The 230,686-nt window shown below is 54.3% G+C and carries 183 protein-coding genes and 1 other RNA gene (1 of these 184 running past the window's edge); 90 read left to right on the top strand and 94 right to left on the bottom strand.

What is annotated here, in order from left to right:
- From M9H61_RS19415 to M9H61_RS19400, 4 genes are all read right to left on the bottom strand, one after another.
- On the bottom strand, positions 1-460 hold the start of the coding sequence (locus tag M9H61_RS19415) for a TAXI family TRAP transporter solute-binding subunit (protein WP_068519564.1). Its footprint begins 518 nt before the window's first position; 460 of the gene's 978 nt are visible here — the first part of the coding sequence; its start codon is at positions 458-460; its stop codon lies beyond the left edge, outside the window.
- Between the two features lie 204 nt (positions 461-664).
- Positions 665-1,498, bottom strand: a complete 834-nt coding sequence (locus M9H61_RS19410; protein WP_250282439.1) for a 3-keto-5-aminohexanoate cleavage protein — start codon at positions 1,496-1,498, stop codon at positions 665-667.
- Positions 1,495-2,871 (bottom strand): aspartate aminotransferase family protein, encoded by a 1,377-nt coding sequence (locus M9H61_RS19405; RefSeq protein ID WP_250282437.1) that lies wholly within the window; start codon positions 2,869-2,871, stop codon positions 1,495-1,497. The genes M9H61_RS19410 and M9H61_RS19405 overlap by 4 nt, the downstream gene beginning before the upstream one ends.
- Before the next feature lie 33 nt (positions 2,872-2,904).
- On the bottom strand, positions 2,905-3,780 hold the full coding sequence (locus M9H61_RS19400; protein ID WP_250282434.1) for a MurR/RpiR family transcriptional regulator: 876 nt from the start codon (positions 3,778-3,780) through the stop codon (positions 2,905-2,907).
- Positions 3,781-4,058: 278 nt separating this feature from the next.
- On the opposite strand from M9H61_RS19400, the gene M9H61_RS19395 reads away from it, so the two are divergent.
- Positions 4,059-5,153: a response regulator gene (locus M9H61_RS19395; RefSeq protein ID WP_068519561.1), complete on the top strand. Its 1,095-nt coding sequence runs from the start codon at positions 4,059-4,061 to the stop codon at positions 5,151-5,153.
- Positions 5,154-5,181: 28 nt separating this feature from the next.
- Here the strand turns inward: M9H61_RS19395 and M9H61_RS19390 are convergent, their stop codons facing one another.
- Complete coding sequence (locus tag M9H61_RS19390; protein ID WP_256469507.1) at positions 5,182-6,987, bottom strand: asparagine synthetase B; 1,806 nt, start codon at positions 6,985-6,987, stop codon at positions 5,182-5,184.
- A 59-nt stretch (positions 6,988-7,046) separates the two neighbouring features.
- A complete protein-coding gene (locus M9H61_RS19385; protein ID WP_250282431.1) occupies positions 7,047-7,358 on the bottom strand; it encodes a ribbon-helix-helix domain-containing protein in 312 nt (103 codons plus the stop codon).
- Between the two features lie 75 nt (positions 7,359-7,433).
- On the opposite strand from M9H61_RS19385, the gene M9H61_RS19380 reads away from it, so the two are divergent.
- The gene (locus tag M9H61_RS19380) at positions 7,434-8,219 is read left to right on the top strand and encodes a phosphodiesterase (RefSeq protein WP_250282428.1); all 786 of its coding nucleotides are present in this window, start codon (positions 7,434-7,436) and stop codon (positions 8,217-8,219) included.
- Here the strand turns inward: M9H61_RS19380 and queG are convergent, their stop codons facing one another.
- The 10 genes from queG to M9H61_RS19330 all read right to left on the bottom strand — a co-directional run bounded on the left by queG (position 8,220) and on the right by M9H61_RS19330 (position 22,909).
- Entirely contained in the window at positions 8,220-9,374 is a 1,155-nt protein-coding gene (gene queG, locus M9H61_RS19375) for a tRNA epoxyqueuosine(34) reductase QueG (protein ID WP_250282426.1), read from the bottom strand.
- Between the two features lie 117 nt (positions 9,375-9,491).
- The gene (locus M9H61_RS19370) at positions 9,492-12,005 is read right to left on the bottom strand and encodes a TonB-dependent siderophore receptor (protein WP_250282425.1); all 2,514 of its coding nucleotides are present in this window, start codon (positions 12,003-12,005) and stop codon (positions 9,492-9,494) included.
- Positions 12,006-12,170: 165 nt separating this feature from the next.
- Positions 12,171-13,229 (bottom strand): FecR family protein, encoded by a 1,059-nt coding sequence (locus tag M9H61_RS19365; protein WP_250282422.1) that lies wholly within the window; start codon positions 13,227-13,229, stop codon positions 12,171-12,173.
- Between the two features lie 94 nt (positions 13,230-13,323).
- Positions 13,324-13,848 (bottom strand): RNA polymerase sigma factor, encoded by a 525-nt coding sequence (locus M9H61_RS19360; protein WP_250282420.1) that lies wholly within the window; start codon positions 13,846-13,848, stop codon positions 13,324-13,326.
- A gap of 210 nt (positions 13,849-14,058) precedes the next feature.
- Complete coding sequence (gene queF / locus M9H61_RS19355) at positions 14,059-14,526, bottom strand: preQ(1) synthase (RefSeq protein WP_068519555.1); 468 nt, start codon at positions 14,524-14,526, stop codon at positions 14,059-14,061.
- A gap of 10 nt (positions 14,527-14,536) precedes the next feature.
- On the bottom strand, positions 14,537-15,679 hold the full coding sequence (tgt, locus tag M9H61_RS19350) for a tRNA guanosine(34) transglycosylase Tgt (protein WP_250282419.1): 1,143 nt from the start codon (positions 15,677-15,679) through the stop codon (positions 14,537-14,539).
- A gap of 6 nt (positions 15,680-15,685) precedes the next feature.
- A complete protein-coding gene (queA, locus tag M9H61_RS19345; RefSeq protein WP_068519553.1) occupies positions 15,686-16,738 on the bottom strand; it encodes a tRNA preQ1(34) S-adenosylmethionine ribosyltransferase-isomerase QueA in 1,053 nt (350 codons plus the stop codon).
- A 91-nt stretch (positions 16,739-16,829) separates the two neighbouring features.
- Entirely contained in the window at positions 16,830-17,375 is a 546-nt protein-coding gene (locus M9H61_RS19340) for a VUT family protein (RefSeq protein ID WP_068519726.1), read from the bottom strand.
- Positions 17,376-17,608: 233 nt separating this feature from the next.
- A complete protein-coding gene (locus M9H61_RS19335; RefSeq protein WP_250282417.1) occupies positions 17,609-19,135 on the bottom strand; it encodes an inorganic phosphate transporter in 1,527 nt (508 codons plus the stop codon).
- A gap of 171 nt (positions 19,136-19,306) precedes the next feature.
- Positions 19,307-22,909, bottom strand: coding sequence for an AsmA family protein (locus M9H61_RS19330; RefSeq protein ID WP_250282415.1), 3,603 nt, complete (start codon positions 22,907-22,909; stop codon positions 19,307-19,309).
- Between the two features lie 463 nt (positions 22,910-23,372).
- Here M9H61_RS19330 and M9H61_RS19325 point away from each other — a divergent pair, with 463 nt between their 5' ends.
- Together M9H61_RS19325 and M9H61_RS19320 are read left to right on the top strand one after the other, a co-directional pair.
- The gene (locus tag M9H61_RS19325) at positions 23,373-24,209 is read left to right on the top strand and encodes a DUF2189 domain-containing protein (protein WP_250282412.1); all 837 of its coding nucleotides are present in this window, start codon (positions 23,373-23,375) and stop codon (positions 24,207-24,209) included.
- Positions 24,210-24,503: 294 nt separating this feature from the next.
- Positions 24,504-25,592, top strand: coding sequence for a lipid A deacylase LpxR family protein (locus M9H61_RS19320; protein ID WP_250282411.1), 1,089 nt, complete (start codon positions 24,504-24,506; stop codon positions 25,590-25,592).
- Between the two features lie 58 nt (positions 25,593-25,650).
- On the opposite strand, the gene M9H61_RS19315 is transcribed toward M9H61_RS19320, so the two are convergent.
- Both M9H61_RS19315 and M9H61_RS19310 read right to left on the bottom strand, forming a co-directional pair.
- Positions 25,651-27,054, bottom strand: coding sequence for an FAD-linked oxidase C-terminal domain-containing protein (locus M9H61_RS19315; RefSeq protein WP_068519548.1), 1,404 nt, complete (start codon positions 27,052-27,054; stop codon positions 25,651-25,653).
- Between the two features lie 226 nt (positions 27,055-27,280).
- Entirely contained in the window at positions 27,281-27,988 is a 708-nt protein-coding gene (locus tag M9H61_RS19310; RefSeq protein ID WP_101245915.1) for a TIGR00266 family protein, read from the bottom strand.
- Between the two features lie 209 nt (positions 27,989-28,197).
- On the opposite strand from M9H61_RS19310, the gene M9H61_RS19305 reads away from it, so the two are divergent.
- The 4 genes from M9H61_RS19305 (at position 28,198) to M9H61_RS19290 (ending at position 31,786) form a co-directional block, all read left to right on the top strand.
- Positions 28,198-29,610 (top strand): branched-chain amino acid ABC transporter permease, encoded by a 1,413-nt coding sequence (locus M9H61_RS19305; RefSeq protein WP_250282409.1) that lies wholly within the window; start codon positions 28,198-28,200, stop codon positions 29,608-29,610.
- A 71-nt stretch (positions 29,611-29,681) separates the two neighbouring features.
- On the top strand, positions 29,682-30,683 hold the full coding sequence (locus tag M9H61_RS19300) for a sensor domain-containing diguanylate cyclase (protein ID WP_250282407.1): 1,002 nt from the start codon (positions 29,682-29,684) through the stop codon (positions 30,681-30,683).
- A 146-nt stretch (positions 30,684-30,829) separates the two neighbouring features.
- A complete protein-coding gene (locus M9H61_RS19295; RefSeq protein WP_250282404.1) occupies positions 30,830-31,306 on the top strand; it encodes a GNAT family N-acetyltransferase in 477 nt (158 codons plus the stop codon).
- A gap of 222 nt (positions 31,307-31,528) precedes the next feature.
- The gene (locus M9H61_RS19290) at positions 31,529-31,786 is read left to right on the top strand and encodes a YjhX family toxin (RefSeq protein WP_250282401.1); all 258 of its coding nucleotides are present in this window, start codon (positions 31,529-31,531) and stop codon (positions 31,784-31,786) included.
- Between the two features lie 33 nt (positions 31,787-31,819).
- Here the strand turns inward: M9H61_RS19290 and M9H61_RS19285 are convergent, their stop codons facing one another.
- From M9H61_RS19285 to M9H61_RS19260, 6 genes are all read right to left on the bottom strand, one after another.
- On the bottom strand, positions 31,820-32,173 hold the full coding sequence (locus tag M9H61_RS19285) for a VOC family protein (RefSeq protein WP_250282398.1): 354 nt from the start codon (positions 32,171-32,173) through the stop codon (positions 31,820-31,822).
- 24 nt (positions 32,174-32,197) lie between these two features.
- Positions 32,198-33,874: an FMN-binding glutamate synthase family protein gene (locus M9H61_RS19280; RefSeq protein WP_250282397.1), complete on the bottom strand. Its 1,677-nt coding sequence runs from the start codon at positions 33,872-33,874 to the stop codon at positions 32,198-32,200.
- A gap of 306 nt (positions 33,875-34,180) precedes the next feature.
- Entirely contained in the window at positions 34,181-37,822 is a 3,642-nt protein-coding gene (locus M9H61_RS19275; protein ID WP_250282395.1) for a hydantoinase B/oxoprolinase family protein, read from the bottom strand.
- 68 nt (positions 37,823-37,890) lie between these two features.
- Positions 37,891-39,192 carry a TRAP transporter large permease gene (locus M9H61_RS19270; protein WP_068519541.1) on the bottom strand — a complete coding sequence of 434 codons (1,302 nt, stop codon included), beginning with the start codon at positions 39,190-39,192 and terminating at the stop codon, positions 37,891-37,893.
- A 9-nt stretch (positions 39,193-39,201) separates the two neighbouring features.
- Complete coding sequence (locus M9H61_RS19265) at positions 39,202-39,714, bottom strand: TRAP transporter small permease (protein WP_068519540.1); 513 nt, start codon at positions 39,712-39,714, stop codon at positions 39,202-39,204.
- Positions 39,715-39,847: 133 nt separating this feature from the next.
- Complete coding sequence (locus tag M9H61_RS19260; protein ID WP_068519539.1) at positions 39,848-40,822, bottom strand: TRAP transporter substrate-binding protein; 975 nt, start codon at positions 40,820-40,822, stop codon at positions 39,848-39,850.
- 287 nt (positions 40,823-41,109) lie between these two features.
- Between M9H61_RS19260 and M9H61_RS19255 the strand changes: the two genes are divergently transcribed.
- Positions 41,110-42,252, top strand: a complete 1,143-nt coding sequence (locus M9H61_RS19255; RefSeq protein WP_250282379.1) for a hypothetical protein — start codon at positions 41,110-41,112, stop codon at positions 42,250-42,252.
- 13 nt (positions 42,253-42,265) lie between these two features.
- Here M9H61_RS19255 and M9H61_RS19250 read toward each other — a convergent pair whose 3' ends face one another.
- The 3 genes from M9H61_RS19250 to M9H61_RS19240 form a co-directional block, all read right to left on the bottom strand.
- Entirely contained in the window at positions 42,266-42,775 is a 510-nt protein-coding gene (locus M9H61_RS19250) for a winged helix DNA-binding protein (RefSeq protein ID WP_068519538.1), read from the bottom strand.
- 136 nt (positions 42,776-42,911) lie between these two features.
- Positions 42,912-44,873, bottom strand: a complete 1,962-nt coding sequence (locus M9H61_RS19245) for a methyl-accepting chemotaxis protein (RefSeq protein WP_250282377.1) — start codon at positions 44,871-44,873, stop codon at positions 42,912-42,914.
- Between the two features lie 338 nt (positions 44,874-45,211).
- A complete protein-coding gene (locus tag M9H61_RS19240) occupies positions 45,212-47,209 on the bottom strand; it encodes a methyl-accepting chemotaxis protein (RefSeq protein WP_082817859.1) in 1,998 nt (665 codons plus the stop codon).
- A 287-nt stretch (positions 47,210-47,496) separates the two neighbouring features.
- Between M9H61_RS19240 and M9H61_RS19235 the strand changes: the two genes are divergently transcribed.
- The 5 genes from M9H61_RS19235 to rnpB all read left to right on the top strand — a co-directional run bounded on the left by M9H61_RS19235 (position 47,497) and on the right by rnpB (position 52,508).
- Positions 47,497-48,237, top strand: a complete 741-nt coding sequence (locus M9H61_RS19235) for a TerB family tellurite resistance protein (protein ID WP_068519535.1) — start codon at positions 47,497-47,499, stop codon at positions 48,235-48,237.
- 122 nt (positions 48,238-48,359) lie between these two features.
- On the top strand, positions 48,360-50,189 hold the full coding sequence (gene abc-f, locus M9H61_RS19230; RefSeq protein WP_250282371.1) for a ribosomal protection-like ABC-F family protein: 1,830 nt from the start codon (positions 48,360-48,362) through the stop codon (positions 50,187-50,189).
- A gap of 220 nt (positions 50,190-50,409) precedes the next feature.
- On the top strand, positions 50,410-51,282 hold the full coding sequence (locus M9H61_RS19225; RefSeq protein WP_250282369.1) for a DMT family transporter: 873 nt from the start codon (positions 50,410-50,412) through the stop codon (positions 51,280-51,282).
- A gap of 5 nt (positions 51,283-51,287) precedes the next feature.
- Positions 51,288-52,040, top strand: a complete 753-nt coding sequence (locus M9H61_RS19220; protein WP_250282367.1) for an N-acetylmuramoyl-L-alanine amidase — start codon at positions 51,288-51,290, stop codon at positions 52,038-52,040.
- A gap of 71 nt (positions 52,041-52,111) precedes the next feature.
- Positions 52,112-52,508: RNase P RNA component class A (rnpB, locus tag M9H61_RS19215), an RNA gene on the top strand.
- A gap of 78 nt (positions 52,509-52,586) precedes the next feature.
- Here rnpB and M9H61_RS19210 read toward each other — a convergent pair.
- From M9H61_RS19210 to M9H61_RS19195, 4 genes are all read right to left on the bottom strand, one after another.
- Positions 52,587-53,219, bottom strand: a complete 633-nt coding sequence (locus M9H61_RS19210; protein WP_114113716.1) for a pyridoxamine 5'-phosphate oxidase family protein — start codon at positions 53,217-53,219, stop codon at positions 52,587-52,589.
- Between the two features lie 80 nt (positions 53,220-53,299).
- Entirely contained in the window at positions 53,300-53,848 is a 549-nt protein-coding gene (locus M9H61_RS19205) for a cysteine hydrolase family protein (protein ID WP_250282365.1), read from the bottom strand.
- Positions 53,849-53,948: 100 nt separating this feature from the next.
- Positions 53,949-55,043 (bottom strand): magnesium/cobalt transporter CorA, encoded by a 1,095-nt coding sequence (gene corA / locus M9H61_RS19200; protein ID WP_250282363.1) that lies wholly within the window; start codon positions 55,041-55,043, stop codon positions 53,949-53,951.
- 94 nt (positions 55,044-55,137) lie between these two features.
- Positions 55,138-55,902, bottom strand: a complete 765-nt coding sequence (locus M9H61_RS19195; protein ID WP_250282361.1) for a hypothetical protein — start codon at positions 55,900-55,902, stop codon at positions 55,138-55,140.
- Between the two features lie 580 nt (positions 55,903-56,482).
- Between M9H61_RS19195 and M9H61_RS19190 the strand changes: the two genes are divergently transcribed.
- The 14 genes from M9H61_RS19190 (at position 56,483) to M9H61_RS19125 (ending at position 72,229) form a co-directional block, all read left to right on the top strand.
- Complete coding sequence (locus M9H61_RS19190) at positions 56,483-56,986, top strand: division/cell wall cluster transcriptional repressor MraZ (protein WP_068519528.1); 504 nt, start codon at positions 56,483-56,485, stop codon at positions 56,984-56,986.
- A complete protein-coding gene (rsmH, locus tag M9H61_RS19185; protein ID WP_250282359.1) occupies positions 56,983-57,969 on the top strand; it encodes a 16S rRNA (cytosine(1402)-N(4))-methyltransferase RsmH in 987 nt (328 codons plus the stop codon). Before M9H61_RS19190 ends, rsmH begins: the two co-directional genes overlap by 4 nt.
- Positions 57,966-58,394: a hypothetical protein gene (locus tag M9H61_RS19180; protein WP_101245720.1), complete on the top strand. Its 429-nt coding sequence runs from the start codon at positions 57,966-57,968 to the stop codon at positions 58,392-58,394. The genes rsmH and M9H61_RS19180 overlap by 4 nt, the downstream gene beginning before the upstream one ends.
- Positions 58,391-60,109: a penicillin-binding protein 2 gene (locus M9H61_RS19175; RefSeq protein WP_068519525.1), complete on the top strand. Its 1,719-nt coding sequence runs from the start codon at positions 58,391-58,393 to the stop codon at positions 60,107-60,109. The genes M9H61_RS19180 and M9H61_RS19175 overlap by 4 nt, the downstream gene beginning before the upstream one ends.
- Positions 60,096-61,556: a UDP-N-acetylmuramoyl-L-alanyl-D-glutamate--2,6-diaminopimelate ligase gene (locus M9H61_RS19170; RefSeq protein ID WP_250282357.1), complete on the top strand. Its 1,461-nt coding sequence runs from the start codon at positions 60,096-60,098 to the stop codon at positions 61,554-61,556. The genes M9H61_RS19175 and M9H61_RS19170 overlap by 14 nt, the downstream gene beginning before the upstream one ends.
- Before the next feature lie 59 nt (positions 61,557-61,615).
- The gene (gene murF, locus M9H61_RS19165) at positions 61,616-63,046 is read left to right on the top strand and encodes a UDP-N-acetylmuramoyl-tripeptide--D-alanyl-D-alanine ligase (protein WP_250282355.1); all 1,431 of its coding nucleotides are present in this window, start codon (positions 61,616-61,618) and stop codon (positions 63,044-63,046) included.
- A 24-nt stretch (positions 63,047-63,070) separates the two neighbouring features.
- Positions 63,071-64,159, top strand: a complete 1,089-nt coding sequence (gene mraY, locus M9H61_RS19160) for a phospho-N-acetylmuramoyl-pentapeptide-transferase (RefSeq protein ID WP_068519522.1) — start codon at positions 63,071-63,073, stop codon at positions 64,157-64,159.
- A 12-nt stretch (positions 64,160-64,171) separates the two neighbouring features.
- Positions 64,172-65,578, top strand: a complete 1,407-nt coding sequence (gene murD, locus M9H61_RS19155) for a UDP-N-acetylmuramoyl-L-alanine--D-glutamate ligase (RefSeq protein ID WP_250282352.1) — start codon at positions 64,172-64,174, stop codon at positions 65,576-65,578.
- On the top strand, positions 65,575-66,714 hold the full coding sequence (ftsW, locus tag M9H61_RS19150; RefSeq protein ID WP_068519520.1) for a putative lipid II flippase FtsW: 1,140 nt from the start codon (positions 65,575-65,577) through the stop codon (positions 66,712-66,714). Before murD ends, ftsW begins: the two co-directional genes overlap by 4 nt.
- A 165-nt stretch (positions 66,715-66,879) precedes the next feature.
- Positions 66,880-68,076, top strand: coding sequence for an undecaprenyldiphospho-muramoylpentapeptide beta-N-acetylglucosaminyltransferase (gene murG, locus M9H61_RS19145; RefSeq protein WP_250282351.1), 1,197 nt, complete (start codon positions 66,880-66,882; stop codon positions 68,074-68,076).
- Positions 68,077-68,087: 11 nt separating this feature from the next.
- Entirely contained in the window at positions 68,088-69,497 is a 1,410-nt protein-coding gene (gene murC, locus M9H61_RS19140) for a UDP-N-acetylmuramate--L-alanine ligase (protein WP_068519518.1), read from the top strand.
- Between the two features lie 7 nt (positions 69,498-69,504).
- On the top strand, positions 69,505-70,449 hold the full coding sequence (murB, locus tag M9H61_RS19135) for a UDP-N-acetylmuramate dehydrogenase (RefSeq protein ID WP_250282349.1): 945 nt from the start codon (positions 69,505-69,507) through the stop codon (positions 70,447-70,449).
- Positions 70,446-71,360, top strand: coding sequence for a D-alanine--D-alanine ligase (locus tag M9H61_RS19130; protein WP_250282347.1), 915 nt, complete (start codon positions 70,446-70,448; stop codon positions 71,358-71,360). The genes murB and M9H61_RS19130 overlap by 4 nt, the downstream gene beginning before the upstream one ends.
- Entirely contained in the window at positions 71,348-72,229 is an 882-nt protein-coding gene (locus tag M9H61_RS19125; protein ID WP_250282345.1) for a cell division protein FtsQ/DivIB, read from the top strand. Before M9H61_RS19130 ends, M9H61_RS19125 begins: the two co-directional genes overlap by 13 nt.
- A 22-nt stretch (positions 72,230-72,251) precedes the next feature.
- On the opposite strand, the gene M9H61_RS19120 is transcribed toward M9H61_RS19125, so the two are convergent.
- From M9H61_RS19120 to M9H61_RS19100, 5 genes are all read right to left on the bottom strand, one after another.
- Positions 72,252-73,307 carry a LacI family transcriptional regulator gene (locus tag M9H61_RS19120; RefSeq protein ID WP_250282344.1) on the bottom strand — a complete coding sequence of 352 codons (1,056 nt, stop codon included), beginning with the start codon at positions 73,305-73,307 and terminating at the stop codon, positions 72,252-72,254.
- A gap of 20 nt (positions 73,308-73,327) precedes the next feature.
- Positions 73,328-74,425 (bottom strand): ABC transporter ATP-binding protein, encoded by a 1,098-nt coding sequence (locus M9H61_RS19115; RefSeq protein WP_114113704.1) that lies wholly within the window; start codon positions 74,423-74,425, stop codon positions 73,328-73,330.
- 30 nt (positions 74,426-74,455) lie between these two features.
- Positions 74,456-75,334, bottom strand: a complete 879-nt coding sequence (locus M9H61_RS19110) for a carbohydrate ABC transporter permease (RefSeq protein ID WP_068519512.1) — start codon at positions 75,332-75,334, stop codon at positions 74,456-74,458.
- Complete coding sequence (locus tag M9H61_RS19105) at positions 75,334-76,227, bottom strand: carbohydrate ABC transporter permease (RefSeq protein WP_068519511.1); 894 nt, start codon at positions 76,225-76,227, stop codon at positions 75,334-75,336. Before M9H61_RS19105 ends, M9H61_RS19110 begins: the two co-directional genes overlap by 1 nt.
- Positions 76,228-76,298: 71 nt before the next feature.
- Positions 76,299-77,558 carry an ABC transporter substrate-binding protein gene (locus tag M9H61_RS19100; RefSeq protein WP_101245711.1) on the bottom strand — a complete coding sequence of 420 codons (1,260 nt, stop codon included), beginning with the start codon at positions 77,556-77,558 and terminating at the stop codon, positions 76,299-76,301.
- A 249-nt stretch (positions 77,559-77,807) separates the two neighbouring features.
- On the opposite strand from M9H61_RS19100, the gene ftsA reads away from it, so the two are divergent.
- The 8 genes from ftsA (at position 77,808) to M9H61_RS19060 (ending at position 88,678) form a co-directional block, all read left to right on the top strand.
- Positions 77,808-79,124 carry a cell division protein FtsA gene (ftsA, locus tag M9H61_RS19095; RefSeq protein ID WP_369813527.1) on the top strand — a complete coding sequence of 439 codons (1,317 nt, stop codon included), beginning with the start codon at positions 77,808-77,810 and terminating at the stop codon, positions 79,122-79,124.
- 496 nt (positions 79,125-79,620) lie between these two features.
- The gene (gene ftsZ / locus M9H61_RS19090) at positions 79,621-81,279 is read left to right on the top strand and encodes a cell division protein FtsZ (protein ID WP_101245710.1); all 1,659 of its coding nucleotides are present in this window, start codon (positions 79,621-79,623) and stop codon (positions 81,277-81,279) included.
- Between the two features lie 323 nt (positions 81,280-81,602).
- Positions 81,603-82,571 carry a UDP-3-O-acyl-N-acetylglucosamine deacetylase gene (gene lpxC, locus M9H61_RS19085; RefSeq protein ID WP_082817857.1) on the top strand — a complete coding sequence of 323 codons (969 nt, stop codon included), beginning with the start codon at positions 81,603-81,605 and terminating at the stop codon, positions 82,569-82,571.
- 277 nt (positions 82,572-82,848) lie between these two features.
- Positions 82,849-83,628, top strand: coding sequence for an outer membrane protein assembly factor BamD (locus tag M9H61_RS19080; protein WP_068519717.1), 780 nt, complete (start codon positions 82,849-82,851; stop codon positions 83,626-83,628).
- 258 nt (positions 83,629-83,886) lie between these two features.
- Entirely contained in the window at positions 83,887-85,557 is a 1,671-nt protein-coding gene (gene recN, locus M9H61_RS19075) for a DNA repair protein RecN (RefSeq protein WP_206926979.1), read from the top strand.
- A gap of 48 nt (positions 85,558-85,605) precedes the next feature.
- Positions 85,606-87,705, top strand: coding sequence for an NAD-dependent DNA ligase LigA (gene ligA, locus M9H61_RS19070; protein ID WP_250282342.1), 2,100 nt, complete (start codon positions 85,606-85,608; stop codon positions 87,703-87,705).
- Positions 87,706-87,736: 31 nt separating this feature from the next.
- Complete coding sequence (locus tag M9H61_RS19065) at positions 87,737-88,129, top strand: hypothetical protein (RefSeq protein ID WP_068519506.1); 393 nt, start codon at positions 87,737-87,739, stop codon at positions 88,127-88,129.
- Positions 88,130-88,138: 9 nt separating this feature from the next.
- Entirely contained in the window at positions 88,139-88,678 is a 540-nt protein-coding gene (locus tag M9H61_RS19060; RefSeq protein ID WP_206926977.1) for a thermonuclease family protein, read from the top strand.
- Between the two features lie 29 nt (positions 88,679-88,707).
- Here the strand turns inward: M9H61_RS19060 and M9H61_RS19055 are convergent, their stop codons facing one another.
- Positions 88,708-89,733: a DMT family transporter gene (locus M9H61_RS19055; protein WP_114113699.1), complete on the bottom strand. Its 1,026-nt coding sequence runs from the start codon at positions 89,731-89,733 to the stop codon at positions 88,708-88,710.
- A 138-nt stretch (positions 89,734-89,871) separates the two neighbouring features.
- Here M9H61_RS19055 and M9H61_RS19050 point away from each other — a divergent pair, with 138 nt between their 5' ends.
- A complete protein-coding gene (locus M9H61_RS19050) occupies positions 89,872-90,777 on the top strand; it encodes a LysR family transcriptional regulator (protein WP_068519503.1) in 906 nt (301 codons plus the stop codon).
- Positions 90,778-90,849: 72 nt separating this feature from the next.
- Here M9H61_RS19050 and mgrA read toward each other — a convergent pair whose 3' ends face one another.
- Both mgrA and M9H61_RS19040 read right to left on the bottom strand, forming a co-directional pair.
- Positions 90,850-91,902, bottom strand: coding sequence for an L-glyceraldehyde 3-phosphate reductase (mgrA, locus tag M9H61_RS19045; RefSeq protein ID WP_101245705.1), 1,053 nt, complete (start codon positions 91,900-91,902; stop codon positions 90,850-90,852).
- A gap of 165 nt (positions 91,903-92,067) precedes the next feature.
- Entirely contained in the window at positions 92,068-94,092 is a 2,025-nt protein-coding gene (locus M9H61_RS19040; RefSeq protein WP_250282341.1) for an aminopeptidase P family protein, read from the bottom strand.
- A gap of 256 nt (positions 94,093-94,348) precedes the next feature.
- Between M9H61_RS19040 and M9H61_RS19035 the strand changes: the two genes are divergently transcribed.
- A complete protein-coding gene (locus tag M9H61_RS19035; protein WP_068519500.1) occupies positions 94,349-94,540 on the top strand; it encodes a hypothetical protein in 192 nt (63 codons plus the stop codon).
- A gap of 193 nt (positions 94,541-94,733) precedes the next feature.
- Positions 94,734-95,471 carry an SDR family oxidoreductase gene (locus M9H61_RS19030; RefSeq protein ID WP_250282339.1) on the top strand — a complete coding sequence of 246 codons (738 nt, stop codon included), beginning with the start codon at positions 94,734-94,736 and terminating at the stop codon, positions 95,469-95,471.
- Between the two features lie 54 nt (positions 95,472-95,525).
- On the opposite strand, the gene M9H61_RS19025 is transcribed toward M9H61_RS19030, so the two are convergent.
- The gene (locus M9H61_RS19025) at positions 95,526-99,149 is read right to left on the bottom strand and encodes a PAS domain S-box protein (RefSeq protein ID WP_250282337.1); all 3,624 of its coding nucleotides are present in this window, start codon (positions 99,147-99,149) and stop codon (positions 95,526-95,528) included.
- Between the two features lie 19 nt (positions 99,150-99,168).
- The gene (locus M9H61_RS19020; RefSeq protein WP_170310109.1) at positions 99,169-100,254 is read right to left on the bottom strand and encodes an HD domain-containing phosphohydrolase; all 1,086 of its coding nucleotides are present in this window, start codon (positions 100,252-100,254) and stop codon (positions 99,169-99,171) included.
- Positions 100,255-100,522: 268 nt separating this feature from the next.
- Here M9H61_RS19020 and M9H61_RS19015 point away from each other — a divergent pair, with 268 nt between their 5' ends.
- A complete protein-coding gene (locus M9H61_RS19015) occupies positions 100,523-101,278 on the top strand; it encodes a sulfite exporter TauE/SafE family protein (RefSeq protein WP_250282335.1) in 756 nt (251 codons plus the stop codon).
- On the opposite strand, the gene M9H61_RS19010 is transcribed toward M9H61_RS19015, so the two are convergent.
- Both M9H61_RS19010 and M9H61_RS19005 read right to left on the bottom strand, forming a co-directional pair.
- Entirely contained in the window at positions 101,275-102,156 is an 882-nt protein-coding gene (locus M9H61_RS19010) for a 50S ribosomal protein L11 methyltransferase (RefSeq protein ID WP_068519495.1), read from the bottom strand. The genes M9H61_RS19015 and M9H61_RS19010 overlap by 4 nt on opposite strands.
- Positions 102,157-102,233: 77 nt before the next feature.
- Positions 102,234-104,588 carry an ATP-dependent helicase gene (locus M9H61_RS19005; protein WP_250285094.1) on the bottom strand — a complete coding sequence of 785 codons (2,355 nt, stop codon included), beginning with the start codon at positions 104,586-104,588 and terminating at the stop codon, positions 102,234-102,236.
- Between the two features lie 194 nt (positions 104,589-104,782).
- Between M9H61_RS19005 and M9H61_RS19000 the strand changes: the two genes are divergently transcribed.
- On the top strand, positions 104,783-105,631 hold the full coding sequence (locus M9H61_RS19000; RefSeq protein ID WP_250282333.1) for an EF-hand domain-containing protein: 849 nt from the start codon (positions 104,783-104,785) through the stop codon (positions 105,629-105,631).
- Here the strand turns inward: M9H61_RS19000 and wecB are convergent.
- Positions 105,621-106,733, bottom strand: coding sequence for a non-hydrolyzing UDP-N-acetylglucosamine 2-epimerase (gene wecB / locus M9H61_RS18995; RefSeq protein WP_250282331.1), 1,113 nt, complete (start codon positions 106,731-106,733; stop codon positions 105,621-105,623). The two genes, M9H61_RS19000 and wecB, sit on opposite strands and share 11 nt — an antisense overlap.
- A gap of 417 nt (positions 106,734-107,150) precedes the next feature.
- On the opposite strand from wecB, the gene M9H61_RS18990 reads away from it, so the two are divergent.
- Positions 107,151-107,630: a hypothetical protein gene (locus M9H61_RS18990; RefSeq protein ID WP_250282329.1), complete on the top strand. Its 480-nt coding sequence runs from the start codon at positions 107,151-107,153 to the stop codon at positions 107,628-107,630.
- A gap of 79 nt (positions 107,631-107,709) precedes the next feature.
- Here the strand turns inward: M9H61_RS18990 and M9H61_RS18985 are convergent, their stop codons facing one another.
- Positions 107,710-109,503, bottom strand: a complete 1,794-nt coding sequence (locus M9H61_RS18985) for a chloride channel protein (RefSeq protein ID WP_101245695.1) — start codon at positions 109,501-109,503, stop codon at positions 107,710-107,712.
- Positions 109,504-109,773: 270 nt separating this feature from the next.
- Between M9H61_RS18985 and M9H61_RS18980 the strand changes: the two genes are divergently transcribed.
- Entirely contained in the window at positions 109,774-111,018 is a 1,245-nt protein-coding gene (locus tag M9H61_RS18980) for a multidrug effflux MFS transporter (protein ID WP_250282326.1), read from the top strand.
- A gap of 124 nt (positions 111,019-111,142) precedes the next feature.
- Here M9H61_RS18980 and metH read toward each other — a convergent pair whose 3' ends face one another.
- The 4 genes from metH to M9H61_RS18960 all read right to left on the bottom strand — a co-directional run bounded on the left by metH (position 111,143) and on the right by M9H61_RS18960 (position 116,875).
- Entirely contained in the window at positions 111,143-113,788 is a 2,646-nt protein-coding gene (gene metH, locus M9H61_RS18975) for a methionine synthase (RefSeq protein ID WP_250282324.1), read from the bottom strand.
- Between the two features lie 38 nt (positions 113,789-113,826).
- Positions 113,827-114,891 carry a homocysteine S-methyltransferase family protein gene (locus M9H61_RS18970; RefSeq protein WP_242512714.1) on the bottom strand — a complete coding sequence of 355 codons (1,065 nt, stop codon included), beginning with the start codon at positions 114,889-114,891 and terminating at the stop codon, positions 113,827-113,829.
- A 51-nt stretch (positions 114,892-114,942) separates the two neighbouring features.
- Positions 114,943-115,836, bottom strand: coding sequence for a methylenetetrahydrofolate reductase (gene metF / locus M9H61_RS18965; RefSeq protein ID WP_369813526.1), 894 nt, complete (start codon positions 115,834-115,836; stop codon positions 114,943-114,945).
- Positions 115,837-115,897: 61 nt separating this feature from the next.
- Complete coding sequence (locus tag M9H61_RS18960) at positions 115,898-116,875, bottom strand: metalloregulator ArsR/SmtB family transcription factor (RefSeq protein ID WP_250282321.1); 978 nt, start codon at positions 116,873-116,875, stop codon at positions 115,898-115,900.
- A gap of 393 nt (positions 116,876-117,268) precedes the next feature.
- On the opposite strand from M9H61_RS18960, the gene M9H61_RS18955 reads away from it, so the two are divergent.
- Together M9H61_RS18955 and M9H61_RS18950 are read left to right on the top strand one after the other, a co-directional pair.
- The gene (locus tag M9H61_RS18955) at positions 117,269-117,967 is read left to right on the top strand and encodes a VacJ family lipoprotein (RefSeq protein WP_228196350.1); all 699 of its coding nucleotides are present in this window, start codon (positions 117,269-117,271) and stop codon (positions 117,965-117,967) included.
- Positions 117,968-117,976: 9 nt separating this feature from the next.
- Entirely contained in the window at positions 117,977-118,618 is a 642-nt protein-coding gene (locus M9H61_RS18950) for a phospholipid-binding protein MlaC (protein WP_068519488.1), read from the top strand.
- A 142-nt stretch (positions 118,619-118,760) separates the two neighbouring features.
- Here the strand turns inward: M9H61_RS18950 and ettA are convergent, their stop codons facing one another.
- Entirely contained in the window at positions 118,761-120,440 is a 1,680-nt protein-coding gene (ettA, locus tag M9H61_RS18945; protein WP_101245690.1) for an energy-dependent translational throttle protein EttA, read from the bottom strand.
- Between the two features lie 618 nt (positions 120,441-121,058).
- Here ettA and M9H61_RS18940 point away from each other — a divergent pair.
- The 8 genes from M9H61_RS18940 (at position 121,059) to modC (ending at position 129,247) form a co-directional block, all read left to right on the top strand.
- Positions 121,059-121,319, top strand: coding sequence for a DUF4212 domain-containing protein (locus M9H61_RS18940; RefSeq protein WP_068519485.1), 261 nt, complete (start codon positions 121,059-121,061; stop codon positions 121,317-121,319).
- Positions 121,320-121,344: 25 nt separating this feature from the next.
- The gene (locus tag M9H61_RS18935) at positions 121,345-123,111 is read left to right on the top strand and encodes a sodium:solute symporter family protein (protein ID WP_068519484.1); all 1,767 of its coding nucleotides are present in this window, start codon (positions 121,345-121,347) and stop codon (positions 123,109-123,111) included.
- Between the two features lie 190 nt (positions 123,112-123,301).
- Positions 123,302-125,170: a DUF294 nucleotidyltransferase-like domain-containing protein gene (locus tag M9H61_RS18930; protein WP_101245688.1), complete on the top strand. Its 1,869-nt coding sequence runs from the start codon at positions 123,302-123,304 to the stop codon at positions 125,168-125,170.
- A gap of 5 nt (positions 125,171-125,175) precedes the next feature.
- Entirely contained in the window at positions 125,176-125,865 is a 690-nt protein-coding gene (locus M9H61_RS18925; RefSeq protein WP_068519482.1) for an exonuclease domain-containing protein, read from the top strand.
- 62 nt (positions 125,866-125,927) lie between these two features.
- Positions 125,928-126,446 (top strand): hypothetical protein, encoded by a 519-nt coding sequence (locus M9H61_RS18920; protein ID WP_206926963.1) that lies wholly within the window; start codon positions 125,928-125,930, stop codon positions 126,444-126,446.
- Positions 126,447-126,630: 184 nt separating this feature from the next.
- A complete protein-coding gene (gene modA, locus M9H61_RS18915; protein ID WP_250282316.1) occupies positions 126,631-127,425 on the top strand; it encodes a molybdate ABC transporter substrate-binding protein in 795 nt (264 codons plus the stop codon).
- Positions 127,422-128,114 carry a molybdate ABC transporter permease subunit gene (modB, locus tag M9H61_RS18910; protein ID WP_181848969.1) on the top strand — a complete coding sequence of 231 codons (693 nt, stop codon included), beginning with the start codon at positions 127,422-127,424 and terminating at the stop codon, positions 128,112-128,114. Before modA ends, modB begins: the two co-directional genes overlap by 4 nt.
- Positions 128,111-129,247, top strand: coding sequence for a molybdenum ABC transporter ATP-binding protein (gene modC / locus M9H61_RS18905; RefSeq protein ID WP_250282314.1), 1,137 nt, complete (start codon positions 128,111-128,113; stop codon positions 129,245-129,247). Before modB ends, modC begins: the two co-directional genes overlap by 4 nt.
- A gap of 28 nt (positions 129,248-129,275) precedes the next feature.
- Here the strand turns inward: modC and M9H61_RS18900 are convergent, their stop codons facing one another.
- Together M9H61_RS18900 and M9H61_RS18895 are read right to left on the bottom strand one after the other, a co-directional pair.
- On the bottom strand, positions 129,276-129,641 hold the full coding sequence (locus M9H61_RS18900; RefSeq protein WP_250282311.1) for a winged helix-turn-helix domain-containing protein: 366 nt from the start codon (positions 129,639-129,641) through the stop codon (positions 129,276-129,278).
- 77 nt (positions 129,642-129,718) lie between these two features.
- The gene (locus M9H61_RS18895; RefSeq protein WP_250282309.1) at positions 129,719-130,657 is read right to left on the bottom strand and encodes a 2-hydroxyacid dehydrogenase; all 939 of its coding nucleotides are present in this window, start codon (positions 130,655-130,657) and stop codon (positions 129,719-129,721) included.
- Positions 130,658-131,167: 510 nt separating this feature from the next.
- Between M9H61_RS18895 and M9H61_RS18890 the strand changes: the two genes are divergently transcribed.
- From M9H61_RS18890 to M9H61_RS18875, 4 genes are read left to right on the top strand one after another with little or no spacing between them, the layout of a single operon-like run.
- Positions 131,168-132,190: a TRAP transporter substrate-binding protein gene (locus M9H61_RS18890; protein WP_242512712.1), complete on the top strand. Its 1,023-nt coding sequence runs from the start codon at positions 131,168-131,170 to the stop codon at positions 132,188-132,190.
- Positions 132,181-132,726, top strand: coding sequence for a TRAP transporter small permease (locus tag M9H61_RS18885; RefSeq protein WP_250282308.1), 546 nt, complete (start codon positions 132,181-132,183; stop codon positions 132,724-132,726). Before M9H61_RS18890 ends, M9H61_RS18885 begins: the two co-directional genes overlap by 10 nt.
- Positions 132,723-134,009 (top strand): TRAP transporter large permease, encoded by a 1,287-nt coding sequence (locus M9H61_RS18880; RefSeq protein WP_250282305.1) that lies wholly within the window; start codon positions 132,723-132,725, stop codon positions 134,007-134,009. The genes M9H61_RS18885 and M9H61_RS18880 overlap by 4 nt, the downstream gene beginning before the upstream one ends.
- Positions 134,010-134,049: 40 nt before the next feature.
- Complete coding sequence (locus M9H61_RS18875) at positions 134,050-135,012, top strand: catechol 2,3-dioxygenase (protein WP_114113678.1); 963 nt, start codon at positions 134,050-134,052, stop codon at positions 135,010-135,012.
- A gap of 89 nt (positions 135,013-135,101) precedes the next feature.
- Here the strand turns inward: M9H61_RS18875 and M9H61_RS18870 are convergent, their stop codons facing one another.
- Positions 135,102-135,995: an NAD(P)-dependent oxidoreductase gene (locus M9H61_RS18870; RefSeq protein WP_197460848.1), complete on the bottom strand. Its 894-nt coding sequence runs from the start codon at positions 135,993-135,995 to the stop codon at positions 135,102-135,104.
- Between the two features lie 165 nt (positions 135,996-136,160).
- The gene (locus tag M9H61_RS18865) at positions 136,161-137,384 is read right to left on the bottom strand and encodes a LysR family transcriptional regulator (protein WP_250282303.1); all 1,224 of its coding nucleotides are present in this window, start codon (positions 137,382-137,384) and stop codon (positions 136,161-136,163) included.
- 136 nt (positions 137,385-137,520) lie between these two features.
- Here M9H61_RS18865 and M9H61_RS18860 point away from each other — a divergent pair, with 136 nt between their 5' ends.
- From M9H61_RS18860 to M9H61_RS18830, 7 genes are all read left to right on the top strand, one after another.
- Positions 137,521-138,258 carry a PIG-L deacetylase family protein gene (locus M9H61_RS18860; protein WP_068519465.1) on the top strand — a complete coding sequence of 246 codons (738 nt, stop codon included), beginning with the start codon at positions 137,521-137,523 and terminating at the stop codon, positions 138,256-138,258.
- Positions 138,258-138,932 carry a 4-carboxy-4-hydroxy-2-oxoadipate aldolase/oxaloacetate decarboxylase gene (locus tag M9H61_RS18855; RefSeq protein ID WP_250282301.1) on the top strand — a complete coding sequence of 225 codons (675 nt, stop codon included), beginning with the start codon at positions 138,258-138,260 and terminating at the stop codon, positions 138,930-138,932. The genes M9H61_RS18860 and M9H61_RS18855 overlap by 1 nt, the downstream gene beginning before the upstream one ends.
- The gene (locus tag M9H61_RS18850) at positions 138,925-140,001 is read left to right on the top strand and encodes a 4-oxalomesaconate tautomerase (protein WP_250282300.1); all 1,077 of its coding nucleotides are present in this window, start codon (positions 138,925-138,927) and stop codon (positions 139,999-140,001) included. The genes M9H61_RS18855 and M9H61_RS18850 overlap by 8 nt, the downstream gene beginning before the upstream one ends.
- A gap of 177 nt (positions 140,002-140,178) precedes the next feature.
- Positions 140,179-142,122, top strand: coding sequence for a TRAP transporter fused permease subunit (locus M9H61_RS18845; RefSeq protein ID WP_250282295.1), 1,944 nt, complete (start codon positions 140,179-140,181; stop codon positions 142,120-142,122).
- A 2-nt stretch (positions 142,123-142,124) separates the two neighbouring features.
- Positions 142,125-143,099 (top strand): TAXI family TRAP transporter solute-binding subunit, encoded by a 975-nt coding sequence (locus M9H61_RS18840; protein ID WP_250282293.1) that lies wholly within the window; start codon positions 142,125-142,127, stop codon positions 143,097-143,099.
- Between the two features lie 82 nt (positions 143,100-143,181).
- Positions 143,182-143,838, top strand: coding sequence for a dienelactone hydrolase family protein (locus M9H61_RS18835; protein ID WP_250282291.1), 657 nt, complete (start codon positions 143,182-143,184; stop codon positions 143,836-143,838).
- A gap of 114 nt (positions 143,839-143,952) precedes the next feature.
- A complete protein-coding gene (locus M9H61_RS18830) occupies positions 143,953-144,831 on the top strand; it encodes an amidohydrolase family protein (protein WP_250282289.1) in 879 nt (292 codons plus the stop codon).
- An 83-nt stretch (positions 144,832-144,914) separates the two neighbouring features.
- Here the strand turns inward: M9H61_RS18830 and M9H61_RS18825 are convergent, their stop codons facing one another.
- A complete protein-coding gene (locus M9H61_RS18825; RefSeq protein WP_101245669.1) occupies positions 144,915-146,078 on the bottom strand; it encodes a mandelate racemase/muconate lactonizing enzyme family protein in 1,164 nt (387 codons plus the stop codon).
- A gap of 119 nt (positions 146,079-146,197) precedes the next feature.
- Here M9H61_RS18825 and M9H61_RS18820 point away from each other — a divergent pair, with 119 nt between their 5' ends.
- Positions 146,198-147,169, top strand: coding sequence for a LysR family transcriptional regulator (locus M9H61_RS18820; RefSeq protein WP_250282288.1), 972 nt, complete (start codon positions 146,198-146,200; stop codon positions 147,167-147,169).
- 54 nt (positions 147,170-147,223) lie between these two features.
- Here M9H61_RS18820 and M9H61_RS18815 read toward each other — a convergent pair whose 3' ends face one another.
- The 5 genes from M9H61_RS18815 to M9H61_RS18795 form a co-directional block, all read right to left on the bottom strand.
- Positions 147,224-148,306 carry a tartrate dehydrogenase gene (locus M9H61_RS18815; protein ID WP_206926946.1) on the bottom strand — a complete coding sequence of 361 codons (1,083 nt, stop codon included), beginning with the start codon at positions 148,304-148,306 and terminating at the stop codon, positions 147,224-147,226.
- Positions 148,307-148,342: 36 nt separating this feature from the next.
- A complete protein-coding gene (locus tag M9H61_RS18810; protein ID WP_371922195.1) occupies positions 148,343-149,623 on the bottom strand; it encodes a glycerate kinase in 1,281 nt (426 codons plus the stop codon).
- Positions 149,624-149,653: 30 nt separating this feature from the next.
- On the bottom strand, positions 149,654-150,730 hold the full coding sequence (locus M9H61_RS18805) for a tartrate dehydrogenase (RefSeq protein WP_114113670.1): 1,077 nt from the start codon (positions 150,728-150,730) through the stop codon (positions 149,654-149,656).
- Between the two features lie 51 nt (positions 150,731-150,781).
- Entirely contained in the window at positions 150,782-152,854 is a 2,073-nt protein-coding gene (locus tag M9H61_RS18800) for a tripartite tricarboxylate transporter permease (protein ID WP_250282286.1), read from the bottom strand.
- Positions 152,855-152,919: 65 nt separating this feature from the next.
- Entirely contained in the window at positions 152,920-153,867 is a 948-nt protein-coding gene (locus tag M9H61_RS18795; protein ID WP_101245665.1) for a tripartite tricarboxylate transporter substrate binding protein, read from the bottom strand.
- Positions 153,868-154,111: 244 nt separating this feature from the next.
- Here M9H61_RS18795 and M9H61_RS18790 point away from each other — a divergent pair, with 244 nt between their 5' ends.
- The gene (locus M9H61_RS18790) at positions 154,112-155,017 is read left to right on the top strand and encodes a LysR family transcriptional regulator (protein WP_101245664.1); all 906 of its coding nucleotides are present in this window, start codon (positions 154,112-154,114) and stop codon (positions 155,015-155,017) included.
- A 68-nt stretch (positions 155,018-155,085) separates the two neighbouring features.
- Here the strand turns inward: M9H61_RS18790 and M9H61_RS18785 are convergent, their stop codons facing one another.
- On the bottom strand, positions 155,086-155,877 hold the full coding sequence (locus M9H61_RS18785; protein ID WP_250282285.1) for an IclR family transcriptional regulator: 792 nt from the start codon (positions 155,875-155,877) through the stop codon (positions 155,086-155,088).
- Between the two features lie 170 nt (positions 155,878-156,047).
- Here M9H61_RS18785 and M9H61_RS18780 point away from each other — a divergent pair, with 170 nt between their 5' ends.
- On the top strand, positions 156,048-157,190 hold the full coding sequence (locus tag M9H61_RS18780; protein WP_250282282.1) for an ABC transporter substrate-binding protein: 1,143 nt from the start codon (positions 156,048-156,050) through the stop codon (positions 157,188-157,190).
- Entirely contained in the window at positions 157,165-158,316 is a 1,152-nt protein-coding gene (locus tag M9H61_RS18775; protein WP_250282280.1) for a CaiB/BaiF CoA-transferase family protein, read from the top strand. Before M9H61_RS18780 ends, M9H61_RS18775 begins: the two co-directional genes overlap by 26 nt.
- Before the next feature lie 71 nt (positions 158,317-158,387).
- On the opposite strand, the gene M9H61_RS18770 is transcribed toward M9H61_RS18775, so the two are convergent.
- The 12 genes from M9H61_RS18770 to M9H61_RS18715 form a co-directional block, all read right to left on the bottom strand.
- Positions 158,388-159,227 (bottom strand): fumarylacetoacetate hydrolase family protein, encoded by an 840-nt coding sequence (locus M9H61_RS18770; RefSeq protein ID WP_250282279.1) that lies wholly within the window; start codon positions 159,225-159,227, stop codon positions 158,388-158,390.
- A 30-nt stretch (positions 159,228-159,257) separates the two neighbouring features.
- Positions 159,258-159,995: an SDR family oxidoreductase gene (locus tag M9H61_RS18765; protein WP_250282277.1), complete on the bottom strand. Its 738-nt coding sequence runs from the start codon at positions 159,993-159,995 to the stop codon at positions 159,258-159,260.
- A gap of 9 nt (positions 159,996-160,004) precedes the next feature.
- Positions 160,005-161,207: a UxaA family hydrolase gene (locus M9H61_RS18760; RefSeq protein ID WP_068519447.1), complete on the bottom strand. Its 1,203-nt coding sequence runs from the start codon at positions 161,205-161,207 to the stop codon at positions 160,005-160,007.
- Positions 161,204-161,518, bottom strand: a complete 315-nt coding sequence (locus tag M9H61_RS18755; protein ID WP_250282275.1) for a UxaA family hydrolase — start codon at positions 161,516-161,518, stop codon at positions 161,204-161,206. Before M9H61_RS18755 ends, M9H61_RS18760 begins: the two co-directional genes overlap by 4 nt.
- Positions 161,515-161,961, bottom strand: a complete 447-nt coding sequence (locus M9H61_RS18750; RefSeq protein WP_068519445.1) for a MaoC/PaaZ C-terminal domain-containing protein — start codon at positions 161,959-161,961, stop codon at positions 161,515-161,517. Before M9H61_RS18750 ends, M9H61_RS18755 begins: the two co-directional genes overlap by 4 nt.
- On the bottom strand, positions 161,954-163,009 hold the full coding sequence (locus M9H61_RS18745; protein ID WP_250282273.1) for a Gfo/Idh/MocA family protein: 1,056 nt from the start codon (positions 163,007-163,009) through the stop codon (positions 161,954-161,956). The genes M9H61_RS18750 and M9H61_RS18745 overlap by 8 nt, the downstream gene beginning before the upstream one ends.
- A complete protein-coding gene (locus M9H61_RS18740) occupies positions 163,002-163,331 on the bottom strand; it encodes an L-rhamnose mutarotase (protein WP_250282271.1) in 330 nt (109 codons plus the stop codon). The genes M9H61_RS18745 and M9H61_RS18740 overlap by 8 nt, the downstream gene beginning before the upstream one ends.
- On the bottom strand, positions 163,328-164,446 hold the full coding sequence (locus tag M9H61_RS18735; protein ID WP_250282269.1) for a mandelate racemase/muconate lactonizing enzyme family protein: 1,119 nt from the start codon (positions 164,444-164,446) through the stop codon (positions 163,328-163,330). The genes M9H61_RS18740 and M9H61_RS18735 overlap by 4 nt, the downstream gene beginning before the upstream one ends.
- Positions 164,447-164,455: 9 nt before the next feature.
- The gene (locus tag M9H61_RS18730) at positions 164,456-165,541 is read right to left on the bottom strand and encodes an ABC transporter ATP-binding protein (protein WP_250282267.1); all 1,086 of its coding nucleotides are present in this window, start codon (positions 165,539-165,541) and stop codon (positions 164,456-164,458) included.
- A gap of 4 nt (positions 165,542-165,545) precedes the next feature.
- Positions 165,546-166,412 carry a carbohydrate ABC transporter permease gene (locus tag M9H61_RS18725; protein WP_101245654.1) on the bottom strand — a complete coding sequence of 289 codons (867 nt, stop codon included), beginning with the start codon at positions 166,410-166,412 and terminating at the stop codon, positions 165,546-165,548.
- Between the two features lie 3 nt (positions 166,413-166,415).
- Positions 166,416-167,312 (bottom strand): carbohydrate ABC transporter permease, encoded by an 897-nt coding sequence (locus tag M9H61_RS18720; RefSeq protein WP_068519439.1) that lies wholly within the window; start codon positions 167,310-167,312, stop codon positions 166,416-166,418.
- A 107-nt stretch (positions 167,313-167,419) separates the two neighbouring features.
- Positions 167,420-168,745, bottom strand: a complete 1,326-nt coding sequence (locus tag M9H61_RS18715; protein WP_250282265.1) for a sugar ABC transporter substrate-binding protein — start codon at positions 168,743-168,745, stop codon at positions 167,420-167,422.
- 236 nt (positions 168,746-168,981) lie between these two features.
- Here M9H61_RS18715 and M9H61_RS18710 point away from each other — a divergent pair, with 236 nt between their 5' ends.
- The 5 genes from M9H61_RS18710 to M9H61_RS18690 all read left to right on the top strand — a co-directional run bounded on the left by M9H61_RS18710 (position 168,982) and on the right by M9H61_RS18690 (position 173,870).
- Complete coding sequence (locus M9H61_RS18710) at positions 168,982-169,812, top strand: amidohydrolase (protein WP_101245653.1); 831 nt, start codon at positions 168,982-168,984, stop codon at positions 169,810-169,812.
- Between the two features lie 230 nt (positions 169,813-170,042).
- Complete coding sequence (locus M9H61_RS18705; protein WP_082817846.1) at positions 170,043-170,930, top strand: carbon-nitrogen hydrolase family protein; 888 nt, start codon at positions 170,043-170,045, stop codon at positions 170,928-170,930.
- 23 nt (positions 170,931-170,953) lie between these two features.
- A complete protein-coding gene (locus M9H61_RS18700) occupies positions 170,954-171,952 on the top strand; it encodes a TRAP transporter substrate-binding protein (protein WP_101245652.1) in 999 nt (332 codons plus the stop codon).
- Positions 171,953-172,030: 78 nt separating this feature from the next.
- Entirely contained in the window at positions 172,031-172,540 is a 510-nt protein-coding gene (locus tag M9H61_RS18695) for a TRAP transporter small permease (protein WP_101245651.1), read from the top strand.
- Between the two features lie 49 nt (positions 172,541-172,589).
- Entirely contained in the window at positions 172,590-173,870 is a 1,281-nt protein-coding gene (locus M9H61_RS18690; protein ID WP_068519433.1) for a TRAP transporter large permease, read from the top strand.
- A gap of 47 nt (positions 173,871-173,917) precedes the next feature.
- Here M9H61_RS18690 and M9H61_RS18685 read toward each other — a convergent pair whose 3' ends face one another.
- Positions 173,918-174,820: a LysR family transcriptional regulator gene (locus M9H61_RS18685; RefSeq protein WP_068519432.1), complete on the bottom strand. Its 903-nt coding sequence runs from the start codon at positions 174,818-174,820 to the stop codon at positions 173,918-173,920.
- Between the two features lie 383 nt (positions 174,821-175,203).
- Between M9H61_RS18685 and M9H61_RS18680 the strand changes: the two genes are divergently transcribed.
- Positions 175,204-178,254 carry an ATP-binding protein gene (locus M9H61_RS18680; RefSeq protein WP_250282263.1) on the top strand — a complete coding sequence of 1,017 codons (3,051 nt, stop codon included), beginning with the start codon at positions 175,204-175,206 and terminating at the stop codon, positions 178,252-178,254.
- 111 nt (positions 178,255-178,365) lie between these two features.
- On the opposite strand, the gene M9H61_RS18675 is transcribed toward M9H61_RS18680, so the two are convergent.
- From M9H61_RS18675 to M9H61_RS18655, 5 genes are all read right to left on the bottom strand, one after another.
- A complete protein-coding gene (locus M9H61_RS18675) occupies positions 178,366-178,761 on the bottom strand; it encodes a response regulator (RefSeq protein WP_250282257.1) in 396 nt (131 codons plus the stop codon).
- Between the two features lie 80 nt (positions 178,762-178,841).
- Complete coding sequence (locus tag M9H61_RS18670) at positions 178,842-180,203, bottom strand: HlyD family type I secretion periplasmic adaptor subunit (RefSeq protein WP_206926930.1); 1,362 nt, start codon at positions 180,201-180,203, stop codon at positions 178,842-178,844.
- Between the two features lie 2 nt (positions 180,204-180,205).
- Positions 180,206-182,320: an ATP-binding cassette domain-containing protein gene (locus M9H61_RS18665; RefSeq protein WP_068519428.1), complete on the bottom strand. Its 2,115-nt coding sequence runs from the start codon at positions 182,318-182,320 to the stop codon at positions 180,206-180,208.
- Positions 182,317-184,014 carry an ATP-binding cassette domain-containing protein gene (locus M9H61_RS18660; protein WP_250282254.1) on the bottom strand — a complete coding sequence of 566 codons (1,698 nt, stop codon included), beginning with the start codon at positions 184,012-184,014 and terminating at the stop codon, positions 182,317-182,319. Before M9H61_RS18660 ends, M9H61_RS18665 begins: the two co-directional genes overlap by 4 nt.
- A 131-nt stretch (positions 184,015-184,145) precedes the next feature.
- Positions 184,146-184,883 carry a response regulator gene (locus M9H61_RS18655; RefSeq protein ID WP_250282252.1) on the bottom strand — a complete coding sequence of 246 codons (738 nt, stop codon included), beginning with the start codon at positions 184,881-184,883 and terminating at the stop codon, positions 184,146-184,148.
- A 149-nt stretch (positions 184,884-185,032) separates the two neighbouring features.
- Between M9H61_RS18655 and M9H61_RS18650 the strand changes: the two genes are divergently transcribed.
- The 3 genes from M9H61_RS18650 (at position 185,033) to M9H61_RS18640 (ending at position 191,233) form a co-directional block, all read left to right on the top strand.
- Entirely contained in the window at positions 185,033-189,832 is a 4,800-nt protein-coding gene (locus M9H61_RS18650; RefSeq protein ID WP_250282250.1) for an Ig-like domain-containing protein, read from the top strand.
- Positions 189,833-189,944: 112 nt separating this feature from the next.
- Complete coding sequence (locus M9H61_RS18645; RefSeq protein ID WP_170310098.1) at positions 189,945-190,889, top strand: response regulator; 945 nt, start codon at positions 189,945-189,947, stop codon at positions 190,887-190,889.
- A 2-nt stretch (positions 190,890-190,891) separates the two neighbouring features.
- Positions 190,892-191,233 carry an Hpt domain-containing protein gene (locus M9H61_RS18640; protein ID WP_250282248.1) on the top strand — a complete coding sequence of 114 codons (342 nt, stop codon included), beginning with the start codon at positions 190,892-190,894 and terminating at the stop codon, positions 191,231-191,233.
- A 59-nt stretch (positions 191,234-191,292) separates the two neighbouring features.
- Here M9H61_RS18640 and M9H61_RS18635 read toward each other — a convergent pair whose 3' ends face one another.
- From M9H61_RS18635 to M9H61_RS18620, 4 genes are all read right to left on the bottom strand, one after another.
- The gene (locus M9H61_RS18635) at positions 191,293-194,595 is read right to left on the bottom strand and encodes an error-prone DNA polymerase (protein ID WP_250282246.1); all 3,303 of its coding nucleotides are present in this window, start codon (positions 194,593-194,595) and stop codon (positions 191,293-191,295) included.
- Between the two features lie 4 nt (positions 194,596-194,599).
- Positions 194,600-196,237, bottom strand: coding sequence for a DNA polymerase Y family protein (locus tag M9H61_RS18630; RefSeq protein ID WP_250282244.1), 1,638 nt, complete (start codon positions 196,235-196,237; stop codon positions 194,600-194,602).
- Complete coding sequence (locus M9H61_RS18625; protein ID WP_250282242.1) at positions 196,125-196,910, bottom strand: ImuA family protein; 786 nt, start codon at positions 196,908-196,910, stop codon at positions 196,125-196,127. Before M9H61_RS18625 ends, M9H61_RS18630 begins: the two co-directional genes overlap by 113 nt.
- 383 nt (positions 196,911-197,293) lie before the next feature.
- On the bottom strand, positions 197,294-198,067 hold the full coding sequence (locus tag M9H61_RS18620) for a 4'-phosphopantetheinyl transferase superfamily protein (RefSeq protein WP_250282240.1): 774 nt from the start codon (positions 198,065-198,067) through the stop codon (positions 197,294-197,296).
- 150 nt (positions 198,068-198,217) lie between these two features.
- Here M9H61_RS18620 and M9H61_RS18615 point away from each other — a divergent pair, with 150 nt between their 5' ends.
- The 8 genes from M9H61_RS18615 (at position 198,218) to M9H61_RS18580 (ending at position 207,971) form a co-directional block, all read left to right on the top strand.
- Complete coding sequence (locus M9H61_RS18615) at positions 198,218-198,790, top strand: RNA polymerase sigma factor (protein ID WP_250282239.1); 573 nt, start codon at positions 198,218-198,220, stop codon at positions 198,788-198,790.
- Positions 198,791-198,892: 102 nt separating this feature from the next.
- A complete protein-coding gene (locus tag M9H61_RS18610; RefSeq protein WP_250285081.1) occupies positions 198,893-199,900 on the top strand; it encodes a FecR domain-containing protein in 1,008 nt (335 codons plus the stop codon).
- 177 nt (positions 199,901-200,077) lie between these two features.
- Positions 200,078-202,537 carry a TonB-dependent siderophore receptor gene (locus M9H61_RS18605; protein WP_250282237.1) on the top strand — a complete coding sequence of 820 codons (2,460 nt, stop codon included), beginning with the start codon at positions 200,078-200,080 and terminating at the stop codon, positions 202,535-202,537.
- 96 nt (positions 202,538-202,633) lie between these two features.
- Positions 202,634-203,431 (top strand): ABC transporter ATP-binding protein, encoded by a 798-nt coding sequence (locus tag M9H61_RS18600; RefSeq protein WP_206926921.1) that lies wholly within the window; start codon positions 202,634-202,636, stop codon positions 203,429-203,431.
- 14 nt (positions 203,432-203,445) lie between these two features.
- Positions 203,446-204,387 carry an ABC transporter substrate-binding protein gene (locus M9H61_RS18595; protein ID WP_250282235.1) on the top strand — a complete coding sequence of 314 codons (942 nt, stop codon included), beginning with the start codon at positions 203,446-203,448 and terminating at the stop codon, positions 204,385-204,387.
- Positions 204,384-206,393 (top strand): Fe(3+)-hydroxamate ABC transporter permease FhuB, encoded by a 2,010-nt coding sequence (gene fhuB / locus M9H61_RS18590; RefSeq protein ID WP_371922194.1) that lies wholly within the window; start codon positions 204,384-204,386, stop codon positions 206,391-206,393. The genes M9H61_RS18595 and fhuB overlap by 4 nt, the downstream gene beginning before the upstream one ends.
- A complete protein-coding gene (fhuF, locus tag M9H61_RS20700; protein ID WP_101245635.1) occupies positions 206,390-207,181 on the top strand; it encodes a siderophore-iron reductase FhuF in 792 nt (263 codons plus the stop codon). Before fhuB ends, fhuF begins: the two co-directional genes overlap by 4 nt.
- Positions 207,182-207,407: 226 nt before the next feature.
- Complete coding sequence (locus M9H61_RS18580; RefSeq protein ID WP_101245634.1) at positions 207,408-207,971, top strand: sigma-70 family RNA polymerase sigma factor; 564 nt, start codon at positions 207,408-207,410, stop codon at positions 207,969-207,971.
- 62 nt (positions 207,972-208,033) lie between these two features.
- Here the strand turns inward: M9H61_RS18580 and M9H61_RS18575 are convergent, their stop codons facing one another.
- Together M9H61_RS18575 and M9H61_RS18570 are read right to left on the bottom strand one after the other, a co-directional pair.
- The gene (locus M9H61_RS18575; RefSeq protein ID WP_250282233.1) at positions 208,034-209,344 is read right to left on the bottom strand and encodes a lysine N(6)-hydroxylase/L-ornithine N(5)-oxygenase family protein; all 1,311 of its coding nucleotides are present in this window, start codon (positions 209,342-209,344) and stop codon (positions 208,034-208,036) included.
- 13 nt (positions 209,345-209,357) lie between these two features.
- A complete protein-coding gene (locus M9H61_RS18570) occupies positions 209,358-211,967 on the bottom strand; it encodes an amino acid adenylation domain-containing protein (protein ID WP_250282231.1) in 2,610 nt (869 codons plus the stop codon).
- Positions 211,968-212,285: 318 nt separating this feature from the next.
- Between M9H61_RS18570 and M9H61_RS18565 the strand changes: the two genes are divergently transcribed.
- From M9H61_RS18565 to M9H61_RS18555, 3 genes are read left to right on the top strand one after another with little or no spacing between them, the layout of a single operon-like run.
- The gene (locus M9H61_RS18565) at positions 212,286-213,368 is read left to right on the top strand and encodes a GNAT family N-acetyltransferase (RefSeq protein ID WP_250282229.1); all 1,083 of its coding nucleotides are present in this window, start codon (positions 212,286-212,288) and stop codon (positions 213,366-213,368) included.
- Positions 213,369-213,415: 47 nt separating this feature from the next.
- Positions 213,416-214,726: an MATE family efflux transporter gene (locus M9H61_RS18560; protein WP_250282227.1), complete on the top strand. Its 1,311-nt coding sequence runs from the start codon at positions 213,416-213,418 to the stop codon at positions 214,724-214,726.
- The gene (locus M9H61_RS18555; RefSeq protein WP_250282226.1) at positions 214,723-215,919 is read left to right on the top strand and encodes an aminotransferase class I/II-fold pyridoxal phosphate-dependent enzyme; all 1,197 of its coding nucleotides are present in this window, start codon (positions 214,723-214,725) and stop codon (positions 215,917-215,919) included. The genes M9H61_RS18560 and M9H61_RS18555 overlap by 4 nt, the downstream gene beginning before the upstream one ends.
- Before the next feature lie 76 nt (positions 215,920-215,995).
- Here M9H61_RS18555 and M9H61_RS18550 read toward each other — a convergent pair whose 3' ends face one another.
- A complete protein-coding gene (locus M9H61_RS18550) occupies positions 215,996-217,159 on the bottom strand; it encodes a DUF418 domain-containing protein (RefSeq protein ID WP_250282220.1) in 1,164 nt (387 codons plus the stop codon).
- Positions 217,160-217,606: 447 nt separating this feature from the next.
- On the opposite strand from M9H61_RS18550, the gene M9H61_RS18545 reads away from it, so the two are divergent.
- On the top strand, positions 217,607-219,655 hold the full coding sequence (locus M9H61_RS18545; RefSeq protein WP_250282218.1) for an ATP-dependent endonuclease: 2,049 nt from the start codon (positions 217,607-217,609) through the stop codon (positions 219,653-219,655).
- Positions 219,637-221,709 carry a UvrD-helicase domain-containing protein gene (locus M9H61_RS18540; RefSeq protein ID WP_250282212.1) on the top strand — a complete coding sequence of 691 codons (2,073 nt, stop codon included), beginning with the start codon at positions 219,637-219,639 and terminating at the stop codon, positions 221,707-221,709. The genes M9H61_RS18545 and M9H61_RS18540 overlap by 19 nt, the downstream gene beginning before the upstream one ends.
- A gap of 309 nt (positions 221,710-222,018) precedes the next feature.
- Here the strand turns inward: M9H61_RS18540 and M9H61_RS18535 are convergent, their stop codons facing one another.
- From M9H61_RS18535 to M9H61_RS18500, 8 genes are all read right to left on the bottom strand, one after another.
- Positions 222,019-223,044: an ABC transporter permease gene (locus M9H61_RS18535; protein ID WP_250282210.1), complete on the bottom strand. Its 1,026-nt coding sequence runs from the start codon at positions 223,042-223,044 to the stop codon at positions 222,019-222,021.
- Positions 223,041-223,781, bottom strand: a complete 741-nt coding sequence (locus M9H61_RS18530; protein WP_114103823.1) for an ATP-binding cassette domain-containing protein — start codon at positions 223,779-223,781, stop codon at positions 223,041-223,043. Before M9H61_RS18530 ends, M9H61_RS18535 begins: the two co-directional genes overlap by 4 nt.
- A 64-nt stretch (positions 223,782-223,845) precedes the next feature.
- On the bottom strand, positions 223,846-224,829 hold the full coding sequence (locus tag M9H61_RS18525; protein WP_114103822.1) for an ABC transporter permease: 984 nt from the start codon (positions 224,827-224,829) through the stop codon (positions 223,846-223,848).
- A 3-nt stretch (positions 224,830-224,832) separates the two neighbouring features.
- A complete protein-coding gene (locus M9H61_RS18520) occupies positions 224,833-226,419 on the bottom strand; it encodes a sugar ABC transporter ATP-binding protein (protein ID WP_250282208.1) in 1,587 nt (528 codons plus the stop codon).
- Positions 226,420-226,452: 33 nt separating this feature from the next.
- Entirely contained in the window at positions 226,453-227,400 is a 948-nt protein-coding gene (locus tag M9H61_RS18515) for a sugar-binding protein (protein WP_250282206.1), read from the bottom strand.
- 132 nt (positions 227,401-227,532) lie between these two features.
- Complete coding sequence (locus M9H61_RS18510; protein WP_250282203.1) at positions 227,533-228,537, bottom strand: Gfo/Idh/MocA family protein; 1,005 nt, start codon at positions 228,535-228,537, stop codon at positions 227,533-227,535.
- Between the two features lie 88 nt (positions 228,538-228,625).
- Positions 228,626-229,621, bottom strand: a complete 996-nt coding sequence (locus tag M9H61_RS18505) for a substrate-binding domain-containing protein (RefSeq protein ID WP_250282201.1) — start codon at positions 229,619-229,621, stop codon at positions 228,626-228,628.
- A 36-nt stretch (positions 229,622-229,657) separates the two neighbouring features.
- Complete coding sequence (locus tag M9H61_RS18500; RefSeq protein WP_250282199.1) at positions 229,658-230,638, bottom strand: NAD(P)-dependent oxidoreductase; 981 nt, start codon at positions 230,636-230,638, stop codon at positions 229,658-229,660.
- Positions 230,639-230,686 lie beyond the last annotated feature (48 nt).

Genomic DNA, 230,686 nt, shown 5'->3' with positions numbered 1-230,686 from the left:
CCGAACCCGGGTTACCGATGTTCACGCGCTTGCCTTTGAGGTCGTCAAAGGTTTTGATGCCGGCATCTGCGCGGGCAACAACGGTGAACGGCTCCGGATGGACGGAGAAGACAGCACGAAGATCTTCGAACGGACCGACTTCGGAGAATGCTTTCTCACCATGCAGGGCATAGTACTGAATGTCGGACTGGGCAACACCAAGGTCCAGTTCGCCCGAACGGATGGTGTTGATGTTGTAGGACGAACCACCGGTGGATTCGACCGAGCAACGAATGCCGTGCTCTTTACGATCCTTGTTCACCAGACGGCAGATCGCGCCACCGGTCGGGTAGTAAACGCCGGTTACGCCACCGGTACCGATGGTGATGAAACGGTTTTCCTGTGCTGATGCCTGACCAGCAAAAAGCGATGCGCCAGCAATCGCTGCCACGGCAGTCGCTACTGCAATTAGTTTTTTCATTAGGATTAGCTCCCTTGTACACCCTGTTATAAGGCATCCAACCATTCTGGACGGAATAGTCGAATTATAGGGAAACACCAGTTAAATCAGGTGTTTCGACTTCCAGATTATAGGGTTGGGCGCTTTGAATTTAAAGCCCATAACCCCAAAACCTCCTGATAAAATTCAAACTTTCAGCATTTCAAGTGCTTGCGATGAGGCCTCCTACCATAATGGTTGCATGATCTGATTTGCTTGTTCGCCTGTCGCGATCTTGCGGCCCATCAAACGCGCACCGGCTCGTGCCTGCGCGATAAGGTCAGCATTACCCTGTGCCAATGATCCGTCAACCTTAAGATGATTATTCTCAAATCCGATACGCCCGTGACCACCCAGTCCGGCCCCGGTCAGGATGCATGCATTTTCAAACGCACCAAACGCACACAGCATCCATTCCGACACATACGGGCTGGAGCCGATGAATGGCAGCAACTCGACAGGATTGGACATCTGACCAACCGTGTAGCGCCCCAGCACGAAAAGAACCGGGAACTTTTCGCCGGGCAGAATTCCCGCTTCGACCAGCTGGTTGAAACGCGCGACATCTTCGGGGGCATAAAGGATGAATTGCGGCAAGATACCCGCTTCACGCATGAATTCGCAAAATGCCCGGACCTGATCAAGGTCGGCATTTGGCGGGGCGATTTCACGAATGGCAATCGACACCGCATCAGGCACAAGCGCACGCACCATGGCCATCTGCGCATCGGCATCATAGATGCCAACCGCTTCGGTCGTGACCTGCAACAGCATGTCCGGGCCGACGGCATTGCGCACTTCGGTCAGCATCTCGCGATAGCGCCCGGCATCCAGACTGTGTTTCTGATCATCATCACGCACATGCAGATGCATCATTGCCGCCCCGGCCTTTTGGCAGGCAACCGCCTCGCGGGCGACCTCGGCCGCTGTGATCGGAATATTGGGAAGATCGGTTTTGGTCTTGCGCGCACCATTGGGGGCCGCGGCAATCAGAAACGGGGTTTCACCATATGCCATCATGCCAGCCCCTCGGCAGCAAAGACGTCGTCCAGTGCAGCTGCAAACAGATCAACAATCTTTGCAACATCATCTTCGGTGACGATAAACGGGGGCGCAAACAACACATGATCCCCGCGCACGCCATCAATTGTGCCCCCCATCGGATAGGCCATAAGACCGCGGGCGAACGCCGCCTTTTTGATTTTCGCATTGATCTTGAGCGCCGGGTCAAACGGGTCCTTGGTTTCACGGTTTGCGACCAGTTCGACCCCGCGAAAAAGTCCGCGACCGCGAATATCGCCAACAAACGGATGCTGCCCAAGCTTTGCCTGAAGCCCGTTCACAAGGTTTTCCCCCTGTTTGACCACATTGCCAAGCAAGTCACGATCGCGGATTGCCCGCTGGGTTGCCAGTGCCGCCGCACAGGCCGTGGCATGCCCCTGATAGGTATGGCCATGCTGGAAAAAGCCCGAACCGGTTGCAATGGCGTCATTGATCTTTTTGGAAACCAGAACCGCACCAATCGGCTGATATCCGGCGCCAAGTCCTTTGGCAATTGTTTGCAGATCGCCGGAAATGCCTTCCTGTTCGATCGCATGAAGGGTTCCGGTACGCCCCATGCCGCACATCACTTCATCAAGGATCAGCAACACACCGTACTGATCGCAAATCTCGCGAATGCGTTTGAAATAGCCCGGCACCGGTGCAAGGGCACCGGCCGTCGCACCGACAACCGGCTCGGCCACGAAGGCCGCAACACTATCGGCGCCAAGTTCAAGGATTGCAGTTTCAAGCTCATTGGCCACACGAAGACCATAGGTCTCCGGCGTTTCATCCGGGCGCTGGTCCCGATACTGATACACTGGTGCAATGTGGCTTGCGGTGATCAAAAGTGGCTCGAACTGTTTGCGCCGCCACATATTGCCGCCCACCGACAAGGCACCAAGCGTATTGCCATGATAGGACTGGCGACGTGCAATCACGTATTTGCGGTCCGGCTGCCCGATTTCCAGGAAATACTGACGCGCCATCTTAAGAGCGGCTTCGGTAGCCTCCGACCCGCCAGACACAAAGTAGACCTTGTCCATACCGGCCGGTGCGTTGGCCACCAGTTCATCAGCCAGTTCTTCCATCGCATCCGATGAAAAGAACCCGGAATGGGCATAGGCAATCTGATCGATCTGGGCATGCATTGCCGCACGAACATCCGGGTCGGAATGACCAAGGCATGACACGGCCGCACCGCCACAGGCATCAAGATAGCTTTTGCCATTCTGATCAAAGATATAAATGCCTTCACCGCGAACAGCACGCGGCGGTGTCGCCGTACTGGAACGATGCAGAACACGGGTGGTGGCATTGGGAACGGGATTGGTATTTGACACAGTCGTCATGTTCGGAAATCCGTATGGGGCTGCAGTTTTGCCCTAGTCTTCAAAATAGGTATCGAAAGCAGCAAGTTGTTCTTCTGCTGCGGAAATCCGCTGCAGGGCCTTTTGACCGCCACGCGCGACAAGCAGGGCAACAAGCGCCTGCATGACCGACAACGCGGCGGTAAAACTTTGGAAAAATGATTGCGACGTATCGCGCACAACCAGTTTGGTCATGGCATCAAGTGCAATCGGGGACACGTCTGAATCACTGATTGCGATTACCGGGCAATGCTGGCTGCGCGCGAAATCAACGGCGCGGACCGTATCGCGGATATAGGGTTTGGCCGCCACCGAAATCATCAGATCGCGACGCCCGATACCGCGCAATTCATCCCCGAATGCGCCGGCATGACCATCAACCAGCACCCCGTTATCGCGAAACAGCCGATAGGCATAGGCAAACTGATATGCCGCCGGATACGCAGCCCCGCGCCCGACAATATAGACATGGCGCGCATTTTCGATTGCGGCACATGCCCTGATCATACCAGCCATCAGATCGGGATTGAACGCAGCGCCGATATTGTCGATTTCGGTACGCGCGATGCTTTCAAGCAAATGTTCGTCACGATTGGCATCATGTTCGGTACTTTGCGTTTCACGGGCCCGCTGGGCATAGCTTGCGGGCTGATCAAGCAACCGGTTCTGATAGTGATCGCGAAATTCCTGCCATGTACCAACCCCGATCGCCCCCATCAGACGGGTGATCGTGCTGGGCGGAACATCGGCAGCCGCGGCAAGTGCGCGCATCGACCGCAAGGCGACCTCGTTGGGATGATCCAGAATATAGCGCGCCGCTTTCTGCATCTGCGGACTTAGCTTGCCATAGTCGGAAATCAGTTTTTCGCGCAGATCGGAATACAAACCCATCTATCAGGCACCTTTGTGCAACAGGACACCTGAAATTACGCCACATGACCTTGCATTTCGCAACATATGTTTCACTTGCCGCAATCATTGAAACACATGTTTCACACAAGTGTTTCACGCGTTTTGAGTGACTTAGATCCGTGACTGTTAAAAATCATGGACTTATTAGAAAAAACTGTAACAATATTAAGAGTCATACAAGAAACGTGAACGTTTCACCCAAAAAGAATCTTTGTGCCTTTTGGTAAGGGACTGGGCACCGAATCGGTAGGTGGCCAATGGAACATCGGATCATTGATGCACTTGCGCAGACGCAAGCAGGCATTGCTCTTTTTGACGCGGACGAACGGATTGTCTATGCCAATCCGGCGTGGGAGCAATTGATCACCGGTGTTGCCGAAGAAGATCTGATTTTCAACGAAACCGAACTTGCCGATGGCGGCATGATTTCCGTTTGCTTCGTCAAGCCACAGCTTCTGCCGCTTGATAAAATCAATCTCGAAAATTCGGCCAATGATTCCAAAATCGGGACCGTCATCATCGCCGATGACAGCGAAAGCAACCGCATGGTCGCCCGTCGTATCCTTCAGGCCGAAGGATACAGCATCGTTGAAGCAAGCAACGGACAAACGGTTCTGAACATGCTACGCCGCGGGGTCAATGCCGACCTGATCCTGATGGATGTTGAAATGCCCGATATGGACGGCTTGCACACCACCCGCCGTATCCGCCACATGGCGGGACCGGTTTCACAAACCCCGATCATTGCGCTTTCGGCACATCAGTCGCGTGACTGGAATGTCATTGCCCGCCAATCCGGGGTCGATGAATTTATCAACAAACCGATCCAGCGCGAAAAGCTGATCGAAACCATGCATGACCTGATTTCGCGTGCACCGGGAACGGTCAGCAACGCCCAGTCCAAAAACTCGCCCCCGCCGCATCTAAGGAGCAAAAGCGCACGCATTGGTCGCCCGCCACGTCCGGAATCCCCGACAAGCCCGGTGCTTGATATTCGTGTTCTTGAACAACTTTACAATGATGCCGGGGATGAAGGCGCAAAATGCGGCATCGACATATTCATCAATGAAACGGAATCACGGCTGGTCAAAATCGACAAGGCCCTGTCAGAAGATGACCTGAAAACCGTGCGCAACGAAGTCCACGCCCTTAAAAGCACGTCGGGGACCTTTGGATTACGTCAGTTGTCGGAATTGTGCGAAACGACCCAGTCGGTGTTTGAAGACAGCAACCTTGACGAAGAACGCGTGCTTTCATTGTCGCGCCAGGTCGTTCAACTGGCGCCAACCGCGCTGACCGCCCTTAATCTTTATCGCCGGTCGCGCAATATTGCCGGTGACAGCACGGCATAAGGCAAAACCACGCTGTTCCTGCCATTGGCTATTTCCCGTTGCGAATCATTGGCCAGACTGCCCAAACCAGAAGCGCCCAAACACTAAGCGACATGTCCATATCGCGTCCTGATATGGCACGCTTCCAGCATTTGCGTTGTTCGGTTGATGTCACCCCCGTATGCGCAAACAGGTTTTTCAAAATCCGGGTCTCGTCCCCCCAGATATATGGCCCCAGCATCGCCAGCCAATTTGCAACAGGCGGATTGAAGCCGATCTTGCGATTGCGCAGATGCCAGTACGGAAGAAACGGCGCAACGACTTCACGCCAAACCGCTTTGCCGCCCCCGCGCAGGTGGGATATCCCCGGCACCTGGGATACTTTGCGTACGATATCATGGCCCAACAATGGCGGCCGATATTCAAGCCCGAACGCCATCCCGCAAAGATCGGCCATGACAAGCTGATTACCGGGCAAGGTCACATCACGATCAAACGTCATCATCTGATCGGTCAGCGGCATTTTGGCATCAAAACCGCCATCATCGGGATGCCACCCCGCCGTCAATTGCCCAATCGCACAACGGTTATTCCAAACCGTGAATGCTGTCTTTGCATCCCCTTGGCCGCCAGCCAGGAACCGCGACAATGCGCGATTGCCAATCCCCTGTCCGGCCTGTGCCGATAATCGCCGCAGGCTTGCTGGCAGATAGTGCCAGGCACTGTCAAACAACCGCGCGGCACGATAGCGCGGGTAACCGCCAAACAGCTCATCACCGCCATCACCACTTAGACAAACCCGCACATCCCGCGCCACCCTTTCTGACAGCTTCCAGTTCAAAACGATCGCTGGATTGGCAAAGGGTACGCCGACGGCTCTGAGTACCGCTGTCAGAATATCAAAAATCTCGTCCGCCTTTTGCGGGGCCGACACAATGCTTAATTCAAGTCCGAGATGCGCACACAGTTTACGTGCCGCATCGGTTTCATCACGTGCCGGGGCATCAAACCCCATCGTGAATGCAGGTGGCGGATCACGATCATGCCCGCGTGCAATGTCGCATGCGATTGCCGCTACACCGGCACTATCAAGCCCGCCTGAAACCAGACAACCAAGGGTGCAATCAACATCCATCGCATCGGCAACCGATTGACGAACATGTTGGCGCAAATCCGCGATTACATCGGGTATTGCCTGCCCCGCGCGCTCGGCTGTCGCCGGATGAGCGATGATGCTGCGCGATATTTTGCCATCCTGCCAACACAGGACCGTTCCCGGCTTCAGACGTTCTGTCTGGCGAATACCGCTTGCCGGGCCTGGCACGAACAGATGGGCAAAATAATCTGATGCAATGCTGTCATCGAATTGGCCTGCCCGTATTTCATCAAGTGCCGCCAGTTCCGACGCAAAGGCAATGTCACCATTGGTGCGATGCGCAACATAAAGCGACTTGATCCCCAACGGATCGCAGGCCAGCCAAAGCCGCCTTTGCGTCCGGTCCCAAAGTGCCAGCGCGAACTGCCCGGAAAGACCGGCCAGAATATCGGCAACATCGCAGTCATTCGCGACGGCGCGCGCCAGCACTTGCAAGACAAGTTCGGCGTCACTGGAACTGCGTGGCAAAGCACCATCATTGTTCAGGTGGGCAATCTTGCGCCGGTGAGCGGCAATATAGCCATTAAATACCAGAACGAATTTCCCGTCTGATGTCACCAATGGCTGATCCGCAGATGGATCGGGATCCGTGGTCATGAGCCGCGCACAGCCAAGTGCAACCGTTCCACTCATGGCACCATCGGGCTCTGTCCATATTGCTTGATGGTCAGGACCACGATGGGACAGTTTTTGCAACATGCGCGCCATTGCCGGCTGATCAGTTGGTGCTGTTAGCCCGGCAATACCACACATCGACCTTATGCCTGTTTGTCCGGACCGGGCGCATCGTCGGGTGCGCCTGCTGCACCGGGGCCAGTTTGCGTTTGGCCAGTCGTCTGATTTGACGTTTGGCTGGCAAGGCGGTTTTGAAGGTCACGCAACACATAAAGGCGAAGCGCACTTGAAAGATTACCGTCGCGATCGGAATCAATTTCGACAACAAGCTCCGCCAGGGTCACGTTGCGGCGTTCGGCAATACCGACCAGTTCCTGCCAGAACGCATCTTCAAGCGAAAAGCTGGTTCTGTGCCCGGCAATTGTCACTGATCTTTTACGAACGCTGTCATCCATCGGCGTTTATATCTTTTCATGTCTGGGAAAAACGAACATGATTTCAAATGCTTTTGATCATGATAGGGCATCGTCATGAAATTCATACATCTTTCCGATCTTCATATTCTGTCGCGCAATGACATGTCGCGTAAGCCCGATGCTGCGGCAACGCTGCGCAAGGTTATTGGCGAAGTCAATGCACTGCACAGTGATGCGGAAATTTGTGTAATTACCGGGGATATCACCCATCGCGGCACACCCGAACAGTATGAACATGCTGTTGATATCCTTTCGGAACTTGCCATTCCCTATCTGGTCATTCCGGGCAATCACGACATCCGCGAAGCATTCCGCGATGCATTCCCGACCACCGATATTGATGCCAACGGCTTTGTCAATTTCGGTCAAACAATTGGCGGGGTTCGTTTTGTGATGATGGACAGCATCGTTCCCGATCATCATCACGGCACGTTATGTGATCGTCGTCTTGCATGGCTGCGTGACGAACTTGCCGCCCATCGCGATACCCCGACTTTCCTGTTCATGCATCATCCGCCCTTTGAAATGGGTCTGCCTTTCATGGACACCATCCGGCTTGATGTTGAACATGAACTTGGCGAAATCGTTCAGGCAAACCGACAGATCAAACATCTGTTCTTTGGTCATCTTCACCGGCCAGCAACCGGAACCTGGCTTGGTGTGCCATTTGTTCTGGCCAACAGCACCCAATGCGGGGAGCCGCTTGATTTCCGCCATGAAAAGGAAGAAGAACTCGAAGATCGCAACCCGCTTGGCCCGGGCTATGGCATCGGCTTTACCGATCCTAAGGGCGGACTTCGCTATCACTTTGATTTTGTGAAATTCGATATGGATTTGTAATCAGGCCGCGACCGACACCAAATCCCATTCATCGCGCACAATCGGGCTTTGTTCAGTGTCATAATGTTCAGCCTTCAGGGCATCAAATGCCGTGTTGCTCATCAAACGCGAAAGCGCCCAAACGGCACTGGCACGGATCAGCGCACTTTCATCGGCAAGCAAGGCTGTAATTTTGGGGATCAGCCGTTCTGAGCAGCTGTTGCCTGCGGCGATCAGAACGTTGCGCAAAAACTTTGCCCGTCCAATGCGCTTGATCGGTGACCCGGTAAAGAATGCCCGAAATGATGCATCATCAAGATCAAGAAAATCCGCCAGTCGCGGTGCGGTCAATTCGGCACGCGGGATAAAGGCAAGTTCTTCGGTGCGGCTGGCAAATTTGTTCCAGGGACAGGCCGCCAGACAATCATCACAGCCATAGATACGATTGCCCATTGCCGTTCGGAATTGACCCGGGATCGGCCCGTCATGTTCGATCGTCAAATAGGAAATGCATTTGCGCGCATCAAGTTTGTAAGGCGCCGGAAAGGCATTGGTCGGACAGGCCGAAAGACATTTCGAACATGACCCGCAATGATCGATTTCCGGTTCTGCCTGTGCAAATTCGATGGTGGTAAAGACCTCGCCCAGAAACAGCCAACTGCCAAATTCCCGCGATACCAGATTGGTATGCTTGCCCTGCCAGCCAATCCCCGATGACTGGCCAAGCGGCTTTTCAAGGACCGGGGCGGTATCAACAAACACTTTGACCTGTTCTGTTCCGCCGGATTGTTCAACCAGCCAGCGGGCCAGCTGTTTCAGGCGTTTTTTGATCAGGTCGTGGTAATCCTTGTTGCGGGCATAAACCGAAATCATCGCCCGGTCCGGGTGATCAAGCAGTGCCATCGGATTTTCGGCCGGGCCATAATTGCTGCCCAGAACAATCACCGATTTGACATCGGGCCACAGCATTTCCGGATCGCGCCGCCGCGGCAGACGTTCGGGATCATTCATCCAGGCCATCGACCCGTATTCACCCGCGGCAACAAATTCATCCAGACGCTGCTGATTGCGCGGATCAATTTCCGGACGCGCCACCCCACAGACATCAAAGCCGATTTCACGGGCTTTGGCCTCAAGCATGTCAAAGGTAATGGTCTTGTGCGTCTTGGTGGTCATGGCATCAGTCGGGCTTGTCTTGTTTGGGCCTCTCTCTGCTGCCTTATATAATCATCTGCCTGAAACGCAAAAGGCCGCAGCACGATGCTGCGGCCCTTGATTGGAAAGTAGTGCTGATCAGAACCGATACCGCACGGTCGCAAGGATCGAACGTTCCTCGCCATAGTAACAGTTGTCCGATGACGACGTGATCAAACAGGACGCGACATATTCTTCGTCAAGCAGGTTGTTCACATTCACCCGAAGGTCGGTGTTTTCAAGACCGACATTGGCCATGTCATAGTTCAGCGACAGGTCAAAGATGGTGTAATCCGGAACCGTTATGGTGTTGGTTTCATTGGCTGCCATTTCACCGACAAACCGCGCACCGGCACCAATGGACAGGCCATTCAATGCCCCGGAATAGAACGAATAGTTGCCCCAAAGTGATGCCATATGTTCTGGCACCTGCATCGGCTGTTTGCCGTCCTTGGTATCGCCCGGCGCGTCATAGGCTGCGTCGGTATAGGTATAAGACGCCATCACACTCAGGTTTTCGTTCAGGTTCGCACGTGCTTCAAGCTCAAGCCCCTGACTGACGATCTTACCGACCGGATCATAGGCATAGGTCGATGAGTCGTAAATCGCGACATTATCCTGTTCGAGATAGAAGGCCGCCGCACTCAAAAGAAGGTTGCCGTTCTCGGGCTGGTATTTCACACCCGCCTCATACTGCGTGCCTTCTGACGGTTCGATCGGATTGCCCGCGACATCGGAATAAAGGCTTGGATTAAAAGATTCGGAATAGCTGACATACGGCGCGACACCATTATCAAACAGATAAAGCACCCCTGCCCGCTTGGTGAGCTTCTGACGATCTTCACCGGTGTTCTTCTGTGTCAGGCGGTCATGCTTGGTGGTTTCGACCCAATCCTGGCGCAAACCAAGGGAAAAGCGCCATTTTTCGTATTCCAACTGGTCTTCAAGATAAAGACCGGCTTGTTCAAGCGTCTGCACTTTGCTGTTTGTCGGCGCGCCAATGGTCACACCGGTGTTTCCATATACCGGGTTAAAGGCATTGATGCTGGATGCACTTGGGAACTGCCAGGCATTTTCAACGCGGCGATGCTGATAATCAAATCCACCCAGAACGGTATGATCGATATCCGCTGTCGCAAATTCGGCCTGAAGCTGGTTGTCGACGGCATAGGCGCGCATGTCTTCGTCACCACCGCCATAGCGCCGGTTCAGGTTATCAGACGATCCATCCCAGCCGGTCTGATAGATCTGATCGATATGGACCGATGCATCAAGAAAACGGAAGTTCTGGCGCGCTGTCAGATTGTCATCAAAATCATGTTCGAACTGATATCCGACCATGTTCTGGGTTCTTTCGAACGCTTCGAGCGACGGGTCACCATCAAAAAATCCGGTCGAGATGTATTTGCCATTGCGCGGGAACAATGTGCCCTCTGAGGGCAGCCCGTTATGGGTTCCGCCTTCGGGATCCTTTTGCAGATATGCCATCAGGGTAACACGGGTATCATCCGTGAAGTTCGCCGTCAGCGAAGGTGCAATCGCGTAACGTTCTTCTTCGGTACCGGTATATTGGGTGTCGGCCGCGTCCGCCTTGCCCGTCACGCGAAAAGCAAGCTTTCCGGCATCATCAAGCGGACCGGTAAGATCAAAACCGATACCGCGTTGATTGCGGTTGCCATAGGAGACCTCAATCTCGCCCTGCTGTTCGAACTGCGGCTTTTTGCTTGAAAGCGCAACGATCCCCCCCGGTGAACTGCGTCCGTACAGGACAGAAGCCGGGCCTCTGACAACGTCTGCGCGTTCAACAAAATACGGGTCGATCTGCATCGAGCTATAAGTCGAGTCATCGCCCATGGTTTTCAGGCCATCAAGATAAATATTATCAATCGACCGGTCGACCAGCCCGCGCAGGATCACATAATCATAGCGGTTTGACGCCCCGACCTGTCCGGTAAAGGCACCGGGGGTATAGCGCATGGCCTGCATGATGGTTTGCGAACCCTGATCTTCCATCTGATCCTGCGTCACAACCGTGATGCTTTGTGATGTTTCAAGGATCGGTGTCCCGGTCTTGGTCGCGGCCAGTGATTTCGTGGCGATATATCCCTCAACAGGGCCATCCGCCTTTTCGCCGACACTGTTTGCCTCAATCCGGATGGCGTCGGTGACGTTCTCGCCAGTTTCGGAAAGCGGCTCAATTGTAATCGTGCCACCATCGGTGTAGCGCCAAAAATGACCCGTTCCGCTCAGAAGACGATCAAGAGCCGCATCAACAGTCATCTCACCCTTAAGTTCCGGGGCTTGCAGCCCGTTCAGTCCCTGGGACGGGAAAAGCAGCTTCAGGTTGGCCTGATCGGCAAAACTGGTCAGCGCACGGTCAAGTTCCTGTGCCGGGATATCAAGGCGTACGACAGTCGACTGCGCAACTTCCGCATCAATCGATACCGGTGTTTGCTGTTCGGTCGCGTGTGCGACAATCGGGCACGTTGCCGCGATCCCCGAGATCACCGTGGTTGCAGCCAGACGACGCATCCATCCATTACGTAAAGTCCCACTCCGCTGCACAGCTTTTTGACTGACTGCGGCCTGCGCCATCATATTCGTTGAATTCATCATAAGTCTTCCGGTCATTCCCCTGTTTGCGAATGATTATAAGAACCGAAATCATTCGCTTTTGACCTTAAGACGATCTGACCCAACGCGATTTGCACCGGATTTTTCAATTTTTTTCGATTTTATTGGAAAACGCCCGAAAACCCGGCCAACCGGGAACAGGATTTAGTAGATCACCGTCAAAAGCGGCAACCTGACAACCCGGGCATTCATTGCCTGTTCCAGCGTATCAAGCAATGCATCAAGATCGGCAATGTCAAATACACCGGTAACTTTCAAGTTATGGACTGCATCACGAGCAATGACGATGCGTTCGGCCTTATAGCGCTGAACTTCATCAATCACATCGCCCAAGGGACGGTTGTTAAAGATCAGCTTGCCGCGTTGCCAGCTTCCATACGCTGCCAGGTCAACGGTTCCATCTGCCTGCGGGCCGCGACCATCCTGATAAACGGCGCGATCCCCGGCCAAAAGGCGTATGCTGCTTCCGACACCGGTACTGACTTCAACGATACCTTCGCGCACCGTTACGTTCACATGATCATCTTTGATGCGAACGCCATAGACGGTACCAACGGCCATGGCTTCGCCCCCCTGGGCGGAAACGATAAAGGGATGTTGCGCATCCTTGGCCACATCAAAGATCACCTCGCCCGCGGCCAGATCAACCCGTCGCACCCCGTCAGAGAAATCAATGGAAAAGGCCGACGCCGTATTCATGTGGGCCACCGTACCGTCCGGCAGATTGACGGTTTTAGCCCCCCCGATATCAGTGCTGTATTGTGCATTCCAGCGTGCCCAGATGTCGCTTTGCATGCCAGCCCCGGTCACAATCATCAAAACAAATGCACAAAGCGATGCAGCCGTCAGGGCAAACCGGCGTGTGCCAAACCTTGCAACAGAACGGGCTGCCGGACGCCGTTTTGTTCGTGCTGGGCTATTTGGCTTTGCTGCATTTGGTGACAATGGCGCAACGTGCCCCGTACAATCCTGCGCGGTTTGCGTTTGATCCACCGCCCCGAACAACGCCTCTGCATCGCGGACCGCGCGCATATGCGCATCACTTTGGGCGGACCATTTGGCAAATGCCTGACGATCATGATCCGTCGCATCATCGGATTGCAGACGCACAAGCCAGTCAATGGCCTGATCGCTTAATGCGACCATGTCATTGTCATAGCCTTGCAGAGCTGGCTGCTGATGTGCGGATGCACCCGAATTCAAAGTAACCGTCCCCGATCCTGTGCCGCCTTTGACAAACGGCTATTCCTGTTATTAAGACGAGTGAGCAGAACAAATGATGCCATTTTTTTTGACATTATTTTTCGCCCCCTGCCAAAAGCGCATCACGGCAATGCTTTAAGGCGCGACCAATATATTTCGCGACCATGCTGTTGGAAACACCAAGTTTCTCGGCAATCTCGGTATGGGACAATCCTTCTACCCGGAACATCAGCAATGCTGCACGGGCATTTTCCGGCAACTGGTTCAATGCCTGATCAAGCAGTTTGACCTGTTCACGCGATAGACAAATTCTTTCCGGGCCGGGTTCGGGATCACTGATTTCCGATGCACCATCTGCGCCGTCATGATGGGCGGATTGGCGGCGGTCACTTCTGATCTGATCAATCGCAAGGTTACCCGCCACGCGATAGATATAGGCCCGGGGATTGTCGATTTCGTCGTCTGTATCTGGCGTTCTGGCAAGGCGAACAAAGGTGTCCTGGGCAACATCGGCGGCACGTTCGGAATCACCATTCAGCTTTCGGGTCAGAAACCGCAAAAGCTGTTCATAGTTTTCCTGAAAACTCGCAATAAGGACTGATGCGCTTTGGCGCGCCATCGCCGTTTTCCAACCAAGCCAGTAACACAAACCCGGCAGGTTCCCCTGCCCGGCTTCTGACTTAGCAGGATCAATTGAAAATGACAATGCGAATAATTATCAACAACTGATCATGCCCCCACCAAAATCGCACGAAAAAGGCCGCCTTGCGAAACAAGGCAGCCCTTTGAATTATTGCCCCGGCCCGGAAAACCAGACCGATGCGCCAGACTATCCGCGCCCGCGATACGGAGCAACGCCCTGTTCCGGGATCCATACACCTTCGGGTGCGGCACCGGTTTGATAAAACACATCAATCGGAATACCGCCGCGCGGATACCAGTATCCGCCAATGCGCAGCCATTTCGGATCAAGCGTTTCGACAATGCGCTTGCCGACCTTGATCGTGCAGTCTTCATGGAATGAACCATGATTGCGGAACGACGTCAGAAACAGCTTCAGCGATTTGCTTTCGACAAGCCAGTCACCCGGTACATAGTCGATCACCAAATGGGCAAAATCGGGCTGCCCGGTGATCGGACACAGGGATGTAAATTCCGGTGCGACAAAGCGCACACAGTAATCTGTTCCGGCCTGCGGGTTCTGAACACGTTCAAGAACGGCTTCGTCCGGGGATGCCGGTTGTACCGTGTCACCGCCCAGCATGGTCAGATTGTCGTAAATGGTCTGATCGGCCATGACAGCCTCCTTAATCTTCGATGATCGACACGGGATCGATATCCCCGCCTTCCTGTCCGGCATGGAAATCGCGCGCAAAGGCCTCCATCCGGCCTTCGGCAATGGCTTCGCGCATGCCGCGCATCAAATCCTGATAATAGGCAAGGTTATGCCAGGTCAGCAGAACCGCACCCAGAATTTCACCCGCCTTGATCAGATGATGCAGATAGGCCCGCGAATATTTTGTACAAGCCGGACAATTGCACTGATCATCAAGCGGACGGTCATCATCGCGATGACGGCCATTCTTAAGGTTCAAGGTCCCGCGATGGGTAAAGGCCTGCGCATTGCGGCCCGAACGGGTCGGAAGAACGCAATCAAACTGATCAATCCCGCGCATCACTGCGCCAACAAGATCAGACGGCTTGCCAACCCCCATCAGGTAACGCGGCTTGTTGGCCGGCAGCATATCGACGCAGAAATCAAGCGTATCGAACATGATCTGCTGGCCTTCGCCAACGGCAAGACCACCAACCGAATGGCCCGGAAGATCAAGCTCGGCCAGCTTTTCTGAACTTTCACGACGCAGTTTTTCAAAAACGCTGCCCTGCTGAATGCCATAAAGCGCATAGCCTGCGCGTTCGACAAAGGCGTCCTTGGACCGTTTGGCCCAGCGCATCGACATCTGCATGCTTTCGCGGGCCTGCTGCTCGGTTGCCGGGAACGGCGTGCATTCATCAAAGGCCATGGTGATGGTCGAGCCCAGCAAATGCTGGATTTCCATCGAACGTTCAGGCGTCAGGTTAAACTTGCGCCCGTCGATGTGGCTTTTGAAGGTGACGCCTTCTTCGGTGATCTTGCGCAATTTTGCCAGCGACATGACCTGATACCCGCCACTGTCGGTCAGGATCGGTTTATCCCAGTTCATGAATTTGTGCAAACCACCAAGACGCGCAATGCGTTCCGCACCGGGACGCAGCATCAAATGGTACGTATTACCCAAAAGGATTTGCGCACCGGTATCGGCGACGTTTTCCGGCAACATGCCCTTAACCGTGGCGGCAGTCCCCACCGGCATGAAAGTCGGCGTATCGATCACGCCGTGCGCGGTGTGGATGCGCCCCAAGCGGGCCTTGCCATCCTGGGCAAGCAATTCATAGCGAAATTCGGTCATGACAATTTATGTCCGTGCATCAATTTTACTGGCGCATTCAAGCAGACTGCAATCGCCATAAGAATAAAAACGGTATTCGTTTTCGATCGCGTGGTTATAAGCTGCCTTCATGCGTTCAAACCCGGCAAAGGCCGAAACCAGCATGAACAGGGTCGAACGCGGCAGATGGAAGTTGGTCAAAAGCATGTCGACCGCACGGAACTTGTAACCAGGCGTGATAAAGATGTCGGTTTCCGCTTCGAACGGTTCAACCACACCATCTTCGCGCGCGGCACTTTCCAGCAGGCGCAACGACGTCGTACCCACCGCAACAACGCGTCCGCCATTGGCGCGCGTTTCGTTGATCAGATCAGCGATTTCCTTGCTGATCGATCCCCATTCCGCATGCATTTTATGGTCATCGGTATCATCAACCTTGACCGGAAGGAACGTGCCCGCCCCGACATGCAGGGTTATGGTGCGGCGATTGATCCCGCGCGCATCCAGATTGGCCAAAAGTTCCGGGGTAAAATGCAGGCCCGCCGTCGGGGCGGCCACAGCACCATCTTTTTGGGCAAAGATGGTCTGATAATCGGATTTGTCCTGATCATTGCCGCCGGCTTCGCGACGGATATAGGGCGGCAACGGCATGACACCGTATTTTTCAAGAGCCGCAATCAGATCAGCACCCGAACGGTTGAATTTCAGCGTGACCTCGCCGCCATCCTTCTTATCAAGCACTTCGGCTTCGAATTCGTCATTGACCTTGAAGGTTTCCCCGATCCGAAGCTTTTTGGCCGGCTTTGCAAACGCCACCCATTCGGCCAGTCCTTCCTGCTTGTGCAGGGTGACTTCGACCTTGGCGTCACCGCGCTTGCCGAACAGGCGCGCCGGGATCACGCGGGTATCATTTGAAATAAGCAAATCACCCGGACGCAAAATATCGGGCAGTTCGCGCACGATACGGTCGGTCATTCCGCCAGCAGACAGATCAAGCATGCGTGCAGCATCACGCGGATTTGCCGGATGTTCGGCAATGCGTTCGCGCGGCAATTCGAAATCGAACAGATCGACTTTCATGGATCGGGATTATTCCGGTTGATTGGACAAACAATTGAAGGGGCGTTTTATGCGCCCCTTCGTTCAAAACCACAAGGCTTGGCGCGTCATATCAGCCCTGTGCCGGTTCCGCATTCAGGCGCGGCGTTACCACCGCCATCAACAGACGGAACGGCGCAAGACAGGTCAGCGCCATGATCACCTTGGCGGTGAAATCACCCAGTGCCCAGGTATCCCACGGAAGGCCGGTCCCGGCAAAGGCGATCGAAAAGAACAATGCCGTATCAACAGCCGAACCGATGCCAGATGAAACAAGCGGTGCTTTCCACCAGGTTGCCTGACGCAATTTGTCAAAGATGGTGACATCAAGCATCTGCGCAATCAGGAAAGCAGTACCGGACGCGATGGCGATCCGCGTGTCAGCAAGGATCAGCGACAACACAACAGCCAGGGCAAAGCCCGCCAGCACAACAATACGTGCGGCCCCTGCACCGCGTGCACGGTTGGTCAGATCGGTTACCAGAAACGCCACCGGATAGGTAAAGGCGCCGTAGGTCAGCCAATCTGCCAACACACCCGGAAGCGGGTATTCGACCAGAATGTTCGACGCGACAACAGTCGCTGCCATTGCCAGAATGCCGAAAATGATCGCTTTCATCTTTTCGTCCTTCAAAAAGGTGAACCCACGCATAACAAATCTCGCGGCCCACCTTACTGGGCGACGATCGAGACCGGGTTCGGATAACTTTGGTTGGGGCGCTGTTTACGCCCCGCCCCCCGTATGGTCAAGGAAAAACGGCGGCCAGGTTACCCTGACCGCCGCTGCAGATCGCTGCAAGTCGCCCCGGGGAAAGTGGGACGCCGTGCCGCGAAACTTTATTCTTATTGCAATTACAGCATGATACCGCGAATGGTGAAGAACAGCAGCGCCCCAAGGAAGGCACCGGCCGGAACCGTCACCACCCAGGCTGTTGCAATCGTCACCGCATAGCGACGGCGCACCAGAAGACGCTTGCGCAGTTTCTTTTCGGCCCGTTCGGCTTCGTTCGGATCAATCTGACGCAATGCTTCGAGATGTTCGTCGGACTGTTCGCCTTCCGGCGCGTCCACCAGCATCGGCGGTGCTACCTGACGACGACGATGCGACAGACTTTCACGCAGGAAACCGACACCAAATACCGCGCCGACCGCAATGTGGGTCGAGCTGACAGGAAGACCGAGTGCCGAGGCCACAATCACGGTCAATGCCGCCGAAAGCGCAACCGTATAGGCACGGATCGGATCAAGTTTGGTGATTTTGGAGCCAACGGTTTTGATCAGTTTCGGACCAAACAGGATCAGACCAGCCGAAATACCAAGTGCACCAATCACCATAACCCAGATCGGGATCGGGGCCTTGGTCACGATTTCACCGCTATCCACACCCGATACGATGGCTGCAAGCGGGCCAATCGCGTTGGCAACGTCGTTAGAACCGTGGGCAAAGGACAAAAGAGCTGCCGACACAACAAGCGGAATACGGAACAGCGATGCAATTTCCTTGCGCCGTCCGGTCATCGATGCCGATGCACGGATCACGGCCTTGCGGACCGGAATGACCGTAATGAAGAATGCGGCGATACCAATGGCAATCACAACCGGGGTATCGGCCTTCCAGATTTTCTTCACACCCTTCATCATCAGATACATCGAGAATGCCGAAACCATCACGCCCACAAGGATCGGAACCCATTTGCGTGCGGCCGCAACGCGGTCTTCGGTATAGATGATGCGGAATTTGATAAAGGCCAAGAAGCCCGCGGCAATCAGACCACCCAAAACCGGGGAAATCACCCAGCTCGCAGCAATGGTGCCCATGGTCGGCCAGTTGACAGCACCAAGCCCGACGGCAGCCATGCCAGCACCCATCACACCGCCAACGATCGAATGCGTGGTTGATACCGGCGCCCCGAGCCAGGTCGCCAGGTTCAGCCAAAGGGCAGCAGCCAAAAGCGCCGCCATCATCGCCCAGACAAAGGTCTGTGCATCAGGCATCTGGTTTGGATCGATAATGCCGTTCTTGATGGTCCCGACAACGTCGCCACCGGCAATGATCGCACCTGCGGCTTCGAACACGGCGGCAATCAAAAGCGCGCCAACCATGGTCAGTGCTTTTGAGCCGACTGCAGGACCGACATTGTTGGCAACATCATTGGCACCGATATTGAGCGCCATGTAACCGCCGATCACAGCAGCGGCGATCAGGAAGCCACTTTGCGGCAGTCCGCCCATGTGAAAGGCGACAAACGCACTACAGGCAAGCAGGAAAACAATGGCAAGACCAAGTTTTGCACTGATCGACGCAGTTGCGCCCATCCCGGCATCCATGCGCTTTTGCCACTTGAGGTCCTTATCCAGAGCAGTTTTTTTAACCGACATAATCAACCGTTACCACAAAAGGGAATCGACGCGCGGATCATGTCGAAGCCGAGCCCGTTTGTTAAGGTTTTTTTGCCGTTATATTACAACATACGAACAACCGTCTGAGGACAAACGAAAAACGGCCCCGCAATGCAGGGCCGTTTTCTGTGTCATCATGATGCCGCACACCTAGCGACCAAACTGATTCAAAAGCCCTTTCAAAAGGCCCTTTGCTGCATCTTCGGGTGAATTGCCACCCGATCCGGTATCACTGTTGCCAGAACTGCTTCCGCCAAGTGCCTTATCAAGGATGTTATCAAGAACCTTGACCGCAACCTTGTCCATGCGTCCGGTAATGACCGGATCATCGATCTTGCCTTTGGCATAAACGCTAAACGGCGGCAGTTCTTCGATCTTCTTGGAAAAATCGAAATCTGCGGTCGTATCCATCACCCATTTCGGAAGATCAAGCGTCGCATCGGCATCCGCCGTCCCGACACGCGAAAGCGCTTCGACACGGGTGGTCTTGGCAATGCCCTTGGTGATGGTGATGTCACCTTCAAGCGATTGCAACAGATCGTTGTTGCCAACCCCTTCCACGACCATTGCCTGTGGCCCCTGACGCAGCAGGGCTTCGATATTGAGCTTCGGATCACTCGACCGTTTTGCCGCATTGCTGAACCGGACTTCGGTCAAAACCAGATTGGCCGTGCCGTTCAGGGCCGAAACCAGACGGCGTGACGTATTGCCCGATGCCGTAACATCGAATTTAAGGTTCGCACCGCCAATAATCGTGTCATTGGCAACCTTGATCGGTGTCAGCCGTTCGATCCGCGCACCATCAAGATCCCCCTTCAGGGCAAGTTGCGGCACATCCGTGTTGCGTGCATCAAACGTCCCGTTGATGCCAAGATCACCATCCCCCAACAATCCCTTGAAGTTCGAGATCGTCAGAAGTCCCTGAACCAGGGTTGCCTTCAGATCCGGGTTCACAAGGCTGTAGGTATCGAAATCAAGCTGATCAAGCGCAATGGCGATATCGGCATCAATCGATCGCAATGCCGATACGTCAATGACGGTATCATCCCACGGCGTACCATCACGGGCATCAACACGTGTTGCGGTCATGCTTGCCGGCAGATTGAACGCGGCCTTGCGCGGACCACTGCCAATACCGGGCATAAGACCCGCGCGCTTTTGTGCTGGCACGAACGGATCGACGACCAGTTTGCCACCAGAAAGTGCGACAGTCAGTTTCGGCTGTGTCTGGCTGCCGTCAAAGGTCACCTTACCCGCGGTTTCGAACGCACCAAGCACAAGCTTCAGATCATCAAGTGCAACATTTTGCGCATTGCCCTTGACCGTGCTGGAAACAGCCAGTCGGCCAAGATTACCTGATGGCGTATAGGTCGGCGCAACCAGATCAAGCGCACGGTTCAGACTGGATGCCTGCACCGCCAGTTTGCCATCCAGTCCGGGATTGGCCCCCAGCATCTGCGACACCTCACCATCAAGTGCCACCTGCATAAGCGGGTTGGACACATCAAGCTTAAGGGTCGGACCGGTAATCGGACCATTCAGGCCAAGATTTGCCTGAATGCTTTTATAGCTGCTTGCCGGTGCCGGAAGCGTAATGCCCGCAAGCTTGGCAAGCGGTTCCAGTGTCTTTGCGGTTACCCGGACAGACAGATTTTCAAAAGCCGGAATATCGGCACTGCCATTAAAGGTACCCTTTGCCGATGCACTCAGCCCTGCGGCATCTGAAACGGCAAAATTGCCAAGGGTGATATCGCGCCCCTTGATGCTGCCATCAATCATGATCCCGCGCACCGCAACACCCGACGAAATGATTTCATCGGCAGCCAGCCGGTAATTTGCCGCCAGCCCATCAAGTGGCGCCAATGCGTCCTTGATGACCTTGACCATGTCTTCCTTGGCCGCGGTCGCGTTTGAAGCACCGTTCGCAGCCCCGCCGGTGGCGGACGTTCCGGTTGCGGTGCCATTGCCCGCGCTGCCCGACGTCGTTGCGGATGCATCGCCGCCGGTCTGGGCGGTTGCGACATACTGATCAATATTGATCCGGTCGAGCTTCAAGCCAATACCAAGTGCCGGCAGCCCCGACCCGCCAAGATTGGCAACAACCGCACCACGAATGGCGGTGTCATCAATTCGAAGATCAAGATCGGAAATGTTCAACTGATCGGGCGTTCCCTTGATCCCGCCAGTCAGCGAGAACCGGCGCAGCCTGTCTGCACGAACACCGTCAACATCAACACCCAGCCAACGGATCACCGCCCGGATGTTTTCCGATGCCATTTCATAGCTCAGCGCCGCAGACAGTTTGGGCTTTTCGCCGGAAATGCTGCCAAACACCGCAAAGTCGGTCCCGCCCGGAAGGCCGGCTGAAACCTCGTTCAGGGTGATCTTGCTGTTGGCAATCGCGGCATTGACCCGCGCATTGTGAACCGGGGTCTGATTATAAATAAGGGTTTCGACTTCAAAATCGATCGCAGCTGTCAGATCAGCCGGAATGATCGGTGCATTTGCACTGTCACCCTTTTTAACCGAGCTTTGCGACGGGATGGATTGCGCACTGCCATCGGTTGCACCGTCATTGCCCGTAGTTGCCGATCCGGCCGCACCTTTCGATGAAGGACCCGATGCTGCCCCGGCCCCGTCGCCCATATCGGCAAGAACCAGAATGCTATCAAGGTCAAGCTGGTTGAACCGCAATGCGACATCGGCACGCATGCTGGGTTCCTGATCAATGGCAATGGCGCCCGAACCACGGGTCTCGCCAAAGCGGATCGACAGATCATTTAATGTGACCGACTTTGCATTCGCGGTGATGTGACCACCAAGATCAAGCGGCTTTGCCGCAATATCGGGGATTTCTGCACCATCGCCGGCAATACGCAGGGCCGCCTCGCGAAGGTCCTTGAAATCACCATCAATCTGACCATCAAAGCCGGGATTGTCGGTTGAAAGATCGACACGTCCGGCAACGGTGACACCACCGTCAACCTTGTCGATGCCGACTTTCAGGCTGATCGGGAATGGCGCAACCTGACTGATCTGACCGACATTAAAGCCAAATGTCAGCGGGATACCGCGATAGAAAACGTACCCTTCCCCTTCGAGCGGACCATTCAGACTGTCAGCCGACACACCAACCGTCAGACCCTCGATACGTTCGACCGAACCCGGGGTGCGGTAAATGATGGTGGCATTTTCAATTTCGAGACGATCGATCTTGATCGTGCTTGCAAAATCACTGCCGGATGCGGTTTCGTCAGTCCCGGTTGCGGTACTGACGCCATTTTCCTCGTTGGCTGCCGGGGTCTGAGGTTCAGTTTGCGGAACTGTTATCGTGCCTGCATCCGGTCCGGAACGCGGCGCGGCTGCCGGATCAAAGACCAGATTGTTCGTACCGTTATCAAATGTCTCGATTGCGATAACCGGATCAATCAGGCTGACTTCAGTAACCTGGATATTGCCGGTAAGCAGCGGCATCAGGGCAACCGAAACCCGCGCCTCTTCAATCGAAACCATGTCGGCATCCTGTGCACCAGGCAAATTGCCCAAGGTCACCTGACTTGCCGAAAGCGATGGCGACGGGATCAGCGACATCGACAGGTCGCCCGTCAGAACAAGCTCCCTACCCGTCGCATCCCGGACGGCCTGGGTGATCTGTGCCTTGTAGCCATTCCAGTCAATCAGGGACGGAATGATCAGCAATGCGGCTACAAGCACCACTACTAACGCACCGATTACGGCAAGGATCTTTTTCAACAGTCAGGCTCCGCTCGCTCGCAAGGTCACACTGCCGTTTGGCCGTGACCCTCAATGGTTTGATTTTCAGTCCAAAATCATAGGGCTCGTGACATCTGTCGCAACAGAAAATGGCGAGAGAATGTTGCATTCATTACACGACATGGTGCGCGATCTTGCGGGATGCATTTTTCCACCGCCTTATCGCCCCGGCCCATAACATGTGAGCAGCCCCCGGACACGGATCAAGCATCGCGCAGAAATCGCACAATTTTTAACAAATAAAAACAAGCATCGAACAGGCCGTAACCAAACCATAAATTCCAGTTTCGAAACACCTTTCGAGCCAAATACATAGTTTAAAATCAACTGGATACTGGAAATCGTCGATTAAAATGATACATTTTAGAAAACAATAAATTCAATCCTGACTTTCATTCATATCGAAAGATCATCGCGCTTTTCCGCGACAGGGAGGATGAAAATGACCGATACAACAATTCAAACGCCAGAAAACACGGTCGACAACGGACTGCACGGTATTACGATCCGGACCATCACAACCGATCAGTCCGGCAAATGGCTTCAGGCCGGCTGGCGGGACTTCAAACAGACACCGGCGATTGGCCTGACCTATGGTGCGCTTTGCGTCCTGGCTGGGTGGCTCGTGATCCTGAGCATCTTTCGAACCGGACAGCCTTACCTGACATTGCCGCTGGCTGCGGGCTTCATGCTTTTGGCACCGCTTGTCGCCGTGGGCCTTTACGAAACCAGCCGCCGCCTTGAGATGGGCGAAAATGTTACCATCTGGCACAGCCTGAACGGTTTTCGCCGCAACCCCGGACAGATCGGGGCGATCGGTGTTGTGCTGATGCTGTTCTTCCTGGCATGGACGCGGATTGCGATGTTGCTGTTCGCGCTGTTTTACAACGGAACCATGCCGTCACTTGATGCCCTGATCTGGGAAACATTCTTTTCGCGCGATGCGATTACATTCCTGATTACCGGCTCCATCCTTGGCGGTGCGCTGGCGATCATTGTTTTTGCCATTTCGGTGGTTTCGATCCCGCTTTTGGTTGATCGCGATGTTGATGTGATTACCGCTGTCATCATCAGTGTGAATGCGTTTCGCAAAAACTGGAAAGTTCTGATCGGCTGGGCTGCGGTGATTGCCATTCTTGCCGCCTGTGGCATGGTTGTCTTCATGTTAGGACTGGCGATCATGATGCCGTTGCTTGGCTATTCAAGCTGGCATGCCTATCGCGGGATCATTGACACCAGTCACGCCGATGTCGCGCGCCTGCGTCGACAGGTGCCGTAACCAGCCCAACAAACCAGACCATCCTCCAAACGCCGCCACACTGGCGGCGTTTTTGTGCGCATAGCCGAAATTGTGATAAACAGATCACATCATTGCGGGAACAATCATGGCATCGTATTGTTTCACGGTTACAATAGATTGGCCCGGTTTTCTGTAATCGGGCACCGCATCCGGACAGCACTTACAAACCCGCCACAAATTGTCCAAATTCTGTGGTCATAGGGTCAGGACCAATTAATATCCGAACTTTCACATGTTTCCCTGCAACCATCTGCGTTCATGAGATAATTCATTATGTATCAGGCCCCGGCAGTTCGTCCTCTTGTCGTACTTTCAGCGTCACTGATTGCCTTAGTCGCCGGGATGGGAACCCTGCATGCCCAGACCAATACGGCAGACGGGCCGCAGTCAACGCGTACGCCGGATGAAAAATGGGGTGTGTCGCTTTCGGTTGAAAACGACCTTTTCACACCGACCAACAGTGATCAGCATTACACCAACGGTGTGCGACTGGCCTTTGTTTCGCCAGAAGACAGTGCGCCTGCGGCCTTTTTGAACGTTGCCAAACAGGTGCCGTTTTTCGCATCCGAAGGCCGCATTCGCACCAGCTATTCGCTGGGCCAGACCATGTATACCCCCGACGACATAACCATCGCCGAACACCAGCCCGATGATCGCCCCTGGGCCGGGATGTTGTACGGGACGGCGGGGCTTCTGTCTGATACCGGACTGAAATCCGATGACGGCGAAAGCAACTATTCGCGCATCGACACGCTTGAACTGACACTTGGCGTTGTGGGCCCGGCATCCCTTGCCGACAAAACGCAGGATTTCGTGCATAAACTGATCGACAGCCCACGCCCGGAAGGCTGGGATAACCAGATCAAGAATGAACCGATCATTGGCCTGACCTATGAACGGAAATATCGCAGCTGGTTTGAAGCCGACGTTTCAGGCATCGAGTTTGATGCCACACCACACGGGGCGGTGACCCTTGGCAATGCGTTCACCAATGCCGAAATCGGGACGATGTTCCGCATGGGCTTTGACCTGCCTGCCGATTACGGCCCGCCGCGCATTCGCCCAAGCCTGCCCGGTTCGGACTTCTTTGTCCCGGATACAGAAGGCTTCCCGGTCAGCGGATATCTTTTCGCGGGCTTTGCCGGCCGCTATGTCGTGCGCGACATCACCCTTGATGGCAATACCTTTGCCGACAGTGCCTCGGTCGACAAGGAACCGCTGGTCGGGGACCTTCAGATCGGTTTTGCGATGATCATCGGCCAGGCGCGCCTGACCTACACACATGTCTATCGCACCCCGGAATTCACCGCCCAAAGCGGTGCCGATCAGTTTGGATCGATTTCACTGTCATTCCGCTTCTGACGAAAAACAGGGCCCAAAGGCCCCGTTTTGCATCAAATTTCCAAATTGTATGATGATATCAAAGCCCGGGGATCAGCTTGCCCGGATTCATCAGACCTTTGGGATCAATGGCCGCTTTGATGGCGCGCATCATGGCGATCGTATCTTCGCCATGTTCGGCCACCATGAAGTCGAGCTTGCCATAACCGATGCCATGTTCACCCGTACAGGTACCGCCAAGCTTCAGGGCACGTTCCACCATGCGTTTGTGCAGGCGGTTGGCTTCTTCCATCTGTGCCGGATCTTCGGGATCGAGCAGGATCAGCGTGTGGAAGTTGCCATCGCCGACATGACCGATGATGGTGCAGGTCAGCGGGCTGGCATCGCAATCGGCACGGGTTTCGGTAATCGCCTCGGCCAGTTTTGAAATCGGCACACACACATCGGTCGGCATGCCGGCCTTGCCCGGTTCCAGCTGAAGCGACGCGTAATAGGCCTTGTGGCGTGCGGCCCACAGCTTGTTGCGGTCTTCCTGGCGGGTTGCCCACTGGAATTCCTCGGCACCGTATTCTTCGGCGACGGACTGAACAAACTCGGCCTGTTCCTTCACACCGGCTTCGGTGCCATGGAATTCAAAGAACAGGGTCGGGGCTTCTTTGTGATCAAGCTTGGAATAGTTATTGACCGCGCGGACCTGCAATTCATCAAGGAATTCGATCCGGGCAACGGGAATGCCGGCCTGGATGGTCAGGATTACGGTATCAACCGCGGCCTCGACCGTCGGGAAGGCACAGACAGCAGCCGACATGGCTTCCGGGATGCCATAAAGCTTCAAACCGATTTCTGTGATCACACCAAGCGTGCCCTCGGACCCGACAAACAGACGGGTCAGGTCATAACCGGCCGATGATTTGCGCGCACGATTGGCAGTCTTGATGATCTTGCCTTCCGGGGTCACGACCGTCAGGCTCAGCACATTGTCGCGCATGGTGCCATAACGCACCGCATTGGTGCCCGATGCGCGGGTTGCAGTCATGCCGCCGATCGATGCATTCGCACCCGGATCAATCGGGAAAAACAGACCGGTATCGCGCAAGTGATCATTAAGCTGTTCGCGGGTTACACCGGCCTGAACACGGCAATCAAGGTCTTCGTTATTGACCTCAAGGATCGCGTCCATCCGCGATACATCAATGCAAATCCCGCCGCGCAATGCCGCAACATGCCCTTCAAGCGATGAACCCGTGCCAAACGGAACGATCGGGACATTGTGGGCAACACACAGCTTGACGACTTCGGCGACTTCTTCGGTCGAGGTTGCAAAAACCACCGCATCGGGCGGCGATGCCTCGTGCCAGCTTTCATCCTTGCCGTGCTGTTCAAGCACAGCCTGCGCAGTTGACAGCCGATCGCCCAGCATCTCGCGCAGGGCGCTGATCAGGCTTTCCGGGGTTTCGATGCGTTCATATTGGCGATCTGACATGATTTTGCTCTTTGGTCTTTTCAATCCTGGTGGCGGCCGCAAACCGAACCAGAATGATGTGGGGTCTGATCCGGATTACGCGATAAGGGCTGACACCTTACGCCGAGATGATCGAAATTGGTAATACCTTTTGACCGGTTTGGCAAAAATTCAAACCCGATAAATCTGTCGCGCCCGTCAAAACATGCGGGCACGACAAATCCATCTTGATGCCGGCAAGCCCGTCTTAGCCCTTGTTGCGATCCTGCGGCAGGGCCGCCGCAATGCGGTCTGCCAGGCGCGAGAATGGCAAACTTTGCAGCCAGACCGTACCCGGGCCTTCAAGGGTCGTGACAAACAATCCCTCGCCGCCAAACAGTGCATTGGTAAAACCGCCAACAAATTTGATCGAATAATCAATGGATGGCGTCATTGCGACCAGCGCCCCGGTATCTACGCGCAATGTCTGACCTGCTTGCAAATCCTTGCGGATGATCGTGCCCCCGGCATGCATGAAGGCCATGCCATCACCGCTGAGGCGCTGAAGGATGAAACCTTCACCGCCAAACAGGCCCGCACCGATCTTTTTGGAAAAGGCGATATCAATATCGATCCCGGCCGCAGCACACAGGAACGCATCCTTCTGACAGATGATTTCACCACCAAGTTCCGCCAGATCAAGTGCCACCACCTTGCCCGGATAGGGGGCAGCAAAGGCAACATGCCCCTTGCCCGATCCTTCATGGACAAAGCTTGTGATAAAGAAACCTTCACCGGTCAGCATGCGCTTGAACCCGGAAAACAGGCCCCCGCCCGTCCCGGTCTGCATGGCAATGCCATCGCCCATATACATCATGGCACCGGCTTCGGCCCGGACACCTTCGCCCGGATCCAGTTCGATTTCGACCAACTGCATTTCTTCGCCATGGATCGTATAGTCGATCACGTCTGCCATGCGGGCGTCTCCTTTTATGAAATCATCAATCTGTTTGGCGCAAGTCTGGAACCTGTTGATCCTGATCGCAAGAAAAAGGGGCAACAATCCGGCAAGAGATGGCATCGCGTTCTTGTAAAAACCTGAAAATCAAGCAGGATATGCCATCACCAACTCTGCCGGGGAATTGCGTGTATCATCGGTTCCGGGCTTTCAGATGCTGGCGTTTTATGCTGCTGATGCCATTTCTGGCGATCGGCCTTGGCGCTTGTCAGCCCGATGATCCCTGGCAATTCAACATCTGCCGCATTGCCCTTCCCGGTATTGAAGACGAAGCACCCAAAATCCGGCTTCTGACCCGATTTGACAAAATCACCGATCAGACGCGCATCACCCTGCACTATCAGATCATACCGGACAATGCCCAAACGGCTCCAGCCCAGGGCCCATCACCATCGGCCATATCGTCCCTGCCGGTCCATCAGATGACCTGTCTGTTTTCACATGCAGACAAACCCAACAGTCCCGGCACCCTGATCGGGATCGAAACCAGCCGGTTCGGACCGGTTTCCCCGACCCATCTTTCGATCCTGAACCGGTTCTGGCTTGATCGTGTCGGCAGGCAGGCGCTTGATCGGTATGAAAACCCTGATCAGCACGGCCTGACGCCCGATGTGCCGGAAGTTTCCCTCGATCTGGCCTATGGGCTGCAACTTGGTATCAATGGCCTGTCTCGCGGGGCGATTTACGGATTGCTCGCGCTGTCTTTCACGCTGATTTACGGGTTGATCGGACGGATCAATCTGGCCTTTGGCGAAATCGTCATGACGGCGGCCCTGTCAACGGTGATTGGCGGTTTGCTGTTGTCATCGCTTGCCGGATGGAACCTTTTTCTGATCGTGATCGGGGCAACCGCGATGGCGGTCTTTGTCGGTTCCGGACTTAGCCATCTGACTTGGCGCAATGTCTTTGGGCCGCTCGGACGCAAGGCCGCGGGTGGCCGGGCCGTGATTGTGGCATCGCTTGGATGTGTTTTGTTCATTCAAGAGTTTGTCCGGCTTGTCATATCGGCTCGTAATTTCAATCTGCCGCCGCTGTGGCAATATTCGTTTCCGGTCCTGCGCAGCGATCAGTTCGTTGTGCGCATGCTTGGATTTGACGTCCTGTCAATCGGCATGGCCGTTGCGGTTGGTGGCGTCCTGATCTGGATGATGGCAAATACCCGGTTCGGACGCCAATGGCGCGCAATCAGCCAGGATCGCATTGCTGCTGGTCTGTGCGGCATATCGTTGCAACGCATCGAACAGCAATCATTTGTTCTGGCTGGATTTTTATGCGGCATTACCGGTGCTGTAATGGCGTTGCGTTATGGCGTGATTAACTTTCATTCCGGTACACTTTTCGGGTTCAAGGCACTGGTCGCGGCCATTCTTGGTGGCATCGGGCAGATGCGCGGGGCCTGGTTGGGCGGATTTGTCATCGGCCTGACAGAGGCATACTGGTCCGGATATTTCGGCGGCGCCTATCGCGATGTCGCGGTATTCGGGTTGCTGGCCGCCATTCTGGTCCTGCGGCCCGGCGGGCTTTTGGGCGTAAATGATGGAAAAGACAGCTTGTTCTCGCCGCGCGCGGGACAAATATAAAAATCAAAGGCCCGGGACAGAACCGCTTATCGGTTTCAATGATCAGGCAGAAAGACACGAAGGCGGTTAGAATGGCGACCCACCACAAACTTGAATGGATCTCGCAGGATGAGGCCATACAGGCCTCGCTTGCGAAATGGCAACGCGTTGTCGATGTGATGACACGGCTTCTTGGTGCGACATCCGGTTATGTTGTCGAATATAACAAGGACCGAGGATACCGGGCGGCTGTAACCAGCCAGAATGCGGAAAACCCGCATCGCGACATTTCCGGCAAGGCGGAACCACTTGATTCCAACATTTACTGCCGACGCGTCATTCAGGAAAAGACACCCTTTTATGAACCCGACGCCCGCGGAAAATCGGAATGGACCGACAATCCCGAACTGACTGATGACGGTTATGTCTCCTATTTCGGTACGCCGCTTCTGTGGCCGAATGGTGAGGTTTTTGGCACTCTGTGCGTGTTTGATCGCCAGCCAACCAGCTACGAGGACTCCCTTCAGACACTGCTTGATGTTTTCCGCGATCTGATCGAGGCCGACTTGCGCCTGTATGAACAGTTCGAAGTCATGCGCGAAATGTCGATGACAGATCCGCTGACCGGGCTGAATAACCGCGCCGGATTTGAAATGCTTGCCCATCAGAAAATCCGCATCGCCAAACGCTATCATCATCATATCGGGGTCATTTTCTTTGATCTCGACAATATGAAGCACTGGAACGACGATTATGGCCACGCCGCCGGGGATGCCGCCCTTCGTGCGGTTGGCAAGGCCATCACTGACAGCATCCGCGAGGTTGATATTTGCGGTCGCGTCGGCGGTGACGAATTTGCCGTGCTTGGCTATGTCCGGAACCGGGGGGATCTTACGACCATCATCACCCGTGTGCGCAACGCGCTTGCGAATATCAAACTCAACATCCCCAACGCCAAAGCACCGATCCGCGAGACACCCGAAATCAGTTCGGGGGCATCTGTTTTCTTTGAACCAATTAACCAAAATTTCGAAGAAATGATGGCGGTTGCCGATCTTGAAATGTATCGCGACAAGAAAAACCGCCAGAAATAGGGACTTTGGCGTTTTCACCGGTTTCAGGTCGGTTAAAAAATCATTGCAACAAGCGTGATCCATTAACCACATGGTATGGATTTTGGCTCAGACTGCGTGACGGGTTGCAAACCCGAAAAATAGAATAACGCACACGAGCTTACAAAATGCAGATCCGCAAAGGCACTGCCGACGATCTTCCTTTCATTCGCGACCTGACCAAGCGCGCGACGGACTCAACCTATTTCATCGAAGGCATGGGCGATGCCGCAACCAATCTGGTTGCCCGCTATGTCGAACAGTCGACCAGTGTTTTTGAAAATGCCCTTGGCAGTGGTAACCACACTGTCTATGTCGCGACCAAAGACGACATTCTTCTGGGCTATGTCATCGCCATCCACAACAGCCCGGAAATCGACTGGATCATGGTTGATCCGGCATCACATGGCAGCGGTGCCGGCAAGGCATTGATGATGGCGGCCCTTGATGCCCTGTCGGAAAAGGGTGCACGCAGCAATGTCCGCCTTAAGGTCGTTGCCCATAATGAACGCGCCAAGGCGTTTTACCGCAAGTTCGGCTTCCTCGTGACCGGCCCGGTGCCGGACCGCGAAGTCCCGACCGTGGAAATGCAGCGCGCCGCTTGACGAAACGCCGCCAGATTGGCAATTTGGCGGCGAACCTTATTCGGAGCTTTTATGTCAGAGTCCCGGCACAGCCGCTGATCGCGGTTTGACAGCCTGACCTTCCAGACCGCTGATCAGCAGATCGGACCGCCTGCCCGCCAATGAAACGGGCGCGCGTGGCCGGTATTGTTGTGCCCGCCCCGATCGGAAACCGTTTTCCCAACTGGTTTTCGGACTCTGACAGTGAATATTTCAAAGAATGAACAGCGCGTGCTGCATGCACTTGCGCAAGGTGGCCTGATCAAGGTGATCAAGGACGACCACAATCGCATCCTCGAAGCAGACTGCATTACCCGTGACGGCTGGTTTCTGACCGCCTGCACGATCGAGGTGTTCAAGAAACTGCGCAAACGCCGCTTCATCCGATCCCGCGCCGGTGCGCCTTATCGCATCACCCGTGAAGGATTGGTTGCGGTTCGTGCCGAACTGTTTCAACGCTAACAACAAAGCCCGGCCAAATTGGCCGGGCTTTGTTCATGTATGCATGACGATATTGATCAGTTTGCCAAACGGGTCGCGGACGTAAAACCGCCTGACACCCCATGGTTCATCCGCCGGGCCATATTCGATGGCAATCCCGGCATCGGTCATTTTGCCAAGGATTTCGTCGAGGTTATCGACCTCGATCGACATGTCGGGCACCGGGGTTCCCGATCCGCCTTCGGTGGCGAAATTGACCTGGGTTGTCATGGTTTGCCCCGCCACGGCAAAGGTCCTGATCCAGCCATGATCCATCACGGTATCAAGGCCAAGGATGTCCTCGTAAAACACGACAGCCTTGGCGATGTCATCCACCGCAAAATTTGCAACGATACGTTTAACAGCCATGGTGCAAGCGGCTCCTGATATCGTCTATTGCGCGGCCTTTTCGCCGGCAATTGCCTTGGCGCGCTTATAGGGACCAAACGGGATTTCCTTGGGCGCGAAGGTATCGGCCGATGCGCGACCCCAGCGCGAATGCCATTCATGAAGCTCCTCGATCTCTTTATCTGCCAGAAGGAAACCTTCGGGCAGGTACGGATAGGCTTCGTTGCCATCAATGAATTCATTGTCCTTCTGGCGGACCATGAAGTGATAGGGCATGAAATTGCGCGGATCGGTCAGGCCAGCTGCACCGGTGATTTCGGCCAGCGCATGCATGGTATTTTTATGGAACCGTGCGACGCGTTCACTTTTATCACCCGGTTCCAAAGCGCGTTGACGGATTTTATCCTGTGTCGCGATACCAACCGGGCAGCAGTTGGTGTGGCAGCTTTGGGCCTGAATACAGCCAAGGGCAAACATGAAACCGCGCGCGGCATTGCACCAGTCCGCCCCAAGTGCCAGGGTTCGTGCAATATCAAAGGCCGAGATGATCTTGCCCGCGGCCCCGATCTTGATCTGATCACGCAGCCCCGCCCCGCGCAGTGCATTGTGAACGAAAGTAAGACCTTCCTGCATCGGCATGCCGACACGGTTGGCAAATTCAACCGGGGCGGCACCGGTTCCGCCTTCCTTGCCATCGACCACGATGAAGTCGGGTGTGATCCCGGTTTCAAGCATGGCCTTGATGATCGACATAAATTCGCGACGATGGCCAATGCAAAGCTTGAACCCGACCGGCTTACCGCCGGAAAGATCACGCAAGCGACCGATGAATTCCATCAGGCCGATCGGCGTTGAAAAGGCACTGTGTGCCGAAGGCGATACACAATCCTGTCCCATCGGAATGCCACGGGCATCGGCAATTTCCTTGGTGATTTTGGCGGCGGGCAACATGCCGCCATGACCGGGCTTTGCCCCTTGGCTAAGCTTGAGCTCGATCATTTTGACTTGCGGGTCGGCGGCAGTTTCGGCGAATTTTTCCTCGGAAAATGTGCCGTCTTCATTGCGTGCCCCGAAATAGCCCGACGCCACCTGATAAATCAGATCGCCACCGCCTTCGCGGTGATAGCGCGAAATGCTGCCTTCGCCGGTATCATGGGCAAAGCCGCCCTTTTTCGCCCCCTTGTTCAGCGCCAGGATCGCATTGCCCGACAGCGCGCCAAAGCTCATGGCCGAGATGTTATAAAGGCTGCAATCATAGGGTTGCTTGCAATGTGGCCCACCAACCCGGACCCGGAAATTGGTATCGGTGATGTGTTTTGGCGCCACCGAATGCGTGATCCAGGAATAACCCGATTTATAGACATCCTCGATCGTGCCAAACGGGCGTTTGTCTTCGACACCCTTGGCGCGCTGATAGACAAGGCCGCGGGCCTGACGGCTGAACGGGATTTCGTCCTGATCGCTTTCCAGAAGATACTGGCGGATTTCAGGACGGAAACTTTCAAGGATGAAGCGGATATGCGCACTGATCGGATAGTTGCGCAGGATGGAATGCTTGGTCTGATGAAGATCATGAATGCCGACCAGAAGCAACAGACCGAACACCACCGCCGGCACCCAGAACCAGCTATCAATCACGCCGGCACAAACCACGGAAATGACGGTCAGAAGCGCAACGCCTGTAATGACGAAATAGCGCTGGTTCAAAATAAAGAATTTCACGGTGCTCTCATCCTGTCTGTTCAGGTCGACCTGATGGATCGCGATTGCAGCCTGTGCGGGCAAGCTTTGGCAACCCGATCCTTGAGTGAAGCCTATGGCAATGTCGTTGATTTTTAATGAAGTGTCCCCTCATGCATGTAGGGACGATATTGCCAACATCAAGAAAAAGCCGCCCGTGAGGAAACTCAGGGGCGGCAGGAAGTTCAACAGGGAGGCCGGGGTTAAAACCCCGGACCAGAAACACCGAAGGTTTGGGGGAAAACCGGTGTTTCTGGTCAAACCGGAAGATGGGGTTGGCAAGAACCCTTAGGCCTTGCCGTAACCACCACCGCCCGGGGTTTCGATGATGAAGACATCACCCGGATGCATTTCTGCCCCGTCGGTGCCTTTCAGCTCGATCACGGTACCATCAACACGCTCGATGGCGTTGCGACCAAGTTTGCCCGGTTCGCCACCGGCAACGGCCTGGTTTGGCACGCGACGGTGGTTGGACAGGATCGATGCGGTCATGTCTTCGAGGAAGCGGACACGACGGGTCGTGCCATCGCCGCCCTTGAATTTGCCGTTACCACCCGACCCTTTGCGGATTTCAAAGCTTTCGAGCATGACCGGGAAACGCCATTCAAGGACTTCCGGATCGGTCAGGCGCGAGTTGGTCATATGGGTGTGAACACCGCTGGTGCCGTCAAAATCAGGACCGGCACCCGAACCGCCACAGATGGTTTCATAATACTGATGCGTATCATTGCCCCAGGTGAAGTTGTTCATGGTCCCTTGCGCACCCGACATGACGCCAAGGGCGGCATAAAGGGTATCGGTGACATGCTGGGACGTTTCAACGTTACCGGCAACAACGGCGGCCGGATAACGCGGATTGAGCATCGATCCTTCGGGCACGATCAGATTGACCGGCTTCAGGCACCCGGCATTGAGCGGAATGTCATCATCAACAAGCGTTCTGAAGACATAAAGAACCGCTGCACGGGTCACAGCCGACGGGGCGTTGAAGTTGTTATCAAGCTGATCGGACGTGCCTGTGAAATCAACCGTCGCCGAACGGGTTTCCTTATGGATGGTGACCTTGGCCTTAACGACCGCACCATTGTCCATTTCATAGGAGAACTCGCCATCCTTGAGAACATCAATCACGCGACGAACGCTTTCTTCGGCATTGTCCTGAACATGGCCCATATAGGCATGAACAACATCAAGGCCAAAGTGATCGACCATCTTGCGCAGTTCCTGTACGCCTTTTTCGTTGGCGGCGATCTGTGCGCGCAGATCGGCGATGTTCTGATACGGGTTACGGGCCGGGTATTTTGCCCCTTCGAGAAGTGCGGTCAGGCCGGCTTCGTCAAATTTGCCCTGATCAACCAATTTGAAGTTGTCGATCAGAACGCCTTCTTCTTCGAGAATGCGTGAATTCGGCGCCATCGACCCCGGCGTAATCCCGCCGACATCGGCATGGTGACCACGCGATGCGACATAGAACAGGATGTCCTTGCCATCATCGCCAAAGACCGGTGTGATCAGGGTGATGTCAGGCAAATGCGTCCCGCCGTTATACGGGTCGTTCAGCATATAGACATCGCCCGGCTTCATGGTGCCGACATTGTTGCGCATAACCGCCTGAACCGACTCACCCATCGATCCAAGATGGACCGGCATATGCGGTGCGTTGGCGATCAGTTGGCCTTCCTGATCAAACAGGGCGCACGAGAAGTCGAGACGTTCCTTGATATTCACCGAATAGGAGGTGTTGGCAAGGGTAACGCCCATCTGTTCGGCAATATTCATGAAAAGGTTGTTGAAGACTTCCAGCATCACCGGATCGGCCTGGGTGCCGATGGCTTCAGACCGTTTCATGGCAACCACACGGGTCAGAACCAGATGGTCACGGCCATTGACCTTGGCTTCCCAGCCCGGATCAATCACGGTGGTGCCAACCGGTTCCACAATCACGGCCGGGCCGCGCACGGTCGCACCCGGTTTCAGGTCTTCACGTTTGTAGAACGGGGTATCTTCGGTTTTACCATCAAACACCACCGGACGGGTCGCAAGGGCTGTGATCGCCACATTGTCGTTGGTTGCTTCGGCTTCGGCATCCGGAAGGCTATGGGTTTCGCCGATGGCCTCAACCGCGACAGCTTCGACGACCAGCGGTTTCTCGTCCATGACAAAGCCATAGCGCTGCTTGTGCTGTTCTTCGAACTGGGCCTTGATGCTATCGACATCACCGAAATCAACGATCAGCGGGGTGTCGGTGCCGTCATAGCGCAGATGCAGCTTTTTCAGCATGGTGATCTTGGCATCACCAATACCCTGTTCATGCAGTTCGGCACGGGCATCAGCGGCCAAGGCATCAAGCTGTTCATCCAGACCGGAAAGCGCATCAGAGGCAAGCTTCGCCTCGACCGCCTGTTCGCGCATCGCACGAATATCGGCAAGACCCATACCATAAGCCGACAGAACACCGGCGAACGGATGGACAAAGACCTTAGTCATACCAAGGGTGTCAGCCACCTGGCAGGCATGCTGCCCACCGGCACCGCCAAAGCATTGCAGGATATAGTCGGTTACGTCATAGCCGCGCTGAACCGAAATCTGTTTGATCGCGTTTGCCATGTTTTCAACGGCAATACGCAGGAAGCCTTCGGCGACTTCTTCGGGCGTTCTGACCTGACCGGTGCTTTCCTTGATCTTGGCAGCCATGGCTTCGAAACCGCTGCGGACCGCATCGGCATCAAGCGGCTCGTTGCCTTCGGGGCCAAAGACATTGGGGAAGAAGTCCGGCTGAACCTTGCCCAGCATGACGTTGATATCGGTCACCGCAAGCGGACCGCCACGGCGATAGGCCGCCGGGCCCGGGTTTGCACCGGCACTGTCGGGGCCAACGCGGAAACGTGCACCATCGAAATGCAGGATCGAACCGCCACCGGCCGCAACCGTGTGGATTTTCATCATCGGCGCACGCATGCGCACACCGGCAACCTGGGTTTCGAAATCGCGTTCATATTCGCCGTCATAATGCGAAACGTCGGTCGACGTGCCGCCCATGTCGAAACCGATGACCTGTTTGAAGCCATCCATTTCAGCCGTACGAACCATGCCGACAACGCCACCCGCCGGACCAGACAGGATTGCGTCCTTGCCCTGGAATTTGGCGGCATCGGTCAGACCACCGTTGGACTGCATGAACATCAGTTTCACGCCGCCCAGTTCGGACGCCACCTGATCGACATAACGACGCAGGATCGGCGACAGATAAGCATCAACAACCGTGGTGTCGCCACGCGATACCAGCTTCATCAGCGGGCTGACTTCGTGACTGACCGAAACCTGGGTAAAGCCGACTTCACGGGCGATTTCAGCCGCCGCATTTTCATGGGCGGTGTAACGATACCCATGCATGAAGACGATGGCACAGGCACGAATGCCGGAATCAAACGCCGCCTGAAGGTCCTTGCGCAGATTGTCGCGATCAAGCGGGGTCAGTTCCGTCCCCTGGGCGTCGAAACGACCATCGGCCTCGATCACACTTTCATAAAGGGTTTCGGGCAGTTTGATATTGCGATCAAACAGACGCGGGCGGTTCTGATAGGCAAGGCGCAGCGCATCGCGGAAGCCCTTGGTGGTGACCAGAACCGTGCGGTCGCCTTTACGTTCAAGAAGGGCGTTGGTCGCAACCGTGGTGCCCATCTTGACGGCTTCGATTTTCTCGGCCGGGATTTTTTCGCCTGCCGGAACTTCGAGAAGTTCACGAATGCCCTGAATGGCGGCATCGCGATAACGTTCCGGGTTTTCCGAAAGCAGCTTGTGAGTGACAAGCGATCCGTCCGGCTTACGCGCCACGATGTCGGTAAAGGTACCGCCGCGATCGATCCAGAACTGCCATTTCGGCTGTCCCGATGTCTGCGAAGCGGGGGAATTTTGGTCGTGAGAAGCCATGATGCTTACTCCTTGGGCATCTGTAGTCATAAAATTCTGTGCGAACGATCAGATCTTCAAAAGGCCGGTCAGCCATTCATTTGCTGGGGCAGCCATGTTGCGATTTCCGGGAATACGGTAATCAGCAAAACAGCAAGCAACAGCAGGAAGAAGAACGGCAAAGCAGCCAGCGCAATGGCAAACAGGTTCTTGCCTGTCAGGCCTTGCAAAACGAACAGGTTGAAACCCACGGGCGGGGTGATCTGCGACATTTCGACCACCAGCACCACATAGATACCAAACCACAACAAATCGATCCCGGCGGCCTGAACCATCGGCAGGATGACCGAGGTGGTCAGAACCACCACCGAAATCCCGTCAAGGAAGCAACCAAGAACAATGAAGAACACGGTGAGTGCCGCCAAAAGCGCATAGGGCGACAGATCCATCTGCGCAATCCAGGCCGCAAGTTCACGCGGGATCCCGGTAAAGCCCATGGCCACGGTCAGAACAGCCGCCCCTGCCAGGATAAAGCAGATCATGCAGGATGTGCGGGTCGCTCCCATGATCCCGTCAATCAGGCTTTCCTTGGTCAAGGAACCGCTTAGTCGCGACAGGATCAGCGCTCCGACAACTCCGAATGCCGCGGCTTCGGTCGGGGTGGCAACACCGCCATAGATCGAACCGATCACAGCCGAAATCAGGGCAATAACCGGGATCAGGCGACCTGAAGCGCGGACTTTTTCGCCAAACGGAATGCTTGGTTCTGCCGGGGGCATTTTGTCCTTGTTCACCGTGGCCCAGATGCCAACGAAGCTCATGAACAGAATGATCAGCATGACACCGGGCAAAACACCGGCAATGAACAGACGCGCAATCGACAGTTCGGCAGACACGCCATAGACAATCAGAATGATCGACGGCGGGATCAAAAGGCCAAGCGTCCCCGACCCGGCCAGCGTGCCAAGGATCAGCTTGTCGGCATAGCCCTGCTTGCGCAATTCCGGGATCGACATGCGCCCGATGGTCGCCGCGGTCGCCGCAGACGATCCCGACACCGCAGCAAAGATGCCACAGCCCAGTACATTCACATGCAACAGACGACCCGGGAGTTTATTGAGCCAGGGGGCAAGACCGGTAAACATGTCTTCTGACAGGCGCGACCGGAACAGGATTTCCCCCATCCAGATAAACAGCGGCAGCGGGGCCAGCGACCATGTCGCCAGGCTTGACCAGGCAGTCGTTGCGATGATCGGACCGGTCTGGGCACTGGTAAAGAAATCAAGTGCGAAAACGCCGATGGCAAACAGTGACAGGGCAACCCACAATCCTGCCCCAAGGAACAGGAACAACAACCCCATCAGGATCAGGCCAATTTCAAGTACTTCCACGACCGTCCCCTATTCGTTCAATTCGTTTGCTTCGCCAGCAGCGAAGGCAGCCTGACGACCGGCAACGGTATCAACCAGTGCTTCGATCATGCCGATGGTAAAGACGATCAGGCCAAAGGCCATTGCGGCCTGTGGGATCCAAAGCGGAAAGGCAAGAACTCCGGGCGACGTATCGCCATAGGAAAAGCTTTCTTCGGCAAGAACCGCCATCCACCAGGCGAAATATCCGCCAAGGAAAGTTGCCGCCAGAAGCGTGATGCTTTCGATCACGCGGCGCAGCCCGCCCTGAAGGTGGGACAATATGATCATGACCCGGATATGGGTCCCGGCGCGCAGTGCCGGACCAAGTGCCAGGAACGTTCCCGCCGCCAAACAGAAACCGGCCAGCTCGTTTGCGTCATGTACCGCAATTCCAACCAGACGGCCAAGCGATTGCGCCAGAATAAGAAGTGCGATCGCGACCATAAAAACTGCGGCCAGCCCGGCACTGAACTTGAATAAGTAATTTAGTGATCTGCGCACAGCAGTCCCCTTTCCGCCCGCGATGTCGCGAAGCTGATTGATTGTTCCCTAAGAACAGTAACATCAAATTGTGGGGTTTGTCCGGGACCGGACAGAGGACGACGTCTGCCCGATCCCGAAAGACGAAAGAACCTTAGTTCTTGAAGGCGTCGATGATGGCAGCACCTTCATCGCCGGTTTTTTCAAGCCACTCGGAAACCATGGTTTCACCGGCTTTGGCCAGACCGGCCTTCAGTTCATCGCTCGGCGCAGCAACGTTCATGCCGTTGTCAGCCAGAACTTTTTTCTTCTCGTCAGCTTCGGCCATGCTCATTTCCCAACCGCGGGTCTCGGCTTTGGCAGCAGCGTCAAGAACGGCTTTCTGGGTTTCAGCCGGCAGACGGTCGAACGACTTTGCATTCACGACGACCATGTTTTTCGGAAGCCATGCCTGAACGTCATAGAAGTTCGAAACGAAGTCCCATGCCTTGGAGTTGGCACCGGTCGACGGCGAGGTGATCATTGCTTCAACAATGCCGGTTGCAAATGCAGTCGGGATTTCCGGAACTTCAACCTGGGTGGCAACCATGCCGGTCAGATCGGCAAGCTGCGAAGTGGTCGAGTTGTAAGCGCGGAATTTAACACCTTCGAGGTCTTCGACCTTGTTCACCGGGTTTGCGGTATAAAGACCCTGTGCCGGCCACGGAACAGCATAGAGAACTTTAAGGCCGTCTTTTTCCAGTGCGGCTTCGATACCGGCGCGCGAGACTTCCCAAAGCTTTTTCGCATCGTCATAGGACGTTGCAAGGAACGGGATCGCATCAACGGTGTAGATCGGGTTTTCGTTGGCCAGCAGCGAAATCAGGGTTTCGCCGATCGGAACCAGACCGCGCTGAACCGAACGCTTGATGTCTGCATGTTTGAAAAGCGAACCACCGGAATGAACGGTGATGGTCAGTTCACCACCCGACGCGTCATTCACGTCCTTGGCAAATTCGATAATATTCTGGGTGTGGAAGGTCGCGTCCGGGTACGGCGTTGCCATATCCCATTTTTCTGCCGCAGCCGCCAAACCGGCCGACATGGTGATGGCAGCAACAGCAACCGTCGAAAGTGCTTTTTTCAGCATTGATAAGTCTCCCTGTGTGTTGAGGCGTGGAGTCAGGATAGCAGAGACTCCAAATTAATCACCCGACATCTTGATCACATTTTACTGACAAATTGTCAATGTATTTTCATAACAGCTATGTGTTTTCAACATCTGCCTCAAACTTTTTGGATAATTTTGCTCAGCTATTGAGCATACCCCACACTCAGCGCGACTATAAATTGAGCCCAACTCATAAAATTGGTATCCTTTGACTGTTAAGACACCAATAATACTGCCAGCTGCAGAAGAACCCGAGGTGCTTTATATTGCTTATTGAAAGTCTTAGAGGTAGGGGGTTTAGCACCGAAGATGGATTAAATGTCGACGCCGTAATTTGGGACGACGAACTGGTCGAACTGGCGTCGATTGACGAACCTTTGCCAGACTTGTCTCAAGAAGGAACAGAATTCACACTCTGGGTACTTCTAACTAACAGCTTCCTAAATGCCATTGCAGGCAAAGAAATTTCTTCAGGAATAGCAGCTAATGACCTACTGCAAAAAAATAGAAGCCTGATTGGTGACTTAATAATTTCTGAATACGAATCTTTTATTCATTCCGGCACCTCAAAACCAATCATAATTAATGAACAAAGTGTGTTTGGTATTAGCTGGAACGAGCTAAGATCCCGTGTCGCCGCCTTCCAACAAACCGGGGTAAAAGGCTGTACTCTTCCCTCTTTATCTTGGGCAATGCTGCCAAAAAAGAGTGGTGTTAAGTCACTATCAAGTTGGTTTCATCAGAATTTCCAAGACCCCACTCAAAACATTCTGCCCAGTGGGAAAAAGGGAGCGTATCTGTATATAAACGGAGGCCCATACGAAGCTGATGAAATTATCAAATCTGTATTCGAAGGCTGGGTTCTCGACGAAATTATTGATGAAACCTTGGACGCCCTGAACAACGAAAGCCATGAGTGGGTCCCGGCGCATAACAGAGTAGTGACACTCAGTGACTTCGCATCAATGCAACAGTCTAAAAAGGCGCAAATTCAACCGACAGAAACCGAACAAGCCCACAATACCTTGCATCAAGAAATCGAGAACTTGAAACGTGAAATTGCACAGATACGGCAAGAATATCTGCAACCTGAAACAGCCCCGCCACGCTGGCACAACTCACCACCAGAAATAATTGATGACATTGACACGCTAGAGTCTGCCTCTCATGCGATCATTACAGAGTCACTAACGGCGCCAAACAACGACGTAATCTCAAAAGCAATTAACGACCTGAAGTCCGTACGACTCAAATGGAAACCTATCATAGTTATCTCCACCGCAACTGTTGCTACAAACATGACAATGTCTTTAATGGACGAACTAAGTCGACACATTGCCGTACGCCTGAAGCCTTACGTAGATAGGGTATTTGACGCCGCAATCGCGTGGATAAATACTGTTTTTTGATTAGACGATTCGGCTACATCGCACTTGCCGCGCGCGATGCCTGATCGTAAACGCCGGAAATGGCGCGGAGCGTCTTGGCAACATCGCCGACTTCCTGGCTATTCACACCAAGGCGCTGGAACGTTTCGACAAGACAGGCTTCGCGGACTTCGCGGTATTTTTCGCACATGGCGCGCCCGTCGGCGGTCGTACCGTAATGGACTTCCTTGCCGCGCTTCACACCTTCGACAAGGCCTAGCTTGCGAAGCTTTTTAAGCGAGTAATTCACAAGATGGCTGTCTTCGACATTCAGCACAAAGCACACTTCCGAAAGGCTTTTTTCGCGTTCGCGCGAATTGACATTATGCAGAACAAGAATGTCGAGAACCGATACATCCGGCATCCCGGCCGCGCGCATGCATCGAACCATCCAGCGGTTGAATGCGTTGCCTGAAAGGATCAGCGCGAATTCAAGCTCCGAGAGTTCTGCGGCGCGTTCCGATACAAGATGCGACGATGAAACAATACGTGGTTTATCAGCCATCCGACATTTCCTGCTTTCGTACCTATACTGTTATTGCGGTCTATTTCTGTAAAACGCCACAAGTTTGTCGGGATTTTATCGCAATAAAAGCAGCCGGGTAAAGACCCGGCTGCTGTTTGTTATCGACATTTCGTCATTAAAGTGAGCGCATCCGTTCCAGGAAACCGTCAATCTGGGCCCGAAGGTCCCCGCTTTGACGGCCAAGATTGTCCGCTGAATGATGGACTTCGGTTGCGGCACTGTTGGTTTCACCAACAGCAGCAGACACACCTTGCATCGCCGATGAAATTTCCTCGGTCCCGGCGGCTGCCTGTTCGACATTTTGCGAAATCTCGCTGGTGGCAACGGTTTGCTGTTCCACCGCTGCGGCGACGGCGGCAGCCCGTTCACTGATTTCGGCAATCATGGTCACGATTTCATCAATCGCACTGACAGCAATGCCGGTTGCCTGCTGGATATCATTGATCTGGATGGTGATATCCTCGGTCGCCTTGGCAGTCTGGTTGGCAAGGTTTTTGACCTCGCTTGCGACCACGGCAAAGCCTTTGCCGGCGTCACCGGCACGGGCGGCCTCGATCGTGGCGTTAAGTGCCAACAGATTTGTCTGACCGGCAATATCACTGATCAACCCGATGACTTCGCCAATCTTGATGGCGGAATCATTCAGCCCCTGGATATTGTCATTGGTTGACCGTGCCCGTTCGGTCGCCGATTGGGCCATGGACGATGTTTCGGTCACCTGACCGGAAATCTCGTTAATGGATGCGGCAAGTTCGGTCGCAGCCGTTGCCACCAGCTGCACATTTGATGACGCCTCTTCTGCGCCGGATGAAACGGCCATCGACTGGTCGGCTGCTGTGTCCGCACTGCTGCGCAGAACGTTTGACACCTGATGAAGCTGTTTGACAGCAACAGCAACGTCGGCCATCACGGCGACAACTGCCTGATCGAATTCCTGAATATACTGTTCCTGGGTTTCCATGCGTTTGCGGCGGCGCTCGTCATCGGCTTTTTGGGCCGCTTCAAGTTTGACACGCTCGATCCCGTTTTCACGGAAAATCAGAACAGCACGACCCATTTCACCAATTTCATCGGCACGATTGACCTCGTTGATATCGACGTCAAAGTCATTTTCAGCCAGACGGGTCATCTTGTTGGTCAATCCGCCGATCGCACGGACAATCGCGCGCGACAACAAAACAGAAAGCCCCAGAAGCGCAATCACCCCGATCACATACATCGCAACCGTGATGGTCAGGCTGGTTTTGGCGATCTGTTCAGCTTTTTGTTTTTCCAGCGCGGCGGTTTCGGCAATGGATGCGCTTAGCGCTTCAAGAACCGGTTCGGCCTGTGCGTAATAATCCGACAACAATCCCAGTTCGGCATTTCGTTGCAGGATCTTTCCTGCCAGCGCCTTGAAGTCCGCGACATAGGAATTCATCAACTTTGTGATATTGGCCTTTTCCGCAGCCGGAATGTCGGATGCCGCCAGTGCCGGTCCGAATTCGGTCAAGCGCTGATCAATACGATCGACGTATTTTTCATCGATACGGGCCAGGAAGTCTTTTTCGTGGCGACGCATCATCAACATGATGACAGTCAGATTGTCTGCCTTGTATTTCGCAAGCGCTTCTTCAACATTGTGGACCGAACCACGCAAACGGCCCCAAAGGCCGCCTTCTTCGTCCAGACCGATTTCACGTTGCAGGGCAACGATGGTTTCGAATTCCGCAGCATAGTTTGCAAAGGCTTCCTTGATCTGCGCGATTTCAGCAGCAGATTCCGCCAGTTCCGGATCAGCTTCAAGCGTTGCAAGCCCCGAACTTACACGTTCGACGACTTCGGCATGCTGGGTAACGTATTTTTCATCGAGCCTTAGCAGAAAGTCCTTTTCACGCCGACGGGCATGCAAGAAATCGCGCGATATTTCATCGGCAATCAACCGATCATCAAATGCTTCCTGTGCTGCCATTTGCGCTGACTGGCGCTGTTGGTCGGCAACGAACTGTACCGCTGCAACAACCACAAAGATCACAAGCGCCACCGCCCCGATCAGCGAAATCTGATAAAGAAGCTTCATGCGTGAAAGGAAATTCATCTAAACCCCCAAGCCTTACCGGACCTGTCCAAAAGTGTGAGACGCGACATGACAGGCACAAGCCAACCTACAACGGCACTGCACAAACATCCGGTCGCCCCAAACCTTTTAGTTTGGGATGCGGTGGCTGGTTTATCAGAAGGGAATTGTTACGGTTTTGTGACAATTCCCGTTTTCGACACCGATGTCAGCGCGTTGACGCGAAACGAAATTCGCATCCGTGCTCGCATGCGCGATACCGAAATACATTTGCACCGCATACAAACAAAACAAGGGGGAAGACGAATCTTCCCCCTCCTTTCGGATAGAATTGTGACGTCAGGCAGCCCGATAACCGATCAGCTGACAGCCCGCATCCGCGCAAGAAACTGATCAATCCGTTCACTCAAACTGTCACTTTGACGACCAAGGTTGTCGGCCGAGCCGCGCACGTCACTTGCGGCTTCTGTGGTGCCGGCAACCGCCGATGACACGCCCTGCATCGCCGATGAAATTTCACTGGTCGCCGATGCAGCCTGTTCGACATTCTGCGAAATCTCGCTGGTGGCAACGGTTTGCTGTTCAACAGCAGCAGCAACAGCTGATGCACGTTCGCTGATATCGGTGATCATGCGCACGATTTCGTCAATTGCCTCAACGGCCGAAAGCGTTGCCTGCTGGATTTCATTGATCTGCAATGTGATGTCTTCGGTGGCCTTTGCCGTCTGATTGGCAAGGTTTTTGACCTCGCTTGCGACCACGGCAAATCCCTTGCCCGCTTCGCCCGCCCGGGCGGCTTCGATCGTTGCGTTCAGCGCAAGCAAATTGGTCTGTCCCGCAATATCGTTGATCAGACCGATCACCTCGCCAATGCGTACGGCGGCGGCATTAAGACCCTGGATATCCTCGTTGGTTGTCTGCGCGCGCTGGCTGGCCGATATGGCCATTTGCGATGTGTCACTGACCTGCCCGGCAATTTCATGGATCGATGCCGAAAGTTCGGTTGCCGCGGTCGCAACCAGCTGGACATTTGACGATGCTTCTTCGGTTCCGGCCGAAACGGTTGTTGATTGCTCATTGGCCGTGGCCGCACTGCTGCGCAGGGTTTCCGATACCGCATGGAGCTGCTGCACGGCGGTTCCCACCTCGCTCATCATGGCAACAACATCATTGTCAAATTCGCGAATGTGCTTTTCCTGGCTTTCGATGCGTTTGCGCTGCTTTTCATCCAGTTCGCGTTGCTGGGCTTCGAGTTTCTGGCGTTCCAGTCCGTTTTCACGAAACACCACAACCGACCGCCCCATTTCGCCGATCTCGTCTTTGCGATCTGCTTCTTCAAGTTTGACGTCAAAGTCATTCCTGGCCAGACGGGCCATTTTGCCTGTCAGACCGGTAATCGCGCGCACGATCGCACGCGCCAGAATGATCGATAACAAAATCAGCACCAGCGCACCGGCGATAAAGATTGCAAAGGTAACCTGAACGCCGGTATGGGCGATTTCTTCGGCCTGCATCTGCATTCGTTCGGCGACCTCGCCGATGGAATTGCTGAGTTCTACCAGAACCGGTTCGACCGCACTGTAATAGACACTAAGTTGCGCAAGCGATTCCTCGCGGGCAAGAACGGCATCGGCCAGCGCCTTGAAGTCCGCGATATAGGATGTCATCAGCTTGGCCAGTTCGGCCTTTTTTTCGTCCTGAATGCTGCCTGCCTTTTGCAGGGCCGCGTCAAATTCCTTGGCTGTGGCATCCACATTGCTGACATAGACAGGATCAAGGGTGGCCAGGAAATCCTTTTCATCGCGACGCATCTTAAGAACCGCAATTGAAATATCCTTGGTGTTGGAAAGTCCCAGCATCGCTTCAAGCTGGGCAATCTTGCCAAGCGCGGTTTCCACTTCGGAGGCAGCTTCGCGCATTTCACCAAGCAGGCCGGAACTGGCATCCAGCCCGACCTTGCGTTGCAGTTCGACCACATTGGCAAATTCGCTGACATAATCTTCAAAGGCGGCTCTTGCCTGATCTACCTGACCGATCAGCTCACCGATTTCCTTGCGCCCGGCAAGTTCTTCAAGCCCGCTACGCACCGAAGCCGCCGCCTCGCTATGAGAGGTAATATATTCTTCGCTTTTACGAAGAACAAAATCCTTTTCATGGCGTCGGGCATTAAGGAATTCCCGAGAAATTCCGTCCACCACAAGCTGATCGGCGGTCGCGGCCTTGGCAATTTCCTGTGCGGACTGCCGTTGCTGATCTGCGACAAACTGGGTCGTTCCGACAACAGCAAAAATGACCAGTGCGACAATACTTATCAGTGAAATCTGATAGACAAGTTTCATACGCGACAAGAAAGACATGTTTCACCCCCCCTAAAATCCAGTCCATGTGCGTTATTGTTCTTGTTACACGGCTGTCATAGAAACACCCCACCCAAAGTAGATCAATAAACACTTAAGTATAGATCGACGGGTGAAACCGGGTGTGTTCAGTCGGAAATAAAGCCAATTCGCCATTTATTTCCGCGCTCTGCGAACTATGTTGGTTGTTCTGGAAAGATGGTAATCTTGCCGGACGAATACCACCGTGCCGCAATCGACACAGAAATCAGGAAGCAATTCACCCATGAGCAAAGCATGAGTACAGCATGAGTATCTGGGGCAAAATTATTGGCGGAGCCGCAGGTTTTGCCTTGGGCGGACCACTTGGCGCAATTCTTGGCGCAACAGCCGGCCATGTCGTTGACAAGATCAAAAGTGCGGCAAATGGCGGACCGCAGCTTGGCGGGCATGACCCGAGACAGGTTGCCTTTGCCACGGGTGTAATCGTGCTGGCCGCCAAGATGGCCAAGGTTGACGGCCATGTCAGCCGTGATGAAATCAACGCATTCAAACGCGTCTTTCATATCCCGCCGGGCGAGGAAAAGAATGTCGGACGTATCTTTGATATGGCGCGCGCATCCTCGGACGGGTTTGAAATCTATGCGCGGCAAATCGCCACCATGTTCCGCGGCGAACACGCCCTTCTGGAAGGCATTCTAGAAGCGCTTTACCAGATCGCGATGGCCGATGGCGAATTGCATCCGGCAGAACAGGCATATTTGAAAAAAGTCGCCCATATCTTCGGATTTGCCGATGTCGACTTTGACCGCGTCCATCACGCCTATACCGCGTCGAACGGTGCCGATCCTTATGAACAGCTTGGCGTGACCCGCGATGCCAGTGACGATGAACTGAAAGCAGCACATCGCAAATTGTCACGCGAAAACCATCCCGACACCTTGATGGCCAAGGGCATGCCGCCTGAATTTATCGAACAGGCGAACGACAAAATGGCCCGCATCAATGCCGCGTGGGATCAAATCCGCAAGGAACGCGGCATCCGCTAATTGCAAAACAGCGGGACGTAACGGCTGACAGATGATTTCCCTTGCAACGGCATCCAATTTGCTGTTTGCAGGGGACCTGTCACAGTGACCTGTTTTCTGAACTCAAGCTTATCGGTTTTTCCATGGCGCCACCGCTGATCAATATTAATGACATTCGCCTGACCTTTGGCGGCAATGATCTGTTTTCCGATGTGTCATTTGCCATTGGCGAACGTGACCGGCTATGTCTGGTCGGACGTAACGGCGGCGGGAAATCCACCCTTCTGAAAATCATCGCCGGCGAAATCGAAGCCGATGGCGGCGAACGTTTTGTCCAGCCGGGCTGCAAGGTTGCCTATCTTAATCAGGAACCGAAATTTGACGGCTATGACACGGTCGAAGATTTCGTTCTTTCGGCACTGGACGAACATGAACAGGAATATGCCTATCGTTCAGACATGTTGCTGGCGTCGGTTGATATTGACCCCAAGGCCGATCCCAAAAGCCTGTCGGGTGGCGAAGGCCGCCGTGCGGCAATTGCGCGTGCCCTGATTGCCGATCCACAGGTTCTGTTGCTTGATGAGCCGACCAACCATCTTGATCTTCCGACCATTGAATGGCTTGAAGGCGAGATCAAGAATTTCCGCGGCGCCGTCGTGGTGATTTCGCATGACCGTGCATTCCTGAATGCAGTGTCGAACGGTGTCCTTTGGCTTGATCGCGGTGTCATGCATCAGGGGGCGATCAACTTTGCCAAGTTCGAAGAATGGTCCGAGGAAATCTATCGCAAGGAAGCCGAAGAACGCGCAAAGCTTGATAAGCTGATCGCACAGGAAACCGTTTGGTCCGTTCAGGGCATTTCGGCCCGCCGCAAACGCAACCAGGGCCGTCTGCGCCGTCTTTACGACATGCGCGAACAGCGTTCCAAACAGGTTGACCGCATCGGCAATGTGTCGCTTGCCGCCGAGGCAGGCGAAACATCGGGCAAGGTCGTGATCGAAGCCACCGACATCGCCAAGTCATTTGGCGACCGCCAGATCATTGCCGATTTCTCGACCCGTATCCTGCGCGGCGACAAGGTTGGCATCATTGGCCCGAACGGGGCGGGTAAAACCACCCTGCTTAAAATGCTGACCGGGCAGCTTGAACCTGACAGTGGCACGATCAAGATCGGCACCAACCTAAATCCCAGCTATTTCGATCAGAAACGTATCGCGCTTGATGACGACAAGACGCTTTGGGATACGTTGTGTGATGTTGGCGGCGACCAGGTGATGGTGCGCGGCAATCCGCGCCATGTGGTCAGCTATCTGCGCGATTTCCTGTTTGATGAAAAACAGGCCAGAAGCCCCGTTGGCGCCCTTTCGGGTGGAGAACGCAACCGTCTGCTTTTGGCGAAATTGCTGGCAAAGCCGACCAACCTTCTGATCATGGACGAGCCGACCAACGATCTGGATATGGATACGCTCGATCTGCTTCAGGAAATGCTGGATGACTATGAAGGCACGCTTCTTCTGGTCAGCCACGATCGTGACTTCCTTGACCGTGTTGTGACGTCTTCCATCGTTATGGAAGGCGACGGAACGGCTGTTGAATATGCAGGTGGCTATTCCGATTACATCACCCAGCGCAAACTTTCGCGCGCAGAACCGGCCAAAGAAGACAAATCCGCCGCCAAGCAGACCAAGAAATCAACAGGCACATCATCAACACCGGCAAAACCGAAATCATCTTCGAAGCTGAGCTACAAGGATCAGCGCGAATATGACAACCTGCCCGGAGCGATGGCAAAGCTGGAAGCGGAAATCAAAACGCTTGAGGATGCGCTTTCGGACAGCACTCTGTTCACCAAGGACCCGACCGGATTTCAGAAAAAGGTCGACCGCCTTGATGCCGCAAGAAGCGAACTTGAAGCATCCGAAGAACGCTGGCTGGAACTTGAAATGCTGCGCGAGGAACTCGGTCTGGGATAAGCGCCCAACCGACACCCGAAAATTTCATCTGGCATCTTTTGCGCCCTGCTGCTTTACGTGATGTAAAGACCGGGTCACACTTGTCCTGCGCGTAATTCTGGCACGATCAGATATTCTCGATTGAAAAGAACTCATTTGTCGTTTGGCTGCAAACAGATGACAAAGGAATGTATCGTTATTGGGCACATGCGCGTGCCGCCCCTTATTGAAAGCCTGCTCCATGCCGCTTAAAGCAATGCTTATGGCCCTGTCCGTTGCCGTCATCTGGGGCATCAACATGCTGACCGTCAAAGGTGCCGTTGCGGAAATTCCGCCCTTTATGCTTACGGCCATACGATTTGCCTCGGTCGCGATCCTGCTGATCCCGTTTACCCGGGTGCCACGCGGGCGCATGGGCCGTCTGGCAATCATTTCCGTTACATTCGGCAGTCTTCATTTCGGGGTGCTGTTCTTTGCACTGTCGATGATTGATGCCGGGCCGGTGGCGATTATTGTCCTGCTTGGCGTGCCGTTTTCATCAATGCTTGCCACCTATTTCTTTAATGACCGGCTTGGCTGGAAAAGGCTTTCGGGCATGTCATTGGCCTTTGTTGGCGTGACGATCATGTTCTGGGATCCGACCATGACCGATCTTCAGCTTCCGCTGCTGCTTGTGGTGTTTGCTGCCTTCATGTGGGCGGTTGCAAATGTCATGATCAAGAAACTTGGCGATATTGATACCTTCCAGCTCAATGGCTGGATGGCGCTGTTTGCGACCCCGCAATTGCTGATCCTGTCCCTGGCGTTCGAACCGGGATCGGTGCAAGCGGTCTTTGACGCCAGTTGGGTGGCCTGGGCCAATCTGAGCTTCACGGTTGTGATGTCATCAATCGTTGCATATGGCTTCTGGTATCACTTGCTTAAAACACAGGATGTGAACGCGGTTGTGCCATGGTCGCTGCTTGCCCCGGTGATCAGCGTTCTGGGATCGTTTGTCGTATTTGACGAAGCCTTTTCAATGCTTAAGATCATTGGCGGGATTGTCGTGCTATGCGGGGTGACCGTCATCATGCTGCGCAAACCCGTTCAGCGCAAAACACAGGGCATGGATTGATCCAGATGGCATCCGGGCAGTCACGAGACCACAAAACGGGGGAAATCATATCCTGCCCGTCGCCCAATTTCGGACCGCGACCGGAAGGCTGCCCGATCAACATACTGGTTCTGCACTATACCGGGATGCAGACCGGCAACGATGCGCTTGAACGCCTGTGTGATCCGCAAAGTTCGGTTTCCAGTCATTACCTGATCGAGGAAGACGGACGCATCTTCGCCCTTGTTGACGAGGACAAACGCGCCTGGCACGCCGGGCGTGGATGCTGGCAGGAATGCGACGATGTGAATTCCCATTCGATCGGCATTGAAATCGTCAATCCGGGGCATGAATTTGGCTATCGCCCTTTTCCCGATACCCAAATCGCATCGGTGATCAGCCTGTGTCAGGAAATTCTGGCACGCCACAATATCCCCGCTGATCGCGTCATAGCCCATTCCGACATGGCCCCGGATCGCAAGGAAGATCCGGGCGAACTGTTTCCTTGGAAACTGCTTGCCGAAAACGGCATCGGCATGTGGCCCGAACCAGACCATGGAACAGCACATCCGGTTGATCGGGAAGCTTTTGACAAGCTTCTTGACCGGATCGGTTATGGTTGGCCCGCAAGCGGTCAGGACCAGACGAAAAAGAACGATGATCGCATCAAACGCGCCATCGCATTTCAGCACCACTGGCGTCCGGAAAACATTTCGGGTGTGCTTGACGGGCAATGCATGTCAATTGCCACTGCCCTTGCCAATATGATTGGCAAATAGGCTGCTTTGTACGTTCCCCACCCCATCGCTTTTGCTTGACGTTCAGATCGATGTGACCTACATCCGCACCACCAGATGGCCGGATGGCTGCCCTTGTTGTTTACAACGGGGGAGGAAAGTCCGGGCTCCACGGAGACACGGTGCCAGATAACGTCTGGCGGGGGCGACCCTAGGGAAAGTGCCACAGAAAGCAAACCACCGACACAGCGCAAGCCTGTCGGAAAGGGTGAAAGGGTGCGGTAAGAGCGCACCGGTCCTTCAGCAATGCGGGACGCATGGTAAACCCCACCGGGAGCAAAACCTAATAGGAATGGTCGGCCGGGTGCTTCGGCATTGTCGGCAGGTGGGTTTTCGCACCACCATTCGGGTTGGTTGCAGGAGGCGTTCGGCGACGGACGTCCCAGATGAATAGCCATCCAGTGCGGTTCGCCGCATGGACAGAACCCGGCTTACAGGCCATCTGGTATTATTTCCCAAAATAAAAGGCGATGACTGGATTTGTCACCGCCTTGTGTGATCAGATGCATCGTCCGAACACGCCGGGTTTCAGCCGCGCTCTGCGATGGATTGCGCGAAATGCTGATCTGCCTCTTCCTGGGTACCGACCGGGAAATCGGCCGCGGTCTGATCCTTGATCATTTTGCCCAATGTCGGAAGCGTCTTGCGATCGATCTGTGTGCCAGCGTCCCAAAGCTTGGAACGCATCAGCGATTTTGCACAATGCAGGAAGGCTTCCTCCACCGTGATTTTGATCGCGGTGATCGGCGGTTTGGGCGTATCGGCAAACAGATCAAGCAACGCCGGGTCAATGCTGATTTCAGCCCTGCCATTCACACGCAGCGTTTCATTCACGCCCGGAACAAAAAACAGCATCCCGACTTTGGGGTTATCGACGATATTGGCCAATGTATCGATACGATTGTTGCCCGGACGGTCCGGCATGACGATGGTGTTGTCATCGACAACCTTGATGAAACCCGGGCCGTCGCCACGCGGGCTGACATCGGCGTCGCCATTGGCATCAGCAGAAGAAATGACCGCAAAGGGTGCCAGTGCAATGAAATGCTTGCAATGCGGATCAAGCCGCGACAGGCATTTGTCAACGGCAAGCCCCATGGGTTCACCGTAAATCGCACGAAGCTTGTCATGCGTATCGATTTTGGTTTCTGCAGACGTCATCAAAAGGCACCTTATGCGGGAATCAGGGGCCGAAGGTGCGTTACTTGCGAACGGAAGTCAATTACCGATCAGCACCCCGGTCACGAAGCTATGATCTGGTCAACATTTTTGACGGCTGCGAACTCGCTATTCAGGCTTGCCAGTGCCACATCATGCACCAGTTCCGCCGGGAATTCCCGCCCGTCAGGCAGGCTTCGATCAAAGGTCGCACAGGCATCCGCAGCAATGACAACATCAAAGCCAAGATTTCCGGCCATCCGTGTACTGGTATTCACACAATGGTCGGTCGTAATCCCGCATAGCACCAGTTGTGAAATCCCCTGCGCGCGCAGGTCCGCCTCAAGACTTGTTCCGATAAAGGCCGAATTGACGTTTTTGCCATAGACCGCCTCGCCCTCCATCGGTGCGAGTGCCGCCTTGAAGGCATTTCCGCGATCATCAGGATGCAACCGCGATTGTGGCTCGGTCGAGTTGTGTTTGACATGAATAACCGGCCAGGCGTTTGCGCGCCAATGGGTCAATAACCGCACTGCATTGGTTTCGGCATCGGGGTTATTGCGTTTCCCCCAATAGGAAAGATCATCAAATCCTTGCTGCCAATCAATCAGGATCAGGGCGGTTCGGGTCATGGGTGAGGCTCCGATAACAATACGGGAAGATCAGGGCACAGACTTTAGCAGCAATTTGTCTGGCGCAAATGACAAACACCCCACCAATATTGCCAAATGATCAGAGCCAGCCTTTGCGCTTGAAATACCAAAGCGGCAAAACCGCGGACAGGATCATTAAACCGATGGCGACCGGATAGCCGAATTCCCATCCCAGTTCCGGCATGAATTCGAAGTTCATGCCATAAATGCTGGCGATCAGGGTTGGGGGCAGGAACGCCGCGGCTGCGACCGAGAAAATCTTGATGATATTATTCTGTTCAAGACTGATCATACCAAGGGTCGCATCAAGCAGGAACGTAACCTTGTTGGCGATGAAGTTGGCATGTTCGGTGATCGACACGATATCGCGCGAAATCACTTTGAGCCGCGCCTTGGCATCCTTTTTCAGGCGCGTCTGGGTCGACAGGAACAAGCCAAGACGATGCAGGTTCAGCAAGCTGTCCTTGGCCTTACCAGACAGGTTGCCGGTACGCCCGATCTGTCGAAGGGTTTCACGATGATCCTGATCCGAGGCAATGTCTTCGGGGCTTGCAAACACCTGATTGGACAGGTTTTCAAGATCGGTTGCTGTCTGTTCCATCAAATCGGCCAGACGGTCGACAATCTGTTCAAGCAAACCAAACAGCACCGCCTCGGCACTGTTGGCAAGTGACGGGCTGCGTTTGACCCGGCGGATAAATGTCTTGAAGGGAACCGGATCGGCATAGCGCAGGGTAATCAGCGTTTTCTTGACCAGGATAAAAGTCACGGCCGTTGTTTGCGGCGCATCTGTCGTAGCACGGGTCAGAACCGAAACCGTCATGAAAAGTGCGCCCTCTTCGTCATACAGACGCGATGACAGCTCGATCTCCTGCATTTCTTCGCGGGTCGGCACCTCGATCCCGAAGCGTTCCTCGATATCGTGGATTTCGTCAGGCGTTGGTGACAACAAGTCAATCCAGACAGGCGTCCGATCAGCCTTGCCACCATCCTGTTTGGTCGAGGTCGATGTTGTCTTGCCCAGCGCATTGGCCGTGATTTTTGCTGGTGCTTGCGCAGTGGTTGCCGCCGGTTCACCGTTTTCGACACCAACATTGTCGGCAACTGCGGCATCCGCGCTGTTGCCGTCATCCGCCGTTGCCCGGAGAGGGGCGAAAAATTCGTTGGTATCCATTAGCTTCTCCATCCTGACCGGCTTGCCGCGTGATACGGATGCCAGATTATTGCTTTGCTGTCATATGGTGTTTCCATTGCAATTCTGTCACCAGTCAGAATGGCAGAACCGTCTGGAATGAAAACGGATCAATATCGGGATTGGTTCCGCGTTTTTCGTCATAGGCAACACGCACCTGATCAAGGAACTCATCCTTGCTGATCATCTGGTCGTTGTTTGCATCATATGTCGGAAACAACAATTCCAGACGCCGGCTTTCGGTGCGCAGCCGCTGGCGATTGGCATCCGCCGTTCCGGGCAATTGTTCAACTGCGGCAAATTCGCGTGCCACCAGAACACTGTCGCCATTGATGTCACGCCGCCTGAACATCCAGCTTGAATAGGATGCGGCTTCGTCAGCACTGATACGGCCATCCTGATCAATATCGACCGGATGATATTGTTCGCGGTAAAGCTTTACCTGTTCGGGAATGCCTGCCGGTACGCCACCCGTCGCACCATTTTTCTGGGCAAGGGCCTTGGCAATTGCGTCATTGAGCCCCGGGATATTGGCAGTCCCGGTTCCAGCATCGCCCGACAAACCCGCAGCACCATCAAGCCTCCCCAGCCCCGAAAGCCCGCCCAGTCCAAATTGCGACATCAGTTCCGGATTGTTTTGAAGCTGCTTCATGATCAGCGGCAAAAGTTCGCGCATTTGCGGTGACGTCACCTCGGGCGAGGAACTGCTGCCACCGGCCTTGTCCATGGTCAATCCTTGCGCACGGGCATCCCCGACAACACCGGGCCATTCGAAAAAGGTCCCTGATATTCCGGCACAAACCATGCAACCCATTAACACAATGGCAGCTTTTATCCGCAACAATCGCATCCTTCATTTCACTGACGCAGCCCCGCGCCAGTATTTGACCAAATATCTGATCGGTCTTGCTACTGCATATCCGGAAATCATCCGGGCATCACAAGACGTAAAACGCCCCGGGTTTCCGGAAATACCGTCCCGACATTTTGCAGGAGTTCGCCCGCGCATCAAACCCGATTGGGAGCCAAATCGCAAATTGTCTTCGAACGCCCCATCGTATTCCAATTTTCGATCTGACCATCAAAACCCATGGATCAGGTCTTTTTATGGTCGCCCCATGGGTTCCCATGGAACCGAATTGGGATTTTATGGGCAGAAGATGGATAAGACCGTGATTCAATGTGTTTTTGAGGGAATTCAGACTTTTCGCATGTACCGCAGAATCCGCAGAAACACACCAAATCGTCACATTTGACCCCATCAAATCCCATTGACCCCCATCATTTCCCATGATACCCCATAAGCAGGCACAAATTCTGTGCCATGCGGGGCATATCCATTTCAAACATCGACCGGCCGTTGAGGCGGACCTGTTCACGTCGAACTTTGAAATCGGACTTTTGATCAGGGGAATGGCGAAGTGCTGTTCACAGGGACGCACATTCACAAGCTGGACCGGAAGGGACGCGTATCCGTCCCCAAACGGTTCCGTGCGGCCCTTGAGATGGAAGAATTCGCCGGTATCTACCTGTATCAATCCCACAAGGAATGCGCGCTCGAAGGCTGCAGCCACAGCCACATGGAACGCATCGCCGCGTCGCTTGATGAACTTGATATGTTCTCTGACGAGGCAGACGATCTGGCAGACACCATCCTTGGCTCCTCGCATATGCTTCCTTATGACGGCGAAGGTCGTATCATTCTGCCCGCTGAATTGATCGAATTTGCCCGTATCGAAGATCAGGTCGCCTTTGTCGGCCGTGGTCGCACCTTCCGCCTGTGGAACCCGGACATCTTCAAGCCCCTGCAAGAAGCCAGCCGGACCCGCACGCTTAATCGTGGTGCGACGCTCAAGCTCAAACCGATGAACGAACTCCCCAAAGGTGCACGTCCCGGCACCCCGAACGAGGAGGACGCATCATGAGCGACAAGGACATCCGTTTCGCCACCGAAGATCGCCCGCACAAGCCGGTCCTGCTTCGCGAGGTGCTTGACGCTCTTGCACCGTGTGACGGCGAAATCATGGTCGATGGCACCTTTGGCGCAGGCGGTTACTCCCGCGCCATTCTTGATTCCGCGAAATGCGAGCTTTATGGCATTGATCGCGACCCGAGTGCGGTTGCAACCGGCCGGAAACTTGAAGCCGAATATGACGGCCGTTTCCACATGGTCGAAGGATGCTTTGGCGATATGGGTCGCCTGATCCCGGCCGCTGGCCCCGAACAGGTCGATGGTATCGTTCTCGATATCGGCGTGTCGTCAATGCAGCTTGATCAGGCCGATCGCGGCTTTTCATTCCGCGAAGACGGTCCGCTTGATATGCGCATGTCGATGTCTGGCCCCACCGCGGCCGATTTCGTCAATACCGCCGAAGAAGAAGACATTGCCAATGTCATCTATCGTTATGGCGAGGAACGGGCATCGCGCAAGGTTGCCCGCAAGATCATCGAGATGCGTGCAGATGAGCCGTTTGCAACCACATCACAGCTTGCCCGAGCTGTGCGCTCGGTCGTGCGCAAATCCAAGGACGGCATTGACCCGGCCACCCGCACGTTCCAGGCATTGCGCATCTATGTGAATGATGAGCTTGGCGAACTTGAACGCGCCATGGATGCCGCCGAAACACTGTTAAAGCCCGGCGGACGTTTGGTCGTTGTGACGTTCCATTCGCTCGAAGACCGCCTGGTTAAAACATTCATGAAGGCGCGTTCGGGCGATCCCAAGAAAATGTCTCGCCGCCTGCCCGGTGAGCCGGAAGTCGCCACACCGACCTTTACGACCATCACCCGTAAGGCGGTGACCGGCCAGAAAGACGAAATTCGTGCCAACCCGCGCGCCCGGTCGGCAAAGCTGCGTGCTGTTGCCCGCAATGATCAGCCTGCCAACAAGCACGGAGGTCCGAAATGACCCGTGCGGTAACAATTATCGGCCTGTTCCTGACCATTTTGATTGGCGCTGGCACCTATTGGGTCAGCCACGAAGTCGAACGCCTTGAAAAGCATTATGCGGAAATCCAGTCCGACATTCTGGCCGAACAGGAAAGCATCCACGTACTTGAAGCGGAATGGAGCTACCTGAACAATCCGGAACGGATCGAAAAGCTTTCGCGCGAATATCTTAGCCTGGCCCAGATCGAAGTGCTGCAGATGGCCAGCATCGATGATCTGCCAGAAGATTCCGACATGCATCAATACCGCATCGACAAGTTCGGCGAAGCGGTTGCCTTCATGCCTGTACCCCGTCCGCGTCCGGGCGATCGCGCCTATGCCGAGGCCGCCGAAACCATGATTGTGGACGCACCATCAGTCGCCGAGACCGGGGGTGCGCAATGAGCTTTACCCGTTTCTCATACTGGCTGCGTGGTGACCGTCCGGAACTGGGGCCCGATCAGCGTGAACGTCTTGCACTTGAAACGGCCCGCAACCGTATTTTCATCACCGGCGCGATGTTCATCATCGGTTTTTGCTGGATCACCTATGGCCTGGTAGACGCATCGGTCTTGCGCCAGGGCAACGAACCGGCTGTGGCATCGGGTACCGATGCGCGCGAACTTAAAACCGAACGCGCCGACATCATTGATCGCAACGGCCTGTTACTTGCCACCGATCTTCCGACCAACTCGCTTTATGCCGATGCCCGCGTGGTCAAGGACCCGGTTGAGTCTGCCGATCTTTTGCTGACAGTTTTGCCCGATCTTGATCGTGATACTCTGATCCGGCATCTGAGCTCGCGCAAGGCATTCGTCTGGCTGCGCCGCAACCTGACGCCTGAACAGCAATATGAAGTCAACTCGCTTGGCATTCCCGGCCTGAATTTCCAGCGCGAGGAACGCCGGGTGTATCCGCATGGGCGGCTGTTCTCGCACGTGCTTGGCTTTACCGACATCGACAATAACGGCATTGCTGGCGCCGAACGCGAATTCGATAACGAGTTGCGCATCAATAACGGCCCGCTTCAGCTGTCGCTTGATACCCGTGTGCAATTCGCGCTCGAAGAAGAAGTCGAAAACGCGATGGAGACCTATAGCGCGGTGGGCGCTGCAGGTCTTGTCATGGATGTCTATACCGGTGAAGTCATCGCGATGACGTCACTTCCGAATTTTGATCCCCATCGCCCGGGTCAGGCCCCGGCAGATGCACGGTTCAACCGGTCGACCCTTGGCGTTTATGAAATGGGGTCGGTGTTCAAACTGTTTAACACCGCCATCGCCCTTGAAACCGGCACATCCACACTCAATTCGGTTTACGACGCGACCGAACCGCTGCGGATTGCGCGTTTCTCGATCCGCGATTACCACGCTGAAAACCGCTGGCTGACGGTACCGGAAATTCTGGTCCACAGCTCCAACATCGGATCGGCGCGCATGGCGATGGCCTTTGGCGGTGAGAACCAGAAAAAATACCTGAAAAAGCTTGGCATGCTCGACAAACCGGAAATCGAGCTTCCGGAAGTCGGTGGGCCGCTTGTGCCCAATCCGTGGCGCGAAGTGAACACCATGACGATTTCGTTCGGTCATGGTCTGGCTGTCACCCCGCTTCAGGTCGTCAATGGCATTTCAACCATCGTCAATGGTGGTATCCGCCGCCCGTCCACGATCCTCAAACAGGATGGTGCACCGGCCGGCGAACGTGTGTTTTCCCAGAAAACTTCGGAACAGCTGCGTCGCCTGATGCGACTGGTTGTCACCGAAGGTTCGGGCAAAAAGGCCGAAGTGGCCGGCTACTTCCTTGGCGGGAAGACCGGCACCTCGGAAAAACTAGTGAACGGGCGCTATGTCAAGAACGCCCGCATGTCGACCTTTGTCGCCGCCTTCCCGATGCAGGACCCGAAATATGTGGTTCTGGTGACGCTGGACGAGCCCAAAGGCACCAAAGAAACTTATGGATTTGCCACAGCAGGTTGGGTGTCCGCCCCTGCGGTTGGCAAGGTTGTGACACGTATTGCTCCCCTTTTGGGCATTGAACCGGCGAATGCGAAGGCGCCGGAGATCGAGCAAGCGCTGCAGATCGAACTTCGCAAGGGGGAACGCAAACTTGCGTCTTTCTGAGCTCATGGCAGGTGATCAGGCGGCATTGAAACATGCCCAAGGACAGGACCCGAATATCACGGGCCTGACAGCAGACTCACGCACCGTGAAGGATGGCTATATGTTTGCCGCCCTGTCCGGTGCCCGCGACGACGGTTCCAGATATATTGCTGATGCGATCAAACTTGGGGCTGCCGCAATCCTGGCAAAGGATGGCACGCCAAGACCGACGGCCGCGACAGTTCCCCTTATCCCGGTTGAAAATCCGCGCAAACGCTATGCCCAGCTTGCCGCGCGCTTTTATGGCAAGCAGCCGGCAAATATTGCGGCGATCACCGGAACCAATGGCAAAACATCCACGGCGATCTTTACCGAACAGCTGTGGACGATCCTTGGCAATATGTCGGGATCGATCGGCACCCTTGGCATTCGTGCCGCCGGCGCCAAGATCCCCGGATCACTGACCACACCCGACCCGGTTGCCCTGCACCAAAGTCTTGATGAAATGTGCGGCATCGGCGTCACCCATGTCGCGATGGAAGCAAGTTCGCACGGGCTTGACCAGTATCGTCTTGACGGGGTCAAGGTCACCGTGGCGGCCTTTACCAATCTGTCGCGTGATCATCTTGATTATCACGGCACGTTCGAAAAATACTTTGCCGCCAAGGCACGCCTGTTTTCCGACCTTCTGGTGGCAGACGGCACTGCTGTTCTGAATGCCGATGTCGAACAGTTCGCGCTGTTGAAAAAGATGTGTGAAAAGCGCGGCGTGAATATTCTGTCTTACGGGCAGAATGCCGATGACATCAAACTGGTCAAGGCAACCCCGGACAGCACCGGCACCAAAATCACGCTTCTGGCCAACAAGGGTGAATACAGCATTCATCTTCCCCTGATGGGCAGCTTCCAGGTGATGAACGCCCTTGCGGCCCTTTCGATTGTTGTGGCATCGGGTGCCGATCTTGATCAGGCCGTGCTGGCGCTTGAAAAACTTGAAGGTGTCCGTGGTCGTCTGGAACTGGTGGGCAAGACAAGTTTTGGCGCACCGGTATTTGTCGATTACGCCCATACGCCTGATGCGCTTGAAACCGTGATCAAGGCTGTGCGCCCGCATTGCAAAGGCCGCATCGTTTGTGTATTTGGTGCCGGCGGAGACCGCGACACCGGCAAACGTCCGTTGATGGGTGCCGTTGCCCATGACTTTGCCGATATCGCCATCATCACCGATGACAACCCGCGCAGCGAAGATCCAGCCCTGATCCGTGCGGCGATCAAGGCCAAATGCGAAGGTGCGGTGGAAATTGCCGACCGGGCAGAGGCCATCAAACGCGGCATTGGCATCCTGCAACGCAATGATGTCCTTATCATCGCCGGAAAAGGCCATGAAAGAGGCCAAATTGTCGGTGATACGGTTCTTCCGTTTGACGATGCATCTGTTGCCCGCAGCATCCTTGCAGGCGGCAATTGACCTGAATTCCCGTTACGGCGCACAGGCCGTAACGGCCTGAGTGAAATGAAAGTGACGTTATGACAAAGGCTGTTTTATGGACGGCAAAGGATGCCGAAACCGCAACCGATGGCAAAACGACCGGGAACTGGTCGGTTGCCGGGATCTCTATAGACAGCCGAAAAGTCAGTAAAGGCGATCTTTTCATCGCACTTAAAGGCCCGAATTTCGACGGGCACAAATTTGCACAGGCCGCCCTTGATGCCGGTGCCAGTGCCGTCATGGTTTCTGATACCGACGGCATTACCGATACCGACAAGGTTCTTCTGGTTGATGACACGATGGATGCGCTTGTACGCCTTGGCCTTGCAGGTCGTGCGCGCAGTTCGGCAAAAATCGTTGCGATTACCGGCAGTGTCGGCAAGACCGGCACCAAGGAAGCCCTTAAATATGTTTTGTCCCAGCAGGGTAAAACCCATGCCAGCCCGGCAAGTTTCAACAATCATTGGGGCGTTCCGATCAGTCTGGCGACCCTTCCGGTCGATGCGCAATATGGTGTTTTTGAAATCGGCATGAACCATCCGGGTGAAATCAGCCCGCTGGTGAAGATGGTCAAACCATCGGTCGCCCTGATTACCACCGTGGTTGGCGCGCATACCGAATTCTTCAAGGATGAAGCCGAAATCGCCATGGCCAAGGCCGAGATTTTCGACGGTCTTGAATCGGATGGTGCGGTTATTCTGAACCGTGACAACATGCATTACTTTGCCCTGGCACGGCGCGCCAAGGAACTGGGTCTTGGCAATATCAAGTGCTTTGGCACCGATGCGATGGCCAATTACCGCCTGTTTGAAGCCAACATTGTCACCGATGGCAGTGCTGTGCGCGCCCGTATCGGTGGCCGGGATCTTGAATATTTCATCGGGTGCCCCGGCGAACACTGGGTTTTGAATTCGCTGGCGGTTCTTGGATGCGTTGATGCAATCGGGGCCGATCCGCTGCGCGCCGCACAGGATCTGGCCGATGTGACCCCGCCGGCTGGGCGCGGTGAAATCTCGACCGTCAAGGTCCCGTCAGGTGATGGCACCTTTACCCTGATTGATGATGCATACAATGCCAATCCGACATCAATGATGGCCGGGATCAAGGTTCTGTCGCAAACCAAACCGGGCGATGGTGGTCGCAAGATTGCCATTCTGGGCGATATGCGCGAACTCGGTGACGATGCTGTTCGCCTGCATGCCGATTTGCATCAGCCGCTAACCGCACTTGAAATTGATCGGGTTTATTGCGTCGGTCCGCTAATGGCTGAACTCGACAAGACCCTGCCTGAAGACAAAAATGCCGGTCACTTTGATACCGCCGAAGACGCGATTGAACCGATAAAGGCCGATTTGCGGTCCGGAGACGTGGTTTTGGTCAAAGGATCGCTTGGCATTTACGTTTCGAAAATTGTATCGGCCCTAAAATCCTGTGGCGTGGTGGATAGCCCCGCAGAAACACAGAATTAAGTCGCAGAAGGAACGACAAGAGCAATGCTCTATAATCTGCTTTATCAACTGTCTGATCAGATGCCGGTATTGAACCTGTTTCGGTACATTACCTTCCGGACGGGCGGTGCGATCATTACGTCGCTTATCCTTGCCTTTGTAATTGGCCCCCATCTGATCAACTGGTTGCGTTCCAAACAAAGCGAAGGCCAGCCGATCCGTGAAGACGGCCCTGAAAGCCATCTTCTGACCAAAAAAGGCACGCCGACCATGGGCGGGCTTTTGCTGTTGCTGTCGACATCGATTGCGACCCTGCTGTGGGCGGATTTGAAAAACCCCTATGTCTGGGCGGTTCTTCTTGTCACCATCGGGTATGGTTTCCTTGGTTTCCTGGATGACTATCTTAAAGTTTCAAAGAAAAACACCAAAGGCCTTCCGGGCAAGCTCAAACTGCTGGGGCAGTTTTCGATCGCGGCCCTTGCTGCCTGGTGGATTTCCTACAATACCGCTGATCCGCTTTCGACCGCCCTTGCCTTCCCGTTCTTTAAGAACTTCCTGCTTGATCTTGGCTGGTTCTTTATTCCGTTTGCCATGTTTGTCATGGTCGGTGCGTCGAACTCCGTCAACCTGACGGACGGTCTTGACGGTCTTGCCATCGTTCCGGTGATGATTGCCGCTGCCAGTTTTGCGCTGATCACCTATCTGATCGGTAACGTGCAGTTTGCCGAATATCTTCAGGTTCATTATGTCGCCGGATCGGGCGAGCTTACCATCTTCCTTGGCGCCCTGGTTGGGGCCGGTCTTGGCTTCCTTTGGTACAACGCCCCGCCGGCGATGGTGTTTATGGGGGATACCGGATCGCTTGCCCTTGGCGGTGCCCTGGGTGCCGTTTCGGTTGTGACCAAACATGAACTTGTTCTGGCGATTATTGGCGGCCTGTTTGTTCTTGAGACCCTGTCTGTGATCATTCAGGTGGGATCGTTCAAACTGACCGGGAAACGCGTTTTCCGCATGGCTCCGCTTCATCACCATTTCGAGAAAAAAGGCTGGCAGGAACCGACCATCGTGATCCGGTTCTGGATCATCGCGGTCATTCTGGCGCTGGTTGGTCTTGCTACTTTGAAACTCCGGTAAGGACGTCCTATCGTGATTGATCTTTCGCAACTGCGCGGCAAAACCATTGCGGTCCTGGGGCTCGGGAAATCCGGCCTTGCCAGCGTAAAGGCATTGATCAATTCCGGTGCCATCGTCTGGGCATGGGATGACAATCCCGCGGGCCGCGAACAGATCGAACCACTGGGCCTTGCCCCGATCAATCTGGCGGAATGTGACTGGACCGAACCTGATATGCTGGTGATCAGCCCGGGCATTCCATCCACCTTCCCGACCCCGCATCCGGCCGCCGAAAAGGCACGTCGGGCGGGCAAGCCGATCATTTGCGATGTCGAACTTCTGTGCACCGCACAGCCAGACGTTCCGACACTGGCGATCACCGGCACCAATGGCAAGTCAACCACCACCGCCCTGACCGCCCATATCATTGCGCAGGCCGGGATCAAAACCCAGGCGGGCGGCAATCTTGGCAATGCGGCCCTTGGCCTTGAACCGTCAACAGCCGATGATTGTCTTGTTCTTGAACTGTCATCCTATCAGCTTGATCTTCTTGAACATGCGGCCTTTGATGCCTGTGCGCTGTTGAACATCACCCCGGATCACCTTGACCGTCATGGCGGAATGGATGGCTATATCGGGGCGAAACGCCAGATCTTTGCGCGCAACAAGGGTCCGAAATGGGCGATCATTTCGGTTGATGATGAACCTTGTGCCAAGATGGCGGTTGAACTGGCCCGCGAAGGCGGCCGTCACATTATCGAAGTATCGGTCAAGAACCCGGTCGATCACGGCATCTATGTCGATGAAAAGGGTTGGCTGATTGATGACCTTACGGGTGCCAAAACACCAATCCTTGATCTTGCGACCGTAACCCACATGCCGGGCAAACATAACTGGCAAAACATCGCCTTTGCCTACGGCCTGTGCCGGGCGCGCGGTGTTGATGCCACCCGCATCATTGACGGGATCATGACATTTCCGGGCCTTGCCCACCGGCAGGAACGGCTGGGTACGATTGATAATGTCGTTTTCGTCAATGACAGCAAGGCGACCAATGCCGAAGCATCGGCAAAGGCGCTTTCTGCCTATCAGAACATCTACTGGATTGTTGGCGGCAAACCCAAGGAAGGCGGTATCGCCGGGCTTGAGGAATTCTATCCCCACATCAAGAAGGCCTATCTGATCGGCGAGGCAGAAGATGCCTTTGCACGGACCCTTGGTGACGATCTGCCATGGGAGAAGTGTAAAACTCTTGATGTCGCGACCAAAGCCGCCTTTGAAGATGCCAGATCGGACGGCGAGGATGCACCGGTTGTCATGCTGACCCCGGCCTGTGCCTCGTTCGATCAGTTCAAAAGTTTTGAGGCACGCGGCGATGCATTCCGCGATTTGTATTCCCGCCTGGCAAATGCCGGCACAAACGGGAAGGCACGCGCATGAAATCGTTGTTTGGCAATAACACCAATATCGCCTTTTCGCGTGCCGATACGTCTGTTCTGGGTATCTGGTGGTGGACGGTTGATCGCTGGCTACTGGCGGCAATCATTCTTCTGATGGGCATCGGTGCGCTTCTGGTCATGTCGGCAAGTCCGCCGGTGGCCGATCGCATCAATGTTGACAGTTTCCACTTTGTCACCCGTCAGTTCGTATTTCTGGGCATGGCGGCCGGATGCATGTTCGGCATATCGCTTTTGCCCGTGAAATGGGTGCGACGCCTGGCATCGATCATGTTTTTGGGCGTGATTTTCCTTTTGATCATCACGCCCTTTATCGGATCGGACATCAAGGGTGCGGTGCGCTGGATCAACGTTGCAGGCATCAACCTGCAACCATCGGAATTCCTGAAACCGGCCTTTGCGGTGGTTGTCGCATGGATGTTTGCCGAAGGGCGGCTGAACCCGAACTTTCCGGGTTATATCGTCAGTTGTCTGATGCTGGCGGTTTGCATCTTTCTTTTGATGATCCAGCCGGACTTTGGCCAGACCGTCGTTGTCACGTCCATCTGGTCGGTACAGATCTTCCTGGCCGGACTTCCGATCATTCTGGTGTTCTGTCTTGGATTGGGTGCAGTTGGCCTTGCGGTCAGTGCCTATTTGATCCTGCCCCATGTTCAGTCCCGCGTGGACCGCTTCCTTGATCCGGCATCTGGTGACAACTATCAGATCGAACGATCCATGGAAGCCTTCATGAGTGGCGGTATCATGGGTCGCGGTCCCGGCGAAGGCTGGGTCAAGAACTCGATCCCTGATGCCCATTCCGACTTTATCTTTGCCGTGGCCGGTGAAGAATTCGGATTGCTGTTCTGTGTGCTGGTGGTCGGTGTCTTTACCTTTATCATCATGCGCGGGCTTTCGCGGTTGATGGGGGAACGCAACCTGTTTGTGGTTCTGGCTGTGACCGGCATTCTGGTTCAGTTCGGCTTGCAGGCCGTCATTAACATGGCCTCCACCCTGCAACTGGTCCCGCCAAAGGGCATGACCCTGCCATTCGTTTCCTATGGCGGGTCGGCCACCATCGGCATTGCGATCGGCATGGGATTTGTTCTTGCGCTTACGCGTAAACGTCCGGGTGAATAACACCTGTTTTCCGGATGTTTTGCCTGACCTGAATTTTCTGCATCAAAACGACAAAATCCGACCTTATTCCATACCCGGTTTGAAGGGATATTAACCTTTGTCGGGTTCTGATGGGGTAACTGTGCGGGATCATCCCGATGCGATGTCGTTTCACATGTGGACAAGATGACTGACTTCACCAAACTTGATATTTCGGCCACTGACACACCGCTTGCGGGTCAGGTGATTGCCGTCACGTCTGGCGGAACCGGCGGACATATGTTCCCTGCTGTTGCCTTGTCCAGATCACTGGTTCGACGCGGTGCCAAGGTTCTGTTTTTCACAGATGCCCGTGCCGCCCGCTATACCGAGGGTGTTGAAGGTGTCGAAACCGTCATCCTGCCAGCCGGTGGCATTGCCGGAAAAGGCATCAAGGGTCGTCTGACCGGCGCATTTCGCCTTGGCCTTGGCACGTTAAAGGCGCGATCCCTGATCAAAAAGGCAAAACCGGCCGCCGTGATCGGCTTTGGCGGATATGCATCGATCCCGGCCACCATGTCGGCAAAATGGCTTGGCATCCCCTATGCCATTCATGAACAGAACGCGGTTCTGGGCCGGGCAAACCGACTGGTTGCCAGCCATGCAGAACGCATTGCCACATCCTTTGCCAAAGTCACGATGATTGCGTCCGGCGATGAAGGCAAGATCATCTGGACCGGCAATCCGGTGCGCGCCGAAGTCGCAGCCCTTGCCGCGAGTGAGTATGAGGCGCCAACGGCCGATGGCCCGATCCGCCTTTTAATCACCGGTGGTTCGCAAGGGGCACGCATTTTGTCCGAGGTGCTGCCAAATGCGTTGGTCAGCCTGCCAGAAGACATTCGCAAACGTCTTCACGTCACCCAGCAGGCCCGCGAAGAAGATATTGATACCGTGCGCGCGACCTATGAGGGATCATTGATTGATGTGACCCTTGCGTCCTTCATCAACGATATTCCCGAAAAATTGCGGGACTGCCATTTGGTGATTGCACGATCCGGGGCATCTACAGTGGCCGAACTGACCGCGGCGGGACGTCCGGGTTTTCTGGTTCCCCTGCCCCATGCCATTGATGATCATCAACGTTTTAATGCCCAGCAGGTCGAGGATGCCGGTGGCGCATGGTTGCTGCCCCAGGATCGTTTTACCAGCGAACTGGTATCTGAACGGCTGGCGAAACTTTTAACCAATCCGGCGGCCTTGACGCGCGCGGCAAAGGCCGCCAAAAGCAGCGGTCGCGCCAATGCCGCCGAACGGCTGGCCGATATGGTGCTTGATATGCTGGGGCTGAACCCGGCCGGAAGCCCGAATAACCAGAACATGAATAAAGACCCCCAGAAGGTATGAGGAGACATGCAATGAATACCCTGCCGCTCAACATCGGCACCATCCACTTTGTCGGTATTGGTGGCATCGGCATGTCCGGCATTGCCGAAATTCTCCATAACCTGGGCTATTCGGTTCAGGGATCGGATATTTCGGACAATGCCAATGTGCAGCGCCTGCGCGATCTGGGCATCACGGTTTTTGTCGGTCATCAGGCGTCCAACGTCGAAGATGCCAAGGTGGTTGTCATTTCCACCGCCGTCAAACCGAACAACCCCGAAGTTGTCGCCGCGCGCGCAGAAATGATCCCGGTTGTCCGCCGTTCGGAAATGCTGGCCGAACTGATGCGCCTTAAGGCAGCAATCGCGATTGGCGGCACGCATGGCAAAACCACCACCACTTCGCTGGTGGCGACCATGCTTGATGCTGCCGGGCTTGATCCGACCGTGATCAATGGCGGGATCATCAATTCATATGGCACCAATGCTCGCCTTGGCGAAGGCGACTGGATGGTGGTTGAGGCCGATGAGTCTGATGGTACTTTTGTCAAAGTACCGTCCACCATTTCGGTTGTGACCAATATCGATCCGGAACATCTTGATCACTGGAAAGATTTCGATCAGCTGCGCGAAGCCTTCAAAAACTTCGTTCAGAACATTCCGTTCTATGGATTTGCCGTTCTGTGCATCGACCATCCCGAAGTTCAGGCCCTGATTGGCAAGGTCACGGATCGCCGTATCTTTACCTTCGGCTTCTCGCCACAGGCTGATGTGCGCGCGGTCAATGTGCGCACCAATATCGGCGAAAGCATCTTTGACGTCGTTATCCGCGAACGTGTCGATAGCGAAGAACGCGTGATCAAGGATGTCCGTCTGCCGATGGTTGGCGATCACAACGTATCGAACTCGCTTGCGGCGATCACGGTTGCGCTTGAACTTGGCATTCCGGACGACAAAATCGTTTCCGCCTTTGACGGTTTTACCGGGGTCAAGCGCCGCTTTACCAAAACCGGTGAAGTCGATGGCGTCACCATCATTGACGATTACGGCCACCACCCGGTCGAAATCAAAGCGGTCCTTAAGGCCGCCCGCCAAGCGACGCAGAACAATGTCATTGCCGTGGTTCAGCCGCACCGCTATTCGCGCCTGCATGACCTGTTTGAAGATTTCTGCACCTGCTTTAACGATGCCGACAGCGTGATTGTCGCCGATGTTTACGAAGCTGGCGAAAGCCCGATCGAAGGCGCATCACGTGACGCCCTGGTCGAAGGGTTGCGCAACCGTGGCCACCGCCATGTCAGTGCCCTTGAAGGCCCGGACAAACTCGCAGAAGTCATCAGGAACGAAGCCAAGCCGGGCGATCTTGTTGTCTGCCTTGGTGCCGGTTCCATCAGCGCATGGGCAAACGCCCTGCCCGCACAACTCGAAGCCCTGAAGAACTGAGACATCCATGAGCACGCCGGGACACCACACACCGCTGATCGATCGCCTGCCCAAGGTTCGCGGCAAGCTGCGTGAAGGCGCGCAACTGGCAAAAGTCACCTGGTTTCAGGTCGGCGGCCCGGCCGATGTGATGTTCCGCCCGGCCGATGAAGCCGATCTTGCCGATTTTCTCAAAGGCAAACCCGATGACATGCCAGTTACCGTGATCGGAGTGGGATCGAACCTTCTGGTGCGCGATGGTGGTATTCGCGGTGTTGTGATCCGCCTAGGTCGCCCGTTTACCGATGCCGTGATCAAGGATGGCGATCTGCATGTCGGTGCCGGTGCACTTGATCTGAATGTCGCGCAAGTCGCACAGCAGGCCGGGATCGCCAGACTTGAATTCCTGTCGGGTATTCCGGGAACCATCGGTGGGGCACTTCGGATGAATGCCGGCGCCTATGGCAGCGAGATCAAGGATGTTCTGATTTCCGCCACCGCCATTGACGGCAAGGGCATCAAACACACCGTGACGCCCGATGAAATGGGGATGTCATACCGCCATTGCGATTTGCCCGAAGACTGGATTTTCACATCGGCCATCCTGCGCGGCACAGCGGGCGATCCCGATGAAATCGCCAAACGTATGGACGAAATCCAGCAGGCCCGCGCCGGGTCCCAGCCGATCAAGTCGCGGACGGGCGGATCGACCTTTGCCAATCCGGTGCCCGAACGCGCATGGGAAGTCATTGATGCGGCGGGATGTCGCGGACTGACCATCGGCGGGGCGCAAATGTCCGAGCAACATTGCAATTTCATGATCAATACGGGCAATGCCACCGCCCTTGATCTTGAACAGTTGGGCGATGAAGTCCGCAAACGGGTTAAGGAACATAGCGGCGTTGAGCTGCGCTGGGAAATCCGGCGCATTGGCGAACGCCTTGGCCACTCGATCATAGGAAAAGACGCATGAGCAAACATGTCGCTGTCATTCTGGGCGGTTGGTCAGCAGAGCGCGAAGTATCCCTGTCCTCCGGGCGCGAATGCGCCAAGGCCCTGCGTGAAAAGGGGTATCAGGTCACCGAAATCGATGCGACCCGTGACCTTGCCAACCAGATCGCCGCAATCGATCCCAAACCCGATGTGATTTTCAACGCCCTGCATGGCCGCTGGGGCGAAGATGGCGCGGTTCAGGGTTTGCTTGAAATTCTGAACATCCCCTATACCCATTCCGGTGTGCGGGCATCAGCCATTGCCATGGACAAAATGTCGGCCAAGGCGATGTTTGCCGAATATGAAATCCCCTGTGCGCGCCATGTCTGGGTAAGCCGGGGCGACATCGCCAATGGCAAGGCACTACCGCCGCCCTATGTTCTTAAACCCAATAACGAAGGGTCTTCTGTCGGTGTCGAAATCATTCTGACCCCCGAAGAAGAACAGAACATGCTGGCGCGCGACTGGGTCCATGGCGATGGCGTCATGCAGGAAGAATTCATTGCCGGGCGCGAAATGACGGTTGCGGTAAAGGATGGCAAGGCGATGGAAGTCATCGAAATCCTGACCGGCAACCATGCCTTTTATGACTTTGAATCCAAATACGCCCAGGGCGGGTCCGAACACATCATTCCCGCCGACATTCACGGCGATCTGCGCGACCGTCTGCAACGCCATGCCGAACAGGCTTACAGTGCGCTGGGCTGTCGTGGTGTGGCGCGCGCAGATTTCCGCTATGACCCGGCACAGGACCGGCTGGCCATTCTCGAAATCAATACCCAGCCCGGCATGACACCGACATCACTTGTTCCCGATGCGGCCCGCCATGACGGCATGAGCTTTGCCGATATCGTCGCATGGATGGTGGAGGATGCTTCATGCGAACGCTAGGCCCCGTTGGCACGCTTGAAGAACAGGCACGCGAACGTCGCGAAAAGCTTGATAAAAAGCATGGCATCGCCTCCAACCTGAAAAAGGTGGCGCGTGTCATGTGGTGGGCGGGCTTTGTCGGGGTCATTACAATCATTCCCGCAGCCCTTTGGTATACCGGCAAGGCAGACAAATGGATTGCCATTGCCGAAGAGGAAAGTGTCCGCCTGTCTGCTGAACTGGGCATGACGGTCAAGAATATCGAAGTTTCGGGCCGGGAAAAAACCGATACCAACGCCCTTCTGGCAGCAATCGGTCAAAAGCCTGGCACACCGATCATTACCTTTGACGTTGATGCCGCGCGCGAACGGATCGAACAGCTTTCATGGGTGCGCACCGCAACGGTTGAACGCCAGTTGCCCGATACCCTGATCGTGTCGATTGTTGAACGTAAACCGCTTGCACTGTGGCAGACCCAAGATCGCGGTCACGTCCTGATTGATGGGGACGGTGAACAGCTTCAGAACTATGAACTTGGGGATTATCTTGATCTGCCGGTTCTGGTCGGGGACGATGCCCCGCAACATGCCGCCGAAATGCTTCAAACCATTCAAAGCATCCCGGATCTCTATGCCAAGGTCACCGGCGCACAGCGCATCGGTCATCGTCGCTGGAATATTCAGTTGTCGAACGGCATGTTCATCCGTTTGCCCGAACATGACATGGACAAGGCCTGGCAACGGCTTGAGATGCTTGATCGCGAACATGACCTTCTTGAACGCGACATCCTGATTGTCGATTTGCGTTTGCCTGATCGTACCTTTGTACGTCTGACACCGGGGGCGGCGGAAAAGCGCCGTAATCCCCCAAAGAAGGAGGGAGCGGTCTAGAACGGCCGCCTGAAATCACCAATCAGGACTGATTGACGCGCCAAACCGGTTTCGGTTCGCTAAGCGTTTGCAGCGTATCGGGTTCCGCCCCGTTGATCACATCGAGAAGATGCGAAGCCAGTTGCTGACCGGCAACAATCAGGTCTTCGCGCAAACTGTCGATCCGCGGGCGCGTCAGATCCAGCAAATCCGACGTTTCCTTGGCGATGACGTCGGCATGCTTGCCAACCTCAAGCCCGGACTGCGTCATGCCGTCAATCAGTGCCATGGCACATAATTCACTGCCGCAAATGATCCCGTCCGGGACATATTCCTGATGACGAAGCGCCATGCCTGCCTGGCGCAGAACTTCGATGCTGCTGTCAAGATCGACACCGGGCAGGACCTTGAACGGGATGTTGGCCGGTTCGGCGATTTCGGCAAGTCCAGCCAAAGTTTCCTGATAATAGGAAAATTCCGACGGCGGTGCCAAAAGCGCCAGACGGTTGCGCCCGCGTTTGATCATGCGTTCTGCCGCCATCCGGCAAAAGGCACGGTTATCAAAATCGTGATAGGCATGATCCTGTATCGTCTGGCATCGCCCATGGGTGACAAAGGGCAATCTGCTTTGTCTAAGGGCATGAACCCGTTCGTCATCAGGCCGGATATGGGTCAGGATCACCCCATCGGCGGCCCGGGTTTCAAGGATATAGCGTACCGGGTCCATCGGATCATCCAGACGCGATTGCGGCGTTACCACAAGATGATATGGCGTACCGCGAATGGCTTCTGAAATGCCGACAATCATGCGTCGGGCGAATTCCGGCACCTTGTCGGTCTGATCAAGGATCAGGCTGATGACATTTGTCTTGCCGGTGCGCAGCCTTACACCGGCTCGATCAGGGTGATAGCCGACCGCATCTGCGACCTTGCGGACACGTTCCTTGGTTTTTGCACCAATATCGGGCGCATCCTTTAACGCACGCGATACCGTCGTGACCCCAAGCCCGGTCATCTCGGCAATGGTTTTAAGTGTGGGGCGTGACCGGGGGGATGTTACCCCCTTTCCGGTCAGATATGGATCAGACAGTTTTCCCAACCTCCGGGCTGAACGCGTAATTAACGCAACCGTTCACCGCTTTGTGGATCAAAAAACACAATCTTTTCAAGATTGAAAAGCAAATCGGCTGCTTGATTGGCTGATCCGGACCAGTCCTGATGCAGGCGGGTAACGACCTCTTTGCCGCCCAGTGTCGTGATGGCATAGATATCCGCACCCGCAGGTTCGACAACGTCGATACGACAGGTTGCCTGAATGGATTTTTCGCCACCGCGCCCGGCCGCATCGGTTATGGCTTCGGGCCGGATGCCGACAATCACATCCTGCCCGTTGCGCGCACTGACCGTAACCGGCAGGGCGTCAAAGGACAGAACAAGCGGATCATCCCCCGCACGGCTCATCTCGATTGCATGGCCCCGCACGGTCGCCGGGATCAGGTTCATGGCCGGACTGCCCATGAAGTCGGCAACAAACATGTTGCTGGGATCGTTATAGATTTCGGCCGGTGTGCCATATTGCTGGACAATCCCGTCTTTGAGGACCGCAATGCGCGTCCCCAGGGTCATGGCTTCGATCTGATCGTGGGTGACATAGACGATCGTGCTGCCAAATGTCTGATGCATCCGTTTGATTTCGGTACGCATATCCACACGCAGCTTGGCATCAAGGTTTGAGAGCGGTTCATCAAACAGGAACAGTTTCGGATTTCGCACAAGTGCCCGCCCCATGGCTACGCGCTGTCGCTGACCACCGGAAAGCTGACCGGGTTTGCGATCCAGAAGATGTTCGATCTGAAGCGTTTTGGCGACTTCGGCGACCTTGGCGTCGCGTTCATCCTTGGGCATGCCGCGCATTTCAAGGCCAAAGGCGATGTTTTGCCCGACATTCATATTCGGATAAAGCGCATAGCTTTGAAACACCATGGCAATATTGCGATCTGCCGGTGCCAGATCGTCAATCACGTTGCCTTCGATCCGGATTTCCCCGGTGGTCAGTTTTTCCAGCCCGGCGATGGTATTGAGCAAGGTCGACTTGCCACAGCCCGACGGCCCGACCAACACCAGAAATCCGCCTTCTTCGACATCCAATGAAATATCACGCAGGACATTTATCGGTCCGAAGCTTTTGCATACCTTGTCGATCTGAAGAAATGACATGGTTCTTCCCCTGAACTTTCTGTTTTTGGCCTAACCCTTGACCGCGCCTGCCATCAGCCCGCGTACGAAATAGCGGCCCGATACGACATAGACGATCAGGGTCGGCAAGGCGGCAAGCACCGCACCGGCAAAGTGAACGTTGTATTCCTTGACCCCGGTCGAGGATGACACAAGGTTGTTCAGCGCAACCGTCATCGGCATCGAATCAAAGTCGGCAAAGGATGCCCCGAACAGGAAGTCATTCCAGATATTGGTGAACTGCCAGATCACGGTAACCACAATGATCGGTCCCGAACTTGGCAGAAGGATACGGGTAAAGGTCCGCCAGAACCCGGCACCATCCATTTTGGCGGCCTTGATCAGTTCGTCCGGGAAAGCCGCGTAATAGTTGCGGAAAAACAGCGTGGTAAATCCAAGCCCGTAAACCACATGCACCAGAACCAAGCCACTTGTTGTCCCGGCCAGTCCGATGGTGCCCAACACACGCGCCATCGGGATCAGAACGATCTGGAACGGAATAAAACAGGCAAACAGCATCAGCCCGAAAACAATCTTGTCACCGGGAAACCGCCATTTGGTCAGGACATACCCGTTCAACGCCCCAAGGAAGGTCGAAATCGTTACCGCCGGCACGACCATCAAAATGCTGTTGATGAAATATGGGCTAAGCCCGGTTGGCTCGACCCCGATCTGTGCACTGGACCAGGCTGTCAGCCACGGTTCGAACGTGAAGTTCTCCGGGAATGCCATCATGTTGCCGCCGCGAATTTCATCAAGCGTCTTGACGGAATTCACCAGCATCACAAACAGCGGCAAAAGATAATAAACCGCAAACAGGATCAGGACCGCATAAAGACATGCGCGCAGCAAACGGGCCGATGAAAATGCAGGTTGCGAAGAATGTGCCATTACCGACGCTCCCTGAGTTCTGCATACAGATAGGGCACAATAATGGATGCAATCATCGCCAGCATGATGACCGCCGATGATGCACCAACCCCCATCTGGTTGCGGGTAAAGGTATAGGAATACATAAAGGTTGCCGGAAGTTCGGTCGCCCGTCCCGGCCCGCCATTGGTCAGCGCGATGACAAGGTCATAGGCCTTGATCGCCAGATGGGCCAACACCACGAAAGCCGACAAAAAGACCGGACGCAATTGCGGGATCATGATCCTGGTATACAGGCTCCAGCGACCGGCACCGTCCATTTGCGCGGCCTTGAGGATTTCGCTGTCAATCCCGCGCAATCCGGCAAGAAACATCGCCATGACAAAGCCCGACGATTGCCAGACCGCGGCAATCACCACGGTATAGATCGCCATATTGCGATCCTTGATCCAGTCAAAGGTGAAGCTTTCCCATCCCCATAGATGCATGGTGTTTTCAAGACCAAGTCCCGGATCAAGAAACCATTTCCAGGCCGTTCCGGTCACAATAAAGGACAGCGCCATCGGATAGAGATAGATCGGGCGCAAAATGCCCTCGCCCCGGATTTTCTGATCCAGAAAGATCGCAAGAACAAGCCCCAGCAAAGAGCAAATCAGAATGTAAAGAATGCCAAAAATCGCAAGATTCTGAAGGGCCGTGATCCAGTTACGCTGCCCCCACAAGCGGGCGTAGTTATCAAGTCCTTGCAGATCATAGGATGGCAACATCCGGCTGTCGGTCAGCGACAGATAACCGGTATAAAGGATGAAACCGTAAACAAATAACAGGATTAAAAACAGACTGGGGCTCAGCACCAGCCGCGGAAGGATTTCCCGCAGGGTGGCTTCTGCCTTGCCGGGCAGTGAGTGTTGCATTGATGATGCTCCGCACTTCCGCAATTCGGTTCGGCGGTCGGAAACCCGACCGCCGAGGATCATTTTTATTCTTACTGTGCAGACTCAACGGCGTTGACGAGTTCCTCGACCGCGGTCTCGGCGTCGTATTCGCCATTGAAATGGGCTGTGATCACGTCATACATGGCGTTTTTGACACCGGCCGGGACCGAGTGACCATGGGCCATGGACCCGAAAAGCGTGCCTTTTTTGTTGGCTGCCGCCAGTTCTGCCATGCCTTTTTTGCCACAGGCATCAAAGGCATCATTGGGAACGTCGGTACGGGCCGGAACCGATCCCTTGACCACGTTAAACGCCGACTGGAAGGTTGGCGACATCACTGCTGATGCCAGTTTCATCTGGGCGTCCTGACGGTCTTCACCGACCTTGAACATGACAAACTGGTCAGAGTTGAAGGTCACGGCATCCTGCGTTCCCGGGAAGCGGAAGCACATAAAGTCCTGATCGGGCACCTTGCCCGCATTCAGGAATTCACCCTTGGCCCAGTCGCCCATGAACTGAACGCCGGCTTCCTTGTTGATCACCATCGCGGTTGCAAGATTCCAGTCACGGCCCGAGAAATTGTCATCCACATAGCTGCGCAGCTTTGCCATGCGTTCAAACACGGTCTTCATGGTGTCGGAACCAAGTGCGTCGGGATCGGTATCGATCATCGATGCCTGATAGAAATCAGGTCCGCCCGTTGCCATCACGACCGCATCAAAGATGGTCGCGTCCTGCCAGGCCTGACCACCATGGGCAACGGCGGTGTAGCCAGCAGCCTTGATCTTGTCGAGGGCCGCAATCAGCTCATCCCAGTTGCCCGGCTGTTTCAGGCCAAGCTCGTCAAAGATCGCCTTGTTGGCCCAGACCCAGTTGGTCGAATGCACGTTGACCGGGGCTGCAATCCAGTGGCCATCATATTTTGAAAAGCCCTTAAGCGCATCGGGAACAACCGCATCCCAGCCTTCCTTGCTGGCAAGCTCATCAAGATTGGCCAGAACACCTTCGCCTGCCCAGTCCTTGATATCAAAGCCCAGCATCTGAACGGCTGTCGGTGCATTGCCCGATGTCACGCGCGCGCGCAAAACAGTCATTGCCTGTTCCCCGCCACCGCCTGCAACCGGCATGTCATTCCATGACACACCCTGACCTTCGAGATCCTTTTTCAGAACCTGAAGCGCCTTTGCCTCGCCACCGGCGGTCCACCAGTGCAGAACCTCCACGCTTTCCTGTGCGGATGCGATGCTTGTGGAAAGCCCCAGTGCCGCAATCATGCCAAGCCCGGCACGCGTCATCTTGCCAAGAAACATTTTGCTTCCTCCCTGTACGGTTATTGTTTCGGCGCTTGATTACTGCAACGTTACAGTTGAGTGTCAAGCTACACCTGTAACGTTGCAGTACAGCATGACATCAACCGCCCGAGAAACCCGTGATTGATATGGGAGCGCTATCGCATCGCAAAATCGGACATTTCCGTGAAAAGCATGGTGACATGCAGAAGACTCGGTGCTGCCTTAACCAAATTGCAACCGCTTTTGATGGAAAACGGGCTTAATAACTTGGGTCATGACCCTGGGGCAGGTTCGCCTCCCTCCAATAACTTTAGAATAATTCAGAGCATTAAATTGGCACGCAGCAAGACAAGATCAGGATTGATTGCGGCCTTGGACATTGGAACGTCCAAGGTCTGCTGTTTCATTGCGCGACGCGAAAAGGACCATCCGCCGAAAATCATCGGTATCGGACACAACATGTCCAAGGGCCTTCAAAGCGGTTCGATCGCCAATCTTGATGCTGCACAGGAAGTCGTTCTGGCCGCGGTCAATGCGGCTGAAAAAATGGCGGGTCAGACCATTGAATCGGTCATTGTGAACCTGTCGGGTGGTCGCCCGGAATCAGAAACCCACACGGTTGAACTGCCATTGGGGTCGCGCCCGATCGGCAATCTCGAGATCCGCAAACTGAATGACCAGAAAGAAGCCCTTCTGCGTCAGGCCGGTGACGAACTGATCCACACCGTTCCGCTCGGCTTCCGGCTTGACGGCGCCAGTACGATGAACGATCCGCGCGGCATGTATGGGTCGACCCTTGGTCTTGATCTGCATTTCGTGCGCACCCAGACCGCGCCATTGCGCAACCTTGATACGCTTCTGGGACGCTGCCATCTGGCGATCGAGGAAACCGTAGTCACGCCGCTGGCGTCCGGTCTTTCGGCACTGACCCCTGATCAGCGTGACCTTGGCGCAACCGTGATCGACATGGGTGCCGGCACAACAAGCGTTGCCGTGTTCAATGGCGGCCAGGTCATCTATACCGCCTCGATCCCGGTTGGTGGCGCGCATGTCACCCGCGATATTGCCTATGGCCTTAATACGTCGCTTAATCACGCGGAACGGATGAAGACCCTGCATGGCAGTGCGCTGACATCACCGTCAGATGATCAGGAAATCCTTGCGGTCCCGATCATTGGTGATGAAGACGAAAACAACTTCAACCATGTGCCGCGCTCGATGCTGATCAACATCATCAAGCCGCGCCTTGAAGAAACCTTTGAACTGATCCGTGATCAGCTTGAAGAACACGGCCTGACCCAAATCGGCGGACGCAGCATTGTCCTGACCGGCGGTGCAAGTCAGCTGAATGCCATTGCCGATCTCGCCAACCAGATGTTTGAACGTCCGGCATCCGTTGCCCATCCGCACGGGGTGACCGGCCTTGCAGAAGCAACCGCCGGCCCGGCATTTTCGGCCTGCGCAGGCTTGTTGCTGCGGGCGGTTGAACAAGGCAATGACCCCCTTAGCGAAGCAATGGCATCGATCCATCAATCGGGCGGTCGCTGGGGCCGTCTGGGGGCCTGGTTCAAGGAAAACTTCTAGTTTCCTGTGACCCTTTCCCCTGACTGGCGCAGAAATCTGTGCAATCGAAAAACAAGTGCATTTTTTTCTGCATTTTCTCGAAAACTTTCGCGCGCATTAACAAGCCAATAACTCTTTGCCCGCTAAAACGGACTCGGAGGTCTTTGTGCCCGATGCATTTCGGGTACGCACAGGCAAAGGGAAGGCTTGTGTGATCTTAAGGGTCAGGACCTATTAATTTGATTGGAATGGCAGTGTTTATATTTGCGAAACCCAAGGAAAAGCCCGCAGAGCGGGTTGGCACCCCGGGCAAGGGATTTGACGCCGGAGTTCGTAAATATAAACACTGCCCTTCGGGTCAATCGGATTTTCGCGGGCTACTTTGTCTCAAAACCTTGAAAGATATTCATCTTCCTTCGGTCTTGATCCGCGTATCCGCATTAATCCGAATGACCATTCGAACCAAATTAATAGGTCCTGACCCTCAGCTCTAAAGCGCGGAGAGGAAGAGCAAACAATGAGTACAATCAATTTTTCCGTCCCTGAAACGGAAGAAAATCTAAAGCCGAAGATCACCGTTATCGGTGTCGGCGGTGCGGGCGGCAACGCCGTTAACAACATGATCGCGTCCGAACTCGAAGGATGCGATTTTGTCGTTGCCAACACAGACTCACAGGCCCTGACCCAAAGCAAAGCCACGCGCAAGATGCAGCTTGGCCGCAAGATTACCCAGGGTCTTGGTGCAGGCGCACGACCGGATGCCGGTAGTGCCGCCGCCGAAGAATCCATCGAAGACATTCAGGCCCAGCTTGAAGGCAGCCACATGGTATTCATCACCGCCGGTATGGGCGGTGGTACGGGTACCGGTGCAGCCCCGGTCATTGCACGTGCCGCCAAGGAAGCCGGCATTCTGACCGTTGGTGTCGTTACCAAACCGTTCCATTTCGAAGGTACGCGCCGTATGCGTACTGCCGAACAGGGCATCGAACAGCTTCAGCAATATGTCGACACCCTGATCATCATCCCGAACCAGAACCTGTTCCGGGTTGCGAACGAAAAAACCACTTTCGCAGATGCCTTCCAGATGGCTGACGATGTTCTGCGCAACGGTGTCCGTTCGATTACCGACCTTATGATGGTTCCGGGTCTTGTGAACCTTGACTTTGCCGACATTCGCACCGTGATGAGCGAAATGGGCAAGGCGATGATGGGCACCGGCGAAGCATCCGGCGAGAAACGTGCGCTTGAAGCAGCCGAAGCCGCCATTGCCAACCCGCTTCTGGAAGATGCATCGATGAAGGGCGCACGTGCGGTCCTGATCAACATCACCGGCGGCATGGATATGGCCCTGTATGAAGTTGACGAAGCTGCAAACCGCATTCGCGAAGAAGTCGCTTCCGAAGCCAACATCATCTTTGGTTCGACCTTTGATCCGACCATCGAAGGTGCACTGCGTGTTTCCGTTGTTGCCACGGGCATCGACGCCGAAGAAGTACGCCGTCCGCAGCCGACCACCGTTTCCGTTGCACAGCCCAAAGCAGCACAGCCGGCTGAAAAGCCGTCCATGCCGTCCTTTGGTCAGCATGGCGCTGCCAACGCAGCAGCCAGCGTTGCTGAAACCACCCAGTCGGGCGGTGGCGATTATGCCGGTGGCGCATCCATCGATCACATTCCGGCCGAACGCTTTGCCGCGACCGGCAGCGCACAGCAGCCGGAACTGAGCCATCAAGCCGAAGCACAGGAAACCGGTTCCATTGAAATGGGCCAGACGGTTCTGAAACCGAAACCGGTTCTGCGCGCCAACAAGCCGATGGAAAAAACCAACAGCAACGGCGACATGGCCTTTATCCCGCCGCGCGCCGTTTCGCCAAGCGAAGCCGATCAGGTCAGTCACAGCCCGGACGTCTTCGAAGCTGCCGATGCGCAGAACGCAACCTCTCCGCGTTCGGTTCTGAGCAGCCTGTTTGGCAAGAACAAAACCGTCAAGGAACCGCATCAGCACGCGGAGCCGAAAGTCTCGCAACCGCAGGCACCGGCACCGCGTCAGACTGAAATGTCTCTTGGCGAAGACAGTGCTTCTGTCATGAAGAAGGAGCCCGCTTCCCGGGGCAAGGCGCAAGGCGCGTCTGATGACCTTCTTGAAATTCCAGCCTTCCTTCGTCGTCAGGCGAACTGACGGCAAAACTCCGCGCGATGAAAGGGAAGGCTTCGGCCTTCCCTTTTTTTATAGGCAGACCATTTTATCTGACGCCCAAGACCGGCACCTGTGAAATGAAATGTTTCACATCGTTGTTTCAGAACAGAGAAATATAAATTCAAGTCATTGTTCTATTTGTAATTTTCGCCGTTTTCGATGATTTACAAAGCGTAACAAAGAGTGATTTGAGTGATTTTCACAACCTCTGTAGTGTCTGAAGCTAACGAAGTAAGGGTTACGGCCCTGCCAATGACTTCGACCAAGATTGATTGCAACCTGACTGACCTGATTTGGGGGTTCCTGTGAACAACATCGCCGACCTTAGTGCTGCCATCGCGCAGACAGGCGTCTCTGGTGACGATTACGTGCGTCAACGCACGCTTAAAGCGTCCATCGGCTGTGCGGGCGTCGGTCTGCATTCCGGTCACAAGATCCGCATCACACTGCACCCTGCCCCGGTTAATCATGGCATCGTATTTCGCCGCACGGATCTGGATGACCAGCCGTTGTTCCCGGCACGTTACGATGGCGTGATCGACACCCGCCTGTGCACCTGCCTGGGCGACGCTTCCCGTGGTATCAAGATCGGCACCATCGAACATTTGATGGCTGCTCTGGCCGGGTCGCGCATTGATAACGTTCTGATCGATATCGATGCCGACGAAGTTCCGGTTATGGATGGCAGTTCCGCACCGTTCAACTTCCTGATCGATTGTGTCGGCATCGAAGAACAGAATGCCCCGCGTCAGGTCATCGAAGTGCTCAAGGCAGTTGAAGTCGAATATAACGGCTGCACGGCGCGTGTTGAGCCGGCCCACGGCTTTGAAATCGATTTCGAAATTGATTTCGCCAGCAAGGCCATTGCCAACCAGCGCATGAATGTCAAATTCGATGATGGTGTTTTCGTGGCCGATATCGCACGTGCCCGCACGTTCGGTTTCCTTCACGAAGTCGAAGCCATGCGTTCAGCCGGTCTGGCCCGTGGCGGTTCGCTTGACAATGCGGTTGTGCTGTCGGGCGACGAAGTCATGAATGAAGAAGGCCTGCGCTACGAAGACGAATTCGTTCGCCACAAGATCCTTGATGCGCTGGGCGATCTTTATACGGCCGGCTTGCAGCTTCAGGGCAAGGTAACCGCCTATAAATCCGGTCACCACGTAAATAACCTGCTGCTTCAGGCATTGCTGGCCGATGAAAGCGCCTATCAGGTTGTCCCGATGCCGAAATCAGCACTGCATGGTGCATCTGCACCGGTTCTGGCGACCGCGTAAGCCGATAACGGGTTTTGGAATCCGGCACAAAACATTCGAAATTGGCGGCCCGTCGGGTCGCCTTTTTTGTTGTCTGACCGCGTTTTTCCCGCGCAGATCAAAGCACAGGCTCAAGATCGGGCATAAAAGTCACCGATTGGCGACACAACTACTTGCCCAACCACGCCCTTCACATGATATAGTCCGGCGGATTTTCCCGTGAGTGCGTCACAAAATTCAAGGATAGGTCACAGTGCTTAGTACCGTTCGCGCCAAACACATCATTGCAACATGTGGCATGGCCATTCTGCTTGCTGCCTGCTCAAGCAATGAGGCACCGGAATATGTCGAACGTCCGGTATCCGAACTGTATAACGGTGCACAGGATCTTCTGGACGCCAAGGAATATCAAAAGGCCGCCCAGGCATTTGACGAAGTCGAACGCCAGCACCCCTATTCGGTCTGGGCGACCAAGGCGACCCTGATGTCGGCCTATTCCTATTATCAGGACAACAAATATGATGATGCCATCAACGCACTTGATCGCTTCATCTCGCTTCATCCGGCCAACCCGGATGTGCCATATGCCTATTACCTCAAGGCATTGTCCTACTATGAACAGATTTCCGATGTCGGCCGTGATCAGCAGATGACCCAGCACGCCATGGAGGCGCTTGATGATGTTATCCGCCGTTTCCCCGACAGCAAATATTCCCGCGACGCCAAACTGAAAAAGGACCTTACGGTCGATCACCTTGCCGGCAAGGAAATGAGCGTCGGGCGCTATTATCAGGACCGTCAGGAATATCTGGCTGCGATCAACCGGTTCAAATCGGTTATCGACAAATATCAGACCACAACCCACGTTCCCGAGGCACTTGCACGCCTGACCGAATGCTATTTGGCACTGGGTCTTGAGGGTGAGGCAAAGCGCACCGCAGCCGTCCTTGGCCACAACTTCCCGGGCAGCGAATATTACAGCGAATCCTACAGCCTTCTGGTCGGGGATGCCGGTGCCGAGCGCACCGAAGAAAGCTGGTGGGATTCCGCAACCAAGTCGATCACTGACCTTTTCTAGGCCACTCGTGCAAAAGACCTGATCACCATCAGGTCTTCTTGACATCCGGGGCAAAACAACCATAGAACACAACAGGAACAAACGATAATAAGGTCCTGTTGCAAATCGCTTCTGCTCCGACCGCACAAGAACCCGGTTTTTGATCACGCGCCGGGTGTTGCAATACTTGCAAGCCGGGTCGGTATTGGGCACTCTGCAAGTCGCAAAGCTGTTTGACCAAACTGTCTGCTGCCCCGTTAACAACATCAGTACCCAGAAATGCTTCGACGCCTCAGCATTCGGAACGTAGTCCTTATCGACAAGCTGGATCTGGATTTCCATGACGGACTTAGCGTCCTGACAGGTGAAACCGGGGCCGGTAAATCCATCTTGCTGGATTCTCTGGGGCTTGCTTTGGGCGCACGCGCCGATAGCGGACTGGTCCGCCATGGCTGCGACAAATGCAGCGTCACCGCCACCTTCACCCTGCCACAAGGACACCCGGTTTTCCGGCTACTTGCCGATCAGGATATCGATCTTGAAAGCGAAGAACTGGTGGTACGCCGCGTGGTAACCGCGGACGGACGGTCGCGGGCCTATGTCAATGACCAGTCGGTTTCAGTCGGGCTTTTGCGCGATGTTGGCAATTATTGCGTCGAAATTCAGGGGCAATTTGATCAGCACGGCCTGCTTGACCCGACAACCCACCGCGCCACCCTTGATGCCCATGGCAATCTTGGGGCGCTTGCCATGACGGTGCGCGACCACTGGCGGGCCTGGCGGGAAACGCAAAAAGAACTCAACACCGCACGCGCACGCATCGACAAGGCGCGCGAAGAAGAAGAATGGCTTCGCCACGCAGTCGATGAACTTGAGAAACTGGGTCCCGAAGAAGGCGAAGAAGAACGCCTTGCCGAGGAACGCCAGTTCCTGATGCATGGTGAAAAGCTGGTTGCCGCCCTCAATGATGCCGGCACCGAACTTTCGCGCGGCAAGGGCGCCGAAAGCGCGCTACGCAGCGCCCAGCGTTGCCTTGAACGTGAACTTGAAAAGGCCGATGGCCGATTTGAACCGATCATCGAGGCGCTGGACCGTGCAGCCATCGAACTTGAAGAAGCCAATCGCGCCATTTCTGCCACCCTTGCCGATCTGAATGTTGATACCGGCCATCAGGAAAATGTCGAGGAACGGCTTTTTGCCCTTCGGGCGGCGGCACGCAAATATAACGTGCCCGTCGATGGCCTGAATGCCCTGATGAAGGATTTCCGATCCCAGATTGATCAGCTTGAATTCGGGGAAAAGGAACTGTCGCGCCTGACCGCTGCGGTTGGCGAACATCGCAATGCCTATATCGAAGCCGGACAAAAGCTTCATGCCGCACGCAAGGAAGCCGCTGCAAAGCTTGACGGCGCGATCAATGCCGAATTGCCACCGCTTCGCATGGAAAAGGCCCGCTTCGTTACCGATATCGAACTGGTTGATGAAAATGAATGGGGCATTGATGGCATCGACCGGGTGCAATTCACCGTTGCCACCAACCCGGGAAGCCCTCCGGGCGCGCTGAACAAGATCGCCTCAGGCGGCGAGCTGTCCCGGTTCCTGCTTGCGCTTAAGGTCGTTCTGGCACGTGTATCAGCCGTCCCCAGCCTTGTCTTTGACGAAGTTGACAGCGGTGTTGGCGGTGCCACTGCTGCTGCCATCGGACAGCGTTTGCATCTGTTGGCAAAGGAACGCCAGATCTTGGTGATTACCCACAGCCCGCAGGTCGCGGCACGCGGACGCACCCATTTCTATATTGCCAAGCGCGAAACAGACGGCACCATGGTGACCCGTGTCGACGCCCTGGTTGATGGTGCGCGCCGCGAAGAAATTGCCCGCATGCTGGCCGGGCATTCCGTCACCGCCGAGGCCCGCGCAGCGGCTGACAGCTTGCTTGAACAACCCAATTAAGATCCGGCATTCACGCCGAACCCACTTCGAATACGGAACAAAAAGAATATGAACGCCGAACATGCGTCAAACAACACAAGCCTTCCGGAAATGCCCGCCACCAGCACCGAGGCACGCAAACAGCATGCGGAAATTTCCGATCGCATTCGGTCCTATAACGAAGCCTATTACGTCAATGACGAACCGCTCGTTCCCGATGCCGAATATGACGCATTGTTCAATCGCCTGATCGAACTTGAATCCCATTATCCGACGCTTAAGAAAAACAGCCCGACACAGGAAGTCGGTGCGGCCCCGGCCGAAGGCTTTGCCAAGGTCAAGCACGCCCGTCCGATGCTGTCGCTTGGCAATGCGTTTTCACGCGATGACATTGTCGATTTTCTTGCCCGTATCCGCCGTTTCCTGAACCTGACAGCGCACAGCCCGGTCGAAGTCGTGGGCGAGCCCAAGATTGACGGGCTTTCGCTTTCGCTGCGCTATGAAGGCCGGACGCTTGTTACGGCGGCAACCCGCGGTGACGGGGCCGAAGGCGAAGATGTCACCGCCAATGTCGCCCATATTGACGACATCCCCAAAACCCTGCCCGATGATGCGCCCGATGTGGTCGAAATCCGCGGCGAGGTCTATATGGCGCGATCCGCCTTTCAAAAGCTGAACGAGACACAGGCAGAAACCGGCGGCAAAACATTTGCCAACCCGCGCAACGCTGCTGCGGGTTCCTTGCGCCAGCTTGATCCTTCCATCAGCGCGAAACGCCCGCTTCGTTTCTTTGCCTACAGCTTTGGCGAACTCTCCGAAAGCCTGGCCCAGACACAGTGGGACTTTTTGCAAAAGGTCGCTGGCTGGGGCTTTGTCATCAACCCGCTGACACGCCGACTGAACGATGCCGATGATATCATGGCGTTTTACGACGAACTGGCAAAACAGCGTCCGGACCTTGATTACGACATTGATGGCATCGTCTATAAGGTCAATGATTTTGAACTTCAGCTGCGGCTTGGCTTTGTCAGCCGTTCGCCGCGCTGGGCCATTGCCCATAAATTCCCGGCCGAGCAGGCCCGCACCCGCCTTAATGCCATCGATATCCAGGTTGGCCGCACCGGCGCGCTTACCCCGGTTGCCCGTCTTGAACCGGTCACGGTCGGCGGTGTTGTTGTGTCAAACGCCACCCTCCATAACCGTGACGAGATCGAACGTCTGGGAGTGCGGGTTGGCGACATGGTGGTCATTCAGCGTGCCGGTGACGTGATCCCGCAGGTGGTTGAAGTCATCCTTGATGAACGCCCCGAGGGAACCGAGGAATATCAGTTCCCCGATGAATGCCCGAAATGTCACAGCCATGCCATGCGCGAAGAAGGCGAAGCTGTCACCCGCTGCACCGGTGGTCTGATTTGCCCCGCACAGGCGGTTGAGCGGCTTAAACATTTCGTATCGCGCAATGCCTTTGATATCGACGGCATGGGGGCCAAAAATATCGAGACATTCTTTGAACTGGGCTGGGTCAAATCACCGGGTGATATTTTCCGGCTTGAAACGGACCATGGCGATGCGATCAGAAAGCTTGAAGGCTGGGGTGATAAATCCGCAACCAAGCTGTTTGACGGGATCAATGAACGCAGAACCATCGGGCTTGACCGGTTCATCTATGCGCTTGGCATTCGCCAGATCGGTCAGGCAACCGCCAAACTGCTTGCCCGGCATTACGGGTCACTGGGCGAATGGCGCAACGCCATGATTGCCGCCAATCAGGCCGATAGTGACGCATTGCGCGAACTGATCAATATCGATCAGATCGGCCCCGGCGTTGCCAAGGACCTGATCGAGTTCATGGCCGAAGAACACAATCTGGCGGTGCTTGATGACCTGCAATCGTTGCTGACCATCACCGATGTCGAAGCGCCGACCGTTTCCGACAGCCCAGTTAGCGGCAAGACCGTTGTGTTTACCGGTAAACTTGAACTGTTTTCGCGCAACGAGGCAAAGGTCAAAGCCGAAAGTCTTGGTGCTAAAGTAGCGGGTTCGGTTTCGGCAAAAACAGATTATCTTGTTGCAGGACCCGGTGCAGGTTCCAAATTAAAGAAAGCAGAAGAATTGGGTGTGACTGTTCTTGATGAGCAAGGATGGCTTGATCTGATTGCCACGCAATAATGGCGGTCCATGACCGAAGGAATGGGTGCAGATGGAAGATCTCGGAAGTTTTTTTCGCCGCTACGTAGATGCACATCTTAAGCTCGATGAAGGCGCGCTTGACGAATTTTATCACTTTCCCTGTCTGATCAATGACCTGTCCGGTGTTCATGCGATTTCCAAGGCCGAGGATCTGCACAAATATCATCAGTCATTCTTTGACGAGTTGAAAAATGCGGATCTTGCCATGGCCAAATCCATGGTGGTCGAACAGCATTCCGCACTTCCGGGCGGGGCACGTGCGATCGTGTCCTTCCGGTTTGGCAATTCGGAAAACAACCTGATCTTTGACTGTGATTATGCCTTTGCCCTGCTGAAACAGGACGAGAAATGGAAGGTCGTCTTCGCCCAGCTTGATGAAATCCGTTACAGCGACCTGTATTGAGGTCCCTTGATGGCCGTTCCTGATCCCCGCCGGCTTCTGATTTTATGTACTGTGCTGCTGCTTGCAGGCGCACCGCCCACGGCCAAAGCCGACCCTGATTTTGAAACACTGTCGGGAACGGCGCGGGCCATTGATGCCGACACATTGGAATTCGGATTTCGGCGTGTGGACCTGTGGGGCGCGGATGCCATGAACCGGTTCCAGAAATGCCTGGTGAACGGTCAAAGTACGGCCTGCGGTGCTGAGGCATGGCAGGTCACCACCAATCTTCTGGTCGCCACCCCGATCACCTGCCGGGTTCAGGGCAAGAACCGCTATCACCGCAATCTGGCCATTTGTCGCAATGCCAATGGCATGGATATCGGACAAAGTCTGATTGCCCGGGGCATGGCGGTCGCGCGCCCCGATCAGATGCCCGAATATGGGGCGATCGAAGCCCGCGCCAGACAAAGCAGAACCGGCATATGGGCCGGGCAATTCATTGATCCGTTGAAATGGCGACGCGGTGAACGCCTTCCTGAACATGAAATCGAAGTCCGCCGCTGGTAAGGCGGCAAACCTGCAAGATCACCGGCTGGTTACGGTTTTGTATTGGGGGCAAATGGCCGTGCCAATAACCGCCCCAGTCCCGCAAGGCTGAAGCTGTTTTTCAACGATGCCACCCCCAAGGTCACAACCGCAAAACCGATCATTTGCGGAACCGTAAGAATTTCGCCCAGGAACAGCCAGGCAGCAAAAAATGTCATTGCCGGCCCCGACAGGGAAATCAGGGATGCCTGGGTCGCACCAATTCGCCGGATCCCCTCATACAAAAGGAAAAACGGGATCACGGTGCAAAAGATCGAAATGCCCGCCGTCCATGCAATTCCGGCCGGATTAAGGTTCAAAGGCTTCTGGACCACCAGTTCGTAAAGAACCATCGACAGCCCCGCCATTGTGTTGATCAGGGCCGCGAAATGCATCGACCCGATGGTTTTGATCATGCGCTGTCCGAAATACAGATAGCAGGCATAGGTCAATGCCGATCCGAATGCCCAGGCCGCGCCATACCACAAACCGCCTGACACCATGTCAAAACCGCCCGGTGCCAATACCAGCATCAGACCGATATAGGTCACAACAAAACACACCACCTGACGGAATGGCGGGAAACGCCGTTTGTGCAAAGCTTCCAGGATCATCACCACCGCAGGAAAGGTAAACAGCACGATCCGCGAGACGGTCACATCGATCAGGGATACGGCGGTAAAATCAAACAGCGATGCCAAAAAGAACAATCCGCCATACAACGCCCCCCATGCCAGATCGACCGGTTGCATCTTGCGATCACCGGGGCGCTGTTTGCCAAACAGCATAACGCCAAGCCAAAAGAACGGCATCGCAATCAGAAACCGCAACAGCAACAAGCCATCAACTGTCATGCCGGTGGCATACACAAATTTGGCAAGCAGCCCCTTCATCGCAAGCGCGACGGTCGCGAGCAACACAATCGTCAAAGCGGAGCCAACCGGCTTTTCCGCATTTGCGCTTTTCTGTGTGCTGACAGGTGATGACTGGGCAGATGCCGTCGGGGCATCTGCATCCGCGTGGGGCTGTGATGTCATGGTGGTCTCCGATCCTCTCTCGGGCTCAGTGTTACCCGCAAGGTGTCATTATTCAATTCGAATTAATTGCTATCAGATATCAGCTTTGGCTATATCTTAGGGGATCGCATCAACAAATCCGGCTTGGAACCGTCATCCATGGATATCAAACAGCTGCGAAGTTTCGTGCATATTGCCGAATTGGGAAGCCTGTCACGCGCAGCCGAACGGTTGAACCTTTCCCAACCGGCGCTAAGCCGCCAGCTTAACCTGCTTGAAGAAACGCTTGAAACCAAGCTGCTTGAACGAACCGGCCGCGGTGTAAAGCTGACCGAAGCGGGGCAAATGCTTGCCGAACGTGCACGCGTCATTCTGGCCGATCTGGCCCGCCTTGAAGCGGACCTGACAGCACGCAGCAGCCAGGTCACCGGGCATGTCCATGTCGGCGTCCCGCCAAGTGCCGGGATTGTCATTACCGGGGCACTGATTGAACGCCTTCGCGCACACTATCCCGATCTGAATATTTCGGTTGCCGAAGACCTGACCGGTGATGTTCAGGAAGGCTTGCTGTCAGGTCGTCTTGATATCGGAATTTTGCATGACGGCATGATTTCGCGCAGTTTGCATGCCGAACCGCTTTGGCGCGAGGACCTGTTTCTGATTTCCCACCCGTCACAGGTTGGCGAACAGGAAACCGAAATCGCCTATGAAGATGTCCTGTCACTGCCGCTGATCATGCCAACCAACAAACACGGTTTGCGGGCCAAAATGCAGGAAGCTGCCTTTCGGGCCGGCCGTCCCCTGACCCCGGTGGTCGAAGCCGACGCATTACGTGTGCTGGTCGATCTGGTTCATCGCAATGTCGGGCATACGGTTTTGCCGCGCAGTTCGCTTGTGATGGAACTGTCAACCGGGCGGCTTAAGGCCCGCCGGATCGTCAGCCCGGAACTGTCACGCAAGGTAATGCTGTCCTGGCTTCATGATCGTCCGCTCAGTGCCGGGGCCAAGGCCGTGGTCGATACATTGCGTGATCTGGCCGGAACCATGCCAATGGCTGAAAAATGACCCTTTGATGCGACAAGGCCCCGAACGCGATACCGGTCGGGGCCTTGTTCACAAGCTTATCTGAAAACCGGATCAGACAGGTGCCTTGCTGTCCGATGACTTCTGCCAAAGGTTCAGGCCGCCATCGGCTGCATATTTGTCGATTTCCGCCAGCTCTTCTGCGCTGAATTCAAGATTGTTAAGCGCATCAAGGCTGTTATCAAGCTGCTGCACGTGACGGGCACCAATCAGGGCCGATGTGATTTCCGGACGCCGCAATACCCACGCAATCGCCATCTGCGCAAGGCTCTGCCCGCGGCGTTTGGCGATTTCATTAAGTGCACGGACACGATCAAGGTTTTCTTCCGACAACATGCCTTTCTGGAAGGAACCTTCCAGGGCGGCGCGTGATTCTTCGGGCACACCGTTAAGGTATTTGTTGGTCAAAAGCCCCTGGGCCAGCGGCGAAAAGGCAATGCATCCCATGCCAAGTTCGGACAGCGTATCAAGCAAGCCATTCTCGACCCAGCGGTTCATCATCGAATAGGACGGCTGGTGAATGACGCAGGGCGTACCAAGATCCTTAAGGATCGCGTGCGCCTGACGGGTCATTTCCGGGGAATAGGAAGAAATCCCGACATAAAGCGCCTTGCCCGACCGAACGATCTGATCAAGTGCACCCATGGTTTCGGCAAGCGGCGTGTTGGGGTCGACACGATGGGAATAGAAAATATCGACGTAATCAAGGCCCATCCGCTTGAGGCTCTGATCCAGACTGGAAATCAGATATTTGCGTGATCCCCATTCGCCAAACGGCCCCGGCCACATGCGATAGCCCGCCTTGGTCGAAATGATCAGTTCGTCGCGATGTTTACCAAGATCCTGGCTCAATACCTTGCCAAAGTTTTCCTCGGCAGATCCCGGGGGCGGGCCATAGTTGTTGGCCAGATCAAAATGGAACACACCGCGGTCAAAGGCGCGGCGGATCATTGCACGCTGGGTCTCATAGACATCCACGCCGCCGAAATTCTGCCAAAGGCCAAGCGTGATTTTCGGCAGCATAAGGCCACTATTGCCACAGCGGTTCCAGGTTTCGTCGTCATAGCGGTTGGGGTTTGCCATCCACTGTGTTTCGACTTCAGCCATGTCTTCCTCCAATTATCAGAAGCGGTTTTCCGCCTTCTATTGAATCGATCCAATAGATACTCTTTAAGCCATTCCCGCACGCTTGTCAGTGCCCGAAACAACAAAAAGCCGCCCCGCGGGACGGGACGGCTCAACTTTTTCACATCATGGCATCCGATGGCCAGATCAGATGACTTTCTTCTTGATCGGTGCCGTTGCCTTTTGCAGCCATTCCCGATGATCTTCGTCAAGCTCATCGGCATACATGGCATAGACCTGGGCATGGTAATCATTGAGCCACTGCAACTCGTCAGCAGTCATCAATTCCGGATCGATCAATTTGCGCTCAATCGGCGAGAATGTCAGGGTCTCGAAACCAAGCATCTGACGGTCCGCCCCGATCGGTGCATCAATCTCGCAAACCGCAATCAGGTTTTCAATCCGGATGCCGTATTCGCCTTCCTTGTAAAAGCCCGGCTCGTTTGACAGAACCATACCCGGTTTGAGTGCGATGCTGTTCGGGGCCTTTGAAATTCGTTGCGGTCCTTCATGAACGCCAAGGTAACTCCCAACCCCGTGCCCGGTGCCATGATCAAAATCAAGACCGGCTTCCCACAGGGGCATGCGCGCCAGCGTATCAAGCTGCTGACCGGTTGTTCCGACCGGGAAAATCGCCCGCGCCAGCGCAATATGCCCCTTGAGCACGCGGGTAAACCGGTCACGGTGTTCCTGTGTCGGTTCACCAACAATCGTGGTCCGGGTGATGTCGGTCGTGCCGTCCAGATACTGACCGCCCGAATCAATCAAAAAGATCTCGCCCGGGGTCAGGTTGCGGTTGCTTTCGGGGGTGTTGCGATAATGGCAAAGCGCCCCGTTCGGGCCACTGCCCGGGATGGTTTCAAAGCTTGAATCCCGAAACAGCGGATCTTCCTTACGCAGCGACAGTAATTTGTCGGCTGCCGTACGTTCATCAATCCCGCCATCGATTGCCGTTTCATCAAGCCATTTGAAATAGCGAATGATCTTTTCGCCGTCGCGCTTGTGGGCCTTGCGCGATCCTTCGAGTTCGACGTCATTTTTGCAGGCCTTGGGCAAGGCCACCGGGTCACGCCCGACACGAACGGTTGCCCCGGCCTCGGCCAATTGCATCCGCAACCAGTCACCTGCTGTTGCCTCGTCAAGGCGGACGGACTGATTGCCCATGGCCTTCAAGGCATCGCCGAGTTCACCGGGTGCGCGCAGGCTTGCCTCATCACGCAGCCAGGTAACAGTTTCACCAGCCAGCTTGCGTTCATCCATGAACAACTCAACCGATGCATCACCGTTGATAATCGCATAACCAAGCGCAAGCGGCGTTTGCGGCACATCGGCCCCGCGAATATTCAAAAGCCATGCGATGCTATCAGGTGCGGACAAAATGGCACTGTCACATGACAGGCGCGACAGCTGCCCGGCAATCATCTGACGTTTTTCGGCACTTGATTTTCCGGCATATTCCAACGGATGCGGGCGCACCGGACCAAGCGGCATGGCCGGCTGGTCACGCCAAAGCGCATCAATCGGATTGGTATCAATCGCAACCAGTTCCGCCCCGACACCTTCGCACGCTGTGCGCAAATGATTTGCCTGCTGCACGGTATGAAGCCACGGATCATACGCCAGTTTCTGTCCGGATTTCAGATTGTCATGCAACCAGCCGACCACCGGTTCGTCAACCAGATGACGATATTCAAACAGGTCGCGATTGACCTGCTGGCGCACCTGAATGGTATAACGGCCATCAACAAACACCGCTGCCTTGTTCGCCAGAACCACAGCAGCCCCGGCCGACCCGGTAAAACCGGTCAACCAGGCCAGACGTTCGGCCCGGGCCGGGACATTTTCGCCCTGATGTTCGTCGGCACGCGGAACGATAAAGCCGTCCACACCCTTTGCCGCAAGATATTTCCGAAGAGCTGCGATCCGTTCGGCCGGATTGAAATCATCCTTTGCCATTTTGAACAGACCTTTGCGTTCATCGCGCAGCGCCAACAGAACTTGCACCAGTTCTTCGCTGGGATCGGCACATACAAGATCAATCCAGTCGGTCCGGCTATGTCCGTCGGCGGCCGCAAGCACGCCATCAATCAGGGCGATGACAGCGCTAACATCCTTGTTGACATTGTCGCGTTCCAGAAGGGTCGCGAGTTGGGCATCGCCGGAAATGGTCATAGACGTCCTCGTTTTGATATGTGGGGCAGTTAATCTATGTAAGGGTTACTGCCGATCCGGCGCAAGCCACAATGATATTTGTGCATATTTTATAAAATAATCACCCCGTGATCCGGCCCCTAACAGCGGTAACATGCGTCACAGGAATGAATGCGTTGCAAGCTTCGCAATGCACATTAGTCAAAGATTAACTTATTACATCTCCGTGACAAAAAGATGGCCCGTCGGGACGTCAATTTGCAGGAGACCATGAACGGTGATCCGTTTTCCTATTACTGCCCTAAGTGTCGTACAATCGCGTCGACGTCAGACGGCCTATGATGGCCTTGAGCGCCTGACCATTGGTCGCAAAGCCGCGCTCGGTCTTGATATTGGCCCTGCCCATCTGGCAGACGATGAAGCAGACCGGTCCCCAACCGGATCGGCAGACACCAAAGGCAAGGATTGAAGGATCAGTCCCGCCCGGAATGGTCGGATGCCTAATGGCGAAGCGCAGGATCACGGTTCATGATCCTTGCGGTCAGTTTTGTCTTTTCCCTCTGAGACGGCCCTGCTTCTCCACAGCAGGGCCGTTTCTTTTTGACCATCACGCACCATCCGCGCCATAGTAGCCAAAACAACAAAACTGTTTCGGGGTGGTTATGGCAAAAACGGTTCTGATTACCGGCGGTTCGCGCGGGATCGGTCGGGCGGCAGCAGTGCTGTTTGCAAGTCGCGGCTGGAATGTCGCTTTCAGCTTTGTCGGAAATCAGCAAAGTGCTGACGAAACCTGTGCCTTGTGCGAACGTGCGGGCGTTACCGGCAATGCATTTGCCCGCAAATGCGATGTCCGCGACGAATACAGCGTCATCGATTTCTTCCGGACCGCCTATGAACGTTTTGGCGCAATCGACGGTGTCGTGAACAATGCCGGCATTGTCGCCCCCAAAAGCACCCTTGCCGATATGGATGTCGAGCGCATGAAAAATGTGTTCGATACCAATGTGCTTGGGGCCTATCTGGTTGCCCGTGAAGCGGCGCGGATGCTTCCGAACGGCGGATCAATCGTCAATGTTTCGTCTATGGCAGCCAAGCTTGGATCACCTGGCGAATATGTCGATTACGCCGGATCAAAGGGCGCGATCGATACGCTGACCATCGGACTTTCCAAGGAACTCGGCCCCAAAGGCATTCGCGTCAATGCGGTGCGACCCGGGATTATCAATACCGACATCCATGCCAGCGCAGGACGCCCGGAACGGGTTTCCGAACTGGGGCCGGGCTGCCCGCTGGGCCGTGCGGGGAATGCCGATGAAGTCGCACAAAGCATCTATTGGCTGATTTCAGATGACGCGTCCTATGTTACCGGTGCGATCCTTGATGTTTCCGGCGGGCGATAACCCTGATCAAGGCCCTACCGCCGCCCGCAGCCCCGCCTTATCGCATATCCCCCGTCATGGCAGCGTTTCCCCCGGCAAGGCTGTTTCCGGTGCGACCGCGTCAGTTGACGATGCATCGGGTGTGGGTTTCTCGGATGACGGTGCATGCTCTGTCGCGCCCTTGCAGGCCGTGGCCAGTGCATCGTGAAGTTCAACCACATCAACCGGCTTTGCCAGAATGGTCTCAACCCCAAGATCCTTATAGGCCGCCACGATATCATCGGCGGCATATCCCGTCATGACGACAACCGGAATATCATTTCCGGACTGACGCAGCAATTCCACCAGCTTCACCCCGGTCATGTTTGGCATGGTCTGATCGGTCAAAAGACCGTCAAACTTTGCCCCCGGGGCCTTGATCGCCTCAATCGCATCGGCACCATTGGTAAAGGTTTCAACGGTATAGCCAATGCGTTCAAGCATCCGCGAACAAAGCTTGAGGTTCTTTTCCTCGTCATCGACAACCGCCAGATGACCGCTGGCATTTGAAACAAGGCCACGCGAAACACGTTCCTCACCTTCTTCCTCGCGGTCATATTCCGGCAGCAGGATCGAAAAACGCGTCCCCTGCCCCAGTCGGCTATAGACCGTGATTTCGCCCTTGTGACCGGCAATGATGCCATGCACCGTCGACAGGCCAAGCCCAGTGCCCTTGCCCGGTTCCTTGGTCGTAAAGAACGGATCAAAGATTTTCTTGGCGGTATCGGCATCCATACCCGTGCCATTATCAATCACCGAAATGCGGATATAGGGCCCCGGTGTCAAAAGCGGATGCATTTCGGCACTGTCGTCGGTCAGCTCAAACGGTGCGGCTTCGATCTTTATTTCGCCCTCTTCACCAACCGCGTGATAGGCATTGGTGATCAGGTTCATCAGACACTGGTCAAGCTGCGTGGCATTGCCAAGGATCGACATGGTGTCGGGTGCCAGGTTGCTGACCAGCGATACGGTGGATGGAATGGATCCGCGCGCGAACCTGACCGTTCCCTTGATCATGGATGCGACATCAATCGGCGACCGTTCGGTTTCGGAATTGCGTGAAAATGACAGGATCTGTTTAACAAGATCGCGCGCCCGATCTGCCCCCTGACGAATTTCCATGACATCTTCGCGCAGCGGCGAATCTTCGGGCAAATCCGTATATAGCAGTTCGGCATAACCGCTGATCGGTTGCAGAATATTGTTGAAGTCATGCGCAATCCCGCCCGCAAGCACACCAATCGTTTCCATGCGCTGCGAATGACGCAATTGCTGTTCAAGTTTTTCACGTTTGCGTTCGGCCTGAAGGCGCTGCAATTCTGCTGACGCACGGGCGGCGAACACTTCAACAATCGACCGCGCCAGTTCCGGATCGGCAATCGGTTGTTCTGAAACCGTTGCCAATATCCCGATCGGGTTGCCTTCGCTGTCCTTCAGTGCCGCTCCGACATATCCGCGGATCTTAAGGTCGGTCACCCGACGCACGCCGCTTGTCACTTCCTTGAAATTGTCCGGGCAGACAAAGATGCCGTTATCAACAACCATTTCGGCGGCCGATCCCTTGACTTCGAACTCAAGCCCGCCGCGCGATTTGTCATGGCTGTAATGGGCAACCGGCTTTACGCGACCATTTTCGATCGACCCGACATGGCAGTAATGCATGCCCAATGCTTCGCACATCACCTTGGTCAGGTTGTCAAAGAAGTCTTCACCGACCTGATAGCGCACACCGCGATAAATGGATTCAAGCGTTTCCTGATAGCGCTGCCGGTCTGTCACATCGAGCGCAAAGCTTGCAATACAATCAAGTTGCCCATTGGTGTCAAAGATCGGGCTTTCATACCATTCACACACCAGACGCTTGCCGCTGCGCGTCACATTTTCGAACCGGTTATTTACACTGGTCCGGGTTTCCATGATTTCATTGATCAGCGTTCCCAACCGGGCGCGTTCCGATGGCGGCACAATCAGTTCAAGCTTTTTGCCAACAAACTCCTCGGCGCTGAACCCGAATAACTGACAGGCGGTGTCGTTGACTTCAATGATCGTACGATCCGGGGTCCAGTAAAACACGCCGATCTTCGCGTTATTGAAGTGCGCACGCAAACGGCGCTGGTTGGCTTCAAGATCGGTTTTGGCATATTCAAGATCTCGGCGATACCGCACCCGTTCGGTGACATCCCGACATGAAATGCGAACCCCCAGATTGGTTCCGTCACTATCGGCAATCTGTTGCCAGGACATTCCGATACTGACCCGGTTGCCATTTTTATGAATGGCTGTGAATTCCCGATCACTGCCCGAAAGCCCGGACAGGCCTTCATCCAGATAATGGCGCACACGCGCCTGATCTTCGGGTGCGACAAATGGCAACGGATAGTTTTCAAGTGTCATGCATTCCGAAACCGAATAGCCCAGAATACGTTCCACAGCCGGGTTGACCCACACCAGACGCCCGTCTGACGACACCCAGCTTTCCCAGTCATAGGTGTAATTGGCAACCGCCTCGAACCGCCTGCGCGAGAAATTAAGTGCCTCGTCAGCTTCCATGATCGATTTGATCCCGGCCGCCGCGGCAAGAAGCCCGCCTGCCATATGGGCAAAGACAACCTCGTCTGATCGCCAGACGCGGGTCCTTCCGACGGTCTCGAAACAGACAACGCCCATGCGACCGGCAACCGACATCAGCGACACATCCAGCATCGCCCCGATATTCAAAGGAATCAGGTAGTTTTCGGTAAATTCCGATGTCCGCGGGTCTTCTTTGGCATTTTCGGCATCAATCGCCTGCCCGGTTTCAAGGGCGGCAAAATACCGCGGCAGATCCTTGCGGCGCAGAACCAGTCCTTCATGCGATGCATCAGGGTTATTGGCATCGTAAAGACCAAAGCATGCCACATCACCATCGTCATTCTGCAACCACAAACTGGCCCGTTCGCAATTGAGCAATTCGGCAAACCGCTGCAAGGATGGGCGAAATGATACGTCTTCAACACGTTCCAGCGACGAAAAGTAGTTGGCAACTTCCCCCGCGCTGACACGGATTTCTTCCAGAAACTTCTTGCCGGAAACCAGTTCCCGTTTGGACAACAGTTGATCAACACTCATCTGCAACAGCGCCTGGCGCATCCAGATGACCCCGACAACCACGGCCGAACTCATCCAGGCATAGCCAAACAATGTCGCAATCCACACCGGCAACGTGTGTGCGACCATGCCCGCATCATCAATCAGAAATCCGTCAAGATCATAAACACGGATGATGCCGATGCCCGTTATGGTCAGAAAACAGAAAAGCGCATACCGGAATGTCGTAACCAGTGGATGGAATATGGCCACCGTCACTGTTGATACGATCATCAGCGCCATGCCACTGGCTGGCGAAAACATGATGATATAAAGCAACGACAACACCGTCATTGCGCCGACAATCACATGCGATTTTGTCCGTGTTTCAAGCCGACGACGCAGCACGAGACTGGCGACCACGGCAACAAACACCAGAAGCTGGATGGTTTCGATCACCCAGAATGGCTGTTTTGTTTCACGCAGCAACGATGCAATCAGCGCCGGAAATCCGCCAATCACCATGACCAGCAACATGAAATCGGCAATGCGATTTCGCGTACGGTGCAAAATCACGTCTACGTTCTGGCTCATCGTCTAAACGTCTCCGGCTTTACACCATCTGGTCTGGCATGCTGTCAAATATGGACTCAAAGCGCTGATTATGTTCAAGAAACAGCGACATCAGTTTCGGGTCAAACATGTCTGGCGTCGTGCGTCCGTCGCCCTTGGTGATGATGTCGACGGCTTCCCTGTGGCTGAATGGCGGCTTGTAACGCCGTGAACTGCGCAGGGCGTCATAGACATCGGCAATGGAAACGATGCGCGCAACCATTGGAATATCTGCGCCCGAAAGCCCGTTGCAATATCCCGTGCCTTCCCACTTTTCATGGTGGTAACGCGCAATCTGTGCCGCCTGATCAAGCACCGGATTGTCCGACGCATTCAGCATCGAAAAACCGATTTCGGTATGGCGCTGCATGACTTCGAATTCGGCATCCGTCAGCGGCCCCTCTTTCAGAAGGACACTATCGGGCACGCCAACCTTGCCGATATCATGAAGAATACCCGCCAGGCGAATGGAGCGCTGGGTTTGCGTATCAAGCCCGGCCATATCGGCAAGCAACTGGGAATAAAGCCCGACCCGCACGCAATGTTCGGCGGTTTCAATATCCCTGTATTGGGAAATCAGGCTGAGCCGGTCGATCATTTCCTGTTCGGCACCGCCCAGCTTGCGCGTGATGTCATCAAGCGTCTTGGCCTTGCTGACATTTTCAAGTTCAAGTTTCCGGACGCGTTCATGTTCGCGATCCCGTTCAAGCAAACGTTCCTGCGCCTTCTGAACGGCGGCTTCAAGGTCCGCACGATCCACCGGTTTATCAAGGAATTCACGCACGCCAAGACGCAACGCATCGATCGCGTCTGACTTGTCACCATCCCCGGTCAGGAGGATGAATTCAAAATCACGGCGAAATTCGCCAATGGCGCGACGCACAAAATCAAGGCCGCCACAGTTGGGCATGCGCAAATCGGAAATGACCAGCCGCAATCCAGCATCCTTTTGCAGATGCTCGATCCCGTCAAGACCATCAACGGCTTGCACAACCTCAAAGTTGGCTCGCTCCAGAACGCGGGTCAGCAATTTGCGGATTACCGGTTCATCATCAACCACAAGTATTCGATGTTCAAATTCAGCCAAGGACATCTCCCTTACTGATTTAATATATCATCGCTGTCACGCGCGATGTGGACTATACATAAGCAGTAAACTGACTACCACTTATGTATAGTTATTCGAATGTAGGAATATGAGGCGGTCGATCCCGGCACATCGCCAAATTCATAAAAATGTCGCGTGGCATTAATGCATACCGGGAATGCCGGGCCGAAACCAAAATGCCATATCGCGCTTCGGGCAAGTTGCTACACTTCCGGAAAGTATCCCCGCAGCAGGAGCCTGTGGTCTTATGGATGACTATTTCTGGTGGATCGTTCTGATCGGCTTTGTCGCCCAGTTGATTGATGGCGCACTTGGCATGGCTTATGGCCTTACATCGACATCGTTGCTGATTACAATCGGATTGCCGCCGGCCCATGCCAGTGCAACTGTGCATGCCGCTGAAATCGCAACCACCGCTGTTTCAGGGACTGCGCATCATTTTGCCCGAAATGTGGACTGGCGGATGGTCCGGATTCTGGCCATTGCCGGTGCGGTCGGCGGTTGCGTCGGCGCAGCCTTGCTGTCCTCGGGGATTGGTAAATACCTTGCCCCGGCGGTTGCGCTTTATCTGTCGGCATTGGGTGTGCTGGTAATTGCCAAAGCCATCCGCAAGGTTCAGCCGCCTGCGGCAATGCGCGGTCTGACGCCGCTTGGCCTGATTGGCGGTTTTCTGGATGCTGTCGGGGGTGGCGGTTGGGGACCGATTGTTTCCAGCACCCTGGTTTATCGCGGCAGCGAACCCCACCGCATGCTTGGTACATCTGCGGCTGCGGAGTTTTTCGTTACTGTGGCGATTACAGTGACCTTTGCCGGATCGTTCGGGCTTGAAAGCTTCGGGATGGCGGCATTGGCCCTTGTTCTGGGCGGGGTCCCGGCCGCACCATTGGCGGCCGTACTGGTCAAAATCATCCCCAGAAAACCCTTGATGATCGCCGTTGGTGTGCTGATCGTCACATTGGGCATTCTGGGGCTGTATCGATTTGCCGGAAGCCTGATGGCTTAGCCGACCAGAAGCGTGGTCCAGTTTTCAACCTTGAACCGTTTGATCAGCGACAGGCCGACTTCGCGATAGGCCGAAAGAACAAACTGTTCCTGCTCGGACAGCAGCCCCGAAAGGATCACAACGCCGTCCTGTGACAATGTCCCGACCAGATCATGGGCCATGGCGCGCAACGGACGGGCCAGAATATTGGCACAGACAATGTCGTAATAACCGCCGTCACGGATACGGGTATCCTGGAAACCGTTTGAATGGATGGCGGTGACCAGATCGGCGATCTTGTTAACCCGCGCATTTTCCTGTGCAACGCGCACCGATGCGGCATCAATATCGGCCATCATCACTGTGCTGCGCCAGGTTTTGGCACATGCCATGCCAAGGATGCCCGACCCGCAGCCCATATCAAGGGCATTATGGCGCGGACCACGTTTTGCCACCCAGTCGATTGCCGCAAGGCATCCCTTGGTGGTTTGATGTTCACCGGAACCGAATGCCAGACCGGCATCCACCTGAAGCCCGATTTTTGCCACCGGCAGGTCTTCGTCCCAATGCGAACCATGGACAAAGAAACGCCCGACCGAAATCGGCTTGAAACTGCGCAGGTTTTCACTGACCCAGTCTTTGGGCTCATATGTGCCAAATGTCACAACCGGCGCATCGACCCCGACCGCCGATGCCATGATCGACACTGCCGTTTCAATTGCCGGCTTGTCAAACATCTCGCCCGAGAAACCTTCTATTCTCCAAGGCGCGCTCGGATCACCGGGACGTTCGAAATGCGACAATGCATCACAATATTCGTATAGCCCTTCGGCGAAGGCCTCGGCATAGGCGCCATCAACTTCGAACTGGAAGTTATAGCAAAGAACGGGTTGGGTCATATCGCTTCTCGCTTGTCAGGGCCGCTTGCGATCGCCGCCCGGTTAGTTCGGTATTCCGTGAATATTTGAACCGGGGCTTACCCCGGCAGAATGAAGCTGTCGACCACTTTCTTTTTGCCGACACCCTCGAAATGGATTTCAAGTTTGTTGCCATCCACCGCACGCACAGTTCCCGGTCCGAACTTTCGGTGTCGCACTGTATCGCCAACCTTGTATTTCGATGATTTCGAGCTGGTCGCATAGCTGGTTTCGCCGTCCGGCTTTACATCAATCACGTTTTTACGCACGCGATCCTGCCAGCCGCTGGATGCAAATTTGCGCTCGGATGCACCGGAAACCGGATTGCGGTTGCTTGAACCCTCGTTGGCCCAGCTTGGCATTTTCATCCAGTCATCAGCCCCCCAGGCACCGGGTGAATGATTCCCCCCATGTCCGCCAAGACCGGTATCACTGATCCGTTCAATATGCTCATCTGGCAGTTCGTCGACAAAGCGCGACGGCAGCGCCGATTGCCACTGATTATAGATGCGGCGGTTCGCGGCATATAAAATGGTTGCACGTTTGCGCGCGCGCGTGATCCCGACATAGGCAAGACGACGTTCTTCCTCAAGCCCCTTGACGCCACTTTCATCCATCGCGCGCTGATGGGGGAAGACGCCCTCTTCCCAGCCGGGCAGGAAGACATAATCGAATTCCAGACCCTTGGCCGCATGCAGGGTCATGATGGTGACTTTTTCCTGCGCGTCATTCTGTTCGTTTTCCATGACCAGCGAAACATGTTCAAGGAAGCTGGTCAGGTTTTCGAACTCGCCAATTGCGGAAACAAGTTCTTTGAGGTTTTCGAGACGGCCGGGCGCATCAATCTCCTTTGATGTCTGCCACATATCGGTATAGCCGCTTTCATCAAGGACGGTTTCGACTACCTTGTCATGATTGGTGTTCGACTGCATCTCGCGCCAGCGTTTGAAATCCCCCAACAACCCGCCAATTGCCTGACGCATCTTGGGTTTGAGTTCTTCGGTATCGATCAGATCACGCGCCGCCGCAGGCAATGAAATCGCCTGATCACGGGAATATTGATGCAGAGTCTGAAGCGTTGCCTTGCCAACCCCGCGCTTGGGCACATTGACAATGCGCTCAAAGGCCAAACTGTCATCGGGTTGGGCAACGAGGCGGATATAGGCCAGTGCATCGCGGATTTCCTGACGCTCATAGAACCGCGCGCCTCCAACAACACGATACGGAATACCAAGTGTAATCAGCCGTTCTTCAAATTCACGGGTCTGGAATTGGGCTCGAACAAGGATCGCCATCTGCGAAGAACCGATGCCCTTGCTTTGAAGGGCTTCGATATCTTCGCCGACCAACCGGGCTTCAGCAGGACCGTCCCACACACCTTTAACCAATACCTTTTCGCCGGTGTCGATTTCCGTCCAAAGCTGCTTGCCCAAACGCCCATCGTTAAAGGTGATCAGTTTCGATGCGGCGGCCAGAATATGCGGGGTGGACCGATAATTCTGTTCAAGGCGCACGACCTTGGCTCCGGGGAAGTCGGACTCAAAACGCAGGATGTTGCCGACCTCGGCCCCGCGCCAGCTATAGATCGCCTGATCATCATCGCCGACACAGCAAATATTGCGATGAACCATCGCCATGGCGCGCAGCCACAAATACTGCGCAACGTTGGTATCCTGATATTCATCAACCAGAATATAGCGGAAGGTGTTCTGATACTGTTTCAGAACTTCGGGATGCTGCTGGAACAGGGTCAGGCAATGCAGCAACAAATCCCCGAAATCGCACGCATTCAGAACTTTCAGCCGTTCCTGATAAATCTTGTAAAGATGTTTGGCCCCGCCATTGGCGAATTCGACACTTTCATTGACCCGTTCCGGCGTCAGGCCCTTGTCCTTCCAGCGCTGAATGATGCCCATCAGCTGCTTGGCCGGCCATTTTTTCGGATCGATCTGTTCGGCATCCATGATCTGCTTGAGCAGACGGACCTGATCGTCGCTATCAAGGATCGTGAAGTTTGATTGCAGCCCGATCAGTTCGGCATGACGGCGCAACAATCGCGCCGAAAGCGAGTGGAAGGTTCCCAGCCACCAACCTTCGACCGGACGACCCAATGCCTGTGCCACGCGTTCCTGCATTTCCTTTGCCGCACGGTTGGTAAAGGTCACGGCAAGGATTTGCTGCGGATGCAGACGTTCGGTCTGGGCCTTGGTTTCAAGCAAATGCGCCAGCCGCGTGGTCAAGACCCGGGTTTTACCCGTGCCTGCACCGGCAAGCACAAGCAACGGCCCGTCAAGCGTTTCGACAGCATCGCGCTGCTCGGCATTCAGATTGTCGAGATATGCCGGGGCCGGTGCATCACCAAGACGCATTTCCGGGCTGGCGGCGAATTCATCAATTTCGAAGGGATCATCCATCATGGCGGCATATATATCACGCTGTGTTCCAAGGACCAGCCTTGCATCGGATGCGGCCGGGTATTTTTTCCATTCTGCAACGAAACAGGAACATCAACCACCCCTTTCCCGATCTTCAAAAACTTTTTGCGCCAGTTTTTCCGGTCTTTCGCGTGAGTTCAGATAACAACGCAATTCTGAATGAAGGTAGAAATATGAGCGGCATCAGCAGCATGAGCGGCAGCATCGCGCAAATACTTAGCCAGAACAGCCAGTCTGCCAATTCATCAACAGGCAGCGACGGTTCTTCGGGCATTGAAGCATTTGGCGGATTTTCGCTTTATGCCTTGCAGGGCAGCGGATCGACCGGCACCGACAGCATGTCGGAAATGACATCGCAAAGCGAAGCCATCACCGGTCAGCTTTCAGACTCCATCATGTCGATGCTTCTTGAGTTGCAGGAAACCAGCACCACCACCGACGGCAACAGCAGTTTTGATGCCCAGCGCCTGTTCTCTGACATGGATACCGACGGCGACGGGACGCTGACCAAGGATGAATTCATGGCATCGGCCCCCGACGGTGTCAGCGATGAAATGTCTGAAAATCTTTGGAATGTCATGGCCGGGTCCGACGCCCAAAGCATATCCGAAGATGACTATCTGGCATCCATGACACCGCCAAGCGGGGCCGTGCTTTCAAGCGATGACAGCAGCAGCGAAGATACCGTCATGAACAGCATGCTGGCTTCCATGGGGTCCGAGGGCACCTATGATCCGCTTGATACCAACGAAGACGGCGTGGTCAGCCTGTCGGAAATCATGGCTGCCGCCCCGCAGGATGCAACCCCGTCACAAAGCAGCCTTCCTGACAACAGCTCGGAAGCTGAATCCGTTACTGACGCTAGCGTGGAAACGGATACGGCCACCGATAACGGCACGATGCCTGAAACCGTTGCGCGAAATATGGCTGAAAATAATGATGATAGCACCTTATCGACTGGCGGCTTTGACATGCGCAACGAAGCCCTGGGCAACAAGGTGATGGCGCAGATTATTTCCTGATGCCACCATTTCTGCGGAACCGGTCAAGTTCCGCAATGACGCGCACCGTCGTTTGACCATCCCAAAGCGGGATTTCACAATCCTGCCGTTCCGGGGCGGACTGCCCGGTCATGGCATCGATTGCCATGGCGGACAGGCGTTCAATGCTGACAAGCCGATTTGTCCCGAAGTCAATCGTAACCGGTCGTTCGGTTGACGGGCGCAAGGTCAGACAGGGGATCGCACGCCAACTGGTTTCTTCCTGCACACCACCGGAATCGGTTACCACCAGTCCGGCATTTGCCATCACAGCCCCAAAGGATACATATCCAAGCGGCGCCAAGACCTTCACCCCGCTTTGTTCAAGCATGGTAATACCGTCAATCTGTTCAAGTTGATGGCGGGTTCTGGGATGCAGTGGCCAGCAAACAGGAACATGGCTGGCAATATCACCAATTGCATGACAGATCCGGCGCAGCTTTGCGCGATCATCAACATTGCCGGGACGATGAAGCGTTACGAGCACATATCCACCCCCGGCAAGCCCCAGCCTTTCTGTTGTCACATCCTTGCATATCGCATCATTCATCATGACACAGGTATCGATCATGATATTGCCGACACGCCTGATGCGGTCTGGCGTGATCCCCTCGGCCAGAAGATTTTCGTCCGCATCGGCAGACGGGGTCAGATGCAGGTTCGCCAACCGGTCGATGGTCATGCGATTGCGTTCTTCGGGAACAGACAAATCAAAGCACCGCAATCCGGCTTCAAGATGGATCAGCGGTATTTGCAGCTTCGAGGCCGTCATCGCCGCGGCAAGTGACGCACTGACATCCCCGACCACCAGAACCGCGTCCGGGCGATCCTGATGACAAAGCTTTTCATAACCGGCCATCATCGGCGCAATCCGGTCCTGACTGGTACTGGATTGCCATTGCACAATATGGTCGGGATCCGCCATTCCCAGATCACGCCAGATCGTTGACGTCATCTCAGCATCGCGATGCTGCGCCATGTGAATGAAAGCCGCCTTGATATCCGCATAGGCACGCAAGCCCTGCCATAACGGAGCGATCTTCATGAAATTCGGCCGTGCCCCTGCAATCAGATGAAGCTTCATCCCCGTCCCGTCGTTGCCGCCAGACATGTTTTCAAGGTCAAACAGCCTAATGGATAAGGCGGGGTGCTCATAACCCTCTTTGGTATCGGTATATTTTGCCTGCTGCACATCTTTCGGGGACCGCCGCGCACGCAAAATTCAATTCACCTAAATTACTGTCCACTCAAGAAGATTGCCCTGCTTCATGTGGTCCGGGAATTGCTTGTTTCCCGGTGGTTAGCATCCTCTGACGGCGGTTTGTGCAAATTTGCCGCTGTCAGGGATGCTTTGTGCATCCCACAAGAAGGGTATCTCGGCATGAGTACTATTTTTGGATTGGGCAACGGGTTGCCAATGTCTTCCCGGGCCGGCTCTTCGGAGCGGTCAGGTGCACACGAAGGTATCGAAGGTTTTAGCGCAGGTAGCGCAGTACCTGTATTGACAACGGGCGAAACCAATTCGGAAACCGGCACGTCCAAAAGCCAGCTTTCCGATGCGATGCAGTCCGTCATGCTTGAATTTCAGAATATCGGTTCGGGATCATCAAGCTTTGCGTCTGCCATGGCTGACGTTCAAGGCAATGACAATGACCCGAACAGCAATACGGCAGGCGATGTGTTTTCGTCATCCTCACAATCTGATTCTACCGAAGCTGACATCTTGAACGCCAAGAAAGACGCCGAAGAAGAATTCAGAACCGCACTGCGTGATGCCAATTCAATTCCGATAAAGGATGATGAAAAGGCAGAAAAGGCTGAACTCGAACGACGCCAGGCACGTCAGGAACTTGATCAGATCGAACAATCCGCAACAAATCTTCCCGAAGATGTTGCCGGTCTGGACAGTCGCCTTACAGCCCAGCTTCTAAGTGGACAGCAAACCCGGAAATCAGCCGGTGACACGGCACTGGCTGCATAAAGACCAGTCTGTGATCCGACCACGCAAAAGAGCAGCATCTTTCGGTGCTGCTCTTTTTCATGCGGGGACTTTGATAACGTCAGAACAGCTTTGGCGGGGCGTCGCCGCGTTCTTCGCTTTGCAGTTCAAGAAGCGCGTTGTTGTAGGCCATCATCGCATCCTTTTCGTGCACAAAGCCGATCATCTCGCGATCTTCACCATTATTGAGCACCGGCAAATGTTCCTCGCCGGTTTGCTCCATCAGGCGGATGGCCTTTTCGATGCTGTCAGTACGGAACAGAACCGGCGGTTTTGACCGCGCCACTTCGCCAGCCGTCATATTCTGGGCGGCATCCGTATCAAACGCGGCATTGCGCAAATCGGTCAATGTGATGGTGCCATGCAGTTTGCCTTTGTCATCAACGACAAAAAGCTCCGCATAGGGTGCATTGAAAAGGGCTGATCGGACACTTGGCAAATCATGGGATAAAGGCACGGTGACATATTCGCGCTTCATGATGTCGGCGACCTTGATCATGCGCAGAAGATTGACCTCCCGCCCCCAATTGGTCGACAGCCCGCGCATTTTAAGCTGCCAGTGGAAGAATGATCCGCCATTGGCCTGATCCATGATTACCGATGCCAGAACCGATGCCAGCATCACTGCAATGGTCAGCTGATAGTCGCCGGTAAGCTCAAACACGATCAGGGTTGTGGAAATCGGCGCCCCCAGAACAGCAGCGGCCACCGCCCCCATCCCGACCAGGGTATATGCCCCGTGCCCGGACGAGAAATCCGGCAAGGCGTGGGTGGCAACGATCCCGAACGCACCGCCCAGCATCGCACCAAGAAACAGGCTGGGGCTGAACATCCCGCCTGCAAAGCCAAGCCCCATGCAGATCGCCACGACAAACGCCTTGGCAAACAGCAGACCGATCAGAAATGTCAGGCTGTATGTTTCATAAAGCGCATCATTCATCGCGCCATAACCGACACCGATGATCTGCGGAAAGCCAAGACCAACAATTCCAACCACCAGACCGGCAATCGCCGGCCGACACCAAAGCGGCGCACGCGTGGTATCGGCAACCTTTTGAACGACGGGAATGGCACGCACCGTCAGCATTGCGGTGATCCCGGCCAGCAACCCCAAAAGTGCAAACGCGGGAAATTCCCAGAACGACTGAATGTTATGGAGCGGGATCAAAAACGCCACTTCCGATCCGTAATAAAGACGGGTAATCACCGTCCCCATCACCGACGACATCACAATCGGTGCAAAAGCGGTCCGGGCATAATGGCCAAGAACCACTTCATGGGCAAAAAACATCCCGGCCAGCGGCGCATTGAAGGATGCGGCAACGGCCGATGCCACCCCGCACCCCAACAAGGTGCGCGCGGCCCCACGGCGCAAATGCAACACGCGTGCAAGCCAGGCCCCAAAGGACGCCCCCATATGGACAACCGGCCCCTCGCGGCCAAGTGACGCGCCACTTCCCAGTGACACCGCGCTGGCAATCGCACTTTTGATGCCGCACCGGGTCGACATGCGCGCATCATTGAACGAGGCAGAGTCAATAACATCGGCAACCCCGTGCGGGCGTTGACCGGGTAAAAACTTGTAGATGAAAACACCGACGACCAGCCCGCCCGCGGTCGGGCCAAGAACCAGATGCCAGTTCGACAATCCCATCAGATGCTGATGAAGGGATTCTTCGCCCCACCCATAAACCAGCGCCTGCACCAGCAAAATGCCGTCCCGAAACAGGATCGTTCCGCCCCCGGCCATCGCACCAACCACCAGCGCCAGAAGCGACAGGACCAGTTGCTCGCTTTTCACCAGGCGGCGCAGACGGCTTAGTACCAGATTGGATTTGATCAGTTTTTCAGCCATTGCCGCAACACCGCAGAGCAAACATACGAAGGGGTCCTGTTCCGATGGGGTTGATCATAGGATCAGCGATTGCTGCGAATAAAGGGTAAACACCCGAAACATCAAGGATATTTTCCGATCTTTACCCGCGTCCTCCCCCGTCAGCCGGTGTCCACAACCAAACAGCTTTCAAAAAACGATCATTGCCATCGACGGGGGAAATGCAGCATTCTTCGCCGTCTGTTCAGAATTTCTGACGCCACCCAAACCGTGTTGATACGGAATCCGAAAATGAATGATCCCCGACCCACGGGTAGCACTGCGGTACGACCGCTACCCGGCTTTGCTGAATTTGTCTGTCTGATGGCCATCACCATCGGGCTTGTCGCCCTGTCGATTGACAACCTGTTACCGGCCTTTGGCCCGATTGCTGCCGATTTCGGCATCGAAGACGGCAACCGCATGCAGATGCTGATTTATGTCTTCATGATTGCCTTTGGCCTGATGCAGATCGTCTATGGCCCGCTTGCCGACAGTTTCGGTCGCCGCCCGACCCTGATCGCCGGACTTGGCATCTATGCCGTCGGCACGGTCATGGCGATCTTTGCCGACAGCTATGATCATTTGCTTATTGCCCGTTTCGTCCAGGGACTTGGTGCTGCTGCCCCGCGCGTTCTGACCATGGCGATCACACGCGATTGTTTTGAAGGTCGCGAAATGGCGCGCGTCATGTCCTTTGTCATGATGGTGTTCATCATTCTTCCGGTGTTTGCCCCGGCATCGGGCAGTTTGATTCTGGCACTGGCAAACTGGCACATGATTTTTGTCAGTACGCTTGTCCTCGCGATTGCGATTGTGTGCTGGTACCTGCTTCGGATGCCCGAAACACTGCATCCTGAATATCGGCACAAACTCTCGGTTCGCCGGATTGCCCGTGACATCAGAACCACAGTGACCAACCGCCAGACATTCGGTTATGCCACCGTCATGGGCATGATGTTTGCCTGTCTGATGGCCTATATCGGTTCGGCACAGCAAATCTTCGAGACCGAGGTCTATGGTCTGGGCGTCTGGTTCCCGCTTGCCTTTGGCATGATTGCGGCCTGTATGAGTTTCTCGTCCTTCGTCAATGCCCGTCTGGTGCGGAAACTTGGCATGCACAAGATTTCCCATGTCGCCCTGTTCTTCATGACGGCAAGCAGTCTGGTCAACGTTCTGATCGCAATCGGTTTTGACGGCAAGCCGCCGCTTTGGCTGTTTGGTATCGGCCTTACCATGACGCTGTTCTGCTTTTCACTGACCATGCCGAATTTCAATTCGCTGGCCATGGAACCGGTTGGCGCCATTGCCGGAACCGCGTCTTCAATGATCGGCGTCTATAGCACCCTGATCGGCGTGATTGCCGGGGGCATTATCGGCCAGCAGTTTGACGGCACGGTGATCCCGCTTCTGGGTGGATATTTCTGCCTTGGTGTGATTGCCATCGTCATTGTCGGCATTACCGAACGCGGAAAGTTCTGTCAGGCGACACACTGAAACTGACACGGGCTCTGACACTGACACGGCCTTTACCCGACAGCCCCTAAACGAAAAAGCCCCGCAGAGTGCAGTCTGCGGGGCTTTTCAATGCGACCGGTCAGATCATCATGACTTCAGATCATTATGACTGACGTGGATCGTAATTCAGGTTTGGTGCCAACCAGCGTTCTGCCTCGGCCATGGTCATGCCTTTGCGTTCGGCATAACTTTCGACCTGATCACGTTCGATCTTGCCAAGGCCGAAATATTTGGCTTCGGGGTGGGCGAAATAGAAACCGCTGACAGACGATGCCGGGGTCATCGCACAGCTTTCGGTCAGGGAAACGCCGACATTTTCCTCGGCATTCAAAAGCGACCAAAGGGTGCGTTTTTCGGTATGTTCCGGGCACGCAGGATAACCCGGTGCCGGACGGATACCGCGATAATTTTCCGCAATCAGATCATCATTGCCGAGATTCTCGTCTGCGGCATAGGCCCAAAGCTCTTTGCGGACCTTTTCGTGCATACGCTCGGCAAAGGCTTCGGCAAAGCGATCACCAAGCGCCTTGACCAGAATGGCATTGTAATCGTCATGCTCGGCTTCAAGCTTTGAGGCGATCTGTTCGACTTCCGGTCCCGCCGTCACAACAAAGGCACCGATATAATCGGTCTTGCCGCTTTCCTTCGGCGCGATGTAATCGGCCAAAGCCCGGTTCGGACGTTTGTTGTTTTCGCGGAACATCTGCTGGCGCAGGGTATGAAGCATGACCGGCTCATTCTGATCCGGGGCCGGGGTGACTTCGATATCATCACCGACCGAGTTTGCCGGCCAGATGCCAACAACCGCACGCGGCTTGAACCATTTTTCCGCAACAATGCGTTTCAACATTTCCTGCGCATCGTCATAAAGACCGCGCGCAGTTTCGCCGACTTTTTCATCCTTGAGGATGTCGGGGAAACGACCATGCAGTTCCCAGGTTTCAAAGAACGGCTTCCAGTCAAAGCGCGCGACCAGATCTTCAAGATCAAAGTCATCAAACACGGTGATCCCCGGCTTTGCCGGAACCGGAACCTCATAGGCATCCCAGTCAAGCTGCACCTTGTTGGCACGCGCATCGGCAAGGGCGAAGCGTTTTTTCTGCAATTGCTGGGCGGCGTGTTTTTCCGCCATCGCCAGATATTCATTGCGGATTTCAGCAGCAAATCGTTCGCGATGGGTTTCCGAAACCAGCTGGCTTGCAACACCCACCGCACGCGATGCATCAATCACGTATACGACCGACTTGTTATAGTTCGGTGCGATCTTGACTGCGGTATGTACCTTTGACGTAGTCGCCCCGCCGATCAGAAGCGGGATATCCAGACCTTCGCGTTCCATTTCGGCCGCAACATAGGTCATTTCTTCAAGCGACGGCGTAATCAGGCCCGAAAGCCCGATCATGTCGACCTTTTCGGCCTTGGCAGTTTCAATGATCTTCTGGGTCGGAACCATCACACCAAGGTCGAGGACCTCGAAATTGTTACATTGCAGAACCACACCAACGATGTTCTTGCCGATGTCATGGACATCGCCCTTTACCGTCGCCAGAAGGATCTTGCCGTTGCTTTCGCGCACACCGTCTTTTTCTTCTTCGATGAACGGGATCAGATAGGCGACGGCCTTTTTCATCACACGGGCGGATTTCACCACTTGGGGCAGGAACATCTTGCCGGCACCAAACAGGTCACCGACGATGTTCATCCCATCCATCAGCGGCCCTTCAATGACATGAAGCGGTTTGTCGGCCTGCTGGCGGGCTTCTTCGGTGTCTTCCTCGACGAATTCGGCAATGCCGTTGACCAGCGCATGGGCCAGACGTTCATTGACCGGCTTTTTGCGCCATTCCAGATCGGCTTTCTTTTCCGGACCGCCGGTGCCCTTGTATTTTTCGGCAACCTCAAGCAAACGGTCGGTCGCATCAGAACGACGGTTCAAAATGACGTCTTCAACGCGTTCGCGCAGTTCTGCCGGAATTTCTTCATAAACGACCAGCTGCCCGGCATTGACGATCCCCATATCAAGACCGGCCTGGATGGCGTGATACAGGAAGACCGAATGCATGGCTTCGCGCACCGGGTTATTGCCCCGGAACGAGAAGGACACGTTTGAAACACCGCCGGAAATCTTGGCATAGGGCAGGTGTTTTTTGATCAGCTTGCAGGCTTCGATGAAGTCGACCGCATAGTTGTCGTGTTCTTCGATCCCGGTTGCGACCGCAAAGATGTTCGGGTCGAAAATGATATCTTCGGGCGGGAAGCCGACTTTTTCGACCAGAACGTCATAGCTGCGTTTGCAAATTTCAAACTTGCGATCGACCGTATCAGCCTGGCCTTTTTCATCAAAGGCCATGACAACAACAGCTGCACCGTAACGGCGCAACTGTTTGGCCTGGGCGATAAAGGGTTCTTCGCCTTCTTTCAGACTGATCGAGTTGACGATCCCCTTGCCCTGAAGACATTTAAGACCGGCCTCGATGACGTTCCATTTGGAACTGTCGACCATGATCGGCACGCGCGCAATATCGGGCTCGGCGGCAATCAGGTTGATGAACTTGACCATCGCCGTTTCGGCATCAAGCATCGCATCATCCATGTTGATGTCGATGATTTGCGCGCCGTTTTCGACCTGCTGGCGGGCAATCTCAAGGGCTGCATCGTAATCTTCGTCAACGATCAGCTTTTTGAATTTCAGCGATCCGGCAACGTTGGTACGTTCACCAATATTGATAAATCTGGAAATGTCGGTCATGGGTCTGTTCGATCTCTTTTCAGCAATCAATATCGGGTTTACGCAGCGTCAAACGGCTCAAGGCCGGACAAACGCATTCTGGGTTCAATTTTCGGAAGCGCCCGCGGCTTGGCATTCGCCACGGCATCGGCAATCGCCTTGATGTGCGGCGGCGTCGTGCCACAGCATCCGCCCAGCAAATTGACCATGCCGGTTTCAGCCCATTCCTTGACCAGTGCGGCCATTTCCGCATCACTCTGATCATATTCACCAAATTCGTTCGGCAGGCCGGCATTGGGATAAACCGAAACGCGGCATTCGGCAATGCGCGACAGTTCTTGCACATAGGGGCGCAACTGCGCAGCACCAAGTGCGCAGTTCAAACCGATCGAAAACGGCTTGGCATGGCGGACCGAATTATAAAATGCTTCGGTGGTCTGCCCTGAAAGGGTACGGCCCGATGCATCGGTGATGGTACCCGAAATAAGGACCGGAACATCTTCACCGCGTTCTTCAAGAACTTCGTCGATGGCAAACAATGCGGCCTTGGCATTGAGCGTATCGAAAATGGTTTCGACCAGAAGCGTATCCGCACCACCGTCAAGCAGCCCCTTGGCCGCTTCCTTGTAGGCGTCTTTAAGCTGATCAAAGGTGATCGCGCGATAGCCCGGATTGTTCACATCCGGCGAGATTGATGCCGTGCGGTTGGTCGGACCAATGGCACCGTTCACAAAACGCACATCGCCGGGATGGGCAGCTTCCCATTCGTCACAGGCCTGACGCGCGATCTTGGCACTTTCGAAATTGATCTCGTAGGCCAGATCTTCCATGCCGTAATCGGCCTGCGCGATGGTCGTCGCACTGAAGGTATTGGTCCCCTGAAGGTCTGCACCTGCCGCAATATATTGCAGATGGATGTCCTTGATGATGTCTGGCTGGGTCAGAGACAGAAGATCGTTATTGCCTTTGACATCCTGTTTCCAGTCGGCAAACCGTTCACCGCGATAATCTTCCTCGGTCAGTTTGTGTTTCTGGATCATGGTGCCCATGGCGCCATCAAGGATCAGTATCTTTTGTTCGGCCCGTTTGCGCAGCAGGGCGACGCGTTCCTTGCGATCATTCATCTTTTTCATCCAGTCTTTCAGTCAGGCTTTGCTGTTATCGGTAATCGGAACTCAGGCCGCAGCCTTGTCCGTTCCGCGGATACCCAGCGCATGACAGATGGCATAGGTCAGTTCGGCACGGTTCAGGGTATAGAAGTGGAAGTCGCTAACCCCTTCCTTCATCAACCCTTCAACCTGTGAAATGGCTTCGTGGAATGCAACCATGCGGCGCGTTTCCGGATCTTCGTCCAGACCGTCAAAACGCCAGTGCAAGCGTTCCGGCACAGACGCCCCACACATATCGGCAAATTTCAAAAGCGATGCAAAATTGGTCACCGGCAGGATGCCCGGAACAATCGGGGCCGTGATGCCAGCAGCATCACATTTGTCACGGAACCGCAGATAGGTCTCGTTATCAAAGAAGAACTGCGTGATCGCACGGTTGGCCCCGGCATCGATCTTGCGTTTCAGATAATCGATCTCGAAATCGGCACTTGGTGCATCGGGATGCATTTCCGGATAGGCCGACACCGAAATATCAAAATCGGCAATTTCCTTAAGCCCGGCAACAAGATCAACCGCATAGGGATAACCACCCGGGGTCGGTTCATAGGTATCACCGGCATCGGGCAGATCACCGCGCAGGGCCACGATCGAACGAATGCCTTCGTCCCAGTATTTACGGGCGATCTGTTCGATTTCATCCTTGGTATGACCAACACAGGTCAGGTGCGCGGCCGCGGGAATGCCGGTTTCGCCCTGAATTCGGGTGACACTGCCATGTGTGCGATCACGCGTGGTACCGCCCGCGCCATAGGTCACCGAAACAAAGGACGGGTTCAGCGGCGCAAGACGATGGATCGATCGCCACATGGTTTCTTCCATCTTTTCCGTTTTGGGCGGAAAGAATTCGAATGAAACCCGCAGATCGTTGCGTGCTGCCTGTTTTTCTTGAACCGTCATCATTTCAATCCTGTCTTCGCTTTCCCTTGGATCGGGCTTTATTTTTGGTCTCGGGTGATACGGATTATTCCGCAGCCCTGTCGGTGCTTTTATCTGGTGTCTGTGTGGCGGCCTGGGTTGCGGCATGCGCTGTCCAGATCCGGACGGTCAGCGGCTTGCCGGGCAGGTTTATGACATTGTCGAATACAAGTTCACATGCGCGAAACCACGTACTGATCGACGAATCTTCAAAGCCAAGGCGCCGGTGCGCGTGCTCTTCACGCAATTCTTCGCGATCATGCGGGGCAAAATCGACAACCACCAGCCTGCCCCCAGGCGCCAGAACGCGGGCGGCTTCGGCGATTGCCGCATCAGGCTTTTCGGCAAAGTGAAGAACCTGATGCAGGGTCACGACATCAAACATGCCCCCCGGATACGGCAGCTGATACATGTCGGCCTGACGCACCAGACAATTGGAAAGATCGGCACGTTGCAGGCGCGCACGCGCCACGGCAAGCATTTCGCGCGACATGTCCACACCGACACCTTCTTCGGCATTTCGGCCCAGCAGTTCCAGTATCCGACCCGTCCCCGTACCGATATCAAGAATGCGCCCGCCGCTCAGATCGCCAACCGCATCAAGCAGGGCCTGCTCAACAACAGCCTCGTCAATATGAAGGGATCTGATCTGGTCCCAGTCTTCGGCATTGGCGCGGAAATATTCGGTGGCGATTTTTTCACGCTGTGCTTTGACCTGATCAAGACGCGCCCGATCAAGGGACAAAATTTCATCATCGGCCGGCAACAATGCCAGAACCGGCTGCACCAGATCGGCCCCCGGGCCGGAATGCGGCGTGCGATAGAACACCCAGGTCCCTTCACGGAACCGCACAAGCAACCCGGCTTCGCACAGCAATTTCAGATGACGGGAAACACGTGGCTGGCTTTGGCCGATGATCTGCGTGATCTCGCTGACCGTCAGTTCGCATTCCGCGCAAATCGCCAATAACCGAAGCCGTGTCGCTTCGGCGGCCGCGCGCAATCTTGCCAAAACCTGTTCCATAACCGTTTCTCCCATTCACGAAAAACAGATATAAAGATATGTTTATATTTAATCAACGACTATTTTCCCACCCAAACGAGGTATGGCAAAAAGGTCACACAGTAAAACGGCTTGAACCCTTTCAACTTTTTGTATGCTGGCGTTTAATTTCGCCCTATGCTAACCACATAAATATTCGAGGCGTACGCGATACATGATCCGACTTCGAGAGCAGGAAGTTGATCGGTAACGTTTTTTGGTGTTCCCGCGCGAAAAACGTCTTGGGTCAAGGAAGTCTATGTATCGAAAATCGGTTGGCTGAAAATAATGAAGTTTCGAGCTCTACTTTCACTCTGTGCTGCTGGTTCGCTGTCCTTGCTGACGGCTTGTGCATCAACAGAGCCCGCACAGGATATGAGCGATTTCGACCCAATTGAACCGGTAAACCGTGTTGTGCACGGTGTAAACGGCGCAGTCGATTTCATGGTTCTGTACCCCGCTGCGATGTGGTACCGCGATATTGCGCCGGAACCCGTCAAGACGTCGGTTGCAAGCTTTGTGCGCAACCTGAACGAACCGCTGAACTCACTCAACGCATTGCTTCAGGGTGATCCGGATCAGGCCGCAGCCTCGTTCCAGCGTTTCATCATGAACTCGACGCTGGGCTTCCTTGGTTTCAACGACGTCGCTGCCGATTTCGGCATTCCGTACCGTCGTGAAGATTTCGGTCAGACCCTTGCGCATTATGGCGTCGGTGCCGGTCCTTATATTGTTCTGCCGCTGATTGGCCCGTCCAACTTGCGTGACAGTGTTGGCCTTGGTGTTGACTATGTTGCCAACCCTCTGACCTGGGGCGCACAGAATAGCGACACCGCCGAAGCACTTTATCTTGGCTCGATCGGTGTAAGCGCATTGCATTATCGCTATGCGACCGTCAATCAGCTTAACGAGTTGCAGAAATCGTCAATCGACTATTATGCAGCCCTGCGCAGCCTGTATCGCCAGCAGCGCAACACCCTGATTCGCAACGGTGCACCTGCACCGGCTTCTGCGGTCGAGGATGAAAGTGCTGAATTTAGCTTTGACGACGCCGTCGAAGCCGCAAGCCAGTAAGAGCAATCCATGACCAAGACCAAGATCATCATCCCCGCAGCAGCCGCACTTTTTGGTGTTGCTGCGGTCTGGTCTGGCCCGGTTATGGCCGCGACCACCGCATCCCCGGTGATCGCAGAGGTCGCCGTTGACCAAAGTGCGGCCAATGTCATTCAGTCCCTTGCCGATCAGGCAATGGCCGAACTGACCGACCAGACGCTTGGCGATGATGTCCGCCGCCAGAAATTCGTTGCCCTGATGGATCGCTACTTCGAAATGGAAGTTGTGTCGCGCTTTGTGCTCGGCCGCTATTGGCGTTCCATCTCCAAGGAAGAAATCGACGAGTTTTCCAAGCTTCTTCAGAACTATCTCGCGCTGAATTATGCCAACCAGTTCAAAGCCTTTAACGGCGAACAGTTCGTTGTCGGCAGCGAGACGGAAAAGAACAAGGACACCTTCGTCAATTCACAGTTCGTTCGCCCTGATGGCCCGCCGGTCAATATCGTTTGGCGTATGCGTCTGTTTGATAACCATTACAAGATCATTGATGTTTCGATCGAAGGTCTGAGCATGGGCATCACCCAGCGTGACGAATTCACCTCGGTGATCCAGCAAAATAACGATGATGTCAGCGCCCTGACCAGCGCGCTTAAGGCAAAAACCGGCCTTTAGGTCACAGACCACACCATCAAAAGATCAAAGCCACCATTTCCAGATGGTGGCTTTTTCTTTGTCCGGAAATAAGCCCATTGCGCGCCAAAACAAAAGGCCACCCGAAGGTGGCCTTTCACAATTCACAATACCCTTTCCCGAATTAACGGGTAAGCGGCTTGTATTTGATGCGGTGCGGGCGGCTTGCCTCTTCACCATAGCGGCGTTTGTAATCCGCCTCGTATTCCTGATAGTTGCCTTCGAACCATTCGACATGCGAATTGCCTTCGTAAGCCAGGATGTGGGTCGCAATACGGTCAAGGAAGAAGCGATCGTGCGAGATAACCACAGCACAACCGGCAAATTCCAGAAGACCTTCTTCAAGCGCACGCAGCGTATCGACGTCAAGATCGTTGGTCGGTTCGTCAAGCAGCAGCACGTTTGCGCCCGATTTCAGCATCTTGGCAAGGTGAACGCGGTTACGTTCACCACCGGAAAGCTGACCGACTTTTTTCTGCTGGTCCGCACCTTTGAATGCAAACTGCGAAACATAGGCACGCGATGACATCGGACGTTTGCCCAGAAGGATCTCGTCCAGGCCGTCGGAAACTTCCTGCCAGACGGTCTTGTTCGGATCAAGCGAGTCACGCGACTGATCGACATAGCCAAGCTTGACGGTTTCACCGATCTTCAGCGTTCCGGAATCCGGGGTTTCGGTTCCGGTCAGCATTTTGAACAGCGTGGTTTTACCGGCACCGTTCGGGCCGATCACACCAACGATACCGCCCGGCGGCAGACGGAAATGAAGATCATCAAACAGAAGCTTGTCGCCAAATGCCTTGGTCAGACCTTCGGCAGTGATAACCTCGTTACCAAGGCGCTCTGCAATCGGAATAACGATCTTGGTCGAATCCGGAACTGCCTTGGCGGCTTCTGCGACAAGATCATCATAGGCACGGACACGGGCCTTGGATTTTGCCTGACGGCCTTTCGGGTTCTGGCGAATCCATTCCAACTCGGTTGCCAGCTGTTTCTGGCGGCTGCCTTCCTGACGGGCTTCCTGTTCCAGACGCTTCTGCTTCTGTTCCAGCCAGGAGGAATAATTGCCTTCATACGGGATGCCCTGACCACGGTCGAGTTCAAGGATCCAGCCGGTAACGTTATCAAGGAAGTAACGATCGTGGGTAACCAGAATGACGGTGCCCTGATAATCTTCCAGGTGACGTTCAAGCCACGCAACCGATTCCGCATCAAGATGGTTGGTCGGTTCGTCGAGCAGCAGAATGTCCGGCTTGGCCAGCAGCAGACGGCAAAGCGCAACGCGACGGCGTTCACCACCGGAAAGCTTGGACACATCGGCATCTTTGGGCGGGCAGCGCAGCGCATCCATGGCGATTTCAAGCGTACGCTCAAGATCCCAGCCATTGGCCGCATCGATGCGTTCCTGAAGTTCACCTTGCTCGGCAAGGAGATCATTCATCTCGTCATCGGTCATCGGCTCGGCGAATTTGGCGCTAATTTCGTTAAAGCGCGCAAGATCGTCAACAACCTGGCCGCAACCTTCCATGACGTTGCCAAGAACATCCTTTGCCGGGTTCAGCTGCGGTTCCTGTTCAAGGTAACCAACGCGAACACCTTCTGCCGGCCATGCTTCACCGGCAAAATCCTTTTCGATGCCTGCCATGATCTTGAGCAGCGTCGATTTACCCGCACCGTTGTTCCCCAGAACACCGATCTTTACGCCCGGCAGGAACGACAGCGTAATGCCCTTGAAAAGTTCACGACCGCCCGGAAGGATCTTGGTCAGGTCCTTCATGACGTAAATATACTGGTAGGATGCCATTAAATTCCCCATCCAAATGTCATTGGGTCCGTCCCCATCGGGACCGGATCACGACGGCATGCACATATTCATGCCTGAAAAGCTGTGCCCGTTTGTAACCGACGTGCTTGCGCTTAACAACTTCAAACCGCACATGCCCGCATGCAAGCCGCACGCGGGGGCAGGACACCCTCTAACTTTGTCGAAATTGGTGATCGGGCAACCGCGCCCGGCAATTTTTTGTGCAAGCGACGCGGAAATTTGATCCGCAACCGATATGCAAACCACCACAGGCAATCGCCCCCAAACAGACCAAAAGCATCCGGAACACTGCCAAACGGCAATCTATGAGTGTTTTATTCACCCCGAAAACTCAACCAAAAATACCGCATTGCACAATGGAAAAACTGGCGGAAATCTTTGTGATTTTGGCCGGTTCATTCAACCAGACCGTCGCTAACGCACTGTTCTATACGACTAATGATTAGCTTCTGGGGAATCCCGAAAACTGGTATCGAGCTTAGAAGGCAATGAGTGTGTCGTTACAGTTTCATTGCCGCTTAGTACATGCGGCCGACTGACAAAAACACAACAAACGGTCGGCAGGGGAAGTTATCAATTCTAGGAAGGAGACGCGCGATGGATGAACAAAGCGCAGCCTACTGGAAGAGAAACGTGAAGCTGGTCGCAACTCTGACTGTGATCTGGTTCATCGTTTCCTACGGTTTCGGCATTCTGTTTGTCGATGCCCTTAACAGTATCGAAATAGCGGGCTTCCAGCTTGGTTTCTGGTTTGCTCAACAGGGGTCCATCTATGTCTTTGTCGCACTGATTTTCGTTTATGTGTCGAAGATGAACAAACTGGACCGCGAGTTCGACGTTCACGAAGACGACGATTGACGCTGGATCTGGGGAGACAGACAAAATGGATCTTACTACCCTTACATATATCGTCGTAGGCTTGAGCTTCGCGCTGTATATCGGCATCGCGATCTGGGCCAAGGCGAGCACCACCGGCGAATTCTATGTCGCTGGCAAAGGTGTTAACCCGGTCGTCAACGGCATGGCGACCGCAGCAGACTGGATGTCGGCTGCTTCCTTCATTTCTATGGCTGGCCTCATTGCCTTCCTTGGCTATGGCGGCTCGGTTTACCTGATGGGCTGGACCGGCGGCTACTGCCTGCTGGCCATGCTTCTGGCACCTTACTTGCGTAAATACGGCAAGTTCACCGTGCCGGAATTCATCGGCGATCGCTATTATTCCAAAGCGGCCCGTATCGTTGCTGTTATCTGCCTGATCTTTATTTCGTTCACTTATGTGGCAGGCCAGATGCGCGGCGTCGGTATCGTGTTCTCGCGCTTCCTTGAAGTCGAAATTCTTACCGGTCTGATCGTCGGTATGGGCATCGTCTTCATCTATGCCGTTCTTGGCGGCATGAAGGGCATTACCTATACCCAGGTTGCACAATATTGCGTTCTGATTGTTGCCTACACCATTCCGGCGATCTTCATTGCCTTCCAGCTGACCGGCAATCCGCTGCCGCAGCTGGCATTCGGCTCGACCGTCAATGGTACCGGCGAATATATGCTTGAACGCCTCAACAATGTCGTGACGGAACTCGGCTTCCTTGAATACACGACCACCAACAAGTCGACGATTGATGTCTTTGCCATCACCGCCGCCCTGATGGTTGGTACTGCCGGTCTTCCGCACGTTATCGTTCGCTTCTTCACCGTACCGAAAGTGCGTGACGCACGTTCGTCGGCTGGTTGGGCGCTGGTCTTCATCGCGCTGCTTTACACCACTGCCCCGGCAGTTGGTGCAATGGCTCGTCTGAACCTGACCGAAACCATCCAGACCGGTGAAGTTGGTGCCGAAGACGGCAACCTGTCCTATGAAGAACGTCCGGACTGGATGAAGCGCTGGGAAGCAACCGGCCTTCTGAGCTTCGAGGACAAGAACGGTGACGGTCGCATCCAGTATTACAACGATGCGAACGCAGAATTCGCTGCCAAGGCTGCCGAATATGGCTGGGCTGGCAACGAGCTGAGCGTGGACCGTGACATCATGGTTCTGGCCAACCCGGAAATTGCACAGCTTCCGAACTGGGTCATTGCACTGGTTGCTGCGGGCGGTATTGCCGCTGCGCTGTCGACTGCTGCCGGCCTGCTTCTTGTGATTTCCTCTGGCGTGTCGCATGACCTTCTCAAAGGTACCTTCACACCGGACATGACAGAAGGCCAGGAACTGATGGCAGGACGTATCGCAGCAGCTGTTGCGATCCTGATTGCCGGTTATCTCGGGTACAACCCGCCGGGCTTCGTGGCACAGGTGGTCGCCTTTGCCTTCGGTCTTGCGGCATCCTCGCTGTTCCCGGTTATCATCATGGGGATCTTCTCCAAGAAGGTTAACCGCGAAGGCGCGATTGCCGGCATGTTGACGGGTCTGATCTTCACCATGGGCTATATCCTTGCCTATAAAGGTGTGTTCTTCGATCCGATCATTGCCAACACGCCGGACAACTGGCTGTTCGGTATCTCGCCGGAAGGCATTGGTACCGTGGGTATGGTTCTGAACTTCATCGTTGCTTTCGCTGTGTCGAAAGTCACCGCTGAACCGCCGGCACATATCCAGCACATGGTTGAAGACATCCGCGTTCCGAAAGGAGCCGGTGGCGCGGTTGACCATTAATCGGTCAACCGGTTTGCCAAATCTGTTGCAGGCCCCCGGATCACTGGTCCGGGGGCTTTTCTTTTCGGTTGCTATCAGGCAACAATGACGGCGGGTCTGTTTTATTTGGTTTGCATTGATTTATGTTGGCCCACCAACCGGCCACGCTGTGCAAATTAAATCAAACAGCCTCTGACGGAGGACAAAAGGCATGAGCATCGAACTCGAAGAAATCGCGGAATTTCTCAAACAGCATCACCCGTTTGCGCTGTTGCCTGACGAAGAAATCAATGCCCTGCCCAAACGGCTGACGGCCCGGTATTTCCGCGCCGGCACCAAGGTCCTGTCCCCCGAAGAACAATGCCTTCATCTTTACATCATCCGGACTGGCGGCACCGAAACCCGCGATCCGGACGGCCAGCTTCTTGCACGCCTGTCCGAAGGGGAATGTTTCGGTGTGCGCGCGATGTTCCGCAATGGCAAGGCTGCCAATAACATCACCACCCTTGAAGACAGCCTGTGTTACCTGTTACCGGAAAAGGACTTTCACGAACTGGCCGGGAAATACCCGCAATTCAAATATTTCTTTGCCCAGATGGGGGGCGACCGGCTGCGCAGCGGCATGCAACTGATTGAAAGCCGCGATGACGATCAGCTCAAACTCATGAGCATCAAGGTCGCCGACCTGATTGCCCGCGATCTTGTCAGTATCGACAAATCGGCCACCATCCTTGAAGCCGGAAAACTGATGAGCAAGGAACGAGTTTCCTGCCTGCTGATCACAGAGGGTGCCGACGAGATTGCCGGTATCATGACCGACCGCGACCTTCGCAATCGAGTTGTTGCCCAGGGGCGCAGTTATGATGAACCGGTAACCGAAATCATGACCGCCAACCCGATCTCGGTTCATCCCGATGATTATGCCTTTGACGCGCTGCTGACCATGACGCGACACAATGTGCGCCATCTTCCGGTCATGAAAGACGGCAAGGCGGTCGGCATGATCACCACCAACAACCTGCTGGCGCGTCAATCCCTGTCCGCCGTTTACATGGCCGGACGGATCGGCAAGCTCACCAATCCGGCAGACATGGCAAAGGTGATCGAACAGGTTCCCGAACTTCTCAGCCACCTGATCGAAGCGGGCGCAACATCGCAAAATGCCGGGCATATCGTCACCACCCTGTCTGATGCAGCAACCGTCCGGCTTTTGCAACTGGCCGAAGAAAAGCTTGGCCCGCCGCCCGTTCCCTATGTCTGGATGGCTGGCGGATCCCAGGGCCGACAGGAACAAACCGCCCTTTCCGATCAGGATAACTGCCTGATCATTGATGACACCTATGATCCCGAACAGCACGGGGCCTGGTTCAAGGCGCTGGCTGATTTTGTCTGTGACGGGCTGAATACGGTTGGCTATGTCTTTTGCCCGGGCGAGATGATGGCAAAAACCGACCAGTGGCGTCAGCCCGTGCGGGTCTGGCAGCAATATTTCAACAAATGGATCGAACAACCCGAACCCAAGGCCCTGATGTTGTGTTCGGTCTGGTTCGACTTGCGCCCGATCCACGGCACAAAAAGCCTGTTTGACAATCTGCACCGCCTGATTGTGTCAAAGGCCCGCGACAACCGTATTTTCCAGGCCTATATGGTTGGCAATGCCCTGACCCATCATGTGCCGCTGGGCTTCTTTAAAAACTTTGTGATGATCCGCGGCGGAGAACATGACCGGACCCTTGATCTGAAACATAATGGCGTGGTCCCGATTGTTGATATTGCGCGTATCCACGCGCTGGCAAATGGGGTCGAAGCAGTCAATACCTTCGAACGTCTTCATGCCATCAAACCATTGCCATCCATCAGCACACAGGGGGCATCCGATCTGCTTGATGCGTTCGAATTCATCAGCATCACGCGCCTGAAACATCAGGTGCGGCAAATCCGACGCGGGGATGCCCCGGACAACTTCCTTCATCCTGAAAGCCTGTCTGCGTTTGAGCGCAGCCACCTCAAGGATGCCTTTTCGGTGATCAAAAACCTTCAGGGTGCGCTTGAACACGCCTTTGGCAAAAGCGGGACCTGATCGGTATGGGGTTGCGCCAGAAAATCTTCGACAGTCAGCTCTATCGCGATTTCATCCAGCGCAAGGCCACCGGCCCGTTGCGCCGCTATTATGATATCCCGCCTGCCGATCCGGCCCGGTCGGTGATGGAGACCGAATTTATCGCCCTTGATCTCGAAACCACGGGTCTTGATCCCAAACGCGACGAGATCGTCAGTCTGGGCTGGGTGATTATCCGCCAGCTCGGCGTCGATTTCGCCAGCTGCGAACATATTCTGGTCCGCCCGCGCGGAGAACTTCGTGAAAGTTCGGTTGTTGTTCACCGCATCTTTGACAGTGACGTGGCCGATGCCCCCGACATTGCGACCGCACTTGAACATTTGCTGCCCCAAATGGCTGGCCGGGTCCTGATATCGCATCACGCCCCGATCGAGCTCGGCTTTTTGGGTCAGGCCTGCAAACGATGTTTTGGTGCGCCACTGCAAATTCCAACGGTTGATACCCTGGTTCTGGCATTGCGCGACCTGCATCGCAGCGGACAGCCAATGAAATCAGGGGCGCTGAAACTTGATAATTTGCGACGCAGTCATAACCTGCCACCATTTCGCGCCCATAACGCATTGTCCGATGCAATTGCCGCCTCGGGGCTGTTTCTGGCACAGATTGCCAAACGTGATCCAAAAGGCGAACTTGAGCTCAACCGGATACTGCGCTAATCCGATGATAGGGCATTAAAAAAGGCCCGAACAAATATAACAGGGAACTGGGAGCCGCACGCATGTATGTCTTTATTTTCACGACGGTTGTCGTTGGGTTTGCTGCGGCCGGGGTGGTCATGTTGCTTTTTCGCCTGTGGGGGCGCAAGGCACCGAAATATGTCATCCCCTTCGTCGCGGCTGTTGCGATGTTCTGCTACATGATCTGGGATGAATATAGCTGGTTTGAACGCTATGACGCCCGCCTTCCCGATACCATCACCGTTATTCAGACCTTCACCGACGAAAACCCGTTCGCCCCCTGGACCCTGATTTCTGCGCCGATCAATCGCTTTACCGCCATTGACCGGGACAAGCTTGTCACCAATCCCGGCAATCCTGATCAGAAACGGGTCACCACATTGCTGCTGAAAAAAGGTGCCGAAACACTGGCACTGACCCATCTTGTGGACTGTGCATCGGGCAAACGCGGCTATATCACTGCCGATAACAATCTTGATGAAAACGGCTTTCCGACCGACATGACCGAATGGTTTGACATGGATGCTGACGATCCGCTGCGCGCGGCGGTCTGCCAGTAACCACCGCCGAATTCTTCATCACCCGATCCCGACAGCCCGCTTTTTACGGGCTGTTTGTTTTTGCGGACACGAACCCGCCATCAGGCACCCGATGCGCATAATGGCCATCGCATCAATTGCTTGACGTATCGCTATATCCAATGAAATATAACGATATATCATAACCGGTCCGGAAACCCGCCCCATGCGCTATCTCGCCCCTTTTCTTGTTCTTCCGGTGATTCTTTTTGCGTCGCTTGCCGTTCGCGCGGACACTATTACGGTTTTTGCTGCGGCCAGCCTGACCAATGCAATGACCGCAGCAGCCCGGTCTTATGAAGACCAAACCGGCGATCATATTCAGATGTCATTTGCCAGTTCATCGACACTCGCCCGGCAAATCGCGGCGGGGGCACCGGCCGATATCTTCATTTCGGCCAATCAGAAATGGATGGACTGGCTGTCTGATCAGGACATGATCGCGCCGGGCACGCGTCACGATGTTGTTGCCAATTCGCTGGTGGTGATCGCGCCAACCGACAGTCCGGTTGAAACGGTTTCCCTGACCGGGGACCCTGGACTTGTGGCACTGCTGGGAACAGATGACCGAATTGCGGTTGGCGACCCGGACCATGTTCCTGCCGGTATTTATGCCAAACAGGCGCTTTCCAAACTGGGGCAGTGGGATGAACTGTCACCCCGACTTGCACGCGCTGATAATGTGCGTGCGGCCCTTGCCCTGGTGGAGCGCGGCGAGGCGCCATTCGGGATTGTGTATGGCACCGACGCGGCAATTGCACAGGATGTCAAAATTGTCGCAACCTTCCCCAAAGACAGCCATCCCCCCATCACCTATCCGGTCGCCCTGACCAGGGATGCACATACCGATCGCAACACAAAATTCCTTGCCTGGCTTTTGGGGGATGACGCGGGTCGAATTTTTGCCGATTATGGCTTTGATCCGGTTGAGACACTCAAAACAGGTACGACCCCGCAATGATCAGTTTAACGCCCGCCGAAATCGAGGCCCTTTTACTGAGCTTGCGGATTTCGGGCGTTGCTGTTTTATGTGCCCTGCCCTTTGCCATTCTTGTCGCCACAGCACTTGCACTGGGCCGGTTTCCGGGGCGCTTCATCCTTGATGCCATTGTGCATTTGCCGCTGATCTTGCCGCCGGTGGTGATGGGCTATTTGCTTTTGATCGGGTTTGGCACCCGCGCCCCGCTTGGCGCGTGGCTTTATGAAACCTTTGATATCCGCTTTGTCTTTAGCTGGACCGGGGCGGCATTGGCATCGGCCATTGTCAGTTTCCCGTTTCAGGTCCGGGCCATCCGGCTCAGCCTTGAAAACGTCAATCACGGCCTTTATCAGGCTGCTGAAACACTTGGCGCTGGGCCGGTTGATCGCTTTTTCTCGCTGACATTGCCGCTTGCCCTTCCGGGGATCATTGCCGGTGCGATTACGGCCTTTGCTGCCAGTTTGGGCGAATTTGGCGCGATCATTACCTTTGTTTCCAATATTCCCGGCGAAACACGCACATTGCCGCTTGCGATCTATACCGCCATTCAGACACCGGGCGGCGAACTTGCCGCGGCACGGCTGGCTGCCCTGTCGATCGGCTTGGCCTTTGCCGGATTGTTGCTGTCTGAAATTGCCATGCGCCACATCCGCAAAAGGGCACTGGCATGAGCATCACTGTTTCGGTCAGCCACAAGCTTGGCAAATTTGATCTGGATGCGGACTTCCATATTCCTGATACCGGCATCACCGCCCTGTTCGGGCCATCGGGCAGTGGCAAGACCAGTCTGATCAATATTATCGCCGGGTTGGAAACTCCCCGTCAGGGCCATATCGAAATCAGTGAGCGGGTCGTCTTTGACCATCGCCAACGGATCAATTTGCCCGCGCGGAAACGGCGGGTCGGCTATGTGTTTCAGGATGCTCGCCTGTTTCCCCATAAAACTGTCAGTGAAAATCTGTATTTCGGGGCACGCCGCAATGCACAGAAACTGCCACGCGAAGAACAAAGCGCCATCCTTGAAATGCTGGGCATTCTGCCGCTGATGGGACGCCGTCCTGCCGCACTTTCCGGCGGGGAAAAACAGCGCGTCTCTCTTGGCCGTGCGCTGTTATCCAACCCCGATATCCTGCTGCTTGATGAACCGCTATCGGCACTTGATCATGCCCGCAAACAGGAAATCCTGCCCTATTTCGAATGGCTTCGTGACCATCGCAAAATTCCGATGCTTTATGTCACCCATGCGATTGACGAAGTTGCGCGGCTTGCCGACCATATGGTGGTGATTGATCAGGGCAAAACACTGGCCAGCGGCTCGGTATTTGACATGCTGGGTCGCACCGACTTGCCCCCCCTTGCCGGTCGGTTTGATGCCGGTACCGTTCTTTCGGCCCGGATTGTCAGTCGCGATCCCAAGGCCGAAGTCAGCTTTCTTGATTGCGCCGGACAACGGCTTGTTGTGCCCTATCTCGGCCGTCCGGCCAATCCGAATGTCAGGCTGCATATCCGTGCGCGCGATGTCATGATCGCGAAAACCGCACCGACCGGCATCAGTGCCAATAACGTCATTCCGGTCACCATCACCAAGATCAGCCAGGAAAACCGCGATACCGTCGATATCAGCCTGTGCCTTGGCCATGATGCGGTTTCACGCCCTCACGACACCGCAAATGGCCAACCGGTCCTGCATGCTCGCATCACCCGATGGTCGGCACACCGCCTGAAACTCGGTCTTGGTCAGAAAGTCTTCGCCGTCATCAAATCCGTCACGGTCGACGGTCAGGTTGCCGACCACGCGATCTGATGATGTTAGCGCTAACAAATATTGAAATTCAATTATTTGGCATATCCGAACCAAGCAGGCCCGCAAGTTCGCAAAGCTCCCCATCAAGGGCGGCACGGGCCTTTGTGCAGGCTGCTTCGTAAAGTTCGATCACCCGCATGCCGGTGGCGGTCAAAGTTGCTCCGCCATGGCCGCGCCCGCCGATGCTTGTTTCAATCACCGGATCGGCAAAGCTGCGATTAAGCTCGTCAATCAGCAACCACGCCCGGCGATAGGACATCCCCATAGACCGCGCCGCTGCCGAGATCGAGTGATGCGCATCCACCGCCCGCAGCAGATCGACCTTGCCATAGCCAAGCCGAACACCGTCGGGCAGTTCAATTTTCAGTCGGACCGTAAGTTTTTCGCCTGTCATGGCGCTACATTATCCCGACCGGCAATTGCCCGCCAAGATCAAAGATCAGGGGGCCTGGCAACGGGTCACATTCGCGGTCACGCGACCGGCGTGATCAGTTCCCCGCGCGTATCCCAGGCATCAAGATTATCCACAACAAGCTGCGCCATGGCATCGCGGGTTTCAACAGTACCGCTGGCATGATGCGGATACAAAACCACGTTTTCGAACGCGGCAAAAGCCCGGTCCATGTTTGGCTCATTATAAAAGACATCAAGCCCGGCACCGGCAATCCGCCTGGTTTCAAGGGCCTTGATCAGGGCAGGCTCGTCAATGACAGAACCGCGCGCCACATTGATAACAAAACCGTTTTCCCCCAATGCCGCCAGCACATCGGCATTGATGATCCCCTCTGTTGCTGGCCCGCCCGGACAGGACAGCATCAGGATATCGGCCCATGTCGCCAGATCGGTCAAACGATCAAAAAACCGGTAATCGACCGGCTTTGGATTACGTCCGAAATAACCGATTTCAAGCCCGCTTGGCGCGGCACGCGATGCAATCGCCTGACCGATCCGGCCCAGGCCGACAATGCCAAGTTTCTTGCCCCGCACTGAACGGGTTAATGCCATCGGCCCGACCGATGCCCATTTGCCACTGCGCGCCCAGTCATCACCGGCAACCAGTTTGCGCAAGGTCGCATGCATCAACATGATCGCGGTATCGGCAACATCATCTGTCAGGATATCGGGGGTAATTGAAACCCGGATGCCGCGCGCCCGGCACGCTTCGAGATCAATCTGATCATAGCCGACCCCGAAACTTGTAATCACTTCAAGGTTTGGCAACCGGCCCATCAGATCGACAGATAGTCCAAACCGTGCGGAAGTCACAACAGCAGTTATCTTGTCCCCCATGCGATCAAGAAACGCCGCCTTGTCATCGATCTGATCATAACGATGAAGGTCATATCGCTTGGCAAGCTGCGCGGTATAGGCAGGACGAATATCCGTAATCGCAAGAACAGACCGGGTCATGATCAGACTTTCATTGGGGCAAACAAAGACCAAAACTACCCAATGCCAACTTGTAAAACAAGTTGATAAGACAAATAACAATTGCCGATTTTGCCCAACGCCAGCGCAAAGATAGGCCAACCGTTAACATCGCAACTCTCAACAAAGGCAGCCCGCAAAAGGTGACGCTGTTCCAACCCAACCTGCGTTTCTTGAACAAGCAGAATTCGGACCAACTACCCTTGATAGCTTGGCGTCCGACTGTCGATCACTTCATCTGCACCGAGAAATCCATTAACAATTTTGAATAGACCTGCCGGTCATTCAATTTCCCCGCGCACCTCCCGAATGGTACCCAAAATTATGCCTCTGCCCTGAACATCATTGGACAGAGCAGCACGAACATGGTTGCGGCGATCAAGACGTCGCCAAACGCAATTAGACAAAACAAATTGGCTTTCGTGGCACGGGCCGTCATCGGACCCGGCATGCAAAGCCCCCAATCGTTGCGTAACACTCGGGAGGAAAATGATGTTTCGCAAATTACTGATTGCCGGTGTCATGACATCGGCACTTGCTGTCTCGTTCAATCAGGCACAGGCCGCCGACTACACCCTGCGCTTTTCGCATCAATGGCCGCCGGTTGCCGGCATGCAAAAGGACCTGTTCCAGGTCTGGGCTGACACCATCGCCAAGGAATCCGATGGCCGGATCGAAGTTGAAATGTATCCGTCCGCAACCCTTGCCGCACCGCCCGCACAATATGAAGCGGTCGAAGACGGCATTGCCGATGTCGCCGCCGCCATTCAGGGCTATACCGCCAACCGCTTTCCGCTGACCCAGGTGGTGGAGCTTCCGGGCCTGATCAAGAATGCCGCCCATGGTTCCTGCATCATCCAGAGCCTGTATGACGAAGGCCTGATTTCCGATGAATACAAGGGCACCCGGCCGCTGTTCCTGTTCACCCACGGTCAAGGTCTTTTGCATACCGGGGACAAGCTGATTGCCACCCCGGATGATCTGGCCGGGCTTCGTATTCGCCGTCCGACATCTGTGGTTGCCAATATCCTTGAAGCAGCAGGCGCGCAACCGCTTGGCATGCCGGCCCCGGAATCCTATCAGGCCATGCAGCTTGAGGTGATTGACGGTGTTGCCCTTCCATGGGAAGGCGCATTGGCTTTCCGTCTTAATGAACTGGCCAAGGCCCATACCAGCGTCGGGGACCTTTACACCCTGTCCTTCCTTGTCACCATGAACGAAGACAGCTTTGAAGACCTTCCCGAAGACCTTCAGGACGTGATTACGAAAAATTCGGGCATGGCATGGTCGGAAAAGGCCGGGAACCTGTTTGACGCCCTTGATGCCAAGGGTCTGAAACAGGCACAGGATGCCGGTCACACCTTCCTGACGGTTGAGGGCGGCGTTGACAACCCGGCCTGGAAGCCGGTTCTGGACAAAGCAACGGAAACCTATCTGGCCGATCTTGAAAGCCGCGGTCTTCCGGCCCGCAAAGTCTATGCCCGCGCCAAGGAACTTGCCGCGACATGCAAGTAAGCTCGACCACAGAGCCTGCCCGCAAGGCTTTCTTCCTTCTTGACCTGACCGACCGCATCGCCAAGGCGATGCGGATCGGTAGCGGGGTTCTTCTGGTCTTTATCATGACAGTCACGCTTGTCGATGTCATCGCACGCACGATCTTTGCCGCGACGAATGGCGGCATTGATGTCACCTTTACCGGGGCGGTCGAACTGGTCAGCTATGGCATGATGGCGATGGTTCTTCTGGCCTTTCCCTATGGCGTCGACAAGGGACAGGTGATTGTCGATCTGTTTACCGACAATCTGCGCCGCCGCACCAAAATGATCCTTGAAGCCGTTTACATGTTCGGCTTTGCCGCCCTGTCATCTGGCATGACGGTTCGGTTTTTCGAAGTTGCCGGTCGCATGCGACGGTCCGGTGAATCCAGTCAGGATCTTTTGATCCCCCTTCACATTGTCTACAGCCTTGCATCCTGCGCGCTGGCGTTCCTTGCCCTGCGCTGCATCCTGCTTGCAATTGACTATCTTGTTTCAGGAGCTAAACGACCATGAGCGCGCCCCTGATTGGTCTTATCTGCGTTGCGGTCATGCTGTTGCTGATTGCGTTTCGCTGCCCGATTTCACTGGCGATGTCGGCGGTCGGCTTTGTCGGCTTTGGCTTTATTGTCGCATTCAAACCGGCCTTTGCCCTGCTTGAAAAGGGACCGTTTGAAACCCTGACCGCTTATGGTTTCAGCCCGGTCCCGATGTTCATCCTTCTGGGTGTTTTTGCCTCCAAAGCCCGCATGTCGGCCGAACTGTTTAACGGTGCGAAGACATTCTTTGGCGGCTGGCGCGGCGGCATGGGACTGGCTGCTGTCACGTCCTGTGGCGTGTTTTCCGCCATTTCCGGATCGTCGCTGGCCACCGCGGCCAGCATGGCACGCGTTGCCCTGCCCGAAATGAAAAAGAACGGATATGTGCCGTCCTTTGCCGCCGGGACGCTTGCCGCGGGCGGCACCCTTGGCATCATGATCCCGCCATCAATTGCGCTTTTGCTATATGCGCTGATTACCGAGCATTCGGTTGGCCAGATGTTCATGGCCGGGATCATTCCGGGCTTGCTGGGTCTTGTGCTTTATTGCGTAACCATTGCTGCCATCGTGTTTTTCAAACCCGACGTTGCCAAACCCGGCCAGCCGACAACAATCAAGGAAAAGATTATCGGCCTTAAGGGGCTTTTGCCGTTTGCGGTGATCTTTGCCTTTATCATTGGCGGGATTTATGGCGGGTTCTTCACCCCGACCGAGGCAGCCGCAGTTGGCGCATTCTTTACCATGATCCTGGCCTTTGTCCGCGGCATGACCGGCACCCAGTTTATCGAGGCGATTGGCGAAACCCTGACCCTGTCGATCATGATTTTCTTCATGCTGGTCGGGGCGGAAATATTTGGCTATTTCCTGTCGGTGTCGCGCATTTCCCATTCGCTGGTCGAACTGGTGGCACAGCTTGACATGCCACCTTATGCGGTTCTGTTCTGTGTGCTGGCCCTTTATGTCGTGCTGGGCTGTGTCATGGACAGTATTGCCATGCTGCTTTTGACCGTGCCGGTGGTTTACCCGATTGTCATTGCCGCCGGGTTTGATCCGGTCTGGTTTGGCATTCTGACCGTGATTACAGTCGAACTTGGCCTGATTACACCGCCTGTGGGCATGAATGCCTTTGTCATCAAGTCGGTCGCGCCCGACATCCCGATTGGTCAGATTTTCCGTGGTGTGATGCCGTTTGTCATTTCAGACATCGTGCGTCTTGCCGTGCTGATTGCTTTCCCGTCGCTGGTTTATGCACTTCTGTAACGCCGCGATCCGATAACGCCCATACTGAAAGGAAACGGACATGTCTGAACCCTGTTTTGATGTTGCCCATCTCGGTCATGTCGAGTTGCTGACCAACAAATTCGAAGAAAGCCTGGATTTCTTCGTCAATGTTTATGGTCTGACCGAAAGCGGTCGTGATGAAAATTCTGTCTATCTGCGCGCCTGGGACGATTACGAGTTCCACAGCCTGAAACTGACCAAATCCGACACCACCGGCGTTGGCCATATCGGCTATCGCGCAAGTTCCGAAGCCGCCCTGATGCGCCGCGTCAAAGTGATCGAGGAAATGGGATGCGGTATTGGCTGGGTCGATGGCGATATGGGCCATGGACGGGCGTATCGCTTTACCGATCCGGATGGCCATGTGTTTGAACTTTATTACGACACGGTCAAATATCAGGCCCCGGAATCAGAAAAGCCGGCACTTAAAAACATTGCACAGCGTTATCACGGTCGTGGTGTCGCAGTACGCCGTATTGACCACCTGAACCTTCTGGCCACCAATGTCGAAGCCATTCGTGACTTCATGCAAAAGGCACTGGGATCACGCGTGACCGAACAGATCATGCTTGATAGCGGCGTGCTTGCCGGGTGCTGGTTTACGGTCAATAACAAGACATATGACATTGCCTATACCAAGGATGCGACCGGCACGCCGGGCCGTTTTCACCATGTGACCTATGCGCTTGATCAGCGCGAGGATGTCCTGCGCGCAGCCGACATCTTCCTTGAAAACAATGTTTTCATCGAAACAGGCCCGCACAAGCACGCCGTTCAGGGCACGTTCTTCCTGTATGTCTATGAACCGGCCGGCAACCGGGTCGAGGTTTGCAACGCCGGGGCACGTTTGATCCTGCAACCCGATTGGGAAACCGTCACCTGGACCGAAAGCGACCGCAAAAAGGGGCAGGCATGGGGACTGAAAACCATTTCGTCCTTCCATACCCATGGCACCCCGCCGGTGCCGGACGCCGCAGAATAATCATTTGTGATCTGCAAGCTTCATCCAGATACGGCAAAGGCAGGGTGCGAACCCTGCCTTTTACATTTCCGGTCAAACTCAGAACGGATTTACTTCTTTGCCATCGCCTCAAGGATCATATCGGCCCGTTCGCGATAGCCGAGATCCCCGGCATCAAGCTTCAATTCACCAATGGTTCGCTGCCAATCGACAGTGGCCTTGGCCATACCGTTATTAAGGCCAAGTTCCTCGACCGTCAGTGCGACTTCTTCCATTTCGGCTGCACGACGAATGCCATGCGTCATGGACCGTTCAAGCATATAGGCGGCCTTTTCCATGAAGTCGAACCCCGGATAGGTTTTATCAAGGGATGCCAGCACGGTTTCATCAACGCCGGCACGACGCCCAGCCAAGACACATTCGGCGAACAGTGCTTCGAGCCCTTTCATCATCACGGATCGCACCATCTTGATCGCCGATCCGGCACCGACGGTGTCACCGGCAATACCCGGCTCCATGCCAAGAGATTCCAGAACCGGTTTTGCCGCCTCGGCATGCGGACCGCTTAGCAGGATCGGGGTTTTGTGCAATTTCGGATAAACCGGCGCCATCACCGCCATATCAACATATTTTGCGCCTGCTGCTTCGATCAGTTCGGCATTGCGGCGCTTGGTGCCTGGCGCACATGAATTGCAATCAAAGAAAAACGCACCCGGTTCAATCGATGCCGCGGCATCACGGGCAACCGTTGCTGCCTGATCAGCCGTCACCAGCGAGAAAACAAGTTCCGCGCCCGAAAGGGCGACCTGGCCACTGACTGCACCGGTGACACCGGCAGCAACATAATCGGCATTCTTGGCTTCGCGGATGGCGGTATCGGCACTTGTTGTCTTGATGTCAAAAGCCCGCGTGACCGGCACGATGTCATGGCCCCAACCTTTTACAAAGGCCTGTGCAGCTTCGCCGAACCCCAGAAAGGCGATGGTATTGATGGTGACTGTCATATTCTTGAAGTTCCCGATCTGATTTTTTGTTGTGATGGGCCGCCACAAGGCGGCAGATGTGAAGTCATTGCCTCTCTGCTATCATTTCATGGCTGTCAGGGAAAATTGATTGCCCGAAATCGGCATTCAAAATGCAAATAGGTCCGTTTTCCGGATCGGGCGTGCCTACCACAAAGTAGCAATGTTTTTGCTGATCGCTTCCAGGCGCTCTATCAGGTTTTGCTGTATCGATGTTGGCGACCAGCCTTTGCGCACTGTAAGCCCGATTGGACGTTCGGTATCGGGAAGATCAATCGGCAACATGGTCAGTTCACCGTATTTTTCTTCCTGCATGATCTGATGGCGCGAAATGATGGTCAGCTTGTCACTGGTCGACAGCATCCGCCGGATCAGGATCAATGACCCGGTTTCAACGATGCTTTGCGGGCGCAGACCACCATCAACCGGGAACATGGTTTCGAAATAATCCCGGGTCGGAGCCCCCCGTAACGGCACCGCCCAGCCATACGCCGCAAGATCGGCAGGTGTCAGCTTTTTCTGGCGAAGCAACGGATGATGAACCCGCCCGACAATTGCCAATGGATCATCAAACAATTTGTGCTGAACCACATCATCGACCGGCACCGGATCGCGCAGCGCACCGATCAGAAGATCAATGTCACCGTGCCGCAACCCGAATAACAAATCCTGATAAGGTCCGTCGACCACCCGCAATCGGGTATCGGGAAATTCTTCCATGATGGCATTGATCGCATTGGGCAGAATGGCACTACGCGCAAGCGGCATGCTGCCAATCACGATGCGGCCACCACGCCCGCCCTTCCAGGATGCAATTTCGTCTTCGGCCTGCCCCAGTTCGACCAGTGCCAGTTTGGCAAACATCACGAATGTTTCGGCCTGTTTGGTCAAAAGGATGCCTGTACTGGCCTTTTCAAACAGCGGCACGGCACAAAGCTGTTCAAGTTCGCGCGCCGCCCGGTGCAAGGACGGCTGCGACACACCGACATTGCGTGCCGCCAGACTGAAACTGCCCGCCTCGGAAATGGCAATCAATGCGCGCAATTGCACGCCGGTGACCAGTTGATGCAATTTGACCTGATGACCGCGATTGCGCCGCCCGATGCGCATGATCTCGGCGGTCGCCTGGACAAGGTAATCCTGCAAACGTTCAACACGGCGAACAAATATCTTTCCCGGTTCGGTCACAAACACGCCTTCGGGCCTGCGATCAAACAGTTCCACCCCCAAAAGACGTTCGACTTTTGCCACCGCCTGCGTCACGGCGGGCTGGGACATGTAAACGTCTTCGGCAGCGGCACTGATACTTTGACGGTGGGCCACCGCAAGACAGGCACGCAGATGTTTGAGGTTCGGATTTTGCAGGCTCATTAAGGACGTTCTCCCTGTGATCGCGCACACATTATAGAAAGAACTTATAGCAAATACCATTGGTTCTATTTCACCTGACGCGGCATGGCACCTAGCATGATTTCACAAAACCAAACCAAGCTAGGGAGTCAGAAACGTGACCACCACCAAACCGACCGCACTGGTCATCAGTGCGCATTCTGCGGATTTTGTCTGGCGCTGCGGCGGCGCGATCGCGCTGCATGCCAAGAAGGGTTACGACGTCACGGTCGTTTGCCTTTCTTATGGCGAACGCGGTGAATCCGCCAAGCTGTGGAAGCAGGAAGGCTGCACGATGGAGCGGGTCAAAACCGAACGTCGCAAGGAAGCCGAAAACGCTGCCAAGGCGCTTAACGTTCATGACATCAAGTTCATGGATGTCGGTGATTACCCGCTTGAACTTTCCCGTGATCAGAAATTCGAACTGGTCGACACCATTCGTGCTGTTCAGCCGAAATTCATGCTGAGCCACAGCTTTGTCGACAATTACAATACCGACCATTCCTATGCGACGCGTGTGGCGATTGAATGCCGCATGATCGCGCAGGCCTGGGGCCACAACCCGGGTGAAAAGGTTCTGGGTGCGCCGCAGCTTTATCTGTTTGAACCCCACCAGACCGAACAGATGGAATGGAAGCCTGACCATTTCCTCGATATCACCGATGTCTGGGATCAGAAATGGGCGGCGATCCAGTGCATGGAAGGCCAGGAACATCTTTGGCACTATTATGAAAATGTTGCTGAAAACCGCGGCAACCATTTCCGCCGCAATTCGGGCGGTCAGGCCGGTGGTCGTAACGCCAGATATGCCGAAGGTTTCCAGTCGGTCTATCCGCGCACCGTGGATGAACTGTGATGGGTGGCGTCGTTGTTCAGAACATTACCCGTACCGATCTTTCGATTGTGGACGGTCTGGGTAAATGCGGTGTTGCCACCGTTCACGAAGCTCAGGGCCGTACCGGGCTTTTGCAGTCGCATATGCGCCCGATCTATCCGGGCGCACGCATTGCCGGAAATGCCGTAACGGTTTCCATCGCACCGGCCGATAACTGGATGATCCATGTTGCGGTTGAACAGTGTCAGGAAGGCGACATTCTGGTCGTATCGCCGACCTCGCCCTGTGATGCCGGATATTTTGGCGAACTTCTTGCCCGGTCGCTGATGCATCGCAAGGTCCGCGGCCTGATCATCGAGGCCGGTGTACGTGATGTGCTTGATCTTACCGAAATCAAATTCCCGGTCTGGTCCAAGGCTGTTTCGGCACAGGGCACGGTCAAGGAAACGGTTGGTTCGGTCAATGTGCCGGTGACGATTGCTGGTGCCCTGGTAAATCCCGGCGATGTCATTGTTGCCGATGATGACGGTGTTTGCGTCGTCCCCAATGCCAATGCGGAAAATGTCCTGAAACAGTCGATCGCACGCGAAGAAAAAGAAGCCAAGACACGTGCCCGCCTGATGGCCGGGGAATTGGGTCTGGATATTTATGACATGCGCCCGCGTCTGGCTGAAAAAGGCCTGAAATATGTCTAGGGGGATCAAGCAAACCGGCGGCATCCGCTGCATGTGGATGCGTGGCGGCACGTCAAAGGGCGGCTATTTCCTGGCAGAAGATTTGCCAAATGACATTGCAGAACGCGACGCGGTTTTGCTGCGTGTCATGGGATCGCCCGATGCCAAACAAATTGACGGGATGGGGGGTGCAGATCCCCTGACCTCGAAAGTTGCCATTGTCAAAAAATCCGATCGCCCGGGCATTGATGTCGATTATCTGTTCTTGCAGGTTTTCGTTGATCGCGCCGTTGTGACCGATCAACAGAATTGCGGCAATATCCTTGCCGGGGTTGGCCCGTTTGCCATTGAACGGGGACTGGTTGCAGCCACATTCGGGCAAACCAAAGTTTCCATCTTCATGGAGAACACCGGACAGACGGCAACCGCAACCATCGAAACGCCAAATGGCAAACCGGTTTATGGCGGGGATGCCCGCATTGACGGCGTTCCCGGCACATCTGCACCAATCCCGCTTTTGTTCAGTGACACTGCCGGAACGACCTGTGGTGCATTGCTTCCGACCGGAAACGAAGTTGATGTGATCGACGGCGTTCCCGTCACCATGATCGATAACGGTATGCCGGTTGTTGTCCTGCGTGCGTCCGACATGGGAATTACCGGGCAAGAAAGCCGGGAAGACCTGGAAAGCGATGCTGCCCTTCGCACCAAACTTGAAAGCATCCGCCTGAAATGCGGACCGTTGATGAATCTTGGTGATGTCAGCGACGCATCCGTTCCCAAAATGACCATGGTTTCGCCCGCCCGAAATGGCGGTGCCATTTCCACACGGACCTTCATCCCGCATCGTTGCCATGCCTCGATCGGGGTATTGGGCGCGGTCAGTGTGGCAACGGCCTGTCTGCTTCCGGGATCACCGGCCGCAAGCGTTGCTGTTGGCAATATCGCCGATCTCAGCACGATTTCGGTCGAACACCCGTCCGGGGAAATGAGCGTAATCATCGAAAAGACCAAAGACGGTACGGTCGAAAAGGCCGGCCTGCTGCGCACCGCACGCAAACTGTTTGACGGGACCGTTTTCATCGATTGATGACGATGCCCCGCCAAAAGCAAGAAACAATAATAACAAGAATAAACAAGGAAGTAGGAGGAAGCCCATGACGCGGAACCCGCGTGTGGCAAAACACATCAGCGCATTGTTTTCCGATGCGCGTCTGGCGACGATCCATTGCCTTTTGATCCCGCATCACGCCGGGGTCGTGCCGATATGCGCAAAAACGGGGGCACGGCCATGATCAATTCGGCATCCCTGCGCAATCATCTGATTACCGCGCTGGCATCAAGCATGGTGGTTGCCTGTATTCTTTGGAATCTTGAAGCACCGATCCGCTTGGGCTTTGCTGTTTTGCCGCAACAATATATGGCCTTCCAGCTCGGTATGGCTTTGACCATCGCCTATCTGAAGTTCAATTTCCGCGGCGAGGAAAAGCAAACCATCGGCTGGTTCCACGGCACGGTTGCCGCGATCATATTTGCGGTTCTGATGTATGCAGCACTTGATTTTGTCTGGCTGCTGCAAGAACAGGCTTATCGGCCCTGGCAGATTACCCTGATTGGTGCAGTGGTAACGCTTGGTGTGGTCGAAGGGATCCGTCGGCGGACCGGCTGGATGCTTTTTGCCATCGTCCTTGTTTTCATGGTCTATTCACTGTTCGCCGACAAGGTGCCCGGTCAGTTGATCGGCAAGGCGCTGACCATTGAACGGATGGTCCAGTATATCGGCTTTGACCCGAATGCGGTGTTTTCCACCCCGCTTGCGGTCGGCACGATCATCGTCATGCTGTTCGTCTTTTTTGGCAAATTGCTGTTTGCTGCGGGTGGCGGGAACTTCTTTACCGATCTTGCCATGGCGGCCACCGGTCGATCACGGGGTGGCAGTGCCAAAATCTCTGTTGTCGGGTCGGCATTATTCGGATCTATTTCGGGCAGTGCGGTATCGAACGTCGTCACCACCGGGGTGGTGACCATCCCGCTGATGCAGCGCGGCGGCTATACCAAACGCGATGCCGGTGCGATTGAAGCCGTGGCGTCAACCGGCGGGCAGCTTACGCCGCCAATCATGGGGGCGGCGGCCTTTTTGATGGCCGAGTTCCTTGATATTTCCTATTTCACCGTCGCGGGCGCCGCACTTATTCCGGCCATCCTTTATTATCTGAGCGTCTTCACCCAAGTCGACCTGATTGCCGGACGCGATAATATTCAGCCTGCCGATACGGACACCATGACGGTTCGCGAGGTTCTGAAAGAAGGCTGGCACTTTATCATCCCGTTTGCTGTCCTTCTGGCTGCCCTGTTCTGGTGGCGAATGGATCCCGAAGATTCCGCACTTCTGGCGGCGGTTGCAATTGTCATTGTCGGTTTCGTGCGCGGGTATCGAGGATATCGACTGACACCCCGAATGCTGGGCCGGACCTTTGTTGAAACCGGAACGGGCATGGTTGACCTGATCCTTGTGGTGGCGGCGGCCGGGTTCGTGATCGGGATCCTCAACATCACCGGGCTTGGCTTTGCCCTGACACTGGTTCTGGTCGATGCGGTTGGATCAAACGCCTTCTTGCTGCTTGCCGTATCGGCAGTGATTTGTGTGATCCTTGGCATGGGCATGCCGACATCGGGCGTTTACGTCCTGCTGGCCGCACTGGTTGCACCATCCCTGGTCGAAGCCGGAATTGATCCGATCGCGGCACATCTGTTCATCCTGTATTTCGGGATGATGTCGATGATTACCCCGCCGGTTGCCCTTGCGGCCTTTGCCGCGGCAACAATCACCGAGGATGACCCACTGGCCACCGGAATTGCGTCCATGCGCATTGGCTGGGCGGCCTTTATCCTGCCCTTCATCTTTGTCGAAACCCCGGCAATTCTGATGCAGGGAAGCTGGATCGATATTGCCCTTAACCTTGGTCTTGCGATCATCGGGGTGATTGCCGTAACCGCCGGGATTGTCGGGTATTGGTCGCGTGGTCTTGGGCCGATGTTGCGCATCGCCTTTACCATTCTTGGCTTTGCAGCCTTGCCGCTGGGCTTCCTGCCCGCCGCATTCAGCATTCAACTTCACATCATCGCCGCAATCGCAGCCATTTTGCTGGCTGTCGGCCTGCGGTTTCAGGGAACACACCAAAAGAACGAAGTGAAATCAGGAGGAAACTGAAAATGAACAAACTTACCAAGGCATTGTCTGCCGGGCTGATGGGCCTTGCAATCAGTGCAAGTGCCGCATCCGCCCAGGTCGTCACCGTCGCCACCGGCGCCCAAGGCTCACTTGCCTATAATTCCGGTCAGGCCGTTGCCAAAGTCGCCAATGATGCGGGCATCATCGCGCGGACCCAGCCGCTGGTCGGGTATTTGCCGCTGATCAATTCGGGCGAGGTTGATTTCGGTTTCTCCAACGGTGTCGAAGCGGAATATGCCTATTCCGGGACCGGCAACTATGACCGCGCCAATGGCAATATGCGTCTGGTCGGAACGATGTTCCCGCTGACCACCGGCCTGATGGCGCCTTGTGATCTCAACCTTAAATCGGTTGATGACCTTAAGGAGCGGGCATCCGAGCTTCGCATTGCCTCGGAATATACGTCATCGACCATCATCCCCTATTACATCATGGGTGGCCTTGCCAATGCCGGCCTGAAATACGAAGATTTCCAGATGGTTCCGGTTGCCAATTTTGTTGCCGGGATCAACGCCCTTGGTGACGGTCTGGTGGATATCGCACTTGTCAGCCTGAATGCCGGTGCCGGTCAGCAGGCCAGTGTGAAACTTCAGGATCGTGGCGGTCTTTGCTATATCTCGCTGGATAATTCGGTGATTGGCACGTCACTGTTCAAGGGCTTTTTGCCCGCCGGCGATATCGTTTCGATGAAACAGAACGAAAAGATCAATGGCCTTCAGAACTATGACGTCAACCTGATGCAGATCCCCTGGGTTCTGATGACCAACGCAGATGTCAGCGACGATCTGGTTTACAAATTGACCAAGGCAATCGCCGAAGGACGCGATGCGCTTAAGGCAACCTTTGGTGCCTTTGCCCGTGCCCAGCCAGAAAAGATGGCCCCGAAAAACCTGATGCCCTATCACCCGGGCGCGATCAAATATTATGAAGAAGCCGGCATTCCGGTCGGCAAATAACCGCGAACTATCATGCGTTACCGGTCTGATTTGCCGGTAACGCATTGACCATCACAGGCACAAGACAACAGGAACACATGACATGATGAAGACCATTACCGCATCGGATGGCCATTCGCTGAATTGCTGGTTTGAACCGGCCGTTGGCGAACGTCGCGGCGGGATTGTTATCCTTCAGGAAATCTTCGGCGTGACCGACCAGCTCAAAGGAGTTGCGGCCAAATATGCAGCCCTTGGCTATGAAGTTGCGATCCCGGCCCTGTTTGACCGTCAGGAACGCGATGCGGTAATTCCGTTTGATCAGGCCCCGCGTGGCCGCGACATGATGCTGGCATCGGATCTTGAGAAAACCGTTGCCGATATCGATGCCGCGGTCAAAGCACTTGCTGCCAATGGGGGCAAAGTCGGTGTGATCGGTTTTTGCTGGGGTGGCGGACTGGCCCTGCGCGCGGCACAGGATCTTGATATTGCGGCAGGTGTTGCGTTTTACGGCACGCGTTTGCCGCAATATCTTGACCGACCGCTCAAGGCTGCATTCCTTGGCCATTTCGGCAGCAAGGATGACCATGTTCCCGCCGAAATGCTTGATCAGGCCAAGGCATATTTGCCGGATATGGAAATTCACATGTATGACGCCGGTCATGCCTTTGCCAATGATGCGCGCCCGTCCTATGTCGCGGATGCAGCAGATGTGGCACATGCCCGCACGGCCGAATTCCTTGCAAAACATGTCGGGTGATCCGGCCCGACCAAGTTTTGGCTTTACCACCACTTGCCTTGATCCTGCGTCCCAGCACGGCCGCCAAATATGGCGCTGCCTGCCGGGCGCCTGACGATAGTTACGAGGATACCCATGCCCCCATCGCCAGATTATCTGCCCTTCCATCCCAACCCGTCCAAACCGAAATTCACCCTGCCCGAAGGAACCTGGGATGCCCATTGCCATGTCTTCGGGCCAGAGGCAGATTTTCCGTTTGCACCGGAACGGAAATACACCCCGGTCGATGCCGGCAAGGACAAACTGTTTGAGTTGCACAAATATCTGGGCGTTGATCGATCCGTCATCGTTCAGGCGACCTGTCATGGTGCGGATAACCGCGCGCTTGTCGATGCACTTCTGGCGTCAAATGGCCGCTATCGCGGCATTGCAACCGTCCGCCCGGATGTCAGCAAGGAACATCTTGATGAACTTGATGCGGCTGGTGTGCGGGGTGTGCGGTTCAATTTCGTCAAACGACTGGTTGATGATACGCCGCGCGACCATTTCCTCAAGATCGTTGAAAAGATCAAACCTTATGGTTGGCACATAGTTGTTTATTTCGAAGCCGCCGACCTGCTGGGGCTTGAGCAGTTCCTGATCGATATGCCGGTAACGGTGGTGATTGATCATCTGGGCCGCCCCGATGTGACCAAGGGCGTTGATCACCCGGACTTTGAGCGTTTCCGCAAACTGGTGCGCGAAAATGACCATATCTGGGTCAAGGTCACCTGCCCGGAACGCCTGACAGTTGCTGGCCCGCCCTATGACGATGTTGTGGCCTTTGGCAAGGCGATCGTCGAAGACATTCCCGATCGCGTGATCTGGGGCACGGACTGGCCACATCCCAACATGAAAAGCCATGTGCCAGACGATGGCAAACTGGTTGACCATATTGCACGCGTTGCCCCCAAACCCGAACAGCAACGCGCCCTTTTGATCGACAATCCGACCCGCCTTTACGATCCGAAATAACCCGGTCGGCCCGGATCAAACCCAAACACCCGACAACCGCAACACCATGTGCGCGATTGTCGGGTGTTTGTTTGCGGGGTCCGTTATTCGGCCAGTTCGCGCATCACCGAAATCAGATCGGATTTGCCTTCAAACCCGATGCCGGGCAGTTCAGGCATGGTGATATAGCCCTGTTCGACCTTTACGCTATCGGGGAAACCGCCATAAGGCTGGAACAGGTCGGGATAGCTTTCATTGCCACCAAGTCCCAGACCGGCTGCGATATTAAGCGACATCTGATGCCCGCCATGCGGAATGCAGCGTTTCGGCGACCAGCCGTGAACCTTGAGAACATCAAGCGTGCGCAGATATTCAACAAGCCCGTATGAAAGCGCGCAGTCAAACTGCAACCAGTCCCGATCCGGGCGCATGCCGCCATGACGCAACAGGTTTCTGGCATCCTGATGGGAAAACAGGTTTTCCCCTGTTGCCATCGGGCCCGGATAAAAATCGGCAAGGGCAGCCTGAAGCTGATAATCGAGCGGATCGCCGGCTTCCTCGTACCAGAACAGCGGATATTCGCGCAGCATCTTGGCATAGGCAATTGCGGTTTCCAGATCAAAGCGGCCATTGGCATCGACCGCAAGCTGGGCCTCGTTACCGATTTCTTCCAGAACAGCTTCGATCCGGCGGCGGTCCTCGTCAATCGATGCCCCGCCGATCTTCATTTTAACAACCGTATAGCCGCGGTTAAGGTATCCGCGCATTTCAGCACGCAATGCCGAAAGATCCTTCCCCGGATAGTAATAACCGCCCGCGGCATAAACAAAGACCCTGGGATCGGCTTCGACCCCGTATGTTTCGGCAAGCAGACGGAAAAGCGGTTTTCCGGCGATTTTCGCCACCGCATCCCAGACCGCCATATCCATGGTCCCGACCGCAACCGATCGTTCGCCATGCCCGCCGGGCTTTTCATTTTGCATCATCGCCGCCCAGATGCGATGCGGATCAAGGTTATCGCCCGCATCATTGATCAGGCTTTTCGGATCGGCCGACAATACGCGATCCCGGAACCGTTCACGGATCAGACCGCCCTGCCCGTAACGTCCGTTGGAATTAAAACCATATCCGACCACCCGGCGGCCATCCCGCACCTGATCGGTGACAACCGCCACCAAGCTGGCCGTCATTTTCGAAAAATCGATATAGGCATTGCGGATCGGGGATGCGATGGGTTTTGTAACTTCGACGATATCGACGATTTGCATGACCAGCTCTCTGTAATGGGCGTCGGTAAATGTGATGAATGGCCATATATTAAGGCTTGAAAAGCGCCTGCATCCAATGTGAACTGGGTCTATGTTTATACAGATTTGGCATAACCAAAATGGAATTGCGCTGGCTTGAAGATTTCATCGCATTGTGTGAGACGCTTAATTTTTCACGTGCAGCCGAAATCAGAAACATCACCCAACCGGCATTCAGCCGCCGTATCCGGGCACTTGAAACCTGGGTCGGAGCGCCCCTGGTTGAACGCACCACGCATTCTGTTTCCCTGACCCCGTCCGGGGAACATTTCCTGTCCCATGCACGGGCAATCTGCTTTTCCCTGACACAGGCCAAGCGCGAGGCCGCCGAACTTGCGAAAACAGCCAGTGCGTCGCTGAATATTGCAGCAACCCATGCGCTGTCCTTTACCTTCATCCCCGAATGGCTGCGCCGCCAGAATGAAGACATCGCACTGGGCCCGCTTAATCTGGTGTCAGACAGCATGCAGGCCTGTGAAAGCCGCATGCTCAAGGGCGAAACAGATTTTCTGATTGCCCATGCCCGGCCGGATGGCCCCGATGCCTCGAATGCGCCGGATGGTTTGCAGCCATCGCTGTTTCAAAGCTGTGTGATCGGGCATGACAGACTGATGGCCGTGATCAGCCCATTACTTGCCGCAAGCGCGCGCACAACGAGGACACCCGTGCCCTATCTGGCCTATAGCACGGAATCCGGGCTTGGCCGGATCATTGCCGCCAGCGATCAAGACGGCGAAATCGCACCACAAGGCAGCGCCAATTTCACATCCCATCTGGCGGCGACATTGCATTCTATGGTCAGAAATGGTGCCGGTTTCGCGTGGCTTCCGGAAAGCCTGATCGCGCGTGATATTGAAACAGGACAGCTACAACCCTTCGAGGTATCCGAGTCATTTGAGCCACCTGTCGCGGGCACGAACACGGGCACAAACCCGCCCCCGTCCATCCCGCTTGAAATCCGCATTACCCGCCCGCGCCATCGCCGAAGTGCACTTGCCGAACGGTTATGGGCCCATGTCACCGGCCATAAAGAAACCCGATCACCGCAATAAGCCGTGATCGGGTCAGGACATAAGGGAAACTGTTCTTATCGTTTCTTGGGGAGGTTAGCCTTGTTCGCGAACCGCATCGGCAATTGCCTTGCCACAGGTGACCGTATTTGCCGTACCGCCAAGATCCGCCGTCCGCAATTCGGTCGACAACAGGACCTTTTCAATCGCGCGCATGATGCCGTCATGGGCATCGGTATGGCCCAAATGATCAAGCATCATCGCACCTGACCAGATCTGGCCGATCGGGTTGGCAATGCCCTTGCCGGCGATATCCGGGGCCGAACCATGCACCGGTTCGAACAGAGACGGGAATTTGCGTTCCGGGTTGATATTGCCCGACGGCGCAATACCGATGGTCCCGGTACAGGCCGGACCAAGATCGGACAGGATATCGCCAAACAGGTTCGATGCGACCACCACGTCAAAGCGATCCGGGTTCATGACGAACTGTGCAGTCAGGATATCGATGTGGTATTTGTCCCAGGTCACATCCGGATAGGACTTTGCCATTTCCAGAACACGTTCATCCCAATAGGGCATGGTGATCGAAATGCCATTGGACTTGGTCGCCGATGTCAGATGTTTGCGCGGGCGTTTTTGGGCCAGCTCGAACGCATATTTCAGGATACGGTCAACACCGACCCGCGACATGACGGTTTCCTGAATAACGATCTCGCGATCCGTGCCGGGATACATTTTTCCGCCAACCGACGAATATTCGCCTTCGGTATTTTCACGAACCACATAGAAATCAATGTCGCCCGGCTTGCGACCGGCAAGGGGTGATGGCACACCGGGCATCAGTTTTGCCGGGCGCAGGCTGACATATTGATCAAAATCGCGCCGGAACTGGATCAGCGATCCCCACAGCGAAATGTGATCGGGCACCGTATCGGGCCAACCAACCGCCCCAAAGAAAATGGCATCGTGATTACCGATCTGTGCCTTCCAGTCATCGGGCATCATCTGGCCATGTTTGAGATAATAGTCGCAGGACCCGAATTCGAACGTATCAAACGCAAGATCGATCCCATAGACCTCGGCGGCTGCTTCAAGGACGCGAACACCTTCGGGCATGACTTCTGTGCCAATGCCGTCCCCGGCGATCACCGCGATCTTATGTTGTTTACCAGCCATTTCAGCCATTTCCTCCTTGTGGGACTAATTCAGATATCAATTAATCAATATTGCACGAAAATCATTCACATTCGTCAAAGTCGGCCCGGTAATCACCGCATCGCCAAGCCGCTCAAAGAAACTGTGTCCGTCATTGTTTGCAAGATATTCTTGCGCCTTGATCCCGGCACCAATTGCGCGATCAAGGGTATCGGGTGTGATCAGGCCACCGGCAATTTCTTCGAGCCCGTCAACACCATCGGTATCCCCGGCAATCGCATAGACCCCGGACAAACCATTAAGCGCAACCGCCAACCCCAGCAGGAATTCCACATTGCGCCCGCCGCGCCCGTTACCCTTTACGGTGACGGTTGTTTCGCCCCCGGACAATAACAGACAAGGTCGCGCAAACGGCTGCCCGCGCAGCACGATCTGACGTGCCATACCCGCCATCACCGTTCCGACGTCAGATGCTTCACCTTCGATCGCATCGCCAAGGATATGGGCGGTAATTCCCATATCACGCGCCTTTTGCGCGGCAGCTTCCAGCGCCATTTGCGGTGTTGCAATCAGAACGGCCTCACATTTTGCAATGCGCGGATCATCATGCTTGATGCTTTCGGTTTCTCCATTTTCAAGCATGGCCCGCACAGCATCGGGAAGTGCGATGTCATAGCGGTCAATAATTGCCAGCGCGTCTGCACAGCATGTCGGATCAGCAACAGTTGGCCCGGATGCCACATCCAGAAGACTGTCCCCCGGCACATCGGAAATCGCCAGGGTCACAACGCGTGCCGGATGGCACATCGCGGCCAGACGACCGCCTTTGACGTTTGAAATATGCCTGCGAACACAATTCATCTCGTCAATTGCCGCACCGGATTTCAAAAGCGCACGGTTGATGTCGCGCAACCCGGCAAGATCCAGCGGCGCAACCGGATCAACCAGTAACGCCGATCCCCCGCCCGATATCAGACAAATGACCAGATCATCCTCACGCAGATCACGCACAAGCTCTGTGATCTTCCGTGTTGCCGCCAGTCCCGCGGCATCGGGGACCGGGTGGGATGCTTCGATGATTTCGATATGCCGGGTTGGCACCGCGTGGCCATATCTTGTAACCACGCATCCCGAAACCGGCCCGGACCAGTGGTGTTCGAGTGCGCGCGCCATCTTTGCCGATGCCTTGCCCGCACCGATCACAATCGTGCGTCCGTCTGGCGGCGCAGGCAGATGCGCCGGCACACAGATATCGGGATCAGCAGCACGCACAGCCGTTTCAAAAAGCTCCGTCAGGAACCTTTTGATCGCCGTGCTATCGCCAATGCCAGACATCATGTCATCCCCTGTCATCTGCCTGCCCAACGATCAGACGTTATCGCCGTGGATTGCCGCAATCACGGCATCGGTCACCTGACGGGTGGTGGCATTGCCACCCAGGTCGGGCGTATGCAGGGACGGATCAGCGGTAACGCGTTCCACCGCACGCATCAAACGATCCGATGCCGCCTTTTCCCCCAGATGATCAAGCATCATCACCGCACTCCAGAATGTTGCGACCGGATTGGCGATGCCTTTGCCCGTAATATCAAAAGCCGACCCATGGATCGGTTCGAACATCGACGGGAAATTGCGTTCGGGATTAAGGTTTGCCGTCGGTGCAATGCCAAGCGACCCGGCAAGGGCAGCGGCAAGATCAGACAAAATGTCGGCATGCAGGTTGGTGGCAACGATGGTATCAATGGTTTCCGGACGCAGGGTCATGCGCATGGTCATTGCATCAACCAGCATTTTGTCCCATTCGACATCCGGATATTCGGCCGCCACTTCCTTGGCGATTTCATCCCACATCACCATGCCGTTGCGCTGGGCGTTGCTTTTGGTGACCACGGTCAGTTTCTTGCGCGGGCGTGACCGGGCAAGGTCAAAGGCAAACCGCATGATGCGCGTGACACCGGCACGGGTGAAAATCGAAACTTCGGTTGCGACTTCTTCGGGAAGGCCGACATGCGACCGACCGCCCTGCCCGGCATATTCGCCTTCGGAGTTTTCGCGCACGATCACCCAGTCAAGTTCGCCCTGTTTGACATTGCGAAGCGGGCTTTCGATGCCCGGCAAAATACGGGTCGGACGCACATTGGCGTATTGATCAAACGGCTGACAAATCGCAAGACGCAACCCCCAAAGGGTCACATGATCGGGAACATCGGGCGCACCCACGGCACCGAAATAGATCGCATCATGATCCTTGATCTGATCGCGACCATCGGCCGGCATCATGATGCCGTGTTTTTTGTAGTAATCCGATCCCCAGTCAAAGCTGTCGAAGCTCATGGTGAAGCCACCATCCCGCTTTGCCAGGACATCAAGTACTTCTACACCGGCCGCAACAACCTCTTTACCAATTCCGTCACCCGGAATGGCAGCAATACGATAGTTCTTCATCACAAGTCTCTTCAGTTTGCAGATTAATTTTATAAGGGTTTGACGCGTGTCCTAGAAAAGCGCACCGGTTGGCATTCTGATCAGCAGCACTTCGGCCATCAGAAGATAAAGCCCCCCGACAATCACAAGCCCGCCGACCGCTTCGCCAAGGATGCGCTTGGCCGACATATGCTCGTAACAGGCAACGCGTCCCAAAATCAGGAAGGCCAGAATGGCAGCAATGCCAAAGCCAACCATCGGGATCACCGCCACCCAGACAATCATGGCAATGACCAAAGCAACCCGGCGTGCGTTTGAACTATTGTCAGCAACGCCCCCTTGCTCCGGACCTGCCGGTTTACGCAAAATATTGAGCCCCAGAAGCATCAGTGACATGACAATGATCGCCACCGAAATCGTGCTGGGGAAGACCGACCCCATCGGGGTCATGGCAGATGTTTCCGCAAATGCCCAGACAGCCACACCAATCAGCAATACAGACAGGAACATGCCCGCATGATCACGTGGTTTTGCCAGCTGTTTTTTCAATCCTGCCAGGGGTGCAAAACCGCTTTTTGCAACTGGCTCGACGTCACCCACGGTGGTTGATCCCTGACTGTCGGCATAGCTGCGTGCCGCATCAAGCGCGCGCTTCTTGGCGTTTTCCTTGCGCTTGGAAAAAACAAGCGGATAAAGCAGGGTAAAGGCGGCAAGGGCGACAATCGCCAGACTGATCGGACGCCCAAAGAACATACCGACAAGATTATGGGTCGCATTGCCGATCAGATAGGACTGCACAAATCCCTGTTCGGCGATCTGACCGAGCACCAGACCAAGCACAATCGGCGACGGCGCAAAACCGCACCGGTTCAAAAGCCAGCCAATCACGCCAAGCGCCAGCATCATCTGCACATCATGCAGGTTGCTATGGATGGCAAAGCTGCCGACAACGGTCAAAAAGGCAATGGTCGGAACCAGAAGGGTCTTTGGGATTGATGCAATCGACTTATAGGCATAGCGCCCGATCAGCAAACCGGCCGGCAACATCAAGGCCGTTGCAATCAAAAGACCAAAGATAAAGGTGTAAACAATATCGCCCTGCTGGGAAAACAGCGTCGGACCAATCTTGATCCCCTGTACCAGCAACGCACCAAGAATGACCGCATCGGGCGGCGTACCGGGAATACCCAGAACCAGGGTCGGGATGAAACCGCCACCAACTGTTGCGTTATTGGCAGATTCCGTTGCGATAATGCCATCGGGTGCGCCATTGCCGAATGTTTCGGGCTTTTTCGATGACCGGCGTGCCTCGGAATAGGAAACCAGTCCGGCAATCGATCCACCCGCACCGGGCAAAACCCCGATCACAGTCCCGATAATCGAGCTGCGCAGAACGTTGAATTTGCTTTCCCAGGCGATGCCGAATGCTTCGCGCAGGCGAATGCCGCGGTTGCCATGTTCGACCTTCAGATGCGGGTCAGGCGTTGCAACCAGATCAATCAGAACCGGGATGCAATAAAGCCCGATCAGTGCCGATACGATATCAAACCCGCCCAGCAACATATGGGTGCCCATCGTAAAGCGGATATCACCGCCCACCACAGCAACGCCCACCATCGCCAGCATCAGACCAATACAGCCGCCCAGCAACCCTTTGATGGTGTTGCCAACCGACAGGGCCGAAATCAAAGTCAGTCCGAAAATCGCCAACCAGAAATATTCCGGCGGGCCAAAGGCAAGTGCCACCTTGGCCAGCGGTGGTGACAGCAGCAACAGGAACACACCCCCGACGAGCCCGCCTACAACAGAAGCAAGCGTCGCCAGTGTTACTGCAAGACTGCCATCACCACGTTTGGCCATCGGGAAACCGTCAAAGGTCGTGGCGATCGCCGACGGGGTTCCCGGTGTGTTGACCAGAATGGCGGCAAAGGCACCGCCATAAATGGCGCCGGTATAGATCGCACCCAGTGCAATCAAACCGGTCGCCGGATCCATGGTAAAGGTAAACGGGACCAGAACGGCCACCGCCATGGTTGCCGAGAGTCCCGGCAAAGCACCGATTACAGTGCCCAGAATGACGCCACCAAGTGCCATAAGAATGTTTAGTGGCGTCAAGGCATTAACAAGATAACCCAAGAGCTCCATGACGATGGACCTTTCCAATCCCAATCTTTTTATTGTCGCAGTTTCAAATGTTTCAGACCGGGCACTTACCGGTTGGCAATGCCCAGTTTTTCTGCGATTTCGCGGTATTCTTCGGATTTGGCCGCGACAAAGTCATTGATGAAGTCATAGGAAATGTCGGTCAGAACAAAGCCCGCATCTTCCATCTTTTTCTGGAATTCCGGGTTGTTGTTCACATCGGTGATCAACTGCGAAATCTTTTCGCGGATCGGTTCCGGAGTTGAACTTGGAACGGCAACGCCACGGAATGCACCACCGACAATGTTGTAACCCAGTTCCTTGAAGGTCGGAACATCCGGGAATGCCTTGACGCGCTGTTCGGACGCAACAGCAAGCATACGCATGCCATCACCGTTATTCACGCCAGACGTGACATAGTTGAAACCACCGGTGGTCTGGCTGCCAAGGATCGCGGTAACGGCCGGACCGGTGCCGCTGAACGGGACATAGGTGGTCGTGATACCGGCCAGTTCATCGAACTGAACCTGACCCAGATGGTTGGCCGAATTCGATCCCGAACCGCTCAGCGTGACAAGGCCCGGATTGGCTTTTGCATATTCCACAAGTTCGCCAAGCGACTGGAATTCACTGTCTTTTGGAACGAACAGGGCGTTCGGGGTGTAATGGAAGAAGTTGATATAGGTAAGGTCCTTGGTTTCGTACCCAACGTCCTTTTCCATCGGCTGAAGGATCGTATGGGGCAGGTTGATGCCCATGATCGTATAGCCGTCACCTTCCATGCCGTTAAGCTGTGACCAGGCCTGTGCACCGCCGGCACCCGCCATGTACTGGATCACAAAGGACTGGCCAGCCAGTTCTTCCAGATAGGGCTGCTGGAAACGTGCGGAAACATCAGACTCGCCACCCGCGTTGAACGGAATGATGTAGTTGATCGTCTTTTCCGGATATTCGGCAAATGCCTGTGTTGAAACCAGGGTTGCAGCCATGGCTGCCGCGATTGCGAGCTTACGCATTGGTATTCCTCCCGTAGAATGAACAGCACCAACTTTGTTGGCACCGGCTGGTCACGAAGGGACGGCAAAGCACACCCGGCCCCGTCACCAGCTGTTTCCCTGATGTCATTGCGGGCTTTTGTGGCGCAGTAGGACACGCGTATTTGGCTTGAATCATTTGCCCGAATGACTCTTGCAGTGTAGATTTTTTAGTTATTCATTATAATTTCTGATTATTCATTTCATTGTGTCGCACAGGTTAAGAATGTCATCAGACAGTGATCTCGGCTTTTTCGTTCTTCTGGTCCGCAAGGGCAGCCTGAGTGCAGCCGCCCAGGAGCTAAACCTGTCGCCGCCTGCAGTCAGCAAACGGCTGGCCAAACTTGAAGATCGACTTGGGGTGCGTTTATTGAACCGGACCACCCGCCGGATCAGCATGACCAGCGAAGGCGAGGCCTATTACCAAAGCGCAATCCAGATCATGCGCGAAATCGAAGAACTCGAAGAACGGGTTTCCCATGCCAGCGAAACCCCGAGCGGGCTTTTGCGCATCAATGCAACATTCGGGTTCGGGCGTGAATATGTGGCCCCGGTGATTTCGGAGTTTTCCCACCTTTATCCCGAGGTCGAGGTCCAGCTTCTTTTGACCGATGCACCGATGAACATGGTTGAAGAAGGCATTGATCTTGGTATCCGGTTCGGGGGATTGCCCAATTCGCGTATCACAGCGCGCAAGCTTCTCGCCAACAGGCGGTTTTTATGTGCGGCCCCGTCCTATATCGAAAAGCACGGCATGCCGCGCAGTCTTTCGGACCTGATCAACCACAATTGCATCATCCTGCGTCAGGACAATGATGTTTATGATGTCTGGAAATTACAGCGTGGTCAGCATTCCGAAACGGTCAAGGTGCATGGCACACTCAGCAGTAATGACGGTGAAATTGCACTGGGCTGGGTGATGGACGGGCTTGGCATCATGTTGCGGTCCGAATGGGATATTGCCCGCCACGTCAAGGCAGGCCGCCTGCAACTCGTGCTGCCGCAATACGCCCATGTCGATGCCGATATTTATGCCGTGTATCCGGAACGTCACAACCTGTCGGCCAAGGTGCGCATTTTCATCGATTTCCTGCATCGCAAATTGCGCAAGCACACCAGCGACAACACCTAGGAATAGGAATAGGAATAGGAACAGGCACCACAGCGATGTTCTTGGGTGCCTGTTGACGTTTGCCGCAATCAGCTATGTGCGCCGGCACCAAGACGGCGGGAAATATCCTTTGTCACTGCGATCAGACGTTCACGGCATTCTTCGACCGATGCCACCGACGTTCCCGACAGGCGCTGGATAAACGGTACGGTCAATGCTGCCACGACCTTGCCCGAAAAATCAAAGATCGGCGCAGAAAGGTTCAAGACCCCCGCAATGGTCAAAGACTGTGATTCACAATATCCCGCTTCCTTGACCTTGGGCAGGTCATCAAGAAATGCCTGATATTTGTCTGCCGGCTCGGTCCCGACATCCTTCATCAGATTATCAAGCACATCCTGATCCATCCAGGCCGCCAGCACCCGCCCCGATGCCGTGTCAAAAATATTGATCTGTGCGCCCAGGCGAACAGCGGTGATGTTGTTGTCCTGACAATCGACCTGCGCAATCACAAGCACCTTGCCCGAATGAATGATCGCCAGATGCATCGACTGGTTCACTTCATTGGCAAGACGCTGCATCGCATCACCCGCGATCGAGGTCAGACGACGGATCGGCGGATGGCGGTGTGCAACTTCAAACATCTTGGTCGTCAGTTGATAACGGTCGTCTTCTTCGCGCTGTTCGATATAGCCGCGCTGACACAACACCATCAGCATCCGGAAGATTTCCGATGTGTTGCGGTTCAGCTGCTTGGCAATGGCGATTTGCGACAATCCGTCCACTTCAGAGGCAAGCAGTTCAAGGATATCAAGCCCCTTTGACAATGCCGGGGCACGGTATTTTTCCTGATCAATCTGGTCGTCGGTCTTGCCGTTCATATGTCCTCGCAGGCGGATAAAAACCGGTTGATTTCGGTCGGCGGAGTATATGCGGGCCAGCCTCATTGTGGCAACTGACCCCGTGATGCGCAAATCATAATATCAAATATAAAACATTCTTTCATTTATAAATGTTCAGCATTAAACTGCGGCAAGGAGGAAACGCAAGAATGACTGAACACAAGAAAATCAGGGGCATGACCTGGTCCGATCCGCGGGGATATGACCCGCTTGTCGCGGCCAGCCAAACATTCCGCGACCGGCATCCCGATGCGGATATTGTCTGGGACAAACGATCGCTTCAGGGGTTTGAAAGCACCCCGGTCGAAGAACTGGCAGAAACCTATGACCTGATCATCATTGATCATCCCCATGTCGGGGCTGTTGTTGAAAAAAACTGCCTGTTGCCGATCGACAGGTTTGCCGAAAAAACTGCGCTTGAACGTCTGTTTGCCGAAACCGTGGGCAAAAGCTATCAAAGCTATGCCTATGACGGTCATCAATGGGCCTTGCCGGTTGATGCCGCCTGCCAGGTGCAAGCCATCCGCCCGGACCTTGTTTCTGCCCCCGTCAAAACATTTTCCGATGTGATTGCGCAGGCCAAAGACGGCCGGGTCGTATGGCCGCTTCTTGCCCCCCATGTTCTGATGTCATTCTTCAGCTTGCTGGCAAATTCCGGCGCCCCTTTTCCGGTGACCCGTGGCACGGCAATCAATCACACCGCCGCCCTTGATGTGATCGGGGCGATGGCAACGCTTGCTGATCTGGTGGATCCTGCCTGCCTGACAATGGATCCGATTGCAGCACTTGATGCCCTGTGTGAGGACAATACATTTGCCCTGTGCCCGTATGTCTATTTGTACGCGCCCTACGCGCGGGCCAATTACCGGGCCAATCGCATTGCCTTCCACGATATGCCGTCGCTTGGCGCGTCCGGCCCGCTTGGCTCCGCCCTTGGTGGCACCGGGATTGCGGTGTCATCACAAACCAAACATCCCGATCTTTGCGTTGAATTCGCCCTTTGGGTTGCGTCGGCCGATATCCAGCGCGGCCTTTATGCCACCCATAACGGTCAGCCGGGCAACGCGGTTGCCTGGGGGGATGCGGCGGTCAATGCGCCGGTCGGGTCCTGTTACAGCAATACCCGCATGACCCACGAAGCCGCGTGGCTGCGCCCGCGCCATGACGGCTATATGGCGTTTCAGGAAGACGCATCGCACATCCTTCTGGATGCGCTGACCGGAAAAACCGATCCTAAATCGGCCCTTATGGCCCTTGAGACACGTTTTGACGAAAGCTTTGACCATGAATGACATGCTGCCGCTTAAGGGACTTAAGGTTCTTGATTTCTCGCAGTTTCTTGCCGGCCCCTATTGCGCGCTGAAACTGGCGGACCTTGGCGCGGATGTGGTCAAGGTCGAACGATCCGGCCTTGGCGATCTGTCACGTTATCTGTATCTGACCGACACCAGGATTGCCGGTGAAAGCACGATCTTTCACGCGATCAACCGCAACAAACGTTCGGTTGCGGTGGACCTTAAATCCGATGATGACAAGGCCCGCCTGACCCAACTGGTCCGTGATGCCGATGTCATCTTGCAGAACTTCCGTCCCGGCGTGATGGAACGCCTTGGCTTTGGCTATGAAACCGTCAAAAAGATCAATCCAACGGTCGTGTATGGCACCGTAACCGGATATGGATCGGATGGGCCGTGGGTGGACCTTCCGGGGCAGGATTTGCTGGCACAGGCACGATCAGGGGTCATGTGGTTGTCGGGCGGTCGTGACCATGGCCCGGTTGCCATGGGCCTTCCGATTGCCGATGTGCTGGCCGGATCGGCCCTGGCGCACGGGGTTCTGGCACTTTTGTATCGCAAGGCGACGCAAAATATCGGCGGCTATGTCGAGACATCCCTGATCGAAGTTCTGGCCGATCTGCAATTTGAATTGCTGACCACCTGGTTTAACGACGGCAACCGCACCCCGGAACGGTCAAAAAACAATCCGGCCCATGCCTATCTGGCAGCACCGTACGGGGTTTATGAAACCGCCGACGGCCACATCGCCATTGCCATGGGCAAGCTTGACCTTCTGGCAACGATCACCGGCCTTGCGCCTGAAATCGCCGGACTGGATGCCTTCAAACAGCGCGATGAAATCAAGGCCGGTCTTGCCGCACAGCTTAAAACCAGAACCAGCGCAAGCTGGATGGATGATTTCGTTGCCAATGATATCTGGGCGGCCCCGGTGATGGATTGGGACGGCGTGGTTGCAAGCGGTGTCTTGCAGACACTTGATATGGTTCAGAATATCGAACGCGGTGATGTTGCAATGAAAACCACCAAATTGCCGCTGCGCATTGACGGTGTGCGTCCGTCATCATCCCGTGCCGCACCGGAACTTGGTGATGCGAACGGGTTGCTTGAAACCGGCTGGTAAGCCAAAACCCACGAACGAAAAAAGCGCGGCATCATCACAATGCCGCGCTTTTTATTTGTCATACAATTGGATCAGTCGTCATTCACACAGACCTGACGCTGGGTACCCAGCCCATCAATGCCCAGTTCGACCACATCACCGGCCTTAAGGTAACGCGGCGGGTTGAAACCAAGACCGACACCCGGGGGCGTACCCGTCGAAATGATGTCACCCGGATGCAGGGTAAAGAACTGAGACAAATAGGAAATCAGGTGCGGCACACGGTAAACCATGGTCGCGGTCGAACCGTCCTGAACCCGTTCGCCGTTCACATCAAGCCACATGCCAAGATTGTCAAAATCGCCAACCTCGTCGGGGGTCACAAGCCACGGACCGGTCGGCCCGAAATTGTCTGATGATTTGCCTTTGGACCACTGGCCGGCACGTTCGATCTGATAGGCACGTTCGGAAACGTCATTGATCAGACAGAAACCGGCAACATGATCAAGTGCATCGGCTTCGGACACGTATTTGGCTTTCTTGCCAATGACAAAGCCAAGTTCGACTTCCCAGTCGGTCTTTTCCGAGCCGCGCGGAATAATGATCGGATCATTCGGACCACAAATTGCCGAGGTATATTTGGCAAAAATCACCGGCTCCGGCGGGACTTCCATACCGGATTCTGCGGCGTGATCGGCATAGTTCAAACCGATGCAGATGAATTTGCCGGTCTGACCGACACAGGCACCAAGACGCGGATTGCCTTCGACAAGCGGCAGGCTTTGCGGATCGATTGATTTCAGATCATCAAGGCGGGTCAGAATGTCACCCGCGATATCATCGACATGGGCCGAAAGGTCGCGCAGATTGCCATTGGCATCGACCAGTGCGGGCTTTTCTGCACCGCGTTCTCCGTAACGTGCGAACTTCATATTACGTCCAATCCTTTGTTCAAATTCCGATCAGGCGGTCCAGCCACCATCAACAACATGCACAGCACCGGTGGTAAAGCCGCTTTCATCTGATGCGAGATACGCAACCAGTGCTGCAATTTCGTCCGGCTTGCCGATACGACCCATCGGCTGGCGCGCGATAAATGCCTTAAGCGCGCCTTCGTAATCCCCCGTCGCCCGCAGACGTTCATGCAGACTGGGGCTGTCCACGGTTCCCGGTGCAATCGCGTTGCACCGAATGCCCTGGGTAACGTGATCATTGGCAATTGCCTTGGTCATGCCCGTAACCGCCGCCTTTGACGCCGAATAGATAAGACGGTTGACCGGCCCTGTTACCGGCCCCGCAACCGAGGCCATATTGATAATCGAACCTTTGCCTTTTTCAAGCATACCGGGCAGGACCGCGCGGATCATTCGGAACTGGGATTTGACATTCAATTCAAACGCAAAGTCCCATTCTTCTTCGGTTGCTTCAAGAATGGTGCCGTTGTGAACGATCCCGGCACAGTTAAACAGAACATCAACCGGACCAATGTCATTAATCAATGCCGTGATCGCATCCTTGTCGGTGACATCAAGTTTGCGGGCCTCGATGCCGTCAATGGCACCAAGTTCGGCAAGGGCAGCGTCATTGACGTCAGTTGCAATCACACGACCGCCTTCGGCCGCAAGCCGTTCGGCCGATGCCCGGCCAATGCCCTGACCGGCAGCGGTGACCAAACACAGTTTTCCTTCTAGTCTTTTCATAATTCCTCCTCAGACCGTTGGCAGGCACGACGGCCCGATCGGATCAAATGATTTGTAGGTCAGAATGAATTCCCGATGCCCAAGGGCCTCGGATTTGGTTTGCGCCCCCTTGGCGACATTAACGACCAGATCGCGGATTTCCTGTCCGACCTCGGCGATGGATCGTTTGCCTTCAATGATGTCACCGGCATTGACATCCATGTCGCCTTCAAGGGCGCGATAGGTATCGGGGTTTGCGCAAATCTTGATGACCGGGGATATGGCCGATCCGACAACCGATCCGCGCCCGGTGACAAACAGGGTCATATGTGCGCCACTTGCGATCATCTCGACGATTTCGGCATTGTCCGAAATATTGGGGAATCCAAACCGGACTTCGCCATCCGGCACCACATCCATCAGATAAAGCCCGCCGCGCGGCGGCACATCGCCCGGTTTGATCAGACCGGAAATCTGGCTGTCCCCGGATTTGACATAGGCACCCAGACTTTTTTCTTCGATCGTGGAAAGACCGCCTGCGGCATTGCCGGCCGCAAACGAGCCATAGCCAAGCGTTGCGTAATACCGTTCGGCCTTTTGCACCGCTGCGCGAAGTTCTTCGCCCAGTTCCGGGGTTTTGGCACGTTCGGCCATGATGTCTTCGCAACTGATCAGTTCGCCGGTTTCTTCAAAGATACAAGCAGCCCCCTCGGCGATCAGAAGATCAAATGCCTTCCCCGCCGCCGGGTTACCGGAAATGCCGGACGTCCCGTCAGACCCGCCGCAAATCGTGCCAATGATCAATTCATCGACCCCCATCGGGGCACGTTCGACCTTGGCGACTTCATCAAGTGCGGAACGTACCCAGGCGCGACCGGTTTCAACCGTTTTTGCCGTACCGCCGGATCGCTGAATGACAAGGGTTTCAACCGGGCGCCCGGTGTTTGCAACGGTTCCCTTTGCGCGCACCTTGTCAAAGCTTTCGCAGCCAAGCGATACAAACAGAACCGCACCGACATTGGGATGGGTGCAAAGCTGTCCCATCACACGGGCAGCATATTCATTGGGGAAACATCCGGGAAATCCGATCAGTTGCACGTCTTCATCATCAAAACCGGCAACGATTTTCGATGCGACGAAGTGCGCACATTCAACCAGATAGGCAACAACGACTGTATTGCGGATCCCTTTGCGCCCGTCAGAACGCAAATAGCCTTGGAATTTTTCTGTCATTTGGACGTCTCCGGGCTCTGCCCATCCGCATCCTGAAGCGCATGGGTCGGGGTATAGGCAGAACGGATATTGTGGATGTGAACATGCGTGCCTGCGGCGATATCAGCCGTCGCAATACCGATCGGCATCCCGTATTTCAGAATGCGTTCACCCGCCGCGATATCGCGAAAGGCAATCTTGTGGGCAAGCGGGATGGCATGGGCAAGCGTAACCGTGCAGTCAGCCAGTTTGACTTCCGTTCCGGCCGGGGCAGATGCCCGGGCCACCAGCACATTGTCATCGGGATGAAGATGCAGGAACGGTGCGGTCATGGCTTCATCTCCACCATATAGATGTGATCAGCCACAAGGGCGGTTTCGCCATTCTGCTTGGTGACAGTCAAACGTTCGGTCACCCGTCCGTAACCCGGGCGTTTTTCCATCACTTCCTTGGCGATGATTTCGACCCGCGATTTGATCGTATCACCGATAAAGACCGGTTTGACGAACCGCATACGGTCATAACCATATGAAAACGCCACTGGATTGATAATCGTCGCAGTCAAACCGACCCCGATGGTAAAGACCATCGTGCCGTGGGCGATCCGTTGTCCGAACGGCAAGGTTTTGCAGAATTCCTCATCAAGATGATGCGGGAAAAAATCCCCGGAATGACCGGCATGAACCACAAAGTCCGTTTCCGTGATCGTGCGGCCAACCGTGTCGCGCCCTTCGCCGATTTCGTAATCTTCGTAATATTTGGTTTGCTCAAGCATCGGGTGCCTCCTTGATCGGATGCATCGGAAGGGCCGAACTTTCATAAGCGGCCTCGACCAGTGCCATGGTATGCCATGCGTCCTCAGCCGAACCTTCAAGCGCATCATCCATCCCGGCCGCAAAACGCTGTACCTGGGCAAAGCGCCCGTGGAAGGCTTCGATGAACCAGTTGCCGACCAGATCAATCTGACGCCATTCACCGTCAGTATTCAGCCACAGTTCGTCAGGCTCGCCTTTCGGGTAATCAAGGTTAACGCCCATTTTCATATAGGCCGCCCCCTTGGTGCCGCAGATCCGGAATTCGCAGGCCTGAAATTTGCGCCCAAAGGCATGATTGTGATTGATCGACAGGTTGCAGCGAACGTCACAACCGTAATCAAGCATGATCGCGCTTCGGGTATTGGAAACCGTTGATGACGGATGACCAATGGTGCGCGCATGGACGCCCGCCGGATTGCCCAGCAAGTCGCGGACGAAATCCAGATAATGGATCGAATGCAACAGGATCTCGACCCGTGGCAAATCGGCAAGAAACGCCCAAAGATGCCACGGCGTATCAAGCGCCAGCCATGCATCGAAATCAACGATATCGCCAAGCAGACCCTTGGCTATGGCATCCTTGATCGCCAGTGAATTCGGCGCAAAACGAAGCTGGAAATTGACCGCGGCCTTGATGTTTTTGCGACGCAGGACCGAGATGATCCGGTCCGCTTGCCCCAGATCGGAACCAAGCGGCTTCTGAATTACAGCAATCGCACCATCGGGCAATGCTTCGAGCAATTCCGGAATGGCTGCGGGCGGCACGGCAAGATCAAAGACGACACCAGCCTGACTTGCGGCCTGTTCAAGCGTTTCAAAGGCAATTGTGCCCCACGCACCTGCAACTTTCTGTGCCTTGGCCAGATCGGGATCATAAATCCCGGCCACCGGCACCTTCAAATCGCGATAGGCCGGAAGATGGGCATCGGTGACGATGGACCCCGATCCGAAAATCACAACCGGTGTGACTTTTTCGGGCATTTCGACGGTTTGGCGCAGATCAGTCATGGTGGAAGACCTCCGGCATTTCAGCCCACCATTCGCCTTCGGCCCGACTGTCGAGCGGACGCTGAAGCGGCATGCAATGAGACCACCACCGCTGGGTTTCCGGATCGGCGGCCATTTTCGCCATGTCGGCTTCGAAATCGGTGCCGACATATTCGAAATAGGCAAACAGCAGGTTTTCCGGTTCTTTGAGGAAAATCGAATAATTGCGGATATTGCATTCGGATATCTTGGCAAGCACGCCGGGCCATACATCGGCGTGAAGCCGTTTATATTCGGCAATGGCGTCCGCGCCGATCCCGATCAATTGTCCATGACGGGTCATTGATGTGCCTCCATAATTTCGAATGCGCTTCCTGCGACCGTTAGTGCGGCAAGTTTGTCGTGATCCCATTCGATCCCGAGGCCCGGCGTCATCGGTGCAAGCGCATTACCGCCTTCGCGTGCCATCGGGGCTGCGATGTCTTCAAGCTGGGGGATGTATTCAAGCCAGGGCGCATTGGGCACCGCGCATACAAGACTTACATGCAGTTCCATAAGGAAATGCGGGCAGATCGCGATGTTATGGGCTTCGGCCAGATGCGCGACCTTAAGCCATGGCGTAATCCCGCCAATCCGGGCCACATCGGCCTGCACAATCTCACAGGCATCCTGTGCGATGTAATCGGCAAACTGACCGGGGCTATACATGCTTTCACCGACAGCGACCGGCACGCGTGACTGGGACTGCAACCGGGCATGGCCCGCAATATCATCAGCCGGAAGCGGTTCTTCAAACCATGCGATGTTAAGGCGTTCAAGCATCGGCAGGCGACGCTTGGCCTCACCTGATGTCATCGACTGGTTGGCATCGGTCATGATTTCATAATCATCACCAAGTGCGTTGCGGACCGCCTCCAGACGCTCGCAATCCTGTGCCACGGTCGGCTTGCCGATCTTTACCTTGGAGCCAAGAAAACCGGCTTCTTTTGAGGCAATGGCATCTTCGACCAGTGCATCGGGTGACAGATGAAGCCACCCGCCTTCGGTCGTATACATCGGCACCGATGATTTCGCCCCGCCCGCCAGAATATGAAGCGGCAAGCCGGTTTTAACGCCGCGCATGTCCCAAAGGGCCGTGTCAATTGCCGCAAGGGCAAGCGACATGATCGGTCCGACCGCCGTGGCATGCGAACAGAACAACAGATCCCGCCAGATGGCTTCGACCCGATCGGCATCCTGTCCCATCAGGCGCGGCAACAGCGTTTCTTTCAACAGCGACAGGATCGCTGGCCCGCCATCACCGATGGTGTAGCTGTATCCCATGCCCTTGGTGCCATCCGCATCACGCAAAACAACAAAGATCGTTTCCTGTGAATTGAATGACTGAATCGCATCCGTGCGCACGACCTTGGGTTCAAGATCGACCATAAAGGCATTTGCAGATGTAATGCGCGCCATTGATCAACCTCACGTACGAAGGGTTGCGCCGGATTCGGCATCAAACAGATGGCATTTGTCGAGCATGATCTGGAACGTCATGCGCTCGCCACTTTGGACCGGACGGGGATTTAGCATCTTGGCCTGAACTTCGGTTCCGGCAAGGGTCGCAAATAGAAGGGTCTCGGTACCGAGCGGCTCTGTCAGATCGACTGCCATTTCGACCTCCGCCATATGTTCACCACGTGGCAGGGCATGACCAACCGGCATGATATTGTCGGCCCGCACGCCAAAGGTCACAGCCTGACCGTCCTGTATTGCATAGCCCGGTGGAACCGGCAGGCGAGTGCCGTCAGCAAATTCGAGCTCATTGCCTTTCACCACACCATCGAGAAGGTTCATCGGCGGGGAGCCAATAAAAGTCCCGACAAAGGTGTTTACCGGGTTTTCAAAGACATCCAATGGGGTTCCGACCTGTTCGATATGGCCATCGCGCATGATCACAATCCGGTCGGCCAGCGTCATGGCTTCGACCTGATCGTGGGTGACATAGATGATGGTGGATTTCAGTTTCTGATGAAGCTTTTTGATCTCGACGCGCATCTGGGTACGCAGCTTGGCATCAAGGTTTGAAAGCGGTTCATCAAACAGGAAGACTTCCGGGTGACGCACAATTGCACGCCCCATCGCCACACGCTGGCGCTGACCACCGGACAATGCGCCCGGTTTGCGATCAAGCAACGGCGTCAGGGACAGGATTTCGGCGGCTTCGTCAACGGCCTTGTCGATTTCGGCCTGTGACTGTTTGGCAATCTTGAGCGAGAAACCAAGATTTTCACGCACCGTCATATGCGGATAAAGCGCGTAGTTCTGAAACACCATCGAGATGTTGCGTTCACGCGGCGGCAGATCGTTTACAACACGTCCGCCAATTTGCACTTCACCGCCGGAAATGCCTTCAAGACCGGCAACCATGCGCAGTGTCGTCGATTTGCCACAGCCCGACGGACCGACCAGCACGACAAATTCGCCATCCGCGATATCAAGATTGATGGAATGAACAACTTCAAGCGGGCCGTATTTTTTGACGACATCGCGAAGGTGGACCTGAGCCATTTTATTATCCTTTCACACCGCCAAAAGTAAGGCCGGCAATGAGATGTTTCTGCACGAGGAATGTCAGGATCAGCGCGGGGATAATCATCAACACCGCAAGCGCACACATCCCGCCCCAATTCAGGGTAAATTCAGACGTAAAATCGAGAAGCCCGACCGGCATGGTCTTTGACGTGGTCGAACGGGTCAGCTGGGATGCCAGCGCATATTCGTTCCACGATGTCAGGAAGGCAAAGATGCCCGCCGATGCAATACCGGCACGAGCCACCGGAAATTCGACACGCCAGAATGCCTGCCAACGGGTGCAGCCATCGATCTCGGCGGCCTCGGCAAGTTCCGGCGGCACCTGTCGGAAGAACCCGTCAATCAGCCAGATCGTGAACGGAATGTTCAATGCGACATAAGCCAGGATCAGACCAAAATGGGTATCGATGATCCCGATCCGCGCAAACAGGATGAATAACGGCAGCGAAAGCGCCACACCGGGAACAGCCCGCGTTACCATCAGACCGACAAACATGCCGCCCTTGAAATTGAACTTGTAGCGCGCAAAGGCATAGCCGCCTGCCATCCCGATCAGAATGGCAATCACGGTTGAGGTAACCGAAATAACCAGCGAGTTGGCAAAATAGGTCAGAACCGGCACCCCGCCCTCCCCGATACCGCTGAACATGGCGCGGTAATGATCAAGGTTAAGCTCGTTGGGGATCCAGACCGGTGGTTTGGCCATGATTTCGACCGTCGGGCGGAAAGAATTCAGAACAATCCACAGGCCCGGCACGCACAGCACCATCATGGCACTGAAAAGACCAAAGAAATGCAGGCCCTTAAGGGTATAGCGGCGCATGCGATGATTAAGGTTACTCGCCATGATTTACGCCCCCATCCCGAGTTCTTTGCGCGACTGCGTCAGTTTCTTGAAGAAATAGATGGTGAAGAAAATCGCCAGAAAGATCGAAATATAGCCCATGGCATTGGCATACCCCATGCGTGCATCGACATAGCCGGTCCGCCCGATCAGGGTCCAAAGCAGTTCGGTACGACGTGCCGGGCCCCCATTGGTCATGATCTGCACAATGTCATAGGCACGTGCGACATCAAGGGACCGGATCGCCATCGCGATATAGATGAAGGGCATCAGGAACGGCAGGGTCACATAACGGAACGACTGCCATGCGGTGCATCCATCGACCTTTGCGGCTTCCAGCGGATCACGCGGGATCGCATACAGACCGGCAAGAATAAGAATTCCAAAGACCGAGGTTGCGGTCCAGATCTCGGCAAAGATGATTGAAAACATCGCCAATTGCCCGTCAACCAGCCACGGGATCGCCTGATCGGTGATGCCAAGCGACTGAAGCGCGTTATTCACCAGACCGACATTGTCATTGAAGATGAATTTGAACTGAAAGCCGACCAGGATCGGCGAAAACATCATCGGGAACATCATCATGGTGCGCAAAAGACGTTGTCCCTGCGTCACCTTGGACACCATCAAAGCCAGCCCCAGACCAAACAGCATCTCAAGATTGAGTGCCACGGTCAGCAACAGAACTGTCCGCCCGAAAGCCGCCCAGAACTTCACATCCGTCAGGGCCTTTTCATAGTTGAAAAAGCCCACCCAGTTGAAAATGCTGTCAGGCCGGGTCAGCCGATACGAGGTGAAACTCGAATATAACGACAGGACGAGCGGAATCAGCACGACGGCCGATAGAATAATGATGGCTGGCAACAAAAGAACCAACCACGGTGGAAGCTTCAAGCGATTCATCGGGATGTCCCATTAGTCGGCACAGGTCTTTGCCCATGCATTTGGGTCAGAGGATGGTCAGGCGGCGCAACACCCGAAATTGCGAATTGCGCCGCCGCAAGTCTGGCTTAGTAGACGCCTTCTTCCTGCATCAGATCGTCAACGGCCTCGGACGCATCCGCAAGCGCATCATCAACCGATTTATCACCAAGAATGGCGGCCTGAAGTTCAGGATAGATCAGGTTGGTTGCTTCGATCCAAAGCGGGGTCGGCGGGACAGCAAATGCAGTTGCCGCGGTTTCCTTGAATGCCGCCAGCACTTCACGACGATACGGATCGTCTTTGGCCTGTTCGGAAATGTAATCCCAAACTGCGGTGCGGGTCGGAAGCGGTCCGGCCGCACTTTCAAGTTTCTGGCTGTCTTCGTTGGTCAGGAATTCGACCAGCGATGCCGCAGCTTCCTTGTTCGCGCAATCTTCGGTCACGGAAAAACCGTGGAAGCCCGACCAACCGGTGCGCACACCTGCCGATCCTTTGGGAGCCGGTGCAACACCAACATTGCCAGCCACTTTCGAAGATGACGGATCGTTAAAGAAACCGGCCCAGCCCGGCCAATCCAGGTTCAGCGCAATGGTGCCCGACGCAAAGCCGTTGCCCAGGTCATCCCAGAGATAGTTGGTCGTGCCGGCCGGAACGGCTTTGGCATTATAAAGATCAACAAACCACTGAAGGGCGCGCTTGCCTTCTTCGGAATCAAAAGCCGGCGAGAAATCGTCATTAAACAGTTTGCCGCCTTCGGCAACGACCATTTCATAGTAACGACCGACAATTGCCTCATCCTTGCCCGCATACTGGGTGCCATAGAAGTTCGGCGGATCGGCAAAGAAAGTCGCCTGATCCTTTACCTGTTCCCAGGTTTCCGGCACGGCAAGCGGATAGCCGAACTTGGCTTCGAATGCCTTGGCCTTTTCGGCATCGTCATACAGGTCTTTTTGATAATAAAGTGCCGACACATCGAACTGTGCACGCGGCAACATCACAAGTTTGCCGTCAAAGGTCGCGGCCTTGATATTGGCCTGCACGAACTCGGCCACCACCCCCTTGTCCACCAGACCGGTCAGGTCGGTATAAAGGGTCGGGTACTGGGATGCGAAAGACGAATGGTTCGATCCGACGCACCAGTCGGTGGTTCCGGCTGCGATGTCGGATTTGAATTCCTTGTCCAGCTCGAAATGGTTCTTTTTCGAGATGATATTTACCTTGGCACCGTTGGCGGCTTCCCATTCGGGAATGCGGGCATAAAGCGCTTCATATTGCTGACCACCGATAAGCTTTGCCTCGATGGTTACGCCGTCAAATTCACCCGCCTGCGCGGTGCCGAATGCAGAAATTGCTGCCGTCAAAGATGCAGTCGCAAGCACGGCACGGGACGCACCGCTCAATAACGTTTTCATTCTATCCTCCCTGAAGGAACGGTCTTTCCCGACCGACTATCACTTCCGAGGTCATTCTTGCTGTGACTTTCATATTCGGAAGCATCTTTTATATTTAAACTTGACTTGATCGGTGAGTCAAGTTGAACTCCACAAGAAATCACCTTACAGCTGAAAAAACATAAGATCGCCGGGACGCAAGGTAGCACCACCTGTCGCGTGACAACCGGGAAACGCCGAACCAAAGAGGAAACGCCATGTTCATCGACACGCATCTTCACCTCGTTGCACGCGACCGGATCACCTATCCTTGGCTTAAGGATGTCGCTGCTTTGGATCGTGACTGGACGTTTCAGGATTATGAAACCACTGCACGCCGGATCGGGATCGAGGGCGTCTTGCATATGGAAGTCGATTGCGCGCCAACCGATATCGCCGCCGAAAACACCTTTGTCGGGGAATTGATGGCACAGCCCGGCAGCCTCATGCGCGGCGCAATTTCATCTGCAAGACCGGAATCCGGGGATTGTGAAGCATTCCTCGATACGCTTGATCTTGATATCGTCAAGGGCATTCGCCGGGTGCTGCATGTCGTGCCTGACGACCTGTCACAAGGATCCCTGTTCCGCGAGAATGTCCGACGGATCGGCCAAAAGGGGCTTCCTTTTGATATATGTGTTCTGCAACGCCAGTTGCCTTTGGCCCGCGATCTTGTCGATGCCTGCCCTGATACGGTGTTTGTTCTTGATCATTGCGGTGTTCCCGATATTGCCGGGGACGGCTTCGCCGATTGGGCACAATCCATTTCAGCACTTGCAAAACGCCCGCATGTGAATGCAAAGATTTCCGGCATCACGGCCTATGCCAAACCCGACTGGACACTCGAAACCCTGCGTCCCTATGTCGAACATATCATTGAATGCTTTGGCTGGGATCGCGTGGTGTGGGGATCAGACAGCCCGGTTTGCACCCTGAACTCATCACTGGACCAATGGATGGCGGTAACACAGGCCCTGATCGCCGGTGCGTCAGAAACCGAACGCGCATCCCTGACCCACCGCAACGCCCAACGCATCTGGTCGATCTGAACCGATAAGATGCCGTGATGTGCGGCCCGCAACCGATGCGCTGTTAAGCGCCGCACATCAAATAATCCACTGAAACAATTACCATAAACACGCATGGTGTAAGTTTTCTTACACATAGCGCAAGCAGTGACTACCTGTTCGCCCGGATCGGGCCTCGATAATGTTTATCCAACAAACAAGGGCAGCAAGCTCTTTGGATAACAATTTGACAGGCGAAGGGTAGTAACTCCATGCAAAGCAAGGTCGTAGCAAGTGCGGTCCAACACCAACCCGTAGAGTTGGGTGGTATTGATGAAAATCTTGCTTTCATCCTTAATCAGATGCAGCTCGAAGCATCGAACGGTAGTGATCTTGTCGTCTTTCCAGAAGCCAATCTGACCAGCTTTTTCAAACATGAAGAAGGCGGCTTGAAACGGCTTTGGAATGAGGGATCGGTTGATGTTGACGGCCCGGAACTCAATGCGATTGTCGAAGCGGCAAAGACCCTTGGAATCTATACCGTCGTCGGTTTCAACGAACGTTCGTCGATGGTTGGCACCATCTATAACAGCGCGGCCCTGATCGGTCCGGAAGGCATCGTTGGTGTCACCCGCAAATGCTTCTTCCCGGGCATTGAAAAGCTGTATTACACGCCGGACTACAATCGCACGACCTTTGACTGCGCACTGGGCAAAATCGGCATTGTAATCTGCTATGAGACCCTGTTCCCTGAAATTGCACTTGAGCATTTCAGACAGGGTGTAGAAATTCTTGCAGTCACCTCTTCATTCTGGTCTGGCGGCATCAAAGGCGGCGCTGGTGACCCGGTAACCAAAAAGAAATTCTGGGAAACTGTCCCGACCGTTACCGCAATTCAAAACCAGGCGTTTGTCGTGTCATGCAACGCTTGCGGCTTCCTTGACCTTGGCAAAAAAGTCGGGACCTGGGAACGCCTTGGCCTGAGCCAGATTGTTTCCCCAAACAGCGGCATTCTTGCCCAAGCCGGACAGTTCGCAGCTGAAACCATTCGGGCCGAACTGAATGTCGATGATCTCATCGAAGCCCGCACCAACTACCCCCTGATGGCAGATCGTCTTCGGGGTCGAAAACTGGTCGAACAACCAGCAACAATCAGATAATTACTATCAGTACGGAGGCATCAATGAACAGCAAGTTCAAATTTGCGGCATTAACTGCAATCGCTTTGGCCGGCTTCAACGGACCAGCCATGGCACAGGAATTCACCTTTACCTTCGGGCATGTTCTTATGGAAGACACGCCCAATGGCAAGGCAGCACGCGCATTCGAAAAAGAAGTCGAAGAAAAATCCAATGGCCGCATCGAGATCAATGTGATCCCGGCTGGTGGGCTCGGTGGTGATGTCGACATTATCGAGCAGCTGCAAAACGATCTGGTACAGATTGCAATTCCGCCGACCGCGACCCTGGGTAACTTCGAACCGAAGCTTCAGGTTCTTGATCTTCCTTTCATCCTTCCGAGCGAAGAAATGATGGTCAAGGTTCTTGACGGCGAAGTCGGTCGTTCGATCCTTGATACCCTTGATCAGCACGGTATGCATGGCGTCAACTTCTGGGGTGCCGGTTTCCGTAACATCACCAACAATGTGCGCGAAATCACCTCGGTAGAAGACCTTGCCGGCATCAAAATGCGCACCATGCAGGCACCGGTCATCCTGACCCAGTACAATGAATGGGGTGCAAACCCGACCGCGATGGCCTTTGCCGAAGTTTACGGCGGCCTTCAGGCCGGTGTTGTTGACGGGCAGGAAAACCCGATCGCCAACATCGTTGCGATGAAGTTCTATGAAGTTCAGAAATACATGACCCTGTCGTCACATGCCTATCACGGCTATGCCGCAGTCATGAGCGAAAATGCCTGGAACTCGCTTCCGGATGATCTGCGCGCCATTGTTGTTACCGCATTCGACAATGCCCGTGATCTGGCCCGCGAACTCACCAATGAGTATGAGGCAGAAGAACTGGCAAAAATCAGCTCGGACATTGCCGTCCATCGCCTGACCGATGCTGAAAAAGAAGCCTTCATCAAAGGCAGTTTCGCTGTCCATGAAGCCTTCGCCGATGTAGTTACACCGGAACTGATCAATTCCATTTATGCAGTTACCGGCGCAGGCCCCAAGTAATCTGCACATTTTGAAATGATGGACCGACTTGCAGGAACGCATTCTTGCAAGTCGGTTTTTTGACAATGGGACGGCAACATGTTCGAAAAATTTGACAAGGCTCTTGCCCGGCTCGAAGACGGATCCATGATCTTTCTGATGGCCGTCGCAATTTGCCTGACATTTCTTCAGGTGGTCATGCGCTATGTCTTCAGCGCACCGCTTTACTGGGCCGAAGAAGTTGTACTCTATTCGATCATCGTAATGAGCTTTGTCGGCATCAGTATCGGCATCCGGCTTGGCAGCCACATCTCGGTCGACCTTCTTGATGCACTTGTTCCGGAAAAACACATCCCCGTTCTTCGAATGATTGCCATTGTTCTCGGAATACTTTTTGCCGGTGCACTGGTCTATTTCGGCGGGAAACTTTTCCTCAATACGCTTGATCGTGGCCAGCTGTCGCCTGCCTTGCGCATCCCGGTCGCAGCAATCTACGCAATCATTCCCGTTTCCGGGCTCCTGTCGCTGTTTCGCTATGGCTATGCGTTCGTGCAGTTGCGACAGGGCAAGCAGATCGCAGCATCAGAAGAAAACCTTCGCGCCATGTAAGCTGCTTTTCGCGAAGCTGATTCCCGGTTTTTAACAGGGCAAAAGAATAATGTTATCAGGACTATTGCTTTCATTCGGCGGCCTTTTGCTATTTGGGTTGCCAATCTTTGCGGCACTGGCCTTTGCCGTTGTTGTTGCCGTCGGTTTCTGGGGACCATTTGATCCGGTAATTGTTCCGATGCGCATGTTCGCAGGCATGAACAATTTCTCGTTGATGGCCATTCCGTTCTTCATTCTTGCATCCGAACTGATGCGCATTGGCGGCCTGTCGCAACGACTGGTCGATCTTGCCACCGTTCTGGTTGGCTGGATCCCGGGCGGTATTGCTGCGGCAACCGTTCTGTCCTGCCTGTTTTTCGGGGCGATTTCGGGATCAAGTCCGGCAACGGTCATTGCCATTGGCAGCATCATGTTCCCGGCACTGGTGGCCGCGGGCTATGACCGCTTCTTTGCTATCGGCCTGATCACGGTGGCCGGAACGCTTGGCCCGATTGTTCCGCCAAGTATCGGCTTGATCATTTATGGCTCTGTGACCGGGGCATCGGTCGGCAAACTGTTTGCCGGCGGTGTTGGTCCGGCCCTTCTGATTGGGGCGCTTCTGATTGCAGCCTGTGTGATTTTTGCTATCCGTCGCGGCTATCCGCGCCAAGATTTCCCGACACGCGCGGCCTTCCTTCTGGCCATTCGTCGCTCGGCATGGGGTCTTGGTCTGCCCTTCCTGCTTTTGGGCGGCATTTATTCCGGTATCTTTACCCCCACGGAATCCGCGGCAGTTGCCTGCATGTATGGCTGGTTTGTCGGGGCCGTCATCTATAAGCAGATTGGCGTTGACGAGCTTAAAAGCATCTTGAAATCGTCGGGCGCCATTGCCGCGACATTGCTTTTGATCACAGCCGGGGCATCGGCCTTTTCGTGGCTTCTGACGATAACCGGGGCGCCGGGGAACCTGTCATCACAGGTATTGAGCAACACAAGCGATCCCTTCACCATCGCGGCCCTGTTCAATGTTGTCATGCTGGTGACCGGCTTTTTCCTTGATAGTGCATCGGCCATCATCGTTCTTGCGCCGTTGCTTCAACCGATTGCCGCCCAGGTCGGTATTGATCCGGTGCATTTTGGCCTGATCACGGTTGTGAACTTCTCGGTCGGCATGCTGACACCGCCAGTCGGCCTGAACCTGTTTGTCGCGATGGGGGTATCAAAGATGTCGCTGCGCGATGTCTTGCGCGGCTGTCTGCCGTTTATCGCGATCATGATTGTTGCCCTGATCCTGATCACCTATGTGCCATGGATTACCTTGTGGCTTCCTGACCTGATCTACGCGCAATAGGATAAAGCAATCCGAACAGTTGGCGGGGCCGGAGAAATCCGGTCCCGCTAATTTCCTTCAAAGAACAGCCGCCGGTCTTTTTGACAGGTTTCGAGCAGAAATTTCCAAACGGACATCAAACCGGGAAACCGATGCAGGTCGCTCGACGAGGAAATCCAGTATTTGCGCTCGAATGCAATTTCCGGACAGACCCGCACCAGATCAAATTCCGAAATCAGATAGATCGGGAAAATCCCCAGTCCCAACCCGGCAGCCGTGGCAAATAATTGCGACACCATGCTGGTTCCGCGGAACGCATATTTCAGGTTCGGTGAGAGTTCTTCGTGATAATTCAGGGTCTGGGAGAAAATATGATCCCGGACATATCCGACCCACATATGGTCAAGAACATCCTGCGATCCCTTAAGCGGGCCGTGTTCGGCAATATAGCCTTCGCTGGCATAGATACCCAATGTGTAGGGAGTGAGAACCTTTTTGATGATGTTTTCACCTTCGGGTTCTTCCAGGGTTACACAGATATCAGCTTCTCTGTTTGTGATCCGGGCCTGCTTGGGCAGTGAAACCAGTTCAAAATCAATATTCTGTCCACGAAGCCACCAGGAAATCTTTTCACCGAGATACCCGTTCCCGATGCCTTCTACAACACCGACGCGGATTTTCAGGCGCGGGGCTGCGGGACTGTTCTGCTGCGCAAAAGCAAGCCGTAATTGACGTTCACATTCAAGTGCATAACTGGCCAGATCGCGCCCGTCCCGGGTCAGTTTATAGCCGGTCTTGTCCTGTGAAAACAGACGCACCCCCATACTGTTTTCAAGGTTGGATATCCGCGCCTTGACCGTTACGCGCGACGTATCAAGAACCCTTGCTGCTGCGGACAGGGTGCCTTCGCGTGACAATACCAGAAGATGCTTTAAGTCATCCCAGTTCAGATCAAAATGGGGTTCTTGCAACCGTCAAAATTCCTGTGGATTTGCAAAGGTTAAATACACCTGCTGCCAAGCAGGCCTGTCCTTTTTTTCTGACGTTTTGAGCATACCGTAAATGGCAGTTTGTTGAAACGACTTCTGCCCGGTTTCAGCGGGAAAATCGCGTTTGTTTACCCGCGCAATTGACCGAAATTCATTACACGCTATGATTGCATTGTGGCGCGCGGTTGAAACAATCGGGCTAATTTCGGTTGTGATGTTTAAATCCTTCTCAACAAACACAATCTATAGGCGAAGCCACCCAAACAAAGTCGCCCACATAAGGTGACTTGAGGAACCAATGCATGCGCAGCTTCGTGACAGGGAATGTGAAGGATACATCTCGGTGGCTTTTGCCGATATGCATTTTGTGTTTGCTGACCGCGGCTTCGGGCTTCATTTTCTTTTACGAAAAGTCGGTTGAACAGGAAGTCTTCAGCGACACCAATCAGGACCTGCAACAGCTTCTTGCGCAGGGGCGTTCGGTTCTGTTCAACGATCTTTACCGGTTTCGCGACAATCTGAGTTTCCTGCATGCGACCCCGCCGATTTCGGGGCTGACGCGGGCGGAAAGCAATGGCGGCATTGACCCGTTTGATGGCACCAGTTTTGACCAGTGGAAGCTTCGTCTTGAGACGATTTTCATCGCGATGCTTCACAACAATGCATCGATCGATCAATTGCGGATCATTCGGACCAACGATGCCGGATCCGAACTTGTCCGGGTGAATCGCAGGGGCGGCAATATTTATGCCGTCCCTGATCAAATGCTTCAGGACAAGGGCACAACCGACTATTTCGCCCACTCCGCCGCCCTCAAACCAGACGAGTTGTTTGTTTCACGCATCAATTTGAACCAGGAATTCGGCCAGATTGAATATCCGATCCGGCCAACCTTGCGGTTATCGCTGCCGATCTTTAACGAAGACGGCACGCGATTTGGCTTTCTGATCATGAATATCAACGCGCAGAACCTTCTGACGCGTCTGCAAAAAGAAGTCACCGGCGATTTCGAAATCATCCTGACCGATAATGACGGATTTTATATTGCTCATCCGCTTGAAGAATACCGGTTCAGCCGGGATTTGCTGCCGGAACATCGCTGGGACAAAGATTACGACACCCGCGAAAACGAACAAACCGGCCTGATTACCGCGACTGAACTCAGTTCGAACCGTCGATTTTATATTCAGGCATCCACCATTCAGTTTGCGTCAAACCCGGCATCGGTATTGCATCTGTATGCCGCAATTGCATCGCAACGGGTCGCCGACGTGATCTGGAAAAGGCGCCTGTCGACTTACGGGTTTGCGGCGGTTTCCATTGTCATCATGACCATCACGCTTTTGCTTTTGCTGCGTGGATACAGAAACAGCATTCATCTTGCCGATGCCCGTGCAGAACACGAAGCAATCATCCGCAGTTCTTCTGACGGGGTGATCGGGCTCAAGCGATCCGGAACGGTTTCCAGCGTCAATGAAACCGCCGAAAAGCTTTTTGAAATCAAACGCGGCACGGCGATCGGGCGCAATATCGCCGATCTCAACATCCTGCCGGATGTAGATTTTGTCGAAAAAATCAAACAGGTCACAACGTCAAAAACACCTGTGTCCTTTGACGCTACATTTGTTTCGGCCAGCACCGACAAAAAAGAACTGCTTTTGACCTGTTCCCCGATCATTAGTGACGGTCGCGGGATCACCGGGGCTGCGGTAATTGCCCGTGATGTAACGCAGGAAAGGATCGCCGAACGCCAGATCCGCCGCGCCAATGCCGAGCTTGAGGAAAAAGTCGCCAAACGCACAGCCGAACTTGCCGAAGCCCACAAAAAGGCGTTGCAGGCAAGCGACATGAAAAGTGCCTTTATCTCGAATGTCAGTCACGAAATGCGCACCCCGTTAAACGGCATGGTCGGTGCCCACAAACTGATAGAACGCGATCCACTGACCGAAAATCAGCGCAAATACCTGCTGATGGCCGAAACCAGCTGTTCGACCCTGATGACATTGATCAACGACATCCTTGATCTGTCAAAGATCGAAGCCGGAAAACTCGAATTTGAAAGCAAGCCGTTCAATCCCCTGCAACTGTTTGAAGCCATTGCAAGTTCATCGGTCATTCGATCACGTGAAAAGGGTCTGGATCTGATCCTTGATACGGTCGATCTTGATCATATTGAACTGTATGGCGATGCCACACGCTTGAAACAGGTGCTCAATAATCTTCTGAGCAACGCCATAAAATTCACCGACGAGGGATATGTCGGTATTTTTGTCGCCAGCAAAGTTGAAGGCGAACGCATTCGCCTTGATGTTTCCGTCGAAGATAGCGGTATTGGCATTTCAGAAGAAAACAAACACAAGCTTTTCACCGCTTTCACCCAGGAAGACACATCCATTTCATCCGAATTCGGTGGCACCGGCCTTGGATTGTCGATCTGTCGGCAGCTTTGCGGTCTGATGAATGGCGACATCAATTTTGATTCCACCAAAGGAACCGGAAGCCGCTTTTTCTTCCATGTGTATTTCGATGCCAAAACCGCCAAAAAACGTTCTGTTCCGGCACTTCTGAAAGACAAATATGTCTTGCTTGATCTTACTCATGAACAAGCTGTCATTGCGGTATCGCGCCTGATCAAACGGCTTGGCGGTGATGTCATCAACATGAAGACAGATGCAGTATCAGACAAAATACGGCCGCTGCCCGATGTTGCAATTACCGATCACACCGATCGCGAACTTGAAAAGTTCTGTGCGTTTCTAAGCACCCTGACAACCGATGGCGAGACGCCACCGCACTTGCTGATCGTGCAGAACTTCCGGCGCAATCCGTTAAAATATTCGGGTAAGACAAACTGGCTGTCCGAACCGGTCAGCTATTCCGAACTGGTTGCCAATCTTGATCCGGATCATCGCCAGCAACCCGCCCCGCATATGCCGTCCGGGACAAAGGCCCTGCAACCGGTTACTGCCAACGCCCCCCAAACCAGCACCGCGGATGCCAATGCGGCATCTGACAAACTGGCGACCATTCTTATTGTCGATGACAATGCCATCAATATCGAAGTCGCCAAGGGATTGCTGTCGGGAATGGATTTCACCCTGCTGACCGCAACCAACGGTGCCGAGGCACTCGAAACCATGCGCCATGCTTCCGAACCGATTCACGCGGTCTTGATGGATTGTCAGATGCCGGGCATGGACGGGTTCGAAGCCACCAAACAGATCAGAAGCGGCATTCTTGGGCCTGTCATGTCAAACATTCCGATCATCGCCATGACCGCCAATGCAATGTCGGGTGAAAAGGAAAAATGCCTGGATGCCGGAATGAATGACTATATCACCAAGCCGATCGAACCCGACCGGCTGGTGAACAAGGTCATGCACTGGGTCCAGAAGCAGCTTGCCAAAAGCCAATAGGCCCTTATGCAATCCGTCCCCTGCCAGAAAAGGCTTTGCAACATCGCCTGATGCAAATCATCGGCATTGATTGTTCTTCTTCAAAGCCTGTTTTGATTGATTTGTGATTGATTACCCGATCTCACGCCAAAACGTACGGATCTGGTTTTTGATCTCAATAATATTAAGGGGCTTTTTCATCCAGCCAATCGGCGGCGATGTCGTGCCAGCTTCATCGTTATAAGATGACAGGTTGGCAGAACATATAATGACCGCCGTTCGGTGAAAGTTTGGCAAGCTGCGCAATTCCTGCAACAGCTGATCGCCGCTTGTATCTGACAAATTCATGTCAATCACCAGCAATTGGGGACCGAATGTTTCTTCAAGCGCATTGATCACTTCTGCGCCGGAATGAAAGAGCTTCAGCTCGAATTCCTGATCTTTTCCAATTGCAGCAAACCAAACCTCATGCATCAAGGGGTCATCATCAACGACCCACACATGCCTTAACGGATTGACACTGAACATATAAGTCACTCATTCGCCGCCATTAGTTTAACTATTTTGTGATGTTAAACCATTGGTTGCCATCATTTCAATGTAACCTTTTATCTTTCGTGCAATGCGCCATCGAAACTTTTGATGATCGGGGATGCAAGATATTTGAACAGAGTTTTCTCGCCGGTGATGATATCGACCAGAACCGTCATGCCCGGACTGACCAGGAATTTGTCCTCTTCACCCACGATATAGCTGTTCATGGCGATGTCCGCCTTGAAGAACGGGGTTCCGTCTTCGTCAAAGAATGTCGATGGCGAAACACGCTGTACCGTACCCTCGATTGTTCCATAGCGGGTATAGTCATATGTCAGAACTTTGATCTTGGCACTTTGACCGACGGTCACATGTCCGACATCATTTGTCGACAGACGGGCTTCAACGATCAGTTCGCTGTCATCAGGCACAATTTCCATGATCTGCGCACCCGGGGTAATCACCCCGCCGATCGTTTCAATATCGATCCCTTTGACGTATCCCGACACCGGGGACGTGATATCCAGACGTTTGACACGATCAACCGCACGTTTGATTGCCAGACGAAGTTCAGCGGCCTCGGTGGCAAGCGCACTGAGTTCGGCTGTCAGTTCGGCATGGAACGTCATTTCCATTTCGATCATACGCTGGCGTGCCTCGACAACACGTTCATTGATACGGTCCGCATCCAGGATCAATGCCATGCGTTCGCTTTGAAGACGGGCAAGTTCACGCTGATCCTGAATGAAGTCCAGACGCGGGAAAAGTCCCTTGTCGACCAGAATCTGACGCCCGTCGACCTGATTCTGCATCAGATCGATTTGTTCGCCCAGCGCATTGGACTGGTGGGTGATCGTTGTCAGCTCAGCCTTGCGTTCGCGTTCCTGCTGACGAAGAACATCAAGCTGGCTTACCAGACGCTGTTTGCGACTGTTCAACGCTTTCAATGCCGTTTCCGCAATTTCGGAATAGACACCGGTCTGCATCAGTTCGGCGGGTGTCGTTCCTTCGGCTGCGGATTTCAGCAACCCGTATTTCATGGTGACGGCCATCAAACGGGTTTCAAGCTGTTCAAGTTCGGACTGCGCGATATCGGGGGCCAGGCTGACAAGCAACTGTCCTTCGGTAACGTGCTGACCATCCTTGACCGCAAGATGCGACAAAATTCCGCCTTCGAGATGCTGGATACGCTGGATCGCGCCAACCGGCACAATTTCGCCGGAACTGACCGAAATCTCGGCCATCGGTGTCTGGGTTGACCAGACAGTTGCACCAAGGAAGAAGACCAGCATGAAGACCACCGTAAACATGGCCGGCCGGTGGGTGGATTTTTTGTCAAACAGCTGGATCGCTGTCACCGGGGCGTCGACCGTAAACTTGCTGTTGTTTGTTTTCCCGGTATCGCCCTGTGGGATGGCGTACTTGTTCTTGCTCATGATCAAGCTCCCCGCTTCTGGGACAGTTCGCTTGGTGCACAGTTGCGCACCAGCATTCCCTGATTAAGAACCAGCACGCGGTCGGCAACACGAAGATATTCCGGCTCGTGCGTGGTGAAAATGGTTGTCGATTTGCCGCGTCTTTCTTCGATTTCCGACATGAAAAGATGACGCGACTGAATGCTGGCGGCATCGGGTTCATCAAGAAGAAGCAACCCGCGACGGCAATAGAACGCACGCGCCATCGAAAGAATGCGACCAAGGCTGCTTCGTGGGTCCAGATCGCAAAGCGACGTGTTATAGCGGTTTGGCAACCGCTGAACTTCGAATTCAAGGCCCATCTGCTTGCAGATCAGTTCTGCCGAGATCGTCTTGTCGAACGGATCGGCATGTTCGAGATATTCACGAATGGTCAGGGGCAGATGAATCGTATCGCGTGACATATAGGACATCGATTGACGCAAAACGTTCGGCGGCACATGGCTTGGCGATACGCCATCAATCGTGATTGTGCCGATCTGCGGGGCGGTTGTCCCGGCAATCACATCAAGCAGAACCGACTTGCCCGAACCGCTATGGCCGGTAATGGCAATGGTTTCGCCCGCGGTGATTTCAAGTGACACATTGCGAAGTGCCGGGGAAATACCGCGCTGGAAGGTAATGGTCACACCGCTGAGCGAAATGTTGCCATTGATGCCCTTGATCTGGTTGCCCGTGCCGTCGGCCGCCGAATTGTCAAACATCATGTCGGCATTGGCCTGCGAGACATCCATCGAATTTTTGGTGTCGTTCCAGCGCAGCTTGGCTTCAAGCATTGATGGCACCGGGGACATGATCCGCCAGACCAGTGCAACCGAGGCAATCAGCGCACCGACTGTCAAATTCTGGTCCAGAACGGCAATTGTGCCAAATCCAAGCGTTGCTGTGACGGCAAGCGACCCCAGACCCGACGAAATGATACGGGCAAGATGCAATTTGCTTTGACGCAGACGGTCTGCTTCTGACAGGCGGGCTGATGCATCACGGAACCTGTTGAGCCAGTTCTGCGTACGTGCAGCCAGTTTGATGGTCAAAAGACGACGGGCAATTTCATGACAGACAAGATTGAAATCATCGGCCTTCTGGATCGTCAGCATGTTGCGCGATGACGGCGGCGCCAGCAGCACCAGAATAAGCATCACACCACCACCCACCACAAGTGCAGGCACCGCCGCAAGCCAGCCACCCAACACCGCAAGTGCAATGAAATAGATGATGCTGACCGGGCCTTCGATCAGCGCCATGCCGACCGGACCGGTGATGAAGTTACGTACGGTTTCAACATCACGCATCCTGGTCAGGCCAAGGCGGCTGTCAAACATCCGGGATTCGGTGTGCGAGATTTTGAGCAAACGGCTGAAAATCCGGGTATTGCCCCGGAATTCGGTATTGGCGGAAACCTTGGCCAATATCCAGGCACGGATCATCCGTGCGCAAAACTCGCCAACCACGGCAAGCATGAAACCGACAATCACATAGGCAAGGATCGTTGTATTTTCGGCGGCAAGAACCTGGTCATAAATGGCAAGTGTGAATAGCGGCAATGCCAGACCAAGGGTACTTGATACCAGCGTCAAAAACGCAATCAGCGGCCCGTGCCCGTCAAGATATTGCGAAATCTGTTCAAAAATGGTGGCCCGGATTGAACCGGCATTGCTGCGATTGTTTTCGGCAACCGAAAACACCAATGCACGCCCGATCGAATCAAGTGCCGGCATTTCTGTTTCAAGACCATTATCGATCCGCAAACAGATGGGCGGGCCATCCCCGTTCGGAGTAATGGCAATCAGATTGCCTTCGCGGGTTTCGAAAACACACAGCAACCCGAAGAACAGCGTATCGCGCAACGATCCGTTCACCAGTTCCGGGGATGCGCCAAGGCTTAGCGAGAATTTGGCAATATCTTCAAGCTGCAAACGCTCATAATTCTGTGTGATGGTTGCAAGGTCTGCTGTCGTAACAGCCAAACCTGCCTTGACGAACAGCCTGTGCAGCCCTTCAAAGCGAAGTTCCTCGAACGGATCCTTGGCATTCTCGGTTGTCGTGCGGCCTGCTGTGGTAACTGGAGTAAGCGTCATTTTGCTCTCGCCTCCACGGTTCTGATTTCTTGTAAGTGGCCTTCGGACAGCTTGAAGCGCCGCGACGAGACAGCCTTAAGGGTTTCACGGTCGCTGAAAATCAGGACAGTTGCCTTGCCCGACAGGGCCTTGATCAACCGCGACAGACGGATTTCGGTGTTGGCATCAAGACCGAATGTTGCATCATCAAGAATGATGAACTTCTTCTTCAGCGCCAGGGCACGTACGATTGCGATCTTTTGCAGGAAGCCGGTCGGCAGTGCGGTATTGGTTGAACCGATTTCGGTTGCATATCCCTTGGGCAGACGCTTGACCGCCTGATCAAGCCCGATCAGATGGCTCAGATAACGCACATCGGCATAGTTATCCTGGTTGCCCATGGTCAGCGCATCAATCACCGTTCCTTCCGGCAACTGGGGCGATGTCCCGATATAGGTTGTGTTGCTGCGAATGAGTTCGGCCGAACTGCCTTCAAGGCGGATTCCATTGATGGTGATATTGCCCACGATCGGGCACAGCCCCAGAAGTGCTCGCGAAAATGTGGTTTTACCATCACCGCGGCCGCCTTCGATGCTGACAATCGTGCCCGGTTCGATATCAACCGTAATGTCTTCAAGGCAGGCCTGATCTTCACCGACCCGGCAGACGCTGACCTGATAAAGCGAAAGTTTCGGCGCGGCACTCCAACGCGGCAACTTGACCGCTGACGGTGCGGCATCGGTCGCACGGCCCAGCTTCAGCTTAAGGATTTCACGCTGTTTGTTCAGACGGTGCAGTTGGAACTGCATCAGGAACTGATAGCAGGTTTTAAGCGGCTCGATCGAACGACCGGTCAAAAGCGTGCACGCCGCCAGACCACCATAGGTCATATTGCCCGACAAAACCGAAAGCGCACCAACCACGATCACCGACCCGATCAGGGCCTGGGTGACAAAGGTAAATATCTCGACACTGGATGCTGACAGGAACTTCATCCGGCGCAGGCTTTCGGAATGCGCGCCCTGAATGTTTACAAACTTGTCGGAAAGCGCGACCTCGCATGCCAGCGATTTGGCATGGCCCAGATTGTCAAAAACACCCGACAGAAAATGCTGACGCACATCTTCGCTATCGAAGTAGCTTTTTGACGCCCGCGTATGAAGAACGGCCAAAATCGAAATGACAATTGCAAACAGCATCAGCAACGTCACCGGCATCATGACCAGCCAGCCACCAATCAACCCGACAATCGCAAGAATGCCGATCAGAAATGGCAAATCCGCGATCAGTTGTGCCCGCAGCAAGGTAAATTCGCGTTTGCTGTTGGCGATATTGAAGGTCGAGCTCAGAACACCGAACGGAATGCGTGCCGCCGTCGGGAAGCTCTGACGCAACAAGCGCGAAAATGTCTTTTCACGCAGGGAATAATCAAGCCGGGCGGAAACCTTGGCCAGAATGGCCTGCCGCGAGAACCGCAACAGCATGTCGCACGCCACCACGATGACGATGCCGATCAGCAAGACTGTCAATGTCGGGATAGAGGAGCTCGGCAATACCCGGTCATAAACCAGAAGGATCGCAACCGGCATCGCCAGAGCCAGCAGGTTCAGCATTGCAGACGCAGCAAACAGGGTTAGCGCTTCATTCAAACGAATGCCGCGTGTCTTTCCTGCTGCCTGCAAAACCTGTGTTTGGCTCGTCGTTGACTCTGACATGAAATTTCCCTGGTTGCGAATTGCCAGCTCAGTTCATGCTCGGAGTTTAGTACGAGGCGGAAACACCTTTCAGTTTTGGGTCTGTAGCGAATTGTTATGCGATTGTTTTTGCCGATACATCCGGCGAACGGTCAATTGTCACCGGAACTGCTGAAAACATATCCCTTGCCGCGCACCGTCTGGATGAATTCCGGCTCGGCAGGTTCGCGTTCAATCCGTTTGCGCAGACGCGCAATCAGGATATCGATACTGCGGTCCATATATTCCCATTCCCGGCCACTCACCGCGACAGAAAGGTCATTGCGCGACAGAACCTGACCGCTATTGCTTGCCAGGAAATACAGCAATTCTGCCTCGTTTGCCGACAGCGTAAACTCGTCACCATTGTCATGCGTCAGACGATGTGTCTGGGCATCAAGTGTCCATTTAGCAAACCGGATGTGCTTGTCGCCCGCTGCGGGTGCAGCCGGTTGGGCGGCACTGTTCAGATTGGTTCGGCGCAACAAACTTCTTATGCGTGCCAACAGGTTACGCGGTTCCAGCGGCTTTGTGACATAATCATCCGCGCCAAGCTCAAGACCGACAATCTGGTCGATGCTGTCACTTTTGCGCGAAAGAATGATCAGCGGCGAAGTCAGCGTTTCGCGCAACTTCCGCGTCAGGTCGAAACCGTCCCCGTCCGGCAACATGATATCAAGCAGTATCAGGTCAATTGTCTGGCTATCCAACAATTCCCACATTGCCTGGGCTGTATGGGCAACAACGACCTCATACCCTTCTTCGGATAAATAAACCTCAAGAAGATTTGTGATATCAGGATCGTCATCCACGATCATGATGGTCAGGCTTTGTGTCAAAAAAGACCCCATTTCAATTGTACACCAGGCATTACAATTCAATAACATTTTGCAACCAAAAGTGCATTTCTTTGTTGCGCCCGCTTCTCCAGAATTCATCGGAATAACGACAAATCTATGGGCGAAATCCTGTTCGCCGACGGAATTCTTGGAGACGAATGATGGCTGACATACGTGATCAGGGACAAGTCAACACACCGAAAGTTCAGGCTGACGATGGCCAGAGCCTTCAGGTGTCTCTGCGACAGGATACCTCGCTTTCCAGCGTTCATACGGGAAGCCGTCAGTGGTATGACCCCCGTATCGAAGCGGCCCCGGATGAAGGCTACACGCAGTCACCCGATATTTCGAACTCCTCCGAAAACTACAATGAATCTGTCCTTCAGGATGGCGACAGCTCTGTTTCAAACATAGAGTTGGGCGGGTCCGGAAACAATGCCTCCTCGACCAAAATCGTAAACAATCAGGCCCCGATCGCAGGAAACGGGCAGGAAATTATCGAAACCAACAGCCCGCCTCTGCAACCGGTTACCCAGCCTGACACCGGCGACACCTTTGGCAACGGCTTTGGCGGCGGGGGTGGCGCTGGTGGCACATCGGGTTCTGGCGGCTCATCTGCGGCTGCCCGCTCGGTGGGCGGCGGCGGGGGTGGTGGCGGCACCACAACCATTGCTGGTGCCAGTGCTGATGATGCGGCGGCGGGGGCTTCGGGCTCCGATGTTCTTTCGGTAAATGATGTCGAAGGTGCGGGTGGTGAAAACCTGACACTGAACATCAATGTTTTCGAAGATAACTCCACCTCGATCTATTTCATCCTGATCCAGGGCATGCCTGATGGTGCGACCCTTTCTGCCGGTGACAATCTCGGCAACGGGATCTGGCAGGTCAGCGTTGATGAACTTGATGGGCTGAGCGTTGCAATTACCGAAGAAACCATCGGCAATTACAATGTTACTGTCACTGTCATCAACACCGAAACCGGTGAAGTCGTCGATAGCGAGTCTTTTGAACTTGCTGCAAATGACGGTGCAGACGCCCCGACGCTCAGCGTTGACCCTGCTTCGGGCAACGAAGACAGCGCAATTGCACTTGATATCACCGCCGGTCTGACCGATGCGGATGAGACCCTGTCGGTGACCATCAGCGACATCCCGGCTGGTTCCACCCTCTCGGCTGGTACCGTCAATCCGGATGGCACCGTCACCCTAACTGCCGGTGAGCTGGCAGGTTTGACCATCACCCCGCCGGAAGATTTCAGCGGGTCGTTTGATCTGACCGTGACGGCGACTTCGACCGAAGGATCGGATACGGCATCTGTTAGTGAAACACTGGCCGTCACCGTCGATGCCCAGGCAGACGCCCCGACGCTCAGCGTTGACCCGGCATCGGGCAACGAAGACAGTGCCATTGCGCTCGATATCACCGCTGGTCTGACTGATGCGGATGAAACTCTGTCGGTCACCATCAGTGACATCCCGGCGGGATCCACTCTGTCGGCTGGTACCGTTAATCCGGATGGGACTGTGACCCTGACTGCCGGTGAGCTGGCTGGTCTGACCATCACACCACCGGAAGACTTCAACGGGTCGTTTGATCTGACTGTCACTGCCACCTCCTCGGATGGCGCAGATACTTCGTCGATTGCTGATACCCTGTCGGTCAACGTTGACCCGGTTGCCGATGCACCGGCTGTCACGATCGATATTGATCCGGTCATCGAAGAAAATGTTCCGTCTGATCTGACCATCACCCTCGATCCGCTTGAGGCCGATGTTACCGCAGAAATCACCGTCACCGGTCTGCCCGCTGATGCAACGCTCAGTGCCGGCACCCAGAACCCGGATGGCAGCTGGACCCTTTCCGAAGGCGACCTTGCGGGCTTGACCCTCACGGTTTCGACAACCGTCAATATCTCCTTCACGGTGGATGTCACCGTGACACACACCATCAATGGCACAACCGACAGCACGACCCAAAGTGCGACTGTCGATGTGGTCGATGCTGGCGCACTGCCAAGTGTTACTGTCAGCTTCGATGGTGCCGTGCTGGAAGATGCTGCAACACCTCTCGATATCAGTGTCGCCGTTGAAAGCGGTGAAAGTGTTGTCGAAGTCACTGTTGACGGCCTGCCTGCCGGTACCACTCTTTCTGCCGGAACCGTCAATCCCGACGGCTCCGTTACCCTGACCCCGGGCGAACTGGCCGGTCTGACCCTGACCCCGCCTGACGATTACAATGGCAGCCTTGATTTCACGGTAACCGCTGAAACCACGTCCGGAGCCGGCACCGAAACCGTTACCGAAAACGTCTCGACAACGGTTGAAGCCGTTGCCGGCACCCCGATCCTGACTGTCAATGGCGCCAGCGGTGCTGAAGATGGCGGTGCCATCACGCTTGATATCACGGCCGGTGTAACCGATGCCGGTGAAGGCCTGGAAATCACCATCAGTGACATTCCTGCTGGTTCCACCTTGTCGGCTGGCACCGTCAATCCGGATGGGACGGTTACCCTCACCGCTGGCGAGTTGGCAGGTCTGACCATCACCCCACCGGAAGACTTTAGTGGGTCGTTTGATCTGACTGTCACCGCCACCTCCTCGGATGGTGCAGACACCGCATCCATCGCAGATACCCTCTCGGTCACCGTTGATCCGGTTGCCGATGCTCCGACGCTCAGTGCTGATCCGGCTTCGGGTAACGAAGACAGTGCAATTGCGCTCGATATCACCGCCGGTCTGACCGATGCGGACGAAACCCTGTCGGTGACCATCAGCGACATCCCGGCGGGTTCCACCCTGTCGGCTGGTACCGTAAACCCGGATGGGACTGTGACCCTCACTGCCGGAGAGCTGGCAGGTTTGACGATTACCCCACCGGAAGACTTCAGCGGGTCGTTTGATCTGACTGTAACCGCCACCTCCTCGGATGGTGCAGACACCGCATCCATCGCCGATACCCTGTCTGTCACCGTTGATCCGGTTGCTGATGCTCCGACGCTGAGCGTTGATCCGGCTTCGGGCAATGAAGACAGTGCCATTGCGCTTGATATCACCGCAGGTCTGACTGATGCGGATGAGACCCTGTCGGTCACCATCAGCGACATTCCGGCTGGTTCCACTCTGTCGGCTGGTACCGTTAATCCGGATGGCACGGTTACCCTTACCGCTGCGGAACTTGCCGGTCTGACAATCACGCCGCCTGCTGATTACTATGGCTCGTTCGATCTGACAGTTACCGCGACTTCGGTTGATGGCTCAGACTCTGCATCTGTCTCTGAAACGCTTACGGTTCAGGTTGAAAACGTTGCAGACGGTCCTGAGTTGACCCTTGGTCTGCCAGCCCTGTGCCTCGAAGACACGGCTTGTGGTCTGACCATTGATGTTGGCGTACTGGCACCATCAGAAGTTCTTGAAGTCACCATCGAAGGGCTGCCCAATGATGGGACCCTGTCGGCGGGCATCAAAAACCCGGATGGCAGTTGGACCCTGACCCAGGCAGAACTTGTCGGCCTGACTGTCACCGTCCTTGAGCCCGGTGATTCGCTTCTGACCGTAACCGCCACCGTCAATGATCCGATCAGTGGCACCAGCGACAGCACCATTGCCAACATCAATCTTGAGGTCCTCAATGTCGCAGAAGGCCCGACCCTGAATTTGGGGCTGCCGGCACTGTGTCTGGAAGACACAGCCTGTGGTCTGACCATCGATGTTGGTGTGCTGGCACCATCAGAAGTTCTTGAAGTCACCATCGAAGGGCTGCCCAATGATGGGACCTTGTCGGCCGGCATCAAAAACCCGGATGGCAGTTGGACCCTGACCCAGACCGAACTGGTCGGCCTGACTGTCACCGTGCTTGAGCCCGGGGATTCGCTTCTGACCGTGACCGCCACCGTCAATGACCCGATCAGCGGCACCAGTGACAGCACCATTGCCAACATCAATCTTGAGGTCCTCAATGTCGCAGAAGGCCCGACCCTGAATTTGGGTCTGCCGGCGCTGTGCCTCGAAGACACGGCTTGCGGTCTGACCATCGATGTTGGTGTGCTGGCACCGTCAGAAGTTCTTGAAGTCACCATTGAAGGGCTACCCAATGATGCGACCTTGTCGGCCGGCATCAAGAACCCGGATGGCAGCTGGACCCTGACCCAAGCCGAACTGGTGGGGCTGACTGTCACCGTCCTTGAGCCCGGTGATTCGCTTCTGACCGTGACCGCCACCGTCAATGACCCGATCAGTGGCACCAGTGACAGCACCATTGCCAATATCAATCTTGAGGTCCTCAATGTCGCAGAAGGCCCGACCCTGAATTTGGGTCTGCCGGCGCTGTGCCTCGAAGACACGGCTTGCGGTCTGACCATCGATGTTGGTGTGCTATCCCCAACCGAGGTACTTGAAGTCACCATCGAAGGATTGCCTAACGATGCGACCCTGTCGGCCGGGATCGAAAACCCCGATGGTAGCTGGACCCTGACACAGGCTGAACTCGTCGGTTTGACCGTTACCGCGCTGGAGCCGGGGGATTCGCTTCTGACCGTGACCGCCACTGTCAGTGATCCAATCAGCGGCACCAGTGACAGCACGATTGCCAACATCAATCTGGAAGTTCTCAATATCGCAGATGCACCGACACTTGATCTGTCGCTTTCTGCTGCTGTGATCGAGGACTCGCCCACGCCGCTTTTGATTACGGTAAGTGATCTTGCCCTTACCGAGGATGTCACCCTGACAATTGACGGGGTGGATAACGGTGCGACGCTTAATGCCGGAACGCTTAACCCGGATGGCACCTATACGCTTGAGCTTCTGGATCTGGTGGGTCTGGCGATCACGCCGGACACCGAAGACGATCTGCAATTGTCGATCACGGCGACGGTTGAAGATTCTTCGAGCAATACTGTGGCGACAACGACGGCAACGCTGGATATCGATGTGCTGCCAAATCCGTTGGATCCGTTGATCTGATCCCGTCTGGAGAGGAGTGGATAAAATGACAGCGACAATAACAAAATTTGCTGCCCAAGAACGAGGCGGTCAACGCCCGGTACGCCTGCTTATCTGTGATGATTCCGTCTTTATGCGAATGGCTTTGGTTGCCCTTTGCGAGGATCATCCGGAAATCGAAATTGTCGGGGAAGCCGAAAACGGACTTGAAGCCGTTGAAGCCGCCCGAAGATTGCAGCCCGATGTCATCACGATGGATATCGCGATGCCCCATCAGGATGGTATTTCTGCCACCCGCGAAATTCTGTCCGAGGCCGATACATCGATCATCGTTCTGAGTTCATTAAGCGAGCAACGCCATACACTGGCCAATGAATTGCTTAATCTTGGTGCGGTCGATGTGATCTGGAAGTCTGCATCGATGCTTGATATCGATCTCGATGGTATTGCCGCAACCATGCTTGAAAAGATCATTTTCTGGGGGCGCAATTCATTCGGATCGGAACAGGATGAAATCGGCGACAGTCCGAAAATCGAAATCCTGGTCAAACGCAAAGAACCCAAACTGCTTTTGCTAAAGGCTGGGGCGGGCAGCGTGCCCATTCTCAAGGATATTGTGGAAACCTTTTCCACCGGCTGTTTGCCGGTCCTGATTTCGGCAAATGTGCCGCGCTCGTGCATTGAATCTCTTGAGACTTTTCTCAAGAGGAAGTCAATCCGGCCGCTTATGCCGGTCGAGGACGGACTTGGTTTGGAAACCGGTGTCACCTATATCATGAACGAACAGTCCAGATTCGGGGTGATTGGTGAACGCGGAAGTTGCCGGTTCCGTCCACTCGCACTTCTGGATGCCAAAGACAATCTGATCACGACACTGGTAAAGTCGGGATATCTGCCTGTGACCATCGCACTTCCCGGCGTGTCTGACGAGTATCTGCTGCATCCGGAAAACGTTTTCTCGGGCGGGCAGTTCTGCTTCCTGGGGGAAGAAGGACGAAGCCCGCAAACCGCACCGTCCAAGGAATGGATATCCATCAACAGTAGAATACACCTCAATCGTGTTCTGGAGATTTTATAGTCATGAACGCTTCGATAAACATGAACAGCTTTCAGTCGAAAATTGCTGCGTTGCGTGAACGCTATGCCGAGCAAACTTCTGAGAAAATCGACTTTATCGTAAGCACCTGGTCGCGTTACTGCGAAACTCCGAACCGGGATGATTTCGAAGTTCTTCTGATGGAAGTCCACCGCATTTCCGGAACGGCAAAAACATATGGTTTCCCCAGACTGGGGGAAATGGCATGTGACCTTGAAAAGCTGCTGATTGACGAGGGCGTGGCAAACCCGTCTACCAAGGCCCTGTCGATCATTGATCAGCTAAAAGACTATTCCGCCGACGAAGACGAAGGGTTCGAAGCATAGGCATTGCTGCCCCAATTCCGATAACCGCGGCACAGAAAATCGCCGCATCTGTTGGGCGGTCAATGGAAATCATGACTGTCAATTTTCAGGGTCGGGGCAGTTTGCGCCTTTGATGCAGGTGAGGAACCCAAACCATCAAGCCCGCTTGCCCAACGCAGATTGCGCGGATGGGTATTGTTGCTGCGCGCAATTCTGTTGTTTTCGGTCAATCCTTGCAACATGGGGGTCAGATCAACCAGCTTGTCGGCGATGATATGGGTCACGCCGTCTTCACGTTGAAGCTTGCCGGTTACCCCCATCACCGTGGCGGTCATGACCTCGCGACGGTATTTTTCCATCACCTTGTTCCAGACCACCAGATTGGTGATGCCTGTTTCATCCTCAAGCGTGATGAACACCACCCCCGATGCCGTACCCGGACGTTGACGCACAATGGCAAGACCGGCATGACTGATCCGGTCGCCGTCGCGAACCCGGGCCAGATCCGTCGCCTTGCTGATACCGGCCCCGCCAAGGGCATCACGCAACATGCTGATCGGGTGCCCCTTAAGCGACAAGCGCAGGCTTGCATAATCCTCGATGATTTCTTCGCCCGGCCCCATAACCGGTAAATCCACCGGGGCTTCCGGCCCGAATTCGGCTGATACCCCCATATTGTGGTTGAAATTCTGGGCTGCCTCAAACAAGGGCAAGGCAGCGGGTGGTTTGCGCCCCTTGCCAAAGCGCCGAACGGCCCAAAGCGCTTCGCGCCGCGACAGACCAAGAGATCCAAACGCATCGGCCTCGGCCAGTTTTTCAAGGGCCGCAGGTGACAGTCCGGTCTGACGTGCCATCAGATAGATATCCTGAAAGCCGCCAGCCGGACGATTGGCCATCAGGGCAAGGGCATCAAGTTCGCCAAATCCCTTGATCTGGCGAAAGCCCAGCCGCACCGCATGATAGCCGCTGGCCCGACCCATTTCACGTTCAAGCCGGTTGTCCCAGAAACTGTGATTGATATCGATTTCAAGCACGCGTACCCCGTGATTGCGCGCATCATTGACCAATTGCGCCGGGGCATAAAACCCCATCGGCTGCGCGTTCAAAAGCGCACATAAAAACACATCCGGATGATGGCATTTCAGCCAGGATGACGCATAGGCCAGAATGGCAAAGCTTGCGGCATGGCTTTCGGGAAATCCGTAATCGGCAAAGCCTTCGATCTGTTTGAAACAGCGTTCGGCAAACTCGATATCATAGCCGTTTTTGAGCATGCCATTGATGAATTTGGTGCGATGTTCGCCGATCGTGCCGGTGCGTTTGAAGGTCGCCATGGCCCGGCGCAGGTTATCGGCTTCTCCGCCGGAATAGCCGGCGGCAACAATGGCGATTTGCATCGCCTGTTCCTGAAACAGCGGCACGCCGCAGGTTCGCTTCAAAACGGCTTCAAGCTGTTTGGACGGATATTCGACCTTTTCCCGTCCCATGCGCCGCTGCAAGAAGGGATGAACCATGCCGCCCTGAATCGGACCGGGGCGCACAATCGCCACCTGAATGGTCAGATCATAGATGCTTTTGGGTTTAAGACGGGGCAGCATGCTCATTTGTGCACGTGATTCCACCTGGAAAGTGCCGATACTGTCGGCCTTTTCAAGCATCCGGTAGGTTGCCCGGTCTTCCTTGGGCAGGGTCGCAAGGTCATAATCAATATTCTTGTGCGTGCGCAAATCATCCAGTGCCTTGCGAATGCAGGTCAACATCCCGAGGGCGAGGATATCGACCTTGAGAATGCCCAGCGCATCAATATCGTCCTTGTCCCATTCAATCGTCGTGCGATCGGCCATCGCCGCATTGGCAATCGGCGAAAGTTCACAAAGCGGCCCGCGCGTAATGACAAACCCGCCGACATGTTGCGACAAATGGCGGGGAAATCCGGTGAGTTCGCCCGCCAGATCAAGCACGGCCTTAAGCCTTGGCTCATCGGGATGAATGCCCGATTGGCGCATCATGGTGTCATGCGCGCCCTTGCTGCTTGATCCCCAGATGGTTTTGGTCAGTTTGACAATGGTGTCTTCGGACAGGCCGAATACCTTGCCGACATCACGAATGGCACTGCGCGACCGGTATGAAATCACCGTCGCGGTCAATCCGGCACGTTCACGGCCATATCGTTCATAGATGAACTGAATGACTTCTTCGCGGCGTTCATGTTCAAAATCAACGTCGATATCGGGCGGTTCGTTGCGGGCATTGCTGATGAAGCGCGAAAACAGCAACTCCACCTTGTTGGGGTCAACCGATGTGACATGCAGGCAAAAACAAACCGATGAATTGGCCGCTGATCCCCGCCCCTGGCACAAAACCCCCCTGGACCGGGCAAAGGCCACAATGTCATGCACCGTCAGGAAATAGGGGGCATAGCCCAGCTCGTCGATCAGTTTAAGCTCGGTCTCGATCAGGTTTCTGACCTTGTCGGGCACCCCTTCGGGATAGCGTTTTGCCGCCCCTTCCCAGGTCAAACGGATCAGACGTTCCTGTGTGCCTTCGCCCGATCCGTCATTTTCATCGGGATATTCATAGCGCAATTGATCAAGGCTGAAAGTGCATTGATCGGCAATCTCGACCGTGCGGGCAAGCCAATGGGGATGATCGGGAAACAGACGTGCCATTTCACGCGGCGACTTGATATGGCGTTCCCCATTGGGGAATAATCGATAACCCGCATCCTCGATCCGGCAATGATGGCGGATACAGGTCAGCACATCCTGCAGGGGTTTGCGCGACCGAAGATGCATATGAACATCATTGGTCACGACCGCAGGAATGCCAAGACGGGTTTCGATTTCCTCAGTAAAGGCAAGGCGTTCGCTGTCGAACCCGTCCATGAACCGCCCGACAGACAGCCATAATTGCCCCCCGAACCATGATTTGAGCCGCACCAGATCGCTGCGAAATGCATCGTCCGGCACCTGTGGTGGCACGGCAATGAACAGTTGCCCGTCCTTGTGATCGACAATATCGGCAAGATAAATCTCGCACGCTCCCTTGGGCGCGCGGCGCTTGCCAAGGGTAAGCAACCGGCACAATCGTGCATAGGATACCCGATCGGTCGGATAACACAGCAAGGATGGCCCATCCATCGGATCAAGCCGGCAGCCAACAATGTAATTTAACCGGTCTTCATAATTGCGATGTGCGCTATGTCCGCGCACGACACCGGCCAATGTGTTGCGATCCGTCAGCGCAATGGCATGCAATCCCTTGGTCGCGGCGGTCAAAACCAGTTCCTCGGCATGGGATGCCCCGCGCAAAAAGGAAAAATTGCTGCTGACCTGAAGTTCGGCATAGGCCGGTTCATCGGTGCGAATGGCTTGCTGGGTCATGGCATCATCCCCCAAAAATCCCGTGGATTGACCAGATATCCTGCCCCGCATGTCCGGTGCGCAGCAGCCACAACATCCGGCCTTTCTGATCACGGATCCGGAAATAGTCGCGTGTCATTCGCGACAGGGCGTAATGATCGTCATCAAGATGCCCCCACCATTCCGGACAGATGCGTTCAGGCCCCTCGGCACAGGCGATATCCACAATCATTTTGCGCCAGCGCAGCCGCGTTGGCGCGCCATTGGTACTGCGTGCGATGACTTCCACCGGTTCGGGGGGCTCCAGCAATCTGACAGGACGTTTTGGCAAGGGGGCATCTGGCAGCCGTGCCGGCCTTGCCCCGCCAACCGGGGATTGGCGAATGGCGGCCCGTTCGGGCATGTGGCTTGCGTGATGGGCCGGACGATAAAGAATGTCATTAGGACCAAGATGATGACAAATCCGGTCAATCAACTGCCCCAGTGCAAGCCCGTCACTGCTGTCATCCTGCTGATGGTCAAGGCGGGCCTGGCGAAAGGCGACATGTTCGACCCACGGCGCATGGACAATGATCTGCTCGATACCGAAACCGGTATCGACACCGGGCATTTTTTCGCCCAGCAATCGCAGAATATGCGGTGCTGACTGACACGGGGTCCCGGTTGTCGTGGTGATGGTATGGGCATGACCATCCACCCGGATCGAACGGACACATATCCGCCGCAGGCCCAGATTTTCAGCCGCAAGCATCTCGCACAGCTTGCCGGTCATGTCTTCGATCGCCAGTGCCAGATTGGTCGCATCGCCAAGCGGCTCGCCAAAGCTTTGTTTGATCAGCCAGGGAGTATCGGGCAATTTGAAGTTCAGATGTTCGGGCAAGCGCCCATAAAACTGATCAAGACGGCGCAACACATCGGGTCCCAGCCGGGTGGTGATATTGGCGCGCGGCAAGGGTGTAATATCGCCCAGTTGCTTAAGGCCAAGCCGCGACAACAGGGCGATGATGTCATCTGACAGACGCAGGGCCGAAACCGGAAATCCTGCCGCGATTTCATGATCGGCGGGCAAGGACAGGATATGCTCGGTCGACGCACCGGGATGATGACGCGCAGCGGCCCAGGCGGCCCCGGCCGTATCGGCAATGGCAATTCTGGCACCATAGCCCCGGGATTTCACATCACGCAGGATGTGACCGATCATGGCGGCTTCCCCGCCAAACAAATGACTGCCGCCGGTGATTTCCAGCCATAATCCGCCATCGCCTTGCAGGCCGTGCGCATGCAATTCCCGATCCGGCGCGACCCAGGGGCTGTATCGATCCATCAAACGGATCAATCCCGCCAGATGCATGTCATACAGCACCTCATCCTCGGGGCTGTCGTGCAAAGCGGGAAGGATGCTGCGCGCATCGGACAGACGCATGCCCCCGTATAATCCGGCGTCCCGGGCCCGGGCATTCAGCCCGCACACCAGAACCCCTTTGTGATCGGCGCGCGTGATGACATGTGGCCCGTCAGCATCATCTGCCTGCCCGATAGGGTTGCTGTTTTCAGATGACACGTCCTGGTCCGCCTTGTGGCGGGTATCGGCCGTGGTTCTGCTGATTTTCTGACAATCCGTCTTCCAGTGGGTCAACCACAGATAAAGAAAACGTTGATGCATCGGTTTTGACTTTCCAGCTTCCCGGTCGGACCCCGCGTCCCCCGATCAGGCTGAGATGATGAATATTCCCTGTCTTGGTGTCTGGCGTGCTTAGGGCCGGTTCGATCTTCCAGCGTGTCAGTGCACTTGATGGCATCAGCCGCCCGCCATGAGATGCCCGGCGCAAAACAATCATCCGGGTTCCACCCGCCTCACAGGCCAGTTGCAGACGCCTTGCCGATGTCAGGTCGTAATCGGTGGTTTCCAGAATAATCGATGCGACCTGCCCGGATTTGGCGGCCTCCTCACAGCTCCATAAGGCGATATCCTGCTGATCGACTGTCATCATCAAGGGCGGCGGATCCGTTGCCTGCCCGACCGGCAAGGCCAGATGATAAAACCCGCCCTGATCAATCGCCCGCCTTTGCCGAACCCAGAAAACAGACCGGTTTGACTGGGCATGGTCCTGTGCGCTGTTTTGCGGTTTTTCTTGCGATCTGTCTTGCTCGCAGCCTTGTAATTTTCCGTGCCCTTCCCTCTGCTCTTGCGGAGCAATCCGGGCCAGATACCAGGCCAAAATCGCCGCCGCCCCACCATCATGGGCACAGATCACCTCATGCATACCAACCGGCACAAAACCGCCGATGCTGATATTGCGTGACAAGGCCATACCGCCAAACAGGCAGCCGATCACACCGCCTGCTTTGCCGGGGAAACAGGATACATTTCCCCTCCAACTTTTTTCGGCCCGTGCCAAGACAGCCCGAGCATCCCTGATCCGTTCAGCAAGCATCTTACCCAAACACAACAAATGTTCTCTATTTGTTCTTATTTAGGAACGCCCGATATCAGAGTCAAATCAAAAGCTTTCAGATGGACTGGGGGCGATGGAGGAAAGCGGGCCTATCCATCTGCGGTGCCTGCTGGCAAGAACACGCAAAGGGAACCGTGCAAACGTTGTGACAATAACAGTACTCCAACAAACAGACAGTGGATGAAGGAAAATGTGCCTAGTGACAGAAAACACGACACATTTTCAACATGCTAGATCCGTCCGGGATAGATAGTTGAGGCACGTCAACTGCTGAGTGCCTCCAGCCACCCGAAATCAATTTTTGTCTGCGCAGGAAGCGTTATCGCCAACCATGCTTTGTCAATTGGCATAACTTGTGTCTGGTATTGTGTGAAGGTCTTGTAGTTCAATCTGACCCCTGCCCCGACTTCCGATACTAAGGTCGGCTCATACAGTTTGGGCGGCACAGTCATACCTGTTGTCAGCACCTTGCCCAAGCTTTCGCGTGCACACCAAAGTATGGATGCTGCCTCATGCTCATTCAGAGAAAGCTCGAAGAACTGTTGCCGCAAACTCGCGTCAATATCACTCAGAACGGGCACAATGTCGGCCTCTGCCAATTGCTCAACATCGACGCCGATCGGGTGACCTTTATGGTGAATAACGGCAACACAAATCTCGTCGGAGTGAGAAATCGACACACCAAGTTCACAACACCCGACAGATGTACCCATAATAATAGGCTGGTGAAAAACACCGCTACCGATGGCGATATCATGTGGTGACACATCATCGAGATGACATTTCAAAGCAAGCTTCGCAGCCAACCGTCCGATTGTGAAACTGTCACGTCGCTGAGGAAACTCGAAAGACAGCCGTCTTTGCTGTTCGTGTGTATGTAAATATCTGCTCGCCAGACTTTCGATTTCCTGCGGACCAAGGCGTTGCCTGTCAATTATTGCAATGGTCGCTTTCAAAATATCCGGGGCACCAAAGCCTCCGAAGGTTCCATTACGGGTTAATGCCAGTTTTTGCACGGCGCAGCTTTCCGGAAACATGACGGTTAACCTCATACTTTTCAGACTGCTTCTGTATGGCCCGACGAAGATGGCTGCTTTCCCAAGCTGTATTCAGGCAACCACACACATTCACCTTACACACGTGCAGGATGCAAATTTCATACACCCTGCACAACTAATTAATTGCGAATGAGTATTATTTTTGATAACTCCATAAAAACCCATCACCTTAGTCAGGTATGTGACTTGGCAATAACGGACCTCAAAAAACTCTTTCAGTCTCACCAAAGGGAATTGCAGATTTATCTGACACGCCTTTTGCGTGATGCAGATACAGCAATGGATCTGACACAGGAGACATTTTTGCGTGTGTCGGAACATGCCAGCCCCGATAAGGCAAACGAAGTCACCCATGTCCGTTCCTACCTGTACCGCGTCGCCCATAATCTTGCGATTGATCACGTTCGGGCACAAAAGCGAAACCCGGTTGCCGGTGCCGATGACATTCCCCTTGATGTCATTCCCAATAATTCACCCTCGCCCGAACAGATCGTCGGAGGGCAGTCTGAGCTTGAATATGTACGCCGCGCGCTTGATGAGCTGCCTGAAAAAACGCGCGAAATCTTTACTCTTGTGCGCGTTGAAGGGCTGACCTATCGCGAAACGGCTGAACAGCTCGACATTTCTGACAGCTCCGTGCAGAAACATGTCGCGCGCGCTATTGCCCATGTGATGAAGCGCATGCGGGAAAGCCGGTCATGAAATTGCACAAAATTTTTACGCATTTCTTGCAGTTTTATCGTCCAACAGATAAGGACGCTTTGTCCGGGTTGTCGGCAAGTGCGGGTTGGTAACGTGAGCCAGATGCAAGAAACACAGAAAAACATTGATCTGGCCGCGGCCGATTGGGTTGCGAAAATGATCAATGGCGACCTCAGCACATCTGAACATGAAGAGCTCCACAATTGGCTGAATGCCGCACCGGAAAACCAGCAAGCTTTCATTGAGGCCAACAACGCGCTTGCTGTAATGGATGAAGCAATCCGATCAAAAGATCGCACAACCGAAAGCCCTTCACCAAAGGTTGTCGAGCTTAAACATCCTGCAAAACCGTCATCCAAGGCCCCCTCGGCAAAGAAACGCCGCTGGAGCTACGTCGCACTTGCCGCAAGCTTGCTGCTGGCGGTTGCTTCTACGCGCATTATGTTTGGTGACCCGACCATTTTCCTCAGCGCTGATTATCACACTGCTGTCGGGGAAGTGCAGGCCATTACACTTGAGGATGGCAGTACCGTCACCCTGGGCCCCGATAGTGCAATCGCGGTTCAGTTTACCGATCAAATCCGAAACATCGCATTGATTAGCGGGCTTGCCGATTTTCAAGCTGTTCCGATGGAACGTGCGAACAAACGTGTTTTCACCGTCACATCGCCGCATGGCCAGGTGCAGGCGTTGGGCACACGGTTTATCGTCAACAGCTTTGATGACCACACCAATGTTGCCGTGTTGGAACATCAGGTTGAAGTCAAGCCAAACTCGGCAACATCAGAACAAATAGCGATCTTGGCGGAAAATCAGGCCGTCCGTTATAACCGCCATTCAATCAGCCCGGTGTCCACAATCAAACCCGACCGTGCGCTTAGTTGGCAAAAAGGCAAACTGATATTTGATCGCGTCACACTGCGCGAAGTTGTCTCGGAATTCTCGCGGTACCAGCGCGGCAAAATCATGATTGCGAACGAGACTGCGGCACGCAAGCTTGTCAGCGGTGTCTTTGACATGACCGATCCCCAGGCCGGACTGGAACTGATTGCACGGGAACTTGGGGTACAAAATATCTCGATAACCCCGCTAATGACCGTTCTTTACTAAGGATTTCTGCATTCTGGGAGGCCCGTTTTTCTTGGGCTTCTGGTCTTTATCGACCCAAAAATCAAAAAAACTGAAATTTATCTTACTGAGTCTGAACGCAAATCCCGTCTCATCCAATACAAGCAAATGACAATCATTTGCGTTACGGAAAAACTTTCGAGAATGGGGGTCTGCGTAATGCAGGTAATAAAAACCGGCAAAGCCGGATTGGTAAACGGGTTTGGCCATCGTCTGGCACATAGCGTCAGCTTGGTCGCATTGGCTGCGGGTATTGTTGTTGCCGGGGTATCGACGCCTGCAACCGCGCAGCAAAATACAGAAACGCAAAGTGACACATCATCCGCAATCGATTTTTCCATCCCGGCTCAGGACCTTAATCAGGCGCTTTTGACCTTCGCCAACCAGACAAATCTGCAACTCTTTTATGATGTCGATCGGGTTGCCGGATTGCAAAGCACAGCCCTTAACGGCACGCATTCCCCTGCAGAGGCATTGAGAATCCTTCTTTCCGGCAGTGGCGTCAGCTATCGCTTTACTGGCAAGAATACGGTTTCCCTTACCAAGCTGGAAACATCAGACAACAGCGGAGCAAACGTCATTGACCCGGTCTATGTCGAAGCAAACGCCCAGGACTCAGAGGACCTCGCACATGGCTATGTCGCCACGCGAAGCAGTGCAGGTACAAAAACCAGCAAAGCCCTGATTGAAACAGCAAAAAGTATTTCCGTCGTATCAGGCCAGGAAATCGAAGACCGCGCCGTTGCCAGCATCGAAGATGCAGTTGCTTATACCGCCGGGGTAGCAACCAACAATTACGGATATGATCCGCGCTTTGATCAGGTTTATGTTCGTGGCTACCCTGTGCATATTTATGGCGATTACCGTGACGGCCTACGCCAGATGACAGGCGTCTATGCGACGTTTCGCACAGAACCCTACAGCCTTGAACAGCTTGAAATCGTAAAGGGTCCCACCGCGGCTCTTTACGGGCAATCAACACCGGGTGGCTTGCTCAACAGTGTTACCAAACGCCCCCACCTTGGTGCAAAAAACAATGTCTATGGCCGTTTCACCAACACCGACTCATACGAAGGCGGATTTGATTACAATCTTGGCCTGACAGAAAACGGGACCTGGGCATCACGCTTTGTCGGCATGGCGCGCTTTGGCGAAACCAGCAACGAAATTCAGGATGATCGGCAAATGTTCGCGCCAACAATTCGTTGGCAACCCAACGCGGATACCGATCTGACCATCTATACCCTTTTCCAGCATGACGAAACGGACGCCTCGGCAACCCTTTTGAACCTTAATGGCGCGATCCTTGATTACCGGACCAGTGACGCGGATTACGACTACCAGAAGCAGGATCAGTTCCAGGTAGGCTATGACTTGACCCATGACCTGAACAACGCGCCTGTCACTTTGGCGCAGAAAGCGCGCTTCGGGTATTTCGATCTTGAGGCACGCTACCTGACCGGCGGCGTGACCGGCGGCGGCTGGAAGAACTCCAATACGGAATACCATCGCGCTGCACAGGCAGTTGAGGAAACCCTCTGGAGCGCGCAGGTCGACAACCAGGTCATCACGACTTTCGAGACCGCCGATGCCAAACACGAAGTCCTGACCGGTCTTGATCTGATGTATTCCAAGTCGGATTACCGTTTCGGTTCAAGCGGTGTACTCAGTGACTACATCTTCTATCTCAATGATCCCAACCGGTCGATTTCCGGCACGACGCCAGCCTACACAACATTTGATGACGTAACCTACAATCAATCTGGCATCTATGTTCAGGACCAGATTGAACTTGGCAACTGGCATCTCAATGGTGGTGTGCGGTTTGACTATGCTGAACGCAAACGTATCAGCCGACTGACCAATAAAGGTTCGACCGACTACAACACGGCAACGACCTTTAACGTCAGTGCGCTTTATGCCTTTGATAACGGCATATCGCCCTATGTCAGTTGGGGTACGTCCTTTTTGCCAAGTACCAGTCAGAATTCCGAAGGCAAAATGCTCACCCCGACCGAGGGCGAGCAGTATGAGGCCGGAATCAAATTCGAACCGTTCGGGTTTGATGGCTTCTTCACGGTTTCCGCCTATCGCCTGACCGAGGACAATGTCGCCCGCTATGCTGGCTATAGCGGGTCTATCGGTTCGTACTATGACTCAATCGGCAAACTGGAAACGCGTGGCCTTGAGGTCGAAGGCAGCGCCAATGTAACCGAAAACCTTAGCCTGGTCGGGAACCTTTCCTACAACAATGCCAAAATCGTCAAAGGTTCCTATCGCGGCAATACCCCGCTCGTAACACCGGAAAAAACAGCATCCACTTGGGCAAACTACACCTTCAATGAAGGCCCGCTTGATGGATGGGGCTTTGGTGCCGGTGTTCGCTACACCGACTCAAGCTATGCCAACTATACCAACACGAGCAAGAACAAGCCCTATACGCTGCTTGATGCTGCGATCCGCTATGACTTTGCGGCACTTAGTAACAAGCTTGAAGGCCTGACCCTTGCGATTAACGGCACCAACCTTGCCGATAACGATGCCAGTATCTGTAACAATGGTTACTGCTACCAGATCGAAGGACAGACCATCGCCGCAACTCTGAAATACGACTGGTAACCGAATATTCCGGGGCGCGCGATTGCGCCCCGGACCCAATCTCGCAATCCGCGTTCACCGCGGATTTTCTGCGTTTATCGAGAGCAAATTATGGCCATGGATATATCTGATCGTCCCGCTGTCCTTGGAATGCAAAAGGCCAGCTTTGAAACGGCCCAGGGTGTGACACTCCTTAACAACATATCCGTGACTTTTCGTGCAGGCTGCCTGACCGCGATTGTCGGACATAACGGGTCCGGAAAATCCACCGCACTTAAAATGCTCGCCGGACTGAACAAACCAACAAGTGGGTCTGTCACGCTTGACGGGAATGACGTGGAACAGTTTAGTGCGCGCGAATTTGCCAAAAGCGTTGCCTATCTTGCACAGGACCCGGGGCACGGCGCAGATTATACCGTCGAAGAGCTGATTGCGCTTGGACGTTACCCATGGCATGGACCGTTTGGCCGCCTGCGCGAACATGACAAACAAGCTATTGAACGCGCTATCCTTTTGACTGGACTAGGCCCGCTTCGCAAACGCGCGGTCAACACACTTTCAGGTGGCGAACGCCAAAGGGCCTGGATCGCGGTTACACTTGCACAGCAAGCCCCCTGTCTTTTGCTTGATGAGCCGATTTCCGCATTGGACCTTTCGCATCAATACGAAATCCTGCTTTTACTCGAACAGCTTTGCAAACAGGATGGCCTTTGCATTATTGCGGTCTTGCATGACATCAATCTGGCATCCCGATTTGCCGATCAGATTGTCGCTCTTAAAGGCGGTCATTTGATTGCAGATGCGCCGCCTTCAACAATCATGCAGTCAGACATGCTTCGCACCATCTTTGGTATGGATATGCTGGTGCATCCCCACCCTGCCCACGGGCACCCGATTGCCCTTGCCAATGTGTGATGGGGATAATTTCAATGCATGAAAACCATCGCGCATACTCCAGACGGCTTTTTCTCAAGGGCATTACAGGTGCCTACACCTTCGCAACGCTCGCGCCAATTCTGCCTGTAACCTTCGCACATCCTGCTATGGCGAACATTCTCAAACGGTTGGTCATCGCCGATGGGGCAATTGCTGAAACCGCACTTGCCATGGGGATTGTTCCACTGGCCATGGCCGATGTGCCTGGCTATCGCGCCTGGGTTCAGAAGCCGGAAGTTCCGGAAAGCGTCATCAATCTTGGGGCACGCTTTCAACCAAGCCTGGAAAGATTGGCGCAACTTGAGCCTGACCTGATATTGACCAGCAGTTTCTATGCAAACCAATATGCCAGTCTTTCCGATCTGGCCCCGATTGAGAAAATCGACATTTACGACAGGAAGAAAACACCCTTCCTGAATGCGATGGCAGCGGCACGAAAAATTGCTGACGTTACGGGGCACCCGCATGCTGCCGATACACTGATTTCCAATACCCAAAGTCAGATAGATCAGGCGGCAAGCAGGCTGACCACGTCGCGGGCCGGCTCGGTGCTTGTCACCAGCATGCTTTCGCCGCGCCATATGCGCGTCTATGGGCAAAACAGCCTGATGCAGAATGTAATTGATCGACTTCCCATCAAAAATGCCTGGACAGGTCCCACCAATCACTGGGGTTTTGCCACCGTAACAATTGATCAGATCGCGCAATATTCAGACGCAGCTCTCATCGCGATCGAACCGGTTCCCGACACTGTTGACCGTGCCATTCAATATAGCCCGATCCTTTCGGAGCTCCCCTCCATCAAGCGCTTTGGACTGATCACGATGCCACCAGTTGCAACATTTGGTGGGCTCTATGCCGCCGGGCGGTTTGCGGACCTTCTTGCCAGCAGCCTGACAGCGCAAAGTGCAGATCATGGGGAATTCGCATCATGACAAGCCAAGCCATGCGAAGACACCCCATCCAACTAAATGCGGTTCCGGCTGTGCTGTGCATCCTTTCAGCTGTGTTAACCCTGCTGTCGCTCGACATTGAGGTCGGCAGCTTGAATCCGACCGAAATAATCGACCTTGCCAGCGGATCCGATACGCGATCATTGTTGCTCACTCAGGGCTGGGTCCCCCGCTTTTTGATTGCGCTTGTCGCGGGTGCCGGGCTTGCGATTGCCGGCGGACTGTTTCAGCATACGTTAAAGAACCCCTTGGCATCACCATCTACCTTGGGGCTTGCAGGCGGCGCAAAGCTGACGCTGACACTGGTGACCCTTTATGTGCCAGGCGCACTCGTCATTGGTCAGGATACGATCGCACTGTTGGGCGCCCTCTGTGTCGGATTTCTGGTTTTTGCCTTGGCGCGTCGCAGTGGCTTTTCGCCGTTGATCGTCATCCTGACGGGCATGATCATCGCGCTCTATTGCGGGGCAGTGACAACTGCGCTGGCGATCATCCACCATGAATGGCTCAAAAGTCTTTTTATATGGGGGAGTGGCGACCTTACCCAAGACGGTTGGTATATCCTTGAACCACTGACCGTAAAGGTCATGGTGGGCGCCGCAATTGCAGTTACCCTGGCCCGCCCGCTTGAGATGCTTAATCTCAGTGATCATCAGGCAACAGTCCTTGGCGCATCACCAGCGCGACTGCGACTGCTATGTCTTTTGATCGGGTGTTGGCTAACGGCGACAATTGTTGCCGCAGTTGGCATCATCGGATTTGTCGGACTGGCAGGTCCAGCCATCACACGTATGCTCGGCATCAGGCGATTACGAACAAAACTTATGATGTCTGCGGTTTTTGGCGCCTTGCTGTTATGTGCCGCAGACCAGGGCGTGCAGGTTTTATCTGGATATATCGGGACACTGGTACCAGCCGGTGCCCTGACGGGTATTCTGGGTGGCCCGCTTTTGATCATCCTGATCCGGCAACTTCGAAGTGATGCACAACCGCCGCAAAACACGATCGCCGTCAGCACAGCTGACCGGGGTCACCTTCGAAACCATTTGCTTGTTCTGACTGGTGTGTTCGTGGTGGTGACGGGTGCGATCTTGATCGGTCGTGACGTTCACGGTGACTGGGAACTTCAATGGAATGGCGCGCTTGAAACCGTTTGGCCTTGGCGCGGTCCGCGTATTCTCGGTGCGATGGCAGCCGGGACCATGCTGGCGATTGCAGGTACCGTGCTACAACGCATGACGGCAAACCCGATGGCAAGTCCCGAAAGCCTTGGCGTCAGTGCAGGTGCGGCAATCGGGATGATCGCGATCGTGTTTTCGATGGATGCCCCAACGGCCTGGTTGCAAATCGCGGGCGCAACGATTGGCGCCTTTATCACCTTGGGGGCGATCTTTGCGCTCACCCGCAAGTCCGGCTATGCACCGGAACGAATTTTGATCGCAGGTATAGCGATTAGCGCATTGTTTGACGGATTTATCGCATTTCTGATGGCCGGTGGTGATCCCCGTGCAACACGCCTGCTGGCTTGGAGCTCCGGGTCTACTTACGGCCTTGGATTTGACCGTGCGACGATACTGGCAAGCATCGCGGTTGCCTCCTTGCCCGTCCTGCCGGCCTTTGCCCGTTGGCTTAACCTGTTTCCATTGGGGCCGGTGACAACAAAGTCCCTTGGTGTCGATCTTTCACTCTCGCGCGGGGTGATGTTGCTGTTTGCATCGATCCTTACAGCGGCGGCAACTTTATTGGTCGGCCCTCTAAGCTTTGCGGGTCTGATTGCACCACATCTGGCAAAACTGGCCGGATTGCGTCATGCATTGTCGCATATGATCGGGGCAGCACTGATCGGGGCGGCCTTGATGATCGCCGCTGACTGGCTTGGGCGGATGTTGTTCTTCCCCTGGGAAATCCCGGCCGGACTGATGGCGGCCATCATCGCAGGACCAATCATGGTCTGGCTGCTTTTACGCATCGGAAGAGGTGCAACATGATGAACTCGCTTCCCCTCCAGAACGGTTCTGAAAACAACGCTTCTTCTTCCGTCGGCGATGCACCTATCACCCGCGCACTGTCGAATATCAAGACCGACCTGTTTCAGGGTCCCTATCAGGGGCTCGGTGACCGACATCATATTCTGGCCGCGCAAAGCAACGGAATTGACTGCTTCGCACTCCATGATCCTGAATGTCTCGCACCAATTCTTGATCACTATTGCCAGGCAAAATATCCGAATGATGATCGCCGGGCTGCCATTTCGATGTGGTCACAATGGTATTTCGGAATATTTTTATCCCCGATGCTGGTTATGGCCGCGGCGGGCGAAGTCGTACTCCCATTTCAGCCCGGTTTCGTCAGCCTGAAAACAGATGACAATCAATGTCCTACAGGCTTCGACATTCGAGATTGGCAATTGTCTGAAATGAAAGACCAATCAGCTGCACCTGATCCTTGGACACATCTTGAAAGCCTGATTGACGGCCATCTCGAACCGATGGTTGCGTCACTGGCTGCATCGTCAAAGGTCTCACCAAAAGTGTTCTGGTCAAATATCGGTGTTGTTGTTTCTTACGTTGAGAAACATGTCCTGAAAAACACCCGGATATCGCTTTTGCCATTGATCAGCGATGCCAAGCGACCTGATGGCAATCGAAACCCGATGGCAAATCCATATAGCACCAAACAATCCGAGGATGGCAGTCCATCAAGACGCGTCTGTTGCCTTCGCTACCTGCTGACATCCGTCGACATTTGCCCGACCTGCCCGCTGGCAAAGCTTTAGATTTCCATTAGGTAGCCCGCTTTCCTGCGGCATAGATCCGCACTGCAGAATTCCTTACTGAGTCTCTGCGAAAATCCCGTCATATGAACAACGGACGGATCTGATGTGCGTCAGATCCGTCCGAATGACAAATGGTGATCGACCCAGTGGAGAGTGCAAACCACGTCCCAGATTTGCAAGTGACTATTATTTTCACTAACGAGCAAGCCAACGGAGACACTTGGAAATGCATCAAGCGAACCAAACTGATCCACTTCCCAAAGGCCAACTTCAACGACAAGCCTTGCTAACCATCGCCAAAAATCAAGAAGGGAAATTGCGACGCGTGGCGCGATCTATCGTAAAATGTCCCCATCTGGCAGATGACATTGTTCAAGATACCTATGCCAAACTGCTTACAGCAAAGATCGATGACGAGGTCACCACACCAAGTGCCTTCATTACGCGAATTACACGAAACATGGCAATCGACAAGGTCCGCCAAATTACGTTCGAACGCACTCTTTTCGCTGACAGTGACCAAACCGAATTTTGTCCGGCTGGAAACGCCAACTGCCCGGAGGCACGCCTAAGTGGTTGCCAAGCCCTACGCATCATCGAAAATGCGTTGAAGGAACTTCCATCGCACGTGCGCACTGCATTTTACCGTCACCGCGTGGATGGTTTCGCACAAAACGTCATAGCAAAGGATATCGGCGTCTCCAAAGCATCTGTTTGCGCATATATCCATCAGGCCGATCAGCGATGCCGTCAGGCTCTTCATAATGTAGAACTGACACGTCCGGCATAAGGTTTAGCGATCTGCAGCCTGTTCCCAACGTCGAACAGGCTGCAGGTTTCAGTTTGCAATCCCTAGCCCCACGCTTGCACGACGGCACCACCAGCCAGGTCACCACTTCCGGCAACCCAGTCAACAATCGGTGGATTTTGATCGAGATTGAAGACGTTCTTGCCTGTCAGTGCATTTACAATCTTGGCACTTCGCCAAGCCATCAGGCTTAATTGAGGCTCAAAGATCCCCAAATCGATCCTGCCGGCATTTTGAACAAAGATGTTGCGGTCCGATGGTCCATCCCATTGGGCACGGAAATCCGCATCCAGACGGTACGCACCAGACGCCCCCACTTCCAGACGTGAACGCAGTGGCGCCATGAATTCCGGCAATGTTGTTTCATAACCGGTTGCCAGAATCAGCGCATCCGCATCAAAGAACTCGACATCCTGATTGAGCCCGTTCCGGGCAGCAATCCTCATTGCTTCGCCGTCTTGCTGAACCTGAAAGACTTCACGTTGCGGCAGGAGCCGGCCGGCAACATTGCCCTCCTGCAGGTAACGCTGCCGGTATAGCAGTTGATAAATCGACTTGAGCGTCGAAAGCGATGCACCATCACTGGCAAGCTTTTGCCGAGACATCAGATCCTGTTTGCAGGCATCCGGCAAACCTGCGAACACATCGGCATATCCGGGGGTGAAATATTCATTCACAAAAGGAGTATCATCAAGAGGTTCGAAATTGTCGCGCCGCGACAACCAGAGAACTTCTTCAACATCTTTGATGTTGCCACCAAGCAGATACTCAACAAGTTCAGCACCACTCTGCCCCCCGCCAATGACGGCAATTTTCTTGCCGCGCAGCTTTGGCAAATTCGACTTTGCCTGACTTGTGTGGAAGCATTTATGCTTGGGCAACTGGCGCGCCCAGGCCGGAACAAATGCAGGCTTGCCGACACCAATGGCAAGATTGTTCGCAATGTAACTTGCATGATCCGTGCGAACCTTAAAGTCCTGACCATCGAACGTGACTTCGCGCACTGAACTGTCAAAGGCCAAACCATCAAGATGGTCTGCAACCCATTTCAGATAAGCTGCGAATTCCCGCCTTGGCACAGCAGAGAAATCGGCGTTCATAAAATCAAGCATGCGTTTCCGGGCGACCATGTAAGACAGGAACGACCATTTGCTGGTCGGATTGGTCAGCGTCACCAAATCTTTCAGAAACGACGTCTGAAGCTCGACACCGGGCAGCATCATATCCGGATGCCAGGCAAATTCAGAACGTTGCTCGAGAAAGATTGAAGACACATCAGCAACCCCGTCGAGCTGCGCAGCAAGACTAAGATTGAAAGGACCAATTCCGATCCCGACAAGATCCAATTTATCCATCGTTCAAGTCCTTCTATTTGCCTGAAAACTTAATATCGGCTGGTTGTGCGAAAGCGTTCGTCAAACGTTTGCCAAACCGCTTGTGGAATGCCGGATCACCGATGATGGTCAGATGATCCGTTCCGGGAATATGTTCAGGGGCTTCGGCAAGACGTGAAAGTGACTGCCAATCAATCAGATCAAGTTTTCGACTGACCGTATCGCCGGCAAGCCATGAAGCAATCGGCACGTCATAGGGCCGAAGTTCGTGACGGCGGAAAACAAGGGCATTATCGATTAGCACCCAGAACGTATGTTCGCGCGTGCCAATCCCCGGCCCGTCCGTGGGCAGCCCGAATTCGCTTTTCCCCACAAAATGAACAAACTGCGCATAGGCAAGGTCATCCATCAGCGCCAGAAGCCGTTCCCATTCTTCGCGCATCCTGGTTTTCTGTAACCAGGCCCGAATGCGCCCTTCAATCTCGGCACGCTGCCCCGGCTGGAATTTTGGCCGTGCGTTCAAATCAAAATCATCGTCCATATCACAGACATCGACCATCCCGATCACGCGCAAATCAATGTCGTTGCCCAACATTCGCGCAGCTTCGTATGCAAGCAAACCACCCCAGGACCACCCCAGAAAGGCGCAGGTGCGTCCCTTCGCTTCCCGATAAACCAGCTCTGCATAACGCGAACTGATATCGGTGACCGAAACATCAAGTTCCTGATTGTCTGTAAGCGAGTGGCACATGAAGCCCACAGCGGACTGATCCTTGCCCAGGCTTTTCACCAGCTTCATATATTCGCGTGTGCTGACAAGCAGCCCGGGGAAGCAATAAAGGACCGGCTGATCGGACTTTCCTTGCTGCAAATGCACGATATCCGCGCCCGGCTTGCAGTCAGGCTCAGACAGCGCCAACAAAAAGCTTCGAATGGTCGGAAAGTTGAAAAGATCGGTAATTTCAGCGTCACGTGCAGGAAACTGATCACGAACTTTTGCCAATACACGCAGGGCCGTTATCGAATTCCCGCCGATCTCAAAGAAATTATCGGTCACGCCGATTTCATCAAGACCCAGCGCGGATTTCCAAATTTCCAGCAAAGCGGCCTCGTCGTCATTGGCTGGCTTGGTTATGGCCCCCTCGCGACGCGGCAGCGGCAGTTGTGATTTGTCGACCTTATGATTGGCATTAAGCGGCAACATCGTCATTTCGATGATGTAGCCAGGAACCATGGCGCTTGGCAGCAGGTCCTGCAAACGCGCACGAACTGATCGTGTATCAACCGATGCCCCGGAACGCGGCACGACATAGGCAATCAGTTCCAACCGTGAAGCAATTTCAGCCGCGATGACAACACAGTTGGCAACATCGTCAAAGCCGCGCAAAACTGTTTCAATTTCTGCCGGCTCGATACGATGTCCACGAATTTTAACCTGATCATCGACCCGTCCGGCAAACTGGATCATGCCATCGGGAAGGAAGCGGCCCAAGTCACCGGTGCGATACATTCTTGCATGATCATTGAGCGCAAAATTATCGTGAATGAACAGATCGGCGGTCTTTTCAGGCAAGTTGTTATAGCCACGCGCAACACAATAGCCGCCAAGATGTATCTCACCGATTTCGCCGGGTGCGACCGCGTTGCCATCCGCATCCAGGATATAGGCCCAACGATCTCCGACCGGTCTTCCGATCGGGGCTGTAACGGTTTCACAAAGCCGGTCCTGATCGACACGCCACAACATGGGTGTCATCACGGTTTCCGTCGGACCGTAACCGTTGATCAGATAACGAGAATTGATGGCCCGCGCAATCCGGTTGAAGGTTTCCTTTGGCATCGCTTCACCGCCAAAGGAACAAAGTGTCAGATCAAGAGTCTGACCTTTCTCGCGAAGCCATCCTGCCAACTCGTGGACATAGCTGGTCGGAAATGAAGCATGGGTCACCCCATGTTTGCGAATGGCGTTAACCGTGTCTTCCGGCGTCCAAAGCAATTGGTCAGGCAACAAAATACTGCCACCTGCCATCAACGGCACGATCCAGCGTTCATGACCGCCATCCGATGAAAATGGAAGAAACGGCAATTCTCGCGAATCTTCATCCATCAGATAGATCGGCCCGGTAGCATTCAGATGGTCAATCAACGGGCCATGATCCACCATGACCCCTTTGGGCTTACCAGTCGAACCGGACGTGTAGATAATATAGGCAAGCTGATCGGCAAGCGGGGCGACGGCAAGGAAATCGGCTTCCGACATGTCAAGCTCATCGACAAGAACAACGTCAAGCGCCTGCTGACCAAGAACCGTCAAATCCCTGCCGGTGGTAACAGCATAACGTGCACCGCAATCTTTCAATACGTGCTGATTTCTGGTCTCGGGGTGCTGTGGGTCCACGGGAACAAAGGCCCCGCCCGCCTTCCAGACACCCAGAATGGCGGCAATCGCCATTGCCGATTTCGGAAGCGCCACAACAACAACATCACCACGCCCGACACCTTTGGCAATCAAGGCGCATGCAATCGCATCTGACGTTTGTTTCAGGCGCTTTCGTGACCAAACCTCATCTGTTGTCAGGATGACCGGGCGGTCGGGATCGTCACTACAAAAACGGTCAATGACTTGATGCGGATATCCCGTCATTCCCCAGGATTCCACCGCCCATGGCAAACCAACAGCATCGTCTGAAATTGAACGAAAGCCGGGCTTTGACATCGGTTCGTTTGATGGGTTTAAGGACGCGGCATTTACCGCCTGAGAACCATTCATGGCCGTCTCCACGTTGGCAAAGCAAGTTTCAAGCATTTGCACCGAAGACGAACCGTCGCGCGCCAAGTTCAGAAGTTTCTGCATCTCGAACCGAAAAAATGCACCTGAACTTCGCATCCCCTCATCCGTCCGGACTACAGCGACTTAACGAACCCAACCGGGTTGGAAACTTCGACATCAGGAGATCCGGACATGAATGTCATTGCATTAGAAACGCCAACTCAAAACTCATCCCGAAAACTTGTAATTCCGCACTTTCAGAACGCGGGAAAATGGCGCTCTTCCATCGAGAACGGACATATTCAGCTATGTGGTGAAAGTGAAAATCACGACTTCTATTTCACCCTGTCACCAAACCAGATCATCCTTGATGATGTCGCAAGCCTGACATTGAACGTTCTGGATGCCCAGGGTTTGGCTGCCTTGGGCGAGGCGCTTCTGATTGCGCATCCTTCCCGGTCTGAAATCAAACTTCCGCCGCAACTGGACCCGGAATGGACAGCGAACATGGTTCGCAGCGGTTTGATCTCTCATTCCAATGACGGCCTTGTTGTCAGTTCACGCAATCTCTATCAATTGACGCTGAACTGGTTGGCTCATCCCGAACGCGACCCTCTCCCGTTGAGTTACACGTCAACCAACGGACGTCGTCATCCAGTCCGTCGTCCAAGTGCCTCGCACACACTTTATGCGCGTTACATCCCCTGGATTGACAAAACAATCCGGTTCGAACGCGCGGATATCCGGCGTCATCTCGGGTGCTTCCATAAATGGATGAATGACCCGCGCGTCGACGTCTTCTGGGAAGAATCCGGCTCAGAGGAAAAGCACAAAGCCTTCATCCAAAGCCGACTGGATGACCCCAGAACCGAACCGCTGATCGGGTATTTCAACGACATCCCGTTCGGGTATTTCGAGCTTTACTGGGCACAAGAAGATCGCCTTGGCGAACATTATGATGCAGATGACTTTGATCGCGGCTGGCATGTTGCCATTGGTGAAGAAACATTTCGCGGCAAGGAATATCTGACCGCATGGCTGCCGTCTCTGATGCATTACATGTTCCTTGATGACCCAAGAACGCAGCGCATTGTTGGCGAACCTGATGCCGGCCACAATCAGCAAATCCGCAATCTTCTGCGTTCGGGCTTTGCCGGCATTAAACAGGTTCGTTTCCCCCACAAGACGTCCCTTCTTGTCATGTTGCTGCGCGAACGCTTCTTTGATGACCGGCTGTATGTTCCGGACTTTGTCCGCGATGAGGATGCTTCCTGATGCGAAAGCGTGCTCTTCCGGACCTGAATGATCCGGCGATCATGCGATTGATCCTGCGACTGGCCCTGCCATCTGTGGCAGGGCTTTCGATCAATGCCATCAATCAGGTCGTCGACGCCTTTTTTGTTTCCCAATATGCACTTAGTGCGATGGCGGGCGTAACTTTATCCATTCCTTGTTTCATGCTGGTCGGTGCAATCGGGCACGGATTGGGTTTGACGGCCTCAACCGAAATCGGTCGCGCTCTTGGCAGAGACAATGTCAATGATGCCGCAAGAAGCGCGTCCCTTGCCTTGGCTCTGGCCATTGGCTTTGGTGTTACCGTTGCCATCCTGATCACATTGTTTAACGGCCCAATTCTGCATCTGCTCGGTGCGCGCAACGCGGTTTTCACCGAAGCTTCCATTTACATGCGAATTCTCGGGGCTTGCTCTGTGTTGGTGCTGTTGCAGATCGTCTGCGATTTCATTGCAATCGGCGAAGGTAACAGTCGGTTTTCGATGTATACCTTGCTCGGATCGTTTGGTCTGAACATGGTGCTGGACCCGATACTCATCTTCGGATTGGATTTGGGGGTGGCAGGGGCGGCTTGGGCAACGATCATCTCGCAGATCGCAGCCCTTTGTGCGTATGTCTATTACTTCAAAAGACGCCTTGGCCGAATACATCCCGATGTCGGGGCCCTTCGCACACTTTCTTGGCGCAAAGCCCTCATACCGTTTGGCAAGCTTGGCATTCCAGCCAGTACAACCACCATTCTGGCATCAGTATGCTTTGCCGTTCTGATGCAGGCCGCCACCACGCATGGCAACGAAGAAGAACTGGCTGGACTGGCCATCTCGTTACGTATTGTGCTTCTTGCCATTCTTCCGATCATCGGCTTTTGCCTGGGTGCGCAACCGATCCTGAGCTACGCTGCGGGTGCTGGTAATCAGGCACGGTTTGAGGCTGTGTTTAAGGGTATCCTTCTCTATTGCGCGGGCTTTTCGATGACCTGCGCAGTTGTTGCCTTCCTGTTCGGGGACTGGTTGATTGCGGCCTTCGTCAGCAAAGCGGAATTGATCACCTTTGGTGCGCATCTGCTCGATATCCTTGCCATACAAATCGCGTTTGTTGGCATCTATCAGCCAATGGTATCGCGGTTTCAGGCTGCTCATAATGCGCGGCGCGCTGCCATCGTCAGCATGGCACCACAGGGCTACATTCAAATACCGCTAGCTTTATTTTTGCCCATGGCATTTGGCTTGGACGGAATTGTCATGGCACCTGCGCTTGCGGCCGGTCTGACAGCACTCCTTGCTGTTTCTCTGACGTTTTCTGATCGCAAAACACTCTTGATCAAGGAGCTTTCATCATGAACGAGCTGCCTTCAAAGCCACTTCCGCTGCAAGACCACGAGACCCGGCATCACGGCGCATTTGATCCCAACTACGAGCGTCACTTCCGGGCGGTTTCCCAGCCGATCTATCAAACGTCATTATTTGCATTTCGCGACTTTGACGACATGGCGAATGCCTATGCCGGAAATCCTGGCGGCCCCATCTATGCGCGTGGTGACAACCCCACCGTAATGGCATTTGAACGGGAAATTGCAAGATTGGAAAACACCGAAGCATCCCGCGCCTTTGCAAGCGGGATGGGGGCGATCAGTGCAACTGTCATGGCACTTGTCGAACCGGGAGACCGGATCGTCACCGTTCACAATGTCTATTCCGATGCATATCGACTTTTTGAAACCATGCTCAGACCAATGGGGGTCGCCATCGATTATGTCGATGGCACCAAGACAGATGCCGTAATTGACGCCATTTCAGGTGCAAAACTATTGTTCCTTGAAAGCCCGACGTCTCTGACATTTGAGCTCCAGGACCTGGAAAACCTGGCCCAAGCTGCAAAGCAGAAAAACGTGATCACCGTTATAGACAACTCGTGGGCCACACCGGTTTTTCAGCGCCCGGCAGACCACGGTATCGATCTTGTCATCCATGCCGCGTCGAAATTCCTGTCTGGTCACAGCGACACGGTTGCCGGCGTCGTCACCGGACGAAAGGACCTGATCAATAAAATCAACGGTTCAACCTTCCCCTATCTCGGCGGAAAACTCGGTCCGTTTGAAGCATGGCTTTTGCTCCGCGGCCTCGACACACTTGAGCTGCGCATGCAACGACACGCTCAAACCGGCGAGTATTTGGCCACAAGCCTGACCCAGCACCCTAAGGTTTCCCAAGTGCTCTATACCGGGTTCAGTGACCATTGCGGGAAACGTACATTACATGGCCATTCGAGCCTGTTTTCCATCATTCTTGATAAGACGGTCGACATTCGGAATTTCAGCAACGCCCTTCGAACATTCAGGTTAGGCGTAAGTTGGGGGGGACCTGAAAGTCTGGTCGTTCCTGCGGCTGCTGTACTGCACCAGAAATATGAAATCAGTGCGTTTCGTCATTTCCAGCTGGATCCGCAACTTGTGCGCATTTACTGCGGGCTGGAAAATCCGTCTGACCTTCTCGCAGATTTAAAACAGGCAATCGATGCCGGGGGAACCAGTTAAGGCCAAGGCTTGTGCCACGCTCCTAATAATAAAGGGCGCCAAAATGGCGCCCTTTTGCATTTCTGACTGTTGCGGCTTAACTGCCAAACGACACAACTCGCTGTCGCGAATTCGGCCTTGTCAGAGCGGCCAAAATCAATTCAAGCGGTCCGCGTGATGCAAAGCGGAACCAAAACTTGGCAAAAACGATCCAGCCCAGATACATCACGACTGAAATCCACAAACAATCAGCCAGACGAACCTGATTGTGCATACCGGCACCGTAACCAAGGAACACCAACCCCATGGCCAATGACATCCCCAAATAGATTGTCAGCGACATGCGACCGGCCGGCGCAATGAATGCAACCAAACTGCGACAAGCCGTTGCACGAAAAGCCACAAGACTATATGCGACAAGAATAATAGACAATGGCACCGCAAACAGCGGACGCAAAACCAATGTCATCATAAAGAACCGTTCTGGTTCAAATACTGCGGGCAGCGATGCAAGCGCCCCATAAAAAAGGCTTCCAGCAATTCCCGGAAAGGCGGCAAACGCCGCAATGGTGCGTAATTTGCCAACAAGGACTTCAAAGCCGTTTTCATCACAAAACCGCGCGGCAGCAAGGCCCGAGACCATGGCAGCCGCAACAAGCAGATAGTTGCTCCAAAGACAATAAAGCTGGAAACCGGCCCAACTCTCAAGACGTACCGCCATTACATCGGCGAAACTGCCTGTGGCCAGAACTACCGAAACCGGTATTTCCGGCACGACATAAGGCGACGGGTTCACTGTCAGGTTCACCCCGAAAAGCGCATTGCCAAGCACAGCCATCGCCCACAGAGCAACACCACAAACCAAAAGCCCACGAACAGACATATGCCGAACACTCAACAAAAGCAGCCCGATCACCGCATAGGGCAGCAAAATGTCTGCTTCGAAAAGGAATACCAGATTCACAACGCCGAACATTGCCAGCACACAAAGCCGCCGAACATAAAAACCGACCCCATATCGTTTGAACTGCTGTAACGCAGCAAACCCGAACAGGGCCGAGAAAATCAGGATGAATTTACTTTCAAACAATCCCTGAATCACGCTCGCGGCAAGCACATTCAACCAAAGTGGGTCCCCGTCCTGCCATGCCCCACCAGCAAAACCGAACGTAATCGCAAAGAAGGGCAAATTGACCACAAGTATCCCGAACAGGGCGAACGCGCGAAGGGCGTCAATTGATGACTCGCGTTGCTGAAGCATCTTACGTCTTTCCTATTGATTGGAACTCTTATTGGAAAGACGTTTGGCAACTGATTTAATTCAGAGGACAAGAAAGGCTTCTGCACCGCTTATCCACGCTGAACAAAAATCCCATTACCCCGAATTATGACAATTCGGCATGGATAACAACAAGAGCTCCCTCAAATTGAGTTGAGGTGATTTACCGTCTGATATCAGCTTAAATCGAAGGTGTTTCGCAGTGGCTGGAAACAAGACCACTACTTGGAGAATGCTCCTTAATTCGGTGTCTACGCTGTGACTAAAAAATGAACTTATCAGAGAAATCACCCAGATATGGACTTAACTATTCGCACTCGCACAACTCAAAGATGTAAATCTCTTTGTTCCGATGACACCACGATGATAACATTAGCTGAACCACATGTATTCAAGCACCTCAGCAACTAAAAACATTGCGATAAAGAAATGCATATTGAGCAGATTACAGTTGAGAATTTTCGGCTATTGCAGGATTGCTGCATTGATATGCGAGAAAAAACGACTTTGCTCGTAGGGAAGAACAATACAGGCAAGACATCATTCGCAGTGTTGTTGGAAAAATTCCTCGAACGCCCGGACACGTTTTCATTCACTGATTTCCCGCTTAGCTTGCGCGAAGACATTTTTTCAATAGACGAGGAAATGAACGTCGAGGAACTTGCCATAAGAATGGTTCTTCGCATCGCTTATACCGAGGCAGATGATTTAGGAATTCTCTCCGAATTTATGCTGGACCTCGATCCAGAAAGGCGACACACGAGTATCCTCTTCGAGTGCACCATTGACAAGTTTAAACTCCTTCACGTTCTCCCCGCAGACGAAAAAGAACGAAAGAAGTTTATCGAAAACAACCTTTCAGGAAAATTTCTGGATGTAAGAGTTTATGCATTTGATGATTTCGAGCATGATGGCGAACAAGCGTACTACATGTCACATCGCGACCAGCTTGAGGAGAAGGAACGCAACAGCCTTCGTGCCCTTTTAAACTTTCAAGTCATCCATGCCCGCAGAAACGTAGCAAGCTCAGAGGATGCCGGACGCGGCTCAAAGCCGCTCTCTGCCCTATCAACCAAGTTTTTTCGAAAACGAGATATTGAGGCAGATGCTGAGGTTGAGGACGAAGAGGACGCCAGCGCAGACAGGCCCGGTGCTGGGAGCATAGAAAATCTGAGATCGATCTTGGGTAAGATCGACACTCAACTGGGTGACCAATATGTTGAGGTCTTTGGGAATTTCTTGAAAAATTCACGCGACTTTCTCGACCTCGGCGACTTGAAAGTGGTTTCCAATATCCAGTCTCAGTCTCTTATCGAGAACTCGTCGCAGGTCATCTACGGTGACACCGATAACTTCCTTCCAGAGAACCATAGCGGCCTTGGGTATCTGAACATCCTTTATCTGCTCCTGCAAATCGAACTTTGCCGCGATGACTTTTCAAGTCGGAATGCGCCGTTAAACCTTCTAATAATCGAGGAACCCGAGGCGCATACTCACCCACAGATGCAATATGTGTTTGCAGACAAAATTCATGGCCTCGTATCAGCCATTCCCAGCCTACAAGCTCTCGTAACCACGCACTCTTCTCATATCGTATCGAAATCTGACTTCGAGGATATTCGTTATCTATTGAGACCAACCGCCTCAGGGCCGGTTTCTATCAAGAATTTCCACACCGATCTCAGCAAGGAATACGATAAGCTTGGCGAAGACGGCAAAGCGCTATTCACATTCCTCAAGCAATATCTCACCATCAACTCGGCAGAGCTATTTTTTGCCAATAAGGCAATTTTTATCGAAGGCACAACCGAACGCATCCTCCTCCCTTTGTTTATTGAGATACACGATAATGAGAATAAAGAGGCCGATGCAACAGGTGGTCTGTCCTCTCAGAATATCTCTGTGCTGGAGGTAGGCGCGAACGCGCGGGCGTTCGCGCCATTCCTTGAGTTCATCGGTGTCCGCACACTTATCATTACAGATATCGACACGACCAAGCCTGTACGCAATGAAACCACCGGCGCGTTGAGCTATAAAGCGCACAAGGTCGAAGGCTCCTCGCACACATCAAATGAGACGCTCAAGCACTTCCTTTCGGCTCCGGCAATTGACGAAGTCGAAGAGTACCAAAAATGGCATAAACGTCTGTTGAGTGGCGAAGCTGCATCCGATGAAGGGCAAATCAAGCTTAGCTATCAAACTGAGGAAAATGGCTATCACGCAAGAAGCTTCGAAGACGCTTTCATTGCAAAGAACTTTGAAAAAATAAAGATCAAGAAAGACGTCTTGGACGGGCTCAAAAACACTCAGGAACTCGATAATTTTGACGGGAACGACTACTACGATCTGACGGAAAAAATTCTCAGGAAAAAATCTGATTTCGCTGGTTCGGTTCTTTATTCGGCGCTGGTTGATGGTGAAAATTGGGAAACGCCCAAATATATAATGGATGGCCTGAAATGGATTCACAAAAATTGAATCCTGTAGATCGGATTGCGGAACTCGTTTTTGAGGGTGAGAACTTTCTCCTTCAAGGCGGCGCGGGAAGCGGCAAAACCGAGAGTTTAAAAAGAGTTGTGCAGAAAGTGCTCTCTGTCGATCACAATCTTAAAATCGCATGCATCACGCATACGAACAAAGCCGCTGACGAAATTTCCGACCGTATATCAGCTGACATTGAGGTCTCAACCATCCACTCGTTTCTGCGCGGGATTATTTCGCCGTTTAAGCGAAACATTCAGAATGTCTTCCCAATCCTGTTCCAACTTCCCACTTTTGAAGGCCGGGGTGATGAGTACTATGGTGGAGACGAAATACTTAGGAAATCTGAAGAACATAAACGTTACAAGAAGGCCTACGAAAAATTGGAGAAGCGCCGCCAAACTGTCTTAGGCGATGTAACTCCAAAGGTAATAGGCAAGCGCGATTACGATAAGGACCCTGAGGCGCACATCGCGCAGATGAACAAACTGATCGATGAGCTGAACGAAGAAGTTCGTGCAAAACTGACAGATCGAAACCCTGATGAATTTTTCTACAATGAAACAAAATTTGATAGTTTCAATGAGCCATCATTCGGGCATGACGGCTTAATCGAAATAGCCTGTAAGATGTTCGACGAGTTCCCGATATTGGGGAAAATTGTTTCGGACCGGCATGATTGCATTTTCATTGATGAGTATCAGGATACCAACCCGGATGTTATTCGCGTTTTGCTCCGCTGCCTGCCGAAAGCATCAAGAACAATCATAGGTTTGTTTGGAGATTCCGAGCAGGCAATTTACTCAGACGGTATAGGGAGCGCTCAAGAGCACATTGATGCAGGGGAAGTCGTTCTTGTTGAAAAAGATGACAATTACCGTTGCTCCCCAGAGGTCATAACCTTCGCCAATAAATTTCGCACAGACGGATTAGAGCAAGATGTAGCGCTAAAAAAGCTCGATGACGGCACGATTGAAACCCTTGAGAGCCGGAAAGGTAGCGTAAAACTGCTATACGATTTTGCTCCTGAGAAAGTAGACACGGGCGATAGTAGACTAGATCGTAAAACCAATGCCGCGTCGTTTCGTAAAGCGCTCGATGAGCTCGTTGGAAGGGTTAGTCAAGATTATCCGGGCTATGTCCAGCTGAAGCTAACGAACAAATCGATTGCGAACGATGCGGGTTTTGGACAGCTCTATCAGATATTTGCTGATCGGTACTCTGAACCACGAGACCGAATGCGAAAAACGCTCGATCGGTTGCAGTTTGATGAAATAGTCAATTTTACGGCACTGCATCAGAGCTTGCCTGGGAATAAACGTGCATACAATCGCTTGATCACTAGTCTTCGGAACCGAGGGTTTGGGATTGTCTCGGTCTCTGACAAAGTGAAGCTTGATAATATGCTGCGCACATTCACTGCCGAACCTCTTTCCGCGTACAAAGCAATCGAATTCGCTACGGAAGCTGGGCTGATTAAAGTTTCAGAGAGTCACAAGGCGTTCGTAGCTCGACGGAAAGAGCTGTTGGAAAGACTTCAGGATGATCCCGTCTTCGCAGCTTTTGAAGCTCTTCACGCAAGTGGCTACCGAACCAAAGCGCAGATGCTCAAGGAAATCGTGGCCGAACCTAGAGAAAACCTCAATGCGGATTTAATTGAAGCGGAGCATGAAGACAGAGCTAATGAACTCAAGCAAAAAGTGTTCTTTGACGAATTGTTCTCAGAAAAACTCAGTCTTGCTGAAATATTGTCTTTCTATGACTATGACGAAAATGATGTCGGCTTCGCCACGATGCATAAGACGAAAGGAACCGGAATAGAGAACGTTCTTCTTGTGATAGACGAGTATGGATGGACTACAGAATATGACTTTCTGAATTGTTTCTCAGGAAAGATTCCAGAAACGAAAAAAGACATCGCTTCGAGGAAGCTTTTATATGTTGCCGCTTCGCGGACGAAAAAGAACTTGGTTTGCGTAAGGTTGATGAATGATCAGGCGGAGGTCGACCGCATATCTCCATATTTTCCAGAGGCAATTCGCGTCCAGTAAGAGTTCGGTTTTATCGCCACATTGCGCGTCAGGCTCTCTTGAGCCAAGCCACTGTAGTTCAGCCATTCGACATCCTCCAAAGAACAAGTACTTCGACCCGAGCAGGATCTCGACACGACTAATACCGGAAGACTGAAAGAGTTGGGAAAGTTGTCAGGTGCCACAAAAGCTGACATTCGACATACAGCAAAATCAAATACTTAGAATTTCCGATTGCCACATAAGTTGACACGGATTGACACATAAGCTGACAAAAAGCTGCAGGATTGACAGAAAAGGCGACATTTCTCTAATAGCACTTTTGTAAGTCTACGACCTTCTCTGCCTAAAGCGATCAAATGCCACGGCTATCACAATAAACGATCCGACAAACGTTCCCTGCCAGAACGTGCTGATACCAAGCAATATCAGGCTGTTACGGATCACTTCGATCAACAAAGCCCCGACCACTGCACCAAATGCCGTGCCACCACCGCCAGCAAGGTTCGCCCCACCGATCACGGCAGCTGCAATCACTGTCAATTCCATGGCCTGACCAAGATTGGTGGTTACCCCGCCGAGCCAACCAACTTCCAGGACCCCGGTAATACCCGCCATCAGGGCAGAGAACATATAAACGCTGACTTTGATGCGCGCGACGGGAATGCCGGTCAGCACGGCTGCATTTTCGTTACTGCCTATCGCGAACAAATGCTGGCCCCAACGTAAATGCCTGAACGCAAAAGCCGTCAGGCACGCCAGAACCACCATGATGATCAACGGATGTGGAAGACCGAGGGTCGAACCGCCCCCAAGCCAAAGCAAAAAGTCGTGGTCCGGCCCGAACTCGTAGATCATCTTGTTATCAGAAAGCACCATTGCCAGACTGCGCGCAACCGACAGCATGCCAAGCGTCACCACGAATGGCGGCATCTTCGCATAGGCAATCAGCACGCCATTAACCGCCCCGACAAGTAGCGAGATGCCAAGTGCGGCAATACAACCGAGCCAAAACGGCATTCCCGCGGACATGATAACGCTAACTGTCATCGCGGAGATCACCAGCGTAGAGCCAACAGAAAGGTCGATCCCGCCGGATGCAATGACAGCTGTCATGCCAAGCGCAATGATCCCGACAAACGCAAAATTACGAGTCACGTTAAACAGGTTGCGCTCTGTTGCGAAACTGTCGGTAAGGATCGTCAATGCCAGGCAGGCAAAGACAGCCGCCATGAACACCCAAAAAATCTGCTGGCTTGTGATCCGCGCAATCAGCCCATGCTGCTGAGAACGATTGATGACTTCAGCAAGAGTCGGCGTTGCCATGTTCATTGTTCCTTTTTCATGTCCACTCATGCGTGCTCAATCGCGCCAGTAATCAGGCCCGTAATTTCTTCTGGCGAAGACTGCGATGCTTTTTTGTCTGCAACAAGTTCGCCGCGCCTTAGGACAACAACCTTGTCTGCGACCTCAAAGACATCGGGCATTCGGTGGCTGATCAGAACGACGGCGATACCGTGATCACTAAGCTGCCGGATAAGATTGAGGACTTCCGCCACCTGCCGAACGGAGATCGCAGCCGTTGGCTCGTCCATCAAGACGATCTTGGCATCGCTCAAAAGGGTTCGTGCGATTGCAACGGCCTGACGCTGCCCGCCGGACATTTTGTGCACCAGATCACGAGGACGGGTTTCCGATTTCAAGCGCGCAAACAGTTCGGCGGATTTGCTGCGCATGAAGGCATAATCAACAACCTTGATCGGCCCTATCCTGCGGGTCGGTTCACGCCCCAAAAATACGTTCGATGCTGCACTCAGATTGTTGCAAATCGCCAGATCCTGATAAACGACCTCGATACCGGCTTTCTGTGCATCCAACGGTTTGTTAAACGCCACTTTCTTATCGGAAATAAGGATATCGCCCGACGTCGGGGCAAAGTTGCCCGCAATCACCTTGACCAAGGTGGATTTCCCCGCACCGTTATCGCCCATAAGTCCGACAACTTCGCCCGGCGCAATGGCAAGTGACACGCTATCAAGTGCCTGTATGGCGCCATAACGTTTTGATATATTTTTAAGTTCAAGCACATTCATGAACACCCCCCATATCTGCTGATCCACCTAATGTGGTAACAAGCAGACGGTTTTCTTTTGTGGTTTATGGCTTTTGCAGCAAACCCAGCGCCCTTTCGGTATTTCTTCTGGTGCGATAGGCTGCAAATTGCTGATCCGCCAGAACACCCAGCAAAATCACCGCCCCCATCACTGCGAAGTTCAGCGAAGACGGAATTCCGAGCAGATTGACAAGGTTTTGAAGTTCCTGGAGCAATACCGCACCCAGAACAATGCCAATGACCGATCCTTCTCCGCCACGAAGCGAACATCCCCCAAGCACCGCTGCAGCAATTGCATAAAGCTCATAGAAATTGCCATGCGAAGACGGTTGCACGGACTTTGTGAACATTGCGAAATAGATCGCCGCAATGGAGGCCAGAACCGCGCAAATGACATATGCGGCAATTGTAACGAAGCGGGTATTTATCCCTGAGAACCGTGCTGCTTCTTCGTTTTTCCCAACCGCACACAGGTGCCGCCCAAATACGGTATGGTGCAGCACAACCCACATCACAGCCGCAACAATCAGCATGGCAATAAAGGAATGGGGAACCCCAAAACTCCGCCCAATTGTCAACCATTCCAACTGGGGATAGCTGGAACCGAACGGGAACCCGGCTGTAGACTCTGCTGTGTACCCCCTGGCAATGCCGCGATAGATCAAAAGACCACATAGCGTGACAACAAATGGTTGCAACCTAAATCGGGTGATCAAAATCCCGTGGGCCAACCCGATCAGCACGCCCAGACCTATTGTAATCGCAACAGCTATTGGCCAGGCGACATCAAATTTCCCGACCATATCGACAAACAAAACCCCCAGAAGGGCAATCACTGAACCGACCGAAAGATCAATACCACCGGTCATAATGACGAAGCCCTGTCCGATCGCAAAAAGACCAAACAAACCAATAAGGTTCGCGGTATTTCCAAGGTTGATCGGCGACAGGAATAACGGGTTCTGCATGTAAACGATTGCACCAACCACAATAATCAGCACGCCAAGACCGATATCTTTTTTTTGCATTGTTCAGGCCTCTTCCAGCACTTTGCCAACGGCAAGATTGAGCACGTTGCTTTCGGAAAATTTCAATCTGGGCAATTCCCCTGTGATCACGCCGTCTTTCATGACGACAATGCGGTCAGACACTCCGATCACCTCTTCCATGTCGCTCGATATCATCATCACCCCAACTCCGCGATCCGCCAGCGATCGCATTAATCCATAAATCTCGGCTTTCGCCCCCACATCAATGCCGCGCGTGGGTTCATCGAAAATGATGACCTTCGGATTCATCGACAACCATTTCGCCAGAACGACTTTTTGCTGGTTTCCACCAGACATCTCGTTGGCTGCACGGCGCACATCCTGGGTCTTGATTGACAGGGCCACCCGTTGCGCTTCCGCGACCTCGATCTGCCTCTCCCGCGAGACCAGCCCGCGCGAAGTGAAGGCTGGAAGGTTGGCCATTGTGACGTTTTCCAAAGTCGGGAACTCCAGAATCAGCCCGGCCCGTTTGCGATCTTCCGGCACCAGATAGAGCCCGGCTGCGATTGCATCCGCAGGGCTATTTACCTTCACCTCAAGGCCGTCAATCAGCACCTTGCCGCCGAGCTTTTCCCCCACGCCAAAGATCACTTCCGCCAATTCCGTCCGACCGGCACCGATGAGCCCGGCGACACCAAGAATTTCGCCAGCCTTCAACTCGAAGCTGGCCGGACGGTCCGGTTTGCCTTTGGTCGAAAGGTCTTTGACTTCAAGCACAGGTCGGGTCGCAGCGATCGCGGGTGGCGTATAAAGCGCCTTGAGCTCCCGCCCGATCATCATGCGGATCATCGCGTCGTGCGTAACTTCATCGCGTTCAAGGGCACCAACTTTATGCCCGTCTCGCAGCACGACTGCACGATCCACGCATTCTTCAACCTCGCTTAGCCGATGGGAAATATAAACGACCGCAATTCCTTGCGCTTTCAGATCGGCAATGACCTTCAACAACATGTTGGTTTCGGAAAGCGTAAGGCTGGAAGTCGGCTCGTCCATGATGACAAGCCTTGCATTCATCGATAACGCCTTTGCGATTTCAAGCAGCTGACGTTCTGCCAGTGACAAGGATGAAACCGGCGCATCCGGTTTGAACCGTGCACCGACAAGATCCAGCAGCGGCTTTGCCAAGTCCTGCATTGCCCGATGATCGGTCAGACGGAACGGCCCGCGAACTTTCTCACGGCCAAGAAAGATGTTAGCCGTCACATCCATGTTATCAAAAACATTCAGTTCCTGATGAACAAACGCGATCCCTGCTTGCTGGGACTGTTTGACGTCAAACGCATCATACTCTTGACCATCAAGAATAATTTTCCCGGATGTCGGCGCAATCAGCCCACCGAGAATCTTCATAAGGGTTGATTTACCAGCCCCGTTTTCACCAAGAAGTCCAACAACTTCGCCTGCTTTGATCTGCAAAGAAACTTCATTAAGGGCCACCACACCGGGATAAACCTTGGTGACGCCTTCAAGTCGCAAATCAAGCCCATGCACTGCACTCATTCCTACTGGCCCCCAATGTGTCCTATTCGACGTCATCGGAACGGTGCGAGCAGGTGCGTCAAAGACCACGCGCACACCTGCTCGCTAGGCAGGGGGAAGAAATTACCCGCCTATTCTTTCCTTAACGACTGCCTCGAACTCGTCGACATTGGATTTGTCGATCACCTTGGTTGGCACGATGATCAGGCCATCATTTGGAACCTTGGACGAATCACCTTCAAGGTAATCGGCCATAAGGTGCATCCCCTGATACCCCCACTGATACGGATCCTGCACAACCGTGCCTGCAAAACTGCCTTCACGAACAGCGCCAAGAGTCACAGGATCCTCATCAAAGGCAATAACGGTAATCTGCCCCAGTTTTCCTGCTGCTTGCAGTGCTTCGTAAATTTTGGGCGGGTTGTAAGAATAGAACCCGACCATACAATTGATATCCGGGTTCGCTGCAAGGACATCATCAACATTTGAACGCGCCCGCGCGAAGTCGACGTCGTCACCGCGAACATCGACAAGTTCAATGCCACTGCCTTCCACAGCCTCGCGGAAGCCGGCAATGCGTTCAATTGCGTTGTCAGCGCCAAGGAAGCCAACGAACCCCATGCATTTACCACCGTTTGGCATTGCATCGACGGCAATTTCACCAGCCTGCACGCCGGCAGCAACATTCGACGACCCGAGATAGGCGATCCGGTCACTCTGGGGAGCATCGCTGTCGGTCGTGAAGAGCGGAACCCGGCCAGCAATACGGTTGAATGCATCAATGGAGTTCTTCGGATCGGCGGATGAAATCATAATCGCATCCGTTCCCCCCGCAACCAGATCGTCCATCAATGCATTCTGAAGTGCTGCAGTTCCTTGCGCCGGATACCGGAACTGGAGCTCATAATTTGGCAATTCAGCTTGCGCCGCTTTGACCCCGGCTTCTGCAAGCTTCCAGAAATCCGATGCCGCATTCACCACGAATGCAAGCTGTTGTTTGTCTTGTGCCAACGCCCCGGTTGCCAGAGCCATCGACAAGCCGAGTGTCGCAAATGTTGTTGCAAGTTTCATGTTTTTGGTCCTCCCGATTAATTACAAGCACAGCCGAATTTATGAATTATTTGCGTGCTTTTTAATTAATAATATAATTAATAATTATGGATCAAGCTTTTTCGCCCACCGGATGATAAGCGGGTGATTTTATTAAAGATTGATCCACGCGCCCTGCTTCTCACTTGCGAAAATCGCATCCAGCACCCGCATGGAAGCAATGGAGTCCTCAATGCCGTATGGCAAAGCTGTCCCTGTTAAAATTGCCTGCGCGAATCTCTCGGCTTGCAATGTGTATTGATCACATACCGGCAGCATTTCGCAGCCCGCCAGACTCCCGTCAAGACTCTCGCCACTGTCCACTATCACCGCCGTTTCTTCATCTGCGGGCGCGTTGTACGGGATCATGATTTCAGCGCGAGCCTTCGTGCCAAATACATTCAATGTCTGGTATGGGCATAGCTGGGTTGAGACAATAAAGGACAGCTGCCGCCCCTCTCCGAAATCAGCAATCACACTTGCCATCCGGTCCGTTTGAAACCCGGAATCACGATCAATTAGTGCCATGACCCGTCTGGGCTCATCCTCAAACAGGAATCGACCTGCGGTAATCGGATAACAGCCGATATCCATAATCGCACCACCCCCGGCTTCCGGACGATTACGGATATCCTCCCCGTTATCATTGAAATAGCTAAACGCTGCCTGGATTGCCCTTACCTCGCCAAGCTCACCATTTCGAACCATCTCCCGAACCCGAAGCCATTGCGGGTGGTAGCGAACCATAAAGGCCTCGGCGACGAGTATATTTTCCGGACAACCACGCAGGCGTTCGGCATCACGCACACTTAAGCCGATCGGCTTTTCACACAGCACATGCTTCCCCGCGCGCACCGCAGCAAGCGTCCAGTCCACATGCATGTGATTTGGCAACGGATTGTAAATCGCATCGATTTCCGGATCATCAATCAGCGCCTCATAGGAAGCATAGGACTTCTGAATCCCGAGATCATTTGCAGCCCGCGCAGAACGCGCAGCATTGCGCGAGGCAATCCCCAGAACATTTGAAGAGCTTGATTTCTGGATTGCAGGAATAACTTTCTCCAACCCAATTCTAGCCGTTGAAAGAATACCCCAGTTAACTTGCTTTGCTGTCACGACCGTCGCCTGCCCTGCCTAGTTTTTTTTGCTAAAAATAAGGCCGGATCCGCCCCCCGAACCCGGCCCAGTTCACATCACCAGAAGATTAGTTATCCGCGCAGAATCCCGGGTCTGACTGGTTGCAGACATCCAGCCCCGTATAAAGCGGGTCATCTACCTTTTTCCCGTTGATCAGATCGATCATAACGTCCGGCGCCCGGTAGCCCATTTCAAACGGGCGCTGACCAACCTGTGCATGACTGCGCCCATCGCGGAATGCCTGGGTTTGCGGCGGCAGCGTGTCACCGGCAATAAGGATCAGCTCCTGGCTTTTCAGACGACTCATCACCTGATCCGTCACCTGCGCGTAAGCCTGAGGCGCAAACTGTGCCCACCCGCCGATCAGAATGAATGCATCCAGATCCGGATTTGCCGTAAAGGTATCGGCCATCTGCTGGTTTGCCAGATCAACCTGGTCATTGGTAAAGACCGGGCATCCATCAACCTCTGTCCAACCATTGCTGCTGCCCAGCCGCTCCGTCCCTTTGGCCCCTGAAATCGTGTCACGGAAGCCGGCTGCACGCGCATTGATATTGTCCGCCGCAACGTTTCCGAGCTGCAAACAGACTGACCCGCCTTTCGGTTTCAGCTTCATGGCTTCTTCTGCCATTTTGACGCCCATCAGATAGTTGTCAGTTCCCAGATAGGTCACCCGCAAATCCCGATCTTTCTCCAGGAAATCCGCATCAATGGTCATCACCGGAACGCTCGGGTTGATCTGGCGAATACGGTTCGCCATTGCCGGTGCATTCGATGGGGAAATAGCAATTGCCGCAACGCCGCGGGTCAGCAGATCATCGACAATCTGCACTTCCCCCGCCTCATCAGCACTGGATGCAGGGCCGGTGTAAAAGCACTCATATTCAGAGTCCTTGTTTTCTGACATCCATTTCTGGCAACCCAGATTGATTTGTTCAAAGAACGGGTTATCCAAGCCTTTCACCACAATCGCCAATGTCTTTTTGCCATCAGCATTAGCAGTACCAACACCTGTCGCAAGAATGGCGACAGATGCGAGAGTTAGTAATATTTTACGTTTCACGTTTCGCTCTCCCTAGTTGGTCCGGCCCGGGATCGATTACCCCGGATACCAGATTTTACGAGGATCGCCCGGGCTCCTTTCATATGACCAGGCCCGCTCGATCAGCCCCCCGAAATCCACTTGCGGCCTCCACCCAAGAACGTGGCGCACCTTTGTGTTATCAAGCCAGTTGCTATGAAACGGCGTAGGTATTTCGACAGCTTCCATGTCACGCGTTCGCGCAAGATATTCGGCGACCTGCGCGTAATCGACCGGCTCGTCCATCGCGATGTTGAAAAGTTCCTGCATTGCACCGGCATGATCCAAAACGGCCATAAGCGCCATAACCAGATCATCCACATGCACAAAGTTACGCTTAAGAGATGCGCCCGTTCTGTCACGCATGAGCGGGACAAAATCCCCCCTGGCAAGGCGCATCGCCTTGTCTGCACCTATCAAGTCGCTCCAGGCAGGCCCGCCAAATTGCTCCTCGCCAAATGACAGGGCATATTTGAAATCATCTTTTTCCATGATCCAGGGCGCACGCAGCACTGTACCGTTCAGGCCGTACTGAATTTGATATTGCTCGATCATGACTTCCTCGAGCACTTTGGTCAGCGCGTAACAACCGCTATAGGCCTTCCGCGGCGAGACTTCATTAATCGGCGCGGAATATTCTTTGAAGATATGCCCGACCGTACAATCCCCGCTGATCAGAACGAACTGCTTCAGGGTTGACGACTGACGCGCCGCCTCAAGCAGTAAAAACATGCCCTTGATTGCGACATCAATAACCAGATCCGGGGTTTCTTTCACGGCCGCCATATGAAGAACGTGCGTCACGCCGTCCATCGCGTGCGCAACAGCTTGCGGATCAGAAAGCGAGCCGGAGACAACTTCAACTCTATCCCCCGCATCGAGTCCACGATTATGGCAAAGCGCCACAACCTTCGCAGACGCATAGCGGTCGTCATCAAGAAATGCTGTCAGAAAAGCCCTACCGACCTTTCCCGTCGCACCGGTGACTAAAATCTTCATTAATCCCCCTCCCTATTGAATTAATAATATTAATTAATAATATTTAGT

It is taken from the genome of Thalassospira sp. GO-4 (assembly GCF_023588965.1).
Lineage (GTDB): Bacteria > Pseudomonadota > Alphaproteobacteria > Rhodospirillales > Thalassospiraceae > Thalassospira > Thalassospira povalilytica.
Note: the sequence above shows the minus strand (reverse complement) of the source record. Positions and strands in the feature narration are given on the sequence as shown.

Excerpts from the sequence above, each read along its gene's own strand:
- M9H61_RS18850 (WP_250282300.1), top strand. The coding sequence starts at position 138,925 with ATGTCTAGGGGGATCAAGCAAACCGGCGGCATCCGCTGCATGTGGATG.
- M9H61_RS19295 (WP_250282404.1), top strand. The coding sequence starts at position 30,830 with ATGCAGATCCGCAAAGGCACTGCCGACGATCTTCCTTTCATTCGCGAC.
- M9H61_RS19130 (WP_250282347.1), top strand. The coding sequence starts at position 70,446 with ATGAGCAAACATGTCGCTGTCATTCTGGGCGGTTGGTCAGCAGAGCGC.
- M9H61_RS19370 (WP_250282425.1), bottom strand. The coding sequence starts at position 12,005 with ATGAATTCAACGAATATGATGGCGCAGGCCGCAGTCAGTCAAAAAGCT.
- M9H61_RS18700 (WP_101245652.1), top strand. The coding sequence starts at position 170,954 with ATGAACAGCAAGTTCAAATTTGCGGCATTAACTGCAATCGCTTTGGCC.
- M9H61_RS18985 (WP_101245695.1), bottom strand. The coding sequence starts at position 109,503 with ATGGCTGAAAAACTGATCAAATCCAATCTGGTACTAAGCCGTCTGCGC.
- M9H61_RS18530 (WP_114103823.1), bottom strand. The coding sequence starts at position 223,781 with ATGAATGTGCTTGAACTTAAAAATATATCAAAACGTTATGGCGCCATA.
- M9H61_RS18980 (WP_250282326.1), top strand. The coding sequence starts at position 109,774 with ATGAATGATCCCCGACCCACGGGTAGCACTGCGGTACGACCGCTACCC.
- M9H61_RS19025 (WP_250282337.1), bottom strand. The coding sequence starts at position 99,149 with ATGAGCCAGAACGTAGACGTGATTTTGCACCGTACGCGAAATCGCATT.
- M9H61_RS18760 (WP_068519447.1), bottom strand. The coding sequence starts at position 161,207 with ATGACAGAAAAATTCCAAGGCTATTTGCGTTCTGACGGGCGCAAAGGG.
- M9H61_RS18835 (WP_250282291.1), top strand. The coding sequence starts at position 143,182 with ATGATGAAGACCATTACCGCATCGGATGGCCATTCGCTGAATTGCTGG.
- M9H61_RS19395 (WP_068519561.1), top strand. The coding sequence starts at position 4,059 with ATGGAACATCGGATCATTGATGCACTTGCGCAGACGCAAGCAGGCATT.
- M9H61_RS18925 (WP_068519482.1), top strand. The coding sequence starts at position 125,176 with ATGGGGTTGCGCCAGAAAATCTTCGACAGTCAGCTCTATCGCGATTTC.
- M9H61_RS19410 (WP_250282439.1), bottom strand. The coding sequence starts at position 1,498 with ATGATGGCATATGGTGAAACCCCGTTTCTGATTGCCGCGGCCCCCAAT.
- M9H61_RS18650 (WP_250282250.1), top strand. The coding sequence starts at position 185,033 with ATGGCTGACATACGTGATCAGGGACAAGTCAACACACCGAAAGTTCAG.
- M9H61_RS18815 (WP_206926946.1), bottom strand. The coding sequence starts at position 148,306 with ATGGCTGGTAAACAACATAAGATCGCGGTGATCGCCGGGGACGGCATT.
- M9H61_RS18570 (WP_250282231.1), bottom strand. The coding sequence starts at position 211,967 with ATGACGGGATATCCGCATCAAGTCATTGACCGTTTTTGTAGTGACGAT.
- M9H61_RS18615 (WP_250282239.1), top strand. The coding sequence starts at position 198,218 with ATGAGTATTATTTTTGATAACTCCATAAAAACCCATCACCTTAGTCAG.
- M9H61_RS19015 (WP_250282335.1), top strand. The coding sequence starts at position 100,523 with ATGGATGACTATTTCTGGTGGATCGTTCTGATCGGCTTTGTCGCCCAG.
- M9H61_RS18755 (WP_250282275.1), bottom strand. The coding sequence starts at position 161,518 with ATGACCGCACCGTTCCTGCATCTTCATCCCGATGACAATGTGCTGGTG.
- M9H61_RS19340 (WP_068519726.1), bottom strand. The coding sequence starts at position 17,375 with ATGAAAGCGATCATTTTCGGCATTCTGGCAATGGCAGCGACTGTTGTC.
- M9H61_RS19385 (WP_250282431.1), bottom strand. The coding sequence starts at position 7,358 with ATGGATGACAGCGTTCGTAAAAGATCAGTGACAATTGCCGGGCACAGA.
- M9H61_RS18885 (WP_250282308.1), top strand. The coding sequence starts at position 132,181 with ATGCAAGTAAGCTCGACCACAGAGCCTGCCCGCAAGGCTTTCTTCCTT.
- M9H61_RS19040 (WP_250282341.1), bottom strand. The coding sequence starts at position 94,092 with ATGACCATTTCCGGCGATGCCCAACTCGCGACCCTTCTGGAACGCGAC.
- M9H61_RS19065 (WP_068519506.1), top strand. The coding sequence starts at position 87,737 with ATGGAAGATCTCGGAAGTTTTTTTCGCCGCTACGTAGATGCACATCTT.
- M9H61_RS18855 (WP_250282301.1), top strand. The coding sequence starts at position 138,258 with ATGGGTGGCGTCGTTGTTCAGAACATTACCCGTACCGATCTTTCGATT.
- corA (WP_250282363.1), bottom strand. The coding sequence starts at position 55,043 with ATGGATACCAACGAATTTTTCGCCCCTCTCCGGGCAACGGCGGATGAC.
- M9H61_RS19000 (WP_250282333.1), top strand. The coding sequence starts at position 104,783 with ATGAGCGGCATCAGCAGCATGAGCGGCAGCATCGCGCAAATACTTAGC.
- M9H61_RS19285 (WP_250282398.1), bottom strand. The coding sequence starts at position 32,173 with ATGGCTGTTAAACGTATCGTTGCAAATTTTGCGGTGGATGACATCGCC.
- murF (WP_250282355.1), top strand. The coding sequence starts at position 61,616 with ATGACAAAGGCTGTTTTATGGACGGCAAAGGATGCCGAAACCGCAACC.
- M9H61_RS18665 (WP_068519428.1), bottom strand. The coding sequence starts at position 182,320 with ATGACGCTTACTCCAGTTACCACAGCAGGCCGCACGACAACCGAGAAT.
- M9H61_RS19115 (WP_114113704.1), bottom strand. The coding sequence starts at position 74,425 with ATGTCATTTCTTCAGATCGACAAGGTATGCAAAAGCTTCGGACCGATA.
- M9H61_RS19380 (WP_250282428.1), top strand. The coding sequence starts at position 7,434 with ATGAAATTCATACATCTTTCCGATCTTCATATTCTGTCGCGCAATGAC.
- M9H61_RS19105 (WP_068519511.1), bottom strand. The coding sequence starts at position 76,227 with ATGCAACACTCACTGCCCGGCAAGGCAGAAGCCACCCTGCGGGAAATC.
- metF (WP_369813526.1), bottom strand. The coding sequence starts at position 115,836 with ATGATGACGGTTCAAGAAAAACAGGCAGCACGCAACGATCTGCGGGTT.
- M9H61_RS18555 (WP_250282226.1), top strand. The coding sequence starts at position 214,723 with ATGAACGAGCTGCCTTCAAAGCCACTTCCGCTGCAAGACCACGAGACC.
- M9H61_RS19305 (WP_250282409.1), top strand. The coding sequence starts at position 28,198 with ATGCTGCTGATGCCATTTCTGGCGATCGGCCTTGGCGCTTGTCAGCCC.
- M9H61_RS18810 (WP_371922195.1), bottom strand. The coding sequence starts at position 149,623 with ATGATGTCTGGCATTGGCGATAGCACGGCGATCAAAAGGTTCCTGACG.
- M9H61_RS19205 (WP_250282365.1), bottom strand. The coding sequence starts at position 53,848 with ATGACCCGAACCGCCCTGATCCTGATTGATTGGCAGCAAGGATTTGAT.
- M9H61_RS18770 (WP_250282279.1), bottom strand. The coding sequence starts at position 159,227 with ATGAAGTTCGCACGTTACGGAGAACGCGGTGCAGAAAAGCCCGCACTG.
- M9H61_RS19220 (WP_250282367.1), top strand. The coding sequence starts at position 51,288 with ATGGCATCCGGGCAGTCACGAGACCACAAAACGGGGGAAATCATATCC.
- M9H61_RS18820 (WP_250282288.1), top strand. The coding sequence starts at position 146,198 with ATGGAATTGCGCTGGCTTGAAGATTTCATCGCATTGTGTGAGACGCTT.
- M9H61_RS19060 (WP_206926977.1), top strand. The coding sequence starts at position 88,139 with ATGGCCGTTCCTGATCCCCGCCGGCTTCTGATTTTATGTACTGTGCTG.
- M9H61_RS19300 (WP_250282407.1), top strand. The coding sequence starts at position 29,682 with ATGGCGACCCACCACAAACTTGAATGGATCTCGCAGGATGAGGCCATA.
- metH (WP_250282324.1), bottom strand. The coding sequence starts at position 113,788 with ATGACCGACATTTCCAGATTTATCAATATTGGTGAACGTACCAACGTT.
- modC (WP_250282314.1), top strand. The coding sequence starts at position 128,111 with ATGAGCATCACTGTTTCGGTCAGCCACAAGCTTGGCAAATTTGATCTG.
- M9H61_RS19010 (WP_068519495.1), bottom strand. The coding sequence starts at position 102,156 with ATGACCCAACCCGTTCTTTGCTATAACTTCCAGTTCGAAGTTGATGGC.
- M9H61_RS19360 (WP_250282420.1), bottom strand. The coding sequence starts at position 13,848 with ATGGCGCGCCAAAGCGCATCAGTCCTTATTGCGAGTTTTCAGGAAAAC.
- M9H61_RS19030 (WP_250282339.1), top strand. The coding sequence starts at position 94,734 with ATGGCAAAAACGGTTCTGATTACCGGCGGTTCGCGCGGGATCGGTCGG.
- M9H61_RS18880 (WP_250282305.1), top strand. The coding sequence starts at position 132,723 with ATGAGCGCGCCCCTGATTGGTCTTATCTGCGTTGCGGTCATGCTGTTG.
- M9H61_RS18895 (WP_250282309.1), bottom strand. The coding sequence starts at position 130,657 with ATGACCCGGTCTGTTCTTGCGATTACGGATATTCGTCCTGCCTATACC.
- M9H61_RS18715 (WP_250282265.1), bottom strand. The coding sequence starts at position 168,745 with ATGAAAACGTTATTGAGCGGTGCGTCCCGTGCCGTGCTTGCGACTGCA.
- M9H61_RS18695 (WP_101245651.1), top strand. The coding sequence starts at position 172,031 with ATGTTCGAAAAATTTGACAAGGCTCTTGCCCGGCTCGAAGACGGATCC.
- M9H61_RS18875 (WP_114113678.1), top strand. The coding sequence starts at position 134,050 with ATGTCTGAACCCTGTTTTGATGTTGCCCATCTCGGTCATGTCGAGTTG.
- M9H61_RS19210 (WP_114113716.1), bottom strand. The coding sequence starts at position 53,219 with ATGACGTCTGCAGAAACCAAAATCGATACGCATGACAAGCTTCGTGCG.
- mgrA (WP_101245705.1), bottom strand. The coding sequence starts at position 91,902 with ATGGCTGAAGTCGAAACACAGTGGATGGCAAACCCCAACCGCTATGAC.
- M9H61_RS19260 (WP_068519539.1), bottom strand. The coding sequence starts at position 40,822 with ATGCTGAAAAAAGCACTTTCGACGGTTGCTGTTGCTGCCATCACCATG.
- M9H61_RS18955 (WP_228196350.1), top strand. The coding sequence starts at position 117,269 with ATGAGCGATTTCGACCCAATTGAACCGGTAAACCGTGTTGTGCACGGT.
- M9H61_RS18575 (WP_250282233.1), bottom strand. The coding sequence starts at position 209,344 with ATGGATAAATTGGATCTTGTCGGGATCGGAATTGGTCCTTTCAATCTT.
- abc-f (WP_250282371.1), top strand. The coding sequence starts at position 48,360 with ATGGCGCCACCGCTGATCAATATTAATGACATTCGCCTGACCTTTGGC.
- M9H61_RS18780 (WP_250282282.1), top strand. The coding sequence starts at position 156,048 with ATGACTGAACACAAGAAAATCAGGGGCATGACCTGGTCCGATCCGCGG.
- M9H61_RS19325 (WP_250282412.1), top strand. The coding sequence starts at position 23,373 with ATGACCGATACAACAATTCAAACGCCAGAAAACACGGTCGACAACGGA.
- M9H61_RS19110 (WP_068519512.1), bottom strand. The coding sequence starts at position 75,334 with ATGGCACATTCTTCGCAACCTGCATTTTCATCGGCCCGTTTGCTGCGC.
- tgt (WP_250282419.1), bottom strand. The coding sequence starts at position 15,679 with ATGACCGAATTTCGCTATGAATTGCTTGCCCAGGATGGCAAGGCCCGC.
- M9H61_RS18600 (WP_206926921.1), top strand. The coding sequence starts at position 202,634 with ATGGATATATCTGATCGTCCCGCTGTCCTTGGAATGCAAAAGGCCAGC.
- M9H61_RS18930 (WP_101245688.1), top strand. The coding sequence starts at position 123,302 with ATGAGCATCGAACTCGAAGAAATCGCGGAATTTCTCAAACAGCATCAC.
- M9H61_RS18525 (WP_114103822.1), bottom strand. The coding sequence starts at position 224,829 with ATGCAAAAAAAAGATATCGGTCTTGGCGTGCTGATTATTGTGGTTGGT.
- M9H61_RS18565 (WP_250282229.1), top strand. The coding sequence starts at position 212,286 with ATGAATGTCATTGCATTAGAAACGCCAACTCAAAACTCATCCCGAAAA.
- M9H61_RS19245 (WP_250282377.1), bottom strand. The coding sequence starts at position 44,873 with ATGAATTTCCTTTCACGCATGAAGCTTCTTTATCAGATTTCGCTGATC.
- M9H61_RS19005 (WP_250285094.1), bottom strand. The coding sequence starts at position 104,588 with ATGGATGATCCCTTCGAAATTGATGAATTCGCCGCCAGCCCGGAAATG.
- M9H61_RS19335 (WP_250282417.1), bottom strand. The coding sequence starts at position 19,135 with ATGTCGGTTAAAAAAACTGCTCTGGATAAGGACCTCAAGTGGCAAAAG.
- M9H61_RS18515 (WP_250282206.1), bottom strand. The coding sequence starts at position 227,400 with ATGAAACTTGCAACAACATTTGCGACACTCGGCTTGTCGATGGCTCTG.
- M9H61_RS19390 (WP_256469507.1), bottom strand. The coding sequence starts at position 6,987 with ATGTTGCAAAAACTGTCCCATCGTGGTCCTGACCATCAAGCAATATGG.
- M9H61_RS18605 (WP_250282237.1), top strand. The coding sequence starts at position 200,078 with ATGCAGGTAATAAAAACCGGCAAAGCCGGATTGGTAAACGGGTTTGGC.
- fhuB (WP_371922194.1), top strand. The coding sequence starts at position 204,384 with ATGACAAGCCAAGCCATGCGAAGACACCCCATCCAACTAAATGCGGTT.
- M9H61_RS18670 (WP_206926930.1), bottom strand. The coding sequence starts at position 180,203 with ATGAGCAAGAACAAGTACGCCATCCCACAGGGCGATACCGGGAAAACA.
- M9H61_RS19225 (WP_250282369.1), top strand. The coding sequence starts at position 50,410 with ATGCCGCTTAAAGCAATGCTTATGGCCCTGTCCGTTGCCGTCATCTGG.
- modB (WP_181848969.1), top strand. The coding sequence starts at position 127,422 with ATGATCAGTTTAACGCCCGCCGAAATCGAGGCCCTTTTACTGAGCTTG.
- M9H61_RS18645 (WP_170310098.1), top strand. The coding sequence starts at position 189,945 with ATGCGAATGGCTTTGGTTGCCCTTTGCGAGGATCATCCGGAAATCGAA.
- queA (WP_068519553.1), bottom strand. The coding sequence starts at position 16,738 with ATGAAAGTCGATCTGTTCGATTTCGAATTGCCGCGCGAACGCATTGCC.
- M9H61_RS18765 (WP_250282277.1), bottom strand. The coding sequence starts at position 159,995 with ATGAAAAGACTAGAAGGAAAACTGTGTTTGGTCACCGCTGCCGGTCAG.
- M9H61_RS19405 (WP_250282437.1), bottom strand. The coding sequence starts at position 2,871 with ATGACGACTGTGTCAAATACCAATCCCGTTCCCAATGCCACCACCCGT.
- M9H61_RS18745 (WP_250282273.1), bottom strand. The coding sequence starts at position 163,009 with ATGACTGATCTGCGCCAAACCGTCGAAATGCCCGAAAAAGTCACACCG.
- M9H61_RS18550 (WP_250282220.1), bottom strand. The coding sequence starts at position 217,159 with ATGCTTCAGCAACGCGAGTCATCAATTGACGCCCTTCGCGCGTTCGCC.
- M9H61_RS18940 (WP_068519485.1), top strand. The coding sequence starts at position 121,059 with ATGGATGAACAAAGCGCAGCCTACTGGAAGAGAAACGTGAAGCTGGTC.
- M9H61_RS18730 (WP_250282267.1), bottom strand. The coding sequence starts at position 165,541 with ATGGCTCAGGTCCACCTTCGCGATGTCGTCAAAAAATACGGCCCGCTT.
- modA (WP_250282316.1), top strand. The coding sequence starts at position 126,631 with ATGCGCTATCTCGCCCCTTTTCTTGTTCTTCCGGTGATTCTTTTTGCG.
- M9H61_RS18790 (WP_101245664.1), top strand. The coding sequence starts at position 154,112 with ATGTCATCAGACAGTGATCTCGGCTTTTTCGTTCTTCTGGTCCGCAAG.
- wecB (WP_250282331.1), bottom strand. The coding sequence starts at position 106,733 with ATGAAGCTTCATCTGATTGCAGGGGCACGGCCGAATTTCATGAAGATC.
- M9H61_RS19180 (WP_101245720.1), top strand. The coding sequence starts at position 57,966 with ATGACCCGTGCGGTAACAATTATCGGCCTGTTCCTGACCATTTTGATT.
- M9H61_RS18785 (WP_250282285.1), bottom strand. The coding sequence starts at position 155,877 with ATGAACGGCAAGACCGACGACCAGATTGATCAGGAAAAATACCGTGCC.
- ligA (WP_250282342.1), top strand. The coding sequence starts at position 85,606 with ATGAACGCCGAACATGCGTCAAACAACACAAGCCTTCCGGAAATGCCC.
- M9H61_RS18545 (WP_250282218.1), top strand. The coding sequence starts at position 217,607 with ATGCATATTGAGCAGATTACAGTTGAGAATTTTCGGCTATTGCAGGAT.
- M9H61_RS18595 (WP_250282235.1), top strand. The coding sequence starts at position 203,446 with ATGCATGAAAACCATCGCGCATACTCCAGACGGCTTTTTCTCAAGGGC.
- ftsW (WP_068519520.1), top strand. The coding sequence starts at position 65,575 with ATGAAATCGTTGTTTGGCAATAACACCAATATCGCCTTTTCGCGTGCC.
- ftsZ (WP_101245710.1), top strand. The coding sequence starts at position 79,621 with ATGAGTACAATCAATTTTTCCGTCCCTGAAACGGAAGAAAATCTAAAG.
- M9H61_RS18750 (WP_068519445.1), bottom strand. The coding sequence starts at position 161,961 with ATGCTTGAGCAAACCAAATATTACGAAGATTACGAAATCGGCGAAGGG.
- M9H61_RS18630 (WP_250282244.1), bottom strand. The coding sequence starts at position 196,237 with ATGCATCAACGTTTTCTTTATCTGTGGTTGACCCACTGGAAGACGGAT.
- M9H61_RS18865 (WP_250282303.1), bottom strand. The coding sequence starts at position 137,384 with ATGAGCCTGCAAAATCCGAACCTCAAACATCTGCGTGCCTGTCTTGCG.
- murG (WP_250282351.1), top strand. The coding sequence starts at position 66,880 with ATGACTGACTTCACCAAACTTGATATTTCGGCCACTGACACACCGCTT.
- M9H61_RS18870 (WP_197460848.1), bottom strand. The coding sequence starts at position 135,995 with ATGACAGTCACCATCAATACCATCGCCTTTCTGGGGTTCGGCGAAGCT.
- M9H61_RS19080 (WP_068519717.1), top strand. The coding sequence starts at position 82,849 with ATGGCCATTCTGCTTGCTGCCTGCTCAAGCAATGAGGCACCGGAATAT.
- M9H61_RS18935 (WP_068519484.1), top strand. The coding sequence starts at position 121,345 with ATGGATCTTACTACCCTTACATATATCGTCGTAGGCTTGAGCTTCGCG.
- M9H61_RS18840 (WP_250282293.1), top strand. The coding sequence starts at position 142,125 with ATGAACAAACTTACCAAGGCATTGTCTGCCGGGCTGATGGGCCTTGCA.
- M9H61_RS18500 (WP_250282199.1), bottom strand. The coding sequence starts at position 230,638 with ATGAAGATTTTAGTCACCGGTGCGACGGGAAAGGTCGGTAGGGCTTTT.
- M9H61_RS18900 (WP_250282311.1), bottom strand. The coding sequence starts at position 129,641 with ATGACAGGCGAAAAACTTACGGTCCGACTGAAAATTGAACTGCCCGAC.
- M9H61_RS18920 (WP_206926963.1), top strand. The coding sequence starts at position 125,928 with ATGTATGTCTTTATTTTCACGACGGTTGTCGTTGGGTTTGCTGCGGCC.
- M9H61_RS19100 (WP_101245711.1), bottom strand. The coding sequence starts at position 77,558 with ATGTTTCTTGGCAAGATGACGCGTGCCGGGCTTGGCATGATTGCGGCA.
- M9H61_RS18675 (WP_250282257.1), bottom strand. The coding sequence starts at position 178,761 with ATGTTCAGTGTCAATCCGTTAAGGCATGTGTGGGTCGTTGATGATGAC.
- mraY (WP_068519522.1), top strand. The coding sequence starts at position 63,071 with ATGCTCTATAATCTGCTTTATCAACTGTCTGATCAGATGCCGGTATTG.
- M9H61_RS18830 (WP_250282289.1), top strand. The coding sequence starts at position 143,953 with ATGCCCCCATCGCCAGATTATCTGCCCTTCCATCCCAACCCGTCCAAA.
- M9H61_RS18610 (WP_250285081.1), top strand. The coding sequence starts at position 198,893 with ATGCAAGAAACACAGAAAAACATTGATCTGGCCGCGGCCGATTGGGTT.
- M9H61_RS18535 (WP_250282210.1), bottom strand. The coding sequence starts at position 223,044 with ATGAGTGGACATGAAAAAGGAACAATGAACATGGCAACGCCGACTCTT.
- murC (WP_068519518.1), top strand. The coding sequence starts at position 68,088 with ATGAATACCCTGCCGCTCAACATCGGCACCATCCACTTTGTCGGTATT.
- M9H61_RS18660 (WP_250282254.1), bottom strand. The coding sequence starts at position 184,014 with ATGTCAGAGTCAACGACGAGCCAAACACAGGTTTTGCAGGCAGCAGGA.
- fhuF (WP_101245635.1), top strand. The coding sequence starts at position 206,390 with ATGATGAACTCGCTTCCCCTCCAGAACGGTTCTGAAAACAACGCTTCT.
- M9H61_RS18795 (WP_101245665.1), bottom strand. The coding sequence starts at position 153,867 with ATGCGTAAGCTCGCAATCGCGGCAGCCATGGCTGCAACCCTGGTTTCA.
- M9H61_RS18655 (WP_250282252.1), bottom strand. The coding sequence starts at position 184,883 with ATGGGGTCTTTTTTGACACAAAGCCTGACCATCATGATCGTGGATGAC.
- M9H61_RS19240 (WP_082817859.1), bottom strand. The coding sequence starts at position 47,209 with ATGTCTTTCTTGTCGCGTATGAAACTTGTCTATCAGATTTCACTGATA.
- M9H61_RS18690 (WP_068519433.1), top strand. The coding sequence starts at position 172,590 with ATGTTATCAGGACTATTGCTTTCATTCGGCGGCCTTTTGCTATTTGGG.
- M9H61_RS18960 (WP_250282321.1), bottom strand. The coding sequence starts at position 116,875 with ATGGAACAGGTTTTGGCAAGATTGCGCGCGGCCGCCGAAGCGACACGG.
- M9H61_RS19400 (WP_250282434.1), bottom strand. The coding sequence starts at position 3,780 with ATGGGTTTGTATTCCGATCTGCGCGAAAAACTGATTTCCGACTATGGC.
- ettA (WP_101245690.1), bottom strand. The coding sequence starts at position 120,440 with ATGGCATCCTACCAGTATATTTACGTCATGAAGGACCTGACCAAGATC.
- M9H61_RS19235 (WP_068519535.1), top strand. The coding sequence starts at position 47,497 with ATGAGTATCTGGGGCAAAATTATTGGCGGAGCCGCAGGTTTTGCCTTG.
- M9H61_RS19275 (WP_250282395.1), bottom strand. The coding sequence starts at position 37,822 with ATGGCTTCTCACGACCAAAATTCCCCCGCTTCGCAGACATCGGGACAG.
- M9H61_RS18805 (WP_114113670.1), bottom strand. The coding sequence starts at position 150,730 with ATGAAGAACTATCGTATTGCTGCCATTCCGGGTGACGGAATTGGTAAA.
- M9H61_RS19050 (WP_068519503.1), top strand. The coding sequence starts at position 89,872 with ATGGATATCAAACAGCTGCGAAGTTTCGTGCATATTGCCGAATTGGGA.
- M9H61_RS18950 (WP_068519488.1), top strand. The coding sequence starts at position 117,977 with ATGACCAAGACCAAGATCATCATCCCCGCAGCAGCCGCACTTTTTGGT.
- M9H61_RS19175 (WP_068519525.1), top strand. The coding sequence starts at position 58,391 with ATGAGCTTTACCCGTTTCTCATACTGGCTGCGTGGTGACCGTCCGGAA.
- M9H61_RS18970 (WP_242512714.1), bottom strand. The coding sequence starts at position 114,891 with ATGAATGATCGCAAGGAACGCGTCGCCCTGCTGCGCAAACGGGCCGAA.
- queF (WP_068519555.1), bottom strand. The coding sequence starts at position 14,526 with ATGGCCGATCAGACCATTTACGACAATCTGACCATGCTGGGCGGTGAC.
- queG (WP_250282426.1), bottom strand. The coding sequence starts at position 9,374 with ATGACCACCAAGACGCACAAGACCATTACCTTTGACATGCTTGAGGCC.
- M9H61_RS18710 (WP_101245653.1), top strand. The coding sequence starts at position 168,982 with ATGTTCATCGACACGCATCTTCACCTCGTTGCACGCGACCGGATCACC.
- M9H61_RS18890 (WP_242512712.1), top strand. The coding sequence starts at position 131,168 with ATGTTTCGCAAATTACTGATTGCCGGTGTCATGACATCGGCACTTGCT.
- M9H61_RS19315 (WP_068519548.1), bottom strand. The coding sequence starts at position 27,054 with ATGTCAGATCGCCAATATGAACGCATCGAAACCCCGGAAAGCCTGATC.
- M9H61_RS18845 (WP_250282295.1), top strand. The coding sequence starts at position 140,179 with ATGCGCAAAAACGGGGGCACGGCCATGATCAATTCGGCATCCCTGCGC.
- M9H61_RS19320 (WP_250282411.1), top strand. The coding sequence starts at position 24,504 with ATGTATCAGGCCCCGGCAGTTCGTCCTCTTGTCGTACTTTCAGCGTCA.
- murB (WP_250282349.1), top strand. The coding sequence starts at position 69,505 with ATGAGCACGCCGGGACACCACACACCGCTGATCGATCGCCTGCCCAAG.
- recN (WP_206926979.1), top strand. The coding sequence starts at position 83,887 with ATGCTTCGACGCCTCAGCATTCGGAACGTAGTCCTTATCGACAAGCTG.
- M9H61_RS18705 (WP_082817846.1), top strand. The coding sequence starts at position 170,043 with ATGCAAAGCAAGGTCGTAGCAAGTGCGGTCCAACACCAACCCGTAGAG.
- M9H61_RS18825 (WP_101245669.1), bottom strand. The coding sequence starts at position 146,078 with ATGCAAATCGTCGATATCGTCGAAGTTACAAAACCCATCGCATCCCCG.
- M9H61_RS19125 (WP_250282345.1), top strand. The coding sequence starts at position 71,348 with ATGCGAACGCTAGGCCCCGTTGGCACGCTTGAAGAACAGGCACGCGAA.
- M9H61_RS18725 (WP_101245654.1), bottom strand. The coding sequence starts at position 166,412 with ATGGCGAGTAACCTTAATCATCGCATGCGCCGCTATACCCTTAAGGGC.
- M9H61_RS18640 (WP_250282248.1), top strand. The coding sequence starts at position 190,892 with ATGAACGCTTCGATAAACATGAACAGCTTTCAGTCGAAAATTGCTGCG.
- M9H61_RS18620 (WP_250282240.1), bottom strand. The coding sequence starts at position 198,067 with ATGTTTCCGGAAAGCTGCGCCGTGCAAAAACTGGCATTAACCCGTAAT.
- M9H61_RS18635 (WP_250282246.1), bottom strand. The coding sequence starts at position 194,595 with ATGACCCAGCAAGCCATTCGCACCGATGAACCGGCCTATGCCGAACTT.
- M9H61_RS19310 (WP_101245915.1), bottom strand. The coding sequence starts at position 27,988 with ATGGCAGACGTGATCGACTATACGATCCATGGCGAAGAAATGCAGTTG.
- M9H61_RS19055 (WP_114113699.1), bottom strand. The coding sequence starts at position 89,733 with ATGACATCACAGCCCCACGCGGATGCAGATGCCCCGACGGCATCTGCC.
- M9H61_RS19250 (WP_068519538.1), bottom strand. The coding sequence starts at position 42,775 with ATGGCTGATAAACCACGTATTGTTTCATCGTCGCATCTTGTATCGGAA.
- M9H61_RS18740 (WP_250282271.1), bottom strand. The coding sequence starts at position 163,331 with ATGACCCGTCATGGACAATTGATCGGGATCGGCGCGGACGCCATTGCC.
- M9H61_RS18735 (WP_250282269.1), bottom strand. The coding sequence starts at position 164,446 with ATGGCGCGCATTACATCTGCAAATGCCTTTATGGTCGATCTTGAACCC.
- M9H61_RS18540 (WP_250282212.1), top strand. The coding sequence starts at position 219,637 with ATGGATTCACAAAAATTGAATCCTGTAGATCGGATTGCGGAACTCGTT.
- M9H61_RS18720 (WP_068519439.1), bottom strand. The coding sequence starts at position 167,312 with ATGAATCGCTTGAAGCTTCCACCGTGGTTGGTTCTTTTGTTGCCAGCC.
- M9H61_RS18580 (WP_101245634.1), top strand. The coding sequence starts at position 207,408 with ATGCATCAAGCGAACCAAACTGATCCACTTCCCAAAGGCCAACTTCAA.
- rsmH (WP_250282359.1), top strand. The coding sequence starts at position 56,983 with ATGAGCGACAAGGACATCCGTTTCGCCACCGAAGATCGCCCGCACAAG.
- M9H61_RS18800 (WP_250282286.1), bottom strand. The coding sequence starts at position 152,854 with ATGGAGCTCTTGGGTTATCTTGTTAATGCCTTGACGCCACTAAACATT.